Origin of the sequence: Mycobacterium sp. SMC-16 (genome assembly GCF_046250085.1) — a bacterium.
Taxonomy (GTDB): Bacteria; Actinomycetota; Actinomycetes; order Mycobacteriales; family Mycobacteriaceae; genus Mycobacterium; species Mycobacterium phocaicum.
Map to the genome: position 1 here is coordinate 2,215,477 of NZ_CP176427.1, position 227,334 is coordinate 2,442,810.

A 227,334-nucleotide genomic window follows, 5' to 3' on the forward strand; every position below is an offset into this window, starting at 1 on the left:
CAACCGCCCGGGTTTCCATCCTGATGATTGGGACAGCGCCGCGGTCCTGGAGCGTTGGAGCAAAGAACTGTTCGACCAAGACGGTTCACAGAGAGTTATCGCTCAGCCGGGATAGCAAAGGTACGGAAGTTCGGCGACGCAGGAGCACCGTTCCTGCGTCGCTCCTTCCGAACAGGGTGTGACGCGCCGGCGACTCACGGATTCGGTGCTTGGTAGCCGGGCGAGACGGCGGTCGGACCCGCAAATGCGGTTCGCAGCGATCGCCACGGGGCTGGCTGGCCCTGTTGTGAGCCTCGATCAGTCGCTGACGACATAGCGTTGAGCCAGGGTTTCAGCAAGTCTGCTAGTGTGCGCGACCACTTCCTTCTCGGTCACCGCGAGCAAACCCGAGTGCCAGGCGGTGATGACTTCGACGAACCCCCCGACAGCGATCAGAGTGTCCATGCGAAGGGCTATCTCGTCGGCATCTTGTCGGAGGTGTGGCCGGCTTGCCTCAACGACTAACTGCGTTGCTTCCTGTAGCGCCACGGCGCGGCGGTCTTGCAGCGGTGAGCTACCTACGTGCTGAGCGAGGAGGATGTGTGCTCGGCCGGGATCGCGTGCGATCCGGTCGACCACGATGGTGATCGCTGCGGTGATTGTTTCGATCGGCGGCCGATTCGCACGCTCGTTGAAGAGCGCGGCGACCTCGCCGAGCATGTCGTTGCGGACGCCATCCCACGCGGCAACGAGCAGCTCATCGCGCGTCTTGAAGTCCTCGTAGAAGTATCGATCGTTGAGCCCTGTGCGGGCGCATACTCCGCGCATAGTGACCGCGGCCCAACCGCTCTCACTCCAAATCTCGGTTGCGGCCTCGATCAATTGCTGCCGTCGTTCTGCACGACGCTCGGCCCCGGTCCGACCACCCCAGCGCTTATTTCTCGACCGCACCTCTCCATCTTGACAAGGTGCTCGGTCCACGACAAAACTGGTGGCATGCGACACCAATGGTGGCTGGTGCCCCCAGATGAGAGTTCCCTCACAGCAGACGTCAATGTCGCGACCCGAAAGGCAGACGAATGAGATTGCTGCCATTCGGCGGCGCACCAGGCAGAACGCACCGAGCCGATGCAGTCGTTACGGGCGCAGGAAGCGGTATCGGCCGCGCATTCGCCGTTGAGCTTGCACGCCGAGGCGGACGCGTGGTGTGCGCTGACAGAGATCCCGTCACCGCAAAAGAGTCGGCAGAGTTGGTGAGGCAGGCTGGCGGCGAGGGCTTCGACATCGCATGCGACGTCACCGATCTTGAGCAGATCCGCAACCTCGCTGATGTGAGCGAAGACTGGTTCGGGAAGGCCGCGAGCCTCGTCATCAACAACGCCGGAATCGGTGCAGGCGGCAACCGCATCGGCGCGACGTCAATCGAGGACTGGAAAGCGGCGATTTCTGTCAACCTCTGGGGCGTGATCTACGGCTGCGAGACTTTTGTGCCTCGGCTCCGGAGCAATGGGCATGGCGGAGTCATCAATGTGGCGTCCGCAGCGAGCTTTGGCTCGGCCCCTCGGATGGCGGCTTACAACGTCAGCAAGGCCGGAGTGCTCGCTCTGTCGGAGACACTGGCGGCCGAACTGAGCGGTACTGACGTCAACGTCACAGTGCTTTGTCCCACCTTCGTGAAGACGAACATCGCCAATAATCCTCACATCGACGAGGCGGCTGCACGACTCGCGACCAACCTGATGAAATGGACCGGCATTTCGCCACAGCACGTTGCTCGAACGACGTTGAACGCGCACGATCGCGGACGAATTTATGTAGTACCCCAACTCGATGCCAAAGTCTTGTGGCAACTCAAGAGAGCCCTACCCGGTCCTTTTACACGCACGCTGGGCCTCGTGGAGCGCATGGCCTCAAGGAACGATTCAGCCGAGTAGAGGAGCAGGAAAATGGCTTTCGCATACAGCGACATGCTCGAGACAATCAAGAACAAGCAATGGGCTCTCGCCGATATCGATTGGGACGCCCCTGGCGCGGAACTGATCACCGATGAACAGCGTCCCACACTCAAGCAATTCATGTCCGACGTGGTGTGGATTGAGCATGTTGGAGCACGTGCCTTCGCCGCGATGGCTCCGAAGGCGCCATTCGAAGCGCTCGGAGACATTTACCGTTACTTTCACGCCGAGGAGCAGCGTCACGCCAATGCCGAACTTGCCCTGATGCGTCGCTGGGGCATGCTGGAGGAAGGCGAGAAACCGGTCCCGAACAAGAATATTCGGCTGGTGATCGAATGGTTGGACCGTTATGCCGAAGCCCTGCCCCTGACCGTCATCGGGGCCGCGATTCCGGCACTGGAGACTGCGCTCGATGGAGCGCTGCTGAAGTTTCTCCTCGATGAGGTTGACGACCCTGTGTGCGGGGAGGTGTTCAACAAGGTCAACAGCGACGAATCGCGGCATCTCGCGGTTGGCTTCCAGGTCTTGAATGACCTGGGCGCCAGCCCGATGCGAATCCACGCCATTCAAACTGCGGGTGCTCTGGTCGACCCGCGCATTCTCACCGGCGCGTTGCTGTATATCCCGCTCCTGACGCGTATGTTGATGAATCTCAACGCTATGGGTCTGTCCGAGGAGAAGTTATACAATGCAGTGACGCGGTATGCCAATGTCGGCGACCGGAGTGAGCATACGCGGAGGGTGCCCGGTTATCACATCTTGAAGGCGCACATGTCGTCTTCCATCAAGCGGTCCCAGCCTCTGCACTTCGTGTCTCAGCGCCTTGGCAATGCGATTGATGTTTTCCCTGTTCAGATTTTCGGTCGGCCGCCATCCTGGACGGACGAACTGACCTACGAACCGGTTGCCAAATGACAGGCACCACGACGACGTTGATCGTCGGCGCCGGGTTCGCAGGTATCGGTGCGGCGATCAGACTGCTTCAGGAGGGCACGGATGACTTCGTCATCCTGGAACGGTCAGATCGCGTTGGAGGCACCTGGCGAGACAATACTTATCCCGGTGCGGCCTGCGATATTCCCTCGCTTCTCTACTCCTACTCGTTCGAGCCGAATCCGGGCTGGACTCGTACCTACTCGGGGAGCGCTGAGATCCTCGAATATATCGACGAGATCGTCATTAAGTACGACCTTGCCCGGTTCATCCAGTTTGATACCGATGTAACCGCCTTGGAATTCGATGAGGGTGCCGGCATCTGGGTGGCCGACACGGCCGACGGAACGCGTTATCAAGCTCGTTCGGTCGTGATGGCCAGTGGACCACTTGCCGACGCGAGCTTTCCGGATATTCGAGGTATCGACTCGTACGAGGGAAAGAAAATCCACAGCGCTCGATGGGACCAGGGCTACGACCTCCGCGACAAGAGGGTTGCAGTCATCGGGACGGGCGCGAGCGCGGTGCAGATCATTCCTGAGCTCGTGAAGTCGGCTGCGTCGGTCAAAGTCTTCCAAAGAACGCCCGGCTGGGTATTGCCCAGGTTTAACTTCAAGCATCCGGCTTGGGCGCGCTCGACCTTTAAGCAATTGCCGGCGAGCGAACAGGCGCTCCGTGACGCTTGGTTCTGGGCACACGAAGTGATGGCAGTGGGTATGGTCTGGAACACCGCCGCGACATCGGCGATACAACTGATGGCGAAGGCTCATCTGCGTCGGCAGGTGAAAGATCCCTGGTTGAGACGTCAATTGACGCCCCATTTCAGAGCAGGTTGCAAACGTATGCTCATGACCAGCGATTATTATCCTGCGCTACAGTCGGATAACTGTAAGCTGATCAGTTGGCCGATCGCCACGTTGTCACCGAACGGTATTCGGACCGCTGACGGTGTGGAGCACGAGGTGGACTGTATGGTGTTTGCCACTGGCTTCGATGTGGCCAAACGTGGCACCCCGTTCCCGATCAGCGGCCTCGGTGGTCGGAAGCTCGGCGATGAATGGTTCTTGGGGCGATACGCCTTCAAGAGCGTGAGCGTGGCCGGGTATCCGAATTTGTTCTTCACTTTCGGACCGAATTCCGGGCCAGGCCACAATTCGGCGCTCGTATATATGGAGGCCGCAATTGACTATATAGTCAAGGCGATCAAGCTCCTTCAGCAAAATGACATCGGTACTTTGGATGTGAGGGAGGATCGCCAGGACCGCTATCACTCCGAAATTCAGCGCCGCCTTCGACGTACAACATGGAATTCTGGCTGCAGCAGCTGGTATTTGACCGAGGACGGCTACAACGGGACCATGTACCCAGGTTTCGCGACCCAGTTTATGAGAGAACTATCCCACTTGGATCCTCATGATTACGTGATAACCCGGCGCGACGATACACACCTCGAGCTGACGCAATCACTCTGAATACAAATTTGCAAGGCTGACCGTCAGAACGGTGAAATACAGCAATGGATCGCAAGTCCGACCGTAATTACGAGATAATCATCATAGGAGCTGGATTTTCCGGCATCGGGTCTGGCATTAGCTTGATGAAGGCGGGATTTACCGACTTCTTGATGGTTGACGACGCCGATGGCGTAGGTGGTACGTGGCACTGGAACACCTATCCCGGTATCGCGGTCGACATACCGTCGTACAGTTATCAATTCTCATACGAAATGCGGCCCTCTTGGTCGCGTACATACGCCCACGGCAACGAGCTCAAAGCCTATGCGGAGCAATGCGTTGAAAAGTACGAGCTTGGAGACCATATTCGTTTCAATACAACCATCACCGCAGCTTGCTTTGACGAAAATGCAACATTTTGGCGTCTGACGACCGCAAAAGGTGAGGAGATCACCGCACGCTTCGTGATCAATTGCTCCGGCGTTCTCAGTCGGCCGAAATGGCCTGAAATCAAGGGGGTGCGAGATTTCGCCGGCGTTACGCTCCACACGGCTAGATGGGACGATACCAAAGATCTCAGCGGGAAGAGGGTCGCAGTAATCGGTACCGGTGCGTCAGCCGTGCAACTGATACCCGAAATCGCAAGAAAAGCAGAGAGTCTGACGGTCTTTCAGCGAACTCCAATTTATTGTCTGCCCAAGCCAGACTTCCCAATACCGACGTGGGCTGGAAGGCTTCTACATTTCCTGCCGGGGGCACAATTGGCGACCCGGACCGCGAGCCAGGCGTTCGTAGAAATCACTTTCCCAATCGCCGCTCACTTTCATACGGTGATACCGTTCGCCGATGTCATGGAGAGCGCCGCAAAGCGGTACATGCGGCGTGAAGTCCATGACCCGACGACGAGAGAACAACTCATTCCGCGCTACTCGTTGGGCTGTAAACGACCCAGCTTCCACAATTCCTATCTCGCAACGTACAACCGGTCCAACGTTTCGCTCGAGACGAGCGGCATAACCCATATCGACCATGCATCCGTCCATACTCGAGACGGCAAAGCTCATCCCATTGACGTCTTGATCCTGGCCACCGGCTTCAAAGTGATGGAGTCGGGCAACATGCCAACGTACGTGTTGAAGGGACGCGGCGGGCTGGAGCAGGCTACATGGTGGGACGAGCATCGACTGCAGGCCTTCGAAGGGGTGAGCGTCCCGGGATTTCCGAATCATTTCAACATCTTCGGTCCCTACGGCTACAACGGCGCCTCGTACTTCACGCTCATCGAGGCGCAGAGTCGGCACATCGTCCGCTGTCTTCGTCGCGCGCGGGCACTGGGTGCGAGCCTCGTCGAGGTTAAGAAGGAGGCGAATGACCGTTACTTCGCCGAAGTGCTGAGTCGTCGTCACAGGCAGGTTTTCTGGCAGCCGAGCTGTTCCAATGCCAACAGCTACTACTTCGACAAGCACGGCGACGTTCCACTCCGTCCATCAACGACTCTGGAGACGTATTGGCGAAGCCGCACCTTTCGCCTCTCGGACTACCGATTCGAGAATCGGCCCGAGGAGGTGTGTCCCCGGTGACCAGAATGGATGCCCCCGACTGGCAGCCCAGCCTTGCCAGCCATCTCGTCGCGATGTCCTCGCGAACCACGCTGCGCCCACTGACACAGCTGATGCCATCAAACGCCTACGGACTTGCGGTGATGGATCGCGTGCTGCGAACAGCGCTCGTCGCCTCACGGCCTCGGCGCGGCGTCACAGTGCGCAAGGTTGACACTGTATTCGCCGGAGGCCCGGTTCGTGGGGACTGGATCACCACACCTGTGATACATCCGCATGCGAACCCATTGCTGTACATCCACGGCGGTGCCTATTCTATGTGCTCGCCGGAGACGCACCGCGGTCTTCTCGGCGAACTCGCCTCCGCAAGCGGACGCCCAATCTTCGCCGTCAAGTATCGACTTGCGCCACGATATCCCTATCCCGCAGCCGCGGACGATGCACTGAACGCGTATCGCTGGCTTACCAGCGGAGGGTCCCCAGGTTCTTGCCAGCGCACCGTCGCGGTTGCCGGAGATTCAGCGGGCGGTCAGCTCACGATGGCCACGGCCTTGGGCGCACGTGCAGCTGGATTGCCGCTCCCTGATGCGATGCTGCTGATGTCTCCCGTCCTGGATCTCAGGTGCGAACTCGCCAGAGCGCGTGAACTTCGCCGCCGGGATCCTTTTGCCTCCGCTCAATCAGCGGCGCGCGCTCTTGACCTCTACGTAGGTGGTGCAGATCGCGGAGATCCGCGCCTCAGCGTGCTTGACGCGGACCTCACCTCGATGCCGCCGATCCTCATTCAGGTGGGCGGGAGAGAAATGTTGATCGATGACTCGCGCCGTCTCGCCGAGCGACTTCAATCAGCTGGATCCCACGTCGAGATCCAGGTATACCGGGGACAGATCCATGTATTCCAGGCTATGTTCCGGATTCTTCCCGAAGCCCGAGACGCGATTCATCGAGCGGGACGCTTCCTTGAAGCCTCGGGAGTCAGGTGAAAGTGTCCGAACAGGCAATGCACCTACACCTACACTTACACCACCTCCACCGCCGCAGCGTGAAGTCAGTCGTCTCTGCCTCATGAGCAGCAACTTCGCGACGGCCTGTCGCGCATACGATCCGTCGATCGTGATCATCGGGGCCGGCTTCGCCGGGGTTGCGATGGCCCACCGGCTGAAGAAGGACGGGTTCACGAACTTCACGATCCTGGAAAAGGCTGCAGACATCGGGGGTGTTTGGCGTGACAACACCTATCCGGGAGCGGCCTGCGACGTGCCGTCAGCGTTGTACTCACTCTCGTACAAGCCCAATCCTCGTTGGTCACGGCGGTATGCCGAGCAACCCGAGATACTCGAGTACCTCCAACGACTCGTGGAGAGTGGCGGACTGGCCGCACATCTGCGCACACAGACCGAAGTTGTCGACCTGACCTTCGACGATCAGTCCGGGCGTTGGACCCTGGCCACGAGCTCGAACGAGACGATATGCTGTGATGTCGTCGTCTCGGCCGTGGGTCAGCTCTCCTTACCCCACATACCGGATATCGCCGACGCAGACACCTTTCAGGGGCCGCGCTTTCATTCGGCGCGTTGGGACCGATCGGTTTCGCTTCGCGGCAAGCAAGTAGCCGTCATCGGCACAGGGGCAAGTGCGGTCCAATTCGTGCCACACATCGCCCGCGAGGCAGAGCATGTCACGCTGTATCAGCGCACGGCTCCGTGGATCTTGCCGAAGTGGGACAGCAGGTATGGAGTCCTTCACCACAGGGTGAGCGAATTATTGCCGATGGCGCTGCGCCTCGAGCGTTTCGCGGTATGGCTACTTTTCGAGTTGCTCGCTGTGACGCTAGTCGACGCGAAGCCCCTCTCACGCGTTCTCGGTGCGATCGCGCGCCGCCACCTGTCGTCGGTCACGTAATTCCCCAGGGGTTGCTGTCACGTAATTCCCCAGGTGTGGGCCTCGTGTTGGTCTTACCGGTCGGGGCGGGCGTTGTCTAGGTGGTGGTGCGGCCGGGTCGTTTCCGGGGTCGGTAGCTGGGTCCGTCCATGAGGACTTGGTGGCTGGTGTTGATCAGTCGGTCGAGTAGGGATTCGGCCACGACGGGGTTGGGGAACAGCGGGTACCAGTCTTTGGGGGCGCGGTTGCTGGTCAGGATGAGGGGTTTGCCAGCGATGGCCCGGTCGGAGACCAGATCGTAGAGATCGTCGGATTGGGTGGTGGTGTGCTCACGCATCGCGAAGTCATCGACGATCAGTACCAGGGGCCGGGTGTACTCGCGCATGCGCTGGCCGATGGTGCGGTCGGCGTGTCCGCCGGCAAGGTCGGCGAGCATGCGGGCGCATTTGACGAAGCGGATGTCCCCGCCGCGGCGGGCTACGTGATGTCCGAGTGCTTGTGCCACATGGGTTTTGCCGACGCCGACGGGGCCGTAGAGGATGACTGATTCGCCGGCGTCGAGCCAGCGCAGGGCGGCCAGGTCGCGCAGCATCGCGGCGGGCAGTTTCGGGTTGGCGGTGAAGTCGAAGTCTTCGAAGGTGGCCTGTTCTTCGAACTTGGCGCGGCGCAATCGCCGTGTGAGAGCGGCGGATTCGCGGCGGGCGATCTCGTCTTGACAGAGGGCTTGCAGGAATTCGAGGTGGCCGAGGCCGCCGTCGCGGGTTTGGGCGAGCCGGGCATCGAGGGTGTCGAGCATGCCGGACAGTTTCAGGGTGCGCAGCGCGGTGCGTAGCGCCGGATCACAGATAGACATGGTGGGCTTCCTTTGAAGGTTGATTATGTTGCAGCAGTGTGGAATTGGTGACGATCAGGCGATGATGCCGGTATCGGTGCCGAACTGGTCGGGGCCACGCAGAAACGCCCCCGCCGCGCCGGTGCTGGCGGGCGGTTCGTCGCCGGCGTGTTCGGTGCCGGCGGCCAGGATGCCTTTGATGGTGCGGTAGGACGGGTCACCGACGGCGATGGCGCGGGCGCACGCGGCCTCCAACCGGTCGCAGCCGTGTTTGTCGCGCAGCCCGAGCACTCCTTGCGCGGCGCGCAGATGGTGGATGGCGTTGTCGGCCATGAACGCGGCGATCACCGCGACGCAGGCCGGGCCGACCAGTTCGGCGGTGCGCCGGCACCAGGTCGGGGTTTTCATCGCGAACGCGACCTTCTCCGGCGGGTAATGGGCGAAGTCGGTCGAGCGCCCCGATGGGCGGCGCACGTGGATGGCCACCACCGCATCGGCGTGAAAGACCTGTACCACGTCGCCGGCGGTGCGGGCATGCAGGCGTTGCCCGATCAGCCGCCACGGCACCGAGTACAACGCCTTGCCGACCTTGAGGTGCGCGTCGGTGCCGACGGTGCCGATCGACCAGGTGGACAGTTCAAATACTCTGGGCGGCAACCCGATCAACGCGCTGGCTTCGATCGCTTCAAACACCCGCAACGGCGGCGCGCCCTCCAGTGCCCGACACGACCTCGCCCCGGCCACCTCGATGCTCCAGCGCTGGGCGTCGGTTTGCATCGCGGGCAGCCCGTCGAACTGGCGGCCGCGCCAGAACGAATCCCGGATGTATTGCATGGGCCGTTCGACGCGGGGTTTGTCTTTGGGTTTGAACGCCCGCGCCGGGTCGATCAGGGTGCCGTAGTGGGTGGCCAGCTCGGCATAGGCGCGGTTGATCTTCGGGTCATACAGGTCGGGTTTGTCCACCCCGGTCTTGAGGTTGTCACACACCAACCGGGCCGGGACCCCGCCGAAGAACTCGAACGCCGCGACATGGCAAGCGCACCAGGTGGTTTGGTCCATCCGGATCACCGGGCGCACGAACAGGTGCCGCGAACACGCCAACACCATCACGAACGCCCACACCGCCACCCGGCGGCCCACCGCGGGATCGAACCACATGCCCAGGCGACCGTAGTCGATCTGCGCTTCACTGCCCGGCTCGACCGGCCCGCGCGGCACGGTCACCTTCGCTCGTGCCACCTCTTCCGCGAAATGTGTTGCGATCCAACGCCGAACCGAGGACTCCGACACCGCTACCGCATGCTCGTCCCGCAACCGCTGAGCGATCGTGGCGATCGTGACATCGGCATCGAGCCAGGTCTTGATCTGGTCCCGGTGCGGTTCGATCAGCGGCCAGGTCAGCGCCCGCGCCGCAGGATCGGACAGTTCCGGGAACCACCCGCCGATCAGCTCCGACCACTGTGGCGCGGTCAGCGGCTCCGTACCCGGGCCGATACCCGCCGCGACCGCCGGAGCCAAATATTTGCGGACGGTCTTGCGGTCAATGCCCAGCGACTCCGATAACTGGACCTGCGAACGGCCCGCGTGCCAGTGGGTGAACAACTCGACCAAATCGAGCATCACGATACTTCTCCTCGCCATCAGCGCCCTTCCATCCACCATCAGATGGATGCAGAGCGAACCGGTAAACGAGGCCCACACCAGGCAGACACACCGCCCAGGGTGGGGAATTACGTGACAGCCAGGGTGGGGAATTACGTGACGGACAACCCCTCAAACCTGGGGAAATACGTGACCGCTGACAGCCACCTACATCGGCAGGTTGCCAGCCCATCTCTGCGCGAGCAATTGATGCCTTCCGACGCGCCAGGGTGCAAGCGAGTGCTGTTCTCGAATGATTACTATCCAGCAATCGCGAGTGATCGCGTGTCGTTGGTGCCGAAGGCTATCGCAGAGCTCTGCGACAAGGGTGTGAAGACCGTGGATGGAGAGTTTCGTCCTGCAGATGTCGTGATCTACGGAACCGGGTTTCGCGCCACCGATTTTCTCGCCCCGATGTCCGTGCGCGGCTCTCGCGGAGTCTCCTTGGCCGAGGTGTGGAAGACCCAGGCATACGCATATCTGGGCATCACTGTCCCCATGTTCCCGAACTTGTTCCTGCTTTATGGTCCCAACACGAATGTGGGCTCGGGGTCGATCCTCTACATGATCGAGTCACAAGTCCGTCACATCGCAACGCTCATCAAGGTCGTGGCTGCTCATCCGGGTCATGCGGTCGAGGTCAAGTCAGAGATCGCGCAACGTTACAACACGCGCTTGAGAAGGCGACTACGGAGGTCGGTGTGGGCGCTGTGTGCGAGCTGGTATCGAACCTCGAGTGGGGAAATCCCGACGAACTGGCCGGGGCCTACCTTGGTTTATCGACTCCTCACGCGGAAGCTGCGCGGCGGCGATTACGTCTTGAGAAGGGTCGGGCGTCTAAAGGTCGGAGGCCCCGCTGCACCGAGTCTGCCGGGTCCTGGGCCGGCCATGGGTGCGAGACGCGCACTTAACTCCTAGCCCAATATTGTCCAGATATTGACATCTAGCGCGCTTATGTAAAGACTAGCGATGACACGGTCAGAGCGGCTCAGCGTCCAGGAGGAACCATGACGAATCACCGTCTCGCACCCGCCCACCACGTGAAGGAGCGGTTGTCCTCTGTGATCATGGTGCCTGCGCCTCACGCCGTCGACGACAGATGGCGTCGATGGAGCCGGGACTGGCCGGTTCGTGAACTGGCACCGGCACCCGCGGGCAGTGGATTGAAAGCCGTCCGGGGGGATGCCGGACTGCCCTTCGTGGGTCACACGCTCGACTACATCCGATTCGGCTCGGATTTCAGTCGAGAGCGCTACGACCGTCTGGGTTCGGTGTCGTGGATGGGCGCGTTCGGCACCAAGATGGTGGTCATCGCCGGCCCTGACGCCACTCGAGAGGCGTTCACGAGCGAAGCGAAGGCATTCTCTCAGGATGGCTGGTCTTTCCTGATCGACGCCTTCTTCCATCGCGGTTTGATGCTCATGAGCTTCGACGAGCACTTGATGCACCGGCGCATCATGCAGGAGGCGTTTACGCGTCCGCGCCTGACCGGATACGTCGAACAGGTAACCCCATGCGTTCGCTCGGCAGTGCCTGCGTGGCCGGTGGGCCCGTCGGTTCGTATCTACCCACTGTTGAAGGAACTCACCCTCGACATAGCTACCGACGTCTTCATGGGCGGCCGTGGCAAGGACGAGAGCGATGCCGTCAACAAGGCGTTCGTCGCTACCGTCCGGGCGGCGAGTTCCCTTGTGCGTGTTCCGCTTCCGGGAACCAGATTCCGCGCTGGTGTGCAAGGGCGGCGCGTCTTGGAGGACTACTTCTTCCGGCATCTGCCGGCCGCGCGAGCCGGTGAAACGGAGGATCTGTTCGCTGCTCTCTGTCAAGCCACCACCGAAGACGGGGAGCGGTTTTCCGACGAGGATGTGGTGAATCACATGATCTTCTTGATGATGGCGGCCCACGACACATCGACGATCACCACCACAGCGGTCACCTATTTCCTTGCCAAGTATCCGCAGTGGCAGGAGGCAGCGGCTGCGGAAGCCGATGCCGTCGGTGACGGGTTGCCGGACATCGATGCCCTGGAGAAGATGACGGTCATCGACCTCGTGATCAAGGAAGCGCTCAGACTGCTTGCACCTGTTCCGCTGGTGATGCGCAAGACGGTTCGAGATGTCGCCATCGACGGATATCACATCCCCGCGAACATTTTGTGCGCCATAACGCCTGCCGTGAATCACTTCGATCGAACGATCTGGAGTGATCCGGAGCGGTTCGATCCCTCACGTTTCGACGAGCCTCGGCGCGAAGATCAACACCACCGATTCGCCTGGGTTCCGTTCGGAGGTGGAGCGCACAAGTGCATCGGCATGCAATTCGGGACGCTCGAGGTCAAGGCGATCCTGCACAGGATGCTGCGTTCGTTCACCTGGACGGTTCCGGAGAACTATCACGTCCGATGGGACAACACTTCGCTGCCCATTCCGGTGGACGGACTTCCGTTGGAAATGAAGCGCCGATGACCATTGACCACAGGCCCTACCTCGAACCCACGGAGTTCCTTGACTGGCAACAAGATTCGGTACGTGACTTCGTGTCATCGGCGATCCGTGGTGCCTGCGGCGACACCGAGAAGGCCATCGGCATCTTCACCGCGGTCCGCGACTCCATTTGGTACGACCCCTACACGGTGACCGATAACCCGCACGCCTATCGCGCCAGCACCGTCGCAACCGCAGAACGCGCCTACTGCGTTCCGAAGGCCGTGCTCTTGACTGCAGCGTGCCGAGCGGCGGGCATCCCGGCCCGGCTGGGGTTCGCCGACGTCCGAAACCACCTCCAGACCAAGACATTGCGCGAGCGGATGGGTGGTACCGACGTTTTCGTCTACCACGGTTACAGTCTCATGTTTCTCAACGGTGCGTGGGTAAAGGCGACCCCGGCGTTCAATCGCGAGCTGTGCGCACGTTTCGGTGTCTCGCCGATCGAATTCGACGGCCGTAGCGACGCGCTGCTCCATGGTTTCACCGGTGACGGCACCCAGCACATGGAGTATCTGCGCGACCGGGGAGCCTACGACGATCTACCCCTGGCAGACATCCTGCAAGCACTGAGAACGTATTACGGCACATTCATCGACCAGCCGAACTGTCGTCCCGACCTCTTCGCCTGAAAGGGCACTACGCGATGCAAAGCACGATGCAAGATGTTCCGCTCACGGTTTCGGCGATCGTTCAGCATGCGGCAGCCATACACGGTGACAGCGAGGTTGTCACTCCGACCGGAAATGGATATCGGAGAACGCTTTACCGCATTGTGCTGGCGCGAGTGGCTCGCCTTGCCAATGCGCTGCGCAGCCTTGGCATCACTGCAGAACAACGCGTGGCCACCTTCCAGTGGAGCAACCAGGAACATTTGGAGGCCTACTGTGCGGTTCCCTCCATGGGTGCGGTGCTGCACACTCTGAACATTCGTTTGGCTCCGGAGCAACTCGCGTACATCGCCAACCATGCGAGCGATCAGATTGTGCTAGTAGATGCTTCGGTTGCGCCGTTGTTGGCTTGCGCGCTCCCGGCGATGGCGTCGGTGCACACCGTCATCGCGACCGGGGAGGGCGACCTTGCCCCGCTACAGGGATGCGGGAAGACCGTTCTGCGTTACGAGGAAGTGCTTGCCGGCCAGGAAGAGTCATTTGACTGGCCTCGGCTCGACGAGCTGTCCGCCGCGGCCATGTGTTATACGAGCGGCACCACCGGGGATCCCAAAGGGGTCGTCTACAGTCACCGTTCGACGTACCTTCACTCCCTGACCGCCTGCACGGCTAACGCGTTGTCAGTTAGCGAGGCCGACCGTGTGCTGGCCATCGTCCCGATGTTTCACGCCAATGCGTGGGGGCTTATCTACGCAGCGTTGATGTCCGGTGCGGATCTGGTGCTGCCTGACCGGTATCTCCAAGCCGAACCGTTGGTGTCGATCATCGAAGACACCAGGCCGACCGTGGCCGGTGCAGTGCCGACGATCTGGAATGACGTCGACCGATATTTGGATTCGCACCCTGACCGAGACATTTCTTCACTGCGGCTGGTCGCATGCGGGGGATCTGCTGTTCCGCTTTCCCTGATGCGGGCGTTCGAAGAGAAGTACAACGTGCCCATCGTGCAGGCATGGGGTATGACCGAAACCTCTCCACTGGCTACCGTTGCACGCCCGGCTCGCGGAGCCGACGAGACGCGACGATGGGAGATGCGCGCAAGCCAGGGTCGACCGATCTGCGGTGTCGAAATCCGGTTGCGGGACGACGACGGGAAAGACGTGCCGTGGGACGGTCGGTCAGTTGGGGAAATTCAGGCGCGCGGCCCTTGGATCACCGGTTCCTATTTCGGAGACAACGATACGGAGAAGTTCGATGAAGGATGGCTGCGTACCGGTGATGTGGGCAGGATCGACCCCCAGGGCTATCTGACACTGACCGACCGCTCGAAAGACGTCATCAAGTCAGGTGGCGAGTGGATCTCCTCGGTAGAGCTGGAAAACACGCTGATCGGGCACCCTGCCGTGTACGAAGCGGCGGTAGTCGGCGTCGCGGACGATAAATGGCAGGAAAGGCCGTTGGCGCTTGTCGTCGTCCACCCCGGAACCGACGTTGACATTGACCAACTCCGATCGTTCCTTTCGGGCAAAGTCGCCAAATGGTGGATTCCCGAGCGATGGAGCTTCGTGTCCGATATTCCGAGGACGAGCGTCGGAAAGTACGACAAAAAGGCCATCCGTGCGCGCCACTCTGCCGGCGAATACCTCATCGAAATCGAAACGTCATAACGTCGAATCCCTGGAATTCCAACAGTCGGAAGGTAATCATGTCCTCACCAATCTCTCCCTGGATGAATGCCGAATTACTCGAGCTTCGTGACCTCGCTGCGAAGTTCTTCTCGGCCGAATTGGCGCCGCATGCGAACCGCTTTGCAGACCAGCACCATGTCGACCGAGAACTGTGGAACCGAGCGGGCGAGCTGGGCCTGCTCTGCATGTCTATACCTGAGGAATACGGCGGAGGCGGTGGCACTTTCGCGCACGAAGCGGTCGTGCTTGAAGAGCAGGCCCGCATCGGTGACAGCTCATGGGGCGCGGGACTGCACAGCGGAATCGTGGCCCACTACATCCTGCAGTACGCGACTGAAGAGCTGCGCGCGCAGTGGCTTCCCAAGATGGCGTCCGGTGAAATGATCGGGGCGATCGCCATGACAGAACCGGGGACCGGGTCCGATCTGCAGAGCGTCAAGACAAAGGCCCTCCTTGACGGTGACGAGTACGTGATCACCGGCTCCAAGACTTTCATCACCAACGGCCAACAGGCCGACCTCATCATCGTTGTTGCCAAGACAGATCCGAGCCAGGGCGCTGCGGGCATCTCTTTGATCGTTGTTGAGGCTGACCGGGCGGGATTCCGGAGAGGAATTGTCAATACCTGTGGATCGGCTTGTTTCAGGCGACCTCCGTTCCAGTTGATTCGGTCGGTGCCGAGTCCGCCGACGGGGTGATGTCGGTGGGTCGCTCGAGCAGTTTGCCTTTGTGGAAGATCGCGCCGGCCCGGACCAGAGCGACCAGGTGCGGTGCGTTGACGGCTCGCCAGCGGGCTTGCGCGGCGTCGATCAGCTTGTAAGCCATGGCCATTCCGGCGACGCGTGAACCCGGCCCCTTGGTCACCTTGGTCCTCAAACGTACCGTGGCAAACGTTGATTCGATCGGGTTGGTAGTGCGCAGATGGACCCAGTGCTCGGCCGGGTACTTATAGAACTCCAGCAGCACATCGGCGTCATCGACGATCTTGGCGACCGCCTTGGGGTACTTGGCGCCGTAGTCCACCTCGAACGCCTTGATCGCCACCTGCGCGTGGTCGATATCCTCGGCGTTGTAGATCTCCCGCATCGCCGCGATCGCCCCCGGATGAGCCGACTTTGGCAGGCAGGCAAGAACATTGGCCTGCTTGTGAAACCAGCACCGCTGCTCGCCGGTGGCCGGGAACACCTCACGCACGGCCTTCCAGAACCCCAGGGCCCCATCGCCGACGGCCAGCACCGGTGCGGTCATCCCGCGACGTCGGCACGACCGCAACAGATCAGCCCACGACTCGGCCGACTCCCGGTACCCGTCGGTGAGCGCGACCAGCTCCTTGCGGCCGTCAGCGCGCACACCGATCATCACCAGCAAACAGAGCTTCTCCTGCTCCAGGCGCACCTTGAGATGGATGCCGTCGACCCACAGGTAGACGTAGTCGGTGCCCGACAGATCACGGGCCTCGAAGGCCTTGGCCTCGTCCTGCCACTGCGTGGTGAGTCGGGTGATCGTCGTGGCCGACAAGCCGGCACCCGAGCCCAGGAACTGCTCCAACGCCGGACCGAAATCACTGGTCGACAAGCCATGCAGATACAGCAACGGCAACACCTCGGTCATCTGCGGCGACTTGCGCACCCACGCCGGCAGGATCGCCGAGGAAAACCGTTGCCGCTCACCAGTGTCCGGGTCAACACGTTTGTCATTGACCCGCGGCGCGGTCACACTCACCGCGCCCGCCGCGGTGAGCACCTCGCGCTCGCGGTGATAGCCATTGCGCACCACCAGCCGGTGCCCGTTCTCATCAAGCTCACCGGCATGAGCCTCGATGTAGGCGGCGACCTCAGCCCGCAACGCTGCGGCCAGCATCTGGCGGGCACCGTCGCGGACAATCTCATCGAGCAACGACCGCGACGAGCCAGCATCCTCGTTGGATGAATCCGCATCGTGAACTACCGTGAGCATGGGCGTACCTTCCCGAACCAGCGCGCCAACGCCGGCTCTTGATCAGACCTTCGACATTCAGATCATCCTCGGGAAGGTGCGCCCTTTCCTACGCCGCCTCGCCGAGGCTCATCCACAGGTTCTGATCATTGCTCGGATTCCGGCGGGGCAAGGTTCTCGACAAAATCGGCCAGCGCGGCCAGGACACCTCCGAGTTGTTCTTCGATGAAGTGAGAGTTCCGCGCTCGCATCTACTGGGCCAGGCTGAGGGACAGGGCTTCATTCAGCTGATGACGCAGCTGCCACAAGAGCGACTCATCGTCGCGGTGGGGGCTGTCGCAGCGATGGAACTTGCCCTGGAGCAGACGCTCAAGTACACGCGTGAGCGGGAGGCGTTCGGTCGGCCTGTCTTTGGCTTTCAGAACACCAAGTTCACGCTGGCTGAAGCCGCGACCGAAACGCGCATCGCACGAGTGTTCCTCGACTACTGCATCGACCTGCACCTTGCGGGTCAACTGGACGTGCAGACCGTCGCCATGGCGAAGTGGTGGACCACTGAGCGAGCGATGAAGGTACTCGATGACTGTATGCAGCTTCACGGCGGATATGGCTACATGACCGAGTACCCCATCTCGAGGTTGTGGGTGGATCAGCGCGTGCAAAAAATCTATGCCGGCACGAACGAGGTGATGAAGGAAATCATCTCGCGTTCCCTATGACGCAGATGAGTTGCCGCCTGCACGTTAGTCACCTGGAGGAGGATTGATGGCATCGATGGTGGTGCCGTATCGCCACGACATGGGCGGCCACTGCGGATCGGGGGCTCTTCGGGATTTGACCGAATGGGCCGGGATCCGTTGGAGTGATGACACCCCGGACGAAGGCATCGTGTTTGCTCTCGGCGGGGCCCTCGACTTCTCGTATGTTCGCTCGGCGCACCTACGTCCACCGATCTACCTCGTTGGACGCAGCGCGGACCTCGAAGACGAATACTTGACCCGGTTGGGCGCGCGCTTCGAGTGTCGTTCGACAGACGACCCCGATCTCGGTTGGAAATGGGTGACCGAACATATCGATGCCGGTACGCCGGTCATGGTGTGGACTGACATCGCCGAATTACCCTATCTGAGAACGCGTCTGAGTATGAGCCGACACGATGTCGTGATCGTAGGGTACGACGACGACGAGGAACTCGCCTTCGTGGTCGATAACGATCGCGATACACCTCAAGCCGTGCCTTACGAGAATCTACGGAAGGCGCGGGCATCGACGGGATTTCCCGTCCCCACGCGGCACACCACCTACGTGGTCGAGTGGCCCGGCGCCGCACCAGATCTCGGCAATGCTGCCCGGTCGGCCTTCCGTAGGTCCGCGGACGCGATGCAGGGTTCGTGTGTGAGCGCGCCGATCACCGAGGGCTCCGATTGTGAGATTCAGGTGCGTGGATTATCAGGGGTATCGACCTTTGTGGAGGACCTCAAGCGGTGGCCGGAGATCTTTGACGACGACACCCTCGACGGTGCCTTGTTTGCGCTGAGCGCCTTCATCGAAAAAGCCGGAACCGGAGGCGGTCTGTTCCGAGATCTGCAGGCACGTGGATGTCGACGCATCGCTGAAGAGTTGAGTTTCGAACCTGCGTTCCGAGCAGCGGAGGCTGCGAAGACCGCATCTGAGTTGTGGACCGCTGTTGCGCACACCGCATACAAACGCGGTGCAGATCCGCGCCGGCGAGCGAGTGGCGCCGCGTCCCTCGCTGCGCAGTTGCCGCGAGCCGAACGTCGACTTGCGGAGGCGCTGAGGGAGGCAGGGAATTTACTCCTATGAGTCCTGATTGCCTGTGGAGGAAATCAACCTGGGTGCGACCCAACGGATTTCTTTGTGAGTGCTTGGATTGCGTCAATAGAATGGAGATTCACGATGGCTGTCTTCGCTGATGCGGAAGAGGTTTACCGCTACCTCGCCGGCATCTTTCGACGAGGTTTGGAGAACGAAGACCTTGCGAACAGACTTGCCGGGTCCGGGGTGGTGTTACGGATCCACTACACCGATCCGGACGCGGTAGTAACCGTGGATATGCCGAAGAAGGTGATAGAGACCGGCGCGGACAGTGGCGTTACACCGAATGTCGAATTGTTCATGTCCGCGGATACCGGTAACAAGTTCTGGTTGGGAAAGGTGAACTTGACCATGGCGATGGCCAAAGGAACTGTACGAGCGAAAGGTCCTGTCACCAAACTGATCAAGCTCATACCGCAGGCAAAGAACCTCTTTCCGGAGTACCGGGCAATCCTCGAAGCCGACAAGCGTCACGACCTGCTCAATGTGTGATGTCGGTGCGGTACCGCGCCCGGGCCCGGGTGAGCGGCCGGCGCGGGCCTCTGGGCGATGTGCCCGGAGATCATCCAGGACAGTTCGCGCGACCACCGTGCGCGGTCGGGATAACTACTCGAGAAGCGTAATTCGATAGAAGGGACTTCAACATGAAGACACGTGCGGCTGTTTTGTGGGGCTTGGAGCAGAAGTGGGAGGTCGAAGAAGTCGAGTTGGATCCGCCAGGTCCCGGGGAGGTCCTCGTGCGGCTGGCGGCCACCGGCTTGTGCCATTCCGACGAACATCTGGTGACCGGCGACCTCCCGATCCCATTGCCGGTAGTGGGGGGTCATGAGGGTGCTGGCACAGTCGTGGAGTGCGGCGAAGGGGTTGAGGAACTGTCCGACGGTGATTCTGTCATCTTGACCTTCCTTCCCTCGTGTGGGCGCTGCTCGTACTGCGCGCGCGGCATGGGCAATCTCTGTGAGTTGGGAGCGGCGCTCATGATGGGACCGCAGATCGACGGCACCTATCGCTTTCACGCACGAGGCGAGGACGTCGGGCAGATGTGTTTGCTCGGGACGTTTTCCGAGTACACAGTGGTGCCGCAGGCGTCCGTGGTCAAGATTGACGGCGGAATCCCCCTGGATCGGGCAGCCTTGATCGGTTGCGGCGTCACGACCGGTTACGGATCTGCGGTGCGGACTGGGGAGGTGCGCGCCGGGGACACCGTCGTGGTAGTGGGAGCGGGCGGAATCGGAATGAATGCGATTCAGGGCGCGCGAATCGCGGGAGCGCTAGCGATTGTGGCGGTGGATCCGGTGAAGTTCAAGCGAGAGCAAGCGAGCGGGTTCGGTGCGACGCACACCGCGGCCTCGATGGATGAAGCTTGGTCGCTGGTCAGCGATATGACGCTGGGCAAGCTGGCTGATGTCTGCATCCTCACCACCGATGTGGCTGAGGCCTCCTACACCGCGGAAGCGCTGGCCTTGGTCGGAAAGCGCGGGCGCGTCGTGGTCACGGCCATCGGGCACCCCGACGACTCATCGATCTCAGGATCACTGCTTGAAATGACGCTTTACGAGAAGCAGATTCGTGGCGCTTTGTATGGCTCATCCAATGCGCCGCACGATATTCCGCGACTGGTCGAGCTGTACTCCGCTGGGTTGTTGAAGCTCGATGAGTTGGTCACCCGCGAATACTCCCTCGACCAAATCAATGAGGGCTACCAGGATATGCGTTCAGGAAAAAATATCCGAGGGCTGGTCCGGTTCTGAAGAGCATCATGCCCACTGCTGTCTTCATGTCCTTGCGTTGCTGCAGATCATGCGGCCGGGCCGCTTGGGTGGTTGGCGTCGGGCCCTTCTTTCCCGTCGTGAGGACGGCAAGCATCAGACCCCTCATCGATCATCTATCACATTCTCTGGGAGGCTGAGATGACGGACGCTGGCACGACCACGGCAAGCAGGGATGGGGCTGCTCGTTTCGCTATCGCCCCGGAGGTGTGGACCACGCCGGAGCGACGAGCGCTGAGCCAAATGGCGCGGTCTTTCGTCGAACGTGAAATCGCGCCGAAGCTAGCGGAATGGGAGCACGTGGGTGAGATTCCGCGCGACCTGCATCTCAATGCTGCCGAGGTGGGGCTTCTCGGAATCGGGTTCCCGGAAGAAGTCGGCGGCAGCGGCGGCAATGCGATTGACTCTGCACTGGTCACTGAGGCCATCCTGGCCGCAGGCGGGTCCACTGGCGTCTGCGCCGCCTTGTTCACCCATGGCATTGCCCTTCCCCACATTGCCGCCAATGGCTCCGACGCCCTGATTCAACGATATGTCCGTCCTACGCTCGCAGGAAAGATGATCGGCTCGCTGGGCGTTACCGAGCCTGGGGCAGGCTCAGATGTCGCGAATTTGCGCACACGCGCGGTGCGCGAAGGGGACACCTACGTGGTCAACGGAGCAAAGACGTTCATCACCAGCGGAGTTCGAGCGGACTTCGTTACTACGGCGGTACGCACCGGCGGACCGGGTTACGGTGGAGTTTCATTGCTTGTGATCGACAAGAATTCGCCTGGATTCGAAGTGTCCCGCCGGTTAGACAAGATGGGGTGGCGATGTAGCGACACCGCCGAGTTGTCTTTCGTCGACGTTCGCGTACCGGCTGACAACCTGGTGGGGGCAGAGAACAGTGGGTTTTTGCAGATCATGCAGCAATTTCAGGCTGAACGGCTCGGCATCGCCGTCCAGGCGTACGCGACGGCGGGTCGGGCTCTCGACCTTGCCAAGAGTTGGGCGCGGGAACGTGAAACGTTCGGTAGACCCTTGACGGGGCGCCAGATCATTCGCCATAAGCTTGCGGAGATGGCTCGACAGGTCGACGTGGCGTGCACCTACACCCGTGCGGTCATGCAGAGGTGGCTAGCGGGGGAGGATGTCGTTGCCGAGGTGTCGATGGCCAAGAACACCGCTGTGTATGCGTGCGACTACGTGGTCAATGAGGCGGTTCAGATCTTCGGTGGGATGGGCTACATGCGTGAGTCTGAGATCGAGAGACACTATCGAGATTGCCGAATTCTCGGAATAGGCGGCGGCACCAACGAAATCATGAACGAGGTCATCGCCAAACGTATCGGACTCTAGCTACTTGATTGAGTCGCCCTGACTTTCCCGGAGGCTCGGGTTATTGGATTCCGGCCAGGGGTTGGTCGGTCCCATGTGCATCGTAGAACGCGGCTTCGAACTCGGTGGGTGGGATGTCATTAAGGTAGCTGTGTAAGCGGCTGGTGTTGTGCCAGTACACCCAGCTCAGGGTCGCGAGTTCGACGTCCTCGACGGTCTTCCACGGCCTGGTGCGGACTGGCCCGTAGATCAGCTCCGCCTTGTAGTAGCCGTTCACCGTCTCCAGGGCATTATCGTAGCTGTCTCCGATCGTGCCGATCGAGGGGACCGCTCCGATCTCGGCGAGCCGTTCGCCATAGCGGATAGAGGTGAATTGCGATCCGGCATCGGAGTGACATGTCAAGCCCGGCAACGTGTTTCCGCGTCACCAACGAGCCATCTCCAACGCATCCAGCACCATGGTGGTACGCATGTGCGACGCTACCCGCCAGCCCACGATCATCGGGTCTGCTGCACCAATAGGTGACATCTGAGTTGGCTTGCCCAAAGCGGGCGGGCTGGAAGGATGTCAGTGTGCCTAGGCCCTACCCCCGTGAATTTCGCGACGACGTCGTCCGCGTTGCCCGTAACCGCGACGACGGGGTGACGATCGAGCAGATCGCCACCGATTTCGGCGTGCACCCGATGACGTTGACCAAGTGGATGCGCCAAGCCGACGTCGACGAGGGCGCCAAGCCGGGTGAGAGCACCAATGACTCCGCTGAACTGCGCGAGCTACGACGCCGAAATCGGTTGTTGGAACAAGAGAATGAAGTCTTACGGCGGGCAGCGGCGTACTTGTCGCAGGCCAATCTGCCGGGAAAAGGGTCTACCCGCTCGTAAGTGAGCTCGCCGCCGACGGGATTCCCGTCGCGGTGACGCGCCGGGTACTCAAGCTCGCCCGCCAGCCCTACTACCGCTGGCGGGCAAATCCCATCACCGATGCCGAACTCGTCGAGGCATACCGCGCCAACGCCCTGTTCGACGCGCACGGCGAGGACCCCGAGTTCGGCTACCGCTACCTCGTCGAGGAGGCCCGTGAGGCCGGCGAGCCGATGGCCGAGCGCACCGCCTGGCGCATCTGCTCACAGCAGCAGTTGTGGAGCGTGTTCGGCAAGAAGCGCGACAAGAACGGCAAACCAGGACCGCCGGTGCACGACGATCTGGTCCAGCGCGACTTCACCGCTGAAACGCCAAACATGTTGTGGCTCAGCGACATAACTGAGCATTACACCGGCGAGGGCAAGCTCTACCTCTGCGCGATCAAGGATGCATTCTCCAACCGCATCGTGGGTTATTCGATCGACTCCCGAATGAAGTCACGCCTGGCGACCGCCGCGCTGCGCAACGCGGTCGGCCGCCGTGGGGTGGTCGCCGGCTGCGTGGTTCACACGGACAGAGGGTCGCAGTTTCGAAGTCGAAAGTTCGTCCAGGCCCTGCACCATCACGGCATGGTCGGCCCAATGGGACGTGTCGGCGCGGCCGGCGACAACGCGGCGATGGAGAGCTTCTTCAGCCTGCTGCAGAAGAACGTCCTCGACCGCCGCCGCTGGGCCACCCGAGAGGAGCTGCGGATCGCCATCGTCACTTGGATCGAACGCACCTACCACCGACGTCGCCGCCAAGGCGCCCTCGGCCGGTTGACCAACCGGAGCAATGATCAGAACCTGTGGATGAGCCTTGGTAGGGCGGCGTGAATGTGGGCGCGCCTTCCCGGGGATGATCACAAGTCCAGTTCGTTTCTGATCAAGACCGGCGTTGGCGCGCTGGTTGGGAAGGCACGCCCGTGCTCACCGTAGTTCACGATGTCGCGCAGGCCAACGACACCCGCAGCGGTGCCGGTCGGTCGTTGTTGGATGAGATTGTCCGCGACGGTGCCCGGCAGATGCTGGCCGCCGCTTTGCAGGCCGAGGTCGCCGCCTATGTCGACCAGTTCGTCGATCAGGTCGACGAGAATGGGCACCGGCTGGTGGTCCGCAACGGCCACCACAACGTCCGGGAGGTGCTCACCGGCGCTGGGGCGATCGAGGTGAAGGCGCCGCGGGTCAACGACAAACGGGTCGATCCGGAAACCGGTGAGCGGCAACGATTCTCGTCGAAGATACTGCCGGCGTGGGCGCGTAAGTCCCCGCAGATGGCCGAGGTGCTGCCGTTGCTGTACCTGCATGGCCTGTCCAGCAGCGACTTCGGTCCGGCGTTGGAGCAGTTCCTCGGCTCGGGGGCGGGGCTCTCGGCTCCGGCGATCACCCGACTGACCGCGCAGTGGCAGGACGAGGCCGCCGCGTTCGGCCGCCGGGACCTGTCGGGCACCGATTATGTGTACCTGTGGGTGGACGGCATCCATCTCAAGGTCCGCCTGGAGCAGGACAAACTGTGCCTGCTGGTGATGCTGGGGGTGCGCGCCGACGGCCGCAAGGAACTGGTCGCGCTGACCGACGGGTACCGCGAATCAGCGGACTCGTGGGCGGATCTGCTGCGGGACTGCCGGCGCCGTGGCATGCGCGCCCCGGTGCTCGCGGTCGGGGACGGTGCTCTGGGGTTCTGGAAAGCGGTCCGTGAGGTGTTCCCCGATACCCGTGAGCAGCGGTGCTGGTTTCACAAGCAGGCCAATGTCCTTGCCGCACTACCGAAGTCGGCGCATCCGGGGGCGATCGCGGCGATGCGGGAAATCGCGGGCGCCGAGGACATCGACCACGCGCAGGTCGCGGTCAAAGCCTTCGAACTGGACTACGGCGCCAAGTTCCCCAAGGCCGTGGCCAAGATCGTTGACGACCTCGATGTGCTGCTGGAGTTCTACCACTATCCCGCCGAGCACTGGGTACATCTGCGCACCACCAATCCGATCGAGTCGACCTTCGCCACGGTCCGGTTGCGCACCAAGGTCACCAAGGGGCCGGGTTCCCGCGCGGCGGGTATCGCCATGGCCTACAAGCTCATTGACGCCGCACAAGCCCGCTGGCGGGCGGTGAACGCCCCGCACCTGGTCGCCCTGGTCCGGGCCGGAGCGGTGTTCCACAAAGGCAAACTGCTCGAACGACCCGTCGACATCACCCCACCCGAACCGGCCGACAACCCGGCCACCCCGACCGGAACGGAGGTCGCCTGAAAAACACCAATCCACAGGTATTGACAATTACTCCGGTTGACCCCCGTCGAATACGAAGCCATCATGACCACGACGGCCAGTCAGGCCGCGTGACCGAAATTGTCACCTGATCGTGCAGCAGACCCACTTCCTGATAGAGCTTGGCACAGGCCTCTTTGGTAGGTGCACCGTCCTCGCGTGAGTCAGATGCATCGGGGTCGGGAGGCATATTAGACACGGCACGACCTTAGGACGGCGGTCTCACATGTCACGCCGACGCGCCGTTTGCTGTGGTGGGTCTGCTCCCGCAGCGCGGGGACAATATGGAGACCTTTCGGTCACATCGGTCACATCTGTCACAGGCAGCAAACACTCCGAAACGACAACAACCCTGCCTGAGCAGTGCGTTTGCATGGTGCGCCGTCAGGGTTTCGAACCCCAGACCCGCTGATTAAGAGTCAGCGGCTGTCAGCGATGCCTGGGCTACCGGCGTCGCCGCGAAAACGTCAGAGTAGCCCTATCTGCTCAGGTTCCTCGACGCTAGACCCGTTAAACTCCACCAGCGTATGACGGATCAATGGACGGTTTTTACGCCACTGGTTGGTCGAAGTCAAACAACCAGAACGCTATTTATCGACAATAGGTTGTTTGACAAGTAGTCACTGAGTAGAGTAGTAGACGTGCTCTCTGCTTCGATTCCTGCCCGCTTGGTCGACGCAGGCGTGCGGATGGTGACTGGTGATGCACACAGCATCACATACCGAATCGATGGCCGCGCCGTAGTAGCGGACCTGGTTCTGGCAGAACGTGTGCCATCTCCGGCCGCAGTCCTTAGTCGTGTGCGCCGCCATCCAGGCCGCCGCGTATTCGTGGTGTGCGAGACCATCTCAGATGAGGCACGTTCAGCGCTCCTGGCTCAGGCTGACGTGGATCTCAGCGTCGGCAGCACCGGCGAACTGGTGCTCTCCGGGCGAACCTACCGAACGCCAACACCAGGACGGCCGCCCCGCGCCGCCAGCGAGCGCAGCTGGCGGCGGCGGGCGGCTGAACGGGTCTGTGTGCTTACGCGCGGTCACCTCCGCCAACGCGACATTGCCGCGGCCATCGGAGTTAGCCAGCAGGCGGTGTCCAAAATGACCGAGAAGGATCCGCTGCCGGACACGCCGATGACCGAGGCTGCGCGCCGGGAGCTCCTGGTGAAACTGGCATTGGTACCTGCGGACAGCGGACTTGTCGAAACGTACTGGTATGGAATGGATCCGGTAGTGGAGCAGGTGCGCAGTGCGACCCGACTCGGCGCCGAGCTCACCGTGCCGATCCTTGCTGGCGGCGAGGTCGCCGCCGACGTCCTGCGACCGTGGCGGGTACCAACCAGAGGTCTGGTCTATGCCAAAGAACTGGTCGACCTCTCCGAGTTCGGTTTGGTGGAGGCCACCGCCGAGGAAGCGACCTTGACTGTGCGGGTTCCCGCCGACCCGACCGTCTGGACGACCGCGGCCTGGTGGCGGCGGATTCGTGATACGCAGCGTTCCGACATCATCACTGTGGATCCAGTGATTGCGCTTCAGGACCTCAGCGGCGGTGCCGATCTTGGCGACGGTGCACCGCAGCATCTCAGCGACTGGATCGTGCACCGGTGACCGGAACAGCATCGGTGCAAATCGCCTGCACTGCGGTGGCCGACGACAACGGAATGCGTGCACTGCGCGACGTGGCCGCAGTCACTGCCGACATCGAGTACCGCGTCATCGGCGGTCACATGGTGCGACTGCTGCGGCACGTCTACAACGTGTCGGGCATACCGCGACTGACCTCCGACGCAGACACCGGGATCGACGTCAACGTGGCGTCCACCGGGAACCTCCACGATCGACTCACCGCACTGGGGTACACCGCTGAGTGCGGCAACCGCTACGAGCGGGGTGAGCAAGCGGTCGACCTCTTAGTTCCCACCGCAGCCAAACCAGGCAAGCGGATCATCGGCGAACGAGCCTTCGACGGAGCGCCAGGGCTGCGGTTGGCGCTCGCCCTACCGCCGATCGAAGTCGCCGTCACAGCCCGACTCACCGACGGCGACACGGTTGAGTTCGAAGTTCCGGTTCCCGACGTCGAGGCAGCATTCGTGTTGAAGATGCTGGCACGTACCGTTCGCGACTCCGAACGTGACCTCCAGGATATCGAGACACTACTGGAGATCGTCGCGTCACAACCCGATTACCACGCTTCGCCGTGGCGCCTGGGCGACCCCAAGATCACAAAGGCCGGCGAGCGCGGCGACGCTGCGCGTGTGGCAGCGCAGATGATCTCCAGTCCGCCGACGAGGGTGCCGGCCAGAGTGCGGGCGCTGCTCCGGCGCCATGTCGCCATCGTGTCGCGATGACGCACCAGCAGACAGTCGTTCGTTTCCGTGCGGCTACGCCGAGCGAAACGGTTTCGGTCTCGACGGAGCCGGCAAATGCTGAGCCGGAGCATTGACATGGCTGCTGGCTGCGCGGGTCCCCACGCCGGTGGCAATAACGGCTAGGTCGTTGTCGGCGGAGCGGCGTAGTCTAGTTACATGGATGTAGTTCCCGCGACGCCTGCCAACCTTGGTAATGGTACGTCCTCGCCGGGACCTGGCGAATTCGCCGCGCAGGTCTATCCAGCAGCCGAGCGCGAGGCGGCTGGCCCGCGCCCCGAGCGCTTCCAGGTCCTCGCTCTCGATGGAGGGGGCGCCAAGGCGTTGTTCACTGCGCATGTGCTTGCACGTCTGGAGCAGGATCTGGGCGTTAGGATCACCGATTCCTTCGACCTCATTGCTGGCACGTCGGCGGGCGGCATCGTCGCACTGGGTCTCGGTGCGGGCCTCACGCCGAAGGAGATTGTCTCCCACTACGAAGAACTGGTCGAGAAAGTCTTTCCGGCGTCGAGGCGGCGAGGATGGCGCCGACCACGGCAGCTGAGATCGCCCATCTATGACGCAGAGGCGCTGCGGCAAGCGTTGACCGGCGTCCTCGGAGCCCGACTCCTTGGCGACAGCACGAAGCGACTCGTCATTCCCGCGTGGGATGTACAACGCGGGGCCGTGCACATCTTCAAGACTCCGCACCACACACGGCTGACCCGCGACTGGCGCATACCGATGGTGGACGTTGCACTGGCGACCTCGGCGGCGCCGCTGTACTTCCCCGCGGCGTACGTCGACGGACACAGGCTCATTGACGGCGGAGTATGGGCCAACAACCCGGCTGTCGTCGCGATCGCCGAGGCCGTCAGCATGCTCGGTGTTCCTCTCGACGCGATTACCGTCCTCAACGTCGGCACCATTGATCAGCTGACCGATCACCCCAAGCGCTTGGACCGCGGCGGACTCTTACACTGGGCAAGACCGATTGCCCCGCTGATCCTTAACGCCAGCAGCCGTGGCGGACAGGGCCTCGCCGAACACTTGATCGGCAAATCCAACTACACGCGCTTCGACGCTCTAGTGCCCGGCGGCCTCTACGCACTGGACTCGGCGGACCCAAAGGACGTGGCCGGCCTCGCTGCCTCAGTCAGCCGAGAACTCAGCCCTAGCTACACCGCGAAATTCGCTGACCACCAGGCGCCCGCATACACACCGGTGAACGGACGCCGACACCGCGACGATCCGGGCAGCATTTCACACACGGAGGCCCCCAATGCAACTCGCTGACCACTTCAACGTCTTGCTGAAAGACACGGTCAATCTCAGCCAGTTCAAACTGGACCTACTCAACCAGCGCGTCGAAGCCATCTATAAGGCACTCAAAGCCGACGTCGAAATCGGTGCGCTGATCACCGGCAAGACGCCGCAAGGCTCCTGGGCACACCGCACGATCATCAACCCCGTCGGTGACAACGAGTTCGACGCCGACTTCATGCTCGACATGAGCCAGAACCCGGACTGGGCCGACAACCCCAAGACCTACATCGATGAGGTCTACGCAGCCCTGCATCGGCACAGCACCTACGGCACCATGCCGCACTCACGTAAGTGCCGCTGCGCGCGGCTCGTCTACGCCAACTCCATGCACGTCGACATCGTCCCTCACCTCAACCTGGCCGACGGTCGAGAGGTCATCGTCAACCGCGACGACAACGAGTGGGAGCTGACCAACCCGCAGGGTTTCACCGATTGGATGAAGAAACAGGACTCTATCGCCAGCGGGAACTTACGCAAAGTGATCAGACTCATGAAATACCTTCGTGATCACAAGAATTCGTTCACCGGCACACGTTCAGTCCTGCTGACCACCATGCTGGGGGAGCAGGTAACAGACTTGCGCAAGCTCCTGGACCCGAGTTACTACAGCAACGTCCCCACAACTCTTCTTCATGTCGTGCAAGACCTCGACACCTGGTTGCAAGCGAACCCGATCAAGCCCTCCATCGCCGACCCGTCCGGTTCCGGCGTGACGTTCGACCACCGGTGGGGACCAGACCCCGAGAGCGCTCAGGCGACCTACAGCTACTTCCGTGACCGAATCCACGTGCATGCCGCCGACATCGAAGCGGCCTACGAGGAGAAAGACAAAGACCGCAGTGTCCAGCTGTGGCAGAACATCTTCGGCGACGGATTCAAGGCGCCGGCCACAACAACCGCTAGCGCGAAGTTTCCAGCAGCCACCTCTGCCGCGGACTCAACAGTGGGGCGCTCTGGTCGGGCAGGGTGACCAGACGCCACCAGCCCACGCTGACGGGCTGGCAGAAGCATCTCCTCGCCGAACTCAAAGCGCTAGCGCAACAACGTCCCAACGAAATCCAGGTCCGAGGAAGACCCACGCTCGACGCTAGCGGCGAGGCGTCGCTCCGCATCTCGCTACGCACGGCCGCCATCCCGCATCATCCGGGTGGCCTGCAACTTCAAGAGACCGAGGAGTTCATCCTTCAGCTTCGCCCCTCTTCGTACTCGCTACCGGCTATCGACGTTGATCACACTCGGTTTCTCGGCTACCCCCATGTGCTCGCGGGTCAACGACTATGCATCTATTTGGATCCTTCACGGGAATGGCAGCCGACGCTTGGTGTGGCCGGCCTACTCACCCGCCTTTGGGACTGGCTCGTCGACGCGGCCGCCGGAAACTTCCACGCCGCCACCGCCATGTACCACGCTGTTGGCGGAGTGCCGCATCAGGCACATGACACACCGACGATCGTTACCCGAGAACCCGGACCGGCGAAGCGCCACCAAACGGCTCACCTGATCGCCCGGTCAACGCACCGATACGACCTGACGTACTCGCCTGGAGCTGCCGGGCATCGCGTACCGGTAATTACCCTGGCCACCGCGCTGCCGTTCGGTGCCGCATCCACATTCGCGCTACTGCTTGCTCTCCTGGACGACCCCTACCTTGACCGCCTCGAAGGACGGGCTCCCCGGATCGCACCGCAATCGCCGGCGTTCCTCACCGCCCTCCTGGCGAGTGCGTTACGAAATCACCACGACGCCGAGCAATACTTCGTCCTCGCCGTGCCGCACCCCGCTGGAGGCCCACCCCACCTCTTGGGCGGACGGCTCCCCACCCCAACGGCGAATGCGCTCCGCGAGGTCGCGCAGCAACGGGGTGTGGGGATTGTTCTCGACCCCGCGAAGATCAACACTGAAATCCCGATTGAGTGGTGCAGGATGTCCGACGAACGACCCGAAGTGACAACCCGTCGCGACGACGGCCGCCCCGTGAACGGATTTCAAGGAAAGACTGTCCACATCTGGGGCTGCGGCGGGCTCGGATCATGGATCGCCGAATTCATCGCTCGCGCAGGAGCATCGGAGATCACCGTGTGCGACCCTGGCATCGTCACCGGCGGCTTGCTCGTCCGACAAAACTACGTCGAAGACGACATTGGCCGTTCCAAAGCCGAGGCACTCGCTGGACGGCTCCGCGCGATCCGTGATGACCTGACGGTCACCGTCGCAGAAGGGCACCTCCCAGAAGACCACACGTCGTGCCTGGCAGCGGATCTCATCATCGACGCCACAGTGAACAACGGCATCACGAGCTGTCTCGATGCGTTGGCAACTGCGCCGACGCGAAAGGCATTGATCGCTCAGGTCGCCACAGACGCTCGCTCTGGCACGCTCGGCCTAGCCGTGCTGTGCGCCGCAAGCGCAACAGCGACAGTTTCCAGCATCGATCAAGACGCTGGCCGAACAATCCAGGGCGACAGCGGACTTGAGCTCTACCACACGCTGTGGCAAGAACCCAGCGATGACGAACTTATACCAACCAGGGGCTGCTCGGTCCCCACATTCCACGGCTCGGCAGCCGACCTCGTAGCGGTCGCAGCCACACTCGTCAACCTGATCGGAAGCCACCTCCAACAACCGGACTCCGCGGTTTCGGGCACACACCTCATCGCTCTGCCGCACGCGGCCAGCGGCCCCCGACACCACTTCCTCCCCGGTGTAACGCACCCCATGGATCACACAGCAGGGACAGAATGAGGGCAACGGAACGTCAACGCAATGCCCCATCAGAGGGCGTCATTGTCGAGCGTCTTCGCACCGAGGCAACCAACTGGATCAACGCCGTGGCGCTCCAATCAGGACGCATCGACCGACGCTTCAACAAGCGGCACGCCGACCACGTGGAACTCCAAACTCTTGAACGTGACCTGCACTTCTTCCTGTTAGCGGCGGTACGCCTTCGCCGCTGTATCGAGCAGGTGTCTCGATACCAGTAAAGAAAGTTCTCACATCGCAGGTCAGCGACGGTCAGGCTATTGGTCCGGCCTGCCGCTCGCGGCGTCTCGATGCGGCGAGCAGCGAGGGCAGCTGCGCCTCGTCGTGATGCCAGCCCTGTGGCCTGCGACTTAGTTCCGGCGCCGGTCGTGGGTGCATGTATGCGTGGCGGCGGACGGAGGGCGGAGCGCAGGGAGCGGCGCGGACGGGAGCGCCAGCGGACGGGAGCAGAGCGAGCGTAGCGAAGCCTGCTGGTGGCCGCCGGTTCCTGCGGGTCGCGGGTGTCCAGGATCTGCGCCATCAGCCGCGACGGGGCTGCGGCATGGTGGCATTCCCCCAAGACTGTGGAGGCATCAGCTATAAGGAGTAGCGATGTCAGAGAAACGGAAGAAGTACGACCGGGAGTTCCGTGAGGGAGCGGTTCGGATCGTCGAGGAGACGGGGAAGCCCATCGCCCAGGTCGCGCGTGATCTGGGGGTCAACGAGGGCACGCTGGGAAATTGGGTGACTCGTGCCCGTGAGGCTCGCGAAGGCCGCGGCGATGTGACCCGCGATGACCTCGAGGAACTCAAACGCCTTCGCAGCGAGGTCGCCGAGTTGCGGATGGAGCGTGATGTCCTCAAGCGATCCGTGGTCCTGTGGGTGAAGGAGGCGACGAAGTGAGCGTGGCACGCTTCATCGCCGACCAGAGGGCCAAATACCGAGTGCCGCATGCGTTTACGTGCGTTCTATTGGGTGTCAGTGTGTCGTGGTTCTACAAGTGGATCACCCGTGCTGACAATACCGATGGGGTGCATACCGACACCGATCGGCGTCGCGCGCAGTTGGATGCGGCGGTCGCCACGGCGTTCGTCAAGGCCAAGGGGCTGCATGGTTCGCCGCGGCTGATCGCCGACCTGCGTGATTTGGGTTGGGAGGTGTCGGAGAAGACGGTGGCCGACTCGATGCGCCGCCAGGGTTTGGTGGCGCGCCGCATCAAGCGCCGTAATGGGCTCACCAAGCAGGACAAGACGGCACCGAAGTTCCCTGACCTGGTCAAACGGGACTTCACCGCGGCTGCGCCGAACCGCAAATGGGTCGGTGACATGACCGAGATTCCCACCGAGTCCGGGCGGAAACTGTATCTGGCGACCGTGATCGACCTCTATAGCCGCCGGTTGCTGGGGGCGGCCATGGGCCTGCATCCGGATGCCGATTTGGCGTGTGCGGCGATCAAAATGGCTGTGGCCGCGCGCGGTGGCCGCCAGGCGATCTGGCGGGATGAGGAGTCCGAACGGGTCATATTCCATACCGACCGCGGTAGCACCTACACCGCGAATTCGTTCACCAAGTTGTGCCGGCAGTTGGGAATTCGGCAGTCGATGGGCCGGGTCGGCTCGTGTTTCGATAATGCTGCCGCGGAGGCGTTCTTCTCCTCGTTGGAATGGGAAGTGCTGTCCCGCAATCATTTCCGTGATACCATCCACGCGCAGGCTGTGGTTATCGACTGGTGCTACACCTTCTACAATCACCAACGCCGGCACAGTGCCGCCGACGGGCTCTCACCCGTCAACTACGAGATCAGGGAATCCAAGACCAAGCCGGAGGCGGCATAGGAAACCCTCCACGATTTCGGGGGAACCACATGGTGCTGGGGCTCGTAGGCTGGCGGTTGTGAGCGTAGTTTTGGCGCAGCGTGCACGGCGCGAGGCCGAGGCGCGGCTGGCTGAGCAGCCGCGGCGGTTGGCGCATGTCCGGGGGGTCGCGACGACTGCCGAGCGGTTGAGCCGGCGTTTCGATGCTCAAACGGCGGACTGTCTGGTCGCGGCGGGGTGGTTGCACGATATCGGTTACGCACCGTCGGTGCGCCGGACCGGTTTTCATCCCCTTGATGGAGCGGAGTTCGTGCGATCGGCGGGTTTCGGGGAGCTGGTCGCTTCCTTGGTGGCCTTTCATACCGGAGCGCACGCGGAGGCTGCCGAGCGGGGCTTGTCGGGTTTGTCCGCGTTCAGCGATCCGCCCAGCAATGTCCTTGATGCGTTGACTTTTTGCGATCTGACGACTGGACCTGACGGGGCGCCGATATCACCGCGAGATCGACTACGCGACGTGTTGGCGCGTTATGGATCCGAGGACCCGGTGCACCGGGCGGTCGACGCGGGCCGCGACGAATTGTTGGCGGCGGTCCGGCGAGTACGCGACTGGCTGTAGCCCAGCGGTCAGCCGAGGTAGGGGCTGTCGCGGCGTTGCAGGTAGTGCTCGACGCGCAGTCGCATCGACGGATGCATATCCAGGCCAGCGATGTCGTCGGGGGCAGTCCAGGCGATGTCGGTGCTTTCGTGGTCGATGGCGAGGGTCCCGCCGAGCACCGTGGTGGCGAACAGTAGCGAGAATTGTTGGCGCACTTCGCCATCGGTGAACGCGACCACGTGGTGGGGGTTGGTGTAGACACCGACCAGACCCGTGACTTCGACGTCGAGCCCGGTTTCTTCTTTGACTTCCCGCACGGCGGTGTCGGCGATGGTTTCGCCGATGTCGTGTCCGCCGCCGGGTAACGCCCACAGGGTGTTGTCGCGGCGTTTGATCAGCAGAATACGACCTTGTTCGTCGGTGACGATGGCCGAGGCGGACGGAACGACACTGTTGGGCGCCGGGGCGTTGGGGTCATTGTAGTAGTCGGTGCGCATCGGGGGTCAGCCTTTCGCGGTCAGCGGTCTGGCGCGGTTCCAGACCTGGGTGAAAGCGTCTTCGAGGGTGGTCCAGAGCCTTGGCTCATGGTGACGTGACAGAACCAGCACAGGGTTGTTGCGCCCGGGTGAGCCGTAGATGTGGAAGTTGACAATCATGGCGTCATCGACCCGAAAGATCGACGTGTAGAGCGCGGTGTCGTGGGTGCGAATGTCCAGCCCCGGGGTACAGGCGTGAGGGGCGAGCAACTCCACCGACGTGCGGCAGCGGGCGATGACAGCCTCGCCGATCCCTTCCTCCTCACCGCGCAAGATCGTGGTCGCAGTGTCGGGATCCCCGACGAGAAACCGCACCGACACACCGCGGGCGGCGGCGGCGAGCAGGGTGTCGAGGAATCCGTCGAGGGTGTCGAACAGGAACGTGGCCGCGAGCACGAGGATGTCGATGCCGGTGGTGGCGTCGGCGAAATGCTGCTGCCACGTCGTGATCGGCAGCTGAGTACGGCTGGCATACAGGGTCGCGGTGAATGGCCCACCCGCAGACGCTGTTGTCACTGCACGGGCGGTAGCGGCCGGGTACTGCTTGGGCCACAGGTCATGCGGAGTGCAGTCGAGCACCTCGCTGGCGCTGCGGGCGTTGTGTTCGCGAATTCTGTAGTCGCTATCGGCCAGCCAGCGTCGCACCGACTTGATATCGACACCCACCGCGGTGGCGAACCGCTGCGAGGACAGACCTTTGGCCTGTAGCCGCTGCGCGAGGCGATCGTTGGGAGTGATGGCGGCCTCGGTGCCGTCCTGCTCGTCCATCGTGTCAGCGCACATCTTCCCGTGTCGTCCGTATCCATCCTTCAGCGCGTGGTGTCTAGTTTGCCATGCGATTGCCGCCACCCTGCGGCGATAGTGTCGGTGTGATGTCCGTGGGTATGTCCGGCCGTGTCCGAAATGCCCGTGGATGTGTCGGAAATGTCGGCACATGTCTCTCGCAACGTCCGTGATGTCCACGTGAACTGAATCCAGCGCCGGACCGGCGTCAACATCTCACGAAAGGACTAGTAGGACAATGCGTTTGAGAATCGATACGTCTGGAACTCGTTTTATCGTCACCCGCGCTCCGGAGCCACGGCTGAACTTCGAAACCGGCGCCCCGAAAGTCGACACCGCCACCGGGATGCCGATGTACGCCACCCAGGTCCTCGCGCTGGATGACTCCGGCGGCGAAGTACTCAATGTCACCGTGGCAGGAGACCCCAAAGTTACAGTCACGCAGTCTGTTTCGGTGGTTGGTCTGGTGGCCATCCCGTGGGCCCAAGGTGATCGCAGCGGGGTGGCGTTCCGCGCTGATGCCCTCACCCCCGCCACCGCCAGTGGTGCTGCGCCGAGTGAGCAGACACGCCCGCAGAAGTAACCCCAAGCGGGTGTGGGGTGCGGTGAACCGATCACCGCACCCCGCCACCCCGGGCATTGCTGTTGACCACACGCTCACGGAGGGCATCTCTCATGACATCGAACAATAAGAACACCACCAACAGTGGATCAGGCGATGACGACTGGTTCGGAGAACTGGTCATGTCGCTGTTCACCGCAGCCGGGTATGTGCTCTGGTGGGCGGTGCTGTTCCCGGCGATCAGCGTGCCCATCATCGCCAGCCTCGTGCTTGCCATCAGCCACGGCCCACGCGTGGGCCTGATCTGCGCGATCGTGTGCAGTGCCGGGTATGCGGGCTGGGCCTGGCTCCAACCGGGGTCATTTCGCGCCTGGGTGACCGAACCGGTACGGCGGCGCTGGCTCACGTGGTCGCGCTACACCCGCACCTGGGAATCGACCTGCACCTTGCACGGCCTGACGGCCACACTCGGCGGACGCACCCTCACTCCCACCCTGCGCACGGTGACAATCGGTAAAACCACCGATGTGCTGGCGGTGCGCATCGTCACCGGCCAGTCCGTGGCAGATTGGCATAAACAGTCCGACGCGCTGGCCGCCGCGTGGCGCGCCGACCGCATCAGCATCACCGCCACCTCGCCTGGCGAACTGCGCATCACTTTAATGCGGGCAGACGTGCTCGCTGAACCGATCGTCCTGCCCATGCCCGCCCCGGCAACCCCGGTGGACCTGGCGCTGGTGCGGGTCGGGATCACCGAAACGCGGCATTGGTGGCAAGTGCCGCTGCTCGGTCACCATGTGCTGATCGCCGGGGCAACCGGCGCAGGCAAAGGCTCAGTGCTGTGGTCGTTGATCGCCGGCATCGCCCCCGCGGTGAAGACCGGACTGGTGCGGTTATGTGTCATCGACCCCAAAGGTGGCATGGAACTCGGTGCCGGAGCACCCCTGTTCACCGTGTTCACCCACGACGCCACCGACACCACCCTGGAGCTGCTACGCCAGCTCGTCACGGTGATGCACGCCCGGGCGAATCGTCTGCGCGGCCACACCCGACTACACACTCCCACGACGTCGGAGCCGTTGTTCGTGGTAGTGATCGATGAAATCGCAGCACTGAGTGCGTATGTGACCGACCGCAAGGTCCGCACCGAAATCGAACAACTCCTGGGCCTCCTGCTCTCGCAAGGCCGCGCAGTCGGCATCAGCGTCGTCGCCGCGGTGCAAGACCCCGCCAAAGACACCCTGCCGTTAAGGCAGCTGTTCACGGTGCGGATCGGGTTGCGCCTGACTGAAGCCACCCAAACCACTATGGTCCTGGGACAGGGAGCACGCGATGCCGGCGCCGAATGTGACCGCATCCCCGACGCGACACCGGGTGTTGGCTACATGATGGTTGACGGCACCGCCTACGCCCAGCGGGTGCGGGCCTTCCACGTCACCGACCACGACATCACCGCGCTGGCCACTCGCTTCCGCCGACCCCCGAGCCGACCGAACAAGACCCACCAGCCACACAACACCGATACCGGGCACACCGTGAGTGAGGGCAGCGGTGAATAGCTCCATGACATCGGCGCAGCTTGCCCTGCCGGGTGTTCCGGATACAGTTGATACCACCCGAGTGGTCGAGCAGATGGTGCGCCGGGCCGCGTCGATGGGATACCAATCCTGGTGGCGACGAGCAGAATCCGTCGGATTCTGCGCTCACCCCATCCAGCTGATCGGTACCGATGAGTACGGGCGTCAGCGGGTGGTGTGGACGCGGTGCAACAACCGTCGCGCCCACATTTGCCCGTCGTGTTCAGATCTCTACGCCCGCGACACCTGGCAACTCGTGCACGCCGGCGCTGCGGGAGGCCACCACGGCATGCCCACCGCGGTGGGCGATCATCCGCAAGTTTTCCTCACCCTGACTGCCCCCAGCTTCGGGGCCGTCCACACCGCCACGACGTCGGGGGACAAGAAAGCGCAGGTATGCCGAGACCAGCACCGGATCGGCGGCTACCGCCGCTGCCCGCATGGAAAACAATTGTGGTGCAGCATGTCCCATGATCATGGCGACGAGCGGGTCGGTCAGCCGCTCTGTCCGGAGTGCTACGACTATGCCGGGCATGTCCTGTTCGCCTGGCATCTTCCCGAACTGTGGCGACGCTTCACCATCACCATGCGGCGCACCCTCCGCAAAGAACTGAAAGCCACCGGTGTGGATCCGGATGCGGTGCGGGTGAGCTTCATCAAAATCGTCGAACTGCAAGCCCGCGCCATCCCACACATCCACGCCCTGATCCGCCTGGACCCCCAAGACGACCCCGATCAGACCGATTGGGAATCACCCATCGGTGCAGTCGAACTCGCCACCATCATCCAACACGCCGCCCGCACCGTCACGCTCACCATCGACGATCCGACCGCTGATACCGATGCGCGGACGATACGTTTCGGCACACAGATCGACACCCAACCCCTCGCCGCATCCGCAAAACCAGTGAAAAGTGCTCCACCAGAACCAGAACCAGAACCAGAACCAGAACCAGGGTCAGGCTCAGGACGGTCCATGTCTGGCCGGCTGGTGGCACGCTATCTCGCCAAGTATGTCACCAAATCCTTGGTAGACCTCGGAATCAGCGCGCGCCGCCTATCTACGGAAGCCATACCCGACCTGGACGTGTCAGAGCATGTGCGGACCATCCTGACCACCATCAGCGATCTCGCGGACAAAGGACTGTCCGGCATCGGGCGGTGGTTGCACACCCTCGGATTCCGCGGCCACATCACCAGCAAATCCCGCCGTTATTCCACTACCATGACCGTGCTGCGCGAACAGCGCGCCATTTGGACGCGTGAAGAACGCTTGAAAAGCACTGCATACCAATACGATCCCAACTGTGACTTCGCCGGTCGCGATGATCTGGTGGCGTGGGAGTTCGAACGTGCCGGCCTCGGCAGCCTCGGCGATCGCAGTCTCGTCTATTCCGCGGCCCTCCAACGCATCCACTCCCGCCTCATCGGACTGGTAGAAGCACGTCGCCAAGCCCACAACGAACAATGGGATCCGCTAGGGGCAAGCGATGGCTGAAAGATGCCCGACTACGACACATGCTCGCTCCGAGTGTGACGTTCGAGTCGATGCTCCGAACATGTCAGAGGGAGGTGTTGAAATTGACCTGCCGAACCGGTATCGGCTCCCGCGCGAGGCCAACCGCGCGCTGGTAAACGTCATACTGGCTATGCGGGACCGGACGCCTAGATCAGGGAGGGGAGTGGCATGAGCCTCAGGTTCGCCTTCTATGGCCGAGTGAGTACCGAGGACGCCCAAGATCCGGAGGCGAGCCGCAGCTGGCAGAAACGTCGTGCCATCGATCTGATCAGTCCGCATGGCGGCGTCCTCGCCGCCGACTACTTCGATATAGGACAGAGCCGGTCGCTTCCCTGGAAACGCAGGCCGGAGGCTTCACGTCTGCTCGCAGATGTCACTTCTCGTGACCGTGGCTTCGATGCCGTCGTGATCGGGGAACCTGCTCGCGCGTTCTACGGACCGCAATTTGCGCTCACCTTCCCGGTGCTCACGCACTACGGGGTCGGCCTATGGGTGCCTGAAGTTGGCGGAGCGGTTGATCCCGGATCCGAGGCACACGACCTCGTGATGACGCTCTTTGGCGGAATGAGCAAGGGAGAACGTGCGCGAATCCAGATGCGCGTGCGTACCGCGATGTCGGCACTCGCGCAGGACACAACCAGATACCTCGGCGGTCGCCCACCGTACGGTTATCAACTCGTCGATGCCGGCCCGCACCCAAACCCCGCCAAGGCAAGTCTTGGGCAGCGTCTTCACCGCCTGGAGCCTGACCCCGAGACCGCCCCGACCGTCGAGCGGATTTATCGCATGTATGCCGATGGTGCTGGCTTGCGCTTCATCGCACAGCAGCTCACCGACGATGGAGTGCCATCACCGAGCCAATACGACCCGGCACGGAACCGGCATCGTGACCCACGTGGATGGTCCCATTCGGCGATCCGCGCCATTCTCGACAACCCTGCGTACCGCGGTATCCGTGTCTGGGGCAAGCAGGAGAAGTATGAGGTCCTTTTGAACCCCGATGATGTCGCCGCGGGATATGAGACTCGCATGCGGTGGCGCGATCGGGCCGACTGGATCGCACCCGATCGACGCACGCACGAAGAGCTGATCCCTGATGAGCTGGCGCAGGCTGTTCGTCTCCGGATGCAGGCGCGGCGTGGTCCCGGTCGCGTGTGCAGCAGAGAATCGACAGTGCCGTATGCGCTGCGTGGGCTGCTGTTCTGCGCCGCATGTGGACGGCGAATGCAGGGCGCCGCCCGGCCGGGGAAGCAAACAACGCGGATCCTCTACCGTTGTGAGTTCGGCAAGTCACGTTCTGTACCTGTGGACCTGAGTGATCATCCGCGCACCGTCTATCTCCGCGAAGACGCAGTGACAGCGCGACTCGACGAATGGATCGCCACTCTGGCCGATCCAGAAGACCTCGCACGCGGGCAAGACGTGGACCCGGCGGCCGGACCTGGCTACGCCGCCTTGCAGCGCCAGCTGAGCGAGGCGAATGCCAAAGTGGCTGCCTTGATCACCGCCGTGGAGTCTGGCGTGGCCGTTGAGGATCTAACTGCTGCGTTGCGTCAACGTACCGCCGAGCGCGACGAGCTGAGGGCACGCGTTGAGCGAGTGGAGCGGCCCCGCGCCATGTGTGCCGCCGAGATCAGTGAGTTAGTTAAGGAGTTAGGCGGACTGTCGGTCATCCTCGGCGCGGCAACCGGAGCTGAGCGCGCCGAGGTGTACGCAAGCTTGGGCCTGCGTCTCGACTACGACCCGCATCTTCGGCGAGTCACGGCGACTGCCGACCTGAGTCGTGTCGCCAAATGTGTCCGAGGGGGGACTTGAACCCCCACGCCCGTTAATAGGGCACTAGCACCTCAAGCTAGCGCGTCTGCCATTCCGCCACTCGGACCTGCCCAGCCGTCTGGCCGGGCAGCTTAGGCTAACGGATCAAGGTGCCCAGTCCAAAACCGAGGGTGGTACGAATGTGACTGTGACTGCGCCCGAGGATGAGGTCGTCGACCTCGTCAGCTCCCTCATCCGGTTCGATACGTCCAATACCGGTGAGCCGGAGACCACCAAAGGCGAGGAAGACTGCGCCCGCTGGGTGGCCGAGAAACTGCGCGAAGTGGGTTACACCACGGAGTACGTGGAGGCGGGCGCGCCCGGCCGCGGCAACGTCTTCACCCGCCTGCCCGGTGCCGACCCCAACCGGGGCGCCCTGCTGATCCACGGCCACCTCGACGTCGTCCCCGCCGAGCCCGCCGACTGGAGCGTGCACCCGTTCTCCGGCGCGGTGAAGGACGGCTACGTGTGGGGCCGCGGCGCGGTCGACATGAAGGACATGTGCGGCATGATGATCGCCGTCGCGCGGCACCTCAAGCGCAACAACATCACACCGCCAAGGGACCTCGTCTTCGCCTTTGTGTCCGACGAGGAGCACGGCGGGACCTACGGCTGCCAATGGCTCGTCGACCACCGGCCCGACCTGTTCGACGGCATCACCGAGGCCATCGGCGAGGTCGGCGGCTTCTCTCTGACCGTCCCGACCAAGGAGGGCGGCGAGCGTCGCCTGTATCTCATCGAGACGGCCGAGAAGGGCCTGTCCTGGATGCGGCTGACGGCTCGCGGCCGCGCCGGGCACGGCTCGATGGTGCACGACGACAACGCTGTCACCGAGATCGCCGAGGCCGTCGCCAAACTGGGCCGGCACCAGTTCCCGTTGGTGCTCAGTGAGTCGGTCGAGCAGTTCCTGACGGCGGTCTCCGAAGAGACCGGTTACGACCTCGACCCGACCTCGCCGGACCTGGAAGGTTCCATCGCCAAGCTGGGCGGCATCGCGCGCATCGTGGGCGCCACCCTGCGCGACACCGCGAACCCCACCATGCTCAAGGCGGGCTACAAGGCCAACGTCATCCCGGCGACGGCAGAGGCCATGGTCGACTGCCGCATCCTGCCGGGCCGCAAGGAGGCCTTCGAGCGCGAACTCGACGCGCTGCTCGGTCCCAACATCACCCGTACCTGGGAACGGGACCTGCCCAGCGTGGAGACCACGTTCGACGGTGACCTGGTCGACGCGATGAATGCCGCGATCCTGGCCGTCGACCCCGACGCCCGCACGGTGCCCTACATGATGTCGGGCGGCACCGACGCGAAAGCGTTTGTGCGCCTGGGTATCCGGTGCTTCGGCTTCGCGCCGCTGCGGCTGCCGCCCGAGCTGGATTTCGCCGCGCTGTTCCACGGGGTCGACGAACGGGTACCCGTGGACGCACTACAGTTCGGCGCCAAGGTCCTCGAACACTTCCTGACGCACTGCTGACCGACCCTGCCCGCCACCGAAGTTTGACCGCCGAAAGGACTCGCATCATGACCGCTTCGCCGTATGACAACCTGCCGCAGCTGCCGACCTTCACCCTGACTTCGACGTCGCTGACCGACGGCGGCCCGCTGGCCAACGCTCAGGTCAGTGGCATCTTCGGCGCCGGGGGAGAAGACGTCTCGCCGCAGCTGAGCTGGTCAGGCTTCCCGGCCGAGACCCGCAGCTTCGCCGTCACCGTCTACGACCCCGACGCCCCGACCGCGTCGGGCTTCTGGCACTGGGCCGTCGCCAACCTGCCGGCCGACGTGACCGAGCTGGCCGCCGACGCGGGCAACGGCGACGCCCTGCCCGGGGGCGCCATCACCCTGACCAACGACGCCAGCCTCAAGCGCTTCCTGGGTGCCGCCCCGCCGGCCGGTCACGGCCCGCACCGGTACTACATCGCGGTGCACGCGCTACCTGTGGAAAAGCTGGACATCCCCGAGGACGCCACCCCGGCGTTCCTGGGTTTCAACCTGTTCATGCAGGCCATCGCCCGGGCCGTCATCCACGGCACGTACGAGCAGAAATAGGCCGCTCGCGCCGATTCGCGACCACCTATCACCCGACCTACTATCGGATCGAGGCCGGCGGCAGCGACCCCGCCGGTCTACCGAAGCGAGGGGGCCATCGGCTTTGTCCACACCTACCCCGGTGAGCAAGCAGTCGACACCGACGGATCAGGACCGCCTCGACTACATCGACCAGGCCACCTTCCTGTCGTACCGGGCCAATGGCCGGGTCCAGGTCGGCATGGCGCTGTGGTTCTACGAGGGACCGGTGGACCTCGACGGGTTGCGCCGGTTCAACGAGAACTTCGGCAAGGGGATGGTGGCGCGGTACATCGAGCGCTCCCCACTGCCGTTCGGCCGTCATCGTTGGGTGGCCGAGTCAGGCCCGCCGCGGCCGGTCGACGTCGCCGAAACTCCCTGTCCACGTTCAGGACTGAGCGACTGGCTGGAGGAGCGTGCCCAGATCCCGATCGATCCCGAGCGCGGGCCGGGTTGGCACCTGGGGGTGCAGCCTTTCACCGATGGCTCGACGGCGGTCGCGATAGTGCTCTCGCACTGTCTGATCGACGGCAGCGGCTCGGTCGTCGCGTTCATGGACGCGGTCCTGGGCAACGAGCGCGACCTCGGCTACGAGCGGCCGCGATCACGGACCCGTCTGCAGGCGATCCGTTCCGACCTGCGACAGACCTTCAGGGACCTGCCGGAGGTCCGGAGGACGGTCAAGGTCGCCGCCAAACTGGCCCGAGAGCGGCGCGGCGAGATGACGGCAACGCCGCCGACGGGAGTTTCTGCCTCCGGTGACGAACTCGTGCACGTGCCGTTCGCGTCCGCCATCATCGACCTCGATCACTTCGATGCGCGTGCAGTAGAACTCGGCGGAAACGGCCATTCACTGGTCGCGGCGTTCGCCACGCGACTGGGCGTACGGATGGGCCGCCAGCGTGCGCGGGACGGCGCCATCTCGTTGATGGTCGCGATCAACGATCGCGCGTCGCTCGAGGACACCAGGGCCAACGCGATGACGTTCACGACGTTCACCGTCGAACCCGATTCGGCCACAACCGATCTCACCGAGCTCCGCGGCGAGATCCGCAACGCACTGCGCCGCGCCCGGGAGCAGCCGGACGAATCCTTCCAACTGCTGCCACTGACGCCGTTCATCCCGCGGCGGGCGGTCCGCCACACTGCGGCCATGGTGCTCGGCGAGCTACCGGTGACCTGCTCCAATGTCGGCGACGTGCCGGAGCTGGTCGGCCGTATCGACGGCGTCCGCCAGGCCGATTACGTGATCTGCTGGGGTGTCGAGCAGAACGTCAAGAAACGCGACATCGAGCAGCCCGGCGGCCTGCTGGTGGTGACGGCCCTGCGCCACAACGGCAAGGTCACCCTGGGCGTCGTGGGCTATCAGGTAGGCGCCGAGAACACCAAGGCCGTGCTGCGCGAGCACGTGCAGCAGACCTTGGACGAACTCGGTGTCACGCCGCTGGAGGTTTACTGACCGCGGCCGTCAGCTCCGCCAGGGAGCCCCGCACCGCGTCGAGCAGAGGCCACGGATCGTCGAGCTGCTCGCGGTCGACCACGATGCCGAATGCCAGCTCGTCACGGTAGCTGAACACCGTGATGTTCAGGCCGACCCCGTGCAGCACACCGGAGATCGGGAACTGCGAAAGCTGCTCGGCGCCTGCGCAATACAGCGTCGTGGGTGAGCCGGGCACATTGGAGATGGCGGCGTTGACGGCCGGCTGCAGGAACGACGCGCCGTGGCGCAGCGCGGTCCCGGTGGCGCGGGCGAACAGCGCGGGCGGGATGAGGTCGTTCGCGTCTTCCAGCAACGACGCCGGCAATGTCCGATGCCGCTGTTTGGCGGCGGTCATCGTGGCGCGCGCTCGGTGGAGCCGCTGGACGGGGTCGGGCTCGTCGGTCGGCAGTTCGGCCATCATGACCGAGACCCGGTTGCCGAACGTCCCGATCTGTTCGGGCGTCCGGACCGACACCGGCACGAACGACAGCATCGGTCCATCGGGCAGTTCGTCGTGCTCCGTCAGCCATGACCGCAGACCCGACGCGCACATCGCCATCACGACATCGTTGATGCTGCAACCGAAGTGGTCCTTCACGGTCTTCACCTCGGCCAGCGACACCGAACCGAACGCCACGCTGCGATGCTGCGAGATGGGCGCCTGGAACCTGGTCCGCGGTGCGACGAGGTCGGTGCCTGCGGCGGCGTCGCTACGTTCCAGGGCGGCCTTGGCGGTCCGGCTGTGCCGGGCGATGGTGTTGACGCCGGGCACACCGCGCAGGGTCGGGACCTCGTCGAGGTGCGGCAGCGCGCGCAGCGCGGCGCGGATGGACCGCAGTGGGTACTGCGACGCGTTGAACAGGCCGCGCCCGAGCAGGTCGATCTGCGACGGCTTGCGCCCCGGTTCCGGCGTCACCGATTGCTCGATGACCTGCTCTTCCGGGGTGTCGTCCAGCAGGACCCGCAGCACGTCGGCGCCGGACACGCCGTCGACTGCGGCGTGGTGCATCTTGATCAGCAGCGCGACGGAACCGTCGGCCAGGCCGCTGATGACGTGGATTTCCCACAGCGGCAGCGACCGATCCAGCGGCCGGGCGATGAGCTCGGCGACGTGGTCGGCGAGCGCGCGGTCGTCACCCGGCGCGCACAGCGCGGATTCCTGGACGTGGTAGCTCAGATCGACGTCGCCGGAGTCGTCCCAGTAGGGGTGGTCGAGGTCGAACGGCACCCGGACCAGGCGCCAGCGGAACGGCGGCAGCAGCGGCAGTCGCGCGGCCACGAGGTCGCGGATGAGGTCTGCGGTCAGTGCGCGGCCGTCCGCGGTGGTGGGCGCGTAGGTGCTCAGCACGCTGACGTGCCCGTGTGCGCGCCCGTCCTCCATCGCCAGGAACTGGGCGTCGAGGCTGGTCAACTTCCGGTAGGTCATGGCCGGTCCTTTCGAGTCTCGTGGCGGAGGGTCAGGGTTTGACGACGCCGGCGGTGCCGCCGTGGACGAAGACGGGCGTGGTGCCCTGGGCAGCGGAGACCGTCTCGGTCAGGTAGTGCAGGGACACCGCGTCGAGGATCGAGTGGAACGAGCCGTCCTCGTTGAAGTTGACGTTCGCGCCGTCGACGATGATGAGCGCGACGGTGTCCTCGGTGTTGTCCTCGGGGGTGAAGAAGGTGTGGACCGAGCCGCCGGGTTCGTACAGGTAGGAGCCGGCGGTCTGCGGCTGGTCGGGGTACTCGCGGTAGAACCAGCAGCCCTGGAAGGTGTACACCTGCGCGGGACCGGTGTGGTAGTGCAGCTGCAGGCCGACGCCCGGTGCCATCCGGGCGAGGATGACGTACTCGCCGCGCTCGGTGTCCAGGCGCAGCGGGTGAAAGCTCATGCCGGGTCCGAGGGCGTCTTTCAGCAGCGGGGTCTCGGCGAGGTTGACGGTCAGCAGCTCGCCTTGCGGCAGTGCGACCAGGGGGAGCGGAGCGCCGCTGAGGGTGGTGACCATTTCGGGGGATGCGATGGCGGTCATGTCGGGCCTTTCGTTGTGGGGTGGCTTGCTATGGATCAATTCTGTGATCCGCGACGCTGAGATACTTGACATCAAGCGACAGCTTCTTGACACTGGACGACATGTCGTTCGTGCGGGGCACGTCGTTGCAGGGCTTTCTTGAGCTCGTCCGTGAGCTGGGCGCCGATCCCGAGCCCTTGCTCGCCCGGAGTCGCATCCCCGTCGACGCGGTCGGCGATCAGGACAACTTCGTCGACTACCGCAGCGTCGTCACGGTTCTGGAGGCTGCCGCCGCGGCGACCGGCGCGCCCGACTTCGGCCGGCGGCTGGCCCTGCGCCAAGGCCTGGACATCTTGGGCCCGGTCGGGATCGCGGCGCGGACGGCGGCGAACGTAGCGGCCGCGCTCGCCGCGATCGACCAGTACATGGCGGTCTACAGCCCGGCGCTGTCGGCAGCCATCGACCCGCAGCCGACCGCGCGCTACGCCCGCTTCGATTGGCGTCTCGCCGTGCCCCGGCCGATCGTGCACCGGCAAGCGGCAGAGTTGGCTCTCGGCGTATCCCTCCGGGTGTTCCGGCTGCTGACGGGGCCCGACTTCACGCCAGCCGTGGTGCACTTCCGGCACGAGCCGCTGACGACCGCCGAGAGCTATGCCGACTACTTCGGGTGCCCGGCGCGTTTTGCCATGCCGGACAACGGTTTTCGCTTCCCGCGCGCGGTGCTCGCCCAGCCGCTTGCGGCCGACGGCGCGGTGCACGACGTGGTGCGGGGCTATCTGAACACCATCGCGGTCCCGACTGATTCACAGACCGCCGAACCGGTCCGGCTGCTGATCCGCCGGATGCTGCCCACCGGCGGCCTGACCCTCGACCTGGTTGCGCAGCAGCTCGCGGTGCACCCGCGCACACTGCAGCGGCAATTGGAGGCGCAGGGCACGTCGTTCGCCGGGCTGGTCGACGAGGTGCGTCGCGAGGACGCCGACCGCTACCTCCGCACCACCGACATGCCGTTGGGGCAGCTGGCCGGACTACTCGGCTACAGCGAGCAGAGCGTGCTGTCGCGGTCGAGCCAGCGGTGGTTCGGCATGTCGGCGTCGGCGTATCGGCGTACCGGAGTCGAGGGTTAGACATCCCAGGTGCGTAGCTTGTCAAGCTGCGGCGGGTTGGCGGTGAGCCCAGGCTCTGTGTTCGTCGTAGTGGGAGCGGTGGTTAAGACAGCCGTGCAGGATGCCGACGAGCCGGTTGCCCAGGGCGCGTAGGGCTTGGTGATGGAGGTCACCGGCTGCGCGGCGTTGGTCGTAGAACAGTCGGGCGCCGGGACTGCGGGTCAGCGCGCAGAAGGCCCACTGGTCGACTGCGTCATAGAGCCGTCGGTTGCGGATGTGGCGGGCCAGGACTGCGCGTTTGCGGCCTGATGCGATGGTCAATGGCGAGGTTCCGGCGTAGTTTTTGCGACACTTGGCGGTGGTGTAGCGGTTCGGGTCGTCCCCGAACTCACCGAGCACCCGGGCGCCGAGGATGACACCAAGTCCTGGCAGGGAGCGGTAGATGTCGGCGTCCGGGTGCGTCTCAAAATGCGCGGTCAGTTCTGTTTCGAGGTCGTCGATCTGACGGTTCAGTTCGACAATGATGCCCACTGTGGCCCGCGTGGTCGCGGCAAACGCAGCCGTGACCGCAGCGGGTGCGGCGAGCTGTTCAGACCGTAGCGCGGCTTGAATCTCGATTGCTCGGGTGTCGATATTGCGTTGGCGGCCAGCCGCTTTGAGTGCCGACCGGATCTTCGCCAGGCTCAAGCTGGCCGCCTGTCGTGGATCGGCCGCGCGTCCCAGGAGCGCTAGCGCGTCGCGATCGGCAAGATCAGCGAAGGCCGCTAACGCCGCGGGGTAGTACTCCCGTAGCGCCGAGCGCAGGGCGTTGGTGTGCCGGTTGCGGGTCCAGATCAGATTCTGATGCGCCCGTGCCAGCACCTTGATCGCCTCGGCATCGGGAGTGTCACCGGCAATCAGTCGGTGGTTGTGCCGATCTGTACGCACCAGATCGGCCAACAGTTTGGCGTCGGCTGCATCGGATTTGGCACCTGAGACCGCGTGGCGCTCCCGGTAGCGGGCCACCGCCAACGGATTGACCGCATACACCTGATAGCCGGCGCCGGTCAGCGCATCGACCCACAGACCGCGGTCGGTCTCGATGCCGATGATCACCTGAGCCGGCTCCTGAGCGTGGGTGGCGATCAAGTCATGCAGCAGCCGCATACCGGCTAGCCCTTCGGGAAACCGTTGTGCCGCCAGCTTCTTACCGGCCTCGTTCATCAGGTACAGGTCGTGGTGGTCTTCTGCCCAGTCGTCTCCGACGAAGAGCATCTCATCGCCTCCTTCAGCTCGCTGCGGATGAAACCGTTCGAGCCGAAGGACACCGGCGGCGACCTAATGGATCAGTGCTCGAGCGGCACGACATCCCATGAGCGCTATAGATGACCTCACCAAACCGGTCGGGGCACGATCTAACCCTAGAAATCGACCATCGTTCCAGGCGCACGGAGTGCTCACCGACCAGCGGCTCGGAGATCAGCGTCTCCCCGACGAATCACTATCCGTCCTAGGCTCGCCGATCACCACCCATTAGGCGCCGGAGCCCACCGCATCGGCCAGCGACGCGAAGCCACCGGCCTTCAACTTCGCGGCGACACCGTCGTGAATGTGCTTGGCCCACAGGCCGCCGCCGTAGATGAAGCCGGTGTAGCCCTGCACCAGCGAGGCGCCGGCGAGGATGCGCTCCCAGGCGTCGTCGGCGGTCTCGATGCCGCCGACGCTGATCAGCACCAGCTGATCGCCGACGCGCTTGTGCAGCCGCCGCAGGATCTCGAGCGATCGTGCGGCCACCGGCGCCCCGGAAACGCCGCCCGCGCCCAGCTCGGCGACGCCGGGCGTCAGCAGCCCTTCGCGGGAGATCGTGGTGTTGGTCGCGACGATCCCCGCCAGCCCAAGTTCGACGGCCAGGTCGGCGATCTCGTCGACGTCGTCGTCGGACAGGTCGGGCGCGATCTTCACCAGCACGGGCTTGGTCGTCTCGGCGCGCACGGCGGCCAGGATCGGCCGTAGCGACGCCACGGCCTGTAGATCACGCAGCCCGGGCGTGTTCGGCGAGCTGACGTTCACCACGACGAAGTCGGCCAGTGGCCCGCACAGGCGGGCGCTCTCGGCGTAGTCGTCGACGGCGTGTTCGGGCGGGGTGACCTTGGTCTTGCCGATGTTCACGCCGATCGGCACGGTGGACTGGCTGCGGGTCAGCTTGATGGCGAGCTCGCCGGCCCCGTGGTTGTTGAAGCCCATGCGGTTCAGCAGTGCACGGTCCTCGGGCAGCCGGAACAGCCGCGGCGCCGGGTTACCCGGCTGTGCCTGTGCCGTCACCGTGCCCACCTCGGCGTAGCCGAAACCCAGTGGGCCCCAAGCGTTGATGCCACTGCCGTTCTTGTCGAAGCCGGCTGCCAGGCCCACCGGGCCCGGGAACGTCACGCCGAACACCGTCGTCTCCAACACCGGATCCGACGGGGCCAGCCACTTGGCCAGCAACCGGCGGCTGACGGCCAATCCGGTCGCGACGCGCAGCAGCGCGAACACCCAGGTGTGAATCCGCTCCGGGGACACCAGGAAGAACACCCAGCGCAGGGCGCGATACATCAACGGCTCCTCACATCGACGGCTGTTCGGGCGCCAACCTATCGGGCACCTGGCCCGTCGTTTCGCCCGCCCCGGGCACATTTCCCGTCGCGTCGCCCGTCCTGATCTTGCGGCGGCGCAGCAGCACCCGGCGCGAACCGTCGGTGTAGAGGCGCACGCGCGTCAGTTCCCACCCGCGGTATTCGGCCTCGATCGACAGCCGGATCGACGCCGACAGCCTGGTCACTTCCGGCGGCAGTCGGAGCGGAATCCATTCGTAGTCGTCGGACAAGTCCTCCGCCCACGCTGCCGGCATCCGCCCCCGCTGCATCAGTGGCCGCCCGACCCCGGCCCTGCGGCGGCGTTCGCGATCACCTGGACCCCGGCGCCCGATCCCGACACCACGAACAAGGTGCCGGTGCGTTCGTCGAAGGAGAGGACGTCGGGCTGCTGCACGGTGCGATATCGGACTTTCTCGACGGGGATACCAGTCGAAAGATCGTAACCAACCACGCTGTTCGTCGCGGTCTGTGAAACCCAGGCGAGTTTCGCCGATCCGACGATGCCGTACGGCGCGCCCCGCACCGGCGCCTGCTGCCGCAGCATCAGCGGCGTCGTCCCGAAGACCAGCAGGCCGTCGCCGCGCGTGTCGGCCACCAGCACCCGCCCGGCGGGATCGGCGGCCAGCGTCGTGGCGCCTTCACCGGCGCGCAGCGCCTGGGCGACGTCGGTGCCGTCGGCGTTCACCTCGGTCACCGAGGTTTGCCCGCGGTCCAGGACCACGACGGTATTGCCTTGCGCGGCAAGACCGTCCACGCGGGCGAAGGCCTTCATCCGGGACTTCACCGCGGTACCGTCGATGATCAGCACCGCCCCGTCGGCGGTTCCCAAGGCCAGTTTCCCGTCGGCCCGCCGGGCGATCGAGGTGAAGTCGGTGCCGGACTGGCCGTCGACCGCGACCGTTTGCACCGCGCGCTTGCCGATGTCGAACCGCAGGTAGCCGCCGCGGGTGGACAGGAACGCCGTGCCCGCGCCGTCGACTGTGATACCTGTCGCAGCGGCCGGCAGCACCACCGGCGGTGTGCCGGGCACCGTCACCACCGGACGTCCGGCGTCGGTGCCGAGCACGACGAGCGACGCCGTCGCCGTGTCGAAGCCGGCGCCGGTGCCGGGCCCGGGAAGGGCGCGGACGACGCCGTCGGGAGCGCCGGTGACCGGGGGCGACACCGCGGCGTGTGCGGGGGAGATGGTCGGCGGTGCCGTCTCGGTTGGATGCGACGAGCACGCCGCCAGCGTGCCGACGGCCAGCGCGGCCGTCGCGAATCTCGTTAGGCCCACCCGATATTCACGCAGCCGACAATTAATGGGATGGTGATCCATTGACACAGGCTGGCTTTCGGTCGGTGAACGGCGGGTGATCGCTAATTGCCAGTTTAGGCAAATATTTTGACGTCAATTATCTGCTTCAGGCGGGTACGTCACGTACCGGAGGGGTATGGTCGGGACCATGAGCATTGCCACCGACGGCGATCTGGCCAACGGTAATTTTGCTATCGAAGACCTTTCGACAGGTCTGCGGGCCAGCGGGTTTGGCCAAGTCGGCGACGGCCGGAGTTTTTCATTTCGCCTCGACGACAAGCGCGTGTTGATTGTGGAGGTCTACCGCCCGCGTCTGTCGGGGCCGGTGCCGCAGGAAGAGGACGTCGTCGCGGTGTCCTCGCGAAGCCTGGCGCACGTCGACGTGCACGACGAGCGCAGTCTCGCCGCCGCCGTACGCGACGCGGTCGCCGACGCACAACCGGTGCAGCGCAACCACTAACCCCCGCGCCCGCCGCTCACGGTACGGTCGTCGGCGTGACTGACGTGGCAGCCATGAGCTGGTGGCAGACGATCGTGCTGGCCGTCCTCCAGGGGCTCACCGAGTTTCTGCCGGTGTCGTCGTCGGGCCATCTGGCCATCGCCTCCCGGGTTTTCTTCGCCGGTGACGCGGGCGCGTCGTTCACCGCGGTCACCCAGCTCGGAACCGAGGCCGCGGTGCTCATCTATTTCGCCAAGGACATCTGGCGCATCCTCACCGCCTGGTTCGCCGGGCTGACCGACGCCGCCCGCCGCACCGGCGACTACTGGCTGGGCTGGTGGGTGATCATCGGCACCATCCCGATCTGCGTGCTGGGACTGCTGTTCAAGGACCAGATCCGTTCCGGCGCCCGCAATCTGTGGGTCATCGCCACCGCGATGATCGTGTTCTCGGCGGTGATCGCCCTCGCCGAGTACGCCGGCAAGCAGACCCGCGACGTCGAGCAGCTGACGTGGAAGGACAGCGTCCTCGTCGGCCTGGCGCAGTGCCTGGCGCTGGTGCCGGGGGTGTCGCGGTCCGGCGCGACGATCAGTGCCGGCCTGTTCCTCGGCATGAACCGCGAGCTGGCGGCGCGCTTCGGCTTCCTGCTCGCCATCCCGGCGGTGCTGGCCTCCGGCCTGTTCTCGCTGCCCGACGCCTTCAAGCCCGTCACCGAAGGCATGAGCGCCACCGGCGCGCAGCTGACCGTCGCCATCTTGATCGCGTTCGTCGTCGGCTACGCCGCGGTGTCCTGGTTCCTGAAATTCCTGGTGCGGCACAGCATGTACTGGTTCGTCGGCTACCGCATCGTGCTCGGCGTGACGGTGCTCGCGCTGCTCGGCACCGGGGTGGTGGCGGCACAGTGACGGTCATCCTGCTGCGGCACGGGCGCTCGACGTCCAACACCGCCCACACCCTGGCCGGCCGGTCCGAGGGCGTCGACCTCGACGACAAGGGCCGCGCGCAGGCCGACGGTGTCGTCGCCCGGATCGGCGCGCTGCCGGTCAAGGCCATCGTCCGTTCGCCGCTGCTGCGCTGCCAGAACACCGTCGCCCCGTTGGCCGCGGCGCTGGGCCTGGAGCCGCGCGTCGACGATCGGCTGACCGAGGTCGACTACGGCGGCTGGACCGGCCGCAAGATCGCCGAACTCGTCAAAGAGCCGCTGTGGCCCGTCATCCAGCAGCAGCCCAGCGCCGCGGTGTTCCCGGACGGTGAGGGGCTGGCGCAGGTGCAGTCGCGCGCCGTGGCCGCCGTCCGCGAGATCGACCGGGCCCTGGCTCAGGAGCACGACGGCGACACGTTGTGGATCGCCTGCACGCACGGCGACGTCATCAAGGCGGTGCTGGCCGACGCCTTGGGTGTGCACCTCGACGGCTTCCAGCGGATCGTCGCCGACCCCGCCTCGATGAGCGTCATCCGCTACACGCCGCACCGGCCGTTCGTCCTGCACGTCAACCACACCGGCACGGATCTCAGCTCGTCGCTGCGCCCGCAGCCCGAGCAGCCCAAATCCGACGAGGCCGGCAAGCCCGACGATGCCGTCCCGACACACGACGCAACCGTCGGTGGCTCGACCGATTAGACCGGTGAACCGGTATTTTGAAAGGTGCCATGGCTCGCGCAATTCACGTCTTCCGTTCTCCCGACCGCTTCGTGGCCGGGACCGTTGGGCAGCCTGGTAACCGGACGTTCTACCTGCAGGCCGTGCACGACCAGCGGGTCGTCTCGGTCATGTTGGAGAAGCAGCAAGTCGCGGTCCTGGCCGAGCGCATCTCCGCCCTGCTGGTCGAGATCAACCGGCGGTTCGGCACGCCGATCCCGCCCGACACCGGTGAGGTCGCCGACCTCAACCCACTCGTGATGCCCGTGGACGCCGAATTCCGGGTCGGCACCATGGGTCTGGGTTGGGACTCCGAAGCGCAGACCGTGGTGGTCGAGCTGCTGGCCGTCACCGACTCGGAATTCGACGCCTCCGTCGTGCTCGACGACGCCGAGGAAGGCCCCGACGCCGTGCGGGTGTTTCTGAGTCCGCAGTCGGCCCGGGACTTCGCGAACCGCTCGAATCGGGTGATCTCCGCCGGCCGGCCGCCGTGCCCGCTGTGCGAGGAGCCGCTCGACCCGGAGGGACATATCTGCGTGCGCACCAACGGGTATCGGCGCGGCATGCTGGATGCCGACGGTGATGAGCCGGATGACGCCTCCTGACGCCGAACAGATTCTGCAACGCGGTGAGCTGACGGCGCTCGGGCGCATCAGGTCGGCGAGCAACGCGACGTTCCTGTGCGAAGCCGAGCTGGACGACGCGCTGCTGCACTGCGTGTACAAGCCGATCTCCGGGGAGGCTCCGCTGTGGGACTTCCCCGACGGCACCCTGGCCGGACGGGAGCTGGCGGCCTATCTGGTGTCTGCCGCGCTGGGCTGGAACCTGGTGCCGCACACCATAATTCGTGACGGCCCGGCGGGCCCGGGCATGGTGCAGCGCTGGGTCGACCAGCCTGGCGACGCGCTCAGTGAAACCGAACCGCCGCCCGGCCCGGACCTCGTCGACCTCGTTCCGGCCGGCCGGGTGCCGGCGGGATACCTGCCTATCCTGCGGGCCTACGACCACAAGGGCGACGAAGTGGTGCTGGTGCACGCCGACGACGCCCGGCTGCACCGGCTGGCGGTGTTCGACGTACTGATCAACAACGCCGACCGCAAGGGCGGGCACGTGCTGGCCGGCGCCGACGGCCAGGTGTACGGCGTCGACCACGGCGTCAGCCTGCATGCCGACGACAAGCTGCGGACCGTGCTGTGGGGCTGGGCCGGAAAACCGATCGACGACGACGTGCTCGGTGCGGTCGCCGCATTGCGGGACGCCCTGCGCGACGGCCTCGCCGCGACGCTGGCTCCGCACCTCACCCGTCCTGAGATCGCCGCGCTACAAGCGAGAGTTGTTGAGCTGATTGACAATCCGATCATGCCCACCCCGGATCGGCACCGGCCGATCCCGTGGCCGGCCTTTTGATCGCAGTTTGCACACAGGTAGCGATTTGCGTAGTGATTTCGGCAGCCCTACCGATCGGTAGTGCTCTAGGCTCGTCGGCATGACCGACCACGACAAGGCCGCAGCCCGCCGCGAGATCACCGATGCGCTCCAGAAAGCACTGGATCGCCGGCACGAGGTGCTCGACGTCATCGTCGAAGCCGACAACAAGGCTGCCGCCGTTGATGCCATCGCCAAGCTGCTGGGCACCTCCCATGCCGGGGGCGAGCAGGTCATGGCGATGTCCTTCGATCTGCTGACGAAGGACGCCCGCAAGCGCATCGCCGACGAGCTGGAAGATCTGAACAGCCAGTTGTCCTTCGCGGTGAAGGACCGCCCCGCCAGCTTCGGGGACAACCTGTCGCTGCGCCCGTTCTCCGGCGCCGCCGACCGCGACATCTTCGCCACCCGCACCACCGATGTCGGTGCGTCCGGTGACGGCTCGGGCCGTGCCGCCGGCGACCTGGACGACGAGATCAAGGCCGCGCTTGCCCGCGTCAACGCCGAGGAAGCGGTGTGGTTCGTCGCCGAGGAAGATGGCGCCAAGGTCGGCATGGTGTTCGGTGAGCTGGACGGCGGCGAGGTCAACGTCCGCATCTGGGTCCACCCCGACTACCGCCACCGCGGCTACGGCACCGCGGCGCTGCGCCGGTCGCGGTCGGAGATGGCGTCGTACTTCCCGGCCGTGCCCATGGTGGTCCGCGCTCCGGGCGCGACACCGAAGTAGGCTGTGCCCCAAAGGAAAAGGGCTCCGGGAATTCCCGGAGCCCTTTTCCGTGCCTGTCGTCAGCTCAGCCGGAGTACGGCTTGGCCTTCACCGGCGGGGAAGCGACGGTGACGGGCTCGACGCTGCTGGGCGTCGTCGGCGCTTCGGTGGAGCCCATGTTGATCGCGGCGACGGTCGGCTGGTTGTACTCGCCCGACGTCGCGCCGTGTCCCGACGAGGCGATGGGCGCGATGGCCGGCGCCGGCGCGTGGGTCGTGCCGTAGACGCCGAGTGCGACACCCGCCGCGACGCCGACGAATCCGAATGTCTTCGCCACCTTCATGACGTCCTCCTTAATGACTACGCGGTAAATAGTTGTGGAAAATGCTATGAGCCCTATTTCGGCAGGACCTGCCAGCAGCCTGCAACGTCCCTGTGAATAGGCGATTTCGGCTGTGACGTCGCCCTCGGCGATACTCATGGGCATGGCGGACAGCGACAGGGCGCAGACCGATGTCGCGCTGGCCGCGGAAGTCGCGCAGGAGGCAGGGGAGTTCCTGCTGTCGGTGCGCGACCGGCTGGGCTCCCACGATCCGTACACCCTCGGCGCGGCCGGCGACCGGCACGCCAACACGCTGATCCTCGATCGGCTGCGCACCGCGCGCCCCGACGACGCCATCCTGTCGGAGGAGGCCGCCGACGACCTGGTCCGGCTCCGCTCGGACCGGGTGTGGATCGTCGACCCGGTCGACGGCACCCGTGAGTTCGGCCGGGGCCGGCCGGACTGGGCCGTCCACATCGCGCTGTGGCAGCGCGATGGCAGCCCACACGGGTCCATCACCGACGCGGCCGTCGCGCTGCCCGCACACGGCGAGGTGCACCGCACCGACACCGTGACCGGACCGCCGCCGCGCCGTCCCGGGCCCATCCGCGTCGCCACCAGCACCTACCGGCCGCCGGCCGTGGTGTGGTGGCTGCGCGATGTGCTCGACATGGAGCTCGTCGGCATCGGATCGGCGGGCGCCAAGGCGATGGCCGTGGTGCGCGGCGACGTCGACGCCTACGTGCACGCCGGCGGGCAGTGGGAATGGGACTCGGCCGCACCGGCCGGCGTGGTGCAGGCGGCGGGGCTGTTTGCGTCGCGGCTCGACGGCTCGCCGCTGCGCTACAACCGGCCCGATCCGTACCTGCCGGACTTCGTCATGTGCCGGCCGGAGTTCGCCGACACCCTGCTCGACGCCGTGCGCCAGGTGTCCTGACTGAGCCGTGTCTCGGGCCACACCCTAAAGTCGATGTCATGCGATCGTGGCTGGCGCCCAGCGTCCCGAACCTGCCGGGCCGGCCGAAACAGGCCGGCCCCGAACTGCGGCTCTACGACACCGCCGACCGTCAGGTCCGGCCGGTCTCGGCCGGTCCGAAGGCCACCATGTACGTCTGTGGCATCACGCCGTACGACGCCACGCACCTGGGTCACGCCGCCACCTATCTGGCGTTCGACCTGGTGCACCGGTACTGGCTAGACGCCGGGCACGACGTCCACTACGTGCAGAACGTCACCGACGTCGACGACCCGCTGTTCGAGCGGGCCGCGCGCGACGGCATCGACTGGCGCGACCTCGGCGACCGTGAGACCGAGCTGTTCCGGCAGGACATGGCGGCGCTGCGGGTGCTCCCGCCGCACGACTACGTCGGCGCCATCGAGTCCGTCGCCGAGGTCGTCGAGCTCGTCGAGAAGCTGCTGGCGTCCGGCGCGGCGTACGTCATCGACGACGCCCAGTACCCCGATGTCTACTTCCGGGCCGACGCCACCACCCAGTTCGGCTACGAATCCGGCTACGACCGCGACACCATGCTGGCGCTGTTCGGCGAGCGCGGCGGCGACCCCGACCGCGCCGGCAAGGCCAGCCAGCTGGACGCCCTGCTCTGGCGGGTGCAGCGCCCGGGCGAGCCGAGTTGGCCGTCGCCGTTCGGCGCGGGCCGGCCGGGCTGGCACATCGAGTGCGCCGCGATCGCGCTGAACCGCCTCGGTGCGGGTTTCGACATCCAGGGCGGCGGCAGCGACCTGACTTTCCCGCACCACGAGTTCTCTGCCGCCCACGCCGAATCAGTAACGGGGGAGCGGCGTTTCGCCCGCCACTACGTGCACGGCGGCATGATCGGCTGGGACGGCCACAAGATGAGCAAGAGCCGCGGCAACCTGGTGCTGGTGTCGCAGCTGCGGGCCGACGGCGTCGACCCGGGTGCCATCCGGCTCGGTCTGATGGCCGGGCACTACCGCGCCGATCGCTTCTGGAGCCCCGAGGTCCTCAGCACCGCGCAGGTGCGGCTGCAGCGCTGGCGGGCGGCCACCGCACTGCCCGCCGGGCCGGATGCGACGGATCTGCTCGCCCGGGTCCGCCGGTACCTGGCCGACGATCTCGATACCCCGAAAGTTCTTGCCGCCCTTGATGGCTGGTCGACGGACGCGCTCGAATACGGCGGGCACGACGCCGCCGCGCCGCGGTTGGTGGCCGACACCGTCGACGCGCTGCTCGGGGTGACCCTCTAGTCACTTCGTCGTGAGGGTACGTTTTTCGACCATGGGTTCTGTGTACGGAAAAGTCGTCTTCATCACCGGTGGTGCTGCAGGGGTCGGGGCCGAAGTGGCTCGCCGGTTGCACCGCAAGGGCGCCAAGCTGGTGTTGACCGACGTCGACGCGGCGGCGCTGGACGCCACGGCCGCCACGCTCGGTGACGATGTGCTGACCGTGGTCGCCGACGTCCGCGACCTGTCCTCGATGCAGGCCGCCGCCGACGCGGCCGTCGAGCGCTTCGGCGGTATCGACGTGGTGATGGCGAACGCCGGGATCGCGACCTACGGCTCGGTGCTGCAGGTCGACCCCGAGGCCTTCAAGCGACTGCTGGACATCAACGTGCTCGGGGTCTTCCACACCGTGCGCGCCACGCTGCCGTCGGTCATCGATCGCCGCGGCTACGTGCTGATCGTGTCGTCGCTGGCGGCGTACACCGCCGCTCCGGGCCTGGCGCCCTACAACGCCTCCAAGGCCGCCGTCGAGCACTTCGCCAACGCGTTGCGCCTCGAGGTCGGCTACCGCGGCGTCGACGTCGGCTCGGCGCACATGTCCTGGATCGACACCGCCATGGTCCGCGACACCAAGTCCGACCTGTCGACGTTCGCCGAGATGCTCACGAAGCTGCCGTGGCCCATCAGCAAGACGACGTCGGTCGACAAGTGTGGCGAGGCCTTCGTCGCCGGTATCGAGGGACGCAAGACCCGGGTGAACTGCCCCGGGTGGGTCGGGGCACTGCGCTGGCTGCGGCCGCTGCTGGCCACGCGCATCGGTGAGGTGCCGGTGGCCAAGTTCGTGCCCGACCTGCTGCCCCGCATGGACGCCGAGGTGGCCGCTCTGGGCCGCTCGTCCAGCGCGCACACCGAGCAGCTCGACAAGCACTGACGATGCGGGCCGGTTTCTTCGCCCTGGCCTTCGTCGCGATGCTGCTGGCGGTCACCGGGTGTGCGGACGAGAAGTCGTCGAGCCCGTCCCCGTCGTCCCCGCCGACGCCGGAGCAGGTGCGGGCCATCGCGAAATCCGCTTACACGTACGGGTTTCCGATGGTCGACAACTACCGGGTCCAGTACTCGTACTTCGCCGACAAGGCCGGGCCCGAGTACAAGGGCGGCTGGAACCAGATCCACAACGTCGCGCGCGTCTTCACTCCCGAGGACAAGGCGATTCAGACGCCCAACTCGGACACCCCGTACTCGTTCCTGGGTGCCGACCTGCGCGCCGAGCCGCTGGTGCTGAGCGTGCCGGACGTCGAGCCGGGCCGGTACTACTCGCTGCAGTTCATCGACGGCTATACCTACAACATCGCGTACGTCGGTAGCCGCGCGACGGGCAACGGCGCGGGCAAATACCTTCTGGCCGGGCCGAATTGGCACGGTGCGACCCCGCCAGGCGTCGAGCGGGTCATCCGCAGCTCGACCGAGCTGGCCTTCGTGCTGTACCGCACGCAGCTTTTCGGGCCGACGGACATCGAGAACGTCAAGAAGATTCAGGCCGGTTACCAGGTGACGCCGTTGTCGGCGTTCCTGAAGCAGCCGCCGCCACCGCCGGCGCCGGCCATCGACTTCGTCGCCCCGCTGTCGGCGCAGGACGAGCGCACGTCGCCGAAGTTCTTCGAAATCCTCAACTTCGCAATGAAGTTCGCTCCGGTGCAGGCTGCCGAGGAAGTCATGTGGAAGCGCTTCGCCACCATCGGCATCGGTCCCGACGGCACCTACCGAGCGGACCAGCTGACGCCCGAGAACCGCAAGGCCGTCGAGGCCGGCATCGCCGACGCGTGGGCGGCGTTCGAGACCTTCAAGAAGGACAAGATCGACACCGGCGAGGTGACGTCGGCTCAATTGTTCGGTACGGCAAGTGATCTCAAGGGCAACTACCTCTATCGGATGGCCGGCGCGGTGCTCGGGATCTACGGCAACACCGCGGCCGAGGCCATCTACCCGAGCGCCACCGTCGACAGCACCGGCGCGCCACTGACCGGTGCCAACAACTACACACTGCGGTTCGCGCCGGGACAGCTGCCGCCCGTCAACGCCTTCTGGTCGGTGACGATGTACGAGATGCCGCAGAGCCTACTGGTGGCCAATCCCATCAACCGCTACCTCATCAACTCGGCGATGCTGCCCACCTTGATCAAGGACCCCGACGGCGGCATCACGCTGAACGTGCAGAACAAGTCGCCGGGACCGGCCCGCGAAGCCAACTGGCTGCCCGCCCCGACCGGCTCGTTCATCATCGCGATGCGGCTGTACTGGCCCAAACCCGAAGCGCTCGACGGCACCTGGAAGGCCCCCAAACCAATTCGCTCTTAACCGCGAGCGGCCGTGTTTGTACGCGACACGCCGTGTGATCGCGTACAAAACGGGGTCGCTCGGCGGCCGCGAACGTGCGCAAAGTGCACGGTACACCCGGCGTGTCGGTGTGCAGACACGGCCGCTCGCGGGAGACGAACTACCTGCGGGAAAAGAATTACCTGCCGCGGCGCTTGAGATATCGCTCGAACTCCGCGGCCAGCGCGTCGCCGTCGATCTTGCCGAGCGCCTCGTTCATGTCGACCTCGGCGTCGCCGCGTTCTTCGAGGGACTGCACGTATTCGGCGATCTCCTCGTCGTCGGCCGTCATCTCGGTGACCGACTGCTCCCACTCCTCGGCCTGCGCCGGCAGGTCGCCGAGCGGCACCTCGACGTCGAGGGCGTCCTCGACGCGACGCAGCAGCGCGACGGTGGCCTTGGGGCACGGCGGCTGCGACACGTAGTGCGGCACCGCCGCCCAGAACGTGACGGCGGGGATGCCGGCCTGCACGCAGGCGTCCTGGAAGACGCCGGCGATACCGGTCGGTCCCTCGTACCGGGTCTCCTCGAGCCCGAAGAATTTGGCCGAGTCAGCCGAGTACGCCGCGCCGGACACCGGCACCGGGCGGGTGTGCGGGGTGTCGGCGAGCAGCGCGCCCAGGATGACGACGGTCTGCACGTTGAGTTTGTCCAGGATCGCCAGCAGCTCGGCGCAGAAGGTGCGCCAGCGCATGTTCGGTTCGACGCCGTGCATCAACACCACATCGCGATCCGAGCCCGGTGGGCGGCAGTGGGAGATGCTCATCGACGGCCACACCAGCTCGCGCGTGACGCCGTCGACCTGGCGGATGACGGGGCGATTCACCTGGTAGTCGTAGTAGCTCTCGTCGTCGATCTCGACGAGGTTCCGGGCCTCCCACATGGCATCGAGATGCTCGAGGGCGTCACTGGCGGCGTCTCCGGCGTCATTCCACCCCTCGAACGCCGCGACGACGACGGCATCGTGCAGTTCGGGCAGGTCAAGTCCCTGGGGCAGGGGCCGGTCGGACGGGCTCACAACGCCAGCGTAAGCCCTTCTCGGCGCCCGCGAGCGCTACCCCTGGGCGGGTCGGGCCGAGAAACCGGTTTGGTGACTCCACCTACCATGGTGATGTGACTGCACTGGACAATCGACTGTCCACGTGGGCGTCCGAACGTCTGTCGGCTGACGACGTAGACTCTTTGGCGTCGAGAGGCGTTGCAACGGATCCGGGTTTTCCGGTGTCCGCCACGCTCGGCAGAGTTAAGGACGCCTTCCGCAATGGAAGGAACGCATGTGACTGCCGCCCCGGTGAAAACCTTCGCGCCGAACATCCGCCCGGACTGCACCGATGAACTCACGGCTGCGCTGGGCCGGCGGATCATGGTCATCGACGGCGCAATGGGGACGGCGATCCAGCGCGACCGGCCCGACGAGGCCGGCTACCGCGGCGAGCGGTTCAAGGACTGGCCGAGCGATCTGGTCGGCAACAACGACCTGCTCACCCTGACGCAGCCGCAGATCATCGAGGGCATCCACCGCGAATACCTCGAGGCGGGCGCCGACATCCTCGAGACCAACACGTTCAACGCGAACGCGGTCTCGCTCGCCGACTACGGCATGGAGGAGTTCGCCTACGAGCTGAACTACGCCGGCGCCGCCCTGGCCCGCCAGGCGGCCGACGAATTCAGCACCCCCGAGAAGCCGCGCTACGTCGCCGGCGCTCTGGGGCCGACGACGCGCACCGCGTCGATCTCGCCCGACGTCAACGACCCCGGCGCCCGCAACGTCTCCTACGACCAGCTGGTCGCCGCCTACCTCGAAGCCGCCAACGGCCTCGTCGACGGCGGCTCCGACATCCTGATCATCGAGACGATCTTCGACTCGCTCAACGCCAAGGCCGCGGTGTTCGCCGTCGAGACACTGTTCGAGGAGCGGGGCCGCCGCTGGCCGTTGATCATCTCCGGCACCATCACCGACGCGTCGGGCCGGACGTTGTCCGGACAGGTCACCGAGGCGTTCTGGAATGCGATCCGGCACGCCAAGCCGCTCGCGGTCGGCCTCAACTGCGCCCTCGGCGCGCCCGAGATGCGACCGTACATCGCCGAGGTGGCGCGCATCGCCGACACCTTCGTCTCCTGCTACCCGAATGCGGGTCTGCCCAACGCTTTTGGCGAGTACGACGAGTCCCCGGAGCGTCAGGCCGGCTACATCGAGGAGTTCGCCGAGGCCGGTCTGGTCAACCTGGTCGGCGGGTGCTGCGGCACCGCGCCGCCGCACATCGCCGAGATCGCCAAGGTCGTCGAGGGCAAGACACCCCGCGAGCTGCCGGAGATTCCGGTGGCGACCCGGCTGTCGGGTCTGGAGCCGCTCAACATCACCGAAGATTCGCTTTTCGTGAACATCGGTGAGCGCACCAACATCACCGGTTCCGCCCGGTTCCGCAACCTGATCAAGGCCGAGGACTACGACACCGCGCTGTCGGTCGCGCTGCAGCAGGTCGAGGTCGGTGCGCAGGTCATCGACATCAACATGGACGAAGGCATGATCGACGGCGTCGCCGCGATGGACCGCTTCACCAAGCTGATCGCGGCCGAGCCCGACATCAGCCGCGTCCCGGTGATGATCGACTCCTCCAAGTGGGAGGTCATCGAGGCGGGCCTGAAGAACGTGCAGGGCAAGCCGATCGTCAACTCGATCTCCATGAAGGAGGGCGAGGAGAAGTTCATCCGCGAGGCGCGGCTGTGCCGTAAGTACGGCGCCGCCGTCGTCGTGATGGCCTTCGACGAGCAGGGCCAGGCCGACAACCTGGAGCGCCGCAAGGAGATTTGTGGACGCGCGTACCGGATCCTGACCGAGGAGGTCGGCTTCCCGGCCGAGGACATCATCTTCGACCCGAACTGCTTCGCGCTGGCGACCGGCATCGAGGAGCACGCGACCTACGGCATCGACTTCATCGAGGCCTGCGCCTGGATCAAGGAGAACCTGCCGGGCGTCCACATCTCGGGCGGCATCTCGAACGTGTCGTTCTCGTTCCGCGGCAACAACCCGGTGCGCGAGGCGATCCACGCCGTGTTCCTGTTCCACGCCATCAAGGCGGGCCTGGACATGGGCATCGTCAACGCCGGTGCGCTGGTGCCGTACGACGAGATCGACCCCGAGTTGCGGGAGCGCATCGAGGACGTCGTGCTGAACCGGCGCGAGGACGCGGCCGAGCGGCTGCTGGAGATCGCCGAACGGTTCAACACCAAGGGCAAGGAAGAGGACCCGGTCGCGGCGCAGTGGCGCAGTCTGCCGGTCCGCGAGCGCATCACGCACGCCCTCGTCAAGGGCATCGACGCCCACGTCGACGACGACACCGAGGAACTGCGCGCCGAGATCGCCGCCGCCGGCGGGCGGCCCATCGAGGTGATCGAGGGCCCGCTGATGGACGGCATGAACGTCGTCGGTGACCTGTTCGGCGCGGGCAAGATGTTCCTGCCGCAGGTCGTGAAGTCGGCCCGCGTGATGAAGAAGGCCGTGGCGTACCTGCTGCCGTTCATCGAGGCGGAGAAGGCCGAGAATGGGACGGCTGACAGCAAGGACACCAACGGCACCATCGTGATGGCGACCGTGAAGGGCGACGTCCACGACATCGGCAAGAACATCGTCGGGGTTGTTCTGCAGTGCAACAACTTCGAGGTGATCGACCTCGGTGTGATGGTGCCCGCCCAGAAGATCCTGGACGCCGCCAAGGAGCACAACGCCGACATCATCGGGCTGTCCGGCCTGATCACGCCGTCACTCGACGAGATGGTGAACTTCGCCGTCGAGATGGAACGTGAAGGCCTGGAGATTCCGCTGCTGATCGGTGGTGCGACGACCTCGCGCGCCCACACGGCCGTGAAAATCTCGCCGCGCCGCAGCGGTCCGGTGGTCTGGGTCAAGGACGCGTCGCGGTCGGTGCCGGTGGCGGCCGCACTGCTCGACGACAAGCAGCGTCCCGCCCTGATGGAGGCCACGGAGAAGGACTACGCGGCCCTTCGCGAACGGCACTCGCAGAAGAACGAGCGGCCCATGCTGACGCTGGAGAAGGCGCGCGCAAACCGCACACCGATCGAGTGGGACGGCTACGCGCCGCCGGTGCCGGCCCAGGGCGTGGGCGTTCGCGAGTTCCTCGACTACGACCTCTCCGAGCTCCGCGAGTACATCGACTGGCAGCCGTTCTTCAACGCCTGGGAGATGAAGGGCAAGTTCCCCGACATCCTCAACAACCCGGCGTCGGGCGAGGCCGCGCGCAAGTTGTACGACGACGCCCAGGAGATGCTCGACACCCTGATCAAGGAGAAGTGGCTGCGCGCCAACGGCGTGATCGGTTTCTTCCCCGCCAACGCCGTCGGCGACGACATCGAGGTCTACACCGACGAGACCCGCACCGAGGTGCTGACCACGCTGCACAACCTGCGTCAGCAGGGCGAGCACCGCGACGGGATCCCGAACAAGTCGCTCGGTGACTTCATCGCGCCCAAGGACACCGGCCTGGCCGACTACGTCGGCGCCTTCGCGGTCACCGCGGGGCTCGGCAGCCAGGACAAGATCATGGAGTTCAAGGCCGCCCTCGACGACTACAGCGCCATCCTGCTGGAGTCGATCGCCGACCGGCTGGCCGAGGCGTTCGCCGAGCGGATGCACCAGCGGGTCCGTGAGGAGTTCTGGGGATACCGCCCCGACGAGCAGCTCGACAACGAGGCGCTCATCGGGGAGAAGTACGTCGGCATCCGCCCGGCGCCCGGTTACCCGGCCTGCCCCGAGCACACCGAGAAGACGACGCTGTTCTCTCTGCTGGACGTCACCGAACGGACCGGCATCGAGCTGACCGAGTCGATGGCGATGTGGCCCGGCGCCGCCGTCAGCGGCTGGTACTTCTCGCACCCGCAGTCGCAGTACTTCGTGGTCGGCCGCTTGGCCCAGGACCAGGTCGCCGACTACGCGCGGCGCAAGGGCTGGACCTTGAAGGAAGCCGAGCGCTGGCTCGCCCCCAACCTCGGCTACAACCCGGAGGACTGAGGTAGATGTTCAAAGCTGTCCTGTTCGACATGGACGGCACGCTCGTCGACTCCGAAAAGCTCTGGGACGTCGCGATGCACGCCTTTTATGCCCAGAAGGGCGGCGTGCTGACCGACGCGGTGCGGGAGACGACGGTCGGCGGCTCGGCGGAGAACGTCATGCGGATCGTCTACGACGACCTCGGCCTGGACCCGACGCCGGAGTCCATGGCCGAGTCCGCGGACTGGCTGCACGTCTACACCGGTGAGCTCTTCGAGCAGGGGCTACCCTGGCGTCCCGGCGCGCAGGAGTTGCTGGAAACCTTGGCCGCCAGCGGCATTCCGCTGGCGCTGGTGACCAACACCCGGCGCACGTTGACCGAGCAGGCGCTGAAAACCATTGGCAGCCACTACTTCACGGTCACCGTTTGCGGTGACGAGGTGCCCGACGGGAAGCCGCATCCGGCTCCGTACCTGCGGGCCGCAGAACTGCTGGGCGTTGCGGCGGAGGACTGCCTGGCGATCGAGGATTCAGTGACCGGCGCGCAATCGGCGGACGCCGCGGGCTGCGTCGTGCTGGTGGTGCCCAACGACGTCGCGGTGCCCGACGGACCACGCCGCCGGCACATCGAATCGCTGGCCGGGCTCGGGGTCGCCGACCTCCGTGACATCTACACCGGAATGTGTTCGTAGCCGCGAGTTCTGGTCCTGCAGCGGGCCCTGTTGTGCGATTGTTGACGCACCCCACGCAGCGCTGCGAAAGGACGTCCGATGTCCCATGGCCCGATCGGTGACGACACCACGGCGATCTTCGCCGACGAGGAGTTCGACTCCGGTCGCAGTGCGGTGCGCATAGCGTCGGTGGCGGCTCTCGGCGGTCTGCTGTTCGGCTATGACAGCGCCGTCATCAACGGTGCGGTGAAGTCGATCCAGATGCACTTCGCGATCGACGACCAGTCGTTGGGGATCGCCGTTGCCTCGGCGCTGCTCGGTGCGGCCGTCGGCGCCATGACTGCGGGGCGGCTGGCCGACCGCGCCGGCCGTCTCTCCGTGATGAAGCTGGCCGCGCTGCTGTTCCTGATCAGCGCCATCGGAGCCGGGCTGGCCTGGAACATCTGGGTGCTGGTGGCATTCCGGGTTGTCGGCGGCCTCGGCGTGGGCATCGCGTCGGTGATCGCTCCGGCCTACATCGCCGAAACCTCACCGGCGAGCATCCGCGGGCGCCTCGGATCGCTACAGCAGCTGGCCATCGTCAGCGGCATCTTCCTGTCGTTGGCGGTCGACGCACTGCTCGCGCATCTGGCCGGTGGGGCGAGCAACATCCTGTGGCTGGGGCAGGAGGCCTGGCGCTGGATGTTCATCCTGATGGCCATCCCGGCCATCGTGTACGGCCTGCTGGCCTTCACCATTCCCGAGTCGCCCCGGTATCTCGTTGCCACGCACCGGATCCCGGAAGCCCGCAAGGTGCTCACCACGTTGCTGGGGGAGAAGAACCTGGAGATCACGATCGGTCGCATCCAGCAGACGCTCGAGTCCGAACAGAAGCCCACGTGGCGCGACATGTGCCGGCCCGGGGGCGGACCGCTGAGCCTTTACGGCATCGTCTGGGTCGGTCTGGCGCTGTCGGTGTTCCAGCAGTTCGTCGGTATCAACGTGATCTTCTACTACTCGAACGTGCTGTGGGAGGCCGTCGGTTTCGATGAGAGCTCGTCGTTCCTCATCACCGTCATCACCTCGGTGGTGAACATCCTGACGACCGTGATCGCGATCATGCTGATCGACAAGATCGGCCGCAAGCCCCTGTTGCTCATCGGCTCGGCCGGTATGACGCTGACGCTGGCCACCATGGCAGTCATCTTCGGTACCGCCCCACAGGTGAACGGGGTGCCGCAACTCAGCGGCATGGAGGGGCCCGTCGCCCTCGTCGCCGCCAACCTGTTCGTGGTGGCATTCGGCATGTCGTGGGGGCCTGTGGTGTGGGTGCTGCTGGGGGAGATGTTCCCCAACCGCATCCGAGCCGCGGCGCTCGGACTGGCCGCGGCCGGCCAATGGGTCGCCAACTGGGCCATCACCGTCACCTTCCCCGAACTGCGCAGCACGCTCGGCGTCGCATACGGCTTCTACGCGCTGTGCGCGTTCCTGTCGCTGGTGTTCGTCGCCAAGTGGGTTCGCGAGACCAAAGGCGTTGCGCTCGAGGACATGCACGCCGAGTTGCTGGCAAAATGAGGCTGCCGGTTGCCCGGCAGCAGTGACTGGCTGATTTCACTGACTGACTCAATTCAGCGACGGACTGAATTCAGCCGCGCCCCGGAATCTCCGTCAGATGGCTGATGCCCATCCTATTGACGTACGAGATAATTATCGGCGGTGAGCGTTGGTGCTGCCGTGGTTCTGACGCTCCTTCGTGGAAGGGGTGCGCAATGGTCAACGCCGGCTCTCGTTGTGTGGCTCGTCTGAACCGTATGGCTCGTCCGAACGGTGTGGCTCGTCTGAACGTCGGTGTCGCGATCGCCACCGCCGCAATCGTGGTGCTCGGCTTTGTGGGTGCGGCCCCGCCGGTGCGTGGTGTCATGTTCGACGCCAGTGCCGTCCGGGTTGCGGCTGTGAATACATCGATGTCGGCGCACTGGGCCGCGCTGGAGCAGTTCGTCGACACCCATGCCGACGTGGTGGCAGCCGCGGTGCGCGTGGTGGGCGGCGGCAGCTCGGGTGTCAGTGCTGCAGCCGCGACGACGCCGACGACCGGATCCCTCACGGCGCCAATGCCACTGGCGGCAACGGCACTACCCGCTCCGCAGCCGGCCGGGGCCGTCGCCGTCATCGAGCAGGCAATCGTGTCGGCGCTGTCGACGGCGTTCTTGACGTTGGCCCAGCCATTGGTCAGTACGCCTGAGCTGGCTGCTGTCTTCGGCCCGTTCGTGTTCTTGGGCATCATCCTGTACGGATTGGTCGTGGGTGTGCCCCTCACAATTTTCAACTCCATCGCTGCCCCGATACTCAACTTGCTGCCGTTCGCGGCGGTGCCGGCACCGGTGTCCGCCACCCCCATGCCGACCGCGGCCGTGTCGACCGGTTCTGTCGCGCCTGTCCCGCCCGCCGCGACCGTCTCCGGCCCGATGACGCCATCGCTCAAGGCGATACACAACGGGCGGGTGTCACCGACGTTGCGGACATCGAAGGGCGCAGCGGCGGCGTCGGATGCGACCGGTGACTACGTGGTGGGGCAGTTCAAGCCGACGGGGCGGCAGTCGGTGCGGCATGGGCCGATGACGGCTGCCGGCCAATCCCAGGATCGGAATGCCGGCGGCCAGAATGCCGGATCGCAGGCAGGCCTTTCGAAGGGGGCTGGCAAGGCGGGGGCATCGCCGTCGCGTAGCTCGAAGCTGGGCCACGGCAGCCGGTCGGTTCGCGGTGACAAGGGCAACTCCTAGGCGCGGCTGAATCTCGGCGTAGGCGGCGCGGCGTCGGCGGCCGCTTTCGCGCGTTGCGGCTCGACTCGCAGCCGCCGGTGGCGCCGCGTCGGCACTGCAGCGCGTGCAGTACCGCCGCCGCGGTAAGTCGGCGTGGTCTTCCGGCGTCTTGCCGGGTTAGCTTGCGGGACTGTCGCTTTCACCATCGGCGTCCTCACTCTCGTGCGGGTAGAGCGTGGGGTGGTGGTAGTGGTTGGTGCGGGGTTGGCCGACGTCGAGCAGTGGTGGTGGGGTCCAGTGGGTGCGGCCGTCGGGGCCCATGGTGGTGCTCCAGCCGCCGGCGTCGACCAGGCGGTTGTCGCGGCCACAGGCCAGGGTCATGGTGTCGATGTTGGTCAGGCCGTCATCGCGCCAGTTGGTGAGGTGATGGGCCTGGGAGCGGGAGGCGGGGGCGGTGCAGTTGGGGCGGGTGCACCCCAGGTCCCGGCCGAACAACGCCAACCGCTGCGCGGTGCTGGCGGTGCGGGCCGCCCGGCCCAGATACAGGGGTTGGCCGGTGTGCTCGTCGAACACGGCCAGGTAGTTGTCCGACCCTTGGGCGGCCATCCGGATCAGGTCTTTGATCGGCAGTTTCGTGCCGGTGTGGGTGAGCGCCGTCCCGGCACGTTTTTCCAACTCGGCCACCGTGCAGGTGGCGACCACCGCGACCGGGAAGCCGTTGTGCACCCCAGTGGTCCCGGTGGCCAGCATCATCCGGCCCACGAACTTGAAGGCGTCGTACTGGCGCTGCGCCACAGTGCGGGTGTCGTTGTCGATCTGCTCCTGCGTCGGCGTACCCGAGTAGCAGGGCTGCGGATCGGCGGGGTTGCACATGCCCGGCGCCGCGTATTTGTCGAACAGCACTTGCCAGTAGGCCCGGCCTTCGGGGTCGAGTTGGGCGGTGACGTCGGTGCGGCCGTCGGGCCGCTGCTTACCCATCACGAACGAGCGTTTCGGGTCCGGTTCGTTGTCGTCGGGTTCGGGCCCGTCCTGATCGAGCCGATACAACAAGTCCGCCGCGAATTTGCGGAGGTCTTCGGGGGTTGCGACCCGGGCGTCGGCCACCAGATCCGCCTCACACTGGGCGAGGGTGATCGGGTCGGCCGCCCACAACGGCAGCTTGCCGAAGAACCAGGTGATCACCGTGATGTGCTCGGCATTGATCGCACCCTCAGCCACCGCGGCGGCCACCAGTTCCCACACCGGGCCGAGCGCCTCCCCGGTAATCGCGGACCGCGGGCCCAGGTGGTCGCAGTCCCGAACCCGCCGGCGGGCTTCCTCCCGGCTGATCCGCAACCGCACATGCAGCACCTCAGGCCAATCCTTCGCGCCGATGTCCTTGGCCGTGGCCTGGGTTTGGGCGGCGGCCAGGATCTGGTGATCGACCGCCTCGGCCGCGCACCTCAACGTTTCCCGTCGCGACTGCAACTCCAACAATGTCCGCACATCCAGGCCGCTGTAGTCCAGGGCTGCGAGCCGGGCCTGCGCCGCCTCGTAGGCGGCGTACGCCTCCTCGACGGCGGCTGGATCGGTCAATCCCATATTCGAACAATAGTTCGAACCACCGACAAGAAATGGCCCGGAATGTGACGCCAGTTACCCACTGTGACCAGCGCAATCAAAGTGACCAAAGTTTTTTCGGGACCCGCGGTAGCCCCGACATGTGACCCGAGGCAGCCACGTGCACGGCCCGTGCCCCCAACGTGAAACAATTGCAGCCCGTGAAGACCTTCGATGCGCTATTCGCCGAGCTCAGTGAGCGAGCGAAGACCCGGCCGGCCGGCAGCGGCACCGTCGCGGCGTTGGACGCCGGGGTGCATCATCTGGGCAAGAAGATCATCGAAGAAGCCGGCGAAGTGTGGATCGCCGCGGAACACGAGAGCGATGACGAGCTGGCGGGCGAGATCAGTCAGCTCCTGTACTGGACGCAGGTATTGATGATCAAGCGCGGCCTGACCCTCGACGACGTGTACGGCAAGCTGTGACCGGCGCATCGTCCAACGGCCTCCTGCGCGTCGCCGTTCCGAACAAGGGCGCACTGAGTGAGTCGGCCGCCCACATCCTGTCCGAGGCCGGATACCGTCGCCGCACCGATCCGAAGGATCTGACGGTCGTCGACCCGGCGAACAAGGTCGAGTTCTTCTTCCTGCGGCCCAAGGACATTGCCATCTACGTGGGGTCCGGGCAGCTGGACTTCGGCATCACCGGTCGCGACCTCGCTGCCGAGTCGATGGCCCCCGTCAGCGAGCGGTTGGCCCTGGGTTTCGGATCCTCGACGTTCCGCTATGCCGCGCCAAAGGGACGGGACTGGACGGTCGCCGACCTGGCCGGCAAGCGCATCGCCAGCGCCTACCCGAACCTGGTGCGGAAAGACCTGTCCGACAAGGGGATCGAAGCCACCGTGATCCGCCTCGACGGCGCCGTGGAGATCTCGATCCAGCTCGGCGTGGCCGACGCCATCGCCGACGTCGTCGGATCCGGCCGCACTCTGGCGCTGCACAACCTGGTGGCCTTCGGTGAATCGCTGTGCGATTCGGAGGCGGTGCTGATCGAGCGCGCCGATGTCGCACCGGACCCGGCCCGCGACCAGCTCGCGGCCCGCATCCAGGGTGTGGTGTTCGGGCAGCAGTACCTGATGCTCGATTACGACTGCCCCCGCAGCGTTTTGGAGCAGGCAACGGCCATCACGCCGGGTCTCGAATCGCCGACCATCGCGCCCCTGGCTGACGCCGACTGGGTTGCGGTGCGTGCCCTGGTGCCGCGGCGGCAGGTCAACGCCATCATGGATGAGCTGGCGGCCATCGGGGCCAAGGCGATCCTGGCGTCCGATATCCGGTTCTGTCGCTTCTGACCCGTGCCGGTGTTAGCGTCCCCGTAAGGTCTGCAACCTGACGGAGGTCACGTGACACAAGCACTGATTCTGCTGTTCGCCTTACTCATCGGTGTAGTCGCGGGCCTGCGGGCGCTGACTCCGCCCGCGGTGGTGGCCTGGGGCGCCAAGCTCGGTTGGCTGCCGCTGGTGGGTACCTGGGCCGAATGGGTCGGTAACTGGATCACGGTGACGGTGCTGACCGTCCTGTTGGTGGTCGAGTTGATCACCGATCAGTTGCCCAAGACGCCGGCACGAACGGTGCCGGCGCAGTTCGGGGCCCGGTTGCTCACCGGCGCGTTCGCCGGTGCGGTCATCGGCGCCGGGTGGCACCACACGTTCATCGGCATGGGCGGCGGCATGATCGGCGCGGTCATCGGGACGCTGGCAGGCTTCCACGCACGTCGAATCCTGGTGGCGCGCAACGGCGGACATGACCTGCCGGTGGCGCTCGCCGAGGACGTCCTCGCGGTCGGTGGTGGCTTCGCCATAGCGGCCGTCGCGCTGAGTGCCATCGGTCCCTATGTCGTCGTCTGAGAGCACCGCGTTCGACGCCATCATCGTCGGCGCCGGACAAGCGGGACCGCCCTTGGCCGGCCGACTCACCGAAGCCGGCCAGACCGTCGCCGTCATCGAGCGCAAGCTCGTCGGCGGCACCTGCGTGAACTACGGCTGTATACCGACCAAGACTTTGGTCGCGAGCGCCTACGCCGCACACCTGGCCCGCCGCGGCGCCGACTACGGCATCGGAACCGGCGACGTCACCGTCGACATGGCAAAAGTCAAGGGCCGCAAGGACGGGATCGTCACCGAGGACCGCGAAGGCGTCGAGAGCTGGCTGGAAGGCATGAAAGGCTGCACGCTGCTACGCGGGCACGCACGCTTCCTCGATCCACACACGCTGCAGGTCGGTGACCAACAGATCACCGGTGAGAAGATTTTCCTCAACACAGGCGGCCGTGCGACGGCCCCGGATATCCCCGGTCTGGCCGACGTTGATTACCTCACGAACGTCGGCATTCTCGACCTCGACACGGTGCCAGAGCACCTGGTGATCATCGGCGGCAGCTACATCGGTCTCGAGTTCGCGCAGATGTTCCGCCGGTTCGGCGCCGAGGTCACGGTCGTCGAACGCGGGCCGCGACTTGCCTCGCGCGAAGACGACGACGTCTGCGCCGCCATCAAGGACATTCTCGAACGTGAGGGCATCACAATCCACCTGGGTGCCAGCGATATTCGGGTAGCCAAAGACGGCGACGGGGTGGCGGTCAGCACCGGCAGTGCCGTTGTACCGGGCTCGCACCTGCTGGTCGCGGTCGGGCGCGTGCCCAACACCGACGACCTTGGTCTCGAAAAGGCCGGCGTGGCAACGGACTCCCGGGGATACATCACCGTCGACGATCAGCTGCGGACCACCGTCGACCACATCTGGGCCATGGGCGACTGTAACGGCAAGGGGGCGTTCACTCATACGTCGTACAACGACTTCGAGATCGTGGCGGCCAACCTGCTCGACAACGAACCGCGGCGGGTCAGTGACCGGATCCCCACCTATGCGCTGTACATCGATCCGCCGCTCGGGCGGGCCGGGTTGACCGAGGCGCAGGTTCGGGCGTCGGGGCGAAAAGCGTTGGTGGGCAAGCGCCCGATGACCCGCGTCGGCCGGGCGGTCGAAAAGGGGGAGACGCAGGGCTTCATGAAGGTCGTGGTCGACGCCGAGACCAACCAGATTCTCGGCGCCTCCATCCTCGGTGTCGGCGGCGACGAGGTGGTGCACTGCATCCTCGACCTGATGGCCGCCAAAGCACCGTACACGACCATGACGCACACCGTGCACATCCACCCGACTGTTTCCGAGCTGGTGCCCACGATGCTCGAGGGGCTCAGGCCCCTGCAATGACAGGCTCGGTAACAGCCTGTGCCACACCGCGTCCGGCGACCAATTGCCGGGTGACCTCGGCGACGCGCCGGCCCAGGTGTTCGCACGTCGCCGTATCGGATGGGTGCACCTGGTCTGGGTTGGCGTCGACATCGGTCGCCGCCGCGGCACCCAGCCAGAACCCCAGCCGATTGAGTTCGCTGTCGCTTGCGGTGGAGTGATTCCAGCCCGGGCCCAGGCCCAGATTGACCCAATGCATGTGATGCTGGGCGGCGAAGACCGCCAGTGAGACAAGCGAATTGAGCTTGTCGCCGCTCTTACTTCCCGAGTTGGTGAACCCGGCGGCGACCTTGTCGCGCCACGCGCCCTGCTGGCAGCGACGTCCCGTCTGCTCGGCGAACGTCTGGAACGCCGCCGATACATTGCCCATGTAGGTGGCGGTGCCGAAGATGATCGCGTCGGCGGTATCCAGCGTTTGCCAGTCGTCGTCGGTGAGGTCACCCAACCGGATCAGGGTGACGGCCGCGCCGCCGGACCGGGCTCCGGCGGCGACTGCCTCGGCGAGGAACGCGGTGTGTGCGAACCCGGACTGGTAGGCGACGACAACCGAAGGTGTTTCGTGAAAGGTATTGTCCGACATCATTAACTCCTAGGGGTTCGGGCCTGCGGGCGGGGCATCGAGCGGGCTGTGTCCGGCGATCTCGGCGTATCGCTCGAGCCACCCGGGCAGGGGAGTGCCGTCGAGCAGCGCCTGCAGCCGGTCGAGGAAAGCCTGTGTGCCGGGCCGGAATCCGTTGGCATTGGGCACGCCAAGGCCGCGATGGGTCATCCGGAGCAGAGTGCCGCTGCCATCGGCGGTGAGTTCGTAGCGGACCACACCGGGTTCGACGATCTGTTGGTGCCACTCATGCTCGAACACATGCGGCGGATCCCAGACCAGGATGCGGCCCGTCATGCGCTTCATATCCGGTGGCACGGGCGGGCCCGAGGCGACCGTCTCGATCGAGCCGCCCGCACGGCCGTCGATGACGGTCTTGCCCATCCAGATGTCGCGATGCGCGGGTTCTGTGATCGCGGCCCATACCCGCTCGACGGGGTGTTTCAGTCGTCGCTCGAATGTCAGCGTGGCGCGGTCGCCGTCCACGGTGACGACGCCCTCGAGTTCATCGGTTGTCACGTTCCTCCTCGAATGTCGAATCCAGATGGCGCTCAAGGGCATCCAGATGGTTGGTCCAGTAGCGGCGGTAGCGGTCGATCCACTGGTCCATCTCGACCAGACCGTCGGCACGCAGCGCGTAGATGCGTCGTTGGGCATCGGGCCGCACCTCGACCAGTCCGACTTCCCGCAACACCCGGAGGTGACGGGAGACCGTCGGTTGCGTCAGTCCCGGGAGCGTGGCGACCAGCTCGCCCGCGGTGCGTTCGCCCTCGGCGAGTACGTCGAGCAGCGCGCGCCGGTTCGGTTCGGCGACCGCTTCGAAGACGTCCATGAAGTCAGTATGCCCAGCTATCTATATAGATGCAAGTACATATAAGACTCGGCGATACAGGTGGTGTGATTTCCGCAGCTCAGAGTGTTGTGCGGTTACGCGGTCTCACTGCGGTGCGGACTGGTCCAGGTCGGCGATGTGGAGGCCGTAGGGCACGGCTTTGACGAGCGTGACTGTCACCGGGATGCCGCTGGACAGTCGGTAGGTGCGTCGTTGCCCGGCGCACGCGCCTGCAATGGCGGCACCCAACGGGGATTCGATGGAATGGACGGGCATGTCGGCGTATTCGGCGCCCTGTACGCCGAGTAGGAACGTCTCGAAGTCCCCGGTGGCGTCGTGTCGGATGGTGACCACCATCCCGGGTTCGGCAATGCCGTCGTTGGGTGGGTCTTCGCCGACGACGGCATTGATCAGCAGGTCATGAATCTGCTGAATCCGCTTCTCCCACGCGCGTCGCACTGCTGCGGCGTTCGCGTCGATGTTCTCGTCGGCCGTTCCGGCGGAGTGAAGATAACGCAGGGTGTCCAGTTCGCGGTGCAGCCGTTCGTGGGCTTGTGGGGAAATCCAGACTCGTGTCGTGGTGGCCATGTCATTTCCATTCGTCGCGAGACCGGTTGCGCGGTAGGGCATTTCAAGTTCTTCATGTGTCGCCGTTCGGGGCATGCATTCCGTAGGGGACCGCCTTGAGTAGCGTGATGGGCACGCTGGCCCCGCTGGGGATGGAGTAGGTGCGTTGCTCGCCGACATGTGCGCCGGCGACCGCGCTGCCCAGCGGCGATTGCATGGAATACACATCGACATCGGGGTCCTCGGCACCGCGTACACCGAGCAGAAACGTCTCGATGTCCCCGGTGTCGTCGTAGCGAACGGTCAGGACCATTCCCGGTTCAGCGATCCCGTCGTCGGGCGGGTCTTCACCGACCACGGCATTGGACAGCAGATCTTGAATCTGACGCATGCGCGCTTGTCGCGCCAAGTAATTCTCGACGAGGTTGTCGTCGGTGTCCATGACGTCGCCACGAACTTCGATACCCGACCGTGAACGCAGCACGGTCAGTTCGGCCTGCAGCCGCGTATGGGCCTCACGCGTCATCCAAAGACGTTCAGTGCTGGTCATTTTCGGTGCTGTCCTTTCGTCGAAGCCGAGGTTGTCGCCAGGGGCGGGCCGGTGGTGGACGCGCCGCCCCTGACGACTGGAGCGCCCGTGGTGTGGGGCTGCACGGGCGGTGTGGACCAGTGATTGGTGGGTCTAGCGCCCCGTTCGGCGCAGCGGGTCGAATTCGCGCAGGGCTTGGGGTTGCTTGCCGGTGGTGATCTGTTCGGCCAGTAGCCGGCCGGTCACCGGTCCGTGCGCCAGTCCCCACATGCCGTGGCCGCCGGCAACGTAGACGCCGGGCGTCACCTCCCCGATGAGTGGGCGGCCGTCGGGAGTGACGGGGCGCGGGCCCACCCACATCTCGCTGTGTTCAGCCCACCGCACGCCCTGCAGCAGGGGAGCCGCGGAGGTGACGATGGCATCGACCCGCGCCGGGGTCGCCGGGTCGTGCGGGGCGCGGAATTCCATGGTTCCCGCCACCCGCAGTGCGCCGTGGTAGGGCGTGCACGCAACCCGCACATCGGGCAGGTAGACGGGCCCGGGGATGGGACGGTCCACGGGCACTGTGAACGAGTAGCCGCGACCGGCCTGCACGGGCACGCGTATCCGACTGCCGGTGAGCCGGGCAAGCCATGCGCCGGTGGCGATCACCGCGGTGTCGGCGGTCAACGGCTCGTCATTTGGCGGGTGGACGCTGACCCCGGTGCCCGAGCTGGACACGTCGCGCACCTCCAATGTGCGCATCCTGGCGCCGCGCCGCACGACTGCCTGACTCAGCGCGTTGACGAACCGGCCGGGATCGACGAAGCGTTGACCGTTGATGCTCAGGGCGGCGGTGATCGCCTGCGATGCCAGCGGCACTTGCTCGCGTAGCGCCTCGCCGGCCAGAGCGGTGACAGATATTGTCTGCCCGGCCTTTTCGAGATGCTTGAGTTCGCGCATCATGCGTTCGGCTTGTTCGGTGCTGCGGAACAGGGCGGTGATCGGGGCATCGGTCACCGGTGCGTCGACACCGTTGGCGACGAGTACGTCGAAGGCTTCGATGGCTTCTTCGTTGAGCGGCACGTTGGCGCGCACCGCCCGGTTCCACGACTCGGGCCGGCAGTTGGCGACGAAGCGCATCAAGAAGGCCCCGAGCTCGGCGTCGGCGGTCAAGGGAATGTGCAACGGGGCGGCCGGATCGACGAGGGCGCGCAGCCCATATCGCAGCACACCGGGTGAGTTCAGCGGCAGCGTCAGTGCCGGTGCGATCCAGCCGGCGTTGCCCCACGATGCTCCGGCGGCCACTCCGGTGCGGTCAACCACGGTGACATCGAGGCCGCGCTCTTGCAGGAACCACGCCGTCGACAGCCCGACGATGCCCGCACCGACCACGATCGCCGACCGGGGTCCGCCGTCAATGCGCTCGCCGCCGCTCATCACAAACCTCCGCATCCGAACTTCGTCCTTGCGTCCATGGTGGCTTCACCAGGAGAAAGGCATTTGCTGAAATCCGACAAGAGGCCGGTGCCGGGTTGTCGAGATTCGACAACGCCCTCCTGAGCGCGGTCGTGTCTCGGCGAATCGGGTAGGCGCCGGCAGCGAGCACCTCCGCGACCGGCTTCGACGTGCCGTGAGGTGCCGGAGGCGTACAGCGCCGGCTGGCGCGCTTTGTCGTGTTTCGACAGCCCGGACTGGTCAGTCGGTGTCGGTGGCGGCGAGTTCGATCATCATGGCCAGCCGCTTCTTGGCGTCGTCGAGTGGGAGATTCGTGATTTCGGCCATCTTGCGGAGCCGGTACCGCACGGTGTTCTCGTGCACTCCCAGCCGGTTACCCGCTTCGGTGGGGTCGCCCTGCGCCTCGAGCCAGGCCCGCAGGGTGGGCAGGTAGTCGGTGGCGTGGTCGCGGTCGTGCCGGCGCAGTTCGGCCACCGGCCGGCGATCGGGGGAGCGTCCTGAGCGTGCCGCACTGCGCAACCGTTGCAGCAGGATGTCGTCCCACGACTCGTCGTAGGCCGGAGGGGCGACGCCGGTCGGCGACGTCTCGTGTAGCGCCAGGCACTCGTCGGCCTCGTGGCGCGCCGCGACCAGATCAGCGACCTCTGCGGCACCACTGATACCGGCCAACAGCGTCACCCGCTCGGGCAATGCCGCCTGCAGGCTGGAAACCCACTTCCTGGCAGCTTCTGATTGTTCGCCGGGCAGCAGCGTGTACACGGTGTTGCCGGCCAGGGCACTGCGGCCCGGCCGTGACCAACCAAAGCCCGTCGTGGCTCGCTCGAACGCCAACAGCAGCGCCGCGTCGCGTTCCGCGCCGATGAACGCCTGCAGCGCAACCACCCGCAACACGGTGTGCGGCAGGCCCAGTCGGCTGGCGGCGGTGGCGGCATCGGCAGTGCCCTCCAGCAACCGGATCACCAGTTCGGATTCCACTTGCCGCTCGAGGTCCGCGCTGGCACGTGACCGCAACAGGTGCAGGGCCACCGTGTGAGCCCCGTCGGCCAACGCAGTGAGCGCGGCCCCGGCCAACGGTGTCGCGCACTCGACCCACACCGACCCCATGAGCTGACGACCCGACCGCACCGCCACCACCATGCGCCCGGTCACACCGTGAGCAGAGTCCGGGCCGACAAACAACGGTTCGTCAGAAGACTCCAAATGCGCGTACACACCCCGAGCGTCAAAGAAGGCCCGCAGCTCCTCCGGTGCCTGTCGCTCGACGATGGTCGCCACCCGCGCCGGGTCGGCGCCTCGCTGGCGCCGCGAGTACGCCAAGACCCGCGAGAGCCGGTCCTCGATGATGACCGCCCCGCCCGCGGACTCGGCCAAACTGTCGGCCAGTGCGAACAGATCCGTTGGCCCGCGACCGGATTCGGTTTCACGGCCCTCCAGGACCAGCCCGAAGATGACCGCGGCCAACTCGCTCCAGGACATCGCCGGGTCGACCACCATCACGGCTACACCTTCGGCCGCACCGGCGAATGCGGTGTCGTAGTCGCCCTCGGCGCGGACGAGTACGACCACGGCACGGGCTTGCGCCGCCCAGTGCACCGCCTGCTGCACTGATTGCGCGCCGATACCCAGCAGCACGTCACCGACGACGGCGCGGTCCTCGATGAGTTCATGCAACACCACGCTGCGCAACTCCGTGGACCGCGGGACAGGACAAAACCGCAATCGCACGCCATAGCTGCCCAGCACATTGGCTAGGCGGTCCAACGTGACCACGGGCCGCTCCCTATGCCGAATCAACCCCAGCGTATCGGTTGTCGAATGCGCCCCGGTCAACGGCGGGCTCCCTGACGCGATGACCCCGCGCCGATCCCATTACTTACGGGATCAGTTGATATCCACGGCAGCAACCGAATTCATCGTGCCTACTGCGTGGTGCAGTTGTGGACCAGAACCGCCGCGGTCACGGTCGCGACGAAGAAGACGTGGGTGTTCGCGACCGTCAGATCCCACATGTCGGCCGTGCCGAATACCGAAGTGCTACCTGCGACCTGCGCGACGCTGTCCCGGAACGGGGTGGTCAACCGATCACCGGGACGCAGGTCTTTCGCGTCAATCCATTCGGCTCCCGGCCGAATGGCTCCGCCAGTGGTGGCGGCCAGCTCGGAGACCTCGGACGGCTCTGTCTGCGCCCGGGCCGCGCTGTAGAAGGGATGCTTGGCGGTGGTGTGTACCACCGAAGTGACATCGGCGGCGTTGGTGATCGTGAGGTCGAGCAGGTCGGTGTCGTGGTTGACCAGGACCGCCTCCACCGGCTGACCGCTGGTGCGACCGGTTTCCGGGTCGACTGACCACACCCGATCGCCGACCTTGAGTTCCGCGATGGGGCGTTTGGTGCCATTGGCCATCAGGACCAGCGTGTCCGGGCCGAAGGATTGGCCCGCGCACGGAACATGCTGTGTCAGTGGGGTTGTCAGTGACTCGGCAGCCATGACCGCTGCCGGGCTGTCGGCGAATTGCTGCGCGCGCGGCGCACCTGCGTGTTGCTCTGAACGTGGGCGATCGATGCCGGCCAGCCACAGTATCCCGCAGAGGGAAAGCACGATGGTGACCATCAACGCCACCGGTACCCGCCACCAACGGCTACGACGCCACCACGACCGTTCACCCGGTACGAAGTTCACCATGACCTTCCCCCGAGACCGTGGAGGCATCAGCTATAAGGAGTAGCGATGTCAGAGAAGCGGAAGAAGTACGACCGGGAGTTCCGTGAGGGGGCTGTTCGGATCGTCGAGGAGACGGGTAAGTCGATCGCGGCGGTGGCTCGGGATCTGGGGGTGAACGAGGGCACCCTGGGCAACTGGGTGACCCGGGCGCGGGAAGCGCGGGAAGGTCGCGGTGAGCTGTCCAAGGACGATGTTGCCGAGCTCAAGCGCCTGCGTGCCGAGGTGGCTGAGTTGCGGATGGAGCGTGATGTCCTCAAGCGATCAGTGGTCCTGTGGGTGAAGGAGGCGACGAAGTGAGCGTGGCACGCTTCATCGCCGACCAGAGGACCAAATACCGTGTGCCCCATACGATCACGTGCGCGCTGTTGGGTGTTGGTGTGTCGTGGTTCTATAAGTGGCTTGGCCGGGCCGGCAACCATGATGGGGTGCACACCGACACCGACCGGCGCCGCGTGGCACTCGATGAGGCAGTCAGCACCGCATTTGTCAGAGCAAAGGGGTTGCATGGGTCGCCGCGGCTGGTCGCTGACCTGCGGGATCTGGGCTGGCAGGTGTCGGAGAACACGGTGGCCGATTCGATGCGCCGTCAGGGGTTGGTGGCCCGCAAGATCCGTCGCCGGGGTGGCCTGACCCGCCAGGACCAGACGGCACCGAAGTTCCCTGACCTGGTCAAACGGGACTTCACTGCGGCCGCGCCGAACTGTAAATGGGTGGGCGATATGACCGAGATTCCCACCGAGTGCGGGCAGAAGCTGTATCTGGCGACGGTGATCGACCTCTACAGTCGGCGGTTGTTGGGGGCGGCGATGGGACTGCACCCGGATGCCGAGTTGGCGTGCGCGGCAATCAACATGGCCGTAGCTGCCCGCGGTGGCCGCCAAGCGATCTGGCGCGATGAGGAGTCCGAACGGGTCATATTTCACACCGATCGCGGCAGCACTTATACCGCGAAGGTGTTCACCACGTTGTGCCGGACCTTGGGTATTCGGCAGTCGATGGGCCGTGTGGGGTCGTGTTTCGATAACGCCGCCGCGGAAGCGTTCTTCTCTTCATTGGAATGGGAAGTGTTGTCCCGCAATATGTTCCGTGATACCGTTCATGCGCAGGCTGTGGTGATCGATTGGTGTTACACCTTCTACAATCACCAGCGTCGGCACAGCGCCGCCGATGGGTTATCGCCGGTCAACTACGAGATCAGGGAATCCAACATCACGCCGGAAGCGGCATAAGGAACCCTCCACGATCTCGGGGGAACCACACCACGACGATTCCCCTGAATACACCAGTTCTGATATCCGTCGGCAATGTCGGACACGTTCTGCAGGTGTAGTCGGGAGCCGGCCCCGAAACCGAATGCCGTCCGTCGGTGATCTAGCGCACAGGATCGATCGGGCGCGGCGGCCGTCAGAACTTGAAACCGGCGAGGGCAGGTCCGATGCAACGCTCCAGGAATGCCCCGGCGCGGGGTCACCCCTGGTCGGCGAAGGATCGGATGCGCTCCAGGGCCATCTCGATTGCCATGACCAGGTGATGGGGATCGCCGCTCGCTTTTACCCGGAGGTAGCCGCCCTGGACTCCCGCGACGAGACCGGTGGCGAGGGCTTCGGGGTCGGCGTCAGCGCGTAGCCGGCCACGTTCCTGCAGCCGTCGCATCGTCGTGGCGAGTAGTCGGCGCCATCCGGAGAAGTAGCTTGTGGCCGCTGTGCGGATGCTCTCGTTCCGATCGGCCAGCAGTGCGATCAACACCCCCAATGCCCCGCCGGGTGGGTCGCCCGATTGTCTGCTCCCTTCGACCAGGCTGTCGCGCCACACGTCGAAGCACGAGACGCTGGTGACCACAGATAATTGCCGGCTCTGAGCACTCAGTAATGCTCGGACCAGGTCATTCGGGTCTGGCGCCGCAGAGTCGTCCATGGTGAAATGCACTGGCGAACAGCTGGTTTCAAACTTCTATGCCGTAGTGTTCCCGACTTCGCGGTTTCGTCCATGTCCTCGTGACGTGGGACCGGCGCGCAGCGCCCGGGCAAGTGATCGCTCTCATAAAAGGACTATATAGTCCCTTATGTGTGGATCGGTGCTGCGACACCACCGTCGACAACTGCTATGTCGCCTGTCGAAAAAGTGACGCCTTGAGCGGAACGGTATTCTTCTTGCGGACCTCACCGTCCATCCGACGGAGCTACTCTGGTAGGAAGCCGGCAAGTCGTGAGCGCATACCGCACAGGTCGCAGTTACGCCGGTCTCGTGGCTAGGGCAGGAGCTGTGGTGACGGTGAAGAGCATGACGCGGCTGGGATCGTGTTCTCGAGACACGTCTGCGAGGTGCCGACCAGCTGCGCCGACGTCGTCAGTTGAGCCGGTAGTCTTTCGCCGATGACCAGCGGTGAGCAGCAGACGCCGCGGCGGACAACTGCCCGCGGAGAGGCGACCCGCGCACGGATGATCGCGTCCGCCGCAGAACTCATGTACGTCCGCGGCGTCAACGCCGTCACTCTCGACGACGTGCGGGCGGCGACGGGCACCAGTAAGTCTCAGCTGTACAAGCATTTTCCGGGCGGTAAGCCGGAATTGGTGCGCGCAGTGGTCGCGCTGCGCGGCGAGCAGGTCCTGGAGCGTGAAGGACAACGCTTGGCGCGATTGAAATCGATGAGTGGCCTGCGGCGATGGCGCGACGCCCTCATTCAGTGCGCCGCTCTGCAAGACGGTGCCTATGGCTGTGCCCTGGGCAACCTGGTCATCGAAGTTGCGGATCAAGACGACCAGGCCAGAACGTCGCTGTCGCAACACTTCGCGAATTGGGAAGGACTGCTGGCGAACGGTTTTCGGCGCATGATCGAGGACGGCGTCCTGCCGTCCGATGCTGACCCCGACGCGTTGGCCACGGGGCTGATGGCGGCACTGCAGGGTGGGTATCTGCTGGCTCAAGCCGAGCATGACGTGGCTCCGATGGCCACCGCGCTCGACATGGCGCTGGCCCACATCGAAAGTCTGACCGAAGCTGCCGCAGACCGGCCGGCCGGACGTGGGGCTGCGCGTGAGGCGTCCGACTCGTCAGCCAAGTCGCACAAATCGACGGCGGCCCGCCGGGTGCGCACATCTGGATCGGGCGGTACTGCCGCGGCCAGGGGCTGAGTCGCCGACACTGAAAACCGAAGCGCTCCATCGCGGCCAGACGCAGGGCCCGCCACCGACTGGCGGCAGGCCCTGCGGCTCATCTGCGGGTCGAGTGCTGTCGGGTCAGAGCGCCACGACCGGCCAATCGTTGTCGACGCGCGCCATGACGTTGAAGTAGTTCGTCATCGTGTTCAGCGCGAGGTTGGCCACCAGTTCGCCGATTTCCGACTCGGTCACGCCAGCCTCGAGGGCTGCGGTGATGTCGGCTTCGTCGATATCACCGGCGTTCTCGGCGATGCTGTTCGACAGTTTGAGCAATGCGTCCACATGCGGGTCCGCGGATTGTCCTTTCCGGGCGCTCTCGAGCTCGGCCGCGTCGACCTTGGTGACGCTGGCGCCGATGTAAGTGTGCGATGACAGGCAGTATTCGCATCCGTTGAGCTGCGCGGTGGCGATTGCCAGACGGGCGCGAACGGCCGCGGACAACGTGCCGGTGCCCACCGCGGAAAACAGCGCGAGGTAGCTCTTGAGGAGCGTCGGGCTGTGTGCCATGGCTTTCGTCATGTTGGGAGTCGTGCCCAGCGATTTCTGCACTTGAGTCAGGAGCTCGGCGGCTTTGCCGGAAGCTGTGTCGGGTTCGATGGGGGTGAAATGAGTCATCGTCGTTCCTTTCGAGGATCGGTGTAGTGGGTGGTTTGGGCTGGTTCGCTCACTGTGGTGTTCCGCTGTGCTGGCCTCCTGGGATGTCAGTGGCGTGGAAAGTGTTCGGCGCCAACGACTTGCATGCGTACTTCGGACGGCATCGCCGGTGCGACTCCGCCGCTGGATTGCTGTCGCTAAACGAATTCCAAGAGATCGCTGACCGGACGGCGCGGCTTCTGCGGCCAGTTCTGGGGTTGCTTCGCGCCGACCGAAACCAACATGACCGGCACTTCGTCGTGGGCCAAAGCGAATTCACGGGTGACCGCTTCCGCGTCGAACCCGATGATCGGCGTCGAACCCAGACCGAGCGCGTTGGCCGCATAGATCAACGCGGTCGCGCCAATCGAACCTGTGCGCAGCGCTTCGTCGCGTTGGCGCTGCGGATGGCCGGCGTACAAACCGCGTGCTGACTCTAGCCACTGCGGCACGGCCTCGGCCGGCATGATGCCTGCTTCCACCACGGGGGCGAGGCGCTCCGGCACCGTCATGTGATCGGGCAGCTGACCGCAGATGATGAAGGTGACCGCCGCGGCAGTGATCTTCGGCTGGTCCCATGCGATGGGCCGCAGCCGCGCCTTGGCCTCCGGCGTTCGAACGGCGATGAAACGCCAGTTCTGCAAGTGGAACGACGTCGGTGCCGTGGTCGCGATTCGGATCAGATTGGCGATCTGGTCGTCGGTCAATGTGAATCCCGGGTCGTAGTGGCTGGTGGTGCTGCGGCTCACGAGGCTCTCGATGACGGTGTTGGTCATGGTCAGGTCATTGGTCATGGTGATTCCTTACCGGCGAGGGGATGGGTGGCTTTCGCGGCGCTGTGCGCCTCTTGCCGTGAGCATAACGGACTATATAGTCCATTTATGCCCGATGCCGGGGTCAAGTTTGGAGGCGTTGTGAGTGGGTCGTCGCACACAACGTTGGCCTGAGTCGGTATTCAAGCTGGCAATCTGATCGAGGTTGTACGGGTATTCGCATGATCGGGCGACCCGTGCTGGAGTTCGTGAAAGTTGGGACCCAGGAATATAAAGGACTATATAGTCCGTTTGTGCTTGGTGTTGCACATCCCGCGCAGCACAGGATCACTACGGAAGGTAGCCACGAACATGGCGGTCAAAGCGAACACCCTCTCAGCCGCACTGCTGAACGCGGAACCGGCGGTGAAATCGACCGGCTGGATATTGGCCCGCTATGGGCTTGCGCTGGTCATCGGCTGGATCGGATTCTGCAAGTTCTACCCGTACGAGGCGCACAACATCGAGCCGCTGGTGGCCAACAGCCCCTTCATGGGATGGCTCTACACCGTGATCAGCGTGGAGACGTTCTCGACGATGCTGGGAGTGCTGGAGATCGCCACGGCGCTCCTCATCATTGCCAAGCCTTGGTTCCCTGCACTGTCGGCGTTCGGAAGCGCGGTGGCAGTGCTGCTCTTCGCGAGCACGCTGTCATTCTTGTTCACGACTCCCGGTGTCGGTGAGCCATCTGAGGGCGGATTCCCGCTGCTGTCGATGACCGGCCAGTTTCTCATCAAAGACGTTGTACTGATCGGTGTTTCGGTGCTGACGCTGGCCGACTCCATCGGCGCGGTCGTCCATGGCACCGCTCGATCGCCCGAATGAGCCGGCCCGCACGCAGAACATCATCGAAACGACAGGAGTCAGTCAAAAATGACCGTGAAGATGCTGCTCGCCACCATGCTTGCGGCGGCGGCGCTCGCGCCCGCAGCCAATGCGCAACCGGCGCCATCGGCTTCAGCGCAAGAGCCCGTTGTACGTGCTGTCTTCGATGAACCGACAAACGCCCCGGGCAAATCGATGCAGGCGGTGACCGTCAGCTACCCGCCGGGCGGGGCAAGCGCCGCCCATCATCACGCCCGATCGGCATTCATCATGGCGTACGTGATGTCCGGCGCGATCCGGAATCAGGTCGAAGGGGAGCCGGCGCGGGTCTATCGCGCCGGCGAAACGTGGAGTGAGAACCCCGGTGCCCATCACATCATCAGTGAAAATGCCAGTGCCACAGAGCCTGCCGAACTTCTCGCGGTGTTCCTGGTCGATACCGGCGACGGTCCACTCAGCACTGACGATGCCGCGACGAACTGAGTCGGGCAGCGGCCGGCCAGCCCCGTGGCTCCGGTTCAAGCGCTCGAAAAGACATTACAAAGCAACGTAATTCCGAAAGGACTCTCAATGACCGTGTCAAGCCGCCGCCGTGGCGATTTGGGGCGTGTCGGGGTGCCAGGTCCGGTTGTCACGGATGAGGGCGTAGAGGACGTTGACGCGTCGGCGGGCCAGGCAGATGGTGGCAGGGATGGCGCGTTTGCCTTGGTCTCGTTTGCGCTGGTAGTACGCCTTCGACGTGGGATCGCAGCGGATCGCGGTCAGCGCGGACATGTACATCACCCGGCGCAGCCGTCGGCTGTAGCGCTTGGGCGTGTGCAGCCGGCCGGTGCGTTTTCCGGAATCTTTGGATACCGGCGCCAATCCGGCCCAGGCAGCGAGTTGGTCAGGCGATTCCAGCAATGCGGGATCGCCGACCACGGCAAGGAATTCGGCGCCGAGCCGAAAGCCCATGCCGGGCAGGCTGGTGATCACCTCAGCGAGCGGATGGCGGCGAAATCGTTCCTCGATGTCCGCGTCGGTGTGTTTGATGCGCTCATCGAGGTTCATCACCCCCTGGGCCAACTCGGCGACCAATCCGGCACCCACATCCTCACCTGGCAGGCGGACGGTCTGGGCCTTGGCAGCAGTTACCGCGGCAGCCGCGATCGTGGCGGCGTTGCGCACCCCGGCCGCCGCCAGCACCTTGGTCAGCCGCGAAACACCGGTTCGGCGAATCGCTTTCGGCCGCTGGTAGTGCGCCAGCAGTACCGCCCAACCCCGGTCTTGGGTCAGTTCGGCGACGCGTTCGAGTGCCGGGCATACGGCCAGCAGTTGTTGGCGCAGGCGGTTGATGGTGCGGGTGCGGTCGGCCACCAGATCGGCGCGGTGGGCGGTGAGCATGCGCAGTTCGGTGATCAGGTCATCGCCGGGACGCAGGACCGGCAGGTCCGCACCGCGCATCCGGGATTGATCGGCAATCACCCGGGCGTCTTTGGCATCGGTCTTGGACTCACCACCGCGGTAGGTGGCCGATGCTTGCCACACCTGCCGGCCCGCAAGGTATCGCACCGTCTTGCCTGCATCGGCCAGCACCGTGAGCACCAGTGCGGCGTACACGTTGCTCAAGTCCACTGTCCAGGACACCTCACCGGCAAGCGTGTCGATTTCGGCGACCAGGTCGCCGATCGTGCGCTCGTCGTTGACCACCTTGCGCGAGAACACCATGTTGCCGTTGCTGTCCACGACGCACACCCAGTGATGTTCTTTGCCGACGTCGATCCCAGCCCACATTTGCTTTTCGGTCACCGGACCTCTTTTCGCTTGTCTGCCAACAGAATCCCCAAGGACGACCTCGCCGGCATTTCCTTAAACAAGCGATCACATCGCAGATCTCAATCAGCGGCCCGAGGAAGTCCAGGCAGGCCGGGCGGCCAGTCCTTTCAAGCCGCACCACCAGGGCCGGCACCACCATGGCAGCCATACCCGACCCACCCGGGTCACAGCCCAACGTAACGCTCAGCAATACGAAGTAACTGCAACTACGAACTTAAGGACCATCATGAAAATTGTTGTCATCGGCGGCCGTGGGCTCATCGGCGCCAAGGTATCGACCATCCTCACCGCGCAGGGCCACGATGTGGTTACCGCGTCCCGCCGGTCGGGTATCGACGCACTCACCGGTGAGGGTCTCGCCGACGCGCTGGCAGGCGCGGATGTCGTCATCGATGTTTCCGACTCGCCATTGTTCGAAGACGAGGCGGTGATGCACTTCTTCACCACAACGACCACGAATCTCCTGGCAGCCGAACGTGCAGCCGGCGTAGGACACCACGTGGCACTGTCGGTCGTCGGGGCGCACACGACGCCTGATAGCGGCTACAACACTGCCAAAGGAGCCCAGGAAAACCGGATCCAGGATTCCGGCCAGCCGTACTCGATCGTTCGCGCTACGCCGTTCTACGAATTCGTGGGCGGCCTGGCCGACTCGGCCACCGATGGGGACGTTGTGACCTTGCCGCACGCCGCGTTTCGCCCGATCGCCGCCGACGATGTGGCGGCCGCCGTGGCCGGTGCCGCTGTTGGCAGCCCCACCAACGGGGTGGTGGAGGTTGTCGGTCCGGAAGCGATTGGGATGGACGACTTTGTCCGCACGGGTCTCGCGGCGGCCGGCGATCCTCGCCGGATCGTGACCGACGCCCGCGCGCCGTACTTCGGGGCAGTGATCGATGATCTCTCGCTCGCGCCAGGCGGCAATGCCACCATCTGCACGACACGCTTCGCCGACTGGCTCGCCGCGAACTCCGTTCGCCACTGCTAGACCCGGGCGGTGGAAAGGAGATCGGCAACCTATGCCTGCTGTGCCACCGGAGCGCGTGAATCCGGCTCGTGTGCGGTGCCCGTCGCGACGGCCGGCGGCTGAAACCGTTGGCCGGGTAGCGCAATGACACCGGCGGCAGCCGCCGCGTAGCACAGTGCCGCGACGACCGTGCACGCCGTGGTGATGCCGCTGAGGAACGAATGTTGCACGGCAACAAGCAGTTCGGGGTGCGCAGTGGCAATGCCGAACGCGGTCGGTACGGAGTTGCCGGCCTCGCTGGCCTTTCCGGTTGCGGCGAACGCGCTGTCGGCGAGGCGGGCACTGAAGATCGAGGAAAAGAGTGAGCCGACGATGGCCACGCCGAGTGTGGCACCCAGCTCGCGCGTGGCGTCGTTGACCGCCGAACCGATACCGGCCCGGGCCGGCGGCAGCACGAGCATGATGGATTCTGTTGCGGGAGTGGAGACCAGGCCGATGCCCAGGCCCATGAGAACCATCTGCGCAACGATGGTGGCCCAGTAGGGGGTATCGGTGTCGATGCTCCCGGCAATCCAGGCCATCGCAGTGCCGAAGGACGCCAGTCCGCTGACCACCACGGCGCGGGTGCCGATGCGTGGGGCGAGCAAGCCGCCGGCGATGGAACCGATCGCGATGGAGCCGGCGACGGGCAGGATGCGGGCGCCGGTCGAGAAGGGGCTGAACCCGCGCAGCACCTGAAAGTACTGCGTGATCAGAAAGATGAAGCCGGACAACGCGAAGAAGGTGACGGCCACCGACGCGCTGGCGGCGCTGAATCTGCGGTCGGCGAACAACCGGACATCGAGCATGGGGTGCTCTGCTGACTGCTCGATCGTCACGAACGCCAGCGTCAGCGCTGCCGCGGCGACAAAGCCGAACAGTGTCGCGGGGCTGTGCCAGCCTCGGGCAGGGGCTTCGATGATGGTGTAGACGAGCACTCCGAGCAATGCGGTCGAGGTGATCAAGCCCCGGATGTCGAGCGGTGGCACGCCCGGGTCGCGTGATTCCGGGACGAGGAAAAACCCGAGAACGACTGCCAGCAGGGCCAACGGGATGAGTGCCCAGAACACGCTGCTCCACGAGAAGTGTTCGAGCAGAAGGCCTCCCGTGACCGGGCCGGCGGCGACACCGACGCCGACCACCGCGCCCCAGCCGCCCAGTGCCGCGGCGCGTTGGCGTCGGTCAGAGAAGGTGTTGGTGATGATCGACAGGGTGGTGGGGAAGATCAGCGCGGCGAAAACTCCCATGCCGAACCGCGCCGCGACGAGGGACCCGGTGCTGGTGGCCAGTGCGCCCATCCCACTGGTGACAGCGAATCCGAGAAGGCCGATCAGCAGCGCCGGCCGGCGGCCGTAGCGGTCCGACAAGCTGCCTGCTGCCAAGACGAGGGCCGCGAAGGTCAGGGTGTAGCCGTCGACGACCCATTGCAGTCCGCGGGTATCGGCGTGCAGTTGGGTCGCGATGCTGGGCAAGGCGACGTTGACGATCGTCACATCGAGATTGATGGCCAGGACTGCTACGTAGACGGCAGTCAGAATGCCCGCCTTGCGGCGCGGGTCGTTTTGTCGGTCTGGGATTGTCATGGCAACCTCCGCTCGGTAGTTGATATAATCAGGTGTACTTTAAAAAATCAAGTGAGTGATGATGAGTAAAGATTACGGCCAGTACTGCGGACTCGCCAGGGCGTTGGACGTGGTGGGTGACAGGTGGAACCTGTTGATAGTCCGTCAGCTCCTGATCGGGCCGGCGCGCTTCGGTGAGCTACGTGAGGGGCTGCCGGGGATCGCGACGAACCTGCTGACCGACCGGCTCCGCGATCTCGAATCCGCCGGCGTGGTGGAACGGCGCCTGTCGGACGGGGCCAACGCGATCACCTACGCCCTCACCGACTGGGGCGCCCAACTTCGCGAGCCGATCTACGCCATGATCCGCTGGTCGCCGCCGCTGATGATCCGCGGTCCAGAAGGCGACAGCTTCCGCGCCGACGGGCTTCTCCTGGCGCTTCCGGCGCTGTTCGCCGGGCGCGTCCCCGGCGACTCGTCGACCGTGGTGGGAATCGTGGTGGACGGCGTCACCGTCCAACTGAGCGCGGCCGAGGCCGGCATCGACGTGGGCTGGCCCGACGGGCGCAAGCTCGACGCCGTGCTGACGGCCGAGGCGCAGATCGTTCTCGGGCTCGCGGCAGGCTTGCTCGCCCTTGACGACGTCGCCCCGCTCGTCGACATCACCGGCGACCTCGCGGCGTTGCGCGTCTTCTTCGACGCGCCCACGTCCGCCGTCGACGTCGCGAAGTGATCGCGGGACGTCAGCGCCGCTGGACCAACAGCGTCTGCGCTGACGTCCCGAAGAAGCCCTGTTCGTCGAACAGCTCGGCCGTCGTCGAGCCGAGGCCGTCGGGGCCGATCGAGCCGCGGGCCCGGAGACAGAACTCCGGGCCGACGGGGGCGCGGTGCAGGTGCACCGTGGTGTCGGTGTTCATGAACATGAATTCGTTCGGATCCAGCGCCGCGCCAACGCCATTCGCGGAATCGACGACCATCGCCAGCTGCTGCAGGTCAGTCGTCTTCTCGTCATCGACCAGCGATATCAGCGGCCGCATCCACACCACCGACGCGTTGGCGTCGTCGGGCTGCGGCACCCAGGTGACGGTCTCCAGATAGCCGGGCCGGCCCTGCCAGTGATGCCGGAAACCGGTGTCGGGCACCCGGGGCATCGGCGGGTACCGATCCAGGACCGCGTCGCGCGTATCGGTCACCGCAAGAAGCCACGCCGACATCCGCGCCACCGCGCGTTCGGAGCCGTCACGCTGCGCGGCCGTCATCTCCGCGGTCATCATGCAGATGCGCGAGCCCGGCCGCGACACCCAGGCCCGAACCGCAACGGGCGCAACGGGAATGGCGCCGAGGATGTCGAGGGTCAGCCGGCCCACCTGCATGCCGCTGCCGGCAGCCAGTTCTTCGATGGACTTGGTCAGCAGTGCCAGCGGCGGTGACCCGTGCTGGATGCTCTCGTCCCAGTTGCTGCCGGTGCCTTCGGTCGATTCGAAGCGCTGCAGATCGCCGTCGGCGTCCAGCCGACGGTAGTAACAGTCGATCATGCGGCCCCGAAGTTCTCGGGCCAGCCGGGGTACGGCGGGGGAGTGCCGCCGAAGGCGGGGCACAGATCCTGGTGCGTGCACCACGAACACAGCTTGGACGGGTTGGGCCGGAAATCACCGGTCTCGCCCGACTTCTGGATGGCGTGCCAGATGGCCATCAGGGTCTTCTCGAACCTTTCCAACTCGGCCAGATCAGGGCTGTAGTCCAGCACCTGACTGTCGGCGAGGTACAGCAGCCGCAGCCGCGCCGGCACCACGCCCCGCAGCCGGAGCAGCGCCACCGCGTAGAACTTCATCTGGAACATGGCCTTGAACTCGGCCAGTGCCCGCGCTTCCGGAGGGGCCTTCCCGGTCTTGTAGTCGACCACGCGGAGCTCGCCGGTCGGCGCGACGTCGATCCGGTCGACGAAACCGCGCAGCAGGGTGCCGTCGGACAACTCGACCTCGACGCGTTGTTCGCAGCTCTGCGGGTCGAAGCGCGTCGGATCCTCGAGCCGGTAGTAACCCGACAGCAGGGCCCGCGCTTCCTTCAGCAGCGTCTCCCGCAGCTCGGGCGCGATCTCCTCGGCCAACTCGGGCTTCTCTGCCACCACGGCGTCCCACGCCGGTGTCACCAGGGACAACGCGGTCTCCGGCACGCGGTCGGTGGCAGGCAGCGCGTACAGCTGCTCCAACGCGGCGTGCACCACCGAGCCGCGCAACTGCGCGGTCGACGGCGGCTCCGGCAGCCGGTCGATGGCCCGGAACCGGTACAGCAGCGGGCACTGTTTGAAGTCACCGGCCCGCGACGGCGACAGCGCCGGCCGCCGGGTGGGCGCAGTGGGGGTGGTCATGCCAGCAGCTTAAGTGGGGGCAACGACAAAGTTGCCGAACCCCGGCCGTCCGCCCGGGCGGGTCGGCTGGCAGGCTGGCCCGGTGAGAATCACCGGACCCTTCACCGTCGGCGACCGCGTCCAACTGACCGACGCCAAAGGCCGGCACTACACGATGGTGCTGGCGACAGGTGGGGAATTCCACACCCATCGCGGCATCATCGCCCACGATTCGGTGATCGACCAGCCCGAGGGCAGCGTCGTGAAATCCACCAACGGCGACCCGTTCCTGGTGCTGCGTCCGCTGCTGATCGACTACGTCCTCTCGATGCCGCGCGGCGCGCAGGTGATCTACCCCAAGGACGCCGCGCAGATCGTGCACGAGGGCGACATCTTCCCGGGTGCAAGGGTTTTGGAAGCCGGCGCGGGTTCCGGCGCGTTGACGTGTTCGCTGCTGCGCGCCGTCGGCCCGGGCGGCTCTGTGACGTCCTACGAAGTGCGCGACGACCATGCGGTGCACGCGGTGCGCAACGTCGAGACCTTCTTCGGCGAACGGCCGGAGAACTGGAACCTGGTCATCGCCGACCTCAATGACCACGACGGTGGCGAGGTCGATCGGGTGGTGCTCGACATGCTCGCGCCGTGGGACGTGCTGGAGACGGTGTCGAAGGCGCTGGTCCCGGGCGGCGTCCTGATCGTCTACGTCGCGACCGTCACGCAGCTGTCGAAGACGGTCGAGGCGCTGCGTGAGCAGCAGTGCTGGACCGAGCCGCGGTCGTGGGAGTCGCTGCAGCGCGGCTGGGACGTCGTCGGACTCGCGGTGCGCCCGCAGCATTCGATGCGGGGCCACACCGCGTTCCTGATCAGCGCGCGCCGCCTCGCGCCGGGGGCGGTGACGCCGCAGCCGCTGCGGCGCAAGCGCAACATCTAGTCCTCGCTGCTGACGAGGCCGCGCCGCGCGGACAGCAGCTCGATCTCCGGGCGTCCCGCAACCTGACGTTCGGCGGCATCGAGCACCTCGACGACGTGATGGCGGTCAGCCGCCACGACCGACACCCCGATGGCCGCCCGGCGGTGCAGATCCTGATTTCCGCTCTCGGCTGCGGACACGTAGAACTTGCGCTGCAGTTCGGCGATGATCGGCCGGATCACCGAGCGCTTCTCTTTGAGTGAGTGCACATCGCCCAGCAACAGGTCGAATTCCAGCCACCCGACCCACATTCGACAGCTCAGCGACCAGGCGTCGGTGCCGCGCCCGACGCGCCCGGTCCGCCGGGTTGTCCCAGCTTGAGCAGCAGGTTGGCGGTTTGCCGGTTCAGCTGCCAGGCGTCCCGGATGGGGCTGAATTCCATGGGGAACGTGAACTTGTTGTCCGGCGCGGCGACCGAACTGATGGTGATCGTGGCGATGATGTCGCCCGGCTGCCCGGCCGACCACAGCAGGTCGGTCGCCGTGACGTTCATCGGGTTGAAGCCGTTGTCGCGAAGCGCCCTGGTGAAGTTGTCGAGCCCGGCCTGGTCCTCGGCGGTGCCGTATTGGATCAGCCCGATCTTTTGTGCCGACGGCACCGCGGGGTCCGCGATCTTGTACAGCACCGCGGTGATCGCGTCGGGTGACGGCAGCGGCGCCGCCTCGGGCGCCTTGGCGTCGGTGGTCAGCAGTGAACGGGGCATCGGGTCGGCCGGCGGCTCGACATGCTCACTGCACCCGGCCAACCCGATCGCCGCCGCGACGACGGCGATCAAGGTCCCTCGGGTCGGATTCACCGGGCTGGTCCTGGCGCCTACTTAACCGACGACAGCAGGGCCATGGCCGAGCCCTTGGACAGTTGCCAGCCGGTGGGGCTGGGGCCGGCGACGAAGGTCAGCGGCTGGGCTGCGGTGGCGCCGGTGGCAGCGGTGGCGGTGACGTTGGCCGTCGCGGTGCCGTCTCCGAGGTCATCGATGTCGGCAACGGCGAAGCTCATGGGGAACACGCCCTGCTTCACGGCGTTGCTGTAGGCCCGGTCGGCGGTGATGGCCTCGAGCCGCCCCACGCCGCCCTGGATGTAGCTGCCCTTGGACCCGGCGAAGCTCCCGGCGGCCGTCAGCCCGTTGAGCGTCGAGACCAGCGACGACTGCAGGCCCGGCGCGGGCGCCTGCGGCAGCGGGACCTGGCGGACGACCGGCGCGACCGCGGTCGACGTGCCGGTGGTCGGGATGGTCGTCTGCGAAGCCACGGTCGTACCGACTGCTGCGGCGCCGACGAGGGCGGTGGCTGCGATGCCGGTGACGAGGGATTTGACGATCACTGCGGTCCTTTCGATGAGCCCGACTCGGGTATGAGGTTAACAGCGCGGTCAGAGGGACACCCGTGTGTCGCAATTCCTTCGACGCCCACGATCGGCAGATCGCCGGTAGCGTTGAGGTATCCGCCGCACCAACTTCCGGTGTGGGAAAGGAGCAGCAAGATGTCTGAAATGGATCGCCCGGACGCCTTCGGCAGCCCGGGCACATCTCGTCAGAACCCCATGTCCAGCACCGATGCCGCCGAGTTGGCGCGGCTTCGCAGCGAGACGGCGGCGCTGCGAGAGCAGCTCACGAACGCGGCTGCGACGCATCGCGGACCGCGTGACGTGCAGCAACTCGAAGCCCGCATCGATTCGCTGACGACCCGCAACGGCAAGTTGATGGACACGCTCAAAGAGGCGCGGCAGCAGTTGCTGGCGCTCCGTGAGGAAGTCGATCGGCTGGGGCAGCCGCCCAGCGGGTACGGCGTCCTGCTGCTCACCCACGACGACGACACCGTCGACGTCTTCACCTCCGGCCGCAAGATGCGGCTGTCGGTGTCGCCGAACATCGAGGTGTCCGAACTCAAGCAGGGCCAGACCGTCCGCCTCAACGAGGCGCTGACAGTGGTCGAGGCCGGGTCGTTCGAGTCGGTCGGCGAGATCAGCACCCTGCGCGAAATCCTGAACGACGGGAAGCGTGCCCTCGTCGTCGGCCATGCCGACGAGGAGCGCATCGTCTGGCTCGCCGAGCCGCTGATCGCGCTCGAATTCCTCGACCCCGAGGTCGCCGAGGTGCTCGAGGGCGTCGACGACCTGGCCGACGAGCGGGCGCGCAAGCTCCGCCCGGGCGACTCGCTGCTGGTCGACAGCAAGGCCGGGTACGCCTTCGAGCGCATCCCCAAGGCCGAGGTCGAGGACCTGGTCCTCGAAGAGGTGCCCGACGTCGCCTACAGCGACATCGGTGGCCTGACGCGGCAGATCGAGTTGATCCGCGACGCCGTCGAGCTGCCGTTCCTGCACAAGGACCTGTACCGGGAGTACGCGCTGCGGCCGCCGAAGGGCGTGCTGCTGTACGGCCCTCCTGGTTGCGGCAAGACGCTCATCGCAAAGGCCGTCGCCAACTCGCTGGCGAAGAAGATGGCCGAGCTGCGCGGCGACGACGCCCGGGAAGCGAAGAGTTACTTCCTGAACATCAAGGGTCCCGAGCTGCTCAACAAGTTCGTCGGCGAGACCGAGCGGCACATCCGCCTGATCTTCCAGCGCGCTCGCGAGAAGGCCTCCGAGGGCACCCCGGTGATCGTGTTCTTCGACGAGATGGACTCGATCTTCCGTACCCGTGGCACCGGCGTCAGCTCCGACGTCGAAACCACCGTGGTGCCACAGCTTCTCAGTGAGATTGACGGTGTCGAAGGCCTGGAGAACGTCATCGTCATCGGCGCCTCCAACCGCGAGGACATGATCGACCCGGCCATCCTGCGGCCCGGCCGCCTGGACGTGAAGATCAAGATCGAGCGGCCGGACGCCGAAGCGGCGCAGGACATCTTCAGCAAGTACCTCACCGAGGAACTGCCGGTGCACGCCGACGACCTCGCCGAGTTCAACGGCGATCGCGCGCTGACCATCAAGGCCATGATCGAGAAGATCGTGGACCGGATGTACGCCGAGATCGACGACAACCGCTTCCTCGAGGTCACCTACGCCAACGGCGACAAGGAGGTCATGTACTTCAAGGACTTCAACTCCGGTGCCATGATCCAGAACGTCGTGGACCGGGCCAAGAAGTACGCCATCAAGTCGGTGCTGGAAACCGGGCAGCGCGGTCTGCGGGTGCAGCATCTGCTGGACTCCATCGTCGACGAGTTCGCCGAGAACGAGGACCTGCCCAACACCACCAATCCCGATGACTGGGCACGGATTTCAGGTAAGAAGGGCGAGCGGATCGTCTACATCCGCACGCTGGTCACCGGCAAGAGTTCGTCGGCCAGCCGGGCCATCGATACCGAGAGCAACCTGGGGCAGTACCTGTAACAGGACAGCAGGTGTGGGGGCCGTGCGCGCAATACTCCGGAATTGCGCACACGGCCCTCACGCATGTCTGAGGTCGGCGAGGTAGCGGTCCCGTGCGTCGAGCCGGCGGCGCAGGCTGTCGACCTGTGGGTCGACGAACTCCGCGCGGTACTCGGCATCGGTCGTGGTGCGCGCGGTGATGTACATGAAGGTCAGGGCGCCCAGGAAGAGCGTCGTCTGGATCAGCGACTCCGGAATGGGCAGCGTCATGCCGAAGATGGTGCCGTCGGGCGAGCCGTTGCCCCGCGTCCATTCCGCCAGCAGCTTCGGGCTGATCAGGATCAGGCCGAGCACCAGGAAGATGAAGGCCGTCACCAGCGCGACGATCAGCAGCTGCAGCACCTGCGACATGGCCAGGACGAACACCACGTTGACACGTTCGATGCGCGACAACGGGATTCGGTGCTCGGGCGCGGGTAGGTGAACGAACGGCGTGTCGGCCAGTACCGCGTTCTGGGTCTCGGGCGCGTCGGGCGCCGCCGCCGTCAGGATCGGCCGGACCCGGTCGATGGTGGTCGCGATGACGAACGCCACGGCGATCAGCGCCAGGAAGCCCAGCGCGGACCACAGCCGGGCCCGGCTGACGATGGCCGCCATCAGCCAGACGTAGGTGTTGAAGAACACCAGCACCGTCAGCAGCATGATCGGCAGGGCCCGCACGAAGAGGCTGCCCACGAGCGTCAGGTTGTGCGCCGTGGTGTCCAGGGCCCAGCCGAGGATCGAGCCGATTCCGGTCGCGGTACAGACCAGGATGACGGCGACGATCACGCCGACGTAGATCAGGTTGCCGCCGACTTTCGGACCGGGACCGCCGAGCACCGTGCCGACGGCACACACGGCCACCGATACCGCGGCCACGCCGGCACGATTGCGCCACGACGCGATGCGCGACACCAGCCAGCCCGCCAATGCGGCCACCGGCGCCACCAGCAGGAGTAACGCCAGGACGAACCACTCGGTCCGGGTGGGCTGCGCCTCGATGTTGATGGTGTGTTTGCCGGTGACGGCGGTGACGAGGATCGAGTTGGCCATGAACACCGCGAACGCGGCCAGCGCCGGGGCCGAGCGTTGCCACAGCCGTCGCACCAGCGCCCCTGGACGCAGCACCGCGGGCAGCCCGCGCCGCAGAAACCAGGTCTCGGCGGCGACCCGGTCTGCCGGTGATGTGGTCATGCGGCTAATCGTCGCGTATCGACAGCCGTCTAGTCTTGGCGGCATGCAACGGATCATCGGAACTGAGGTCGAATACGGCATTTCGTCGCCGTCTGATCCGACCGCGAACCCGATCCTCACGTCCACCCAGGCGGTGCTGGCGTACGCGGCCGCGAGCGGCATCCAGCGGGCCAAGCGCACGCGGTGGGACTACGAGGTCGAGTCCCCGCTGCGCGACGCGCGTGGCTTCGACCTGAGCCGCTCCACGGGCCCGGCCCCGATCGTCGACGCCGACGAGATCGGCGCGGCCAACATGATCCTCACCAACGGCGCCCGCCTGTACGTCGACCACGCCCACCCGGAGTACTCCGCTCCCGAGGTCACCGACCCGATGGACGCGGTCATCTGGGACAAGGCCGGCGAACGCGTCATGGAGGCCGCGGCCCGCTATGTCGCCAGCGTCCCGGGCGCGGCCAGGCTGCAGCTGTACAAGAACAACGTCGACGGCAAGGGCGCGTCGTACGGCACGCACGAGAACTATCTGATGAGCCGGCAGACGCCGTTCAACTCGGTGATCGCCGGGCTGACGCCGTTCTTCGTGTCGCGTCAGGTCGTGACGGGTTCCGGCCGGGTCGGCATCGGGCAGTCGGGGGATGAGCCGGGATTCCAGCTGACGCAGCGTGCCGACTACATCGAGGTCGAGGTCGGACTCGAGACGACGCTCAAGCGCGGCATCATCAACACCCGCGACGAGCCGCACGCCGACGCCGACAAGTACCGCCGGCTGCACGTCATCATCGGTGACGCCAACCTGGCCGAGACCTCGACGTACCTCAAGGTGGGCACCACGTCGCTGGTGCTCGACCTCATCGAGTTCGGGCCGGCCGAGGGCATCGAGCTGTCCGACCTGGCGCTGGCGCGGCCGGTGCACGCGGTGCACGTCATCAGCCGGGACCCGTCGCTGCGCGCGACCGTGGCGCTGGCCGACGGCCGCGAGCTGACGGCCCTTGCCTTGCAACGCATCTACCTGGACCGGGTGGCCAAGCTGCAGGAGCGGCGCGACCCCGATCCGCGCGCCGACCACGTCCTCGAGACCTGGGCGCACGTGCTGGACCTGCTGGAGCGTGATCCGATGGAATGCGCCGACCTCCTCGACTGGCCGGCCAAGCTGCGCTTGCTGGAGGGCTTCCGCCAGCGGGAGAACCTGAGCTGGAACGCCCCGCGCCTGCACCTCGTGGACCTGCAGTACTCCGATGTGCGGCTGGACAAGGGTCTGTACAACCGCCTGGTGGCGCGCGGCTCGATGAAGCGGCTGGTCACCGAGCAGCAGGTGCTGGACGCGGTGGAGAACCCGCCCACCGACACCCGGGCCTACTTCCGTGGCGAGTGCCTGCGCCGGTTCGGGGCGGACATCGCCGCGGCCAGCTGGGACTCGGTGATTTTCGACCTCGGCGGCGAGTCGCTGGTGCGGATTCCGACGCTGGAACCGCTGCGCGGAAGCAAGGCCCACGTCGGTGCGTTGCTCGATTCAGTGGACAGCGCGGTCGAGTTGGTGGAGCAGCTCACGACGTAACTGCTTGTGTTCCCGGGGAACCCGGGCGCGGACCGGTAGTGTGAAGTCAGAGAATCGAGCAATCAGGAGGCGGCGATGGCTCAGGAACAGACCAAGCGCGGTGGCGGCGGCGGCGAGGACGACGACCTCTCCGGCCCGTCTGCCGCAGGTCAGGAACGTCGCGAGAAGCTCGCTGAGGACACCGACGACCTGCTCGACGAGATCGACGACGTGCTGGAAGAGAACGCTGAGGACTTCGTGCGCGCATACGTCCAAAAGGGCGGCCAGTGACGGCAGCGTTCGGGCCTTTCTCTGATCGACTGGATGTCACCTCACCCCACCTGAACCTGTCCTCGTTTTCGGACTTTCTCAGCCGGCAGGCGCCCCACCTGCTGCCGGTGGGAGACGTGACGGGCAATCGGGCTTCAGCGGGTGATCCTCGATCCGGTGCCGACCTGCCCCACGGCACGACCATCGTCGCGATCAAGTACCCCGGCGGCGTGCTGATCGCGGGTGACCGGCGCGCCACGCAGGGCAACATGATCGCCAGCCGTGACGTGCAGAAGGTGCACATCGCCGACGACTACACCGCGACCGGTATCGCCGGCACCGCGGCCATCGCGGTGGAGTTCGCGCGGCTGTACGCCGTCGAACTGGAGCACTACGAGAAGCTCGAAGGCGTGCCGCTGACGTTCCGCGGCAAGGTCAACCGGCTGGCCATCATGGTCCGCGGCAATCTCGGCGCGGCCCTGCAGGGCTTCGTGGCGCTGCCGCTGCTGGTGGGTTACGACCTCGACGACTCCGACCCGGGCAATGCGGGCCGCATCGTCTCGTTCGACGCCGCCGGCGGCTGGAACATCGAGGAAGAGGGCTACCAGTCGGTGGGCTCGGGCTCGCTGTTCGCCAAGTCGTCGATCAAGAAGCTGTATTCGCATGTGACCGACGCCGATTCGGCGCTCAAGGTCGCCATCGAGTCGCTGTACGACGCTGCCGACGACGATTCGGCCACCGGCGGACCGGATCTGACACGTGGCATCTATCCGACCGCGGTACTGATCGGTGCCGAGGGCGCCGAAGAGGTCACCGAGGAGCGTATCGCCGCGCTGGCCCGGGAAGTCATCGCCAACCGGACCCGCGCGAGAGGTAATGCCTGATGAGCTTTCCGTATTTCATCTCGCCCGAACAGGCGATGCGGGAACGTTCCGAGCTTGCGCGCAAAGGCATTTCGCGGGGTCGCAGCGTGGTTGTCCTGGCTTACGACGGGGGCGTGCTGTTCGTGGCGGAGAACCCGTCGCGCTCGCTCCAGAAGGTCAGCGAGCTGTATGACCGCGTCGGTTTCGCGGCGGTCGGCCGGTTCAACGAGTTCGACAACCTGCGTCGCGGCGGCATCCAGTTCGCCGACACCCGTGGCTACGCCTACGACCGGCGCGACGTCACCGGCCGCCAGTTGGCCAACGTCTACGCCCAGACCCTCGGCACCATCTTCACCGAGCAGGCCAAGCCCTACGAGGTCGAGCTGTGTGTCGCCGAGGTCGCGCATCACGGCGAGACGAAAGCTCCTGAGCTGTACCGGATCACCTACGACGGGTCGATCGCCGACGAGCCGCATTTCGTCGTCATGGGTGGTACGACCGAGCCGATCATCGCCGCGCTCAACGACTCCTACCAGGAGAACGCGAGCCTGGCCGACGCGGTGAAGATCGCCGTCGACGCGCTGCACGCCGGGGCCGGCGATCGCGTGCTGGGGGCAGCGACGCTCGAGGTCGCGATCCTCGACGCCAAGAAGCCGCGCCGCGCGTTCCGCCGGATCACCGGTGCGGCGCTGGATGCGGTTCTGCCGAAGACCGAGGCGGAAGCTGAGGACGGGGACAAGGCCACCGACGGCGAGAGCAAGCCCGAGGGCGACGCGGCCGAGTAATCACTCGGCCGACGGGACCGCCGCCAGTCCGCGGAGTAGCACTCTGACGCCGAATTCGAAGGCGTCATCGGCGCGTTCGGGTTTGGTGGTGCCGGTGGCCAGTGCGGCCGCGAATTCCGGTGCGACATCGGCGCCCGCCTGCCACGGTTCGTCGGGCGCGGCGACATCGAGCGCCGAGCCCAGCACGAACGAGTCGATCAGGGTGATGGCCCGCAACGTGTCCGCGGGATCGAACCCGGCCCGGTCGAACGCGACGGCCAGCACGTTGTACATGGTGAGGGCGTGGTCGCTGTTCACCGCGTGCGAGGTCAGTAGGGGAATGAGCCGCGGGTAGCGGGCATAGCTCTGGCGGTAGGACCGCATGATGTCGGCGACGACGTCGGTCCACGGCCGCTGCGGGTCGTCGGCGGGCAGCGCGACGTCGGACATCGCCCGTTCGCGCAGCAGCTCGACGATCTGTTCACGTCCCGCGACGTGGTTGTACAGCGATGACGGGCTGACCTTGAGGGCCCGGGCCAGTTCCGGCACGGTGAAGCCGCCGGTCTTGTTGACCAAATCCATTGCTGCGCTGGCGATGCGATCCGTCGAAAGCAGCGGTTTGGAAGGTCGGCCCATGGCATATGTCTACTACCTCTTTACAACCGGGGGTAAGTGGGGTCACAATAAAACGAATCAAATTCGTTTTAGGAGTCCAGCTGATGATCACCCTGACCGCCACCGCACCCGAGTCGCTGTCCCGCAGCACCGAGTCGACGCGCCCGCCGGTGCGGGTCGGCCTGGTGCAGCACCGCTGGCGTCCCGATGCCGATGAGCTCGCCAAGGTGCTGCGTGACGGCATCGACCGCGCGGCCGGAGAGGGCGCCGCGCTGGTCTGCCTGCCGGAGATCACCCTGCTGCGGTATCCCGCCGACACCCCGGCCGGCCCGAACCCGGGGGATACCGCCGAAGATCTCCTCGACGGACCGACGTTCGCACTCGCCGCCGAGGCGGCCCGCGCCAACGGCATCTTCGTGCACGCGTCGCTTTACGAAAAGTCGCCGGCGGCAGACGGTTTGGGCTTCAACACGGCGATCCTGGTCTCCCCGTCGGGCGAGCTCGCCGGCCGGACCCGCAAGATGCACATCCCGATCTCGGCGGGCTACTACGAGGACACCTACTTCCGGGCCGGTCCTGCCGAGGGCAACCCGTACCCGGTCTACGAGCCGGAGGGACTCGGCGCCAAGCTCGGAATGCCGACGTGCTGGGACGAATGGTTCCCCGAGGTGGCTCGCAACTACTCGCTCGGCGGTGCGGAGATCGTCGTCTACCCGACGGCCATCGGATCCGAACCGGTCTTCCCGGCGTTCGACACGCAGCCGCTGTGGCAGCAGGTCATCGTCGCCAACGGCATCAACAGCGGCCTTTTCATGGTGGTGCCCAACCGAATTGGCGACGAGGGCACCGTGACCTTCTACGGCTCGTCGTTCATCTCCGACCCCTATGGCCGGGTGCTGGTGCAGGCGCCGCGCGACGAGGAGGCGGTGCTGGTCGCCGATCTGGACCTCGACCAGCGCCGCGACTGGCTGGAGCTGTTCCCGTTCCTGCTGACCCGCCGGCCCGAGAGCTACGGCGCGCTGACCGCACCGGTCGACGCGCAACGTCCGTACGGCGCCGGCCACGAGGCCACCGCGGTGGTGAAATGACGAACTACGTGATGCCTGCGGAGAGTGCACCACAGGACCGGGTGTGGATGGCGTTCCCGTCCGAAGGATATTCCTTGGGGGACAACGAAACCGAACACCACGAGGCGCGCTCGACATGGGCTGCCGTGGCCCACGCGGTGCTGGAGTTCGAGCCGGTGACCGTCGTGGTTGACCCCGCGGAGACGGCTGCCGCGCGGCGGTATCTGTCCGCCGAGGTCGACATCGTCGAGGCGCCGCTCAACGACGCCTGGATGCGCGACATCGGCCCGACCTTCGTGCACGCCGCCGACGGTTCGGTGGCCGCGGTGGACTGGGTGTTCAACGGCTGGGGCGGCCAGGACTGGGCACGCTGGGATCGTGACGCGAAAATCGGTGCCGCCGTGGCTGGTTGGGCCGGCGTTCCGGTGATCAGTTCGGCGTTGGTCAACGAGGGCGGCGGTATCCAGGTCGACGGGCAGGGCACGGTGCTGGTCACCGAGACCGTCCAACTCGACCCCGGCCGCAATCCCGGCGCCACCAAGGCCGACATCGAGGCCGAACTGGCCCGCACCCTCGGCGCCACCCACGCCGTGTGGTTGCCGCGTGGTCTGACACGCGACTCGGAGCGCTTCGGCACCCGCGGACACGTCGACATCGTCGCGGCCATCACGTCACCGGGGCGCCTGCTGCTGCATGCGCAGCGCTCCGATGTGCATCCGGACCACCTGGTGTGCAAGGAGATTCGCGAGGCCCTCGCCGAGACCTGTGACGCCGCGGGCCGGCCGTGGGAGATCATCGAACTTCCCGCACCGGACCTGCTGACCGATGCCGAGGGCTACGTCGACTACAGCTACATCAACCACCTGGTGGTCAACGGCGGCGTCATCGCGTGCGCGTTCGGTGATCCGCGCGACGCCGACGCGGCGGCGATCCTGGCCGAGCAGTATCCCGGCCGGCGCGTGGTCAGCGTCGACGCGCGGCCGCTGTTCGAGCGCGGCGGCGGCATCCACTGCATCACGCAGCACCAGCCGGCGGCGATGGGCGAGTAGCAGCCCTGTTGGTGCCCCTTCCCATCGGCAAGATTTGCTCCTAACCTCTTGATTCAGTCACCTACGTCAGGAGGAGCCATCAAGAGTCGCTTTGCTGCACTCGCTTTGGCCGCCATCGTCGGCCCCGTGGTGCTGACGGGCTGTGTCGTGGAGACCGACCGGATCGCCAGCGAAACGGTTCGTGAGAATCTGGAGAAACGGCGGTCGGCGTCATCGACCCCGACGACCACCACCCGGGACAACAAGTCGAAGTTGCTCGGGATCGACATGCCGGCGGCTACCTGGCTAGTTCAGAGCAGCTACAGCAAGACCTCGTCACGTGAGGCATGGGGCTACAAGGGCGACCGCCTGGACTCGCGGAAAGACATCCCGATCCGAAACACGATATTTGCGGTGGCCGATGGCGGTCTGCTGCGTAAAGGATGGCAGCAGTGCACCATTTACACCGGCGGCCCGTACTCATGGATCAAGCCCGGAACCGATGAATTCATCACCATGAGATTCATGGCTGGTCCTCCGACCATTGCCAACGTGCTCTGGCAGAACTGGCGTGACGAGCAGTGCAAGGGCAGGGTCACGGGCTAGAAGCCGACCGGTGAGGCTCGGTCCGACTCGGTACCATCGTCCGCATGGCCATCAAACTCGAGAACGTCGGCATCGCCGTGCGCGATCTCGACGCGACCATCGCGTTCTTTACCGACCTGGGGCTGACGGTGGTCGGCCGTGCCACGGTCAGCGGCGAATGGACCGAAACCGCGGTGGGTCTCGACGGTAACCACGCCAACATCGCGATGCTCGAGACGCCGGGCGGTCACGGCCGCATCGAGCTCTTCGAGTACATCCATCCCGAGGCCATCGAGTCGGGGCCCACCCGCCCCAACGTCATCGGCATGCACCGCGTCGCGTTCTCGGTCGACGACATCGACGCTGCCCTCGAGATCGCCGCGCGGCACGGCTGCCATCCGCTGCGCGGCGTGGCGACCTACGAAGACATCTACAAGCTCACGTATGTCCGTGGGCCCAGCGGCATCATCGTGATGCTCGCCGAGGAGCTCAAGAAGAGCTGACCGCCATCAACCGGCTGACCGCGGCGCTCACCCGGTCGCGGTTGCCCGCGCCGTTGCGCACCACCCACGACGTCAGGTGCTCGAGCAGTTCCCGGATCTCCAGCAGCGCCTGGATGCGCCCGCTCTCATCGGTCTTACCGGTCAGCACCTCGGACCACAGGTTGTCGAGATCGAGGATGTCGCGCACCGTCGCGTACGCCATCGCCACGTCGGCCGTACTCACCGACAGTCGCTCCTGCATACGGTAGATCGTGCCGGGACCGACGCGGTTGATCAGCTCACCGGCGACCGAGGTCGCGACGATCTCGCGGCGGAGTGGATGGTTCGCGATCTCGGCGCGCGCCTGCTCGGCGATGGTGGCCGGGAAGTACTGCTCCAGGCGGCCGACGAACATCTCGTGATCCGGAACGCCGGAGGCCAACAGCTCCTGCGACACCAGGTTCTTGGATTGCGCCAGCAGCACCGCGATTTCGGGGCGGGTGAGTCCGAGTCCGACGAGCCGGCGGCGATCCAGTTCCTGCTTCGACGGCAGCCCCTCGACATCGGGGTCGACGCCGGCCACGTCCTGCAGGTTGCCGATGAGCCGGACGTGCCGCTCCAACAGCGAGCCGGCCTCGGCGGCAGCCATGCTGATCGCGAGGATCTGGTCGGCGTTGTCGGCCAGGACCCGTGCGGCGACGTCGTCGGTGGCACCGGCGAGCAGCGCATTGCGTCGGGCGGTGGCGATGGTGCCGGAGTCCAGTGCGATCTTGAGGTTGACCTCGAGGTCGGAGGTGGCGACCCCGGCGGCGTTGTCGATGAAGTCGGCGTTGACCCGGCCGCCGCGAAGCGCGAACGCGATCCGGGCCTGTTGCGTCAGCCCGAGGTTGCCGCCCTCGCCGATCACCTTGCAGCGCAACTGCGATGCGGTGACCCGTACGCGGTCGTTCGCCTTGTCCTGGGCGTCGGCGTCGGTCTCGTCGTCGGCGCGGACATACGTGCCGACGCCGCCGTTCCACAGCAGGTCGACCGGTGCCCGCAGCACCGCGCTGATCAGCTCGTCGGGCGTGCATTCGGCGGCTGTGATGCCCAGGCGGGCCCGGACCTGATCCGACAGCGGAATCGACTTGGCGGTGCGTGACCACACGCCGCCGCCCGACGAGATCAGCGCCGGGTCGTAGTCCTGCCAGCTGGATCGGGGGAGCCGGAAGAGGCGCTCGCGCTCGGCGTACGAGGTCTCCGTATCCGGATTCGGATCCAGGAAGATGTGCCGGTGGTCGAACGCGGCGACCAGTTTGATGTTGCGGGACAGTAGCATTCCGTTGCCGAACACATCACCCGACATGTCGCCGATGCCGGCGACGGTGAACGGTTCGGCGTCGATGTCATGGCCGGCCTCGGCGAAGTGCCGCCGTACCGACAGCCACGCGCCGCGGGCGGTGATGCCCATGGCCTTGTGGTCGTACCCGGCCGACCCGCCCGAGGCAAAGGCGTCGCCCAGCCAGAAGTCGTATTCGGCGGCAATGGAATTGGCCAGGTCCGAGAACGTGGCGGTGCCCTTGTCGGCGGCCACGACGAGATAGGCGTCGTCGCCGTCGGGGCACACGGTGCGGTCGGGATGGCGGATGGTGCCGTCGACGATGTTGTCGGTGACGTCGAGCAGGCCGCGGATGAAGGTGCGGTAGCCGTCCGCGGGATCGACAGTGGCAGAACGCAAGACGAAGGCGCCCTTGGCGCCGGTCGGCACGATCGGGGCGTTCTTCACGGCCTGCGTCTTCATCAGGCCCATGACCTCGGTACGGAAGTCCTCGGCCCGGTTGGACCAGCGCAGGCCGCCGCGGGCGATCGCGCCGCTGCGCAGATGCACACCCTCGACGGTGTCGGAGTGCACGAAGATTTCGCGGTAGGGCACAACAGGTCCGGTGATCGACAGGCGCGCCGAGTCGATCTTGAACGACACGTAGTCCTTGGGTAGGCCGTCGACGCCGACCTGGAACCAGTTGGTGCGCAGTGTCGCCGCCACGAAGGCGTGCAGTGCCCGCCGGATCCGGTCGTCGTCCAGCGAGGTGGCGGCATCCACGAGACCGGCGACCTCTCGATCCGGCTGCTCGACGTCAGCGGTGGCGTCCGGGTTGAACCGGGCGTCGAACAGCGCCAGCAATGCGTTCACGAAACCGGGTGCGGCGACCAGGGATTCGATGATGTAGTCCTCGGAGAATCCCAGGCCCGTCTGCCGGAGGAACCGGCACGCCGCGCGGATCAGCACCGCGCGGCGCCAGTCGATGCCGGCCGCGACGATGAGCATCGCGTACCGGTCGACGCTCCAGCGCCCCGCGATGGCGGCCTCACAGGCCTGCGCGACCAGGTCACGTGTCGCCTCGGACAGCGAGAGATCGCCGAACTCGTAGCAGTGCCCGGCATCGTCGGAGTGGTGGTACGAGGCGACGCGCAGGCCGAACGACTCGAACATCGCGCAGACGTCGGCCAGGAACGGCGGATGCCCGGGCCACTGGATTTGGGCGTGGTTGTTCAGCCCGTCGGCGTCGAAAGACACCCGGGCAGCGGAATTCTGCATGGGAGGACTACTCCGGTCTATTTACTTGGATGTCTGTGTGTGGAGGGAGAGGGGAAAGTTGTTGCGGCGCACCTACTGAAGGGCGATGTACTTGGTCTCGAGGTACTCCTCGATGCCCTCGCTGCCGGCTTCACGGCCGATGCCGGATTCCTTGATACCGCCGAACGGCGCGGCCACGTCGGAGATGACGCCGCGGTTGACGCCCACCATGCCGGCCTCGACTGCCTCGGCGACCCGCAGTGCACGGTCCAGGCCCTGCGTGTAGACGTAGGCGGCCAGGCCGTATTCGGTGTCGTTGGCGGCATCGATGCCGGCCTGTTCGCCGTCGAATCCGATGATCGCGGCGACCGGCCCGAAGATCTCCTCGCGCAGGAGGCGGGCATCGGTTGACACGTCGGCGAGCACCGTCGGCGGGTAGAAGAAGCCTTCGCCTTCAACGGGTTTGCCGCCGGTCGCCACCGTCGCGCCCTTGTTGACGGCGTCCTGCACCAGTTCGTCGACGGTCGCCCGCTGCTTGGCGGTGATCAGCGGACCGACCTGGCTGCCGGCCTGGTCGCCCGGGCCGGTGGCCAGTGCGGCCATGCGGGCGGCGAGCTTCTCGGTGAACTCGGCGCGCACGGCGTTGTCGACGTGAATGCGGTTGGCGGCGGTACAGGCCTCACCCATGTTGCGCATCTTGGCGGCCATCGCGCCGTCGACCGCGGCGTCCAGATCGGCGTCGTCGAACACCACGAACGGGGCGTTGCCGCCGAGTTCCATCGAGGTGCGCAACACCCGATCTGCGGACTGCGCCAACAGCTTCCGGCCGACACCGGTGGAACCGGTGAAGGTCAGCTTACGCAGGCGCGGGTCGGCCAGCAGCGGGCCGGTCAGGCCGGCGGCATCGGTGGTGGGCAGGATCGACAGCACGCCGGCGGGCAGGCCGGCGTCGGCGAACACCTGGCCCAGCAGCAGCATGGTCAGCGGGGTTTCGGCTGCGGGCTTGACGATCATGGTGCAACCGGCAGCCAGCGCCGGGCCGATCTTGCGGGTGCCCATGGCCAGCGGGAAGTTCCACGGCGTGATCGCCAGGGTCGGCCCGACGGGCTGCTTGGTGACCAGGATGCGGCCGGTGCCGGTGGGTGACTGCGTGTAGCGGCCGTTGATCCGGACCGCTTCTTCGGCGAACCAGCGCAGGAACTCGCCGCCGTAGTTGACCTCACCCTGGCTCTCGGCCAGGGGCTTTCCCATCTCGAGGGTCATGGTGAGGGCGAAGTCGTCGCGGCGCTCCATGACCAGTTCCCAAGCGCGCCGGAGAATTTCGGCACGTTCCCGGGCTGGGTTGGCGGCCCAGGACGCCTGCGCGGCGACGGCGTCGTCGAGGGCGCGGGCACCGTCGGCGGGTGCGGCGTCGGCGACCTCGATGAGCACGGCGTCCGTGGCCGGGTCGTGCACGGCGAACCGGGCTCCGGTGGACGCGGGGACCTGCAGGCCGCCGAGCCACAGCTCGGTGGGCATGGACTGCAGCAGTGTGGTGCGGTCGATCATCGGGCTGCCGCCATTTCGCGCACGATGTCTACCAGGACGGCGATGCCCTCGTCGAGCAGCTCGTCGCTGATGACCAGCGGCGGGAGCAGGCGGATGATGTTTCCGTACGAGCCGCAGGTCAGAAGGATGACGCCGCGCTTGAAGGCCTCTGCCGCAATGGCTTTCGTGAGAACCGGATCCGGCTCATTGGTACCCGGTTTGACGATCTCGATGGCCAGCATGGCGCCGCGGCCACGGACGTCACCGATCACTCCGGTGTCGGTCAGGGCCTGCAGCTTGGGCACGACCGCGGTTTCGATGGCGCGGGCGCGGGCAGGAAGGTCCATCTCGGCCATGGCGTCGAGCGTGGCGAGGGCCGCGGCACAGGCGACGGGGTTACCGCCGTAGGTGCCACCCAGGCCGCCGGGGTGCACGGCGTCGAGCAGGTCGGCCCGGCCGGTGATGGCGGCCAGCGGCATGCCGCCGGCGATGCCCTTGGCCATGGTGATGATGTCGGGGACGATGCCGTCGTGCTCGGAGGCGAACCACGATCCGGTACGGGCGAAGCCCGTCTGCACCTCGTCGGCGATGAAGACGACGCCGTTGGCCTTGCACCAATCGACAAGGGTGGCAAGGAATCCCGGCGCGGGCACGATGAAACCGCCCTCGCCCTGCACGGGCTCGATGATCACCGCGGCGAGCGACGCGGCACCGATCTGGGTCTCGATGCGGCTGATGGCGGCCTTGGCGGCGGCCTCGCCGGTCAGCCCGTCACGGTACGGGTACGACGCCGGCATACGGTAGATCTCCGGCGCGAACGGTCCGAACTGCGTCTTGTAGGGCATGGCCTTGGCGGTCAGCGCCATGGTCATGTTGGTGCGGCCGTGGTAGGCGTGGTCGAAGGCGACGACGGCCTGTCGGCCGGTGGCCAGCCGCGCGACCTTGACAGCGTTCTCGACGGCCTCGGAGCCCGAGTTGAAGAATGCGGTGCGCTTCTCGTGATCGCCGGGGGTCATGGCGTTGAGCCGCTCGGCGAGTTCCACGTAGCCCTCGTACGGCGTGATCATGAAACAGGTGTGGGTGAAGCGCGAAGCCTGCTGAGCCACGGCAGCGGCGACACCCGGGTGCGATGCGCCGACGCTGGTGACGGCGATACCCGAACCCAGGTCGATGAGTGAGTTGCCGTCGATGTCGACGATGACGCCGCCGTCCGCGTCCGCGGCGTAGACCGGTGCCGACGAGCTGACGCCACCCGCCACCGCGGCCTGGCGGCGCGCCGACATCTCGGCCGATCGCGGACCGGGCAGCGCGGTGACGATGTTGCGCTTCTGCGCCAGTCGATAGGTGATGTCGGTCATCGGTTGCTCCTGGTGATCGAACGGCTTGTGTACTGCTGATTCTCTGCGGTTGTGGCGCGGATAACTATGTCCACTTTGTCGATTTCGAGCGCATCGAGCACGCCATTTTGTCGTGGGGTACGAGCGCTTGCGGAAGCCGACCAGCGCGGGGCTAGCGCGGCCTGCGGAAGTAGCTCGGTGCCGTGCCTTCCCAGCGCTTGAAAGCGTGGGTGAAATTGGCCGTTTCGGCGTACCCCAGGTGCCGGGAGATCTCCTCGACCGAAAGGTTCTGCTGGAGCAGCTCGAGGGCCAGCTGGCGGCGGACCTCGTCGAGCAACGCGCGGTAGGAGGTGCCCTCGGCAGCGAGCCGACGGCGCAGGGTGCGCTGGTCGATGTGTAATTCGTCGGCGATGGTCGGCATCGACGGCAGTTCCCCGGGGTTGTGCAGCAGCCGGCTCCGCACCTGGCCCGCCACGCCGACGCGAGAGAGCCTGCGCTCGAGCAGGTCCCGGCATTGCTGCTCGATCTTGCGCGCCGTATTGGCGTCGGCGAGCGGCGACGGCATCTCCAATACTTCGTGGGTGGCGGCGATTCGGTTGGTGCACTGGCCGGAACGTACAGCCGATACCGGAAGCCCCCACAGTTCGGCGAGCTTCTCGGCGCGAGCGGCATCGAGTGTCGTGTCCGCCCAGGCCGGTGTCAGCGCCAAATTTGCGCCCTGTGTCGCGGCGACGAATCCGGCCAGGTCCCGCTCGACGATGAATGACCTGACGTCCGTGGGCAATTCGCTGTCATCGGCGACGAGGTATCCGTACTGGTCGTCGGTCTCCACCGAGAACCGCAGGTGCGTGGGGGACAGCGCGAGATAAGGCAGGATCAGTTCCACCCCCTGCCGCAGATTGGGGCTGGCCAGGATCAGGAAGCCGAGCAAGCCGGCCCGTCCCAGAGTGGAGTGCACTCCCACCTCGATGCCGACACCCGGTCTGTCGCCAAGTTCCGCAATGAGATTGCGGATGACGTCGAATTCCTGATGCGCCCAGATTTCGGCGTTCTCGTCGTCCAGGTCGGCTTCGGTCAGTCCGCTACCTGCCAGACATTCGGCGGCTGTCATCCCATGCGCGATGGCGCCCTGCACCATGATGCGGACGCCTTCGGTGCCCCGCGGCACCGCCCAGACCGGGGCCATTCCCACTGTCCGAAAATACCAAATCAACGTCCCGTTGGAACATTCAGTCGCGTCGGCCCCGTCCGTAGCGTTTTTCGGCAGACGCAACCAACGAGGGTTGCCCGAAAGACGGAGTGTCGAATGTCGTCAGTCGAAGTGGCCGACCGGGCAGAAAGCCAACCCGCCGCGCGAACGGCGTTGCCCGATCCGGGCGAGCAGGTGCCGAAGTTGGCATGGCCGACTGTCGCGCTGTTTCTCGCGGGCGCCGCGGCATTCGTCACGTCGACCGTCGCTTATCTGGGCGGCGCCGCTCCGATGTGGGTGCCCATCGTGGTCAACGCGGTGGTGACCTTCACGATGTTCACCGTCGTCCACGACGCCGTGCACTATGCCATCAGCTCGACGCGCTGGGTCAACGGCTTGTTCGGACGGCTGGCTGTGCCGTTCGTCCAGCCGCTGATCTCGTTCCCCTCGTTCGGGTTCATTCACATTGAGCACCACCGGCATTCGAACGACGACGAGAACGATCCGGACACCTTCGCCTCCCATGGGCCGGCGTGGCAACTGCCGTTCCGCTGGGCCGTACTCGACGTTTCGTACGGCACTTATCTGATCCGCAAGGTTCGCGGTCGTCCCAAGGCCGAGGTCGCTGAAACCCTGGCATGCGTGGCCATTTCGGTGGCCGGGTTGATCGTCGCGATCATGTCGGGCCACTTCTGGACGCTGGCCGTCGTCTTCGTCATTCCGCAGCGCATCGCGGTGGTCGTCTTGGCGTGGTGGTTCGACTGGATGCCGCACCACGGGTTGGCGGACACTCAACGCAGTGACCGCTACCGGGCGACCAGAACCCGCGTCGGGATGGAGTGGCTCTATACCCCTTTGATGCTGTCGCAGAACTACCACCTGGTGCACCACCTGCACCCGTCGGTCCCGTTCTACCGCTATACCAAGACCTGGCGCCGCAACGAGGAAGCCTATCTGGACCGGAACGCCGCGATCTCCACGGTGTTCGGGCAGGGTCTCGACGCCGGCGAATTCCGGGAGTGGAAGCAACTGAACGGCAAGCTCGGCCGGCTGCTGCCGGTGCGGATGCCGGCGCGCTCGAGTTCACCGCACGCGGTGTTTCACCGGATCCCGGTGGCCGCGGTCGATCCGATCACCGCAGACAGCACATTGGTGACCTTCGCCGTTCCCGAGGCACTGCAGGACCAGTTCCGATTCGAGCCCGGCCAGCACGTCGCGGTGCGCACCGACCTGGGGGGTGAGGGCGTGCGCCGCAGCTATTCGATCTGTGCGCCGGCCACGCGAGCCCAGCTGCGGATCGCGGTGAAACACATTCCGGGAGGGAAATTCTCGGGATTCGTGGCCGAGCACCTCAGGGCCGGCGACGTCCTGGAGGTGATGACCCCGGCCGGCAGCTTCAGTTCCGCCCTGCATCCGCTGCACCGCAAGCATTACGTCGGGCTGGTGGCCGGCAGCGGCATCACCCCGGTGCTGTCGATCCTGACAACCGTCATGGAGCTCGAAACCGACAGCCGCTTCACCCTCATCTACGGCAACCGCACCAAAGAGTCGACGATGTTCCGCGCCGAACTCGAGCGTCTCGAATCCCGGTATGCCGACCGCCTCGAAATCCGGCACGTGTTGTCGGCCGAGCCGCGGCATACCCCGGAGCTGTCCGGCCGCATCGATGCGGAACGCCTGACCGGCTGGCTCGCGGGCGACCTTCGTCCCGACAGCGTGGACGAGTGGTTCCTGTGCGGCCCGGCTGCGATGTCAACCGGTGCGCGCGAGACGCTGATCGAGGGTGGCGTCGACCCCGAGCGGATCCATCTGGAATTGTTCACCGGCTTCGACCGCGGTGACTCGCCCGCACGCGACCACCAGTCGGCGACCGTCACCGCCCAATTGTCCGGAAAGAAGCAGACTTTCGGTCTCACCGCGGGCGACACGATCCTGGAAAGCGCACTGCAGGCGGGAATTGGCGCGCCCTACTCGTGCATGGGTGGTGCGTGCGGCACCTGCCGGGCCAAACTGCTTGGCGGCACTGTCGAAATGGACCAGAACTTCGCCCTCGGGCGCACCGATCTCGACGCCGGCTACATTCTCACCTGCCAGTCGCATCCGACCAGCCCGACGGTGTCGGTCGACTACGACGCCTGACGGCGGCCTCGCGCGGTGTGGCGCCCTGAGCTCAATCGTCGTGGCGATCTGCCGCTGGTTATTGGAGCCAGGGACGTCCAGCCGCCGAATAAGATACCTCGCCTCAATCATGATGGCCTGCAGCGCATTGTGATTGAAGCGAGGTACTTGTCTGACCGGTTTCGCGCCGGCCTGGGCGTTGACTCTGCGCCCTGGCACACGGTTACTCGACAATTCGCGCCCAGGTTGCAGGGTGAACCCTGGGACGGCGTTGATCCTGCGCCTACGCACACGGTTACTCGACAATTCGCGCCCAGGTTGCAGGGTGAACGTCGGATGGCGTTGATCCTGCGCCTACGCACACGGTTACTCGACAATTCGCGCCCAGGTTGCAGGGTGAACGTCGGATGGCGTTGATCCTGCGCCTACGTACACGCTTACTCGGCAATTCGCGCCCAGGTTGCAGGGTCAACAGGGGCATGCTCGGCCCGGGCGTTGACTCTGCGCCTACGCACATGGCTACTCGGCAATTCCCGCCCAGACCGCAGAGTCAACCCGCACAGGGCAATTGGCCGGCCAAAAGAGAAGCGCCCCGTCATGCCGAAGCATGACGGGGCGCGTCCGAGTTCACTCAGGGCAGCGGGGGAGTGTCCATGGTCAGGGTCTCGCCCCGGAAGAACGCCGGCTGGGTGGCGCGCATGCCGAGCATGAGCACCGCGCCGAAGATCAGGATGCCGAAGCCCAGATAGAACACCAGCCCGATGCCGCCGATCTCCGCGCCGCTGCCGCTGGCCGTCGGATCCATGCTGACGAGCACCGATTTGACGAATACGGAGAGCAACATGATGCCACCGAGTAGCGGGAACACCAGCTTGTAGATGATGTTGTGCGCATTGAGGAACAGTTCCTTGCGGAAGAACCACACACAGGCGAACGCCGTGATGCCGTAGTACCAGCAGATCATGATGCCAAGGGCGGCAATGGTATCCAGCAAGGTGCGCTCGGACAGCAGCGTCACGATGGTGTAGAACGCGGCGGTGACGACGCCCGCGACCACGGTGCTGAACACGGGCGACAGCGTGCGGGGGCTGACGCTGGCGAACCGCTTGGGGAAGGCGCCGTAGGTACCCATCGCGAGCATCGTGCGGGCGGCCGGCAGCACGGTGGTCTGCAGACTGGCGATCGACGAGGCGAACACCGCCAGCAACAGCAACGGGCCGCCCCAATCGCCGAGGACCGGATAGGCCAGCGCGCCGAAGACGTTGGCCGCGTTGTCCTTGTTGCCCAGTCCCAGGCCGGTGTCACCGATCCCCGCGTACATCATCACCGCGACCGCGACCAGGAGGTACGTCAGCAGGATCGACAGGACGCAGAGCAATCCGGCGCGGCCGGGGACCTTGGTGGGGTCCTTGCATTCCTCGCCGAGGGTCAGACAGGTGTCCCAGCCCCAGAACGCGAAGATGGAGCCGATGAGCCCGATCACGAAGGCGCTCATGGTCAATCCGGTGAACGGGTCGAACCAGTCGATGTCGAAGTTCAGGTGTCCTTCGACGCCGCCCGACCGCACGATCGCGACGATCGAGAACGTGATGAGCACGATCATCTGGAAGCCGACCAGGACGTACTGCACCTTCTCGCTGGTCGTGATGCCACGGCAGGAGATATAGGTGGCGATGGCCAGCAGCGCGACGGTGGACCCGATGTTGACCCAGACATTGTCGGCCGAGAGCGTGGCGAGTTTCTCGTTGTGAAGCACCTTGCCCAGGAATTCGTAGCCGAACTGGACGCCGATCGAGGCGAGATTGGACAGCACGATGATGGTGGCGATCACCATGCCCCAGCCACACATCCAGCCGACATACGGGCCGAAAGCTTTGGTGGACCAGGTGAACGACGCACCGCAGTCGGGTGCCCGTGAGTTGAGTTCGCGGTACGCGTAGGCGGTCAGGAACATCGGGATGAAGCCGGCGATCAGGATGGCCGGCATCTTCAGCCCGACCGCCGCGACGATCAGCCCGATGCTGGCCGTGAGCGTGTAGCCCGGCGCCACGGTCGAGATACCGAGGATTGCCCCGGTGATGGTGCCGATTCTGCCTGCGGCGAGGCCCTTGGCGACGAGGCCTTCTTCCCGCTCTACGCGAGCGAGGTCGGAATCGGCCAGTTGTTCAGTCATTATCAGCCCCTTCATCTTTCGGAACCACGATCATGGGGACCTGCAGGACGCGCAGCATCTTGGCCGCGGTCGATCCCAGGAAGAGCCGGCGGGGCTGTGCGAGCCGGCTGGACCCGACCATGATCACGTCGCCGTCATGCCAGCCGAGTTTGTTGACGGCGTCCTCGACACCCGCGCCGGTGGCGACGCGCGACGTGACCGGAATGTCTTCCGGCAGAAATGCTTTCGCCTGGTCGAGGGCGTTCTGGGCGTGCTGCTGGGCCAGTTCCAGGTCGTCGGCGTCGTCGACGGCGACCAGCGACACCAGGCGCAGCGGTGTCCCGGTGTCCCGGCAGAGCCGCAGCGCGGCGTCCAACAGCAGCTTGGCGCCCGGTCGGGTGCCGACGGCGCAGGTGACTTCACGGATCCGTTCGTCGCGCTTCAGGCGGGCGCCGCGCGGTGCGATGACCACCGGAATCGGTGAGGCGTGCACCAGATCGTTGACCACCGATCCGAGGGACAACGAGCCGGCGATACCGCCGCCGGCGCCGCCGACCACGAGGGCCTCGGCCCCGGCGGCCTCTGCCGCGGCGATCAGGCCCGCCGTGCTGGACTCGTCGAAGCTCAGATGGGTCGTCACCTTGAGGTCGCTGGGGACCCCGGCCGCGGCTGCGGCGAGCCAGCTTTCGGCTTCGCGCTGCAGGATGCCGCCGGGCGTGGTGGCGAGGGCCGACCGGTCGCGCGGCAGCACCATGCACAGATCGATCTCGGCGCCGAGGGTGCGGGCGATCTGCTCGCCGACGGCGACGGCGTCGTCACCACCGGGTGTCGCGAGATATGCGACGGCGATTCGTGGATTGCTCACGGGCTAGCCTTCTTCACAGTTGGAGGACATGTGGCACGCCTTCGGCGGTGTCGGCGCGACGTCGATCGACGGGTTGCGATCGAAGAAGCCGACCGGCTTGAGCCAGAAGCTGACCGTGTCCGCCGGCATGATCGGCCAGTCTTCCGGGCGGGTGATGTGGTGGATGCCGAAGACGTACCACAACACGACGTCGGTGTTCTCGATCGAGCGGTTGGCCTCGGTCCACATCGGCAGACCGGTGTCTTCCTTGCTCTGCGTGACGAATTCACCTGCGGGCCAGCGCTCGTCGGGAGAGTTGGGGGTGACCCACACGGTGTGCTCGATGGCGCGGCAGCGCGCCAGGACGGGGGAGTTCGGATCGAACATGGCCGGGAAGGCGCCGCCGGGCACCAGCTTGTAGGCCGGCGGGGGGCCGATGCCGTTGCGGACGTTGTCGTTGACGACCTTCCATGCCCGCTGGGTCTGGAAGTTCATGTCCTGCTTGCCCTCTGCCTCGGTGCGCAGCGGGGTGTTGCGCTGGCGCAGCGACAGTCCGTAGGGGTTGTCCGGTCCCATCGGTTCGATCTCGGTCTCGCTGGCGTACACGGTGTTCTCGGTGCCGTCGACGTCGAGGTCGAGTCGGGCGACGAGGAAGTGCTGGTGGTAGGGCGCGTAGGTACGGTGGTCGACCAGCGTGCCGTGCGGGTGGGCCTGACCCTCCGGGAAGTTGCTCACCACCATGATTCCCGTTGCGCGGACCTCACATTCGATGTTGCCGTCCTGGTAGAAGCGCCAGTAGGTGAGGTACTCGTAGTTGGCGACGGTGACGTGGAACGACACCGTGAGCCGGCGCATCCGCCGCACCTCGGCGCCGTGGTGGTGGTCGACGTGCTTCCACAGCACGGCGTTGTCTTCTTCGTGGATGCAGATGGCGTTCTTGATGGTGTACGGCTCGCCCTTGCTGTTGTGCAGCACGGCGTCCAGGTAGCGGATCTCGCCGAGACAGTCACAACCCAGCTCCAGCGAGGTGGTCATGAAGCCGATGCCCCACTCGCCGATGTCGAAAGCCGTTCGGCGGTAATGGTCTTCGCAGTGATCGCGGTAGGGCACCATCATCTCGGCGAACGACATCCGGTTGGCCACCGACCGCACGTTGCCGTTGTCGTTGTAGCTCACCGCGTGCAGCGTCATGCCCTCGCGGTAGTTGAACCCGACGCGCAGTGACCAGTTCTGCCACTTCAGCAGGTTGCCCTCGAGCGTGAAGGAAACCCCTTCGGGCTGAGTGATGTTCAGCGGCTGCAGCGGCTCCCGGGTGCCGACGTTACGGATCCGCTCGGGAATGTGCTGCGGCACATACTCGCCCATCATCTCCGGCCGCTCGACCGTGAAGGTGTCCTCGATCTCCAGCAGCTCCATGGTGTTCATGTCGATGACACAGTGGAAGCCGTTGACGGGACCGGCGTAGGGGTTGGCGCCGTCGGCGGCCCGTACCCAGGTGTCGGTCCAGCCCAGGCGGCGGTCCTTGTACTTCTCCGGCATCACGACGTCGCCGTAGGTCCAGGTGTCCATGAACACCAGGTCCATGTCGGTGAACCCGCGTTTGGCCAGGGCCGCAATGACGTCCGGGTGCTTGCGCAGCACCTCGTCGGCCTCTTCCCACTCATCGACGGTGAAGTTGGGCTGCACGCCCGGGATGTGGTCCCACGACAGCACCGACCCGGCCGTCAGCGATACGACGCTCTTGTAGGTGCGGTTGTTCGACGTGTCGAGCAGCGTCGCCAGGGCACGTCGGTCCGGCACGGTGCCGGTCGCGTCGAACGCGGCGACCGCTGCCTTGGCGGGTTCCACCATCTCGATGGAGGTGTATCGCCAACCCTCACCGACACCGTGTGCGGCCGCGAGAATCTCGGCGACCTTGGCGAATTCGGGTGCGGTCAGGGGGTCGAGGGGATGGAAGGTGTCGGACATCGAAGGCGCTCCTGTCGGCAGGGTGGATTCGGGTCGCGAGGAGAGAACTCGCGGGGGAGAAAAGCGACGGTCGGATCAGTCGTGGGCACTCATGACGTGCTTGATCCGGGTGTAGTCCTCGACGCCATAGATCGACAGGTCCTTGCCGTAGCCGGAGTACTTGAATCCGCCGTGGGGCATCTCGGCGACCAGCGGGATGTGGCAGTTCACCCACACCGCGCCGAAGTCGAGTGCACGGCTGAACTTTTCGGCGGTCGCGTGGTCCTTCGTCCAGACGCTCGAGGCCAGGGCGTACCGGACGCCGTTGGCCAGCTCGATGGCCTGGTCGTCGGAGTTGAACGGCTGCACCGTCAGGATGGGCCCGAAGGTCTCGTCCTGCACGATGGCGTCGTCCTGTCGGACGCTGGTGATGACAGTCGGCTCGAAGTAGAACCCCTTGTCGCCCAGTTGCTTTCCGCCCGTGACGATGGTGGCGTGCTCTGGCAGCGCGGAGATCTTCTGGCTGACCGTGGTGAAGTGGTTGACGTTGTTGAGCGGCCCGTAGAACGCGTCGGCGTCGTCGGGGAGTCCGGGGGCAGTGTCTGTGCCGCCTCGACGAGGGCGTCGACGAACTGGTCGTGGATCGACTCGTGCACGATGACGCGCGTGGCGGCGGTGCAGTCCTGGCCGGCGTTGAAGAACGCGGCCTGCGCGATACCGGTTGCGGCCTTGGTGATGTCGACGTCGCCGAACACCACGGCGGGCGCCTTGCCGCCGAGTTCGAGGTGGCTGCGCTTGAGCTGCTGGGCGGCTGCCGATGCCACGGCGACACCGGCACGGACAGACCCCGTGATCGACACCAGGCCGAGGGCCGGGTGGTCGACCAGTTCGGCGCCGGTGGCGCCGGTGCCGAGAACGACGTTGAACACGCCGTCGGGCAGGATGCCCTTGCTGATCCGGGCGAGCACCAGCGTGCTCTCGGGAGTGGTGTCGCTGGGCTTGAGGACGACGGTGTTGCCGGTGGCCAGGGCCGGGCAGATCTTCCAGATCGCCATCATGAACGGGTAATTCCACGGGGTCACCTGACCGACGACGCCGATCGGCTCACGCCGCACATAGGAGGTGAAGCCTTCCATGTACTCACCGGCGGACAAGCCTTCGACCATGCGGGCGGCCCCGGCGAAGAAGCGAACCTGGTCGGCGCTCACCGCGACCTCCTCGGCCGCGATCATCGCCTTGAGCTGGCCGGTGTTGCGACACTGCGCCTCGACGATCTCGTCGCTGTGGGCCTCGATGGCGTCGGCGAGCTTGAGGAGCGCCTGTTGCCGCACGCTGGGCGTGGTCTTGCCCCAGGTGAGGAAAGCGCGCTCGGCGGCGGCCACCGCGGCGTCCACATCGGTGCGGTTGGACACGGGAGACTGTCCGACCACGGAGCCGTCCACCGGGCTGATCAGGTCGATGATCTCCGACGACGACGAATCGACGAACTGGCCGTCGATGTAGTTCTGTAGAAGTCCGTCGGGCATCTCGTACCGTCGCTCTCTTGCTGGGAAGGCCGTCACGTCTCTGGCGGCCTTAGTGTGCGCCAGCACACACTCTTCAGCATCGGACAATTACGGGATTTTCGGTGGAGTTTTTCGACATTCTGTACATTCATGCCGGTGACGGTTCCGGTGCGATGGGTACTGGACCAAGCTGATCTGCGGATCCGGCTGCGCGGCGGTGCCGCCGGCGTCGGCGGCGAGATCAGTTTGGTCCTGACCACCGAGTTGGCTGACCCGGCCAAATGGCTGTCCGGTGGTGAGCTGGTGCTGACCACCGGCATCAGTCTGCCGCCGGCTGCTGCGGACCGGCGGCAGTACCTCCGGCGCCTCCACGAAAGTGGCGTCGCCGGAGTCGGATTCGGTACCGGGCTCACCTTCGACGAAGTGCCCGAAGAACTGGTGTCCGCCGCCGAGGAGCTGGGACTGCCGCTGTTGGAGATTCCGTTGCGGACGCCGTTCGCGGCCGTCGTGCAGCGGGTCGGCTCCCGCATCGCGGCGCTGCAGTACGACGCGGTGCTGCGGGCGTCCCGGGCGCAGCCACGGATCACCCGGGCTGTCGTCAGTGGTGGTCCGCAGGAGGTTGCCGCCGAACTGGGGCGGGCGCTGCGGGCCAGTGTGGTGGTGCTGGATCCGTCCGGCACGGTGATCGCGTCCCACCCGCGCAATCTCAACGTCACCACCGTCAACCTGGTGCGTGATGCCATCGAGCCCGGGGCCGCGTCGGCTGTCGCGGTACTGGCCGAGGGTGTCACCGTCGCGCAGCAGTCCATCCGCGTCGGTGGCCGCTCGCACGGGGTGCTCGCCGTGGTCAGTGAAACGGCGTTGAGCCCGGTCGATCAGGTGCTGCTGGGCCACGCAAACTCGTTGCTCGCCTTGGATTTCGAGAAACCGGTGCGCTTGAAGGAGGCGCAGCAGCGCCTCAACGAGCAGGCGCTGGGCCTCATTCTCACCGGTGAAGCCAACCTGGAGCCGGCCTGGGCGCAGCTGGCTCAGGCAGCCGATCACCGCGGCCGGATCAGGGTGCTTGTCGTCCAGGCGGATTCGGATACGAACGCCGAAGCCGACACCGCGAACCTGCTGAGGAAGGTGAACACCGCGATCCTCGATGAGCTGGACCAGGCCGGCCAGCCGGCGTTCGTGCATGGCGCCGACAACTGGCTGGCGGTGCTGTTGCCAGGAGCGGAGGCCGAGGAGATCGCCGCCGCGCTGGTGACCCGGATCGATGCATCATTGCGTCGGACCATTCGGCTGGGCCTCAGCGGAATTCAGCCGCTGGCCAAACTGGGCGAGGCCGTCGACAACGCCCGGCTGGCGGCCTCCGTTGCGGAATGCGGCCGGCCGCCGATCGAGTTCTCCGCACTGGCCGGCAGCGCACTGCTGGCGTTCGGGGAGAGTCGGGACGTGCTGGTCGCGCTCGGGGCGGCCGTCCTGACTCCGGTCCTCGACCACGACGCGGTGTTCGGCACGGGACTGCTCACGTCACTGCGGGCTTTCCTGGAAGCCAACGGGCACTGGGAATCTGCGGCCGCGGCCGTCGGCGTGCACCGCCACACGATGCGCAAGCGCATCGAGACCGCCGAGGCGCTGCTCGGATGCGATCTGGCCATCGCCCGGGTCCGCGCCGAGTTGCTGTTGGCCATCTTGGCGCGGACACCGGGCGATTGATCAGCCCACGGGAGCGGGGGAGTGCCGTGCGGGTGACGCCGCCATCCGGCGCGTGGGCCGCAGCGGCCACCAGAACCATCGGCCCAGGAGCGCCGCGATCGACGGCGTCATCAACGACCGAACGATCAAGGTGTCGAACAACAACCCGAGGCCGATGGTCGTCCCGGCCTGGCCGATGGAGCTCAGATCACTGGCCGCCATCGACATCATGGTGAAGGCGAACACCAAACCGGCTGTGGTGACGACACTCCCGGTCTCGCCCATCGAACGGATGATGCCGGTTTTCAGTCCGGCGCCGATTTCCTCCTGGAACCGGGAGACCAGCAGCAGGTTGTAGTCGGAGCCGACCGCCAACAGGATGATCAGGCCGAAAACCGGTGCGATCCAGTTCAACTCGAGTCCCAGCAGGTTCTGCCACACCAGCACCGAGAGTCCGAATGCCGCACCCAGTGACAGCAGCACCGTGCCGACGATCACCAGCGACGCGACCAGGGCTCGCGTGATCAGCAGCATGACGACGAAGATCAAGGTCAGCGCGGCAGCGCCGACGATCAGCAGGTCGTATTGCGAGCCCGACTGGATGTCCCGATAGATCGCGGCGGTGCCGGCAAGGTAGAACTTCGCGTCGGTGAGGGACGATCCCTTCACCGATTGATGCGCGGTCTCGAGCGTCGGCAGCACCGCGGCGATGCCGTCCGGCGTGGCCGGGTCTTCGGCGTGCGTGATGATGAGGCGCGCCGCCTTACCGTCGGGGGACAGGAACAGCTCCAGGCCGCGCTGAAAGTCCGCATTGGTGAAGGCTTCTGGTGGCAGGTAGAAGAAGTCTCCGCTGCGGGACGCGTCGAAGGCCTGGCCCATGGCGCCGGCGGTGTCGGTCATGGCGGACATCTGGGTGATCAGCCCGGAGAAGCTGCTGTGCAAGGTGAGCAGCGTGCCGCGCATTGACTCCACCGTCGCGATCATGGCCGGGAACTGTGCCTTCATCTGCGGCAGCAGCGCCACGGTGCGGTCCATGTCGGTGCCCAGCGTGGTCATGTCCGAACTGAACGTGTCGACGTTGTCGATCGCGTCGAAGACGGATCTGGTTGCGGCGCAGACCGGAATGTCGGTGCAGTGCTGCTCCCAGTAGAAGTAGTTGCGCAGCGGCCGGGCGAAATCGTCGAAGTCGGCCAGATGGTCCCGCAGTTCGTTCAGGGTCGTGTGCATCTGGTGGACATCGCCGGCCAGGTGCTGCGTCGATCCGCTCATCTGGTCGACGAGGGTCTGCAACCGCTTCATCGGTCCGATCAGGCCGCCGAGATCGTCACTCATCTTCAGGATGTCGCCCATGCGGTCCTTCATGATCTGCAGGTTCTGCTGGATCGGAATCGATTGGGCGCTGACCTGGAAGGGGACCGACGTGTGTTCGGTAGGGCCGCCGAACGGCCGAGTGATGCTCTGCACCATCGCGATTCCCGGCAGCTTGAAGATGTCCTTGGCCAGCTTGTCGAGGATGATCATGTCGCCGCTGTTGCGCATGTCGTGATCCGATTCGACCATCAGGATGTCGGGATTCATCGTGGCCGCGCTGAAATGGCGCTCGGCAGCGTCGTATCCGGCGTTCGACGGCAGATCGCGGGGGATGTAGAAGCGGTCGTCGAAGCTCAGTTTCATGCTGGGCATGAACATGATCCCGACGAGGGCGACCAGCAGGGACGCCACGAAGATCGGCGCCGGCCACCGGACGGTGGCGGTGCCGATGCGCCGCCAGCCCTTGGTCTTGGTCTGCCGTTTCGGTTCGAGCAGGCCCCGGCGGGTGGCGACGGCCACCACGGCCGGCGCGGCGGTCAGCGCGCCGGCGACGACCACGACGAGCCCCAGCGCGGATGGAATACCCAGCGCCTTGAAGTACGACAGCCGCGCCAGGTGCAGGCACAGCGTCGCGCCGGCGATGGTCAGTCCGGAACCCAGGATGATGTGGGCGGTGCCGCGAAACATGTTGTAGTAGGCCGCTTCTGGGTCCTGTCCGGCCTGGCGGGCCTCGTGGTAGCGGCCCACGAGAAAGATCGCATAGTCGGTTCCCGCGGCGATGGCGAGCGACGACAGCATGGCGACCACGAACGTCGAGAAGCTCAGCAGGCCATGGTCTCCGAGCAGTGCGATCAGGCCTCTGGCGGTGCCCATCTCGAACCCGACCATGACCAGCACCAGCACCACGGTGGCGGCGGAGCGATAGGCCACGGCCAGCATGATGATGATGACGACGCCCGTCACGCCCATCATCGTGAGCATGCTCTTGTCGGCGGCCTCGTTCATGTCGGTGGTCAGAGGCGCGGGCCCGGTGACATACACCTTCAGGCCCGGGGGAGGCGGCTGCCGCTCGACGATCTCCCGAACCCGGTCGACCGATTCATTGCCCAGCGTGCTGCCCTGGTCGCCGGCGAGATTCAGCTGCACGTAGGCCGCCTTGCCGTCGCGGCTCTGCACGCCCGCCGAGGTCAGCGGGTCGCCCCAGACGTCCTGGACGTGTTGCACGTGCGCGGGATCCGACCGCAGTGCCCGCACCAGGCCGTCGTAGTAGCGGTGTGCCTCGGAGCCGAGTTTCTCGTCGCCTTCGAGAACGATCATCGCGATGCTGTCGGAATCCGACTCGTGGTACGTCGCACCGATCTTCTTGGCGGCGATCAACGCCGGGGCGTCCTGCGGCGACATCGTCACCGCGTGCTCACGCGCCACCGATTCGATCTGTGGCACAAGCACATTCAAGGCGACGGTCAGCAGCAGCCAGCCGATGATGATCGGCCAGGCGAATCGCCGGATGAAGCGCATGTACGCCGGGCGGGTGTCGCCCGCGCCGATGTTGCCGCTCATGCGTCTTTGACCAGACATGACGTTTGGGCATCACGTCCGGTCGAGGAGTGCTCCTGGCGGGCCTCACCGTCCACGGTGATGCGACACCCGAGCCGGTCGCCGTCGCCCTGCGCCACCACGCTGGCGATGGTTGCCGGTGCAGTCGTGCTGATCTCGACGGTCCACGGCAGGCTGCGGAAACTTGCCTGCACCGGCTGGGCGTTCTGGTCGAGGTAGTTGACGCTGCCCGCGGTGTCGTTGGGGCCGAAGACCTCGTAGACGACGCGCCTGACGTGCGTGGGCTCGAGTGGCTCGGCACTGCTGCCGGTGGCGGTGAAGATCGGTTCGGAGCCGAAGGCGCCCCGCAGTTGCGTGACCGCCGCCGCACCCAGCGCGACGGCCACCGCGGTGACCGCCGGCACCCAGATTCTGGCCAGGACTGTCGGCATCGTTTGTCTCCCTTCACCGATGGGCTGGTTGTCGCTCGGACGGGCACGTATCCACCGCGGAGCGGTCTGCGCATATACCCCGGCGGGTATGTCCGACTCGAGTCGGAGTACCATACCCCCTAGGGTATTAACGGCCATGTGATGTGATGCGCAACAGCGTTGACTGATACCCCGTGGGGTATGTATAAATGTGGCAAGCGACTTGCTTTTCCGGAAAGGCTCGAACATGTGTCAACCCAAGCGTTGTTCGGTGTGTGGCAAGACCACCTGGTCGGGTTGCGGCATGCATGTGGACGCCGTCAAGGCGGCGGTACCGGCTGGTGAGTGGTGCGACGGTCATCCCAAGGCCGAGCGGCCGTCCCGGCTGAAGTTCTGGAAGTAGGCCGACCAACCCCGCTGATACCCTCTGGGGTATGGCGGGTCGGCCCGCCAACCAACGAAAGGTAGGTGCGACATGGTCGGTGATGAGGAGGCCATGGCCGCTGTCCTGGCCCGGCTGCGTCGGGCGCAGGGTCAGCTGGCCGGCGTCATCTCGATGATCGAGCAGGGCCGGGAGTGCAAGGACGTCGTCACGCAGCTCGCGGCGGTATCAAAGGCGCTCGATCGCGCCGGGTTCAAGATCGTCGCCACCGGGCTTCGTGAGTGCCTGAGCGGGAACGTCGAGGAGGGCCGTGCCCCGATGACCGAGGCCGAGCTGGAGAAGCTGTTCCTGTCGTTGGCCTGAGGCGGCTCAGCTGGTTGGCCGCTTGATGATGGTCAGCGACTGGTCGATCTTCTTGAATTTCGTGAAAGTGTCCGCAGGGACACCGAACACGACGCTCAGCACGTCGGGCGGCAGCTTGCTGATGGACGCGCCGATGCCGATGTCGTCTTCGCCCTCCTGCGTGCTGGCGTTGAACACGATCAGCAGGCTCAGATTCTGAGTGCCCTTGTTCTCGAAGTAGTGCAGTGAGCCCTGCGGCGCGAACACCACGTCGCCGACGTTGGCCTCGAACTGCTCGGCGTGCCCCAGCGGATCGAGCAGGGTCCAGGTCGCCACACCGCCGGTGATGACGTTGATCTCCCAGGCGCTGGGGTGCCAGTGCGGTTCGCGGATGCCGCCCGGCTCCAGGGTGACCATCACGACGCTGGCTTCCTGTCCGGTCAGTATCGGCCAATTGCCTTCGTAGGCCTGGCGCAATGTGCCGCCTTCGAACTGAGTGGGTGCCAGGGCGCCGAGGTGGAACATGTGCGGCTGCGCCGTGTTCAGTTCGGCCGGGATGCGGGGGTTGCCGAAGCGGGCGGCATTGTCGGTCATGGTGGCGTCCTGACTTTCGTTGCGGGACAAGGGGGATGAGAACGCGCGGTCGGCGCCGGCGCCGGCAAGCGCCGCCACCCCGACCGCGCCGGCGCCGCCGAGCATCGTCCGTCGATTGATCATCATGCCGACAGATTTGTCGGTCGCCCGGCCCGTTGTCGTCAGCGCTGGCATCCAACTGCGTCTTCCGGCTAGCTGCAATACGGAACGGGTGCCTGCCGTAGCGACTTTTGCCTGTTCGGAGCCGACGATGAATGCAGTCCGGAAAGCGGATGAGCCCTTCGACAGAAAGCGCCGATCATGAAGAATCCGATCAAGTTCATCGCCCCCGCAATGGCCGCGGCCGGCATCGCCGGCGCCCTCCTGCTGGCGCCGATCGCCAGTGCCGACACCGATCCGCTGATCCCCAACGGCACGGATCCGCATTCGTCGTACGTGTTGGGTGAGCACTTCTCCAACCACGACGAGGCCAACCAGAGCGCGGGCTACCTGGATACTTCGTTCTGATCCCGCCGAGTCGGCACGGCTCCGTCCGCCACCCACTGCGGGTGGCGGACGGAGCTGTTTCTGGTCGGGTGTCAGAACCGCCGGACGAAGTCGAGCGCGATGTCGGCGACCTCGCGCCACCCGCTGTCGACGACCAGCGAGTGGCCACGTCCTGGAACCTCGACGATTTCGGTGGTGTTCGCGTTCTTCTGCTGCCGCTTGTAAGAGGCCTTGGCGATGGCCCACGGCACGGTGTTGTCCTTCTCGCCCGAGATGATCAGCAGCGGACCGCGTTCGGGATTCCTGGTGTCGACCTTGGCCTCGGTGCCCGGGTGGAAATTGGCGGTGGCCGCCTGGAACAGCGGGACGCCCGACCCGGCGACCGAGTACTTCTCATACAGGCTGTTCGACTCCTCTTCCGAGACCGCGTTGCCGAACCCGAACCGGAACTGCTTGGGGGTCAAGGCGATTGCCCGTCCGCGGTTGCGCGGATTCTTGAGGACGGGAAATGCCGCGCGCAGCGCCGAGAGCGGCAGCGGCAGCACCCCGCGGAACGGCGCCGGATCGATCGCGACCGCCACCTTGGCCAGGCCGAGGCCGGCCAGTTTCTGGGTGATCAATCCGCCGAACGAGTGGCCGACGATGATCGGCTTGCGATCGAGGGCGCCGATGACGTCGGCGTAGTGCTGCGTGATGTCGCCGACGCCCTTGTGTGCGAAGACCGACGGATCGCGACGGGCGTCGGCGACGGTCGACGGGTCGTCCGGCCAGTCGGGGGCGATGGTCACGAAGCCCTGTTCCTCGAACATCGTCCGCCAGCTGTTCCAGCTGTCCGGCAGCAGCCACAGGCCGTGGACGAACACAACCGGTTGCCGCCCGGAGGTGTTGGCGCGGTCGATGTCGGCCTGTTCGCGGGTGCTGATCGTGGTGGGCATGTGCGGTCTCCTCTGGTAGAAAGAACGGTCGTTCTGCCTCTGTAACCACGATAGTCCGCCAGGTGTTCCCAAATCAGAAAGAACGTTCTACCTCGCGACTACGATGGTGGTATGGATGTCGCTGAATCGGCCCTACGGCCACGCGAGCGACTGCTCCGCGTCGCCGCTGAGCTGTTCTATCGCGAAGGAATCCACGCCGTCGGCGTCGACCGGATACTCGCCGAAGCGGGCGTCACGCGCGCCACGATGTACCGCCACTTCAAGGGCAAGGAAGGCCTCGTCGAGGCGTACCTCGGGCTCGAGGACGAGACCATCCGCGGCTACTTCCGCGACGCCGCTGCCGCTGCCGGCCCCGACGACGACATGCTGGAGCTGGTGATCGACGGCATCGCCGAAGACGTCGCGAGGTACCACACCCGCGGTTGTCCGTTCATCAACGCCGCCGCCGAGTACCCCGCGCCGGACAGCCCGGTACGGCAACTCATCGCCCGGCACCGCAACTGGTTTCGCGGTGCGCTGCAGGACGCGGCCGGCGGCCGCGACAACCCAGAGCAGATCGCGGCATCACTCGTGTTGCTGCGCGACGCCGCGTTGGTCGGCGGATATCTCGACGGCATCGACTCGACCAAGACCGCGTTCGTGCGTGCGGCCCGGCAGGCCGCCGGTATCTCTCGGTGATGCCCGGCCTGTTGCCCACCTAATACCCATTCCCAACCCGTAAGCTCGATTATGTGCAGCGACGGATCATGGGAATCGAGACCGAGTTTGGCGTGACCTGCACTTTTCATGGTCACCGCCGGCTCAGCCCTGACGAGGTAGCGCGGTATCTGTTCCGGCGAGTGGTGTCGTGGGGCCGTAGTTCCAACGTCTTCTTGCGAAACGGTGCACGTCTGTACCTCGATGTGGGCAGCCACCCCGAGTACGCGACCGCCGAATGCGACAACCTTGCACAGCTGGTCACGCACGACCGCGCCGGTGAGCGCGTGCTCGAAGACCTGCTGGTCGACGCCGAGCAGCGGCTCGCCGACGAGGGCATCGGCGGCGACATCTACCTGTTCAAGAACAACACCGACTCGGCGGGCAACTCCTACGGCTGCCATGAGAACTACCTCATCGTGCGGGCCGGCGAGTTCTCCCGGATTTCCGACGTGCTGTTGCCGTTCCTGGTCACCCGTCAGCTGATCTGCGGTGCCGGCAAGGTGCTGCAGACCCCGAAGGCGGCGACGTTCTGCCTGAGCCAGCGCGCCGAGCACATCTGGGAGGGCGTCTCCAGCGCGACCACCCGGTCGCGCCCCATCATCAATACCCGCGACGAGCCGCACGCCGACGCGGAGAAGTACCGCCGGCTGCACGTCATCGTCGGCGACTCCAACATGTGCGAGTCCACCACCATGCTCAAGGTGGGCAGCGCCTCGCTGGTGCTGGAGATGATCGAGGCGGGCGTCCCGTTCCGGGACTTCTCCCTGGACAACCCGATTCGGGCCATCCGCGAGGTCAGCCACGACCTGACCGGACGCCGCGCCGTGCGGCTGGCGGGCGGGCGGCAGGCCTCGGCGCTGGACATCCAGCGTGAATACCATTCGCGTGCCGTGGATTACCTGCAGACCCGCGAGCCCAATGTGCAGCTCGAGCAGGTCGTCGACCTGTGGGGCCGCCAGCTCGACGCCGTCGAGAGCCAGGACTTCGCCAAGGTGGACACCGAGATCGACTGGGTGATCAAGCGGAAGTTGTTCCAGCGCTACCAGGATCGCTACAGCATGGAGCTGTCCGACCCCAAGATCGCGCAACTGGACCTGGCGTACCACGACATCAAGCGCGGACGCGGCGTGTTCGATCTGTTGCAGCGCAAGGGCCTCGCCGCCCGGATCACCACCGACGAAGAGATCGACGCGGCGGTCAACACCCCGCCGCAGACCACGCGGGCCAAGCTGCGCGGTGAATTCATCACCGCCGCACAGGAAGCCGGGCGCGACTTCACCGTCGACTGGGTGCACCTCAAGCTCAACGACCAGGCGCAGCGCACGGTGCTCTGCAAGGACCCGTTCCGGTCGGTCGACGAGCGGGTGAACCGGCTGATCGCCAGCATGTGAGCCCTGCCGCCGCGCATGTAGGCGCGGCGGTCAGCTCGCAGTCCACAGCAACCACTTAGTCTGTTGGGCGTGACGACGTCCAAGGTTGAGCGGTTGATGAACCTCGTCATCGCGCTCCTGTCCACCCGTAGCTATCTGTCCGCGGAGCAGATCCGGGCCAACGTCACCGGCTACCAGGACCCGCCGACCGACGAGGCGTTCTCGCGGATGTTCGAGCGCGACAAGAACGAGCTGCGCGATCTCGGCATCCCGCTGGAGACCGGGCGCGCCTCGATGATGGACGTCAACGACGGCTACCGCATCAACCGCACCGCCTACGAGCTGCCGCCCGTCGAGCTGACGGGCGACGAGCGGGCCGTCGTCGCGATCGCCACCCAGCTGTGGGAATCGCAGGAGATGGTCACCGCCACGCAGAGTGCGCTGCTCAAGTTGCGGGCGGCCGGCGTGGACGTCGACGCGCCCGACGCGGGCGTCGCGATCACCACCGGGACCACCCAGGGGCTACGTGGTTCCGAAGAGGCCCTGGGAATCCTGTTGTCCGCCATCGACTCCGGCCGCGCCGTGCAGTTCGCGCATCGCCCCAACCGGAGCTCGCCCTACGTCGACCGAACCCTGGAGCCCTGGGGAGTGGTCACCTACCGCGGCCGGTGGTACGTCGTCGGTCACGACCGGGACCGAAACGACGCGCGCACCTTCCGGGTGTCGCGCATCGCGGGCGCCGTGCGCGCGGTCGGGCCCGACCATGCGGTCACCCGGCCCGACGGTGTCAACCTGCGGGACATCGTGCACCGCGCGGTTGCCGAGTGGCCGGCCGGCGAGCAGGCGCGGATCTGGGTCGCGGAGGGGCGGGCTACGGCGTTGCGCCGGCAGGCCCTCAGCACGTCACCGAGTGTGCGCGGCGGTCGCAGTGGCGACGAGATCGTCATCGACATCGGCATGGTCGACCGGCTGGCCCGGGAGGTCGCCGGCTACGGCGCCGACGCCGTGGCGTTGGAGCCGAAATCTTTGCGGGACAACGTAATCGGTCGGTTGCGTGCGCAGGCGGGGGAGAGCCTTCACAAGTGAGCAACGTATCCACCCGCCTCGTGCGGCTGCTGAACATGGTCCCGTACTTCCAGGCCAATCCGCGGGTCAGTCACACCAAGGCCGCAGCTGACCTCGGCGTGACGCGGAAGCAGCTGGAGGCCGACCTCTGGCAGCTGTTCGTCTGCGGGCTGCCCGGCGGCGGTCCGGGGGAACTGATCGACCTCGACTTCGAGGGCGACACCATCGAGGTGATCTTCTCGGCGGGGATGGACCGGGCGCTGCGGCTCACCTCACCGGAGGCCACCGGAGTGCTGATGGCCCTGCGGGCGCTCGTCGACGTACCCGGTGTGGTCGATCCCGACGTGGCGCGCAGTGTGATCGCCAAGATCGAGGCCGCTGCCGGGACCGCCGGTGCGACCGCAGCGGCGGTGCCGGCCCCGGATGTCACCGGCGACGTCGAGAACAAGGCGACCGCGACGGTGCGGGCTGCCGTCCGGGACAAGCGGGCGCTGTCACTCGAGTACTACTCCGCTTCGCACGACACCGTCTCGCAGCGCGTCGTCGACCCGATCCGGGTGGCCCTGATCGGTGATCACAGCTACCTGGAGGCGTGGTGCCGCACCGCCGAGGGCGTGCGGCTGTTCCGCTTCGACCGCGTCGTCGACGCGACCGCACTCGACGAACCGGCCGCGCCACCGGCGCCTGCGGTGCAGGCCGGACCGGACACGTCGCTGTTCTCGGCCGAGACCGCGGACCCGACGCTTCCGGTGGCGACGCTGCTGATCGACGCGTCGGCGGCGTGGATGTTCGACTACTACCCGCTGGCAGTGCAGCGCGAGATTCCCGACGGCAGCTGGGAAGCCATGATGAGTTACGCGTCGAATGACTGGATGGCCCGTTTCGTCCTCGGTTTCGGTTCGGCGGTCCGGGTCCTGGACCCGCCGGCGCTCGCCGACCGCGTACGGGAGTCCGCAGTGGCGGCGCTGGCGGCGTATGAACCCGGCCTTGGCGAGTAGACTCGGCCTCAACTTCTGGAGGTGACCCAAATTGGGCGGTTTGCAACCGTGGCACTGGTTGATCGTCATCGCGGTGTTCGTGCTGCTCTTCGGCGCGAAGAAGCTGCCGGACGCCGCGCGTTCGCTTGGTAAGTCGATGCGCATCTTCAAGTCCGAGTTGAAGGAAATGCAGTCGGACGGCACTTCGGAGCAGCCTGCGCCGCGCCCGATCACTGCCGAGCGCGTCGAGAACCCGGCGCCTGCACCGCAGGCAGCGCCGGACGCCGCGGACAAGCACCCGGCCTGACCTTTGCCGTGATCCCGCCGCGGGCCAAGCGCTCGCGGCGGTCGGCCTATTTCACACTCACGTGCCAGTAACTGGAATCTTCCGAAAGCTCGACCCGCGCCGCCGACGGTCGCGGGTCAACCCTGACGGCACCATGTCGCTCGTCGATCACCTCGAGGAGCTCCGGACACGGTTGCTGATCGCGGTCATCGCGGTCCTGTTGACGACCGTCGTCGGTTTCCTCTGGTACGGGCACGGCTTCTTCGGATTCCCCAGCCTCGGTGACTGGCTGCGCGGCCCGTACTGCTCGCTGCCGGCGTCGTCGCGTGCGTCGATCGCGCCCGACGGGGAGTGCCGGCTGTTGGCGACGGCGCCGTTCGACCAGTTCATGCTGCGTCTCAAGGTCGGCATGGCGGCGGGCATCATCCTGGCCTGCCCGGTGTGGCTCTACCAGATCTGGGCGTTCATCACCCCCGGCCTGTACAAGAAGGAACGGCGCTTCGCGTCGCTGTTCGTCGGCGTCGGCGCGCTGCTGTTCGTGTCCGGCGCGGTCCTGGCCTACGTGGTGCTGTCGACGGCACTGTCGTTCCTGCTGACCGTCGGCAGCGATGTGCAGATCACCGCGCTGTCCGGTGAGCAGTACTTCGGCTTCCTGATCAATCTGCTGATCGTGTTCGGCATCAGCTTCGAGTTCCCGCTGCTGATCATCATGCTGAACCTGGTCGGGGTGCTCACCTACGAGAAGCTCAAGGCCTGGCGCCGCGGGCTGATCTTCGGCCTGTTCGTGTTCGCGGCGTTCGTGACGCCCGGCTCGGACCCGTTCTCGATGCTGGCGCTGTCGCTCGCGCTGACGGTGCTGCTGGAGATGTCGATCCAGGTGGCACGGCTCCACGACCGGCGCAAGGCCAGGCGCGAAGCCGAGACCGTTCCCGACGACGAGGCCGCCCCGATCGGGCCGGTAGAACCCATCGATGCGCCATCTGCCGTGCCGACGCCGACCCGGCTGACCATCGATGACGACGCCACCTGACTCGCAGGAGGCGGCCCCGGTCGAACCGGGGCCGCAACTGCGTGACTTCGCCGCCGGCCTGTCGTTCACCCTGGACCCGTTCCAGACCAACGCCTGCGTGGCGCTCGAGAACGGGCGCGGCGTTCTGGTCTGTGCCCCGACCGGCGCCGGCAAGACCGTCGTCGGCGAATTCGCGGTGCATCTGGCGCTGGCCGCCGGGCGGAAGTGCTTCTACACCACCCCGATCAAGGCACTGAGCAACCAGAAGCACAACGATCTGGTGGCCCGCTACGGCCCCGAACGCATCGGCCTGCTCACCGGTGACCAGGCGATCAACGGCGACGCCGACATCGTGGTCATGACCACCGAAGTGCTGCGCAACATGCTGTACGCCGATTCGCCTGCGCTGCACGGCCTGGCGTACGTCGTGATGGACGAGGTGCACTTCCTCGCCGACCGGATGCGCGGCGCGGTGTGGGAGGAAGTGATCCTGCACCTGCCCGACGAGGTCCGGCTGGTCAGCCTGTCGGCGACGGTGAGCAACGCCGAGGAGTTCGGCGGCTGGATCCAGACGGTCCGTGGTGACACGACCGTCGTCGTCGACGAACACCGCCCGGTGCCGCTGTGGCAGCACATGCTGGTGGGCAAGCGACTCTTCGATCTCTTCGACCTGTCCAAGGGTGCGGCCCCCGGCGAGGGGAAGGCGCGCGTCGACCCGGAGTTGTTGCGGCACATCGCGCATCGCCGCGAGGCGGACCGCCTGATGGACTGGCAGCCCCGCGGCCGCGGCCGCGACGGGCATCGGGGTCGGCCCGCCATGTACCGCCCGCCGAGCCGGACCGACGTCATCGGCACCCTGGACCAGGCCGGTCTGCTGCCGGCCATCACGTTCGTGTTCTCCCGCGCCGGGTGTGACGCCGCGGTCAAGCAGTGCCTGCGATCGGCGGTGCGGCTGACCAACAGGACCGAGCGCGACCGGATCGCCGAGATCGTCGACCGGCGCTGTGCCGATCTGGCCGAGTCCGATCTGGCGGTGCTGGACTATCACGAGTGGCGCGAAGGCCTGCTGCGCGGATTGGCCGCCCACCACGCCGGGCTGCTGCCGGTGTTCCGGCACACCGTCGAGGAGCTGTTCACCGCGGGCCTGGTCAAGGCCGTTTTCGCCACGGAGACACTGGCTTTGGGCATCAACATGCCGGCCCGTACCGTCGTGCTGGAACGGTTGGTCAAGTACAACGGCGAGCAGCACGCCCCGTTGACGCCGGGGGAGTACACGCAGCTGACCGGTCGCGCCGGACGCCGCGGCATCGACGTCGAGGGCCACGCCGTCGTGCTGTGGCATGCCACCGACGAGATGGCCGATCCGGCCCAGGTCGCCGGCCTGGCGTCGACCCGAACCTTCCCGCTGCGCAGTTCCTTCGCGCCGTCGTACAACATGACGATCAACCTGGTGCAGCACATGACGCCGGCCGCGGCGCACCGGTTGCTCGAGCAGTCGTTCGCGCAGTACCAGGCGGACCGCTCGGTCACCGGGCTGGTGCGCGGCATCAAGCGCGGTGAGCGGATGCTCGCCGCGCTTGCCGCCGAGCAGAGTGACGACTGGGAGTCCGTGCTCGAGTACGCCCGGCTGCGGGCGAGCATCACCGAACGTGAGCGGGCACAGTCCCGGGCCGGTCGCCTGACGCGGCGCAAGGGCATCAACGACGCGCTGGCCGGGCTCAAGCGGGGCGACGTCATCGCCATCGGCCTGGGCCGCCGCAGTGGACTGGCCGTGGTGCTGGAGCCGGCGTTCGACGCCGACGACCCCCGCCCGCTGGTGCTGACCGAACATCGTTGGGCGGGAAGGATTTCCGCCGCCGACTACGCCGGGACGTCGCAGCGTCTGGGCAGCATGTCGCTGCCCAAGCGGGTGGAGCACCGGCAGCCGAAGGTGCGCCGTGATCTGGCATTGGCGCTGCTGCGGGCGGCCGACAGCATCGATGTGCCGTCGGTGCGGCGCAGCCGCGGCGCCACGGAGGCGACACCGGACATCGATCCGGAGCTCGCCGGCCTGCGCGAGCAGATGCGCCGGCACCCCGCGCATCAACTGCCCGACCGCGAAGCCCGGGTGCGCGCCGCCGAGCGTTACCTGCGCATCGAACGTGACAACGACCAGACGCAGCAGAAAGTCGCCGCGGCCACCAACTCACTGGCGCGCACCTTCGACCGCATCGTCTCGCTGCTCAGCGAGCGGGGCTTCATCGAAGGCGCCGAAGGCGAGCCTGCGGTCACCGACGACGGACGGCTCCTGGCCCGCATCTACAGCGAGAGCGACCTGCTGGTCGCCGAGTGCCTGCGCGGCGGCGTGTGGGACAGCCTCAATCCGGCCGAGCTGGCCGCGGTCGTGTCGGCGGTGCTGTTCGAATCGCGCGGCGACGGCCCGACGGTGCCGCCGGGCTTCGAGCAGGTCACCGACGAGGTACGGCGGGCGCTGGCCAAGACCCGCCGGCTGTGGACCGACATCCGCGGCGACGAGCGCCGGCACCGGCTGCCGTTCAGCCGGGAACCCGACGCCGGTTTCGCCGCGGCCATGTACAGCTGGGCGACCTACGGCGATCTGACCGCGGCGCTGCTGATGTCCGACAACGGCAACGGAAACGCGCTGCCCGCAGGTGATTTCGTGCGGTGGTGCCGTCAGGTGCTTGACCTGCTGGACCAGGTGCGGCTCGCCGCGCCGTCGCCGCAGCTGCGCGCCACGGCCAAGCGGGCCATCGGCGCGGTGCGTCGCGGTGTCGTCGCCATCGACTCCATGTGAGCTGCCGCCGGCTCAGGCCGGACTCAGATCCAGCCAGTCGTCGACCATGAACCGGTCGCCGCGCGCCACGATGGTTGCGCCGCCGTGGCCGGCATAGTGTGCCGGCACCACCGCCGCCCGCCGCCGGGATGCCTCGGTGAACACCCGCTTGCGGGTGACAGTCGCTTCGGCCGCGTTGACGTCGTAGGCGCATGGATCGTCCGGCCGGGGAATCTGGATGGGGCAGTGCGTCAGGTCGCCGACGAACACGGCCGGCTTGCCGGCATCGAGCCACAACACCGACGAGCCGGGTGTGTGGCCGGGCGCCGGGCGCAGCCATACCGAGTCGCTCAGCTGATAGTCGCCGGAGAACAGCTCGGTCTGGTCGGCCACGGGAATCACGCTGTCCTCGAACACCGTTCGCATCTCGTCGGTGGTCTCGGGGTTGTCGGGCGCGAAGAACCGGTGGTCGGCCTCGGGCATCAGGTACCGGGCGTTGGGGAACGTCGGGACCCAGGCGCCGTCGACCAGTTGGGTGTTCCAGCCGACGTGATCGGTGTGCAGGTGCGTGTTGAGCACGACGTCGACGGCTGCCGGGTCGATACCGGCGGCCCGCATGTTGTCGAGGAACGGCGTGCTGAGGTGATCCAGCGGCGGCATGTGCGGCCGGTGCCGATCGTTGCCGGCGCCGGTGTCGATGACGATGGTCAGCCCGTCGACCTGCAGCACCCAGCTCTGGATCGCGATCCGGAACAGGTCGGTCGCGGGGTTCCAGAACCGTGGCGCCAGCAGTTCGGCCTCGGCGTGCCAGGCCTCCGGCGGCGTGGACGGCCACAGGGTGGTCGGGATTTGCACCTGGGTTTCCGCGACGCGGGTCAAGACGGCATTGCCGAGCCGGATTTGGTCCGTCATACCGCGAGACTAAGGCCGGCCGGGTCAGGTGATGCCCAGACACGCGCCCCGCGTGCAGGTCATCCAGGAACGGCGGCACCGGTAGTGTGGTTGACCAGCAGCCCGGATGACGTCCGAGTAGTAGAGCACCGAGGGAGAGACGATGAGCGGTCCAGAGGGAACTGATCCGTCACAGCAGTGGCAAGGTCAGCAGCCCGCTTGGGGTCAGCCGGCGTCCGGCGCCGAGCAGCCGACCACTGCCGCCCCGGCATGGGGACAGCAGCCGGCCTACAACCCGGAGCAGTACCAGCAGCAGTACCCGGCCGTTCAGCCCGGTGCCGCGCAGCCTGGGGCGCAGCAGGTTCCGGGCTACCCCCAGCAGCAGTACCCGGGCTACCCGCAGCAGGGCTACCCGCAGCCGGGCGCCTACGGTCAGCCGCAGTACGGCCAGCCGGGTCAGTACGGTCAGCCCCAGTACGGCCAGCCTGGTCAGTACGGTCAGCCGCAGTTCGGTGACGGTGCCGCGGGGCAGCAGTTCGACCAGCAGTTCGGCGCCCCGGCCGCCAAGAAGGCCAGCAGCAAGACGCTGATGATCATCGGCGGCGTCGTGGCCGCCGTCATCGTCGCGGTCGTCGGCGTCCTCGGGTTCCTGTGGCCGGGCTTCTTCGTCACCACCAAGCTCGACATCAACGCCGCGCAGTCGGGCGTGCAGAAAATCCTGACCGACGAGACCAACGGCTACGGCGCCAAGAACGTCAAGGACGTCAAGTGCAACAACGGCAGCGACCCTGAGGTCAAGTCCGGGCAGACGTTCGACTGCGACGTGAACATCGACGGCACCAAGCGCACCGTCAAGGTCACGTTCAAGGACGACAAGGGCACGTACGAGGTCGGCCGCCCGAAGTAACGCCCCTCGCGCGACGCCAGAACTGCCCCCTTTCCTTGGAAAAGGGGCAGTTCTGCGTTTGGCGGCTACAGCTTGTCGAGCGCCTTCTGCAGCCGCGCGATGGAATTTGTGACGCCGTATTTGCCGGCGAGGTCGGCCACGCGCTGTGGGTCGCGCGCGGCGAGCGGCAGCGCGTCGGACGCTGTCGACAGGGACACCGGCGCATCGGTCGCGACGAGGACGACGGGCAGCGCAGCCGTGATGTAGTCCGCCGCGGCCAGCAGCTTCTTACGTTGCGCCGCAGCCATTTTGGACGTCGGGTCCTGCGCGGCCGCCTCGATCGCGGCCAGCGAACCGTAGGTCTGCAGCAGCGTCGACGCGGTCTTCTCACCGATGCCGGCGACGCCCGGCAGCCCGTCGGACGCATCGCCGCGCATCAGGGCGAGTTCGGCGTATGCCGCACCGGCGCGGTCGAGCGGGACGCCGTAGGTCTCGGCGACCTCGGCGGGCCCGTACAGCACCGCCTTGGCCAGGCCGCGACCGATATAGAACACCCTGATTCCAGGTCCGTCATCACTGGCGAGCTGCAGCAGGTCGCGGTCGCCGCTGACCACGATCGCGGGGTCTGCCTGTTCCCGGGTCGCCAGCGTGCCGAGCACGTCGTCCGCCTCGAAACCCGCGGCGCCCGCCGTGGCGATGCCGAACGCGTCGAGCAGCTCCATGATCATGGCGACCTGCGGTGTCAGATCGTCGGGCACTTCCTCGATGTCGGGCTCGCCGTCGGGGTGCTCCTCGAGAACCCGGTGCGCCTTGTAGGACGGGATCAGGTCGACGCGCCACTGCGGCCGCCAGTCGAGGTCCAGGCACACCACCAGGCGGCCGGGCCGGTGCTGGGTGACCAGGGCCGCGATGTTGTCGATGAAACCGCGGACCGCGTTGACGGGGCGGCCGTCGGGCGCGGTGATCGAGGACGGCACCCCGAAGTACGACCGGAACCACATGCTGGCGCCGTCGAGGAGCAGGATCGGCTGGCTCATGCTCGGGCCCGCCTGTCACGGATGTCGGTCAGCATCGCACTAGCCTATTGCCATGAGCTCAGCGCGATTCAACACCGACGTCTATGCCGCGCGTCTGCGCTCGGCCGCCGCGGCTGCCCATGCCGCCGGCCTGGCCGGGCTCGTCATCACTCCGGGGTACGACCTCCGGTACCTGGTGGGGTCGCGCGCGCAGACCTTCGAGCGGTTGACGGCACTCGTGGTGCCGGCCGACGGTTCGACGCCGACGGTCGTGGTGCCGCGGCTGGAACTGGCGTCGCTGAAGGAGTCGGCGATCCTGGAACTGGGCCTGACGGTTCAGGATTGGGTCGACGGGGACGATCCCTACGCGTTGGTGGCCGCGGCGCTGCCGGGCAGCACGGTCGCGGTCACCGATGCCATGCCGGCCCTGCACCTGCTGCCGCTGGCGTCGGTCCTCGGCGCGGTGCCGGTGCTGGCCACCGATGTGCTGCGGCAGTTGCGAATGATCAAGGACCCCAGCGAGATCGACGCACTGACGAAGGCCGGCGCGGCCATCGACCGCGTCCACGCGCGGGTGCCCGAGTTCCTGAAGCCGGGACGTACCGAGGCCGACGTTTCCGCGGACATCGCGGAAGCTATTGTGGCCGAAGGTCATTCGGAAGTGGCGTTCATCATCGTCGGATCCGGTCCCAACGGGGCGGACCCGCACCACGAATGCTCCGACCGCGAACTGCAGGTCGGTGACATCGTCGTCGTCGACATCGGCGGGCCCGTCGAGCCCGGCTACAACTCGGACTGCACCAGGACCTACAGCATCGGCGAGCCCGATCCCGTCGTGGCGCAACAGTATTCGGTGCTGCAGCGGGCGCAGGCGGCGGCCGTCGCCGCCGTCCGGCCCGGGATGACGGCCGAGCAGATCGACGCCGCGGCCCGCGACGTGCTGGCCGCCGAGGGGCTGGCCGAGGTGTTCGTGCACCGCACCGGTCACGGCATCGGCCTGTCGGTCCACGAGGAGCCGTACATCGTGGCGGGCAACGGTTTGACGCTGGAGCCGGGCATGGCGTTCAGCGTCGAGCCCGGTGTGTACTTCGCGGGGCAGTGGGGCGCCCGGATCGAGGACATCGTCGTCGTCACCGACGACGGCTGCGTATCGATGAACAACCAGCCGCACGAACTGGTGGTTGTCCCGGTTTCGTAGCGGCTGTTGTCAAGATCGGCTAAGAAAGCCAAGATCGAGGCCATGGCTGAAATCCGCCGTGGCCGCACGGGACGTGCCGCCAAGCTGGCAACCCTTCCTGCCGGGATCGCAGGTCGCGCCGTCCTGGGCGTCGGCAAGCGCATGGCCGGCAAGTCGAAAGAGGACGTCAACGCCGAGCTCGTCGAGAAGGCCGCCGAGCAGCTCTTCCAGGTGCTGGGGGAGCTCAAGGGCGCGGCCATGAAGCTGGGACAAGCGCTTTCTGTCATGGAGGCCGCCATCCCACCGGCGTATGCCGAGCCCTACCGCGAAGCCCTCACCAAACTCCAGAGCGACGCCCCGCCGCTGCCCGCCGACAAGGTGCACCGCGTGCTCGATGCCCAGCTGGGCACCAAGTGGCGTGAGCGTTTCCAGTCTTTCGACGACACGCCCGTCGCCTCCGCGAGCATCGGGCAGGTGCACAGCGCGGTGTGGGGCGACGGCCGCCGCGTCGCGGTCAAGGTGCAGTACCCGGGTGCCGATGAGGCCGTGCGCGCCGACCTCAAGACGCTGCGGATGCTCACCACGCTGTTCAAGCAGGTGGTTCCGGGCGCCGACGTCAAGAGCATCATCGACGAGCTCATCGAGCGCACCGAGGAAGAGCTGAACTACCGCATCGAGGCGGACTATCAGCGCGCGTTCGCCAAGGCCTTCGCGGGCGATCCGCAGTTCTATGTGCCGGCGGTCGTCGCGTCGTCACCGAAGGTCGTCATCACCGAATGGATGGAGGGCCGCAAGCTCTCCGAGATCATCGCGGGCGGAACGGAAGACGAACGCAACCGGTGCGCGCACCTGTTGCTGGAGGTCACCATCAGCGCGCACTATCGCTGCGGGCTCCTGCACGTCGACACGCATCCCGGCAATTTCATGCTGCTCGACGACGGCCGGTTCGGCGTCATGGACTTCGGTGCCGTCGCGGTCCACGAGGGCGGGCTGCCGCGCGCCACCGGCCCCATCCTGCGGCTCGCGCGCGACGAGAAGTGGGAGGAGATGACCGCCTACCTCCGGGAGGAAGGCTTCATCCCACCGGGTGCGACGGTGTCGCACGAGGAGATCAACGCCTACCTGCTGCCGTACATCGAACCGTTGCGGCACAAGAGTTTCCACTTCAGCCGCAAGTGGCTGCAGGGCATCGCCGCCACCGCGGCAGACATCCGCAGCGAGCAGTTCGCCGCCACTTTCAAGACCAGCCGCCAGCTGAACCTGCCGCCCAACTACCTCATGATGTTCCGGGTGCTCGGTGGTCTGCTCGGCATCGCCGCACAGCTCGACGCAACCATCAACTACGCCGACATCGTCGACAAGTGGGTGCCGGGATTCCGCGAGGACGACGACGGTTCGGCGCGGTAGTGGCAGTGCGGCCGCGCCGAGATCTCGTCTCTGCCACTATGCCGAGGATTGCTGCCGCATGGTGACCACGATCCTCGGCGCTAACGAGCCAACGGCGGACCGGCGGCATCACGATGCCTGACTTTCTGGCGAGGACACGTGATGGCTATGACCGCGCGGCCGCGCACTACGTCAGGCGCTTCCAAAGCCATCTCGATGACAGGCCGTTGGACCGCGCCATGATCGGTGCCTTCGCTGAACTGGTGGGCCGAGGAAGCAGGGTGCTGGACGTGGGCTGCGGCACCGGCGTGGCCACCGCGGCGCTTGCCGCTGTCGGTCTCGACGTCACCGGAATCGATCTGTCGCCCAACATGATCGCGCAGGCGCGGCAGCACAATCCGGGTCTGCCGTTTCGCGTCGGGTCGATGCTCGACCTCGACGTGGCCGACGGCAGCGTCGGCGGACTCTATGCGTGGTACTCGATCATCCACGTGCCCGACGCGCACCTGCCGCGGGTCTTCGCCGAATTCCACCGGGTGCTCGGGCCGGACGGTGTGCTGTTGTTGGCGTTCCAGGTCGGGGACGAGCCGCGGGTGCTGACGGACTTCGATGGCGAGGCCGTGAACTTGACCTTCATCCGTCGTCGGCCGGAGGTGGTCGCAGACCTGTTGTCGAGCAGTGGTTTTCGCGTCTACGCCGAACTGGTCCGGCAACCGGACGACGACGGAGCCGAATCCACGCCGCAGGCCTACCTCATTGCGCGTCGAGTAGCTTGATCAATCGCTTCGGCGCGACCAGCCGGAACGACGCATCGAGCAGCTCCCGGACCTCGTGCCAGTCGACCTTCGCCGCGGTGAAATCCAGCCCGAGCCAACCGGACGGACCCATGTAGGCGGGATAGTAGAACCGCGAATCCTGTTCCAGTGCTGCGCGGTCGGACTCGTCGACCTTGACCAGCAATGAATGCGGGTAGGCGACCATCTCGCCCGTCGTCTTCGAATTGCCGCCGTACATCGCGAACATCTTGGGCGCGCAGAACACCGGCCGGCCCCACGACACCTTCTCGAAGGCCTCGGGGAAGCCCAGTGCGACCGCGCGCAGCTCTGCCAGGCCGGGGTCGTCGTCGTCGAACATGATCGGATGCGGCACGTTGCCACGGTAACGCGCGGCGGCGCGGCGGGTGTCCAACCTTCGGGATGACTGTGTGTCAGGTTCGCGATTCCTGTGCGGCCGATAATTGTCGCGCGTTATACATTCCGGATGACAGCGGGAAGATGCATTGGTCGGGTAGGGGGACTGGCGGTCGCACTCGGGATCGGTACCGCGCTCGCGGGGTGGGGTGACTGCCCGGCGTGGGCCGACACCACCGCAGGTGCCGCCGGGGCGACGACGTCATCCCAGTCGGCAGGCACGCCGTCGGGCGCTCCGGACAAGAAGCAGCGCAAACCGGCCAAGCCGAAGCCGAAATCCAGCAAGCACGCGGACAAGGCCGACAGGGACAAGGCTGGCAAGGACACGGCCGACAAGCCCGACAAGAAGGTTCAGAAGGCCGCCGCCGCCGACAAACCCGACAAGGGCAAGGTCGACAACGGCAAGGCAGACATAGCGGATGAGGCAGCACCCCGGGTGAGCCTGCCGCGTGTCACGGCCGCGGTTCCGGCCAGGTCCGTGGCGACGCCGACGGTCACCGCCGTCGCGGCGCAGGCGAGCGCCGCACAGCCGACGGTCAAGGTGGCCGCGGTGTCCACCACACCGATCGCCAAACTCACCAGGGCCCTGCGTTCGCTTCAGGCGCCGGTATCGCCGCTCAGCTCGACATCGGTGCTGGTGGCCCTGGCTGCGGTGCGCGATGAACTCGAACGAAAGACGCTCAAGCCCACCAGTGCCGTTGCACCGCAGCCGGTTTCGACACTCGCCGATACCACGCCCAACGTGCTGGTGATCGGCGTCGACGGCACCAACCTGAGCCGCGTGCTGGCCGACCCGGCCAACGCCAACTTCTTCCAGCTCATGCAGGGCGGCACCACGGCGCCGGCGAGCATCGTCGGGCACACCACGATCAGCAATCCGTCGTGGACCGCCATCCTGACCGGCGTCTGGGGTGAGAAGACCGGCGTCATCAACAACATCTTCAATCCGGCCGTCTACGACAAGTGGCCCACGGTCTTCAACCAGCTCGAGACCTTCAACCCCGGTATCCAGACCACGGCCATCGCGAATTGGGACGTCGTCTCGGCCATCGCCGTGTCGGGCTCGGTCGGCGCCGACCACGTCGTCAACATCTCGCACATCGCAGGCGACTCCGACTGGTCACTCACCGACGACGCCGTCGGCGACGCGACCGAGGCCGCGATCGCCGCCGCCGACCCGAACAAGCCGAACTTCGTGTTCAGTTACTTCGTCGGGGTCGACGAGAACGGGCACAACTACGGTGGCGCGTCCCAGCAGTACGCCGACGCGGTGCGCAATGTCGACCAGAACATCGGCGAGATCATGCAGCAGGTCAATGACTGGGAAGCCGCGACCGGGGAGCAGTGGACCGTCATCGTCGTCACCGATCACGGTCACCAGGCCAGTAAGGGCCTCGGTCACGGTTTCCAATCACCCAATGAGACATCGACTTTCGTCATCGCCAACAACCCGAATCTGTTCACGGCCGGTGGGGTCAACCTGAAGTACCAGATCGTCGACGTCACGCCGACGGTGGTGACGTTGTTCGGCGGTACCCCCGCGCCCAAGTCCGACGGTGTCTCGATCACCAACCTGGGCGGCAGCACGGTCACACCGATCGACGACGACGCCGCGCTGCGAGCCGCGGTGCTGGATGTCATCGGCAAGTACGGATACCCCGACATCGGCACCGATCTGAAACTCGGCGTCCGGACGGTCTTCGCGTCCGTGCCCTACTTCCTCAATCAAGGGTTCGATGCGGTGACGGCGCAACTGGAGTCGATCGCGGCGCAACACATCTTCGTCATCAGCCCGCTGGCACAGGCGATGACCGTGCCCGTGCAGCTGGTCGGCAGCCTGACGTACGCGGCGACGAACGCCGTCGCGCAGGTCGTCGCGAGGCTGACAGGGGTCACGGGCGCCAGCCTCGTGCCGATCTTCATGCCGCCGCTGCCGCCGCTGGTCGGTACCGAGGATCCGCAGGTTCCGTTGAGTCCGGTGGCCGCGTGCACCGTCCTCGTGGCGTGCGGGACGTCGACGGGGATCATCGCGGCCTGATGTCACAGCCCTTCGCTAGCCTTACCGGGTGAGCTCACCCGATCCCGACGTGCGCCGGCAATGGCAGGAACTGGCCGAGGAGGTCCGCGGTCACCAGTTCCGCTACTACGTCAAGGACGCGCCGATCATCTCCGACGGTGAGTTCGACAAGCTGCTGGGTGAACTGCAGGAGATCGAAGAGCGGTACCCCGAGCTGCGGACGCCGGATTCGCCGACGCAGCTGGTCGGCGGTGCCGGGTTCGCGACCGAGTTCGGCGAGGCGCAGCACCTGGAGCGGATGCTGTCGCTCGACAACGCGTTCAACACCGACGAGCTGACGGCCTGGGCTGCCCGGCTGTCCAACGAGCTGGGCGGCGATCTCGAGTACCTCTGCGAACTCAAGGTCGACGGCGTCGCGCTGGCGCTGGTCTACCGCGACGGCAAGCTGGTCCGTGGCGCGACGCGCGGCGACGGCCGTACCGGTGAGGACGTCACGCTCAACGCCCGCACCATCACCGACGTCCCCGAGCAGCTGACCGGCACCGACGAATTCCCGGTGCCGGCGGTGCTGGAGGTCCGCGGCGAGGTGTACTTCCGCGTCGAGGATTTCGCGGCGCTCAACGCCAGCCTCGTCGAGGAGGGCAAGGCGCCGTTCGCCAATCCGCGCAACAGCGCCGCCGGGTCGTTGCGGCAGAAGAATCCGGCCGTCACCGCGCGTCGCCGGCTGCACATGATCTGCCATGGCCTGGGCCTCACCGAAGGCTTCGAGCCCGCATCGCTGCACGACGCCTACCGCGCACTCAAGGCTTGGGGCCTGCCGGTGTCCGACCACACCACCCGCGTCACCGGCATCGCGGCGGTTGCCGAACGCGTCGCGTACTGGGGCGAGCACCGCCACGACGTCGATCACGAGATCGACGGTCTGGTGGTCAAATTGGACGACCGCACCCTGCAGCGCCGCCTGGGCGCCACCAGCCGGGCGCCGCGGTGGGCCATCGCCTACAAGTACCCGCCCGAAGAAGTCACCACCAAGTTGCTCGACATCCGGGTCAGCGTGGGCCGCACCGGCCGCGTCACCCCGTTCGCGTACATGGAACCCGTCACGGTGGCGGGATCGACCGTCGGGCTCGCGACGCTGCACAACGCCACCGAGGTGAAGCGCAAGGGCGTGCTGATCGGCGACACCGTGGTGATCCGCAAGGCCGGCGACGTCATCCCCGAGGTGCTCGGCCCGGTCGTCGATCTGCGGGACGGTACCGAACGCGAATTCGTCATGCCCGCAACATGTCCGGAGTGTGGCAGCACGCTGGCGCCGTCGAAGGAGGGTGACGCCGACATCCGTTGCCCCAACACCCGGTCGTGCCCCGCGCAGCTGCGCGAGCGGGTGTTCCACGTCGCGGGTCGGGGTGCCTTCGATATCGAGGGCCTCGGCTACGAGGCGGCCACCGCGCTGCTGGCCGCCGGCGTCATCACCGATGAGGGCGACATCTTCGAGCTCACGGCCGACGAGTTGTTGCGCACCAACCTGTTCAAGACCCAGAAGGGTGAGCTCTCGGCCAACGGCGCCAGGCTGCTGGCCAACCTCGGCAAGGCCAAGCAGCAGCCGCTGTGGCGCGTTCTGGTGGCGCTGTCCATCCGGCACGTCGGCCCGACGGCGGCCCGGGCGCTGGCCGCGGAATTCGGTGATCTGCAAGCGATCACCGAAGCGTCCGAGGAGCGGCTGGCGGCCGTCGAGGGCGTCGGGCCCACCATCGCCGCCGCCGTGATCGACTGGTTCACCGTCGACTGGCACCGCGCCATCGTCGACAAGTGGCGGGCCGCGGGCGTGCGGATGGCCGACGAACGCGACGCAAGCATCGAGCGGAACCTGGAGGGCCTGTCGATCGTGGTGACGGGCTCGCTGACGGGGTTCTCGAGGGACGAGGCCAAGGAGGCGATCCTGGTCCGCGGCGGCAAGGCCGCGGGTTCGGTCTCGAAGAAGACGGCCTACGTGGTGGCCGGCGACGCGCCAGGATCCAAGTACGACAAGGCCGTTGAGCTCGGCGTGCCGATTCTCGACGAAGACGGCTTCCGGCGGTTGCTGGCGGAGGGGCCGGACGCGCTCTGAGCTCGATGGCGGCGCCGGTGTCCCGCAGAATCCCGGAAATCACCACGCGATTCTGGGTGAGCAAGACATTGATCACCGCGGCATCGGTGTTCTGGCCGGATTACCTGTACGACCACCTGGGCCGGTGGATCGCGACGACGCTCCTCGTCGCCGCGTTGGCAACAGCGCTGGTGGTTCAGCTGCGCGGTGACCGATTGCGGCCGTGGGCGTTCTGGTCCGCCATGCTGGCCGCCAGTGCCGTCGGGACCGAGATTGCGAACGGGCTGCACGTCGCGCTGGGCTTGGGGTACGCGGCGATCGCCGTCGTGTGCCTCATCGGTGGGGCGGGGCTGGTCGCGGCCGGCCATGCCACGATGGGAATCGCCTCGCTGATCGCTGTCGACAGCCGCCGCTCCGAAGGCTGGTTCTGGGCAATTGCGTTGGTGGCCTTCGGCATCGGCACTGCACTGACCCACCTGACGCCGCGCCCCATCTTGGCGTACCCGGTGCTGCAGCTCCTGCTGTGGGCCGTCGCCGTCGCCGCGGTCGTGTTGGCGTGCCGTCGGCTCGGCGGGGCGACGACGGCGGGTTTCTGGGGCGTGTTCGTGCTGACGCGGCCACTGGGTGCCGCGGTGGCGTTCCTGCTGACCAACGCGAGTGCGGCCAGCGGACTGGGCTTGGCACGTCATGCGGTCAGTGCGGTGCTGACCGCCGTTCTCGTCGGCTCGGTGCGTTACCGGTAACCGCGCCGCATGTCATCGACGATCAACGGGTGCTCCAGCGTCGACGGCGGCAGGTGCTGCGGCGCCGTGTCGGGCGCGAACACCGTGGCAGCGTCGAGCACCCGCTGAGTCAGGAACCGCAGTGGCGGAGCGTCTTTGGGCACCATCGGCGCCGGCCGCAGGGGACCACGACGGGCCAGCGTGAAACCCCAGTCGCCGAACGTCGGCACCTCGACGTGGTACGGCGTCACCGCCAGCCCCGCCGACGCGATGGTGGAGACCGTGCGCCAGAACGCGACCGGCGTCGAATAGGGGCTGCCGGACTGCACCACCAGCAGGCCCTGGGGCGCCAGCACCCGGGCGATGAGGCTGTAGAACTCGGTGGAGTACAGCCGGCCGAGCACCGGGTTGTCGGGGTCGGGCAGGTCGACGATGACCGCGTCGAATCCACCCGGCGGTACGACGTCCGGATGCGGCACCCGCAGCCACATCATGGCGTCATCGAGGATCAGCCGGATTCGGGGATCATCGAGCGCGCCGGCGTTGGCGTCACGCAGCTTGGTTCGTGCCACCGCCACCACCGCCGGATCGAGCTCGACCTGCACGATTCGGTCGATGCCCTTCTGGTGCAACAGTTCCCGCGCCGCCAGGCCGTCACCGCCGCCGATCACCAGCACCGACCGCGCGCCCGCACCCAGCGCCGGGTACACCAGAGATTCGGTGTAGCGGTACTCGTCGCGCGTCGAGAACTGCAGTCCGCCATCGAGATACAGCCGGGTGTCGTCGCCGCGGCGGGTCACCACGATCTCCTGATAGGACGAATGCTGGTAGGCCACGATCGGGTCGGCGTACAACCGCTGCCGGGACGTCGTCTCGATACCGTCGGCGGACGCCATCAGTGTCGCCAGTACCGCGAACGCCAGCACCAGGGCGCTCAGCGCGGCGACGAATTCCCGCCGGGTCAGGATGCGGCGCAGCAGAAACACCGAAACCACCGCTGCGGCAGCCAAATTGATCATTCCGGTGGCCGCCGCGCCGCGGATCATGCCCAGATACGGCAACACCAGGAACGGCCACGCCAGGCCGCCCAGCAGCGCGCCCAGATAGTCGGCGGCATTGAGGTTGGCCAGCACCCGGCCGGCGTCGGTGGCCCCGGCCACGCGGCCACGCTGCAGCAGCGTCATCAGCAGTGGCACTTCCGCGCCGACCAGCCCGCCGATGAGCGCCGTCGCGACGCCGAGCACCCAATCGGAGTCGCCAAGGAACGCGAACGTCACGTAGAGCACCGTTGCGGACAGGCCACCCACCACACCCAGCGCCGTCTCCACCGCGATGAAACTGATGGCCGCACGCGCCAGCAGCGCTTTGGCCAACAGCCCACCCACGCCGAGGGCCGCCACGTAGCCCGCGACGATCAGCGACGTCGACACGACGCCGCCGCCGTTGAGGCTTGTCGAGAGTGTCAGCAGTGCAAGCTCATAGACGATGCCGCACGCTGCGCATGCCGCGACGGCCGCCAGAAGCAGCGCGCGCCAACGGGTTCCGACGACGGGGGCAGCCGGGGCCCCGGGTGCCTCGGTGACCATCAGGTGAGGGCGGCGGCGTTGATACCGCCGACGGCCAACAGCACCACCGCGACGGACAGCGCCGCGGGGTGGAACTCTTCGGCGTTGATGTCATTGCGGAAGTGGCCGGGCGCCAACAACTCCACCGCCACGAGGGCCAGGCCCTGCAGCGCGACGCCGATCAGCCCGTAGATCAGCGTGTCGATCAGCCCCTGCCCGAGGCGGTCGGAGCTGGCGTGAATCGCGGTGATGATGATGGCGGCCAGCGAGACGTCCATCGCCGCGGTGACCGCCACCGCGTTGGGCCGCCGCTCGACGAAGACCTGTCGGCGCAGATTGCCCGGGGTCAGCACGTCGACCATGACGAAGCCGGCGGCCAGCACCAGCACCCCCACCAGGAAGTACAGCACCGAGCCGACCACGTTCTGGATGATCGCGTCGGTGTGGACGGTGCCGAAGTCGATGGCGGCCAGATTCATCGGAGTCTCCTCGGAATTGATGTGGTCACTTGACGCCGCCCGGTCCGCCCGAGCTGCCGCCGGAACTGTGCGACGGCGAACCCGGGCTGAAACCCGGGCCAAGGAAGAAGTAGCTGCCGTGGTTGTAACCCGAGTTGAGGCTCTCCAGCCGGACGGTGCACGCCTGCCCAGAGCCCGCACCCACGATGGCGATGGAGTCGCTGTACCGCAGGTAGTAGTTGCCGCGATCGGTGGCGCGCGCCTCAGGTCGATGGGCCTCGGCGAGGTCGTCGGCCACGTCGCTCGGCGACCCGTCGCACCGGTAGGTGTTGTAGCCGACGTTCTGATAGTTGTCTTTGACGAATGACTCGATGGTGCGGGCGGTGCTGATGCCGATCGCCAGGCAGATCACCGACGCGACCGCGAGCACCCCGGCGAGAATCAGCATCTTGCCCCGGGTCATGGCACCGACCTACGAGCCGGCGGGGGGAGCGGGATACACCGTGAGCTCACCGGGCGACATGACCTTGCCGGTCGACACCTCCCACGGCGAGTTCGGCGACCACTGCTCGAAACTCAGCAGGGCGGCGCGGCCGGGGCCGGCGTAGTCGACGTAGTTCATCTGGCCGTGCTCGGGCAGGCCCGTCGTGCCCTCGGAGGTGTACTGGGCGTCACCGGTCTCGACCTCGTCGTACTGCACCCCGTCGATGGTGAGCGGACCGATGGGCTGCAGCGCCAGGTCGGGTCGCTTGGTCCAGAACGCCAGCTCGAGCCGTCCCTCGTCCTCTTCGACGCTGAACCAGATCGGTTCGCCCTGACCGCCTTCCAGCAGGTGTTCCCACCAGATGAACGGCCCTTCGCGATAGGTCACCGAGCCGCGCACCACGTAGTCGACGCCGCCGTAGCTGACGATCGCGCCGGGGCCGAGCTGCTTGGGTCCGAAGACCGGCATCTCACCGGACTTCAGCGGGTCCTGGCGGGCGCCGGTGGTTGCGGGCTTCTTGGCCCGGGTGAAGGCGAGCACCACGACGACGATCGCGGCGATCATGAGCAGGACGCCGACGACGATCAGGAAAGTGCTCACGTGTGCCCTCCAGTGAGATGTGGGCTCACGCTAGCAGTCTCGGCGCTTCCGCAACCGCATTCGCGCAGGTGAAGTGGCTGTGAACGAGACGGTCAGCGCACGATGGTCGCGACGATGCCGGCGAGGTATCCGAGCCGCGCGACCTCCGACGGGCGGAAGGCCGGCCCGCCGGGGCGGCCCAGCATGATCGCGGTGTGGGGGTCGCCCAACGGTGCGGCGGCCAGGGTGGTGTCGATGTCCCGCCAGAACTGCGGTACCCAATCGCCGGTGGCGTCCAGGGCGGCGGCGTGCTCCAGCGGCAGCCACGGCGCGGAGTCGGCGAGCGTCTCGGGCGCACCCGGGCTGCCGGTGATGCGGTGGGGCAGCACACCGTCCTTGCCGCCGGCCACGACGACGCACCACCCGACCCGCAGCACGCGCGGTGCCTCGTCGGCAAGTGTCTGGAGCCGCGCGGCCTTGCCCTTGGCGGCCGCCACATGGTCGATCAATTCCAGTTCGCGATGGGCTTCGAGCAGCCCGGTGTGGGGCCGAATGCTGTCCACGTACACGCCCTTGAGGGCCTCCGCGGCGGTGATCAGGGCATCGGGCATGGACCCGAGCGGCAGCTCGACCACCAGGTCGTCGACGGCGTAACCCGGACCGCGCTCGACGACGTCGAGCGACAGGATGTCGGCGCCCACCGAGCCGAGAGCCACCGCGAGGGAGCCGAGGCTACCGGGGCGGTCTTCGAGCTGAACCCGCAGCAGATAGGAGGACACGCGACAACTGTGGCACAGCGGCGTGGCCATGGCAGGACGGGCAGGTGCGGCGCGTGTCACGAATACATTCCCCGTGGCTGCGCCCGCGCTGCCTCCCACTAGGGTGTTTAGACGTGTCGAAGATTTCCCGGGACGATGTCGCCCATCTGGCGAATCTGGCCCGGCTCGCCCTGACCGAGGGTGAGCTGGACAGTTTCGCAGGCCAGCTCGATGCCATCCTGGCGCACGTCGGCAAGATTCAGGCCGTCGACGTCACCGGTATCGAGGCGACCGGCAATCCGCTCAAAGAGGTCAACATCACCCGGCCCGACGTCGAGGCGCCCAGCCTGGCGCAGGATCAGGCGCTGGCGGAGGCCCCGCGGGCCGAGGAGGGCCGGTTCGCCGTGCCGCGAATTCTGGGTGAATCGGAGTAGTGGGTATGAGCGACGTAATTCGACTTGACGCGGCCACGCTGGGCGAGAAGATCGCCGCCGGCGACGTGTCGGCCACCGAGGTCACCCAGGCGCACCTGGACCAGATCGCCGCCACCGACGAGACCTACCACGCCTTCCTGCACGTGGGCGCCCAGGAGGCGCTGGCCGCTGCCGCCGCCGTCGACAAGCAGGTGGCAGCCGGTGAGCCGCTGGCATCGCCGCTCGCCGGAGTTCCGTTGGCGCTCAAGGACGTTTTCACCACCACTGACGCGCCGACGACGGCCGGCTCGAAGATCCTGGAGGGCTGGCGGTCGCCGTACGACGCGACGGTGACCGCACGGCTGCGCGCGGCCGGCATCCCGATCCTCGGCAAGACCAACATGGACGAGTTCGCCATGGGGTCGTCCACCGAGAACTCGGCCTACGGCCCGACCCGCAACCCCTGGGACGTCAACCGGGTTCCGGGTGGTTCCGGTGGCGGTAGCGCCGCCGCGCTCGCGGCGTTCCAGGCCCCGCTGGCGATCGGCACCGACACCGGTGGCTCGATCCGTCAGCCCGCCGCGCTGACCGCGACGGTCGGCGTCAAGCCCACCTACGGCACCGTCTCGCGGTACGGCCTGATCGCCTGCGCGTCGTCGCTGGACCAGGGCGGGCCATGCGCCCGAACGGTGCTCGACACCGCGCTGTTGCACCAGGTGATCGCCGGCCACGACCCGCGCGATTCCACCTCGGTCGACGCTGCTGTGCCCGACGTCGTGGGTGCGGCCCGCGCCGGCGCCACCGGTGACCTGAAGGGCGTCCGGATCGGTGTGGTCAAGCAGCTGCACACCGGCGAGGGCTACCAGCCCGGCGTGCTGTCGTCGTTCAACACCGCGGTGGACCAGCTGACCGAGCTCGGCGCCGAGATCACCGAGGTCGACTGCCCGCACTTCGACTACTCGCTGGCGGCCTACTACCTGATCCTGCCGTCCGAGGTGTCCTCGAACCTCGCGCGCTTCGACGCGATGCGCTACGGCCTGCGGGTCGGCGACGACGGCACCCACAGCGCCGAAGAGGTCATGGCGCTGACCCGCGCCGCCGGCTTCGGTCCGGAAGTCAAGCGCCGCATCATGATCGGCACCTACGCCCTGTCGTCGGGCTACTACGACGCCTACTACAACCAGGCGCAGCGCGTGCGCACCCTGATCGCCCGCGACCTGGACCAGGCGTACGAGAAGGTCGACGTGCTCGTCACCCCGACGACCCCGACCACCGCTTTCGGGCTGGGCGAGAAGGTCGACGATCCGCTGGCGATGTACCTGTTCGACCTGTGCACGCTGCCGCTGAACCTGGCCGGCCACTGTGGCATGTCGGTGCCGTCGGGCCTGTCGCCGGACGACAACCTGCCGGTCGGGCTGCAGATCATGGCGCCGGCCCTGGCCGACGACCGGCTGTACCGCGTCGGCGCGGCCTACGAAGCCGCGCGCGGCGCACTGCCGACCGCCGTCTAGCGGCAGTCGGCCGCTCGTTCGACAAGAACGAGAACCCGCGAGCGGGCAGTATGGGGTCATGCGGATAGGTGTGCTGACCGGTGGCGGTGACTGTCCTGGCCTGAATGCGGTGATCCGGGCGGTGGTCCGCACCTGCGATGCCCGGTACGGCTCGACGGTCGTCGGGTTCCGGGACGGCTGGCGTGGCCTGCTCGAGAATCGCCGCGAGCAGCTCAAGAACGACGACCGCAACGACCGGCTACTGGCCAAGGGCGGCACCATGCTGGGCACCGCGCGCGTCAACCCCGACAAGCTGCGGGCCGGGCTGGACCAGATCAAGCAGACACTCGAGGACAACGGCATCGACGTGCTGATCCCGATCGGCGGCGAGGGCACGCTGACCGCGGCGCACTGGCTGGCCGAAGAGAACGTCCCCGTCGTGGGCGTGCCCAAGACCATCGACAACGACATCGATTGCACCGACGTCACTTTCGGCCACGACACGGCGCTGATGATCGCCACCGAGGCCATCGACCGGCTGCACAGTACGGCCGAATCGCACCAGCGGGTGATGCTCGTCGAGGTGATGGGACGGCACGCGGGCTGGATCGCGCTCGGCGCCGGCATGGCGGCCGGCGCCCACATGACCCTGATCCCGGAACAGCCGTTCGACGTCGAAGAGGTGTGCCGGCTGGTGAAACAGCGCTTCGTGCGCGGTGATTCGCATTTCATCTGCGTCGTCGCCGAAGGCGCGCGACCGGCCGAGGGGTCAATGCAGTTGCGCGACGGCGGAATTGACGAATTCGGGCATGTGCGATTCACCGGCGTCGCGCAGCAGCTGGCCATCGAGATCGAGAAGCGGATCCGCAAGGAAGTGCGCACCACCGTGCTCGGTCACGTGCAGCGCGGCGGCACGCCGACGCCCCATGACCGAGTGTTGGCCACCCGGTTCGGGATCAATGCCGCCGACGCCGCACACGCGGGGGAGTACGGGATGATGGTGTCGTTGCAGGGCCAGGAGATCGGCCGGGTGCCGTTGGCCGACGCGGTGCGGCAATTGAAGCTCGTGCCGCAGAGCCGTTACGACGACGCCGCGGAGTTCTTCGGCTAGCGGTAGGCCTTCGGCAGCGGCAGGCCGAGTTCGGCCTCGACCGCGCGCAGCCGGCTCGGGTAGTCGGTGATGATGCCGTCGGCGCCGGCCGCGATCTGCGCCCGCATGGTGTCGGCGTCATTGATCGTCCACGGAATCACCTTGAGCCCACGCGCATGTGCCCGGTCGATGAACGCCCGGTCGGTGACCAGCGCGAACCCCGGATCCTTCGGGGTGAGCCCGTAGGGCACCGAGTAGCCGGGAGACAGGATGTTCGCGCCGACCGACGCCGCTCCCGCGACCGGGTCGGTGACCACCGCCGGGTTCACGTCGGCCGTCCAGGCCGAGTTCGGCACCCACGTCGTCTCGTCCCACAGTGCCACCAGTGGGATACCGGGCTCCTGCTGCCGGACCAGTGGCAGGGTGCGCCAGTCGAAACTCTGGATCTCGACTTTGTCGACCTTGCCTGCGGCCCGCACGGCGCCGAGGATGACAGCGACGAATTGTTGTGGTGTGGCAGAGGTTTCGGGCTTGTCGGCTTCGATCTTGGTCTCGATGTTGTACCGGACGGCGGCGTGATGCGCGTCGGCGAGCGCGAAGACCTGGTCCAGGGTGGCGATCTTGTTGTCGCTCACGACCTCGGCGTCCGGGAAGCCGCTGAGTCGCTTGCCGCAATCCAGGGTGTGCAGCTGCGCACGGGTGAGGTCGTGCACGAGCTTGCCGACATAGGGGTATTGCGGGTCACCGGGGAAGGCAGGGCCGGTGTCGGCGCACTTGTCGGGCTGGATGGCCGGGTCGTGCCACACCATGGGCGCGCCGTCCTTGGCGAGGACGATGTCGAGTTCCAGTGTGGTGACGCCGAGTTCGATGGCCTTGGTGAACGCGCGCAGCGATTCCTCGGTGGTCTCGCCGCGTCCGCCGCGGTGCGCCTGCAGGTCGAAAGCGTCGGAATCGGCCGAGGCGACGGGCAGCGCCGTCAGCGCGAAGGTGGTCAGCAGGGCGCCGATGCGTGCGAGCATCCGCGGAGACTAACCGGGCCGGGGAAATGGCCGGTGAACGGCAACTAGGATCAGGCGCATGGCTGACGCAGACCTTCTCGACTACGACGACGTCCTCGCGACGTACGAGCCCGTCATGGGCATGGAAGTCCATGTCGAGCTGTCCACCGAGACCAAGATGTTCTGTGGTTGTGCGAACCGGTTCGGTGCCGAGCCGAACACGCTGGTGTGCCCGGTGTGCCTCGGCCTGCCCGGCGCGCTGCCGGTGGTCAACGAAGCGGCCGTGGAGTCCGCGATCCGGATCGGGCTGGCGCTGAACTGCGACATCGCGCCGTGGGGCCGGTTCGCCCGGAAGAACTACTTCTACCCGGACCAGCCGAAGAACTACCAGATCAGCCAGTACGACGAGCCCATCGCCGTCAACGGCTACCTGGACGTCCCGCTGGAGGACGGCAGCACCTGGCGCGTCGAGATCGAGCGCGCCCACATGGAGGAGGACACCGGCAAGCTGACCCACCTGGGTAGCGACACCGGGCGCATCTCGGGCGCCACCACCTCGCTGGCCGACTTCAACCGCGCCGGGGTGCCGCTCGTCGAGATCGTGACCAAGCCCATCGAGGGCGCGGGCGAACGCGCCCCGGAGATCGCCCGCGCCTACGTCACTGCGCTGCGGGACCTGTTGCGCGGCTTGGACGTTTCCGATGTCCGCATGGACCAGGGCTCGATGCGCTGCGACTCGAACGTCTCGCTCAAGCTCAAGGGCGCCGCGGAGTTCGGCACCCGCACCGAGACCAAGAACGTCAACTCGCTCAAGAGCGTCGAGGTGGCGGTCCGCTACGAGATGCGCCGGCAGGCCGCCGTGCTGCAGTCCGGCGGCACCATCACGCAGGAGACCCGGCACTTCCACGAGGACGGCCACACCACGTCCGGGCGCAGCAAGGAAACCGCCGAGGATTACCGCTACTTCCCGGAGCCGGACCTTGAGCCCATCGCGCCGTCGGACGAGCTGGTGGAGCGGCTGCGCGGCACCATCCCCGAGCTTCCGTGGTTGGTGCGCAAGCGGATTCAGGACGACTGGGGCATCTCTGACGAGGTCATGCGCGACCTCGTCAACGCCGGTGCGGTCGAGCTGGTGGCCGCGACCGTCGAGCACGGCGCGTCCAGTGAGGCGGCGCGCGCCTGGTGGGGCAACTTCCTGACCCAGAAGGCCAACGAGAGCGAAGTGACACTCGACGAGCTGGCCATCACGCCGGCCCAGGTCGCCGCGGTGGTCAAGCTGGTCGACGACGGCAAGCTGTCCAACAAGCTGGCCCGTCAGGTCGTCGAGGGCGTGCTGGCCGGCGAGGGTGAGCCCGAGCAGGTCATGAACGACCGCGGACTGGTTGTGGTGCGCGATGATTCGCTCATCCAGGCGGCCATCGACGAGGCGCTGGCGGCGCAGCCGGACATCGCCGACAAGATCCGTGGTGGCAAGGTCCAGGCCGCGGGTGCGATCGTCGGCGCGGTGATGAAGGCGACCAAGGGTCAGGCCGACGCGGCACGTGTGCGCGAACTGGTGATCGCGGCCTGCAGCTAGCGCAACACTTCCTGCGGCGCGGGTGCGGTCGTCGGCTTGAGTGACGACACGCCCGCGACGCAGTAGCCCGCGATCACGAAACACACCGCGGCGCAGGGCAGATTGCCGGTCGGGGTGCCCGCGCCGGTGACGCCGTCGATGGCGCCGGCGAAGTCGGGCAGCGCGGCCAGCCAGAGCACCGTGAAGGTGAGCAGGTACAGCACTCCGAACACCCGCACGTACGAACTCGGGTGCTGCGTGCCGACCCGGCGGGTGATCCGCCAGTCCTGAATGAGGACCGGCACCGCCACGAAGGTGAATATCGCCAACTCCACGCCGAGGACCACGTATTGCGTCGCGCTGTGGTGGGCGGAGAGCAGCGTGGGCAGGCTGAGCAGCCCCATGAGGACCGGTGCCAGCACGCTGATGACCGGTATGCGCCAGGCCAGCGACAACGCACTCGGGGGTGTGCCCGCGGCCACGCGGCGCCCGACCAGGACATGCACCAGGAAGGCGACCGCCGCGGGCCCGACCACCGCCAGGCTGATCCAGCTGCTCACCGGCACGCAGCCGAGCGTCGGGTGATTCAGGGGGTTCGCGGTGTTCCAGACCCACCAGCGCAGCTGCGGGCCGAGATGGTCGAACACGCCGTAGACGCAGCCGTGCACGAAGCCGACGCAGATGGCGCCGACGGCCGCGCCGCGCCGTTCGAAAACGCCGGTGGCGCGGACGATGTCATAAGCCAGGGTGATGGTCGCCGGGTACAGCGCCACGATGTACAGCGGTAGCCGTCCGTCGACGAAATCGACGCTGAACACGTTGTGCACCAGCATCACCCCGAGCCGGGTGCCGGCGAAGATGTCCGGTGGATGCCGGGGGAGTTCGGTCGCCAGCGCGTAGACCAGCGACGCGAGCCAGATGGCGATCCCGGTCGGGTCGCGCCGAACCCGCCGCAGCGCGTAGGCCAGGGCGAGTGCCGCGCCGACCAGCATCAGCAACTCGACGACCGGCATGGTCCAGTGGGCCAGGGTCAGGGGGTTGCGCAGTTTGACCCAGGACTCGTCGTCGCAGGAAAACCCCAGGTAGCCGGCCAGTCGAGCGAAGTCGGCCGGGCATGCGCGCATCATCGAGCGACCCTCACGTCGGGCGCCAAATTACGTCTTGTCGTCCGTGCTACGCGGGAATCCGCCCTGCGGGAACAGCGGGAACACGACGTCGTCGAACTTCTCGACGTCGCCGGCCGTCTTGTTCACCGTGGCGCCCCAGACATTGCCGTCGGGGGAGAGCTTCAGCGCGAAGACGTGGCCGTGGGTGTCGGTGCGGAGGGCCTCGGGGTCACCCGTGACCGCGCCGGTCTCCTTCGACAGCCGGACGGCCACCGTCTTCTTGGTGTTGACGAGGTTGACCATGACGGTGTCGTCGGTCGCCACACAGCCCGCGACACCGGGCCGGTCGGGCCAGCTCCACACCGTCGACACCTTGGAGTCCTTGGTGATCCGCTGCAGCCGGTCGCCGGTCGGCGTTCGGTCGGTGACGTACAACGAGCCGCTGGCACCGTCGATGCACAGCCCGCCGCCGGAGCCCATGCCCGACAGCGCGGTGGTCGGGGGCGCCTGGCCCACCGTCGTCGGCTGCTCGATGCGCAGCAGTTTGCCCGCCAGCGAAGCCGGATCGGCTGCGGCCGCGGGGTTTCCGGCGTCCCCGGTGAGCACCACGAGGGTCGTCGGGCTGCTGAAGATCAGCGCTCCGGTGTTGCCTGTGGGGCCCTTGGGAATCCCGGTCAGGATCGGCTTGGGCACGTCGCCGTCGGCGATGCGGACCACCCGGTTGTCGGTCGGCGTGGTGATGTAGGCGTACATCAGCCGGTCCTGTTGGTAGCTCGGCGACAGCACGATGTCCATGAGCCCGCCGTCACCGGAGGCATCGACCGGGATCACGGTCTTGACCTTGGGTTCCGCCGTCGTCGAGATGTTCTTGACGGCGCCGGTGACGCGTTCGGCGACGATCGCCGACTTGCTGTCGCCACCCATGATCAGGCCGCTGGTGCTCTCCAGGCAGCCCTGCAGCACGGCCGGCGCCGGGCACGCCTTGGGGAACGGGTTCGGCGGCAGCGGCGGCGGAGGCGGTGGCGGCGAGCTGGGCGCCCCGCCGAGGTCGGGCTCGATGGTGAACGGCTCGGACGCCGCCGAATCGAAACGGGCGCAGCTGGGCAGCGCCAGCAAAGCGATGGCGCACAACGCCAGGACCCGTCGAGCGGGTGCAGAGCCGGAACGCTCAGGCCGGTGTCGGGGCCTCGTCAGCGCAGTCTGCGTCGACCGCCGCAATGTCATGCCCGCCAGGTTACGGACTGTTCGAGGATGCTCGCCACGTCGGGGCCGCGCGCCGGGCCGGGCAAATCCCGTGAACAAGCCGGTCAAACCACCGCTTAAATCCACGGTCAGCAGTGCAGTTGCACTTACCCTGGCAACTATGACCAGTACTTCCCATGACTCGCGCGCATGGCGACGGCCCGACGAGTCGGCCGCCAGGCCCGCGTCGGCACGCCTGGTCGATCCAGAAGACGACCTGCCCATCACGACCTACCGCGGCAGTGGCGGCGCAGAGGGCGGTGAGACCGCCGCGACCACTGCCATCCCGCGGTTCGACAACGCGTCGTCCGACGAGGCGACCGAGGTGACGCCCGCGTCGTCGACGCCGTCCTCGATGGCATTCGATCTCATGCACGAACCCGAGCCGCTGCCGTACGTGCAACCCCGGGAGCGGCGTGCGGAGCAGGCCTCCGATGCGTTGGGGCCCGCCGAGATCGAGCCCGACCCCGAGACCGACGCCCGGGTACGCGTCGCCAAGCGCCGCGGCACCCAGGACCTGGGACTCATGGTGCTGCGTGTCGGCCTCGGCGCCTGGCTGGTGGTCCACGGACTGCAGAAGGCATTCGGCTGGTGGGGCGGCCAGGGCCTGAACGGGTACGAGCACGCGCTGGCCGCCGCCGGCTTCCAGCACGCGGGGATACTGACCTATCTCGCCACCGGGGCGCAGATCGGCGCCGGTGTCCTGCTGGTGCTGGGGTTGTTCACCCCGGTCGCCGCCGCGGTCGCGGTGGGCTACCTGCTCAACGCGCTCGCCGTGGAGGTGGCCGCACAACCCGTGCACGGCTACTTCCCGTATTTCCTGCCCGAGGGCCACGAGTACCTGGTGACCATGATCGTGCTCGCCGCGGCGCTGACCCTGACGGGGCCGGGTCTCTACGGCTTCGACGCCGGACGCGGCTGGGCCCGCCGGCCCTTCATCGGGTCGATCCTGTGCCTGTTGCTCGGCATCGGCGCGGGCGTCGGCGCGTGGCTGCTGCTGAACGGATCAAACCCGCTGCACTGAGCCTGCTCGACCGCGGCGCCGGCTCACTCGTTGTACGGATTGGGCACGACGCCGCCGCTGGCGGCGGTCAGCACCGGCAGTGACGCGAACGTCACACCGGGCAGGCGCAGGTCGGTGCCGTCGGTCAATTCGGCCTTGGCCCACTTGGAGCGGTCGAACCGCAGTCCCTTGATGTCCTGCCACGTCACCGTCCGGCTGCCGAGCAGCGACCGCGCCGTGACGCCCTTCTTGTCCGCCACGGTGCGGTAGCGAATCACCATCGCCGACAACACGATCGGGATGACGAGCAGCACCGCGCACCAGGCCGGGCCGGCGAACACCAGAGCCAGCAGACCGATGGCGAAGAACCCCACCGCCAGATGGGCGACCCCCGGGATCTTGATCACGACGGGCTGGGGTGCGGTCGAAGCGGTTCGGCGGCTCACGCCATTCATCTTCCCAGGCGGCGGGTCGGCCGGTTGCCGGGTGTGTCCGGCAACGGAACTGATTTGACCTGCGCGCGCCGCGAGGACTACCGTCACCGTTATGCAGACCTCGGCATTGCTTGTAGTAACTGGGCGCGTTGGTGCGTGACCAGGCTGACTAAGCCGACTACAAGCATCGACGCGCAACCCTCGTACAGCAGCAGACGCTGACGGGGGTTTTTTGTTTGCCCGGGAACGCCAAAACCGCAACACGATCAAGAGGACAAGAGTGAGCGCACCCACCACGCGACCGCCAGAGTCGACGCCGCAGCCCAACGGAGCGGGCGGCCCCAGCGGCACGGTGAACGGTTCTTCCAAGGCCGTTGCCCCGCAACAGATGACCGGTGCCCAGGCCGTCGTCCGGTCGCTCGAGGAACTCGACGTCGACACCATCTTCGGCATCCCCGGTGGTGCCGTGCTGCCGGTCTACGACCCGCTGTTCGACTCGAAGAAGGTGCGCCACGTCCTCGTGCGGCACGAGCAGGGCGCCGGCCACGCCGCGTCGGGCTACGCGCACGCCACCGGCAAGGTCGGCGTGATGATGGCCACCTCGGGTCCCGGCGCCACCAACCTGGTCACGCCGCTGGCCGACGCGCAGATGGACTCGATCCCGGTCGTCGCGATCACCGGCCAGGTCGGCCGCGGGCTGATCGGCACCGACGCCTTCCAGGAAGCCGACATCTCCGGCATCACCATGCCGATCACGAAGCACAACTTCCTGGTCCGCAACGGTGACGACATCGCCAAGGTGATCGCCGAGGCTTTCCACATCGCCGCCTCCGGCCGTCCCGGCGCTGTCCTTGTCGACATCCCGAAGGATGTGCTGCAGGGTCAGTGCACCTTCAGCTGGCCGCCGGTCATCGACCTGCCCGGCTACAAGCCGAACACCAAGCCGCACAGCCGCCAGATCCGTGAGGCAGCCAAGCTGATCGCCGCGTCGCGCAAGCCGGTGCTGTACGTCGGTGGCGGCGTCATCCGCGGTGAGGCGTCGGCCGAGCTGCTGGAACTCGCCGAGCTGACCGGCATTCCCGTCGTGACCACCCTGATGGCGCGTGGCGCGTTCCCCGACAGCCACCCGCAGCACATGGGCATGCCGGGCATGCACGGCACGGTCTCCGCCGTGGCCGCGCTCCAGAAGAGCGACCTGCTGATCGCCCTCGGCACCCGCTTCGACGACCGGGTCACCGGCCAGCTGTCGTCGTTCGCACCCGACGCCAAGGTGATCCACGCCGACATCGACCCCGCCGAGATCGGCAAGAACCGGCACGCCGACGTGCCGATCGTGGGTGACATCAAGAACGTCATCGTCGACCTGCTCGGGGCGCTGCGTCGTGACGGTGTCGCCGCCGACACGCTGGACCTGGCCGACTGGTGGACGTACCTCAACGGCGTCAAGGAGACGTACCCGCTGAGCTACGGCCCGCAGAGCGACGGCAGCCTCTCGCCGGAGTACGTCATCGAGAAGCTGGGGCAGATCGCCGGACCGGACGCGCTGTACGTCGCGGGCGTCGGTCAGCACCAGATGTGGGCCGCACAGTTCATCAAGTACGAGAACCCGAAGACCTGGCTGAACTCGGGTGGCCTCGGCACCATGGGCTTCTCCATCCCGGCCGCGATGGGCGCCAAATTCGCCCGCCCGGAGGCCGAGGTGTGGGCCATCGACGGTGACGGCTGCTTCCAGATGACCAACCAGGAGCTGGCCACCTGCGCCCTCGAGGGTGCGCCGATCAAGGTTGCGCTGATCAACAACGGCAACCTGGGCATGGTGCGCCAGTGGCAGACGCTGTTCTACGACGAGCGCTACAGCCAGACCAACCTGTCGACGCACTCGCACCGCATCCCCGACTTCGTGATGCTGGCCGAGGCGCTGGGTTGCGTCGGTCTGCGCTGCGAGCGTGCCGAGGACGTCGAGGACGTCATCCGGCAGGCCCGCGAGATCAACGACCGCCCCGTCGTCATCGACTTCATCGTCGGCGCCGACGCCCAGGTGTGGCCGATGGTCGCCGCCGGCACCAGCAATGACGAGATCATGGCGGCGCGCGATATCCGTCCGCTGTTCGACAACGAGGATCAGGTGTAAGCGCCATGTCGACCACTCACACACTCTCGGTCCTCGTCGAGGACACCCCCGGTGTGCTCGCCCGCGTGGCGGCACTGTTCTCGCGGCGTGGCTTCAACATCCAGTCGCTCGCGGTCGGCGCCACCGAGCAGAAGAACATGTCCCGGATGACCATCGTCGTCTCGGTCGAAGAGCAGCTGCCGCTGGAGCAGATCACCAAGCAGCTCAACAAGCTGATCAACGTCATCAAGATCGTCGAGCAGGAGCCGGACAACTCCGTCTCCCGCGAGCTGGCGCTGATCAAGGTGCGGGCCGACGCCACCACCCGTGGCCAGGTGATCGAGGCCGTCAACCTGTTCCGCGCCAAGGTCGTCGACGTGTCGACCGAATCGCTGACCGTGGAGGCCACCGGCACCCAGGAGAAGCTCGACGCATTGCTGCGAGTGCTGGAGCCGTATGGTATTCGCGAGCTGGTGCAGTCCGGTGTGGTCTCGCTGGCGCGCGGCCCGCGCGGCATCGGCGCGGCCAAGTAACCGAGCTGGACCCCGAACTAAAACTTCGAACAACAGAAACAAGGGTAAGGAAAAGCAAGTGGCAGTTGAGATGTTCTATGACGACGACGCGGACCTGTCGATCATCCAGGGGCGCAAGGTCGGCGTCATCGGCTACGGCAGCCAGGGACACGCGCATTCGCTTTCGCTGCGCGACTCGGGTGTGCAGGTCAAGGTCGGCCTGAAGGAGGGCTCGAAGTCCCGCGAGAAGGTCACCGAGCAGGGCCTCGAGGTCGACACCCCGGCCGAGGTCGCCAAGTGGGCCGACGTCATCATGCTGCTGGCGCCCGACACCGCGCAGGCCGAGATCTTCACCAACGACATCGAGCCGAACCTGGAAGACGGCAACGCGCTGTTCTTCGGCCACGGCCTCAACATCCACTTCGGCCTGATCAAGCCCCCGGCCAACGTCACCATCGGCATGGTCGCCCCGAAGGGCCCCGGCCACCTGGTGCGTCGCCAGTTCGTCGACGGCAAGGGCGTCCCGGCCCTGATCGCCATCGACCAGGACCCCAAGGGCGAGGGCCAGGCGCTGGCGCTGTCCTACGCCAAGGGCATCGGCGGCACCCGCGCCGGCGTCATCAAGACCACCTTCAAGGAAGAGACCGAGACCGACCTGTTCGGTGAGCAGGCCGTTCTCTGTGGTGGTACTGAGGAACTGGTCAAGACCGGTTTCGAGGTCATGGTCGAGGCCGGCTACGCCCCGGAGATGGCCTACTTCGAGGTGCTGCACGAGCTCAAGCTGATCGTCGACCTGATGTACGAGGGTGGCATCGCCCGCATGAACTACTCGGTGTCCGACACCGCTGAGTTCGGTGGCTACCTGTCGGGCCCGCGCGTCATCGACGCCGACACCAAGGAGCGCATGCGCGCCATCCTGAAGGACATCCAGGACGGCACCTTCGTCAAGCGCCTCGTCGCCAACGTCGAGGGCGGCAACAAGGAGCTCGAGGGTCTGCGCAAGGCCAACGCCGAGCACCCGATCGAGGTCACCGGCAAGAAGCTGCGCGACCTGATGAGCTGGGTCGACCGGCCGATCACCGAGACCGCCTAGTTTCAACCGCCGACAGGCCAGTTGTCGCACGCTACGAAAAAGCGTGCGGTGACTGGCCTTTCGGCTTTTCAGTAGAGGGTGTAACCGATGCCGGCCAGGGCGCGGGCGACGTTGCGGCCGTCGGCGCTGCCCGGCAGCTTCACGGACCGGTCGATGTCGAGGCCCTCGCCGGCCACCCCGTAGAAGTCGGTGGACACGGGATCATCGGGCTCGGGCGGTTCGATGCGGCCGTCCGGGTAGATGGCCTGCGCGCGCATGGCCCACATGCTCCGCTCGGCCGCGATCACGTGGTACCCGCACAACGGCGGGCGCATCTGGTAGAGCTCCAGATCGCCGACGGCGAACCATCGGTCATTGGGTACCGCGCCCACCAGACGGGCGGTGCCTACGAACGTCACCCATCAACCGTAAGTCGGGTGGCTGGGCCGCCCCGACGCCAAATTTTTACCCGCCCAGCCGGTCCGCGACCGTGACGACCCGCCGCGCCAGGTGATCGAGTGCCGCGTAGGTGTTGTCGTCGAACTGGCGGATGTTGTCGTGATTGGCCAGCAGGCTCACGCCGTAGGGGTTGCCGTCGGCGAACTTGAGTGGGTCGGTGTAGCCGGGCGGCACGATGATGCCGCCCCAGTGCATCAGCGTGATGTAGAGCGACAGCAGCGTCGTCTCCTGGCCGCCGTGTGCGGTGTTGGTGGAGGTGTAACCGGCGTACACCTTGTCCGCCAGTACGCCCTTCGACCACAGGCCGCCGAGGGAATCGAGGAACCCCCGCAGCTGCGACGCGACCGAGCCGAAGCGGGTCGGCGAGCCGAAGATCACCGCGTCGGCCCAGACGATGTCGTCGCCCGTGGCGGCCGGAAGGTCTTTGGTCGCTTCGTAATTCGCGGTCCAGGCCGGGTTGTGCGCGAAGGACTCGGGAGTGGCGGTCTCGGCGACGGGCCGCAGCCGCACCTCGGCGCCGCACGATTCCGCGGTGCTCGCGACCCGTTGCGCCATGGAGCTGCCGTGCCCGGTCGCGGAGTAATAGATCACAGAAAGCTTGGCCATGCGCCAAGCCAACACTATGGCGCGAGCGACGGCAGCGTCTTCACCCCGAATTCACGACGCAGTACGGTACGCGCGGCGTACAGACCGGCCATGCCGTGCACGCCGGTGCCCGGCGGGGTGGCCGACGAGCAGACATACGCCTTGGGGATGGGTGTGGTCCAGGGGTTGGCCCGCAGCGTCGGCCCGATCATCGCGGCCTTGAGCGTCGCGCCGCCGACGATGATGTCGCCGTCGACGTAGTTGGCGTTGTGCCGTGACATCTCGGCGGCCGGCACCGCGCGCGCCGCCAGCACCAGATCGCGGAAACCCGGTGCGGCGTCTTCGAACAACGCGATGACGGTGTCGGTCTGGTCGACGGTCGAGCCGGCCGGCACATGACAGTAGGTCCACAGCGGCCGACGGCCCTGGGCGTCGATGCGTGACGGATCTGCGAGGTGCGGCAGCGCGGCCAGGGTCATCGGGTGCTCGGCATGGCGGCCGTGCCAGATCTCGCGCTCGGCGTGTGCCATCTGGGCCCGGGTGCCGCCGAGGTGGACGGTGGGCGACGACGCCATTCGCGGGTCACGCCAGGGGATTTCACCGGACAGCACGAAGTCGATCTTGCACACGCCGGGACCGAACTTGTAGCGGCGCAACGCTTTTGCGTAGCGGCTGGGAACCGCCGGTCCGTAGATGTCGAGCAGTGCGGTCGGCGAGGTGTCATAGATGACCACGCCGCCGGGCGGGCTCGTCACGGGGGAGCCGGTGACGAGCTCGCCGCCGTGCGCGCGCAGATCGGCGATGAGCGCATCGGTGATCGTCTGGGTGCCGCCGACGGGCACAGGCCAGCCCGCCGTGTGCGCGACGGTGCTGAGCATGATGCCCGCTCCACTGTTGACGGGCGACGGCATGGGGTGGATGGCGTGGGTGCCGACGCCGGTGAAGAGCGCCTGGGCGTCGTCCCCGCGCAGCAGGTGCCACGCGGGACTGCCCTGGGCCAGCACACGCAGTCCGGCACGCACGGTGCTGGGCAGGTCCGGCGGCAGCGACCGCTTGTCGCCGAGGAAGAACCCGAGGACGCCGTCGACGTGCTCGACCAGCGGGCCCAGCAGCCGGCGCCACGACGAGCCGTGTTCGAGCTCCGCGCACGTGCGGTCCAGCGAGCGATAGGCGATGGCGGCTCCGCCGGAAGGCAGGGGATTGGCGTACGAGATCTCCGGCGTCACCATCTGTACCCCGCGGGCCGCGAGGTCGAACTCCGCGAAGAACGGCGACACGACCCCCAGCGGGTGTACCGCCGAGCAGACGTCGTGCAAAACGCCTGGATATTCCGGGTCGGGGGCGCTGCGCGCGCCGCCGCCGGGTGTCGGCTGACCTTCGATGACCCGGACCGACAGCCCCGCTCGTGCGCAGATGACGGCCGCGGCCAGGCCATTCGGTCCACTACCGACGACGGTGACGTCCACCACGTCGATGGTAGTGACGGCCGCTGACAACGCAGCTCAAGGCAACCGCGATTGGTAGCGCGGCCATGCCGCCCACTAGTCTGTGCGCGTGAGCCTTCCTGTCGTACTCATCGCTGACAAACTCGCCGAATCGACCGTCGCCGCCCTCGGCGACCAGGTAGAGGTCCGTTGGGTCGACGGACCCGACCGCGAAAAGCTGCTGGCCGCCGTGCCGGACGCCGACGCCCTTCTGGTGCGCTCGGCCACCACGGTGGACGCCGAGGTGCTGGCCGCGGCACCCAAGCTCAAGATCGTCGCCCGCGCCGGCGTCGGCCTGGACAACGTGGACGTCGACGCCGCCACCGCGCGTGGCGTGCTGGTCGTCAACGCCCCGACCTCGAACATCCACAGCGCCGCCGAGCACGCCCTGGCGCTGCTGCTCTCGACGGCCCGCCAGATTCCGGCCGCCGACGCCACCCTGCGCGAGCACACCTGGAAGCGCTCCAAGTTCTCGGGCACCGAGATCTTCGGCAAGACCGTCGGCGTCGTGGGCATGGGCCGCATCGGCCAGCTCGTCGCGCAGCGCCTCGCCGCGTTCGGCGCGCACATCGTCGCCTACGACCCCTATGTCTCGCAGGCCCGTGCCGCCCAGCTCGGTATCGAGCTGCTGAGCCTCGATGAGCTTTTGGGCCGCGCTGATTTCATCTCGGTGCACCTGCCCAAGACCAAGGAAACCGCCGGCCTGATCAACAAGGAAGCGCTGGCCAAGACCAAGCCGGGCGTCATCATCGTCAACGCCGCCCGCGGTGGCCTGATCGACGAGCAGGCCCTGGCCGACGCGATCACCAGTGGCCACGTCCGTGGCGCCGGCCTCGACGTGTTCGCCACCGAGCCCTGCACCGACAGCCCGCTGTTCGAGCTGCCGCAGGTCGTCGTAACGCCGCACCTCGGCGCCTCCACCGAAGAGGCCCAGGACCGCGCCGGCACCGACGTCGCCGCGAGCGTGAAGCTGGCGCTGGCCGGCGAGTTCGTGCCGGACGCCGTCAACGTCGGCGGCGGTGTCGTCGGCGAAGAGGTCGCGCCGTGGCTCGACCTGGTGCGCAAGCTGGGCCTGCTGGTCGGTGCCCTGGCACCGGCGCTCCCGGCCTCGCTGAACGTCGAGGTGCTCGGCGAGCTGGCGTCGGAAGACGTTGAGATTCTGAAGCTTTCGGCGATGCGCGGCCTGTTCTCGGCCGTCATCGAGGACCAGGTGACGTTCGTCAACGCGCCGGCGCTGGCCGCCGAGCGTGGCGTCGAGGCCGTCCTCACCAGCGAGACCGAGAGCCCCAACCACCGCAGCGTCGTCGACGTGCGCGCCGTGGCCGCCGACGGCTCGGTCGTCAACGTGTCGGGCACCTTGAGCGGCCCGCAGCTGGTCGAGAAGATCGTCCAGATCAACGGCCGCAACCTGGACCTGCGCGCCGAGGGCATCAACCTGATCCTCAACTACGGCGACCAGCCGGGCGCCCTGGGCAAGATCGGCACCCTGCTCGGTGCGGCTGAGGTCAACATCTTGGCGGCCCAGCTGTCGCAGGACGCCGACGGTTCGGGAGCGACGATCATGCTGCGCCTGGACCGCGAGGTGCCGGCCGACGTGCTCGGCGCGATCGGCGAGGCCGTCGGCGCGACCACGCTGGAACTGGTGGATCTGTCGTGAAGCTCGCCGTCATTGCCGGTGACGGCATCGGCCCCGAGGTCATCGGCGAGGCGCTGAAGGTTCTCGACGTCGTACTGCCGGGCGTCGAGCGCACCGAGTACAACGTCGGCGCCAAGCGCTACCACGAGACCGGCGAGACCTTGCCCGACGGCATGGTCGACGAGCTCAAGACACACGACGCGATCCTGTTGGGCGCCATCGGCGATCCGTCGGTGCCCAGCGGCGTGCTCGAGCGCGGTCTGCTGCTGACCATGCGGTTCGCGCTGGATCACCACGTGAACCTGCGGCCGTCGCGGCTGTTCGCCGGTGTCGACAGCCCGCTGGCCGGCAACCCGGACATCGATTTCGTCGTCGTCCGCGAGGGCACCGAGGGTCCGTACACCGGCACCGGTGGCGCCATCCGCGTCGGCACCCCGCACGAGGTGGCCACCGAGGTGTCCACCAACACGCGCTTCGGTGTGGAGCGGGTCGTCCGCTACGCATTCGAGAAGGCCCGGACGCGGCGTAAGCACCTGACCCTGGTGCACAAGAACAACGTGCTGGCGTTCGCCGGCTCGCTGTGGAAGCGCACGGTCGACGAGGTCGCCACCGAGTACCCGGACGTCGAGACCGCTTACCAGCACATCGATGCCGCGACCATCCACATGGTCACCGATCCGGGCCGCTTCGACGTGATCGTCACCGACAACCTGTTCGGCGACATCATCACCGACCTGGCCGCGGCCGTCTCCGGCGGCATCGGCCTGGCAGCGTCGGGCAACATCGATGCGACGGGCACCAACCCGTCGATGTTCGAGCCGGTGCACGGCAGCGCGCCCGACATCGCGGGTCAGGGTCTCGCCGACCCGACCGCGGCCATCATGAGTGTGGCGCTGCTGCTCACGCACCTCGGTGAGACCGACGCCGCGGCCCGCGTGGACAAGGCTGTCGCCGAGCACCTTTCGACGCGTGGCGACGCCAAACTGTCGACGTCGGAGACCGGCGAGCGGATTCGCAGCTTCCTGTAATGCCGTGAGCGGCATCACCGGCCTTGCCACCCTCAGCAGGCAGTGCTGGCTGTTCGCCGTCGGCTCGACGTTCTTCGCGCTGGCCACGGTCCCCGGGTTTCCCGCGGTGGCCGGGGCCGGAGCGACGAACGTGCTGTGCTTCATCGGCTCGTGGTTCTTCACCACCGCCGCTCTGATGCAATACGTGCTCGCCCCGCCGGGGATCCAATGGTGGTCGGCGGCAATCCAATTCATGGGCACGGTGCTGTTCAACGTCAGTACCGGCGCGGCGGTGTGGGCGCACGCCGTGCTCGCCGAGCGGCGCTACGTCTGGGCGCCCGACGCCGCCGGGTCGCTGGCCTTCCTGCTCAGTGGTCTGCTGGCGGTCCTGGTTGTCGGCCTGTGGTCGCCGAAATCCGTTGCCTGGCAGGCATCGTGGATCAACATGATGGGCTGCGTCGCGTTCCAGGTCTCGGCGCTGGCGGCGTTCGTCCGCAAGACCGGTGTCACGATCGACGAGCGGCTGGCCAACTTCGGGACCTTCGTCGGGGCGCTGTGCTTCCTGGTGGCCGCGCTGTTGGTGCGGCCCAAGGGCAACCCGGAGAAATCCCGTTTGGCGTAGCGCGCCGATGCATGGTTGGCTGAATATGTGGGGGTATCGCTGAGCCGACGGGATTTCATCGTCGGGTTGGCCGCCACGGGCGTGCTGGCCGGGTGCCAGCCCACCAAGGCGGACGAGCCGACCAGCTTCGAAGATCTGGAAGATCGCTATCAGGCGATAATCGGCGTCTACGCAGTTGATTTGGAGTCTTCGGCAACGGTGGAACACCGTCCAGACGAGCGGTTCGCGATCTGCTCGACCTTCAAAGCGTATGCGGCGGCACGCATCTTGCAGATGGTCAAGGCGGGTCAGGCGAATCTCGATGCCATGGTGCCCATCACCGCCGCGGACATCGTGGTCAACTCGGCGGTGCTGAGCCCCGCGGTGGGGGCGCGGATGCCGCTCCGGGACATCTGTGCGGCGGCCCTGACCCAGAGCGACAACGCCGCAGGCAACATCATGCTGCGGACCATCGGTGGGCCGTCCGCCCTGACCGATTTCGCCCGCTCGATCGGCGATGCGCAGACGCGGCTGGATCGCTGGGAACCGGACCTCAACGAGGCGGCGCCCGGCGACCTCCGCGACACCACCACGCCACGGGCCCTGTGCGGCGGGTACCGCGCCATTCTCGTCGGCGACGCGTTGCCGGGTGCGGCGCAGTTTCAGCTGCAACGGTGGATGGGCGAGACTGCCACGTCCACCAGGCGTTTTCGCGCGGGCCTGCCGGCGGGCTGGACCAGCGCGGACAAGACCGGCAGCGGTGACTACGGATCGACCAACGACGCCGGCATGCTGATCGGACCCAAACGCGAGCGGGTCATGCTCACGGTGTTGATCCGCACCCGCACCGTGCGGCGGGATGCCGGGCCGTTCAACGAGGCGGTCGCGGAGTGCGTGCGATCAGTGCTGGCGCGTCTCGGCCACAGTTAGTGTTGGATCGTGGGGATCCGGAAACTGGCGTTGGCCGCGGTCACGTGCGTGTGCGTGGTCGCGGGCTGTTCCACGACCACGACCGGCACCCCACGGTTCGGCGGCTCACTGAGCGACCCGGAACCCGACGTCAGCCAACTGCGGACCGGTAACTACCAGATCAAGCCGAGCACCCCGTTCTTCAGCGCCGGGCCCAACCCGCTCACGCAGTCGATCGTCGAATCGACCCGGATGGCCGAATACGTCGTGGGCCCTTGGGAAATCGATGCGTCGGTGACGAAGCCGGGGGCGATCGGCACGGGCACCATGACGTCGGAGTTCGGCGTCGACAACATCCTCGGGGTGTCCAAGGACAACGTCATGCAGGGCATTGCCAGGGCACACGGGCTGGTTGCCGGTTTCGGGTCATACCGGTCGTCCGGGTCGCGGGACTCTGACCTGGAAATCCAAAACGCGGTCCTGATGTTCCCCGATGACGCGCAAGCCGCGGCGGCCGCGGGTGAATTCACCGCCCAGTTCGGCCCTGTCGTGGCCACTCCGTTCCCGACATATCCCGTCCAGATCTCGGTCGGCGCCGCCACGGTGCCGGCGCTCGGTCTGGATTACGGCACCGGGGCCAGTGGTGTCGCGGCGTATACCGCTCAGGGTCGGTTTGTGCTGTACGAATTCGTGAGCGCCAGAGCCACCAAGTCGACCAAGGCACCGCTGCGCGCCGAGCTGCTGACGTCCGACCTGCTCGGTAGGCAGCAGTCGCTGATCAAGAGTTTTGTGCCGACCGAACCCGCGAAACTCGCTGACCTGCCCAAAGATCCGAGCGACGATCAGTTGTTGTCGAAGACCATCACCACTCCCGATCGGCAGCAGGGCGTGCTGATCGGGACGTGGCGACCGCGGGCATGGCTGCATTTCGAATCCGATCCGGTGAGCATGACCACCCTGTTCGAGCGCGCCGGTGTGCAGTGGGTGACGCAGCGGTGGGGCCGGGTCTACCAGGCGCCCAATGCGGATTCGGCCGCGCAGCTGCTCGACGCCACCAGCGTCTTGATCATGAAGAACCCGGACGTGCAGATGGCCGGCCAGGTGCCGGGGTTCCCCGGCGCGCGGTGTTTTGAGCACCTTCACGACTTCGCACGACCGGACGCAACCGTGACATGGCGCATCCTGGGGTGGCACTACAGCTGCCTCGCCCGCACCGACAGGTTTGTGTTCCAGGTCTTCGCCGACGACGAAACCGCTGTGGACCAACAGATTTCGGCGCAGTACCGGGTGCTGTCCGGGAAGTAGCCGGCCGCGCCGATGAGTTTCACCGAGTCCGCTGGTCTATCTCACTGACACACACCACCGACTCACCAGGAGCTGGAAATGGGCCAGATTCACCTCGCGTTGTTCGCCACTCTCGACCTCGTCGGGCAGGCGCCCGGCGGTCCCGGAGAGGACCCCGACGACGATTTTCCGTTCGAAGGCTGGCAGGCACCGCTGATCGACGAAGTGTCGGGGGAGCAGGTCGGCGCCGCATACGAAGGCACCGACGCGCTGCTGCTCGGCCGGCGGACGTACGACATCTTCGCGGGCTACTGGCCGCACCAGGATGACGAATTCGCGACCATGTTCAATCGCATCCCCAAGTACGTCGCCTCGCGCGGCAAGCCCGATCTCTCGTGGTCCGGCTCGTCGCAGATCGGCACAGATCTGGTCAGTGAAGTGCGGGAAATCCGTGACCGCCACGAGCACGTGAAAGTGGTCGGGAGTTTGAACTTCGTGCAGACCCTGTTGCGCGAAAAACTGTTTGATCGCATCGACCTCTGGGTGCATCCTATTGTCCTGGGGGTAGGCAAGAAGGTGTTCGATGGCGGTCCGGTGCCGTCGAACCTGACGCTGCTCAAGCCGCCGGTATCCAGCCCGGCCGGCATCGTGTACCTGCAGTACGGACTGGCCAAGGGCGTGCCGGCGACGGGGGACATGAGCGAACCGGATCAGGGGGACGTTTGATTGGTACGGACTGGACCCGCGGCGTGCTCGCCGGTGCGGTCGCAGGGGGAGTCGGCTGGGGTCTGTTGGCGGTCGGGGCCATGGGCCCTGGTGATGATCCGCACCTCGACCGGGTCGCCGGAACGAATTTGACTGCAGCGGTATGTCTTTCGGTGCTATGCCTACTGATTGCAGCACTGTTGTTGCGCGCACGGGTACTCAGCAGCGTCGCTGTTGCGCTCGTGGTCGCACCCGTGAGCGTTTGGTGCATTGTCGGTCTGCTGTACCTGCAGGCCGTTGCCACGGTGACGGTGTGTCGCTGACCAGAGGAGGTGCGCATGTCTTTCGAGCATGAGAGCACGCTCGACCCACGGATCGAGCGGGACGTTGATCCGCGGTGTCTGTTCGGTGGCTACGCGCTCGGCCTGGTCGTGATGTCGCCGGCGCCGTTGTTGTATTACTGGCTGTTCGCGCCGGCAGGCGCATTACTGGTCGCCGCGGCGGCGGTGCTGGTTGCGACGGTGCGGCCACGGTTTGACGACGTGGCATGCGGCGCGTTCTTCGCCGCCCTGTTCGGTCTTGTGGCCGTGCTCGTGCTGTTCTTTGTCGGCGCTCAGAACTGATCGCGGCCGGCGGGCCGAGCGCCGGAAAATGCGTTGCCGGCCAACCTTTTTGCGCTCATCATGGTTCGGGCCGAGAAACGGATGTTCTCGGACTGTGCCACGAGAAGCGAGGTGAAATCATGAAGTTGGCAGAGGCTTTGTCGTTGCGTGCGAACGCAGTTCGCCGTATCGAGCAGTTGCGCGTGCGCGTCGTGGGTAACGCACGGTTCCAGGAGGGCGAAGTGCCTGCCGAGGACGCCGCGGCGCTACTCGTCGAGATCGACGGCGCGCTGGACGAATACGAATCCCTGATCCGGCGGATCAACCTGACCAACGCGGCCAACTCGGTCGGGGCGGACGGCACGCTGACCGACGCCCTCGGGCGGCGCGACGCGCTGCGCTTGCGGTACCACGTCCTGACCACGGCCGCGGATGCAGCCGCGGGTGCGGGCGCGGGCCAGTACGGCTACTCGCGGCAGCTGCGTTCGGAGCTGAAGATGTTGTCCGCCTTGTCCGTTGGCGATCTGCGGGCGCGGGCCGACCAGGTGGCGCAGGAGTTGCGCGAGCTCGACGTCCGGATCCAGAAGGCCAACTGGGAGATCGAGCTGCTGGACTGACAGCAGCATGGTGTAGCAGGTAGTTGTCGCAGGGGCGTGCACAACCCGCAAAACGGCTCGTCACCGTTTCCGGTGCGCGGAGGGCAGCGCAAATGGGTTCAAATCCCGCCATCACATCGCAGCCCAGCAGTGTGCACAGGTGACAGAGCACGAGGCACAACGCATCACCACGTGCAGATCTACGACGACGAGGGTGGGCAAGGGGCCTACACCGCGATATCGGTGCCAGGTTCTGGTCGGGCCGCGCCCGCCGAAGACAGGTCAGGCGCCGGCCAGCACTTCCGTGTTCACCCCGATGGCGTCGTAGGTTGCCTTGGCTCGTGCATCGCGAGTGACCAGGACTGCACCGTGCTCATGAGCAGCCAACGCGACCAAGCCGTCATAGGTGGCGCCACCGGCGACTCCGCGACGGGCGAATTCGCGATGGGCACCACCTGCGGCATCGGCACTCAGCTGAAGGGGCTCTGGGAAGTTCTCGTCGATCAACGTCACCGCATCAGCGGGGTCGACGCGAGCATCGCCGGGCAGACGCGTCAGAACCGAGTATGTCTCGGCCAGCGCATGCCCGCTGAGCCCAAGACGTCGGCCCATTGCCCATTGCGAGATCGCGACATGCTGCGGATGCGAGGTCACAAGCAACGGCACCGCCACACTGGTATCGATTGCCGTGACCTGCTGCGACGTCAGCGTCGCCCCGAATCGATGAGCGCGAACATCATTTCATCGGTGACGACTGTGTGTGCGTTGGCGACGAGGCGCCCGTCCTTGTTTCGCACGAGTCGCGCGCTGCGACCGCCGGGGACAATCTGCAATCCAGGGCCATATGCCGAAATGTCGACCGTCGAACCAGGCGTCAGTCCCAACGCGTCGCGCAGTTGCTTGGGCACCAAGATGCGGCCGCCCGAGTCGATTACCGCTTCCATGGGACTATGATACCAGTAAAATCCCATTTTTGGGTTTGCGTCTTTTGGGAACGGATCACTCCACAAGGCGGAGAGAGTCTTGTCGGCCCTTCCGGCTAGTCTCGCACCGTGGCGATAACGTCCGCGGTCTTGCGCTTGCGGCGCCTGCAGCAGGAGGCGCCGGAATGGTCGCTGCTGAGGGCTCGTAATGCGGGGTTGATCATCGCCGTTGTCCAGGCCTATTTTCCGCCTGAACGACGTGTGCGCCCGGCGGCCGAGGTGGTCGCCGAACTCGACCAGGATCTCGAACTCCTCCGTGGGACCGGAGCCGAATTCGATTCGACCGCAACAGCGTACGTTGCCAGCTGGGTGCACGACGGCTACTTGATCCGGCGTCCCGGCCAGACGCGGGGGACCGAAACGTTGGCGCCATCGGCGGCAGCATTGAACGCCGCCGCAATGGTGAACGGAATCGATGCGCCGCAACGTACCGCGTCGGCCTCACGGCTGGGTTCGATCGCCGCTAACCTCATTGCACTGCAACGTGATTCGGATCCCGTTTCGGCATCGCGGCTCGCGCTGCTGCAGGCCGAACGCAAGGCTGTCGAGCAGCGCATCGAAGAAGTCGAACGCGGCGAGTTCGCGGTGCTCGATGCGGAGAGCGCAAAGGAGCGGGTCGCCGAGACGCTGGGCCTGGCGCAGGAGGTACCCGTGGATTTCGCCCGGGTGCGGTCGACCATCGAAGAATTGAGCCGGGACCTCCGGGCCAAAATCCTTGACGACACTGCTGAGGGTGGCGCGACGTTGGGCAACGTTTTTCGTGGAGTGGATCTGCTGGCGGACTCAGAAGCCGGACGTTCCGTGAACGGCTTCTACGACGTGATCCTCGACGCTGAACAGTCGGCGCGTCTTCAAGAAGCGATCACCGCCATCCTGTCACGGGACTTCGCAGCCGAATTGACACCTCAGACGCGTACTGACCTGAGCACTCTGCTCACCCGATTGGAAGACGAAGCCGCCACGGTACGTCAGACCATGATCCTGCTGTCCCGGTCGTTGCGTCATTTCGTGCTGTCACGCCAATACGAGGAGCATCGGCGACTCCGCCAACTGATTCAGCGCTGCCAGTCACTCGCTGTGCAAGTGAGTGCACAGCACCGACCCGAGAAGTCAATGAACTTGGAACTCACCAGAATTGGCATGCAGGTTCGTTCGATCGCGGCCCTCAAGCTGCACAACCCGGGCGAAGGCCGGGTGCCTACGGAGTTCGATCGGCATGACACCGACGAGGTCGACTTCGCCGAACTCGCCGCGCAGGCACACGAATCCGACATCGATTTCGAGGAGCTCCGCAGCAACATCGTCGCCAGCCTCGGTCAGGCAGCGGGGCCGGTCACCGCGGGGCAAGTTCTGGCTGAGTTCCCCGCCACCCAGGGCCTCGCCAGCATCGTCGGCCTGATGGTTCTCGGCGCTGAGCACGGCATCGTCTCAGCCGACGCCACCGAACGGGTCGCTCTGGACCGACGCACCGTCGTGCTCCCGACGATCACCTTCAGCCCTGACACATTCGAGGATCATCTGTGAATCCCGAAGAGACCTTTCCGTTCGAGGCCAAGCGCGCGCTGGTCCAACTACTCCGCGGTCCGGTGGTGACCCATGACGCGCATCGACAGCAATGGTCGGTAATTCTCGCCCATCGCAGCGAAATCGAACGCCGACTGGCCGACGTGTTCCTCGACCTCGTGCTCGATGAGGACGACGGTATCGCGTTCACCCGACCGCAGCCCGCGCCCGACGACCCCAAACTCGCTCCACCGCAGGTACTTCGGACCGAAACGCTGACCTTCATGGACACGCTGGTGGTACTCGCGTTGCGCTACCAGTTGCTCGTGGCACCGCCTGGACAACGGGTGATCGTCGAATACGACGACATCGCCGCCGACATGGAGCCCTACCGCGGGCGCTACACCACCGATGCGGGCGGCTTCCGGAAGCGGATCAACGCGTCGTGGGAAAAGATGAAGAAGTACTCGCTGATCTCCGCCGCTGATACCGCGGGCCGGTTCGAAGTATCACCCGTGCTCCGTCAGTTGTTCGACGCGGACGAGGTTGCGCTGGTCGAGGCCGAGTACCAACGGCTCTTGGATGTCGAGGACGATGCCGAGGTCGACGATGAGTGAGGACGTGTTCCGGCTGGGTCAGCACCGCCTGGCACGTGTGCAGCTGTTCAATTGGGGTACCTACGACGGCTATCACGACCTGTCGGTGGCACGCCGTGGCTTCCTGATCACCGGTCCCTCCGGCTCGGGCAAGTCCACATTGCTCGACGCGATCTCCACAGTGCTGGTGCCGCCGACGAAGCTCAGTTTCAATGCGGCCGCGCAGGGCCGCGGCCGCACCGTGGCCTCCTATATCCGAGGTGCGTATGCGCGCGGATCCGACACGGACACCCGCGAATTGCGGTCGCGCTACCTGCGGGAAGGTGCGACCTGGAGCGCCGTCGGGTTGACGATGGCCACTGCCGATCCTGATGGGGATACCGTCACCACCTTGGTCGCGCTGTTCCACCTCAAACGCGGCAGCAATGATCTTGGCGAATCGGGCCGCGCGTTCCTGCTTTTCGACCACGACCTGGACATCACCGAACTCAGACACGTGGTGTCTGACGGCATCGACGTCCGCGGGTTGAAGAAGCGCTGGCCCGATGTTCTCTACAACAAGAGCTACCCCCAGTTCGGTCAGCGGCTCCGTGCCCGGTTGGGAATCGCCGACGAGAACGCGCAACTGTTGCTGCACCGGGCGATGTCTGCCAAAGGGCTCGACAGCCTCGACCGGCTGTTCCGCGACTACATGCTCGACGAACCCGACACTTTTGCCGAAGCTCGTCGCGCCGTCGAGTTCTTCGCCGACCTCGACGAGGCGCATCGCAGGGTCGTGCAGACGCGTGAGCAGATCGCCGCACTGACACCGCTGGAGGAGTGGACCGAAACGCGGGACCGAGAGGCGCAACGGACTCAGGAACTCGGGGAGGAGCAGACAGCGCTCGACGGCCTCGCCGCGCGCTTCGAGCTGCACCTGGCGCAGGGTTGGCACGCCGACGCTGAGGCCGCGCTCGCTGACGCCGTCACGCGTGACGAACACGCGAGTGCGGCCCGTCATCGTGCTGCCACCGCGCTGAAGGACGCCGAGCGTGCGCGTGACGGAAATCAGTCCCTGCGTGAGCTCACCGATGCCCTGGATAGCGCCGACGAAGCGGTCCGTCGGGTGGTCACGCAGCGCGCCCGATTAGGTGTGGCTTTGCGGTCCTGGGACACGACCGTTCCCGATACCGCCGAAGGCTTCGCCACCATGTGCTCGCAGATCGCAAGGGAGGCAGCTGAACTAGAGGCTGGAGCCGGTGCGCACGACGCCGCCCACAGCGCCCTGATCCTCGCTGCCGCGCGCGCCGACGAACAGGTTACCGACCTCAAACAGCAGATCTCTTCGCTCGCCGGGCAGAAGTCGAACCTGGACCACAAGCTGCTGGCGGCTCGTGAGCTGGTCATGCGCGCGACCGGGCTGCCGGCGCGATCGTTGCCGTTCGCCGGCGAGTTGATCGACGTCATCGATGCGAATTGGGCGGGCGCCGCCGAGCGGGTGCTCGGCGGGCTGGGCCGCACAATGCTGGTCGCCGACGAGCACGCCGCTGATGTCGCCGCTGCCGTCGATGCTGCCCATCTGGGTACGCGGCTGGTGTGGCGGCGCGTGGATGTGCATCGCACACACCGGATTTCGGCTGTCGATGCCGATTCGATCGTGAATGTGCTCCAGATCGCCGAGGGGCCATGGCAGCACTGGCTGCATTTCGAACTCGTATCCCGATTCGACTACCGCCGTGTTGGCGACGCGCGGGAACTGGGCCGGCACCACCGCGCCGTGACCCGCGCCGGACAGACCCGCGACGGCGACCGGCATATCAAGGACGACCGGTCGGCGATCGACGACCGGCGGCACTACGTGCTCGGCACCAACAATGACAGCAAGCTCCAGGCCCTGCGCGACGCCCTGCGTAAGGCTGAATCCGATGCCGACTCCGCACACCGTCGCGCGCGTGCTGCCCGCGCCGAATCCGAACAGCGTCGGGACCGGGTCCAGTCAGCTCCAGGGATCGTCGCAGTCGAATGGGACGAGCTCGACCTGTTGGCCGCGGAAGCTCACCGTCTGGATGTGGCCGAGCGTCTCGCAGCACTGCGGGGCGACGTCGAGATCGACCGGCTGGAAGCCGCAGTCGTCCAGGCGCGAGGCGAGGCGACTCGAGCTGAAAAGGCATACGACGAGGCGCACGAGGCGCTGTACTCAGCGCGCCAGCACGCACAGAATGTCGCATCCCGCATCGACGACCTGAAACGCACAGCGGCGGCGAGCGACGAGCCGTCTCCCGAACTGACCGAGCGTTATCGCGCCCGGTTCGATGATGGCAAGCGCGCGGCGTTGCGGCTCAATGGCTTTCCCGCTGCCGAACGGGCGGTGGCGACTCAGATTCGGTCTGAGTACGCGGCGGCCGACAAGAAGCTGATGCAGGCGCAGCACGAGATCGAGACAGTGCTGCAGCAGTATCTCAACCGCTGGCCGCACCCCGAACTTGCTGCCGAGCACGGATACGCCGACGATGCGGTGGCATTCCTGCGCCGGCTGCGTGCCGACGACCTGCCGAGCGTGGAAAATCGATTCTTCGACCTCAACGATCGGCAGTCGAACCAGAACCTCGGCACGCTTGCCCTACGAATTCGGCGTGCACCCGGCGAGATCCGTCGCCGCATTGATGAGGTCAATTCGTCACTGGCACACTCGGAATTCGACCGCGGGCGCTTCCTGAAGATCGACGTCCGAGATTCCCAGCATTCCGACGTGACCGAGTTTCTCGCGGATATCGCGCGCGTGCAGGAGGGTTCTCTGCTTGCCGATGATCGTCAGGCCCAGGAGCAGCGATTCGAGCGAATGCGAGAGTTGCTCGGGCGGCTCGGGTCCTCCGATCCGGGCGATGTGGCGTGGCGCAATCGCTGTTTGGATACGCGCCGGCATGTCACCTTCGTCGGCATCGAGATGGACTCGGACGGCACGGCGGTCAATCACCACGATTCTTCGGATGCGCTGTCGGGTGGGCAGGCGCAGAAGTTGGTGTTCTTCTGTCTGGCCGCGGCACTGCGGTACCAGCTCGTCGGGTCCGACGCGGACGTGCCCAAATACGGCACCGTCATCCTGGACGAAGCATTCGACCGATCAGACCCCGAGTACACCCGCCGTGCGGCAGATGTGTTCGACCAGTTCGGTTTTCACCTTGTTCTCGCCACACCGCTGAAGATGATCAAGACACTGCAGGACTACGTAGGTGGAGTCGCCACCGTATCGATCCGCGATTCGAAGGCGTCCCGGTTGGGTGTCGCGTCCATCAGCGAGGCCACTGATGGGTGAACTCCCGAAGCTGGTGATGCCCAACGACGTAACGGCCAGGGCGCGACGCACAGTGGACCGCAATCTCAAATCGTGGTTGTTCGGTACGACCGCCGATGCGTTGACCGTGAGACTCGGCGGCCCCAGTGAAGCGACCGTTGCTGCGCACCACTTGATCGTCGAGGACTGGGTCCACGCCTGGCAGGAGTCAAGCCTCGACGTTCGCTGGGAGGAACGGCGGTGGCCCAGCCTGGGCAGGCAGCAGGTGCCTGTCTCGGTGACGATCGAGGGGGCCGACGCAATCGCTGCTGCCGCGGGCGAGACTCGGCGCTGGCGGTGTCTGCAGCAGCGTGTAGGGCAGTTGGAGTCGCTCAATGATGGGCCGCAGTGGTCGGCGGTTCTGTCCGACACATTCCGGTATTGGAAAGCTTTGACCGACGGTGACTTCGACCGGCTGCTGACTGTGGTTCGCTGGCTTCAGCAGCACCCGGACTCCGGACTGCTGATCAGGCAGCTGCCGATTCCTGGCGTCGACACCAAATGGCTGGGCGCTCACCGAACTGCCGTCACCGCATTGGCTGTGCCGCTCGGTGTACCCGAGCACCTCGGGCTGCGGGAGCGTGAATTGTTGCGGGCAGTCGTGATTGCTGATCCGGTGCTGCGACAAGGTCTTCCACGCATTTTCGCGGCCCCGGATGGTGAGCTGGCGGGGCTTGATCTTGCGGCATCGCAGGTCCTGGTTGTCGAGAACTTGCAGACCTTAGAAGCGCTGCCTGATGTGCCGGGCACGGTCGCGGTGTTCGGTTGGGGCGACAACGCAACCGCGGTGGCCAGATTTCCGTGGGTCCGTAGTGCGCCGCGCGTTGTCTACTGGGGCGATCTGGACTTCGACGGGTTCGACATCCTGGCACGCTTCCGGGCCGAATGTCCTTGTGAAAGTTTGTTGATGGACCACACCGCGGTGGACCGGTGGCGTGATCTCGCCGTGGCGCACGCCGCGAGTGGGTCAGTGGATTCGGCTTGGTTGACCGAAACCGAGCGCGCAGCATTGGACGTGTTGCAGCGCAGTGGCCTACGCCTGGAGCAGGAGCGCATTCCGATCGCCGCCGCGGTGGAGTTGTTGATGGCGGCTGGGTCAGTCCGGCTGCGGTGAGGTATCCAGCTGTAGCGATGTATGCCGCGCAATCGCGTCGAAGTCGCTGTCGGAGTGCAGGATTGGAATCTGCTCACGTATGGCATGCGCGGCGATGAGGCAGTCGATCAGCCTGCGTACGGTTTCACCGCGACGTCGACAGACGCGGTAAATAGCTGCGGCGTCTTCATGGTCTGTGGGGGACGTCGGTAGAGTCTGTGCGCGTGCCAACAGGCCACGAAGATCCTTGAGGTGTCGGTCGTTTCGGGCCCCGGCGAGGATTTCCATCTGGACCGGAGCGCAGATCGCTATCGGCTTGCCGAGTAGTTCGTCCACTCGCTCGCACGCGCTGCTACCTGTGTCCCGCAAGAACTCAATCCAGGCTGACGTGTCAACGAGGATCACTGGACGCGGTCGCTGCGCAATTCATCAAGGTTGGCGTCCCATCCCGACCCCCGGAGTCCTCGGGCTGCTTTCACGTCTAGTGCTTCCTGGGCGAGATTGCGCAGCGCGAAGTTCACCGCATCTCTCTTGCTGGTCAACTGGAACCTTCGCATGACGACTTCGCACGCCTCGTCGTCGATGTCGATGTTGGTGCGGGTCATACACCAACGATACACTACTCGGGTGCGTCAGCGTCTCGTCTATCAACGGCGGACCTGATGGGGGAAGTCCGGCCTGAGCGGGACTGGCCGGAGCGGTTTCGCTCCCCGCTATCCGCCGCCGACAACCTACGCTGACCTGTATGTCCAAGTCGGCCCGTGGCAAGAAGCCCCAGCGTCACCTTCGGTCCGTTCCACCCCCGCCTTCGATCAGACCTGAGGACCAGCCGCTGTTCCAGGCGTTGCGGACTGCCTTGCGCTCCGACCAGCCGCTGGCACTACTCGAACTCGTCAGCGGGCTGGTCACTGCCACCGACCCGCGTGCTCGCAACCCCTGGGCTCGTGACGACGATGGCCCCCGCCTCGACGAACTGGTCGAGTCGCTGATCGGCACCTCCTTTGCGCAGACCACGGCTGCGTTGACCGTCGTCCGCGAACTGGTCCCCGATCCGGTGATGGCGGCACGCATCGACCGCGAATTGGCCACGCGCCGCCAGCCGTTGCCAAATTGGCTTGGTGCCCTGGCGAATACCCGCGCCGACCCGGAAGTGTGGTTCCTGACGCACGTCCTTGGCGACGGTGACGACTACTTCTTCGGCGCGACGCTGCCCGACGGTCGGCAGTTGACGGCACTGGTTTATGTGGACCACAACATGGGCACGGTGGTCAAAGACGCATTCGTCATTCCGGAACCGATTTCAGTCGTGGTGGAGCGGCTACAACAGTCGATTGAAGACGGGCAGTCGCTCATGCGGTTCGACCCGGCTGATGCGCGGGCCATAGTGGCAGAGGCGATCGACGGTGGATCCCGACTGTTCCCGCCGTTGGAGTCTGAGTCCTGGCCTGTGTGCCGGCCACTCGTGGAGTGGCTCGTGCGGATGCAGCCGGCCGGAGGCGTGGTGCCGGAACGCCACGAATGGACCGACGAGGAGAGAACGGCAATCGCCGAGGATTTTTTCGCCTCGCGGTTCGGTGACGCTATGGACACCGCTGATGGGCAGGGTCTGCTGGACTCGATTCTGTGGTTCGCGACCGAATGGGGACCCGGTGATCCCTACCGGTGGAGCCCCGTCAACGTCGAAATCCTCCTCGCCGACTGGGCTCCGCGAAAAATATTGGCGGACACGGGATATCTCGCGCAACTACCCAGTCTGTTGCGCGCCTTCATCGCCTACTGCCACCACCGCCAAGGCATCAGCGCCACCCTCACTGCCGAGACCTTGACGTCTGTCGACAGGTGGGAAGGCGAATTTCTGCGGATGATCCGGACAGACCGTCCGCAGGGCGCGGCGGCGCTCGCCGCCCAGCTGTTCAACGGGAGCCTGGAATTCGACGATGATGACGTAAGCACCAGTGAGCTCATGCTGGAGCATCTCGACTCGATAGTCGGCGGCCGTTATCAGTTACAAAATTTGACCGATGAGCCGCTGGACGACGAGCCGTTCGACTGGGCGGGCATTGCCGATGACATCCGGCCGACGGTCGAGAAGGTGGTGGCCCTGTGCGACCGCTGCGCTGATGAACTTTTCGACGTCGAGCACCGGACCGCGATGCGCCGCTTCCTCGGGCGCGCGGCGGCGGCCGATCCGGCGATCTTCCGACGCAAGGCATCGCCAGAACGCGGAGCAGCCGCAGTCGCCTGGGTGATCTGCCGAGCCAACCACTCTGTCGGCCGATACGGCGTGCCCTCGGTGGCTGAATTACTGGGGTGGTTCGGGGTCAAGGGCAGTGTCTCGCAACGTGCCGAGCCACTGTTACGAGCCAACGGTGTTGACCCGCATGCCCAGTACGGCGAGGTCGTACTTGGCACCGCAGACTTGCTGACGGCTGCGCGACGCAAGTCGATCATCCAACTGCGAGAGCACTATCAAGGGAGTGCTGACTGATATCGCCTGCGATACCGAGTTCCGTATGCATGTGCCGTGAGAGAGACGGCGACACGAGTGACGGCTGTGACCAACACGGGCCGCGCCGCGATTCACCGTGCGTCAGCGCTGACAAAAGCCGAGTGCCCAGCAGCGTAGGCGCACGATCAACCTGGAGCGGGTGCTGGAACAGGCTTGGCGCGCAACGGGTCTGCGGCGACCGGCACCAGCGGCACGGCCAGTACCGGGAACAGCGCGCACACCGCGAACGCCGCCGGGAACCCGAAGACGCCGATCAAGGCGCCGAATGCCGGCGGCACGATGCCTGCCGTCAGCAATTGCGTCGTGTTCTGTACGCCCAACGCCCGCCCGCTCCAGAACGGCCCGGCGATCTCGGCAATCGCGGTGAACGACAACCCGTTATCGGTCACGGTGACCACCGACGCCACCACCATCACGAACACCGCCACCGGCCAGTGCAGGTAGTCGCACAGCGCCAGCAGCCCCATGGTGGCACCTGCCAGAACGGCGATGACCCGCACGGGATGCAGCCGCGAGCCGGCCAGATCCGACCATCGGCCGGCGCCGATTCGCCCTGCGGCACCGCACAATTGGGCCACCGTCACCATCGTGCCCGCCGCGCCGGCGGACCAACCGTGCGCTGTCATCAGCCACACCAACGAGAACGTCCACACCAGGCATTGCGGCACGACCAGCAGCACCGACACGGCGTGGATGCGTGCCAGCGCCGACGACCCGCGGTAGGGATTGGCCAGATCGGTTGCAGGGGCCGAGGATCGGGGCGGCCTCGGCGGATCGATGACGCCCAGCACGGTCACCACCGCGGCGACCAGGCAGGCGATCGCGGGGAACAGCAGCGCGGCGGACACCCCGGACGACTCGGCCAGACGCGGAATCACCAAGGCGCCCAGCCCGACTCCCAACGGTTGCGCCGTCTGGCGAATGCCCATCACCAGGCCGCGCTGCTCCGGCGGGAACCAGCCGACCACCAACCGGCCGCTCGCGGAATTGGAGCTCGCGGCCGCCATGCCGCCCAGCAGCAAGAAAGCTCCGACCGCCACCAGCGAATCGGCCCAGGCGGCCGCGAACGCCGCCAACGACGTCAATAGTGACCCGACAACCAGAACGAACCGCTCACCGACCCGGTCGACGACCCAGCCCCAGGCGATCAGCGTCAGCACCATGCCGAAGCTGGGCATGGCCGAGACCAGCCCGGCGCGTGACAGGTCCAGCCCGCGTTCGCCGTGCAGCGTCGGGATCAGGAAGGCCGCGCCGTTGATGAAGACGTTGGCGCACATCGTCGAACCGAGCGCGATCACCAGCATCGACCAGCGGCGGACGGCTGACACATTGGTGACCATGGCTTCATGGTGCCACCGTGGTTCTCAAGATATGAATTTATTTCTCAATATATGAGAAGGCATAGGGTTCCGTCATGGCTCTGCGAGTGAACTTCTCTCGGCTGACGGCGGCTTGTGCGGTCGGTTTGGCGCTGGTGACGGCACCGCTGCCCACGGCATGGGCGGCCGCGCCGAACTGGTCGGGCCTGGACGCGCGGGCATTCGCGGACCGGGTACCGCCGTCGGGCGCGCTCATCCGGACCGTCCCGCTGCGCCCCGAGCTGTCGGTCGCCGGTGCGGCGCGCGCGTACCGGATCCTGTATTCGACCACCGACCAACACAATTCGCCCGCCGTCAGCACCGCAGCGGTGTTCGTGCCGAACGGCGAAGCCCCCGCGGGCGGGTGGCCCGTCATCGCCTGGGCGCACGGCACCGTCGGCCTCGGTGACGACTGCACGCCCTCGGCGCAGCCGCGCAGTGCGCGCGACAACGAATACCTGTCCCACTGGCTGGATCAGGGCTACGTCGTCGTCGGCTCCGACTACACGGGTCTGGGTACCCCGGGCCTGATGAGCTACCTCAACAGCGTCGCCACCGCGCACGCCATCATCGATTCGGTGATCGCCGCGCATCACATGAATCTGCCGCTGTCGCCGAAGTGGGCGCTCGTCGGCCAGTCCCAGGGCGGCGCGGCGGCGGTCGCGAGCGCGCGGTGGGCCACCGAATTCAGCAAGGGGACAGGCCTGGATTACCGCGGCGTCGTGGCGACCGGCACCCCGGCGAACATCGACGATGTCGTCATCACGGCCGGCCCCGACATGGTGCTGCCGCCCGGGCTGGGTCCCATCGCGTCGGCCTATACGGCGTACATCCTCGCCGGATTCCGGGAGCTCCGCCCGGACGTCAACAGTGTGCTCATACCGGCTGGTCTGGCCGCTGCCGACAAGGCCGAAACGCTGTGCACGGCACCGTTGAGCGCGGCGGTCACGGGTCTGACGCCGTCGCAGTTCTTCTCCGCCCCACTGGCATCGCTACCGGGCATGCGCGGCGCGCTGGCCGACTTCATGGGCACGCCGATCACCGGCTACGACCGGCCGATCTTCCTCGGCGTCGGCCTCAAGGACCGTGACGTGCCGCCGTCGTCGACCCTGAAGTTCGCCGATCAGCTCAAGGCCAACGGCCAGGACGTGGCGCTCTACGTCTACCCCGAAGACGACCACTCCAGCACTGTGCTGACCTCGATGGCCGACTCCACCCCGTTCCTTCAAGCCCAGTTCGCGGGCTGACCAGCGGGCCTCACTAGGCTGGGCGGATGCGCCTAGGTCGAATTGCCAGTCCAGACGGCGTCGCTTTTGTGGTGATCGAGGGCGACCCGAACTCCGATGCGGTCTGCAAAGAAATCGCTGAGCAGTACCTGTCCCGCAACCCCACCTTCACCGGACGCTCCTGGCCGCTGGCCGACGTCCGGCTGCTGGCGCCGATCCTGGCCAGCAAGGTGATCTGCATGGGCAAGAACTACGCGGCACATGCCCGTGAGATGGGCAGCGAGCCGCCCGAGGATCCGGTGATCTTCCTCAAGCCCAACACCGCGATCATCGGGCCGAACATCCCGATCCAGTTGCCCGCAGACGCCAACCCGGTGCACCACGAGGGCGAGTTGGCGGTGGTCATCGAACGTCCGGGCAAGGACATCCCGGCCGCCAAGGCCAAGGACTACATCCTCGGCTACACGATCGCCAACGACGTCTCGGCACGTGATCAGCAGAAGAAGGACGGCCAGTGGATGCGGGCCAAGGGGCACGACACGTTCTGCCCGGTCGGCCCGTGGATCGAGACCGCGGTGGACCCGGCCGATCTGGACATCCGCACCGAGGTGAACGGCGAGAAGCGGCAGGACAGCAACACTGCGCTGCTGCTGCACGACGTCGGCGCCATCATCGAATGGGTCTCGGCCGTCATAACGTTGCTGCCCGGCGACATCATCCTCACCGGAACCCCCGAGGGCGTCGGCCCCATCGAGGACGGCGACACCGTCAGCATCACCGTCGAGGGTATCGGCACCCTCTCCAATCCTGTTGTGCGTAAAGGGAAATAACGTGACCACACCTGTCAGGGTTCGCTTCTGTCCGTCGCCGACCGGCACGCCGCACGTCGGCCTGGTCCGCACCGCCCTCTTCAACTGGGCGTACGCGCGACACACCGGTGGCGACTTCGTCTTCCGGATCGAGGACACCGATGCCGCGCGCGACAGCGAGGAGAGCTACAACGCGATCCTCGACGCGCTGCGCTGGCTCGGGCTGAACTGGGATGAGGGGCCCGAGGTCGGCGGCCCCTACGAGCCATACCGGCAGTCGCAGCGCGGCGACCTCTACCGCGACGTGATCGCGAAACTGCTTGCCGCGGGCGAGGTTTACGAGGCCTACTCGACACCCGAAGAGGTCGAGGCCCGGCACCTCGCGGCGGGCCGTAACCCCAAGCTGGGCTACGACAACTACGACCGCGACCTCACCGCCGAGCAGAAGGCCGCGTTCGAGGCCGAGGGCCGAAAGCCGGTGCTGCGCCTCAAGATGCCCGACGAGGACATCACCTGGGTGGACCTGGTGCGTGGCGAGACGACCTTCGCCGCCGGCGTGGTTCCGGACTTCGCGATCACGCGCGCGAGCGGAGAGCCGTTGTACACCTTGGTCAATCCGGTCGACGACGCGCTGATGAAGATCACCCATGTGCTGCGCGGCGAGGATCTGCTGCCGTCGACGCCGCGGCAGATCGCGCTGTACCAGGCGCTGATCCGGATCGGTATCGCCGACGCGGTGCCGCAATTCGCCCACCTGCCAAGCGTTCTCGGTGACGGCAACAAGAAGCTGTCCAAGCGCGACCCGCAGTCCAACCTGTTCCTGCACCGCGACCGCGGATTCATCCCCGAGGGCCTGCTGAACTACCTGGCGTTGCTGGGCTGGGGCATCGCCGACGACAACGACCTCTTCAGCCTCGACGAGATGGTGGCGGCCTTCGACGTGGCCGACGTCAACTCGAACCCGGCGCGATTCGACCAGAAGAAGGCCGACGCCATCAACGCCGAGCACATCCGCCGGCTGGCCCCGGAGGACTTCGCCGCACGGCTCAAGGCGTACCTCGACGCGCACGGCTACGACACCACGTTGGACGCCTTGGCTTTCGCCGCGGCGGCCGACTTGATCCAGACCCGCATCGTGGTCCTCGGCGACGCGTGGGACCTCGTGAAGTTCTTCAACGACGACGCCTACGTGATCGACGAGAAGTCGGCGGCCAAGGAACTGGGGCCCGAGGCTGCCGAGGTCCTGGACGCGACGCTGAGCGCCTTGGCGGGCGTCGGCGAGTGGAACACCGCCAACATCGAGGCCGCGCTCAAGGCGGCGCTGCTGGACGGCCTGGAACTCAAGCCCCGCAAGGCGTTCGGTCCCATCCGGGTGGCGGTCACGGGCGCGACGGTCAGCCCGCCGCTGTTCGAGTCGATGGAATTGCTCGGCCGTGAGCGCAGTCTGGCGCGGTTGCAGGCGGCCCGAAACGGCCTGTGAGCGGGCGATTTAAAGGCAGGGCCAACTGTTTGGTAGTCTGCTCGTCGGCCCGGAAAGCGCAAAGCGGCGAACATCCGCTGAGGTTTCCAGGCCGAAGATGCCCGTGACCTGCGGTTATGGGCATCAAATGGGGTATGGTGTAATTGGCAACACAGCTGATTCTGGTTCAGCCATTCTAGGTTCGAGTCCTGGTACCCCAGCTGCCGGAGCGATTAGGTCAGCCAGCGCAACTGAGCTAAGCTATCGCTCCGGAAGTTCTAGCCCCCGTCGTCTAGCGGCCTAGGACGCCGCCCTCTCACGGCGGTAGCGTGGGTTCGAATCCCATCGGGGGTACGTACGAACGCCGGACCTGACAACAGGTCCGGCGTTTTGTCTTTCCCGGGGTCTTACCTGCCGCCGGCCAGGAATCCGAGATCCCGCCGGCCGCGCCCGACCGACGGCTCCGGATCCGCGCCGAGGGTGCCGTGGAGCAGTTCGTGATAAACGTCACGGAAGTCGACGGTGGTCTTCAGATCGCCGTCGGTGAGGTCGGTCAGGCTCGGCTCGTCGCCGTAGAACCCGCCCTTGACGGGAGTGCCGGCGATGAACACCGGACCGGACGTGCCGTGGTCGGTGCCCTGTGAGGCGTTGGCCGCGACGCGCCGTCCGAATTCCGAGTACATCAGCACCACGACGTTGCGGCCGTACGGCGTGCCCTGAAGCTTGTGGAAGAAAGGCGTGAGCGCGTCGTCGAGGGTCTTGAGCAATGCCTGCTGGGGGGCGCGCTCGTCGGCGTGTGTGTCGAAGCCCAGCAGCTGCGTCATGTACACCTGCGTGGGCACCCCGGCGCGGATGCAGCGGGCCACCAGTTCCAGGTCACTGGCCAACTGGTTGTCGGCCTGGCCGATGGTCTGCAGGCGGCCGTTGATCACCGGCGCGAAGCGGCTGTTGGTGGAGTGGTTGGCCCGGTAGGACTCGCACACCTGGCTCATGGCGGTGGTGTCGTTCGGGTCGTCGGCGCTGAGCGCGGCCAAGGTGCGCGCGACGTCGGGCGGGATGGCCGGCACGAAGTCGGAAAGTGATGCCGCGACGTGCTTTTGGCCGACGGCCAGGGGCGGCAGCACGGTGCCGATGTTGACGGCCCGGATCGGGTCGTCGCCGCTGGTGTCGAGCCAGCGGCCGATCCAGCCGCTGGTGACCGCGTCGACGGGGTTGGCGGTCTGCCAGATGTCCATGGAGCGGAAGTGGCTGCGGTCGGGCTTCGGGTAGCCGACACCGCGCACGATCGCGAGCTTGTCGGACTGCCACAGCTTCGACATCCCGGTGAGCGCGGGGTTGAGCCCGAACGCCGGGTCGAGGTGGAGCACTTCCTCGGGCTTGTAGGCGAGTTCGGGACGGGCGTCGTGATAGGCGTTGTCGGCGTACGGGATAACGGTGTTGAGGCCGTCATTGCCGCCGTAGAGCGTGACGATCACCAGGATGCCCTGGTTGGTCGGCAGCGGACGGTCCTGACCTTCGCGCAGCAGATCGGGCAGCGTCACCGCGGCGACACCGCCGAGCAGACCGGCGGCGCCGGCCCCGGCGCTGGCGATCAAGAACTTGCGGCGATTGAACTCGGGCATGGGGATCTCTTCAGGACGTCACGTACTCGGGGGTGATGACGGCCGCTGCCACCAGCCGGTGTGGATCGGAGACCAACGGTTTGAGCGCGGCTGCCGAGCGATCCGACCAGGCGCCGATGCCGAACAGATAGCCCACACCGTCGATCCGCTCGCTCGACGCCATGTTCTCGACGGCGCTGATGTCGCTGAGCGCCAGCAGCCGGTTCGCGGCCCAGACCCGCGCTGCCGCACTGTTGGTCGACAACCAGAGTTGGCCGCGGGGCCACCCGCCGACATCCGGTGGATAGAAGGGACGCTGACCCATCACCCGGAGCACCTGGTCGAGGTCGGCGAGGACGTGCTCGTCGTCGAGGGGAACCGCGAGCGACCGGACGATGCCCATCAGCCATTCCACCGGAGTGCTGACGACGGTGCCGGCGGCCTTGGTGAATTCGGGATCGAGGACGACGGCCTTGGTGAGCGCCTTGAGGTCCCGGTTGGGTCCGTAGGCGGCGACCAGGCGGCTCACGGTGTCGGGGGCGGCCGGCTGGTCCGAAGCCAACAGGCGCCACAGGGTTCCGGCGACGAACGTGGCGGATGCGGGCTGCCGTAACACGATGTTGCAGAAGTCGGTGTCGGTGAGGTTGCCGGTGACCCCGAGCACGGTCTTGACGGACTCGTCGTGGTGTTCGGCGTAGATGACCGTGCTGCCGTCGGGCTTCAGGTGCCGCCCGGTGAGGGTCTTGGCGCCCTCTTTGACGTCGATCTCGGTGTAGCCGTTGGCATGTCCCATCGTGAAGAGCTCCATGAACTCCCGGGACAGGTTCTCGTTGGGCGCCGCGGCGGTGTTCACGTCACCGTCCAGCCAGTGCAGCATCGCACCGTCGGTGAGCATGGCCCACGCGAGGCTGCCGAAGTCGCCGAGCTTGAGGGTACGCAGCTTCTCGTTTTGCTCACCCATCAACTGCGCGGCGTTGACCTTCTCTGCCGAGGTGGCAAAGTGGTTGTGCCACAACAACGTCAGCTTCTCGTGGATGGGCTGCTGCACCGCGGCCATGCGGCGCAACCACCAGCCCGACAGTTCCTGCATGCGCGCCACGAGTTCCTGGCCGAATGCGGCGATCTCGGTGGCCGAGGCGCCCGACGGTGGGTACTGCGGGATGGCGGATTTCGGCATCGGGGTCGCGACGGCACCCGGGTCGGCGTTCGGATCGAGGCTCAGCGCCCAGTCGAGATACGCCGCCCAGTCCTGCTTGACGACAGCATCGACCTGGGCTCCGGTGGTTCCGAAGCCGGTGCGGCGCAGCATCCGTGCGGTTGCCAGCCACTGCGGTGGCTGCGACACGATGAAACCTACTTTCCTGCAGTGGTACGTCCCCGCCGGCGCTGCCGGGGTCACTTAGGAACTTAGGTGATCGGCGCCACCGTCGTCACCGTAAGCAGCGGATTCAAAGGTTTGCTGTATGTGTCACAGGCGGCGGGTGAGCGCTTCGGCCGCGGCCAGCAGATCGCTGGCCCAGCGCACGCCGGGGCGCCGGCCCATGCGGTCGATCGGCCCGGACACCGACACCGCCGCGATCACCGCGCCGCGGTTGTCCCGCACCGGCGCCGAGACGCTGGCCACGCCGGGCTCACGTTCGGCGGCGCTCTGTGCCCAACCGCGCCGGCGGACCTCGGCCAGGACCCGGTCGGTGAACTTCGCCGTCGGCAGCACCGCCTGCTGGGTGGCGGGATCGCTGTACGCCAGCAGGACTTTGGCGCCGGAGCCGGCGGTCATGGGCAGCCGGCTGCCGACCGGCACGGTGTCGCGCAGGCCCGACGGTGGCTCGAGGGCCATGACGCACACCCGGGCCATGCCTTCCCGGCGATAGAGCTGCACGCTCTCGCCGGTGATCTCGCGTAGTCGGGGGAGCACCGCGCCCGCAGCGCTCAGCAGCGGATCGTTGACCTGCCCGGCCAGTTCGGTCAGTGCCGGGCCGAGCCGCCACCGTCCTTCGTTGTCGCGGGCCAGAAGTCGATGGACCTCCAGGCCCGCGGCCAGTCGGTGGGCGGTCGCCCGGGGCAGCCCGGTCCGGGTGCACAGTTCGGCCAGTCCGCACGGTGACTCGGCCACTGAATGCAGCACACCCACCGCTTTGTCGAGGACGCCGATGCCGCTATCCTGTCTCACAGGGAGATACTAACGTCTCGCATTGTGAGATGGTAGGTCAGCCCTCCCGGGTATCGCGGAAGGAACTGCACAGTCATGACGAACAAGCCACGCACCATGGCGGAGAAGGTCTGGGCGGACCATGTGGTGGTCGAGGGTGCCGGTGAAGGCGCCGCCCGCGAACCCGATCTCATCTATATAGATCTTCATCTGGTGCACGAGGTCACCAGCCCGCAGGCATTCGACGGTCTGCGCCTGGCCGGTCGTCCCGTGCATCGCCCGGACCTCACCATCGCGACCGAGGACCACAACGTCCCCACCATCGACATCGACAAGCCCATCGCGGATCCGGTGTCACGCACTCAGGTCGAGACACTGCGACGCAACTGTGCGGAATTCGGCATCCGCCTCCACCCGATGGGTGATGCGCAGCAGGGCATCGTGCACATCATCGGGCCGCAGCTGGGGCTGACGCAGCCTGGCATGACGGTGGTGTGCGGTGACAGCCACACCTCGACGCACGGCGCCTTCGGCGCGATCGCGATGGGCATCGGCACCTCTGAGGTCGAGCATGTGCTGGCGACCCAGACGTTGCCGCTCAAGCCGTTCAAGACCATGGCGGTCAACGTCGACGGCGAACTGCCGCCGGGTGTCAGTGCCAAGGACATCATTCTCGCGGTGATCGCCAAGATCGGTACCGGCGGCGGCCAGGGCCACGTCATCGAATACCGCGGCAGTGCCATCGAATCGCTGTCGATGGAAGGCCGCATGACGATCTGCAACATGAGCATCGAAGCGGGTGCCCGCGCCGGCATGGTGGCGCCCGACGAGACGACGTTCGAGTTCCTCAAGGGCCGTCCGCATGCGCCGCAGGGGGCGGATTGGGACGCGGCCGTGGCGGCCTGGACGGCGTTACGTACTGACGAGGGTGCCGAATTCGACGCCGAGGTGCACATCGACGCGGCCAGCCTGAGCCCGTTCGTCACCTGGGGTACCAACCCCGGACAGGGTGTGCCGCTGTCCGCGAATGTCCCTGACCCAGAACAGATGTTCGATGAAGGCGACCGGCTGGCCGCCGAAAAGGCGTTGGCCTACATGGACCTTCGGGCCAATACGCCCATGCGGGATATCGCGGTGGACACCGTGTTCGTCGGGTCCTGCACCAACGGCCGGATCGAGGATCTGCGAGTGGTGGCCGACGTGCTGCGTGGCCGCAAGGTGGCCGACGGCGTGCGGATGCTGGTGGTGCCCGGGTCGATGGCGGTGCGTGCACAGGCCGAATCCGAGGGCCTGGGCGAGGTTTTCACCGCCGCGGGCGCCGAGTGGCGGCAGGCCGGATGCTCGATGTGCCTGGGCATGAACCCCGATCAGCTGGCCCCGGGGGAGCGCAGCGCCTCGACATCCAACCGGAATTTCGAAGGCCGCCAAGGCAAGGGCGGCCGCACCCACCTGGTGTCTCCCGCCGTCGCCGCCGCCACCGCGGTGCGCGGAACCCTGTCCTCACCCGCTGATCTGAGCTAGGAGCGCACTGTAATGGAGGCTTTCCACACCCACACCGGAATCGGCGTTCCGCTGCGCCGGTCCAATGTCGACACCGACCAGATCATCCCCGCGGTGTACCTGAAGCGGGTCACCCGAACGGGTTTCGAGGACGGTCTGTTCGCCGGCTGGCGCACCGATCCGTCGTTCATCCTCAACCTCCCGCCGTTCGACCGGGGCTCGGTTCTGGTCGCCGGCCCCGATTTCGGCACCGGTTCGTCGCGCGAACACGCGGTGTGGGCGTTGATGGATTACGGATTCCGGGTCGTCATCTCGTCGCGCTTCGCAGATATTTTTCGGGGAAATTCTGGCAAGGCCGGATTGCTCGCCGCGGAGGTCGCACAGGACGATGTCGAACTGCTCTGGAAGCTCATCGAGCAGAATCCGGGGCTGGAAATCACTGTGAATCTTCAAGATCGGAATTTGACCGCGGGAACGGTCGTGCTGCCCTTCAAGATTGACGATTACACCGCGTGGCGGCTGCTCGAAGGTCTTGACGATATAGGCCTTACGCTGCGGAAACTCTCCGAGATCGAAGCATTCGAAGCGGCTCGGCCGAGCTACAAACCCCGTACGCTGCCGGCCTGATCGGGGCGCTCCACAGGTCCTGCGAGAGGGCCTGTGGAGCAATTTCGGCACTCGGGCGCAGCTCGAATCCCTGCCCCCGCAACCACCTTTCGAAACCTGTTAACCACCTCCCAAGTGGGCCAACCGGATTGCCGAATTCCGCGATAGCTATGCCCGAAACTGGGCGTGGCTCTTGGAAATCGGCGGGTACTGGGTTTACCGTGTGCATTAGTCGGTCCACCCAGGGCCACTGAAATCGGAGGTTTTGGATGAACAAAGCAGAACTCATCGATGCCCTGACAGAAAAGTTGGGCACCGATCGTCGTCAGGCCACCGCGGCCGTCGAGCACATCGTGGACACCATCGTGCGCGCCGTGCACAAGGGTGAGAGCGTCACCATCACCGGCTTCGGCGTCTTCGAGCAGCGTCGCCGCGCCGCCCGCGTCGCGCGCAACCCGCGCACCGGCGAGACCGTCAAGGTGAAGCCGACGTCGGTTCCGGCTTTCCGTCCGGGCGCTCAGTTCAAGGCCGTTGTTGCTGGCCAGCAGCGTCTTTCGGCTGACGGCCCCGCCGTGAAGCGCGGCGCCACCGCAGCTCCGGCCAAGCGCGGCGCTGCCAAGAAGGCTGCCCCGGCCAAGAAGGCCGCGCCCGCCAAGAAGGCCGCCGCCACCAAGGCCCCGGCCAAGAAGGCCGCTCCCGCCAAGAAGGCTGCTCCGGCGAAGAAGGCTGCGGCTCCGGCCAAGAAGGCCGCACCGGCCAAGAAGGCTGCTCCGGCGAAGAAGGCTGCGGCTCCGGCCAAGAAGGCCGCACCGGCCAAGAAGGCTGCTCCGGCCAAGAAGGCCGCTCCCGCCAAGAAGGCCGCTCCCGCCAAGAAGGCCGCACCGGCGAAGAAGGCCGCTCCCGCCAAGAAGGGCCGCCGCTAAGCCCTATCCGATAGGTCCGACTCGGACACGCCGTGGATCAACCGATCCACGGCGTGTCTGTGTGTGGAGCGTTAGCGCTTCGCCGGCAGTGGGCTGTCGATGTGATCCGCGGCGACGAGCGCATCACCGTGCAGTGACATCACCCACATGCTGCCCTTGCGATTACGCGACTTGTCGGGCCGGATGCCGCTGCGCTCGCACCACCAGGAGATCAGATCCGGGATCACCTTGCCCTGCGTGCAGATGACGGGGACCGTTCCGTCATCGGCTTTTGCGGCGATCTTCAGCACCCGCTTCCGGGCCGCGTCGGCGTCGGCCGCGAAGGCCTCTTCGGTCAGCGTCGGTTCATCCCGTACCCGGACACCGAGCTCCTGCGCCAGCGGTTCCACGGTCTGGTGGCACCGGGTCCGCGACGCCGCGTGGACCTCGCCGGCACCGAAAGCGAGCAGTTGGCCGACAAGCGATTCCGCCTGTGCCCGGCCTTTCTTGTCGAGCGGCCGCAGCCGGTCGTCGCCCTTGTACCGGGCCTTGCGGCCCGCGGTCGCGTGCCGGACGATCAGCACGGTGCGGGTATCGGCGGGCCGACGGGTGAAGCGCCGCAGAACTTTTCGGTCGTGCGGGTATTGCAGCCGGAGCATGGCCTCGGTCACCGGCAGCCAGTCGAGCTTGTCGACCTCGGCGTTGGGGCTGAACCCGCCGCCGGTCGTGCGGGCCGCCCAGTAGCGGACCTTCTTGGTGCCGTATTCCAGCGGATAGCTGACGGCGGCCAGCCGGCGGCCCAGTACCGACTCGTACCCGGTCTCTTCCAGGATCTCCCGCACGGCGGTAACCGGTTCGGTCTCACCGGGATCCACCTTGCCCTTGGGCAGCGACCAGTCGTCGTAGCGCGGTCGGTGGACGACGGCGATCAGTGGCGCTCCGGACTCGTCGGGGCGCCACAGCACCGCCCCGGCCGCGAACACCGGCGTCGCGGGGGTGTCGTGCGCCGTCTTGTTCGGCACCTGTGCTCCTGGATGTGGTTGTCGGGATCAGGTTTTCGCGGTGCGTTGCCGCCGGGCGAAAACTACGGTGTGCGGTGCCGCTCCATGATCGACACCTGGTGATCCCGGACCTTCTCGCCTTCGCGCGGCAGCGCGGTCCAGTGTCCGTCCGGACCCAGCTCCCAGCAACGGGTGGCCGGATCCATTGCCGAATCGAACACCCCGCTCAGCTCCTCGGTCAGTCTCGGGTCCTTCACCTGCGCCATCACCTCGACGCGTCGGTCGAGATTACGATGCATCATGTCGGCGCTGCCGATCCAGAATTCATTGATGGCGTTGAAGTGAATAACGCGTGAATGTTCAAGGAAGCGGCCGAGAATCGAGCGCACGACGATGTTCTCGGAGAATCCCTCGGCGCCGGGACGCAGCGCGCAGATACCTCGGACCACGACCTCGACCCGCACCCCGGCCTGCGACGCCCGGTACAGCGCATCGATGACCTGTTCGTCGACCAGGGCGTTCATCTTCATCCGGATGCGGCCGTCGCCTCCGGCCCGCTTGGCCTCGATCTCGCGCTCGATGCGCTCGATGATGCCGCGCCGCACACTGTGCGGAGCGACCAGCAGGTTGCGGTACGACACCTTGCGTGAGTAGCCGGTCAGCGAGTTGAACAGGTCGGTGAGGTCGGCGCCGATCTCCGGCGAGGCCGTCAGCAGGCCGACGTCCTCGTACAGGCGCGCCGTTTTCGGGTTGTAGTTGCCCGTGCCCACATGGCAGTAGCGGCGGATGGTCGAACCTTCGCGACGCACCACCAACGCCGTCTTGCAATGGGTCTTGAGCCCGATGAGTCCGTACACCACGTGCACGCCCGCCTGCTCCAGCGCGCGCGCCCACTTGATGTTGGCCTGCTCGTCGAACCTGGCCTTGATCTCCACCAGCGCCACCACCTGCTTGCCGGCCTCGGCGGCATCGATCAGCGCGTTGACGATCGGGGAGTCACCCGAGGTGCGGTACAGCGTCTGCTTGATGGCCAACACATTCGGGTCGGCGGCGGCCTGCTCGATGAAACGCTGCACCGTGGTGGAGAACGAGTCGTACGGGTGGTGCACCAGGACGTCCCCGTCGCGGAGCGTCGAGAAGATGCTCTTCGGTGTCTCGCGCTCGCCGAACGCCGGGGGCGTGGCCGGCACGAACGGCCGGTCCTTCAGATCGGGTCGGTCGACGCCGTAGATCTGCCACAGTGACGAAAGGTCCAGCAGTCCAGGAACTTCGATCACGTCGCCCGGGTGCACGTCCAGCTCACGCAACAGCAGGTCGAGCATGTTCTCGGTCATGTCGGTGGCGACTTCGAGCCGTACCGGTGAGCCGAACCGCCTGCGCGCCAGCTCCCGTTCCAGCGCCTGCAGCAGATCCTCGTCGCGGTCTTCCTCGACTTCGAAGTCGGCGTTGCGGGTGATCCGGAACGCGTGGTGCTCGACGATGTCCAGGCCGGGGAACAGCACCGGCAGGAATGCGGCGATGAGTTCTTCCATCGGCAGGAACCGCACGCGCGACTTCACGCCGTCGGCCGTCGTGCCCGGCTCGGGCAACTCCACGAACCGATCGACGTTGTCCGGCACTTTGATTCGGGCGAAGTGCTGAGTGCCGTCCTCGGGATTGCGCACGGTGATGGCGAGGTTGATGCTCAAGCCGCTCACGAAGGGGAACGGATGCGCGGGGTCGACGGCCAGCGGCGTCAGCACCGGGAACACCTGATCGTGGAAATAGGTGGAGAGCTTGGACTGCTCGTGCTCGTCCAGCTCGCTCCAGTTGACGATCGTGATGCCCTGCTCGGCCAGCGCCGGACGCACCACCTCACCGAACACGGTGGCGTGGCGGGTCGAGATCTGCTGAGTGCGTTCGCCGATCCGGCGCAGCTGTTCGCGCGGTGACAGCCCGTCCGCCGACCGGACCGACAGCCCGGTCTCGTCACGGCGCTTCAGGCCGGCCACCCGGACCATGTAGAACTCATCGAGATTCGAGGCGAAGATCGCCAGGAACTTGGCCTGCTCCAACAACGGCAGCGACCGGTCGGCGGCGAGCGCCAACACCCGGGCGTTGAAGTCCAGCCAGCTCAGCTCGCGGTTGAGGTACCGGTCATCGGGTAGCGCGCCGTCCGTCGGATCCGCGGTGGCAGCGGGCAGTGTCTCCGGGTCCGAGTCGACGGGTGTGCGGTCGGTGTGTGCTGAACGGGTGTCGGCTTCGGTCACCCCGACGATCATTCCCTATCTGTTGGGTGCAGGCCACATGGTTGGTGAACGCCGGTGGTCAGCCGACGATCCGCGTGGTGGCCGGCCCGACACCGAGCCGGCGCGCCGTCTCCAGGTCGTCCGGGGTGTCGATGTCGCAGCGTAGCCCCGGCCAGTCACCCGACAGTTCCACCGCGCCCGAATCGGCATGGCGCCGTGCGGAATCGGCGCCGAACTCGGGAACGAGTGGGGCACCGAAGGCGAACAGTGCCGCGGTACCGGTGCGGTGCCGGTCGGCGATGAAACTGCGGGCATGCCCACTGGCGCCGGCGATTGCGTCGGCCAATTCCGCGGTGCGCAGCGCAGGCAGGTCACCTTGCAGCACCGCGATGTTCGTCACCCGGTCCCGCAGGGCGCGCTCGGTGGCGGCGAGTGCGTGATTCAACGGATCGGGGTGACCGGCCGGCGTGGGGTCCAGCAGCACGCCGGCACCGAGTTCGCGCACCGCGGCGGCGGCGTCCGGGTCCGGGGTGACGACAGTCACCGAGCCGACTGCCGGCACGGCCAGGGCGGCGGTGATGGTGTCGAGCAGCATCGCGAGCACCACCTGCTCGCGCAGATCGCCGGCGAAAACCGGGGCCAGTCGGGTCTTGGCCGCGGCCAGTCGTTTCACCGCGATGATCAACCCGACGCCGGCGCCACCGTCGGCCGTCTGCACCCTCGGGTCGCCGCTCATGACCGCCATACTGCCAAAGGGCCGGCGGGGCTACTGTTGACGCGTGGTGGAGGCAGCGGTGATGGGTGCCGGCGCGTGGGGGACGGCACTGGCGAAAGTCCTGGCGGACGCGGGCAACAATGTGACGTTGTGGGCGCGCAGCGCGGAGGTGGCACGCGAGATCAACGAGACCCACCGGAACTCGAAATATCTCGGTGACCGGGCGCTCCCGGCGTCCATCAAGGCGACGGCGGATCCCGCCGAGGCGCTGACGGGTGCCTGCACCGTGCTGCTGGCGGTGCCGTCGCAGACGCTGCGCACCAATCTGACCGCTTGGACCGGATACCTCGGTGACGACGCCACGCTCGTCAGCGTGGCCAAGGGCATCGAACTCGACAACCTGTTGCGCATGAGCCAGGTCATCGTCCAGGTGACGGGTGCCGATCCGAGCCGGGTCGCCGTCCTCAGCGGACCCAACCTGGCCAGCGAAGTGGTCGACGAGCAGCCGGCCGCCACGCTCATCGCGTGCACCGATTCGGGACGCGCGGTCGCGTTGCAGCGTGCCTTCGCCACCGGCTACTTCCGGCCGTACACCAGCGCCGACGTGATCGGCGCCGAAGTGGGCGGGGCGTGCAAGAACGTCATCGCGCTGGCCTGCGGGATGGCGGCGGGCGCCGGGTTCGGCGAGAACACGGCCGCCGCGATCATCACCCGCGGGCTGGCCGAGATCATGCGATTGGGAATCGCGCTCGGCGCCAAGGGCGTAACGCTGGCCGGGCTGGCCGGCGTCGGTGATCTGGTCGCCACCTGCACCTCGCCGCAGTCCCGCAACCGCAGCTTCGGCGAGCGCCTGGCGCGCGGCGGCACCATGGAGTCGGCGACGGCCGCGGCCAGCGGCAAGGTCGCCGAGGGCGTCACGTCCTGCCAGTCGGTGCTCGCGCTGGCCGACAGTTACGACGTCGAGATGCCGCTCACCGACGCGGTGAACCGGGTGTGCCACAAGGGATTGTCGGTGGACCAGGCGTTCGCGTTGTTGCTCGGCCGCAGCACCAAGCCGGAGTAGCGCCGTGGACGGCCAGCTCGGCGACTCGACCCGTAGCGTCAAAGCGACTGCGTCGCAACGCGTTCCAGGGCTGCCGGTGGCACCGCCCCCGGTTCCGGTGGCGGCGTACCACCTGTCCGACGATGAATCGGACGGTCTGGACTTCTACGGCCGCAACTCCAATCCGGCCTGGCGTCAACTGGAATCGGCACTGGCCGAACTGGAGGGCGCCACCTCGGCGCTGACGTTCTCCTCGGGGATGGCCGCCATCTCGTCCGCGCTGCGGGTGCTGGCAACCCCCGGAACCACCCTGGTGGTCCCCGCTGACGGCTACTACCAGGTGCGCCGATACGCGGCCGAGCATCTCGCGGCCCGCGACGTCACGGTGATCGAGGCGACCGCCGCGCAGATGTACGACGCCGCCGCGGGCGCCGACGTCGTCCTCGCCGAGTCGCCGGTCAACCCGACGCTGGATGTCGTCGACCTGCACCGGTTGTCCACGATCTGCCGCTCGCGCGGCGCGACCCTCATGGTGGACAACACCGCCGCGACCCCGCTGGGGCAGCGGCCGCTGTCGCTCGGCGCGGATCTGGTGGTGGCCAGCGCGACGAAGGGGCTGTCCGGGCACAGCGACCTGCTGGCCGGCTACGTCGCCGGGTGCCACCGCGAACTCATGGCCGCCATCGAACGGGACCGCCTGTTGGCCGGCGCGATCCTCGGCCACTTCGAGGCCTGGCTGGCGCTGCGCAGCCTCGGCACCGCCGGTCTGCGGTTCGAGCGGCAGTGCGGCAACGCGCTCGCGCTGGCGATGACGCTCGACGCCCACCCCGCCGTGCGGACCGTGCGTTATCCGGGCCTACCGACCGACCCGGCGCACCCCGTCGCCCGCGATCAGATGCGACGTTTCGGCGGCCTGGTCGCGATCGAGCTGGCCGACGCCGCTGCCGTCCGGGAGCTGGTGAACCGCAGTCAGCTGCTGGTCGCCGCGACCAGTTTCGGCGGTATCCACACCTCGGTCGACAGGCGCGCACGCTGGGGCGATGCGGTAGAGCCGGGCTTTGCGCGGATATCGCTCGGGATCGAGGACACCGATGACCTACTGGCCGACATCACGGGTGCGCTGGGGTAGCCAGGTAGCCTCTCCAGATTGTGACTGCCCCTCAATCCTCAGCAGCCGCCGGCCGTACCCGGGTCGCCGTCGTTTACGGCGGACGCAGCTCAGAGCACGCCATCTCCTGTGTTTCGGCCGGGAGCATCCTGCGCAACCTGGACCCGGCCCGCTACGAGGTCGTCGCCGTCGGCATCACCCCGGAGGGTTCCTGGGTGCTGGGCGACGGTCGTCCGGAGACCCTCGCCATCACCGACGGCCAGCTGCCGGGTGTCACCGAGGCGTCCGGAACCGCGCTGACGCTGGCCGCCGACCCGAACCGCCGCGGTGAACTGCTGTCGCTGCAGGACGGCGTCGCACAGGTGCTGACGGCGGTCGACGTCGTCTTCCCGGTGCTGCACGGCCCGTACGGCGAGGACGGCACCATCCAGGGCCTGCTGGAACTGGCCGGTGTGCCGTATGTCGGTGCGGGTGTGCTGGCCAGCGCGGCCGGGATGGACAAGGAATTCACCAAGAAGCTGCTGGCCGCCGACGGTCTGCCGATCGGCGACCAGGTGGTGCTGCGGCCGCGCGACGTGACGTTGAGCCTCGACGACCGGGAACGTCTGGGTCTGCCGGTGTTCGTGAAGCCGGCTCGCGGCGGATCGTCCATCGGCGTCAGTCGGGTCGCGTCGTGGGACGAGCTGGATCAGGCCATCGCTTATGCGCGCCAACATGATCCGAAGGTGATCGTCGAAGCCGCGATGCCGGGCCGCGAAGTGGAATGCGGGGTTCTGGAGTACCCGGACGGCCGTGTCGCGGCCAGTGAGCTGGGTGAGATTCGCGTGGGTGGCGGGTTCTACGACTTCGCCACCAAGTACCTCGAGGACGCCGCCGAACTTGACGTGCCCGCCAAGGTCGACGACGAAACCGCCGACGAGATCAGGCAGTTGGCCATCCGGGCGTTCAAAGCGCTGGACTGCCAGGGCCTGGCCCGCGTCGACTTCTTCCTCACCGAGAACGGGCCGGTGATCAACGAGATCAACACCATGCCCGGCTTCACCACCATCTCGATGTACCCGCAGATGTGGGCGGCCAGTGGTGTCGACTACGCCACGCTGCTCAGTGTCATGGTGGACACCGCGGTCGGGCGGGGGACCGGTCTGCGCTAGCGGGCCGGTGCCGGGTCCAGCGGCCGGGGCGGCATCACCTTTTCGATGAGCTCGGAGATGGTCTGGATCGGTGTCGGACCGGAGCCCTGCGGCAGCGTCAGCGCGACGTAGGTGGCCTGCGCCCCGTGGTCGACGGCGTACCACGTGCTGGCCGAGGGGCCGCTGGCTTCGAACCACGACACCGCATTCACCATCTGCAGCGGTGCGCCGACCACGAAATCGTCGGGCCGCTCGACACCGCAGCGCAGCACCACCGTGTCGATACCGGTCGGGCCCAGCCACGCGGCGGCGCCGAGCGGGGCGGGGTCCGCGAGCGTCGCCCGCCGGAAATCGCCCATGGCGTCGGGCAGCGCCGCGAGGAGTGCCCGGCACTGGTCGCTGTCGGCCTGCGGTGCCGGCGCGCCGGCGAGCGGGAGCGCAACGGGCTTGTCCGCAGGCGCCTGCCGCAGTGCCGCATAGGCGAGGAGACCGACGATCGCGGCGACCGCCACGACGACGGCCGCGATGATGGCGCCGCGGGGCGGGCCATCCAGGTCATCGGGTTCGGTCATGACGGCAACTCTAAGCGCCCGTCGCCCTGGGCGGCCGACGGCGGTCGTGCGCCCTAGACTCCACCACCATGAGCAGCGCGGAATCCGGGGAGACCCTGGCGGGGCTCGGCGAGTTCGCGGTGATTGGGCGGATAACCGCCCGCCGCACCCAGCCCGCCGAGGTCGTCGTCGGCCCGGGTGACGATGCCGCGCTACTGACGGCCGCCGACGGCCGGGTCGTGGTGTCGACCGACATGCTGGTCGAGGGCCGGCATTTCCGGCTGGACTGGTCGACACCGCATGACGTGGGCCGCAAGGCAATTGCGCAGAACGCCGCGGACATCGAGGCCATGGGCGGCCGGCCCTACGCGTTCGTCGTCGGCTTCGGGGCACCGGCCCACACCGAGGCCGCGGACGCGCAGCGGTTGTCTGACGGAATGTGGTCGGAGGCAACGAAATTCGGTGCCGGCATCGTGGGCGGCGATCTGGTGGCCGCACCGCAGTGGGTGGTCTCGGTGACGGTGCTGGGTGACCTTGGTGGCCGCCAGCCGGTGCTGCTGTCCGGTGCGCAATCAGGGGACACCGTCGCGGTGATCGGTGACCTGGGCTGGTCGGGTGCCGGATATGCCTTGTGGCGCAAAGGTATCCACGAGTTCGACGAGTTGCGCCGACGGCATCTGGTGCCGCACGTGCGGTACGGACAGGGGGCGGCCGCCGCGGTCGCGGGCGCGACCGCGTTGACGGACGTTTCCGACGGACTGGTCGCCGACCTCGGCCACATCGCATCGGCCTCAGGCGTGGCCGTCGACCTGTCCGTGGCAGCGCTCGAGGCCGACGTGGCGGCGCTGAGGCCGGCGGCCGCGATGGTCGGTGGCGACGCCCGCGACTGGGTGCTCGGCGGCGGTGAGGACCACGTGCTGGTCGGCACTTTCGGCGGCGCACTGCCCGCGGGGTGGCGGGCCATCGGAACCGTCCGGCCCGGCGAACCGCGCGTGACGGTCGACGGCGCGTCATGGCATGGAGCCGGCGGATGGGAATCATTCGGTCAGTAAGGTACTGGCGTGAGCGCCCGACCCCTGCACGACCTGATCGACCCCGGCTGGGCCACGGCCCTGGCACCCGTCGCCCCGCAGATCGCCGCGATGGGTGAATTCCTGCGCGCCGAGAACGCGGCCGGTCACGGCTATCTGCCGGCGGGGGAGAATGTGTTGCGCGCCTTCACCTTCCCCTTCGACGAGGTGCGGGTGCTGATCGTCGGCCAGGACCCCTACCCGACCCCAGGGCATGCGGTCGGGCTGAGTTTCTCGGTGGCGCCCGACGTGCGGCCACTGCCGCGCAGCCTGTCCAACATCTTCACCGAGTACACCGCGGACCTGGGATACGAGCCGCCCAGTTGCGGCGACCTGAGCCCGTGGTCGAAGCAGGGCGTCATGATGCTGAACAGGGTGCTGACGGTCCGGCCGGGCAATCCCGCGTCGCACCGCGGGAAAGGCTGGGAAGCTGTCACCGAATGCGCCATCAATGCCCTGATCGCGCGGCCGCAGCCGCTGGTTGCGGTGTTGTGGGGCCGCGACGCGCAGACCCTCAAGCCCATGCTCACCGGCGAACGCTGCGCGAGCATCGAATCGGTGCACCCGTCACCGTTGTCGGCGTCGCGCGGGTTCTTCGGGTCGCGGCCCTTCAGCCGGGCCAACGAGCTGCTGGCCGGCCTCGGTGCGGACCCGATCGACTGGCGCCTGCCCTAGTGAAGACACACGAAAGCGCTGCACGGGGTTCGTGCAGCGCTCAGGTGTGAAGCTTTCAGTTGTCAGGCGGAATCAATCCGCCCGGCGGTAGCCCAAACTAGCCGCGGGTGACCTTGCCGGCCTTGAGGCAGGAGGTGCAGGCGTTGACGCGCTTGCGGTTGCCGCCCGGACGATCCACGGCACGCACGGTCTGGATGTTCGGATCCCAGCGGCGGTTGGTCCGACGGTGGGAGTGCGAGACGGACATACCGAAGCCCGGTCCCTTTCCGCAGATGTCGCACACGGCGGCCATGAAGAACTCCTCGAAAATCAGTACTTGGGGTCTGAGTCCGACGGCCACAGCGTTGTGCGGCGCGAACAGACAACCTGACCAGGATACCGGGCCGCCCGACGATCACCAAAATGGGTCTGGTGGCTGCTGTTCCAGGGGAGTTGGTCAGGAGATTTGTCGGGGCCTGTGGCTAGGCTGGCGGAGCACTGAGGGTCGAGGGCGGACGCGATGGAGGTCACATGTCAGCTGGCGTGGGTCGCATACCCCGTCCGCTGGATGGGATCGCATTACGTGACTGGGCGCACACCGCGGTCCTGCACCTGATCGCCCACACGGACGAGATCAATCGGCTGAACGTCTATCCCGTCGCCGACTCCGACACCGGCACCAACATGTTGTTCACCATGCGCGCCGCCGCCGCGCAGGCCGACGAGGCCGTGAAGGCGGCGGGCAACGACGTGGTGGCGGTGTCGGCCGCATTGTCGGCGGGGGCGCTGCACGGCGCCCGGGGCAACTCGGGCGTCATCCTGTCGCAGATCCTGCGCGGCGTGGCCGACGTGGTTGCCGAGGCCGCGTTGCAGCGCGGCGAGGACAGGGAGTGCGGCGAGATCACTGCGCCGGAATTCACCGCGGCCCTGCACCACGCCCAGGTGCTGGCCGTCGCGTCGGTCGGGCAGACCGTGCCCGGCACCATCGTCTCGGTGCTGCAGGCGGCCGCATTGGAAGCCGAGAAGCACGACGGCGTGACGGACCTCGCGACCATCGCGGCGACGGTCGCGGATGCCGCCGCGGCAGCGCTCGACCGCACCACCGACCAGCTCGACGTGCTCGCCGAAGCGGGTGTCGTCGACGCCGGCGGGCGCGGTCTGCTGGTCCTGCTCGACGCCCTGACCGCGACACTGTCCGGCGGCTCCCCGCCGCGGCCGCAATACCAACCGGGACACCCGCGGGCAGAGCACGGCCGCGGTGCTCACGACCACCATGATCACCACGAAATCAATGGCACACCACCACAATTCGAGGTGATGTACCTGCTGGGCGACTGCGCCGCCGACAACGTCGAGGTGTTGCGCGCCCGCCTGCTGCGGCTCGGTGAATCGGTTGCCATCGCCGCCGCGAGCGCCGGTGCCCAGTACAGCGTGCACGTGCACGCCGACGACGCCGGCGCCGCGATCGAGGCCGCCCTCGATCTGGGTACCGTCAGCAGGATTCAGGTCACCGCACTGATCGGCGCAGCCGGGGCCCGGCCCTCCGGCGGCTGGAGCCGGGACCGCGCCGTGCTGGCGATCGTCGACGGCGACGGGGCGGGGGAGTTGTTCGGCGGCGAGGGTGCGCACGTGCTGCGGCCCGTCGATGGGCAGCCGGTCAGTGCGCAACAGTTCCTCGCCGGGCTCGTCGGCACCGGCGCCGCGCAGATCATGGTGCTGCCCAACGGTTTTCTGGCCGCCGAGGAATTGGTGGCCGGATGCGCCACGGCCATCAACTGGGGCATGGACGTGGTGCCGGTACCGGCCGGATCCATGGTGCAGGGATTGGCCGCACTGGCGGTGCACGACGCCACCCGGCAGGCCGTCGACGACGGTTACACCATGGCGCGCGCCGCGGCGGGCGCGCGGCACGGATCGGTACGTATCGCCACCGAGGCGGCGCTGACCTGGGCCGGCCGGTGCCGTCCGGGTGACGGACTGGGCATCGCCGGTGACGAGGTGCTGATCGTCGGGCACGACCTGGTCAGTGCCGCGAGCGGGCTGATCGACCTGCTGCTGTCGTCGGGCGGCGAACTGGTCACGGTGCTGACCGGTGCGGGCGTCGGCGCCGAGGTGGGGGTCGCCCTGGCCGAGCATGTGCGCCAGGAGCACCTGGCGGCCGAGTTGGTGACCTATCACACCGGTCACCGCGGCGACGCACTACTGATCGGGGTGGAGTAGCGGTGGTCGCGCTGACCGACTCCTTGGTCCACGTACTGGGCGCGAAATCGGCTGCGCCGCTGGAAGAATTCTTCGGTATCCGTACCGTCAACGACCTGTTGCGGCACTATCCGCGCAAGTACAGCCAGGGTATGACGGTGCTCGGTGAAGACACCGAGCCACCGGAGGAAGGCGACCACGTCACGTTCGTCGACGTCATCACCAAGGCGGAGACGCGCTGGACCAACCGGGCACCCAAGCGCGAATATCTGGTGGTCACCCTCGGCAATCGCAATCCAAAGGTCACCGCGACCTTCTTCAACGCCAAGTTCCTCAAGAAGTCGCTCGTCGAGGGCACCCGGGTGATGCTGTCGGGCGTGGTCGGATTCTATGGGCGCACAATGCAATTGACGCATCCCGCACACCTGGTCCTCGGTTCGGCCGGGGGCCGCACGTTCGGTTCACCGGCGCTGAAGAAGATCGCCGACGCCTCCGAGAAGATGCACGGCGAACTGCAGATGTCGGCGTTCGAGCGGGAGTTCTTCCCGATCTACTCGGCGTGCGCCAAGGTGCAGAGCTGGGACATCTACGCGTGCATCCTGCAGGTGCTCGCGGTGCTGGACCCGATTTCCGACCCGCTGCCGGAATCCATCCGCGTGCAGCGGGGCCTGATCTCCGAGGACCAGGCGCTGCGTGACATCCACCTCGGCGAGCGCGAGGCGGACCGTGAACAGGCCAGGGAGCGGCTGACCTTCGACGAGGCCGCCGGGCTCCAATGGGCGCTGGCCGCCCGTCGGCACGGTACGCAGTCGCAATCCGGTCCACCGGCACCGCCGAGAGAAGACGGTCTGGCGGCCGCCCTGCGTGACCGGTTGCCGTTCGAATTGACCGCGGGCCAGCGTGATGTGCTCGAGGTGCTGTCGACCGAGCTGTCCGAGTCCCGGCCCATGAACCGGATGCTGCAGGGCGAAGTGGGCTCGGGCAAGACCATCGTCTCGCTGCTCGCGATGCTGCAGATGGTCGACGCCGGATACCAATGTGCGCTGCTCGCTCCGACGGAAGTGCTTGCCGTGCAGCATGCGCGGTCGGTTCGCGACGTACTGGGGCCGCTCGCCATGGCGGGCCAGCTCGGTGCCCCGGACGATGCGACATCGGTGGCGCTGCTCACCGGATCCATGACCGCACAGCAGAAACGGCAGGTGCGCGAGGAGGTCTCGAGTGGGCGGGCCGGCATCGTCATCGGCACCCACGCCCTGCTGCAGGACGCCGTGGAGTTCGACCGGCTCGGCATGGTGGTCGTCGACGAGCAGCACCGGTTCGGGGTCGAGCAGCGAGATCGCTTGCGCGCCAAGGCTCCTGAGGGCCTGACGCCGCACCTGCTGGTGATGACGGCCACCCCGATCCCGCGTACGGTCGCGCTGACCGTGTACGGCGATCTGGAGACCTCGACCATGCGGGAGTTGCCGCGGGGCCGGCAGCCGATCGACACCAAGACCATCTTCGTCAGCCAGAAGCCGGCGTGGCTCGACCGCGCGTGGGCCCGCATCCGCGAAGAGGTCCAAGCGGGCCGGCAGGCCTACGTGGTGGCCTCCCGGATCGACGAGAACGACAAGACGAGCGAGAACAAAGAGGCCGGTCCGCCGCCGGTGACGGTCGTCGAGCTGTACGACAAACTGCGCACCGGGCCGCTGCACGGGCTGAAGCTGGGGCTCATGCACGGCCGGCTGCCGGGCGACGAGAAGGACGCCATCATGTCGGCCTTCCGGGCCGGACAGATCGATGTGCTGGTGTGCACCACGGTCATCGAGGTCGGCGTCGACGTGCCCAACTCGACGGTCATGGTGGTGATGGACGCGGACCGCTTCGGCATCAGCCAGCTGCACCAGCTGCGCGGCCGTATCGGCCGTGGCTCACACGCCAGCCTGTGCCTGCTCGCGACGAAGCTGCCGGAGGGATCGAAGGCCGGTGCCCGGCTGCAGGCCGTCGCCGGCACCCTCGATGGTTTCGAACTGGCCGATCTCGACCTGCAGGAGCGCCGCGAGGGCGACGTGCTGGGCCTCAACCAGTCCGGGCGGGCCGGACATCTACGGTTCCTGTCGCTGGCCGACCATCAGGAAGTCATCGAGTCGGCCCGCGCCTTCTGCCAGGCGGCCTACGCGCAGAATCCGGATGATCCGGGCATGTCCGCACTGGCCGCCCAATTCGTCGACACCGACCGCGTCGAGTACCTGGACAAGGCGTGAAACGCCTGCTGTGGCTGGTGGCGGCAGTGGTGCTGGCGGTGGTGGTCGCGATCCAGGTCGGCACGGCAGACGAACCGGCAGCGGTCGCTGATGGCGTCGACGGTGCCGTCGTGCCGACCGTCGCTCCCGGTACCGACATCCTGGCGGGCGTGGCCGTCGTCCCGCGGCGCGTGCGGGATCCGAACTACCGGCGCGCGGCGTTCGGTGAGGCCTGGACCGACGACAACCCGGCGCCCGAGGGCCACAACGGCTGCGACACCCGCAACGACATCCTGAACCGGGATCTCACCGACAAGACTCTCGTGTCGCTCAAGCGCTGCCCGCAGGCGGTGAAGACCGGGGTACTGCGCGATCCCTACACCAACGACACCATCGCGTTCACGCGCGGCAACCAGGTCGGCGCAGCGGTGCAGATCGACCACATCGTGCCGCTCGCACTGGCCTGGGACCTCGGGGCCAGAGACTGGAACGACGAGCTTCGGCTCCGATTCGCCAATGACCCGGCGAATCTGCTCGCGGTGTCCGGGAAATCGAATCAGGACAAAGGCGACAAGCAGCCGTCGGACTGGATGCCGCCGAACCATGGTTTCTGGTGCCAGTACGCCGTGCAGTACGTCGCGGTGTTGCGCGGCTATGGGCTGCCCGTGGACGCGCCGTCGGTGCCCGTCCTGCGCGATGCCGCGGCCACCTGCCCGACGAGCTAGGAGCCGACGTCGTCAGTACACGACGGGCTGTTTGCGTATTCGTTGCCCGACCGACTGATTCCGCACAAAAATGGCGGGGGATCGTTTGCTGTTGCGCGCCGGGGTCGCACAACCGCTAATTCGAGAGCGGTCGGCGCCGAATTGCGCAGATATTGGTTGCCGAGCTACCGCATCTCGGCAACCAATATCTGCTCATATGACCACGGCGAAATGACCGAGAGCGGGGCGACTGAATTTCGGGTCGGAATGCCGTCAATTCAGCAATCGGTCAACAATTCGCCGCAGCCTGATGCCAAATTCGCTCCTGCCTGTTGCGGTATTCGCTAGCGGCGCCCGAAAATGCCACCGATGGTCTTCAGGGTGCCGTTGAGGGCACCGGCGACGGTCTTGGTGGTGCCGTCGAGTGCGCCCGCGGCCGTCTTGGTGGTGTTGTGTAGTCCGCCCGCGACGGTCTTGGTGGTGCCGTCGAGGTCGGCGGCGACGGTCTTGGTGGTCCCGTTGAGGTCGGCGGCCAGGGTTTTGGTGGTGCCGTGGAGGGCACCGGCCACCGTCTTCACCGTGCCGTCGAGTGCGCCAGCGATGCCGCCCACCGGGCTACTCGAGGTGGGAGCATTGGTGTGGCTCGCGACCCCGGACGTCGACGTGTCGGCCTGCGCCGTGCCCGCTCCGAAGGTGAATAGCAATGCGCCCATGCCAATTGTTGCCGCACCCAATAGCAAGCGCTGGGAGACCCGACCAATTGTCGGAGTCGTTAATTGTGACGCGCTCCGGAATGAATGAACCATTTCTCGAACCCCCTGCTCGATGATGTCTGGTGCGTCGGAATAAAGGACGCAATATCAAATTAACGCACCCGGGGTAATAGTGGGATAGTTAACACGAATCAATTGCTGCGAGTTTTTCGGCAATCGGCACACGCGACCCACTGGAAACATCTGTGACACGCGCGCGCCGACGGCCGTCGTACCGACGGGATGCCTACCCAGAATCGTTCGCGCCAAACACAAATGGTCGTCCTCCTCGATGGGAGAACGACCATTTGGTCGGTATCAGTGGTGACCTGAGGCGGCCTCAGATACCGGTGTAGGTGGCGGGGTCCGGACGGTAGCGGGTGCCGTCGTCCAACCCGTTCAGGCTGTCCATGTGCTCGGCGGCGAGTTCGAAGCCGAACACGTCGAGGTTCTCGGCGATGCGCTCCGGCGACGACGAGCGGGGGATCACCGAGTTGCCCAGCTGCAGGCTCCACCGGATCAGCACCTGCGCCGGGGTCTTGCCGTACTCGGCGGCGATGGACTGCACGGTCGGGTGGGTCAGCAGGTTGCCGACGCCCAGCGGGCTGTAGGCCTGCGTGACGATGCCCCGCTCGGCGTGCACGGCGCGCAGCGCGGACTGGTTGAGCAGCGGGTGCAGCTCGATCTGGTTCACCACCGGGCTGACGTAGCTCAGGTCGATGATGGTGGACAGGTCCTCGTCCGTGAAGTTGCAGACGCCGATGGACTTCGCGGTGCCGTCGTTGTGCAGCTTGATGAGGGCGCCCCAGCTGTCCACGTACTTGCTGATGTCGCCGGCGGGCCAGTGGATCATGTACAGGTCCACGTACTCCAGGCCGAGCTTGTCCAGGCTGACCTTGAACGCATCCTGGCCGGCCTGGAAACCCTGGTCGGCGTTGGCCAGCTTGGTCGTCACGAAGATCTCGGCGCGCGGGATGCCCGACGCCGCGATGGCCCGTCCGACTGCCTCCTCGTTGCCATACACGGCAGCGGTGTCGATCAGGCGGATACCCATCTCGAGCGCGGCCGAGACGGCACGCTCGGTGTCGGCGTCCGACAGCTCGGCGACGCCGAGGCCGAGCGCCGGAATCGTGTTGTCGTCGTGGAGCGCCACATTGGGAATCTCTGCGGAGGCCATGTCACCTACCCTGTGAAGTTGAATGTTCGTGGATCCGGGCCCAGGCGGGTGCCGTTGTCGAGGGTCGCGATGGACGCGATGTCCGCCTCGCTCAGCTCGAAATCAAACACGTTGAAATTGCTCGCAATCCGGTCTGGGTTCACCGATTTCGGGATGACGATATTACCCAGTTGTATATGCCACCTAATCAGCACCTGTGCTGGCGTTTTCCCGTGTCGCTCCGCGATGGTGGTCACGGTCGGGTCTTCGAGCAGGGAACCCTGCCCCAGCGGACTCCAGGCCTCGGTGGCGATGCCGTAGCGGGCGTGCGTTTCGCGCAGCTCGGCCTGCGGCAGCCGCGGATGCAGTTCGATCTGGTTCACCGCGGGCACGATCCCGGTGGCGTCGATGAGCAGTTTGAGGTGCTCCGGCTCGAAGTTGCTGACGCCGATCGAGCGGATCCGGCCCTGGTCACGCAGGTGGGCGAAGGCCTTGAAGGTGTCGATGAACAGGTTCTGCGCGGGCGTCGGCCAGTGGATCAGGTAGAGATCGAGGTAGTCGAGCCCCAGTCGCGCCATGCTCGCGTCGAACGCAGCGAGGGTCTTCTCGTAGCCCTGCTCGGAGTTCCAGAGCTTGGTGACGGCGAAGACGTCTTCACGCGGGACACCGGAGGCGGCGATGGCCCGGCCGACGCCGTCTTCGTTGCCGTAGGCCGCGGCGGTGTCGATATGGCGATATCCGGCGTGCAATGCTGCACTGACGGCGCGTTCGGTGTCCTCGGCCGGTGTCTGCCACACCCCGAGACCCACCACCGGAATGGACGTACCGTCGTTGAGCGTCAGTGTTGGACTCGGAGCACCTGAAGGATCAGCCATGACCATGAGCATGCCAGGCGACGCTGTGCCGGCGGCAGCGACAACCGACGCCGAACTGGTCGTCCGGCCGGAGCATCCGGCCGCGGGACGCCCCAGCCGGCTGCGCCTGGCGGTGCTGACTCGGGTCGGCGGCGTCGCGCTCCGCATCCTGCCCAAGATTCCCGATCGGCTGAAGCGCGTGTTGCTCGGTGGCCGCCGCGTCACCATCGACGGCAACACGCTCGACACCACCCTGCAGCTGATGCTGACGGCGCAGAACGCCAGCGGCGCCGGCGGCCTGGTCGCCAGCAGCGACGTCAACGTCGCGCGGGCCCAGCTGATGACGCTGTCGCAGTACCTCGACCCGGCCATTGCCGTGACGACGACGGACTTCACCGTCCCCGGCCCGGTCGAACCGCTGCGCGCCCGGCACTACCAGCCCGACGGCACCGGCCCCGCCCCGCTGCTCGTCTTCTTCCACGGCGGCGGGTTCGTCGTCGGCGGTATCGAGTCGCACGACGGGCTGTGCCGTCTGATCAGCCGGGACGCCGGAGTGCACGTCGTGTCCGTCGAGTACCGGCTGGCCCCCGAGCACCCGGCTCCGGCCGCCTCCGACGACTGCTATGCCACCTATCTCTGGTGTATGGAGAACGCGGCGCGGCTGGGCGCCGATCCGGCGAAGATCGCCGTCGGCGGCGACAGCGCCGGCGGCAACCTGGCGGCCGTCGTCTCGCAGCTGGCCCGCGACAACCACAAGCCGCTGCCGGCGCTGCAGTTGCTGATCTATCCGGTCACCAATTTCGCAGGGGATACGCGGTCGAAGGTGCTGTTCGCCGACGGCTACTTCCTCAGCAAGATCGACATGGACTGGTTCCGGGCGAATTACCTCGCCGAATCGGCGCTCGATCCGTCGGACCCGCGGGTGTCCCCGCTGCTGGCCGAGGATCTGTCGGGCCTGCCGCCCGCGCTCGTGCTCACCGGTGGGTTCGATCCGCTGCGCGACGAAGGCGATGCGTACGCGGCGGCACTGGCCGCCGCCGGTGTGCCGGTGGACCACCGCAAGTACGGGTCGCTGATCCACGCCTTCGCGAATTTCTTCCCGCTCGGCGGCGACAGCGCGGACGCGACCGCGGACTTCATATCTGCCTTCCGGGCGCACCTCACCCGCTGAGGCACGGGTCCGGCCGACTTCGGGGACGACGTCGGTACCCTTGACGCCGTGCCGTCGAAATCGTCGAAGTCATCGAAGAACGCCAGCTACGACCTGAAGGCCGCGGACCGCAAGCGCGACTGGGTGGTCAAGGGCGGGCTGACCGCGCTTGTCATCATCTTCGCGGTGGTGCTGGTGGCGTACATCGTCATGAACGGCAAGCCCAAGGCCGATCCGCACAAAGTGCAGGCGGTCCAGATCGCGGCGAGCAACGTCGTCACCAACCCCGGCACCAAGGATCCCAAGGTCACCCTGACGATCTACGAGGACTTCCTCTGCCCGGTCTGCGGCGTCTTCGAGAAGACCTACGGCCCGACCATCGCCAAGCTGATCGACAACGGTGACATCGCCGTCGACTACAACATCGTCTCGATCATCGGCCGCGGCGACCCGAAGTCGTACTCGACGCGCGCCGGCGCCATGGCGTACTGCGTCGCCGACGAGGACAAGGCCGCGTTCCGGCGCTTCCACGAAGCGCTGTACAAGAACCAGCCCGAGGAGACGGCGGCGTCGTTCCCCGACAACGCCAAGCTGCTGGAGTACGCGCGCCAGTCCGGTGTCGCCGTCGGCCCCAATGATCCGCTCAGCAAGTGCGTCGAGAACGGCGTCTACACCGAGATGGTCAACAACATGGCCCGCAACGCCGAGATTCAGGGCACCCCGACCATCAAGATCAACGGCACCGAGACCAGCCTCGTCCCGAACGGTGATCCGAACAGCCTGATCGAGAAGATCAAGGCCATCGCGCCGGATCTGCCGAACCTGCCGGCGGCACCGGCGGCCCCGGCCGCTCCGGCACCTGGTGCCCCGGCGCCGCAGCCCGCTCCGGCACCGCACCCGTGACCGACGTCGACACCTCGCAGCGGCAGGCGGGGGTGGCGGTCAGCCGCCCCGCCGCCGTCTGGGTTCTGCTCGCCGGCATCATCGGCGGGGTCGCCGCGTTCGTACTGACGGTCGAGAAGGTTCGGCAACTGCAGAACCCGTCGTACGTCCCCTCCTGCAGCATCAACCCCGTGCTGTCCTGCGGGTCGGTGATGCTGACCAAACAGGCATCGCTGTTCGGCTTTCCCAACCCGCTCCTGGGCATCGCCGCCTTCAGCGTGGTGATCGTGACGGGTGTGCTCGCCGTGGCGGGCGTTCGGCTGCCGCGGTGGTACTGGGTGGGCCTGGCCGGTGGCACGCTGCTGGGCGCGGTGTTCGTGCACTGGCTGATCTACCAGAGCCTGTACGAGATCGGCGCCCTGTGCCCGTACTGCATGGTGGTCTGGGTCGTCACCATGGCGCTGCTGGTCGTGGTCGCGTCAATTGCGTTGCGGCCCTTGGCCGGCGGCAACAAAGTGGTGGACGCCCTGTACCAGTGGCGGTGGCCGCTGTACGCCGTGTGGATCACCGCGATCGCGTTGCTGATCCTTGATCGATTCTGGAGTTATTGGTCCACCCTGATCTAGCGCGCCAGCTTGCCGTACCCGTTAGGGTCACTGGGTGATTTCCAAACTCCTGGTGGCCAATCGCGGCGAGATCGCGATCCGGGCCTTTCGCGCAGCCAACGAACTGGGTATCGCCACTGTCGCGGTGTACCCGTTCGAGGATCGCAACTCGCTGCATCGGCTCAAGGCCGACGAGTCGTACCAGATCGGCGAGAAGGGCCATCCGGTACGCGCGTACCTGAACGTCGAGGACATCGTCGCCACCGCGCTGGCGTGCGGCGCCGACGCGATCTACCCGGGGTATGGCTTCCTTTCGGAGAATCCTGAACTCGCGGCCGCGTGCGCCGCCGCCGGCATCACCTTCGTCGGACCGAGCTCCGACATTCTCGAACTGACCGGCAACAAGGCGCGGGCCATCGAATCGGCGCGCGCCGCCGGGCTGCCCGTGCTGGCGTCGTCGGAGCCGTCGTCGTCGGTCGACGAGCTCCTCGCGGCAGCCGAGCAGATGCAGTTCCCGCTGTTCGTCAAGGCCGTCGCCGGTGGTGGCGGCCGCGGCATGCGCCGCGTGGCCGACCCGGCCGACCTGCGCGAGGCCATCGAAGCCGCGTCGCGCGAAGCCGACTCGGCCTTCGGTGACCCGACGGTGTTCCTGGAGCAGGCCGTCGTGAACCCGCGGCACATCGAGGTGCAGATCCTCGCCGACACCTACGGCAACGTCATGCACCTCTTCGAGCGCGACTGCAGCGTCCAGCGCCGGCACCAGAAGGTCATCGAGCTGGCGCCCGCGCCGAACCTGGACCCCGAACTGCGGACGCGGATGTGCGCCGACGCCGTGGCCTTCGCCCGGCAGATCGGCTACACGTGCGCGGGCACCGTCGAATTCCTCGTCGACGAGCGCGGCCAGCACGTGTTCATCGAGATGAACCCGCGCATCCAGGTCGAGCACACCGTCACCGAGGAGATCACCGCTGTCGACCTGGTTGCGTCGCAGTTGTGTATCGCCTCCGGTTCGTCGCTCGAGGAGCTGGGTCTGAGCCAGGAGACCATGCAGGCCCGCGGCGCCGCGCTGCAGTGCCGCATCACCACCGAGGACCCGGCCAACGGCTTCCGCCCCGACACCGGCCGCATCACCGCCTACCGCACCCCGGGCGGCGCCGGCATCCGGCTCGACGGCGGCACCAACCTGGGCGCCGAGGTATCGGCCCACTTCGACTCCATGCTGGTCAAATTGACCTGTCGCGGAAGGGATTTGACCACAGCGGTGGCCCGTGCCAAGCGCGCGCTGGCCGAGTTCCGCATCCGCGGCGTATCCACCAACATCCCGTTCCTGCAGGCGGTGCTCGACGACCCCGACTTCGTCGCCGGCAAGGTGACGACGTCGTTCATCGACGAACGTCCGCAGCTGCTGACCGCGCGCAGCAGCGCCGACCGCGGCACCAAAATCCTCAACTACCTGGCCGATGTCACGGTCAACCAGCCGCACGGGCCGCGCCCGTCGGCGGTGTACCCGCGCGACAAGCTGCCCGCCGTCGACCTGAAGGCGGCGCCGCCCGCGGGGTCGAAGCAGCGCCTGGACGAACTGGGACCGGAGGGGTTCGCGCGCTGGCTGCGTGACGCCCCGGCCGTCGGCGTCACCGACACCACCTTCCGTGACGCCCACCAGTCACTGCTGGCGACCCGCGTGCGGTCCACCGGCCTGTTGGAGATCGCCCCGTACATCGCCCGGTCGACGCCGCAGCTGCTGTCGGTCGAGTGTTGGGGTGGCGCCACTTACGATGTGGGCCTTCGCTTCTTGAAGGAAGATCCGTGGGAGCGCCTGGCCGCACTGCGTGAGGCGCTGCCCAACATCTGTCTGCAGATGCTGCTGCGTGGTCGCAACACCGTCGGCTACACGCCGTATCCGGAGCTGGTGACGTCGGCGTTCGTCGAAGAGGCCACGGCGACCGGTATCGACATCTTCCGGATCTTCGACGCGCTCAACAACGTGTCGTCCATGCGCCCCGCCATCGAGGCGGTGCGCGAAACCGGTTCGGCGGTGGCCGAAGTCGCGATGTCCTACACCGGCGACCTGATGAATCCCGGCGAGAAGATCTACACGCTGGACTACTGGCTCAATCTCGCCGACGAGATCGTCGAAGCCGGTGCGCATGTGCTGGCCATCAAGGACATGGCCGGCCTGCTGCGGCCACCGGCCGCGGCAAAACTGGTGTCGGCGTTGAAGTCTCGCTTCGACCTGCCCGTGCATGTGCACACCCACGACACCCCGGGTGGGCAGCTGGCGACCTACATGGCCGCCTGGCAGGCCGGCGCCGACGCGGTCGACGGTGCCTCGGCGCCGCTGGCCGGCACCACCAGCCAGCCCGCGCTCTCGTCCATCGTCGCGGCGGCCGCACACACGCAGTACGACACCGGACTGTCGCTGGAGGCCGTGTGCGACCTGGAGCCGTACTGGGAGGCGCTGCGCCGCGTCTACGCGCCGTTCGAGTCCGGCCTGCCGGCGCCGACCGGACGCGTCTACACCCACGAAATCCCCGGCGGTCAGCTGAGCAACCTGCGCCAGCAGGCGATCGCGCTGGGCCTGGGGGACCGGTTCGAGGAGATCGAGAACGCGTACGCCGGCGCCGACCGCGTCCTGGGCCGGCTGGTGAAGGTCACGCCGTCGAGCAAGGTGGTCGGTGACCTGGCCCTGTCTCTGGTCGGTGCCCACGTCACCGCCGATGATTTCGCGACCGACCCGTCGCGCTACGACATCCCGGACAGCGTCATCGGATTCCTGCGCGGCGAACTGGGCGACCCGCCCGGCGGCTGGCCGGAGCCGTTGCGCAGCAAGGCCTTGGAGGGCCGCGGCCCGGCCCGGCCGGAGCAGCAGCTGACCGCGGAGGACGAGGCCCAGCTGGCCACCCCGGGCCCCGTGCGCCAGGGTGCCCTGAACCGGTTGCTGTTCCCCGGTCCGACGAAGGAGTTCCTGGCGCACCGCGAGGAGTACGGCGACACCTCGCGGCTCAGCGCCAACCAGTTCTTCTACGGCCTGCGCCGTGGCGAAGAGCACCGCGTGCAGCTGGAGAAGGGTGTCGAGCTGCTCATCGGCCTGGAAGCGGTGTCCGAGCCCGACGAGCGCGGTATGCGTACCGTGCTGTGCCTGATCAACGGGCAGCTGCGCCCGGTGCTGGTGCGCGACCGCGCCATCGCCGCGGACGTGCCGGCCGCCGAGAAGGCCGACCGCACCAACCCCGACCACGTCGCGGCCCCGTTCGCGGGTGTCGTCACGGTCGGCGTCGCGGTCGGTGACCAGGTGGACGCGGGCCAGACCATCGCCACCATCGAGGCCATGAAGATGGAGGCGGCCATCACCGCGCCCAAGGCCGGTACCGTCGCGCGGATCGCCGTCACCCCCACCGCGGGTGTGGAAGGTGGCGATCTGCTCGTGGTGATCAGCTGACCCGGATCATCGGCGGCCGCCACGGCGGCCGCCGGATCTCGGTGCCCGCCAAAGGGACCCGGCCGACGACAGATCGGGTCCGCGAGTCGCTGTTCAACGTGCTGGCGGCCCGGGTGGACTTCGAGGGGGCCCGGGTCCTCGACCTGTACGCCGGGTCGGGAGCGCTCGGGCTGGAGGCGCTGTCGCGCGGTGCCGCGTCGGCGCTGTTCGTGGAGGCGGACCGGCGCGCCGCGGCCGTGATCTCGCGGAACATCGCCGAGCTCGGGGTGGACGGCGCCGTCGTGCGATGCGGTACGGCGTCCGGTGTGGCGGCGACGACGGCGCCGCGGCCGGTGGATCTGGTGTTCGCGGACCCGCCGTACGACGTACCGGCCGCTGATGTGGAAGCCGTTGTGGGGCAGCTCGTTTCGGGTGGTTGGCTGGCCGAGGGCGCCGTCGCGGTGATCGAGCGCCCGGCGTCCGGCCCGGCCCTCGTCTGGCCGGACGGCTGGACCGTGCTGCGCGAGCGGCGGTACGGCGACACCCGGCTGGAAATGGCGGAGTGGGCAGGCTGAGCACTGGCATTGCCCGGGCCTTGTACCGTCTTGGGCTATGAGCGGTGCGGTCTGCCCGGGATCCTTCGATCCGATAACCCTTGGTCACCTCGATGTCTTCGAGCGGGCAGCGGCCCAGTTCGACGAGGTGGTGGTGGCGGTGCTGGTGAACCCCAACAAGAAGGGCATGTTCACCGCGGAGGAACGCATCGCGATGATCAGCGAGGCGACGTCGCATTTGCCGAACCTGCGGGCCGAGGCCGGCTCCGGGCTCGTCGTCGACTTCGCCCGGGCGCGCGGGCTGACGGCCATCGTCAAGGGTCTGCGCACCGGCACGGACTTCGAATACGAGCTTCAGATGGCGCAGATGAACCGGCACGTCGCCGGCGTCGACACCTTCTTCGTCGCGACCAAGCCGCAATTCTCGTTCGTGTCGTCGTCGTTGGCCAAGGAGGTCGCGGCCCTCGGCGGCGACGTCACCGACCTGCTGCCGCCGGTCGTGAACAAGCGGCTCCAGGCCAAGCTGGCCGGATAGGTCGCGACACACCGGCCCGCAAAGCCGAGTCACACGAGTAACAACAGGCACACTGGTAACAACCAACTACGCCTGGAGGATGTTGCCGTGTACCGAGTATTTGAGGCGCTGGACGAGCTCGGCGCGATCGTGGAAGAGGCACGCGGAGTGCCCATGACCGCGGGCTGCATGGTGCCGCGGGGCGATGTCCTGGAACTTCTCGACGACATCAAGGACGCCATCCCGGGCGAGCTGGACGACGCCCAGGATGTCCTGGACGCCCGCGACGGAATGCTGCGTGAGGCCAAGCAGCACGCCGACTCGATGGTGTCGTCGGCCACGGCCGAGGCGGATTCGCTGGTCAACCACGCCCGCGCGGAAGCGGACCGGCTGTTGGCCGACGCGAAGGCGCAGGCCGACCGCATGGTCTCCGAGGCGCGTGCGCACAGCGAGCGCATGGTCGTCGAGGCTCGCGAAGAGGCCAATCGGATCGCCAGTACCGCCAAGCGGGAGTACGAGGCCAGCACCAACCGGGCCAAGGCCGAGGTGGACCGGCTGTTGGAGAGCGGCAACCTGTCCTACGAGAAGGCCGTGCAGGAAGGCATCAAGGAGCAGCAGCGCCTGGTGTCGGAGACCGAGGTGGTTCAGACCGCCCACGCCGAGGCCACCCGCATGATCGATTCGGCGCACGCCGAGGCCGACCGCCTGCGCGGCGAGTGCGACATCTACGTGGACACCAAGCTCGCCGAGTTCGAGGAGCACCTCCAGGGCACACTGCGCTCGGTCAGCCGGGGCCGGCACCAGCTGCGTACCGCCGCCGGCACGCACGACTACGCCCAGCGCTGAATCGCTTGGCGGGAATGGCGTCCGGTCGACGATCGGCGCCGACGTAAGATTGAGCAATGCCTGGCCCGAGTCCGCTGACCATTGACATTGCGCGATTGGGCCGTCGGCCCGGGTCGATGATGACGCACGTCGAAACCGTGCCCAGTCCCGAGCGGATCGGCCTGGATCTGATGGCGATCGCGGCCGGGGCGCCGATCGACCTCGACCTGCAACTGCAGTCGGTGTCCGAGGGCGTGCTGGTGACGGGGTCGGTGTCCGCGCCGACCACCGGTGAGTGCTCGCGGTGCCTCAACCCGCTGTCGGGGCACGTCACCGTCGACCTCACCGAGCTGTTCGCGTATCCCGACAGCACGACCGAGGCCACCACCGAGGAGGACGAGGTCGGCCACGTCGTCGATGACGCCGTCGACCTCGAGCAGTCGATCATCGACGAGGTCGGGCTGACGCTGCCGTTCTCGCCGTTGTGCACCCCGGACTGCCCGGGACTGTGCCCGGATTGCGGGGTACGCCTGCTCGACGCCGAACCGGACCACCACCACGACAAGATCGACCCGCGGTGGGCGAAGTTGTCGGCGCTGCTGCCCGACACCCCCGATACCGACGGGGCTTCGTCGGAGGGCGGTTCGTGACGGTAGATCGTGCGCCGCTGCTGGCAGCGCTGGGCGTGCAGTTGCCCGACGATCTGCTGACCGTGGCACTGACCCACCGCAGCTACGCCTACGAGAACGGCGGTCTGCCGACCAACGAGCGGCTGGAGTTCCTGGGCGACGCCGTGCTCGGATTGGTGATCACCGCCGAGATTTTCCGCCGCTACCCGGACCGCAGCGAAGGCGAGCTGGCCAAGCTCAAATCCGCGGTCGTGAACACCCAGGCGCTGGCCGAGATCGCACGCACCCTCACCCCTGACGGACTCGGCAGCTATCTGCTGCTGGGCCGCGGCGAGATGGCCAGCGGCGGTGCGCAGAAGGCCAACCTGCTGGCCGACGGACTCGAATCACTGCTCGGTGCAACGTATGTCGAGCACGGCCACGAGGTGGCCCAGACCGTGGTGATGGGGCTGTTCAGCGCCGCGCTCGACACCGCGGCGAGCCTCGGGGCGGGCCTGGACTGGAAAACCAGCCTGCAGGAACTGTCCGCGGCCCGCCGGATCGGCGTCCCGTCCTACGTCGTGACGTCCACCGGACCGGAGCACGACAAGGAGTTCACCGCGCGCGCGATGGTTGGCGGCATCGACTACGGCGAAGGCATCGGTCGCACGAAGAAGGAAGCCGAACAGCACGCCGCCGCGGCGGCCTACCAGGCGCTGGAGGCCAGCCCCGAAGTCGACCCTGACGCCGACGCCGTCAGCAATGCCTGAACTTCCCGAAGTCGAGGTCGTCCGCCGGGGCCTCGAATCACACGTCGTGGCAAAGGGTTTCACGACCGTGCGGGTGTTGCACCCGCGCGCGGTACGACGGCACGACAACGGTCCCGCGGATCTGGCCGGCCGGCTGGCCGGACGCCGGATCACCGGAACGGGCCGCCGCGGCAAGTACCTGTGGCTGACCCTCGACGGTGACGAGGCGCTGGTGGTACACCTGGGCATGAGCGGCCAGATGCTGATCGGGCCACCGGCCCGGCCGTCGCACCTGCGCATCGCGGCCGTGCTCGACGACGGCACCGAGCTGAGTTTCGTCGACCAACGGACTTTCGGTGGTTGGCAGGTCTGCGACCTGGTCGAGGTCGACGGCAGCGTCGTGCCCGTGCCGGTGGCGCATATCGCCCGCGACCCGCTGGATCCCGCATTCGATCCGGACGCCGTGGTGAATGTCTTGCGGCGCAAGGACTCCGAGATCAAACGTCAGCTGCTGGACCAAACCGTGGTGTCCGGTGTCGGCAACATCTACGCCGACGAATCGCTGTGGCGGGCGCAGGTCAACGGGTTCCGCCCGGCGTCGGCGCTGGCTCGGCGCCGGCTCGGGGAACTCCTCGTCCACGCGGCAGACGTGATGAATTCGGCTCTCGCGCAAGGCGGCACGTCGTTCGACTCGCTGTATGTCAACGTCAACGGCGAGTCCGGGTACTTCGACCGGTCTCTGGACGCCTACGGCCAGGAAGGGGAGCCGTGCCGCCGCTGTGGCACGGCGATCCGGCGGGAGAAGTTCATGAACCGGTCGTCGTACTACTGCCCGAAATGCCAACCGCGGCCACGCATCCCGCGCCCGATCTGACGGCCCGGGCTACTTCAGCCCGGGAATGCCCTTGAACTTCGGCGAATCGGTCATGCAGAACTTCCACTCGCCGTCTTCTTTGCGCAGCGGAACGTTCGTGACCCCGGTGGACGAGCTGACGTTCACCGTCGCCCGATCTCCGTTGACGTCGATGTCGGTGATCTCGGCGCGTTTGGTCGAACCGGGCCCGGCGTCGCCGGCGCTGCCGCCCTTGCCGAACTTGCCCGCGATCGACGGCACCTTGTCGTAGAGCTTCACGTCGTTCGCGCAGGAGTGCGCCTTGAAATCGTCGAAGGTGTCGATCTGCGACGTCATCAGGTCGCGGATCTTCTCCTGGTCCGAGGACGACGCACCGTTCGTCACCTCGCCACCGCTGCTGGACGCCGTATCCGAGCTGGAGCCGGAGTCGGAGCGCGACATCACCAGGGCGAACACGACCCCGATCACGAGCACGACGGCGAATATCCCCGAACCGATGAGCGCCCACTTGCGGGTGTTGTTGGGCGGAGGCGGCGGCGGGAACCCGGGCTGTCCCGGGAAACCCGGCCCCATCGGGTAGCCGGGCGGCGGTCCGTAGCCCGGATATCCGTATCCGGGCTGGCCGTAGGTCGGCTGCCCATAGGCGGGTTGCCCATAGGCGGGCTGGCCGTAGGCCGGCTGTCCATAGGCCGGTGGGCCGTACGCAGGCTGGCCGTATCCCTCGGGCGGCTGCTGTGGCGGCTGCCAGGGCTGGGCGCCCGGATCAGAGCCGGACGGGGGATAGGTCATGTCTGCGCGCTCCCTGTGAACTGTGCTTGGTATCCAACGTAACACCAGCGCCACTACCCGAAATGCCAACCGCGGCCGGGTAAGTCACAGGTTCATCACTTCATGCCGGGCAGGTTCTGCAGCTGCTTCAGCTGCGGTGAGTCGGTGAAGCAGATCTTCCACTCGCCGCTCTCTTTGCGGAAGTAGAGCGTGCCGGACCGCTCCAGGCCGGTGCCCGACGTCGCGGTGACTTCGGCGGTGGCGGTATCCCCGGTCACGTTGACGCTGTCGACGGTCGCCTTGCCCTTGGCGCCGGTCGGATTGGTGCCAGTGCTGTCGGCGATGCCGGGGAACTTGCTGAAGAACTTCTGGTCGTTCTCGCACGCGCGTTCTTTGATCGACGACGGCCCCGAGCTCATCAGGCTCCGAATCTGGTCCTCGTCGGAGTTGCCGCCCAGTGCGCTGAGCCCACCGCCGGAATTCGAGACCAGGACCACGGCGAGCACGATGCCCACGACGATGATCGCCGCCAGCCCACCGATCAGCGCCCACTTCGGGCCGTTCGACTTGGGTTGCGGCGCACCGGGGAATCCCGGGCCCATCGGGTAACCCGGCGGCTGTCCGTACCCGGGCTGGCCGTAGGCCGGTTGACCATACGCAGGCTGACCGTACGCAGGTTGCCCATAGGCAGGCTGGGGCTGGCCGTATCCCGGCTGGCCGTAGCCGGCCGGCGGGTACCCGGGTGCCGGCTGCTGCGGCTGCTGCCACGGCTGGCCGCCTGGCTGGGGCCCGAGCGGGGGATAGGTCATGTCTGGTCGCTCCCTGTGAACTGTGCTTGCAGTCCAAGTTAACACCGCTGGGCCGTCTACCTCCGGAAACGCCGGTCAGCCTCGGGCGTTACTTCATCCCCGGCAGCTGCTGCAATTTCTTCATCTCGGGGGAGTCGGTCAGGCAGTACTTCCACTCCCCGCCTTCCTTGCGGAAATAGACGATGGCGGAGGCCTCACGCCCACTCTCGGCACGCGTGGTGACGTTCACGGTGGCGCGCTCGCCCGTCACGTCGACACTGTTGACGGTGACCTTCACATTGGGCTTGACCGGCGCCTTCTTACCGTCGGCGAGCCCGGGGAACTTGCTGAAGAACTTGTTGTCGGCTTCGCACCGGTGGTCCTTCAGCGCCGTCGGTTCGCTCATCAGGCTGCGGATCTGGTCCTCGTCCGAGTTACCGCCCAGTGCGCTGAGCCCACCGCCGGAGCCCGAGGTCCACACCACCACGCCGATCACGATGCCGATGACCGCGAGCAGGGCCAGCCCGCCGATCAGCAGCTTCTTGTTGTTGTTCGGGGTGGGCGCGCCGGGATAGCCGGGTCCCGGGGGAAACCCGGGTGCCTGGCCGTATCCAGGGCCCATCGGATACCCGGGCGCCTGCCCATAGCCGGGGGCCTGTCCATACCCGGGCGCCTGCCCGTAGCCGGCCGGCGGGTACCCGGGTACCGGCTGCTGGGGCTGCTGCGGTTGCTGCCACGGCTGGGGGCCCGGCGACCCGAGCGGGGGATAGGTCATTGTCTGGCGCTCCTTGTGAAGTGGTGCGTGAAGGCGAAACCGGCGGCGGCGAGCCGTGATCTCAGCGGGTTCCGGGCAGATTCTTGAACACGGGATTGTCGGTGGAGCAGAACTTCCACTCGCCGCCTTCTTTACGCAGCCAGAACGCAACCTGCGACGACCCCGGGGGTTTGACCGTGGCGCGGTCGCCCGTGACGGTGATGTCGAGGGCCCGCATGCTGTCCGCGTCACCTGCGACCTTCGGTATCTGCATGCTGCCGAATGCGCCGCCGCCTGCCTGGCCGAAGAACTTGCGGTCGTTGGCACAGGAGATCGATGCCATGTCGCCGCCACCGAAACTGGCCAGGAACTGGCGAATCTCATCCTCATCGGAACTGCCGCCACCCGACGACCCTGGCGTGGTGGCCTCGTCCGTCGGATCGGTGCTGCCCGCTGAGCCTTTGCGCTTGCCACTGGACTGGCTGCTCGCTGACGACTGGTCGTCGTCGGAGGAACCGGTAAGCGCGTAGATTCCGACGCCGCCGAGGACCAGCACCAGCACGACCGCGCCGGCGATCAGAATCCACTTGCCCGGACCGCCGGAGTTCGGCGGTGTGGCACCGGGATAGCCGTACGGCATCGGCTGACCGGGCATCGGACCGTATCCGGGCGGACCATATGCGGGATAGCCGGGAACAACCGGCTGGCCGCCGTACGGACCCTGCTGCGGGTACCCGGATGGTCCTGGATTCGGACCCGGGTATGGGTACGTCATGTGAACTCTCCCCCCGAGAGTGTTGCGTGAATTCATGACTTTACCTGGGGCCCAGCAGGGTTCCCGCCGGACATTGAGCGGCGGCGCGGTACAAATGTGCCATGACGGAACTGTGGGTCGAACGGACTGGGGTGCGCCGCTACACCGGGCACAGCTCGCGAGGGGCCGAGGTCCTCGTCGGGTCCGAGGACGTCGAGGGTGTCTTCACCCCGGGTGAATTGCTCAAGATCGCACTGGCGGCCTGCAGCGGCATGAGCAGCGATGCGCCGCTGCGGAGCCGACTCGGCGAGGACTACAAGACGACCATCCGGGTATCGGGGCCGCCCGACCGCGAGAACGAGGTCTACCCGCTGCTGCAGGAGTCCATGGAGTTGGACCTCTCGAGCCTGTCCGAGGATGAGGTCAAGCGCCTCAAGATCGTCGTCGAGCGGGCCATCGACAAGGTCTGCACGGTGGGCCGCACCTTGAAGGCGGGCACCGAGGTCACCTTCGGGTTCGCTGAGTGACCGAGGCAGTCCGGCTGTCGGCCTGGGTGCACGGTCAGGTGCAAGGGGTCGGGTTCCGCTGGTGGACCCGCGCCAGGGCACTCGAGTTGGGCCTCACCGGTTACGCCAGCAACAAGCCGGACGGCCGGGTGCACGTCGTGGCACAGGGCCCGCGCGCCGACTGCGAGCAGCTGCTGGCACTCCTGCGCAGCGGCACCACCCCGGGCACGGTGACGACCGTCGTCGACGACTGGGCCGCCGCAGGTGACCCGATCGACGGTTTTTCCGAGCGTTAGAAGCCCAGGGGTCCCCGGCATTTAACCGGCGCGACGGTAGGGTTTCACCCC

Annotated in this window: 214 protein-coding genes, 3 tRNA genes and 6 pseudogenes (1 of these 223 only partly in view); 139 read left to right on the plus strand and 84 right to left on the minus strand. The window is 66.5% G+C overall.

Annotated features, from left to right (window positions below):
* On the plus strand, positions 1-115 hold the end of the coding sequence (locus ACJEIK_RS10690; protein WP_014805699.1) for a metal-dependent hydrolase. 755 nt of this gene lie to the left of the window's left edge; the window shows 115 of its 870 coding nt (coding positions 756-870); its start codon lies off the left edge, out of view; the stop codon is at positions 113-115.
* A gap of 182 nt (positions 116-297) precedes the next feature.
* Here ACJEIK_RS10690 and ACJEIK_RS10695 read toward each other — a convergent pair whose 3' ends face one another.
* Complete coding sequence (locus tag ACJEIK_RS10695; protein WP_048469528.1) at positions 298-861, minus strand: TetR/AcrR family transcriptional regulator; 564 nt, start codon at positions 859-861, stop codon at positions 298-300.
* 197 nt (positions 862-1,058) lie between these two features.
* On the opposite strand from ACJEIK_RS10695, the gene ACJEIK_RS10700 reads away from it, so the two are divergent.
* The 6 genes and pseudogenes from ACJEIK_RS10700 to ACJEIK_RS10725 form a co-directional block, all read left to right on the plus strand.
* A complete protein-coding gene (locus tag ACJEIK_RS10700; protein WP_014805697.1) occupies positions 1,059-1,913 on the plus strand; it encodes an SDR family NAD(P)-dependent oxidoreductase in 855 nt (284 codons plus the stop codon).
* A 12-nt stretch (positions 1,914-1,925) separates the two neighbouring features.
* Entirely contained in the window at positions 1,926-2,849 is a 924-nt protein-coding gene (locus ACJEIK_RS10705) for a hypothetical protein (protein ID WP_014805696.1), read from the plus strand.
* The gene (locus ACJEIK_RS10710; protein ID WP_048469527.1) at positions 2,846-4,339 is read left to right on the plus strand and encodes an NAD(P)/FAD-dependent oxidoreductase; all 1,494 of its coding nucleotides are present in this window, start codon (positions 2,846-2,848) and stop codon (positions 4,337-4,339) included. The genes ACJEIK_RS10705 and ACJEIK_RS10710 overlap by 4 nt, the downstream gene beginning before the upstream one ends.
* A 44-nt stretch (positions 4,340-4,383) precedes the next feature.
* Positions 4,384-5,901 carry a flavin-containing monooxygenase gene (locus ACJEIK_RS10715; RefSeq protein ID WP_014805694.1) on the plus strand — a complete coding sequence of 506 codons (1,518 nt, stop codon included), beginning with the start codon at positions 4,384-4,386 and terminating at the stop codon, positions 5,899-5,901.
* 5 nt (positions 5,902-5,906) lie between these two features.
* Complete coding sequence (locus ACJEIK_RS10720; protein WP_081495204.1) at positions 5,907-6,863, plus strand: alpha/beta hydrolase; 957 nt, start codon at positions 5,907-5,909, stop codon at positions 6,861-6,863.
* An 82-nt stretch (positions 6,864-6,945) separates the two neighbouring features.
* Positions 6,946-7,767: pseudogene (locus ACJEIK_RS10725) on the plus strand (flavin-containing monooxygenase); the annotation flags it as partial.
* Positions 7,768-7,858: 91 nt separating this feature from the next.
* Here ACJEIK_RS10725 and istB read toward each other — a convergent pair.
* Both istB and istA read right to left on the minus strand, forming a co-directional pair.
* A complete protein-coding gene (istB, locus tag ACJEIK_RS10730) occupies positions 7,859-8,614 on the minus strand; it encodes an IS21-like element helper ATPase IstB (RefSeq protein ID WP_074360265.1) in 756 nt (251 codons plus the stop codon).
* A gap of 54 nt (positions 8,615-8,668) precedes the next feature.
* Positions 8,669-10,213: an IS21 family transposase gene (gene istA / locus ACJEIK_RS10735; protein WP_109558051.1), complete on the minus strand. Its 1,545-nt coding sequence runs from the start codon at positions 10,211-10,213 to the stop codon at positions 8,669-8,671.
* 177 nt (positions 10,214-10,390) lie between these two features.
* Here istA and ACJEIK_RS10740 point away from each other — a divergent pair.
* The 5 genes and pseudogenes from ACJEIK_RS10740 to ACJEIK_RS10760 form a co-directional block, all read left to right on the plus strand.
* A pseudogene (locus ACJEIK_RS10740) lies at positions 10,391-11,152 on the plus strand (4-hydroxyacetophenone monooxygenase); the annotation flags it as partial.
* A gap of 89 nt (positions 11,153-11,241) precedes the next feature.
* Complete coding sequence (locus ACJEIK_RS10745; protein WP_014805691.1) at positions 11,242-12,699, plus strand: cytochrome P450; 1,458 nt, start codon at positions 11,242-11,244, stop codon at positions 12,697-12,699.
* Positions 12,696-13,349: a transglutaminase-like domain-containing protein gene (locus tag ACJEIK_RS10750; RefSeq protein ID WP_014805690.1), complete on the plus strand. Its 654-nt coding sequence runs from the start codon at positions 12,696-12,698 to the stop codon at positions 13,347-13,349. The genes ACJEIK_RS10745 and ACJEIK_RS10750 overlap by 4 nt, the downstream gene beginning before the upstream one ends.
* Before the next feature lie 26 nt (positions 13,350-13,375).
* Positions 13,376-14,995, plus strand: coding sequence for a fatty acid--CoA ligase (locus tag ACJEIK_RS10755; protein ID WP_085980922.1), 1,620 nt, complete (start codon positions 13,376-13,378; stop codon positions 14,993-14,995).
* A gap of 38 nt (positions 14,996-15,033) precedes the next feature.
* Positions 15,034-15,636 (plus strand): annotated as a pseudogene (locus ACJEIK_RS10760) (acyl-CoA dehydrogenase family protein); the annotation flags it as partial.
* Between the two features lie 22 nt (positions 15,637-15,658).
* Here the strand turns inward: ACJEIK_RS10760 and ACJEIK_RS10765 are convergent.
* Positions 15,659-16,972 carry an IS256 family transposase gene (locus ACJEIK_RS10765; RefSeq protein WP_052536990.1) on the minus strand — a complete coding sequence of 438 codons (1,314 nt, stop codon included), beginning with the start codon at positions 16,970-16,972 and terminating at the stop codon, positions 15,659-15,661.
* Between the two features lie 134 nt (positions 16,973-17,106).
* Between ACJEIK_RS10765 and ACJEIK_RS10770 the strand changes: the two are divergent.
* The 5 genes and pseudogenes from ACJEIK_RS10770 to ACJEIK_RS10790 form a co-directional block, all read left to right on the plus strand.
* Positions 17,107-17,670 (plus strand): annotated as a pseudogene (locus ACJEIK_RS10770) (acyl-CoA dehydrogenase family protein); the annotation flags it as partial.
* Between the two features lie 46 nt (positions 17,671-17,716).
* Positions 17,717-18,775, plus strand: coding sequence for a BtrH N-terminal domain-containing protein (locus ACJEIK_RS10775; protein WP_048469524.1), 1,059 nt, complete (start codon positions 17,717-17,719; stop codon positions 18,773-18,775).
* A 93-nt stretch (positions 18,776-18,868) separates the two neighbouring features.
* Positions 18,869-19,279: an SCP2 sterol-binding domain-containing protein gene (locus ACJEIK_RS10780; RefSeq protein WP_096288487.1), complete on the plus strand. Its 411-nt coding sequence runs from the start codon at positions 18,869-18,871 to the stop codon at positions 19,277-19,279.
* A 152-nt stretch (positions 19,280-19,431) separates the two neighbouring features.
* Positions 19,432-20,538, plus strand: coding sequence for an NDMA-dependent alcohol dehydrogenase (locus ACJEIK_RS10785; RefSeq protein ID WP_068200036.1), 1,107 nt, complete (start codon positions 19,432-19,434; stop codon positions 20,536-20,538).
* 159 nt (positions 20,539-20,697) lie between these two features.
* Positions 20,698-21,897: an acyl-CoA dehydrogenase family protein gene (locus ACJEIK_RS10790; RefSeq protein ID WP_064897365.1), complete on the plus strand. Its 1,200-nt coding sequence runs from the start codon at positions 20,698-20,700 to the stop codon at positions 21,895-21,897.
* A gap of 40 nt (positions 21,898-21,937) precedes the next feature.
* Here the strand turns inward: ACJEIK_RS10790 and ACJEIK_RS10795 are convergent.
* Positions 21,938-22,381, minus strand: a pseudogene (locus ACJEIK_RS10795) (DDE-type integrase/transposase/recombinase); the annotation flags it as partial.
* Positions 22,382-22,449: 68 nt separating this feature from the next.
* Here ACJEIK_RS10795 and ACJEIK_RS10800 point away from each other — a divergent pair.
* From ACJEIK_RS10800 to ACJEIK_RS10850, 11 genes are all read left to right on the plus strand, one after another.
* Positions 22,450-23,612 (plus strand): IS3 family transposase gene (locus ACJEIK_RS10800; RefSeq protein ID WP_409431460.1). Its coding sequence is split into 2 segments (ribosomal slippage): positions 22,450-22,734 and positions 22,737-23,612, totalling 1,161 coding nucleotides; the frame shifts between segments, so codons are not numbered across the junction.
* Positions 23,613-23,701: 89 nt separating this feature from the next.
* Positions 23,702-25,021, plus strand: a complete 1,320-nt coding sequence (locus ACJEIK_RS10805) for an IS256 family transposase (protein ID WP_016894482.1) — start codon at positions 23,702-23,704, stop codon at positions 25,019-25,021.
* A gap of 707 nt (positions 25,022-25,728) precedes the next feature.
* Positions 25,729-26,640, plus strand: a complete 912-nt coding sequence (locus ACJEIK_RS10810; RefSeq protein ID WP_174551595.1) for a hypothetical protein — start codon at positions 25,729-25,731, stop codon at positions 26,638-26,640.
* Entirely contained in the window at positions 26,637-27,380 is a 744-nt protein-coding gene (locus ACJEIK_RS10815) for a nucleotidyl transferase AbiEii/AbiGii toxin family protein (protein ID WP_005110607.1), read from the plus strand. The genes ACJEIK_RS10810 and ACJEIK_RS10815 overlap by 4 nt, the downstream gene beginning before the upstream one ends.
* A 177-nt stretch (positions 27,381-27,557) precedes the next feature.
* A complete protein-coding gene (locus ACJEIK_RS10820) occupies positions 27,558-28,673 on the plus strand; it encodes a CBASS cGAMP-activated phospholipase (protein ID WP_070949315.1) in 1,116 nt (371 codons plus the stop codon).
* Positions 28,660-29,673, plus strand: a complete 1,014-nt coding sequence (locus ACJEIK_RS10825; RefSeq protein WP_005110610.1) for an SMODS domain-containing nucleotidyltransferase — start codon at positions 28,660-28,662, stop codon at positions 29,671-29,673. The genes ACJEIK_RS10820 and ACJEIK_RS10825 overlap by 14 nt, the downstream gene beginning before the upstream one ends.
* A complete protein-coding gene (locus ACJEIK_RS10830; protein ID WP_005110612.1) occupies positions 29,670-31,445 on the plus strand; it encodes a ThiF family adenylyltransferase in 1,776 nt (591 codons plus the stop codon). The genes ACJEIK_RS10825 and ACJEIK_RS10830 overlap by 4 nt, the downstream gene beginning before the upstream one ends.
* Positions 31,442-31,684 carry a hypothetical protein gene (locus tag ACJEIK_RS10835; RefSeq protein ID WP_005110614.1) on the plus strand — a complete coding sequence of 81 codons (243 nt, stop codon included), beginning with the start codon at positions 31,442-31,444 and terminating at the stop codon, positions 31,682-31,684. The genes ACJEIK_RS10830 and ACJEIK_RS10835 overlap by 4 nt, the downstream gene beginning before the upstream one ends.
* Positions 31,685-32,054: 370 nt before the next feature.
* The gene (locus ACJEIK_RS10840) at positions 32,055-32,345 is read left to right on the plus strand and encodes a transposase (RefSeq protein ID WP_409430054.1); all 291 of its coding nucleotides are present in this window, start codon (positions 32,055-32,057) and stop codon (positions 32,343-32,345) included.
* On the plus strand, positions 32,342-33,277 hold the full coding sequence (locus ACJEIK_RS10845) for an IS3 family transposase (protein ID WP_409430053.1): 936 nt from the start codon (positions 32,342-32,344) through the stop codon (positions 33,275-33,277). Before ACJEIK_RS10840 ends, ACJEIK_RS10845 begins: the two co-directional genes overlap by 4 nt.
* Before the next feature lie 58 nt (positions 33,278-33,335).
* Positions 33,336-33,872 (plus strand): HD domain-containing protein, encoded by a 537-nt coding sequence (locus ACJEIK_RS10850; RefSeq protein WP_005110615.1) that lies wholly within the window; start codon positions 33,336-33,338, stop codon positions 33,870-33,872.
* A gap of 8 nt (positions 33,873-33,880) precedes the next feature.
* Here ACJEIK_RS10850 and ACJEIK_RS10855 read toward each other — a convergent pair whose 3' ends face one another.
* Positions 33,881-34,348 (minus strand): NUDIX hydrolase, encoded by a 468-nt coding sequence (locus ACJEIK_RS10855; protein WP_005110618.1) that lies wholly within the window; start codon positions 34,346-34,348, stop codon positions 33,881-33,883.
* Positions 34,349-34,354: 6 nt separating this feature from the next.
* The gene (locus ACJEIK_RS10860; protein ID WP_005110620.1) at positions 34,355-35,155 is read right to left on the minus strand and encodes a hypothetical protein; all 801 of its coding nucleotides are present in this window, start codon (positions 35,153-35,155) and stop codon (positions 34,355-34,357) included.
* Between the two features lie 253 nt (positions 35,156-35,408).
* On the opposite strand from ACJEIK_RS10860, the gene ACJEIK_RS10865 reads away from it, so the two are divergent.
* The 4 genes from ACJEIK_RS10865 to ACJEIK_RS10880 all read left to right on the plus strand — a co-directional run bounded on the left by ACJEIK_RS10865 (position 35,409) and on the right by ACJEIK_RS10880 (position 40,643).
* A complete protein-coding gene (locus tag ACJEIK_RS10865) occupies positions 35,409-35,753 on the plus strand; it encodes a hypothetical protein (RefSeq protein WP_005114273.1) in 345 nt (114 codons plus the stop codon).
* A gap of 92 nt (positions 35,754-35,845) precedes the next feature.
* Positions 35,846-37,291: an FtsK/SpoIIIE domain-containing protein gene (locus ACJEIK_RS10870; protein ID WP_064897361.1), complete on the plus strand. Its 1,446-nt coding sequence runs from the start codon at positions 35,846-35,848 to the stop codon at positions 37,289-37,291.
* Between the two features lie 4 nt (positions 37,292-37,295).
* The gene (locus ACJEIK_RS10875) at positions 37,296-38,807 is read left to right on the plus strand and encodes a replication initiator (protein ID WP_079634025.1); all 1,512 of its coding nucleotides are present in this window, start codon (positions 37,296-37,298) and stop codon (positions 38,805-38,807) included.
* A gap of 189 nt (positions 38,808-38,996) precedes the next feature.
* Entirely contained in the window at positions 38,997-40,643 is a 1,647-nt protein-coding gene (locus ACJEIK_RS10880) for a recombinase family protein (RefSeq protein ID WP_070949316.1), read from the plus strand.
* Here the strand turns inward: ACJEIK_RS10880 and ACJEIK_RS10885 are convergent.
* A tRNA-Leu gene (locus tag ACJEIK_RS10885) sits at positions 40,625-40,710 on the minus strand. The two genes, ACJEIK_RS10880 and ACJEIK_RS10885, sit on opposite strands and share 19 nt — an antisense overlap.
* 75 nt (positions 40,711-40,785) lie before the next feature.
* On the opposite strand from ACJEIK_RS10885, the gene ACJEIK_RS10890 reads away from it, so the two are divergent.
* The 3 genes from ACJEIK_RS10890 (at position 40,786) to ACJEIK_RS10900 (ending at position 44,166) form a co-directional block, all read left to right on the plus strand.
* The gene (locus ACJEIK_RS10890; protein WP_409431461.1) at positions 40,786-42,117 is read left to right on the plus strand and encodes a M20/M25/M40 family metallo-hydrolase; all 1,332 of its coding nucleotides are present in this window, start codon (positions 40,786-40,788) and stop codon (positions 42,115-42,117) included.
* A 47-nt stretch (positions 42,118-42,164) separates the two neighbouring features.
* Positions 42,165-42,689, plus strand: coding sequence for a YbhB/YbcL family Raf kinase inhibitor-like protein (locus ACJEIK_RS10895; RefSeq protein WP_138248670.1), 525 nt, complete (start codon positions 42,165-42,167; stop codon positions 42,687-42,689).
* 121 nt (positions 42,690-42,810) lie between these two features.
* Positions 42,811-44,166 carry a hypothetical protein gene (locus tag ACJEIK_RS10900; protein ID WP_409431462.1) on the plus strand — a complete coding sequence of 452 codons (1,356 nt, stop codon included), beginning with the start codon at positions 42,811-42,813 and terminating at the stop codon, positions 44,164-44,166.
* Here the strand turns inward: ACJEIK_RS10900 and ACJEIK_RS10905 are convergent.
* Positions 44,144-45,613, minus strand: a complete 1,470-nt coding sequence (locus tag ACJEIK_RS10905) for a WS/DGAT/MGAT family O-acyltransferase (protein ID WP_409431463.1) — start codon at positions 45,611-45,613, stop codon at positions 44,144-44,146. The genes ACJEIK_RS10900 and ACJEIK_RS10905 overlap by 23 nt on opposite strands.
* 31 nt (positions 45,614-45,644) lie before the next feature.
* Positions 45,645-46,196, minus strand: coding sequence for a 2,4'-dihydroxyacetophenone dioxygenase family protein (locus tag ACJEIK_RS10910; RefSeq protein ID WP_138248673.1), 552 nt, complete (start codon positions 46,194-46,196; stop codon positions 45,645-45,647).
* A gap of 101 nt (positions 46,197-46,297) precedes the next feature.
* On the opposite strand from ACJEIK_RS10910, the gene ACJEIK_RS10915 reads away from it, so the two are divergent.
* Positions 46,298-47,302 carry an AraC family transcriptional regulator gene (locus tag ACJEIK_RS10915; RefSeq protein ID WP_226521474.1) on the plus strand — a complete coding sequence of 335 codons (1,005 nt, stop codon included), beginning with the start codon at positions 46,298-46,300 and terminating at the stop codon, positions 47,300-47,302.
* A 21-nt stretch (positions 47,303-47,323) separates the two neighbouring features.
* On the opposite strand, the gene ACJEIK_RS10920 is transcribed toward ACJEIK_RS10915, so the two are convergent.
* The 4 genes from ACJEIK_RS10920 to ACJEIK_RS10935 form a co-directional block, all read right to left on the minus strand.
* Entirely contained in the window at positions 47,324-48,535 is a 1,212-nt protein-coding gene (locus tag ACJEIK_RS10920; protein ID WP_138248076.1) for an IS110 family transposase, read from the minus strand.
* Positions 48,536-48,793: 258 nt separating this feature from the next.
* A complete protein-coding gene (locus tag ACJEIK_RS10925) occupies positions 48,794-49,852 on the minus strand; it encodes a quinone-dependent dihydroorotate dehydrogenase (protein ID WP_409431464.1) in 1,059 nt (352 codons plus the stop codon).
* Between the two features lie 10 nt (positions 49,853-49,862).
* Positions 49,863-50,162: a DUF5703 family protein gene (locus tag ACJEIK_RS10930; protein ID WP_138248676.1), complete on the minus strand. Its 300-nt coding sequence runs from the start codon at positions 50,160-50,162 to the stop codon at positions 49,863-49,865.
* Positions 50,162-51,211 carry a hypothetical protein gene (locus tag ACJEIK_RS10935; RefSeq protein ID WP_409431465.1) on the minus strand — a complete coding sequence of 350 codons (1,050 nt, stop codon included), beginning with the start codon at positions 51,209-51,211 and terminating at the stop codon, positions 50,162-50,164. The genes ACJEIK_RS10930 and ACJEIK_RS10935 overlap by 1 nt, the downstream gene beginning before the upstream one ends.
* 127 nt (positions 51,212-51,338) lie before the next feature.
* Between ACJEIK_RS10935 and ACJEIK_RS10940 the strand changes: the two genes are divergently transcribed.
* The 6 genes from ACJEIK_RS10940 to ACJEIK_RS10965 all read left to right on the plus strand — a co-directional run bounded on the left by ACJEIK_RS10940 (position 51,339) and on the right by ACJEIK_RS10965 (position 55,420).
* Positions 51,339-51,650 (plus strand): hypothetical protein, encoded by a 312-nt coding sequence (locus tag ACJEIK_RS10940; protein WP_061006446.1) that lies wholly within the window; start codon positions 51,339-51,341, stop codon positions 51,648-51,650.
* A gap of 53 nt (positions 51,651-51,703) precedes the next feature.
* Positions 51,704-52,534 carry an undecaprenyl-diphosphate phosphatase gene (locus ACJEIK_RS10945; protein WP_409431681.1) on the plus strand — a complete coding sequence of 277 codons (831 nt, stop codon included), beginning with the start codon at positions 51,704-51,706 and terminating at the stop codon, positions 52,532-52,534.
* Positions 52,531-53,250, plus strand: a complete 720-nt coding sequence (locus ACJEIK_RS10950; protein ID WP_409431466.1) for a histidine phosphatase family protein — start codon at positions 52,531-52,533, stop codon at positions 53,248-53,250. The genes ACJEIK_RS10945 and ACJEIK_RS10950 overlap by 4 nt, the downstream gene beginning before the upstream one ends.
* Positions 53,251-53,279: 29 nt before the next feature.
* Positions 53,280-53,873 (plus strand): DUF3090 domain-containing protein, encoded by a 594-nt coding sequence (locus ACJEIK_RS10955; RefSeq protein ID WP_138248679.1) that lies wholly within the window; start codon positions 53,280-53,282, stop codon positions 53,871-53,873.
* A complete protein-coding gene (locus ACJEIK_RS10960; RefSeq protein ID WP_174814032.1) occupies positions 53,860-54,675 on the plus strand; it encodes an SCO1664 family protein in 816 nt (271 codons plus the stop codon). The genes ACJEIK_RS10955 and ACJEIK_RS10960 overlap by 14 nt, the downstream gene beginning before the upstream one ends.
* Before the next feature lie 79 nt (positions 54,676-54,754).
* Entirely contained in the window at positions 54,755-55,420 is a 666-nt protein-coding gene (locus ACJEIK_RS10965; protein WP_133426973.1) for a GNAT family N-acetyltransferase, read from the plus strand.
* Between the two features lie 64 nt (positions 55,421-55,484).
* Here the strand turns inward: ACJEIK_RS10965 and ACJEIK_RS10970 are convergent, their stop codons facing one another.
* Positions 55,485-55,742, minus strand: a complete 258-nt coding sequence (locus ACJEIK_RS10970) for a hypothetical protein (protein ID WP_409431467.1) — start codon at positions 55,740-55,742, stop codon at positions 55,485-55,487.
* A 136-nt stretch (positions 55,743-55,878) separates the two neighbouring features.
* Between ACJEIK_RS10970 and ACJEIK_RS10975 the strand changes: the two genes are divergently transcribed.
* Genes ACJEIK_RS10975 through ACJEIK_RS10990 form a run of 4 tightly spaced genes read left to right on the plus strand, consistent with a single transcriptional unit; the run spans position 55,879 to position 60,278 of the window.
* On the plus strand, positions 55,879-56,658 hold the full coding sequence (locus ACJEIK_RS10975) for a 3'(2'),5'-bisphosphate nucleotidase CysQ (protein WP_138248700.1): 780 nt from the start codon (positions 55,879-55,881) through the stop codon (positions 56,656-56,658).
* A 38-nt stretch (positions 56,659-56,696) separates the two neighbouring features.
* A complete protein-coding gene (gene mshC / locus ACJEIK_RS10980) occupies positions 56,697-57,947 on the plus strand; it encodes a cysteine--1-D-myo-inosityl 2-amino-2-deoxy-alpha-D-glucopyranoside ligase (protein WP_409431468.1) in 1,251 nt (416 codons plus the stop codon).
* 31 nt (positions 57,948-57,978) lie between these two features.
* Complete coding sequence (locus ACJEIK_RS10985; RefSeq protein ID WP_409431469.1) at positions 57,979-58,854, plus strand: SDR family oxidoreductase; 876 nt, start codon at positions 57,979-57,981, stop codon at positions 58,852-58,854.
* Positions 58,855-58,856: 2 nt separating this feature from the next.
* A complete protein-coding gene (locus tag ACJEIK_RS10990; protein ID WP_409431470.1) occupies positions 58,857-60,278 on the plus strand; it encodes a DUF1254 domain-containing protein in 1,422 nt (473 codons plus the stop codon).
* A 157-nt stretch (positions 60,279-60,435) separates the two neighbouring features.
* Here the strand turns inward: ACJEIK_RS10990 and ACJEIK_RS10995 are convergent, their stop codons facing one another.
* On the minus strand, positions 60,436-61,293 hold the full coding sequence (locus ACJEIK_RS10995; RefSeq protein WP_406776168.1) for a PAC2 family protein: 858 nt from the start codon (positions 61,291-61,293) through the stop codon (positions 60,436-60,438).
* 264 nt (positions 61,294-61,557) lie between these two features.
* On the opposite strand from ACJEIK_RS10995, the gene metH reads away from it, so the two are divergent.
* From metH to ACJEIK_RS11015, 4 genes are all read left to right on the plus strand, one after another.
* Positions 61,558-65,322, plus strand: coding sequence for a methionine synthase (gene metH, locus ACJEIK_RS11000; RefSeq protein WP_061006063.1), 3,765 nt, complete (start codon positions 61,558-61,560; stop codon positions 65,320-65,322).
* 5 nt (positions 65,323-65,327) lie between these two features.
* A complete protein-coding gene (locus ACJEIK_RS11005; RefSeq protein WP_061006064.1) occupies positions 65,328-65,993 on the plus strand; it encodes an HAD family hydrolase in 666 nt (221 codons plus the stop codon).
* A 78-nt stretch (positions 65,994-66,071) separates the two neighbouring features.
* Entirely contained in the window at positions 66,072-67,526 is a 1,455-nt protein-coding gene (locus ACJEIK_RS11010; protein ID WP_061006065.1) for a sugar porter family MFS transporter, read from the plus strand.
* A 236-nt stretch (positions 67,527-67,762) separates the two neighbouring features.
* Complete coding sequence (locus ACJEIK_RS11015) at positions 67,763-68,731, plus strand: hypothetical protein (RefSeq protein WP_409431471.1); 969 nt, start codon at positions 67,763-67,765, stop codon at positions 68,729-68,731.
* A 156-nt stretch (positions 68,732-68,887) separates the two neighbouring features.
* On the opposite strand, the gene ACJEIK_RS11020 is transcribed toward ACJEIK_RS11015, so the two are convergent.
* The gene (locus tag ACJEIK_RS11020; protein ID WP_409431472.1) at positions 68,888-70,291 is read right to left on the minus strand and encodes a DUF222 domain-containing protein; all 1,404 of its coding nucleotides are present in this window, start codon (positions 70,289-70,291) and stop codon (positions 68,888-68,890) included.
* A 161-nt stretch (positions 70,292-70,452) separates the two neighbouring features.
* Here ACJEIK_RS11020 and ACJEIK_RS11025 point away from each other — a divergent pair, with 161 nt between their 5' ends.
* Genes ACJEIK_RS11025 through ACJEIK_RS11040 form a run of 4 tightly spaced genes read left to right on the plus strand, consistent with a single transcriptional unit; the run spans position 70,453 to position 73,518 of the window.
* The gene (locus tag ACJEIK_RS11025; RefSeq protein WP_029105736.1) at positions 70,453-70,734 is read left to right on the plus strand and encodes a phosphoribosyl-ATP diphosphatase; all 282 of its coding nucleotides are present in this window, start codon (positions 70,453-70,455) and stop codon (positions 70,732-70,734) included.
* Entirely contained in the window at positions 70,731-71,600 is an 870-nt protein-coding gene (gene hisG, locus ACJEIK_RS11030; protein ID WP_061007418.1) for an ATP phosphoribosyltransferase, read from the plus strand. Before ACJEIK_RS11025 ends, hisG begins: the two co-directional genes overlap by 4 nt.
* Positions 71,601-71,651: 51 nt before the next feature.
* Positions 71,652-72,155 carry a DUF4126 family protein gene (locus ACJEIK_RS11035; RefSeq protein ID WP_061007417.1) on the plus strand — a complete coding sequence of 168 codons (504 nt, stop codon included), beginning with the start codon at positions 71,652-71,654 and terminating at the stop codon, positions 72,153-72,155.
* Complete coding sequence (locus tag ACJEIK_RS11040) at positions 72,142-73,518, plus strand: FAD-containing oxidoreductase (RefSeq protein WP_061007416.1); 1,377 nt, start codon at positions 72,142-72,144, stop codon at positions 73,516-73,518. The genes ACJEIK_RS11035 and ACJEIK_RS11040 overlap by 14 nt, the downstream gene beginning before the upstream one ends.
* On the opposite strand, the gene ACJEIK_RS11045 is transcribed toward ACJEIK_RS11040, so the two are convergent.
* The 8 genes from ACJEIK_RS11045 to ACJEIK_RS11080 form a co-directional block, all read right to left on the minus strand.
* Positions 73,502-74,137, minus strand: coding sequence for a flavodoxin family protein (locus ACJEIK_RS11045; RefSeq protein WP_061007419.1), 636 nt, complete (start codon positions 74,135-74,137; stop codon positions 73,502-73,504). The two genes, ACJEIK_RS11040 and ACJEIK_RS11045, sit on opposite strands and share 17 nt — an antisense overlap.
* A gap of 9 nt (positions 74,138-74,146) precedes the next feature.
* Entirely contained in the window at positions 74,147-74,674 is a 528-nt protein-coding gene (locus ACJEIK_RS11050) for an SRPBCC family protein (RefSeq protein WP_133427834.1), read from the minus strand.
* Entirely contained in the window at positions 74,661-74,987 is a 327-nt protein-coding gene (locus ACJEIK_RS11055) for a helix-turn-helix transcriptional regulator (RefSeq protein ID WP_061007414.1), read from the minus strand. The genes ACJEIK_RS11050 and ACJEIK_RS11055 overlap by 14 nt, the downstream gene beginning before the upstream one ends.
* Before the next feature lie 105 nt (positions 74,988-75,092).
* Positions 75,093-75,575, minus strand: coding sequence for a GreA/GreB family elongation factor (locus tag ACJEIK_RS11060; protein ID WP_061007413.1), 483 nt, complete (start codon positions 75,573-75,575; stop codon positions 75,093-75,095).
* A gap of 52 nt (positions 75,576-75,627) precedes the next feature.
* The gene (locus ACJEIK_RS11065) at positions 75,628-76,104 is read right to left on the minus strand and encodes a GreA/GreB family elongation factor (RefSeq protein WP_061007412.1); all 477 of its coding nucleotides are present in this window, start codon (positions 76,102-76,104) and stop codon (positions 75,628-75,630) included.
* A 132-nt stretch (positions 76,105-76,236) separates the two neighbouring features.
* Positions 76,237-77,502, minus strand: a complete 1,266-nt coding sequence (locus ACJEIK_RS11070) for an FAD-binding oxidoreductase (RefSeq protein ID WP_061007411.1) — start codon at positions 77,500-77,502, stop codon at positions 76,237-76,239.
* A 258-nt stretch (positions 77,503-77,760) separates the two neighbouring features.
* The gene (locus ACJEIK_RS11075; RefSeq protein WP_061007410.1) at positions 77,761-79,290 is read right to left on the minus strand and encodes a CdaR family transcriptional regulator; all 1,530 of its coding nucleotides are present in this window, start codon (positions 79,288-79,290) and stop codon (positions 77,761-77,763) included.
* A gap of 149 nt (positions 79,291-79,439) precedes the next feature.
* On the minus strand, positions 79,440-79,922 hold the full coding sequence (locus ACJEIK_RS11080; protein WP_162563711.1) for a polymorphic toxin-type HINT domain-containing protein: 483 nt from the start codon (positions 79,920-79,922) through the stop codon (positions 79,440-79,442).
* Positions 79,923-80,246: 324 nt separating this feature from the next.
* Here ACJEIK_RS11080 and ACJEIK_RS11085 point away from each other — a divergent pair, with 324 nt between their 5' ends.
* Positions 80,247-80,537, plus strand: coding sequence for a transposase (locus tag ACJEIK_RS11085; RefSeq protein ID WP_103850853.1), 291 nt, complete (start codon positions 80,247-80,249; stop codon positions 80,535-80,537).
* Positions 80,534-81,469, plus strand: coding sequence for an IS3 family transposase (locus ACJEIK_RS11090; RefSeq protein ID WP_103850854.1), 936 nt, complete (start codon positions 80,534-80,536; stop codon positions 81,467-81,469). Before ACJEIK_RS11085 ends, ACJEIK_RS11090 begins: the two co-directional genes overlap by 4 nt.
* Before the next feature lie 238 nt (positions 81,470-81,707).
* Here ACJEIK_RS11090 and ACJEIK_RS11095 read toward each other — a convergent pair whose 3' ends face one another.
* Complete coding sequence (locus ACJEIK_RS11095) at positions 81,708-82,154, minus strand: TetR family transcriptional regulator C-terminal domain-containing protein (RefSeq protein ID WP_131808714.1); 447 nt, start codon at positions 82,152-82,154, stop codon at positions 81,708-81,710.
* A gap of 458 nt (positions 82,155-82,612) precedes the next feature.
* Between ACJEIK_RS11095 and ACJEIK_RS11100 the strand changes: the two genes are divergently transcribed.
* Positions 82,613-83,371: a TetR/AcrR family transcriptional regulator gene (locus ACJEIK_RS11100; RefSeq protein WP_082761837.1), complete on the plus strand. Its 759-nt coding sequence runs from the start codon at positions 82,613-82,615 to the stop codon at positions 83,369-83,371.
* Positions 83,372-83,476: 105 nt separating this feature from the next.
* Here ACJEIK_RS11100 and ACJEIK_RS11105 read toward each other — a convergent pair whose 3' ends face one another.
* Both ACJEIK_RS11105 and ACJEIK_RS11110 read right to left on the minus strand, forming a co-directional pair.
* Positions 83,477-84,013 carry a carboxymuconolactone decarboxylase family protein gene (locus tag ACJEIK_RS11105; protein WP_061009748.1) on the minus strand — a complete coding sequence of 179 codons (537 nt, stop codon included), beginning with the start codon at positions 84,011-84,013 and terminating at the stop codon, positions 83,477-83,479.
* Between the two features lie 176 nt (positions 84,014-84,189).
* Entirely contained in the window at positions 84,190-84,825 is a 636-nt protein-coding gene (locus tag ACJEIK_RS11110) for a nitroreductase family protein (protein WP_204161117.1), read from the minus strand.
* Positions 84,826-85,155: 330 nt separating this feature from the next.
* On the opposite strand from ACJEIK_RS11110, the gene ACJEIK_RS11115 reads away from it, so the two are divergent.
* Positions 85,156-85,668 (plus strand): YkgB family protein, encoded by a 513-nt coding sequence (locus tag ACJEIK_RS11115; RefSeq protein ID WP_061009747.1) that lies wholly within the window; start codon positions 85,156-85,158, stop codon positions 85,666-85,668.
* Positions 85,669-85,716: 48 nt separating this feature from the next.
* A complete protein-coding gene (locus ACJEIK_RS11120; protein WP_061009745.1) occupies positions 85,717-86,151 on the plus strand; it encodes a cupin domain-containing protein in 435 nt (144 codons plus the stop codon).
* Between the two features lie 96 nt (positions 86,152-86,247).
* On the opposite strand, the gene ACJEIK_RS11125 is transcribed toward ACJEIK_RS11120, so the two are convergent.
* Positions 86,248-87,441, minus strand: coding sequence for an IS110 family transposase (locus ACJEIK_RS11125; protein WP_409431682.1), 1,194 nt, complete (start codon positions 87,439-87,441; stop codon positions 86,248-86,250).
* A 268-nt stretch (positions 87,442-87,709) separates the two neighbouring features.
* Between ACJEIK_RS11125 and ACJEIK_RS11130 the strand changes: the two genes are divergently transcribed.
* Positions 87,710-88,468: an SDR family oxidoreductase gene (locus ACJEIK_RS11130; protein WP_061001624.1), complete on the plus strand. Its 759-nt coding sequence runs from the start codon at positions 87,710-87,712 to the stop codon at positions 88,466-88,468.
* A gap of 29 nt (positions 88,469-88,497) precedes the next feature.
* Here the strand turns inward: ACJEIK_RS11130 and ACJEIK_RS11135 are convergent, their stop codons facing one another.
* A complete protein-coding gene (locus ACJEIK_RS11135; protein WP_406775946.1) occupies positions 88,498-90,069 on the minus strand; it encodes an MFS transporter in 1,572 nt (523 codons plus the stop codon).
* Positions 90,070-90,130: 61 nt separating this feature from the next.
* Here ACJEIK_RS11135 and ACJEIK_RS11140 point away from each other — a divergent pair, with 61 nt between their 5' ends.
* Positions 90,131-90,781 (plus strand): helix-turn-helix domain-containing protein, encoded by a 651-nt coding sequence (locus ACJEIK_RS11140; RefSeq protein ID WP_267325016.1) that lies wholly within the window; start codon positions 90,131-90,133, stop codon positions 90,779-90,781.
* 10 nt (positions 90,782-90,791) lie between these two features.
* Here the strand turns inward: ACJEIK_RS11140 and ACJEIK_RS11145 are convergent, their stop codons facing one another.
* A complete protein-coding gene (locus tag ACJEIK_RS11145; protein WP_293021198.1) occupies positions 90,792-91,583 on the minus strand; it encodes a thioesterase family protein in 792 nt (263 codons plus the stop codon).
* On the minus strand, positions 91,580-92,416 hold the full coding sequence (locus ACJEIK_RS11150) for a RecB family exonuclease (RefSeq protein WP_061001621.1): 837 nt from the start codon (positions 92,414-92,416) through the stop codon (positions 91,580-91,582). The genes ACJEIK_RS11145 and ACJEIK_RS11150 overlap by 4 nt, the downstream gene beginning before the upstream one ends.
* A gap of 82 nt (positions 92,417-92,498) precedes the next feature.
* Between ACJEIK_RS11150 and ACJEIK_RS11155 the strand changes: the two genes are divergently transcribed.
* A complete protein-coding gene (locus ACJEIK_RS11155) occupies positions 92,499-93,326 on the plus strand; it encodes a tRNA (adenine-N1)-methyltransferase (protein WP_406775945.1) in 828 nt (275 codons plus the stop codon).
* On the opposite strand, the gene ACJEIK_RS11160 is transcribed toward ACJEIK_RS11155, so the two are convergent.
* The 3 genes from ACJEIK_RS11160 to ACJEIK_RS11170 are packed head-to-tail and all read right to left on the minus strand — an operon-like array spanning position 93,323 to position 94,685.
* Positions 93,323-93,616: a DUF503 domain-containing protein gene (locus ACJEIK_RS11160; RefSeq protein ID WP_138248709.1), complete on the minus strand. Its 294-nt coding sequence runs from the start codon at positions 93,614-93,616 to the stop codon at positions 93,323-93,325. The genes ACJEIK_RS11155 and ACJEIK_RS11160 overlap by 4 nt on opposite strands.
* A gap of 8 nt (positions 93,617-93,624) precedes the next feature.
* Complete coding sequence (locus ACJEIK_RS11165; protein WP_061001619.1) at positions 93,625-94,161, minus strand: hypothetical protein; 537 nt, start codon at positions 94,159-94,161, stop codon at positions 93,625-93,627.
* Between the two features lie 17 nt (positions 94,162-94,178).
* Positions 94,179-94,685, minus strand: a complete 507-nt coding sequence (locus tag ACJEIK_RS11170) for a hypothetical protein (protein WP_406775944.1) — start codon at positions 94,683-94,685, stop codon at positions 94,179-94,181.
* Positions 94,686-94,853: 168 nt separating this feature from the next.
* On the opposite strand from ACJEIK_RS11170, the gene arc reads away from it, so the two are divergent.
* On the plus strand, positions 94,854-96,692 hold the full coding sequence (gene arc, locus ACJEIK_RS11175; protein WP_374704280.1) for a proteasome ATPase: 1,839 nt from the start codon (positions 94,854-94,856) through the stop codon (positions 96,690-96,692).
* A gap of 57 nt (positions 96,693-96,749) precedes the next feature.
* Here arc and ACJEIK_RS11180 read toward each other — a convergent pair whose 3' ends face one another.
* Entirely contained in the window at positions 96,750-97,904 is a 1,155-nt protein-coding gene (locus tag ACJEIK_RS11180) for a hypothetical protein (RefSeq protein WP_406775943.1), read from the minus strand.
* Between the two features lie 43 nt (positions 97,905-97,947).
* On the opposite strand from ACJEIK_RS11180, the gene dop reads away from it, so the two are divergent.
* The 4 genes from dop (at position 97,948) to prcA (ending at position 101,353) form a co-directional block, all read left to right on the plus strand.
* The gene (gene dop, locus ACJEIK_RS11185; protein WP_409431473.1) at positions 97,948-99,456 is read left to right on the plus strand and encodes a depupylase/deamidase Dop; all 1,509 of its coding nucleotides are present in this window, start codon (positions 97,948-97,950) and stop codon (positions 99,454-99,456) included.
* A gap of 75 nt (positions 99,457-99,531) precedes the next feature.
* Positions 99,532-99,726 (plus strand): ubiquitin-like protein Pup, encoded by a 195-nt coding sequence (locus tag ACJEIK_RS11190; protein WP_064986355.1) that lies wholly within the window; start codon positions 99,532-99,534, stop codon positions 99,724-99,726.
* Positions 99,723-100,589, plus strand: coding sequence for a proteasome subunit beta (gene prcB / locus ACJEIK_RS11195; protein ID WP_406775941.1), 867 nt, complete (start codon positions 99,723-99,725; stop codon positions 100,587-100,589). The genes ACJEIK_RS11190 and prcB overlap by 4 nt, the downstream gene beginning before the upstream one ends.
* Positions 100,589-101,353: a proteasome subunit alpha gene (gene prcA, locus ACJEIK_RS11200; protein WP_293021213.1), complete on the plus strand. Its 765-nt coding sequence runs from the start codon at positions 100,589-100,591 to the stop codon at positions 101,351-101,353. Before prcB ends, prcA begins: the two co-directional genes overlap by 1 nt.
* Here prcA and ACJEIK_RS11205 read toward each other — a convergent pair whose 3' ends face one another.
* On the minus strand, positions 101,354-101,968 hold the full coding sequence (locus ACJEIK_RS11205) for a TetR/AcrR family transcriptional regulator C-terminal domain-containing protein (protein ID WP_406775940.1): 615 nt from the start codon (positions 101,966-101,968) through the stop codon (positions 101,354-101,356).
* Positions 101,969-102,051: 83 nt separating this feature from the next.
* On the opposite strand from ACJEIK_RS11205, the gene ACJEIK_RS11210 reads away from it, so the two are divergent.
* The 4 genes from ACJEIK_RS11210 to ACJEIK_RS11225 all read left to right on the plus strand — a co-directional run bounded on the left by ACJEIK_RS11210 (position 102,052) and on the right by ACJEIK_RS11225 (position 105,130).
* Entirely contained in the window at positions 102,052-103,035 is a 984-nt protein-coding gene (locus tag ACJEIK_RS11210; protein ID WP_053853861.1) for a nitrilase-related carbon-nitrogen hydrolase, read from the plus strand.
* A complete protein-coding gene (locus tag ACJEIK_RS11215; protein ID WP_061001610.1) occupies positions 103,032-104,063 on the plus strand; it encodes an agmatine/peptidylarginine deiminase in 1,032 nt (343 codons plus the stop codon). The genes ACJEIK_RS11210 and ACJEIK_RS11215 overlap by 4 nt, the downstream gene beginning before the upstream one ends.
* 105 nt (positions 104,064-104,168) lie before the next feature.
* Positions 104,169-104,648 carry a hypothetical protein gene (locus ACJEIK_RS11220; protein ID WP_061001609.1) on the plus strand — a complete coding sequence of 160 codons (480 nt, stop codon included), beginning with the start codon at positions 104,169-104,171 and terminating at the stop codon, positions 104,646-104,648.
* 44 nt (positions 104,649-104,692) lie between these two features.
* Complete coding sequence (locus ACJEIK_RS11225; RefSeq protein ID WP_406775939.1) at positions 104,693-105,130, plus strand: VOC family protein; 438 nt, start codon at positions 104,693-104,695, stop codon at positions 105,128-105,130.
* Here ACJEIK_RS11225 and ACJEIK_RS11230 read toward each other — a convergent pair.
* The 4 genes from ACJEIK_RS11230 to ACJEIK_RS11245 form a co-directional block, all read right to left on the minus strand.
* Positions 105,117-107,684, minus strand: coding sequence for an NAD-glutamate dehydrogenase domain-containing protein (locus tag ACJEIK_RS11230; RefSeq protein WP_061001607.1), 2,568 nt, complete (start codon positions 107,682-107,684; stop codon positions 105,117-105,119). The genes ACJEIK_RS11225 and ACJEIK_RS11230 overlap by 14 nt on opposite strands.
* Before the next feature lie 72 nt (positions 107,685-107,756).
* Positions 107,757-109,211, minus strand: a complete 1,455-nt coding sequence (locus tag ACJEIK_RS11235) for an NAD-dependent succinate-semialdehyde dehydrogenase (RefSeq protein WP_409431474.1) — start codon at positions 109,209-109,211, stop codon at positions 107,757-107,759.
* Entirely contained in the window at positions 109,208-110,548 is a 1,341-nt protein-coding gene (gene gabT / locus ACJEIK_RS11240; protein WP_409431475.1) for a 4-aminobutyrate--2-oxoglutarate transaminase, read from the minus strand. Before gabT ends, ACJEIK_RS11235 begins: the two co-directional genes overlap by 4 nt.
* Positions 110,549-110,699: 151 nt before the next feature.
* Positions 110,700-111,713 carry an AraC family transcriptional regulator ligand-binding domain-containing protein gene (locus ACJEIK_RS11245; RefSeq protein ID WP_409431683.1) on the minus strand — a complete coding sequence of 338 codons (1,014 nt, stop codon included), beginning with the start codon at positions 111,711-111,713 and terminating at the stop codon, positions 110,700-110,702.
* 120 nt (positions 111,714-111,833) lie between these two features.
* On the opposite strand from ACJEIK_RS11245, the gene ACJEIK_RS11250 reads away from it, so the two are divergent.
* On the plus strand, positions 111,834-113,855 hold the full coding sequence (locus ACJEIK_RS11250; RefSeq protein ID WP_409431476.1) for a fatty acid desaturase: 2,022 nt from the start codon (positions 111,834-111,836) through the stop codon (positions 113,853-113,855).
* A gap of 610 nt (positions 113,856-114,465) precedes the next feature.
* Here the strand turns inward: ACJEIK_RS11250 and ACJEIK_RS11255 are convergent.
* The 4 genes and pseudogenes from ACJEIK_RS11255 to ACJEIK_RS11270 form a co-directional block, all read right to left on the minus strand.
* Positions 114,466-116,007, minus strand: coding sequence for an APC family permease (locus ACJEIK_RS11255; RefSeq protein WP_409431477.1), 1,542 nt, complete (start codon positions 116,005-116,007; stop codon positions 114,466-114,468).
* Complete coding sequence (locus ACJEIK_RS11260) at positions 116,000-116,851, minus strand: universal stress protein (RefSeq protein WP_061001601.1); 852 nt, start codon at positions 116,849-116,851, stop codon at positions 116,000-116,002. The genes ACJEIK_RS11255 and ACJEIK_RS11260 overlap by 8 nt, the downstream gene beginning before the upstream one ends.
* A 3-nt stretch (positions 116,852-116,854) precedes the next feature.
* Positions 116,855-118,798 carry a primary-amine oxidase gene (locus tag ACJEIK_RS11265; RefSeq protein ID WP_409431478.1) on the minus strand — a complete coding sequence of 648 codons (1,944 nt, stop codon included), beginning with the start codon at positions 118,796-118,798 and terminating at the stop codon, positions 116,855-116,857.
* A gap of 75 nt (positions 118,799-118,873) precedes the next feature.
* Positions 118,874-120,303: pseudogene (locus tag ACJEIK_RS11270) on the minus strand (aminobutyraldehyde dehydrogenase).
* A 147-nt stretch (positions 120,304-120,450) separates the two neighbouring features.
* On the opposite strand from ACJEIK_RS11270, the gene ACJEIK_RS11275 reads away from it, so the two are divergent.
* The gene (locus ACJEIK_RS11275) at positions 120,451-121,986 is read left to right on the plus strand and encodes a PucR family transcriptional regulator (protein ID WP_409431684.1); all 1,536 of its coding nucleotides are present in this window, start codon (positions 120,451-120,453) and stop codon (positions 121,984-121,986) included.
* Here ACJEIK_RS11275 and ACJEIK_RS11280 read toward each other — a convergent pair whose 3' ends face one another.
* Positions 121,987-124,836 (minus strand): RND family transporter, encoded by a 2,850-nt coding sequence (locus tag ACJEIK_RS11280; RefSeq protein WP_409431479.1) that lies wholly within the window; start codon positions 124,834-124,836, stop codon positions 121,987-121,989.
* Positions 124,833-125,264, minus strand: a complete 432-nt coding sequence (locus tag ACJEIK_RS11285) for an MmpS family transport accessory protein (RefSeq protein ID WP_409431480.1) — start codon at positions 125,262-125,264, stop codon at positions 124,833-124,835. The genes ACJEIK_RS11280 and ACJEIK_RS11285 overlap by 4 nt, the downstream gene beginning before the upstream one ends.
* 226 nt (positions 125,265-125,490) lie before the next feature.
* On the opposite strand from ACJEIK_RS11285, the gene ACJEIK_RS11290 reads away from it, so the two are divergent.
* On the plus strand, positions 125,491-125,646 hold the full coding sequence (locus ACJEIK_RS11290) for a hypothetical protein (protein ID WP_204158319.1): 156 nt from the start codon (positions 125,491-125,493) through the stop codon (positions 125,644-125,646).
* Positions 125,647-125,718: 72 nt separating this feature from the next.
* Entirely contained in the window at positions 125,719-125,988 is a 270-nt protein-coding gene (locus ACJEIK_RS11295; protein ID WP_061001596.1) for a metal-sensitive transcriptional regulator, read from the plus strand.
* A gap of 6 nt (positions 125,989-125,994) precedes the next feature.
* On the opposite strand, the gene ACJEIK_RS11300 is transcribed toward ACJEIK_RS11295, so the two are convergent.
* Entirely contained in the window at positions 125,995-126,687 is a 693-nt protein-coding gene (locus ACJEIK_RS11300; RefSeq protein ID WP_409431481.1) for a cupin domain-containing protein, read from the minus strand.
* 174 nt (positions 126,688-126,861) lie between these two features.
* On the opposite strand from ACJEIK_RS11300, the gene ACJEIK_RS11305 reads away from it, so the two are divergent.
* Positions 126,862-127,068 (plus strand): hypothetical protein, encoded by a 207-nt coding sequence (locus tag ACJEIK_RS11305; RefSeq protein WP_409431482.1) that lies wholly within the window; start codon positions 126,862-126,864, stop codon positions 127,066-127,068.
* Positions 127,069-127,139: 71 nt separating this feature from the next.
* On the opposite strand, the gene ACJEIK_RS11310 is transcribed toward ACJEIK_RS11305, so the two are convergent.
* A complete protein-coding gene (locus ACJEIK_RS11310) occupies positions 127,140-127,982 on the minus strand; it encodes an alpha/beta hydrolase (protein WP_409431483.1) in 843 nt (280 codons plus the stop codon).
* 111 nt (positions 127,983-128,093) lie between these two features.
* Here ACJEIK_RS11310 and ACJEIK_RS11315 point away from each other — a divergent pair, with 111 nt between their 5' ends.
* From ACJEIK_RS11315 to ACJEIK_RS11345, 7 genes are all read left to right on the plus strand, one after another.
* Positions 128,094-128,660, plus strand: a complete 567-nt coding sequence (locus ACJEIK_RS11315) for a TetR/AcrR family transcriptional regulator (RefSeq protein WP_409431484.1) — start codon at positions 128,094-128,096, stop codon at positions 128,658-128,660.
* 53 nt (positions 128,661-128,713) lie between these two features.
* Positions 128,714-130,072 carry a Pup--protein ligase gene (pafA, locus tag ACJEIK_RS11320; protein ID WP_029105057.1) on the plus strand — a complete coding sequence of 453 codons (1,359 nt, stop codon included), beginning with the start codon at positions 128,714-128,716 and terminating at the stop codon, positions 130,070-130,072.
* Positions 130,073-130,141: 69 nt separating this feature from the next.
* The gene (locus ACJEIK_RS11325; RefSeq protein WP_409431485.1) at positions 130,142-131,137 is read left to right on the plus strand and encodes a helix-turn-helix transcriptional regulator; all 996 of its coding nucleotides are present in this window, start codon (positions 130,142-130,144) and stop codon (positions 131,135-131,137) included.
* Positions 131,134-132,114, plus strand: a complete 981-nt coding sequence (locus ACJEIK_RS11330) for a helix-turn-helix transcriptional regulator (protein WP_409431486.1) — start codon at positions 131,134-131,136, stop codon at positions 132,112-132,114. Before ACJEIK_RS11325 ends, ACJEIK_RS11330 begins: the two co-directional genes overlap by 4 nt.
* 31 nt (positions 132,115-132,145) lie before the next feature.
* The gene (gene tatA / locus ACJEIK_RS11335) at positions 132,146-132,400 is read left to right on the plus strand and encodes a Sec-independent protein translocase subunit TatA (RefSeq protein ID WP_061001590.1); all 255 of its coding nucleotides are present in this window, start codon (positions 132,146-132,148) and stop codon (positions 132,398-132,400) included.
* Between the two features lie 61 nt (positions 132,401-132,461).
* Entirely contained in the window at positions 132,462-133,409 is a 948-nt protein-coding gene (gene tatC / locus ACJEIK_RS11340; RefSeq protein WP_064857657.1) for a twin-arginine translocase subunit TatC, read from the plus strand.
* A complete protein-coding gene (locus tag ACJEIK_RS11345; protein WP_135356632.1) occupies positions 133,393-136,182 on the plus strand; it encodes an RNA helicase in 2,790 nt (929 codons plus the stop codon). Before tatC ends, ACJEIK_RS11345 begins: the two co-directional genes overlap by 17 nt.
* A gap of 12 nt (positions 136,183-136,194) precedes the next feature.
* Here ACJEIK_RS11345 and ACJEIK_RS11350 read toward each other — a convergent pair whose 3' ends face one another.
* Positions 136,195-137,073 carry an MBL fold metallo-hydrolase gene (locus tag ACJEIK_RS11350; RefSeq protein WP_135356631.1) on the minus strand — a complete coding sequence of 293 codons (879 nt, stop codon included), beginning with the start codon at positions 137,071-137,073 and terminating at the stop codon, positions 136,195-136,197.
* Positions 137,074-137,215: 142 nt separating this feature from the next.
* Between ACJEIK_RS11350 and ACJEIK_RS11355 the strand changes: the two genes are divergently transcribed.
* Complete coding sequence (locus ACJEIK_RS11355) at positions 137,216-137,959, plus strand: DUF4333 domain-containing protein (protein ID WP_135356630.1); 744 nt, start codon at positions 137,216-137,218, stop codon at positions 137,957-137,959.
* A 65-nt stretch (positions 137,960-138,024) separates the two neighbouring features.
* On the opposite strand, the gene ACJEIK_RS11360 is transcribed toward ACJEIK_RS11355, so the two are convergent.
* Positions 138,025-138,975: a 5'-3' exonuclease gene (locus ACJEIK_RS11360; RefSeq protein ID WP_061001587.1), complete on the minus strand. Its 951-nt coding sequence runs from the start codon at positions 138,973-138,975 to the stop codon at positions 138,025-138,027.
* 52 nt (positions 138,976-139,027) lie between these two features.
* Here ACJEIK_RS11360 and ACJEIK_RS11365 point away from each other — a divergent pair, with 52 nt between their 5' ends.
* From ACJEIK_RS11365 to ACJEIK_RS11375, 3 genes are all read left to right on the plus strand, one after another.
* Positions 139,028-140,152, plus strand: a complete 1,125-nt coding sequence (locus tag ACJEIK_RS11365; protein ID WP_061001586.1) for a M24 family metallopeptidase — start codon at positions 139,028-139,030, stop codon at positions 140,150-140,152.
* 42 nt (positions 140,153-140,194) lie between these two features.
* A complete protein-coding gene (locus tag ACJEIK_RS11370) occupies positions 140,195-141,538 on the plus strand; it encodes an ABC1 kinase family protein (RefSeq protein WP_409431487.1) in 1,344 nt (447 codons plus the stop codon).
* 113 nt (positions 141,539-141,651) lie between these two features.
* Positions 141,652-142,293, plus strand: coding sequence for a class I SAM-dependent DNA methyltransferase (locus tag ACJEIK_RS11375; protein WP_135356628.1), 642 nt, complete (start codon positions 141,652-141,654; stop codon positions 142,291-142,293).
* Here the strand turns inward: ACJEIK_RS11375 and ACJEIK_RS11380 are convergent.
* Entirely contained in the window at positions 142,271-142,666 is a 396-nt protein-coding gene (locus ACJEIK_RS11380) for an MmcQ/YjbR family DNA-binding protein (RefSeq protein ID WP_061006785.1), read from the minus strand. The two genes, ACJEIK_RS11375 and ACJEIK_RS11380, sit on opposite strands and share 23 nt — an antisense overlap.
* 111 nt (positions 142,667-142,777) lie before the next feature.
* On the opposite strand from ACJEIK_RS11380, the gene ACJEIK_RS11385 reads away from it, so the two are divergent.
* Genes ACJEIK_RS11385 through ACJEIK_RS11395 form a run of 3 tightly spaced genes read left to right on the plus strand, consistent with a single transcriptional unit; the run spans position 142,778 to position 147,553 of the window.
* Positions 142,778-144,745 (plus strand): alkaline phosphatase family protein, encoded by a 1,968-nt coding sequence (locus ACJEIK_RS11385; protein WP_135356627.1) that lies wholly within the window; start codon positions 142,778-142,780, stop codon positions 144,743-144,745.
* A 28-nt stretch (positions 144,746-144,773) separates the two neighbouring features.
* Positions 144,774-146,831, plus strand: coding sequence for an NAD-dependent DNA ligase LigA (ligA, locus tag ACJEIK_RS11390; RefSeq protein ID WP_135356626.1), 2,058 nt, complete (start codon positions 144,774-144,776; stop codon positions 146,829-146,831).
* A gap of 56 nt (positions 146,832-146,887) precedes the next feature.
* Positions 146,888-147,553, plus strand: coding sequence for a hypothetical protein (locus ACJEIK_RS11395; RefSeq protein WP_135356625.1), 666 nt, complete (start codon positions 146,888-146,890; stop codon positions 147,551-147,553).
* On the opposite strand, the gene ACJEIK_RS11400 is transcribed toward ACJEIK_RS11395, so the two are convergent.
* The 5 genes from ACJEIK_RS11400 to ACJEIK_RS11420 form a co-directional block, all read right to left on the minus strand.
* On the minus strand, positions 147,544-149,118 hold the full coding sequence (locus tag ACJEIK_RS11400; RefSeq protein WP_409431488.1) for a polyamine aminopropyltransferase: 1,575 nt from the start codon (positions 149,116-149,118) through the stop codon (positions 147,544-147,546). The two genes, ACJEIK_RS11395 and ACJEIK_RS11400, sit on opposite strands and share 10 nt — an antisense overlap.
* The gene (locus ACJEIK_RS11405; RefSeq protein ID WP_064857667.1) at positions 149,118-149,576 is read right to left on the minus strand and encodes a DUF350 domain-containing protein; all 459 of its coding nucleotides are present in this window, start codon (positions 149,574-149,576) and stop codon (positions 149,118-149,120) included. The genes ACJEIK_RS11400 and ACJEIK_RS11405 overlap by 1 nt, the downstream gene beginning before the upstream one ends.
* A gap of 25 nt (positions 149,577-149,601) precedes the next feature.
* Positions 149,602-150,018 (minus strand): DUF4247 domain-containing protein, encoded by a 417-nt coding sequence (locus ACJEIK_RS11410; protein WP_135356623.1) that lies wholly within the window; start codon positions 150,016-150,018, stop codon positions 149,602-149,604.
* 9 nt (positions 150,019-150,027) lie between these two features.
* Positions 150,028-150,639: a DUF4178 domain-containing protein gene (locus ACJEIK_RS11415; protein WP_064857669.1), complete on the minus strand. Its 612-nt coding sequence runs from the start codon at positions 150,637-150,639 to the stop codon at positions 150,028-150,030.
* Between the two features lie 92 nt (positions 150,640-150,731).
* Positions 150,732-151,397, minus strand: a complete 666-nt coding sequence (locus ACJEIK_RS11420; RefSeq protein WP_064857670.1) for a hypothetical protein — start codon at positions 151,395-151,397, stop codon at positions 150,732-150,734.
* Between the two features lie 113 nt (positions 151,398-151,510).
* On the opposite strand from ACJEIK_RS11420, the gene gatC reads away from it, so the two are divergent.
* From gatC to ACJEIK_RS11435, 3 genes are read left to right on the plus strand one after another with little or no spacing between them, the layout of a single operon-like run.
* Positions 151,511-151,810, plus strand: a complete 300-nt coding sequence (gene gatC / locus ACJEIK_RS11425; RefSeq protein WP_409431489.1) for an Asp-tRNA(Asn)/Glu-tRNA(Gln) amidotransferase subunit GatC — start codon at positions 151,511-151,513, stop codon at positions 151,808-151,810.
* Between the two features lie 5 nt (positions 151,811-151,815).
* The gene (gene gatA / locus ACJEIK_RS11430) at positions 151,816-153,300 is read left to right on the plus strand and encodes an Asp-tRNA(Asn)/Glu-tRNA(Gln) amidotransferase subunit GatA (protein WP_064857682.1); all 1,485 of its coding nucleotides are present in this window, start codon (positions 151,816-151,818) and stop codon (positions 153,298-153,300) included.
* A 58-nt stretch (positions 153,301-153,358) separates the two neighbouring features.
* A complete protein-coding gene (locus ACJEIK_RS11435; protein ID WP_029105781.1) occupies positions 153,359-154,390 on the plus strand; it encodes an ATP-dependent 6-phosphofructokinase in 1,032 nt (343 codons plus the stop codon).
* On the opposite strand, the gene ACJEIK_RS11440 is transcribed toward ACJEIK_RS11435, so the two are convergent.
* A complete protein-coding gene (locus tag ACJEIK_RS11440) occupies positions 154,387-155,388 on the minus strand; it encodes a glycerophosphodiester phosphodiesterase family protein (RefSeq protein WP_409431490.1) in 1,002 nt (333 codons plus the stop codon). The two genes, ACJEIK_RS11435 and ACJEIK_RS11440, sit on opposite strands and share 4 nt — an antisense overlap.
* A gap of 58 nt (positions 155,389-155,446) precedes the next feature.
* Between ACJEIK_RS11440 and gatB the strand changes: the two genes are divergently transcribed.
* Entirely contained in the window at positions 155,447-156,943 is a 1,497-nt protein-coding gene (gene gatB / locus ACJEIK_RS11445; protein ID WP_061001093.1) for an Asp-tRNA(Asn)/Glu-tRNA(Gln) amidotransferase subunit GatB, read from the plus strand.
* Here the strand turns inward: gatB and ACJEIK_RS11450 are convergent.
* Both ACJEIK_RS11450 and ACJEIK_RS11455 read right to left on the minus strand, forming a co-directional pair.
* Positions 156,940-158,049 carry a hypothetical protein gene (locus ACJEIK_RS11450; protein WP_409431491.1) on the minus strand — a complete coding sequence of 370 codons (1,110 nt, stop codon included), beginning with the start codon at positions 158,047-158,049 and terminating at the stop codon, positions 156,940-156,942. The genes gatB and ACJEIK_RS11450 overlap by 4 nt on opposite strands.
* A gap of 27 nt (positions 158,050-158,076) precedes the next feature.
* Positions 158,077-159,252 (minus strand): PQQ-dependent sugar dehydrogenase, encoded by a 1,176-nt coding sequence (locus ACJEIK_RS11455; protein ID WP_204158292.1) that lies wholly within the window; start codon positions 159,250-159,252, stop codon positions 158,077-158,079.
* 139 nt (positions 159,253-159,391) lie between these two features.
* On the opposite strand from ACJEIK_RS11455, the gene ACJEIK_RS11460 reads away from it, so the two are divergent.
* Positions 159,392-160,294, plus strand: a complete 903-nt coding sequence (locus ACJEIK_RS11460) for a DoxX family protein (protein WP_135356620.1) — start codon at positions 159,392-159,394, stop codon at positions 160,292-160,294.
* A 23-nt stretch (positions 160,295-160,317) separates the two neighbouring features.
* Here ACJEIK_RS11460 and ACJEIK_RS11465 read toward each other — a convergent pair whose 3' ends face one another.
* Positions 160,318-160,728, minus strand: coding sequence for a PH domain-containing protein (locus ACJEIK_RS11465; RefSeq protein WP_061001090.1), 411 nt, complete (start codon positions 160,726-160,728; stop codon positions 160,318-160,320).
* A 259-nt stretch (positions 160,729-160,987) separates the two neighbouring features.
* Between ACJEIK_RS11465 and ACJEIK_RS11470 the strand changes: the two genes are divergently transcribed.
* The 3 genes from ACJEIK_RS11470 to ilvC all read left to right on the plus strand — a co-directional run bounded on the left by ACJEIK_RS11470 (position 160,988) and on the right by ilvC (position 164,422).
* Positions 160,988-162,838 (plus strand): acetolactate synthase large subunit, encoded by a 1,851-nt coding sequence (locus ACJEIK_RS11470; protein WP_409431492.1) that lies wholly within the window; start codon positions 160,988-160,990, stop codon positions 162,836-162,838.
* 5 nt (positions 162,839-162,843) lie between these two features.
* The gene (gene ilvN / locus ACJEIK_RS11475; protein WP_061001088.1) at positions 162,844-163,350 is read left to right on the plus strand and encodes an acetolactate synthase small subunit; all 507 of its coding nucleotides are present in this window, start codon (positions 162,844-162,846) and stop codon (positions 163,348-163,350) included.
* Positions 163,351-163,420: 70 nt separating this feature from the next.
* Entirely contained in the window at positions 163,421-164,422 is a 1,002-nt protein-coding gene (ilvC, locus tag ACJEIK_RS11480) for a ketol-acid reductoisomerase (RefSeq protein ID WP_204158293.1), read from the plus strand.
* 68 nt (positions 164,423-164,490) lie between these two features.
* Here the strand turns inward: ilvC and ACJEIK_RS11485 are convergent, their stop codons facing one another.
* The 3 genes from ACJEIK_RS11485 to ACJEIK_RS11495 are packed head-to-tail and all read right to left on the minus strand — an operon-like array spanning position 164,491 to position 166,911.
* On the minus strand, positions 164,491-164,820 hold the full coding sequence (locus tag ACJEIK_RS11485) for a hypothetical protein (protein ID WP_135356618.1): 330 nt from the start codon (positions 164,818-164,820) through the stop codon (positions 164,491-164,493).
* 46 nt (positions 164,821-164,866) lie between these two features.
* The gene (gene wrbA / locus ACJEIK_RS11490; RefSeq protein WP_409431493.1) at positions 164,867-165,466 is read right to left on the minus strand and encodes an NAD(P)H:quinone oxidoreductase; all 600 of its coding nucleotides are present in this window, start codon (positions 165,464-165,466) and stop codon (positions 164,867-164,869) included.
* Positions 165,467-165,480: 14 nt separating this feature from the next.
* Positions 165,481-166,911, minus strand: a complete 1,431-nt coding sequence (locus tag ACJEIK_RS11495; RefSeq protein WP_409431494.1) for a phytoene desaturase family protein — start codon at positions 166,909-166,911, stop codon at positions 165,481-165,483.
* Between the two features lie 88 nt (positions 166,912-166,999).
* Between ACJEIK_RS11495 and serA the strand changes: the two genes are divergently transcribed.
* From serA to ACJEIK_RS11535, 8 genes are all read left to right on the plus strand, one after another.
* Positions 167,000-168,586: a phosphoglycerate dehydrogenase gene (gene serA, locus ACJEIK_RS11500; protein ID WP_226521549.1), complete on the plus strand. Its 1,587-nt coding sequence runs from the start codon at positions 167,000-167,002 to the stop codon at positions 168,584-168,586.
* Entirely contained in the window at positions 168,583-169,593 is a 1,011-nt protein-coding gene (locus ACJEIK_RS11505) for a 3-isopropylmalate dehydrogenase (RefSeq protein WP_138248762.1), read from the plus strand. The genes serA and ACJEIK_RS11505 overlap by 4 nt, the downstream gene beginning before the upstream one ends.
* Positions 169,594-169,606: 13 nt before the next feature.
* Complete coding sequence (locus tag ACJEIK_RS11510) at positions 169,607-170,194, plus strand: hypothetical protein (protein WP_409431685.1); 588 nt, start codon at positions 169,607-169,609, stop codon at positions 170,192-170,194.
* A gap of 27 nt (positions 170,195-170,221) precedes the next feature.
* Entirely contained in the window at positions 170,222-171,103 is an 882-nt protein-coding gene (bla, locus tag ACJEIK_RS11515) for a class A beta-lactamase (protein WP_409431495.1), read from the plus strand.
* 9 nt (positions 171,104-171,112) lie between these two features.
* Positions 171,113-172,387, plus strand: coding sequence for a hypothetical protein (locus tag ACJEIK_RS11520; RefSeq protein WP_409431496.1), 1,275 nt, complete (start codon positions 171,113-171,115; stop codon positions 172,385-172,387).
* A gap of 78 nt (positions 172,388-172,465) precedes the next feature.
* Positions 172,466-173,092 (plus strand): dihydrofolate reductase family protein, encoded by a 627-nt coding sequence (locus tag ACJEIK_RS11525; protein WP_409431497.1) that lies wholly within the window; start codon positions 172,466-172,468, stop codon positions 173,090-173,092.
* 317 nt (positions 173,093-173,409) lie between these two features.
* Entirely contained in the window at positions 173,410-173,694 is a 285-nt protein-coding gene (locus ACJEIK_RS11530; RefSeq protein ID WP_135356613.1) for a hypothetical protein, read from the plus strand.
* A 119-nt stretch (positions 173,695-173,813) separates the two neighbouring features.
* Positions 173,814-174,290, plus strand: a complete 477-nt coding sequence (locus ACJEIK_RS11535) for a DIP1984 family protein (RefSeq protein ID WP_064860476.1) — start codon at positions 173,814-173,816, stop codon at positions 174,288-174,290.
* Positions 174,291-174,551: 261 nt separating this feature from the next.
* Here the strand turns inward: ACJEIK_RS11535 and ACJEIK_RS11540 are convergent, their stop codons facing one another.
* Both ACJEIK_RS11540 and ACJEIK_RS11545 read right to left on the minus strand, forming a co-directional pair.
* Positions 174,552-174,977: a type II toxin-antitoxin system VapC family toxin gene (locus ACJEIK_RS11540; protein WP_064860475.1), complete on the minus strand. Its 426-nt coding sequence runs from the start codon at positions 174,975-174,977 to the stop codon at positions 174,552-174,554.
* Entirely contained in the window at positions 174,974-175,213 is a 240-nt protein-coding gene (locus ACJEIK_RS11545) for an AbrB/MazE/SpoVT family DNA-binding domain-containing protein (protein WP_064860474.1), read from the minus strand. The genes ACJEIK_RS11540 and ACJEIK_RS11545 overlap by 4 nt, the downstream gene beginning before the upstream one ends.
* A 108-nt stretch (positions 175,214-175,321) precedes the next feature.
* On the opposite strand from ACJEIK_RS11545, the gene ACJEIK_RS11550 reads away from it, so the two are divergent.
* The 4 genes from ACJEIK_RS11550 to ACJEIK_RS11565 are packed head-to-tail and all read left to right on the plus strand — an operon-like array spanning position 175,322 to position 181,775.
* On the plus strand, positions 175,322-176,776 hold the full coding sequence (locus tag ACJEIK_RS11550; RefSeq protein WP_082934877.1) for a DUF3375 domain-containing protein: 1,455 nt from the start codon (positions 175,322-175,324) through the stop codon (positions 176,774-176,776).
* Positions 176,773-177,372 carry a DUF4194 domain-containing protein gene (locus ACJEIK_RS11555; RefSeq protein WP_234789754.1) on the plus strand — a complete coding sequence of 200 codons (600 nt, stop codon included), beginning with the start codon at positions 176,773-176,775 and terminating at the stop codon, positions 177,370-177,372. Before ACJEIK_RS11550 ends, ACJEIK_RS11555 begins: the two co-directional genes overlap by 4 nt.
* Positions 177,365-180,643 carry an ATP-binding protein gene (locus ACJEIK_RS11560; RefSeq protein WP_167837999.1) on the plus strand — a complete coding sequence of 1,093 codons (3,279 nt, stop codon included), beginning with the start codon at positions 177,365-177,367 and terminating at the stop codon, positions 180,641-180,643. Before ACJEIK_RS11555 ends, ACJEIK_RS11560 begins: the two co-directional genes overlap by 8 nt.
* Entirely contained in the window at positions 180,636-181,775 is a 1,140-nt protein-coding gene (locus tag ACJEIK_RS11565; RefSeq protein WP_135356609.1) for a DUF3322 domain-containing protein, read from the plus strand. Before ACJEIK_RS11560 ends, ACJEIK_RS11565 begins: the two co-directional genes overlap by 8 nt.
* Here ACJEIK_RS11565 and ACJEIK_RS11570 read toward each other — a convergent pair.
* Positions 181,758-182,159 (minus strand): PIN domain nuclease, encoded by a 402-nt coding sequence (locus ACJEIK_RS11570; protein ID WP_135356608.1) that lies wholly within the window; start codon positions 182,157-182,159, stop codon positions 181,758-181,760. The two genes, ACJEIK_RS11565 and ACJEIK_RS11570, sit on opposite strands and share 18 nt — an antisense overlap.
* Entirely contained in the window at positions 182,156-182,359 is a 204-nt protein-coding gene (locus ACJEIK_RS11575) for a type II toxin-antitoxin system VapB family antitoxin (protein WP_167837998.1), read from the minus strand. The genes ACJEIK_RS11570 and ACJEIK_RS11575 overlap by 4 nt, the downstream gene beginning before the upstream one ends.
* 416 nt (positions 182,360-182,775) lie before the next feature.
* On the opposite strand from ACJEIK_RS11575, the gene ACJEIK_RS11580 reads away from it, so the two are divergent.
* Positions 182,776-184,242 carry a hypothetical protein gene (locus ACJEIK_RS11580; protein ID WP_409431498.1) on the plus strand — a complete coding sequence of 489 codons (1,467 nt, stop codon included), beginning with the start codon at positions 182,776-182,778 and terminating at the stop codon, positions 184,240-184,242.
* A gap of 146 nt (positions 184,243-184,388) precedes the next feature.
* Here the strand turns inward: ACJEIK_RS11580 and ACJEIK_RS11585 are convergent, their stop codons facing one another.
* Entirely contained in the window at positions 184,389-185,603 is a 1,215-nt protein-coding gene (locus tag ACJEIK_RS11585; RefSeq protein WP_135356605.1) for an MFS transporter, read from the minus strand.
* A gap of 74 nt (positions 185,604-185,677) precedes the next feature.
* Between ACJEIK_RS11585 and ACJEIK_RS11590 the strand changes: the two genes are divergently transcribed.
* From ACJEIK_RS11590 to ACJEIK_RS11610, 5 genes are all read left to right on the plus strand, one after another.
* Entirely contained in the window at positions 185,678-186,868 is a 1,191-nt protein-coding gene (locus tag ACJEIK_RS11590; protein ID WP_409431499.1) for a prolyl oligopeptidase family serine peptidase, read from the plus strand.
* Positions 186,869-186,894: 26 nt separating this feature from the next.
* Positions 186,895-187,677: a fumarylacetoacetate hydrolase family protein gene (locus tag ACJEIK_RS11595; RefSeq protein ID WP_409431500.1), complete on the plus strand. Its 783-nt coding sequence runs from the start codon at positions 186,895-186,897 to the stop codon at positions 187,675-187,677.
* 1 nt (position 187,678) lies between these two features.
* A complete protein-coding gene (gltX, locus tag ACJEIK_RS11600) occupies positions 187,679-189,136 on the plus strand; it encodes a glutamate--tRNA ligase (RefSeq protein WP_409431501.1) in 1,458 nt (485 codons plus the stop codon).
* Positions 189,137-189,264: 128 nt separating this feature from the next.
* A tRNA-Gln gene (locus ACJEIK_RS11605) sits at positions 189,265-189,336 on the plus strand.
* Positions 189,337-189,396: 60 nt separating this feature from the next.
* Positions 189,397-189,469: transfer RNA gene (locus ACJEIK_RS11610), tRNA-Glu, on the plus strand.
* 53 nt (positions 189,470-189,522) lie between these two features.
* Here ACJEIK_RS11610 and ACJEIK_RS11615 read toward each other — a convergent pair.
* The 3 genes from ACJEIK_RS11615 to ACJEIK_RS11625 form a co-directional block, all read right to left on the minus strand.
* A complete protein-coding gene (locus ACJEIK_RS11615; RefSeq protein ID WP_409431502.1) occupies positions 189,523-190,737 on the minus strand; it encodes a DUF1501 domain-containing protein in 1,215 nt (404 codons plus the stop codon).
* A gap of 10 nt (positions 190,738-190,747) precedes the next feature.
* A complete protein-coding gene (locus ACJEIK_RS11620; protein ID WP_409431503.1) occupies positions 190,748-192,061 on the minus strand; it encodes a DUF1800 domain-containing protein in 1,314 nt (437 codons plus the stop codon).
* Between the two features lie 123 nt (positions 192,062-192,184).
* A complete protein-coding gene (locus ACJEIK_RS11625; protein WP_029105769.1) occupies positions 192,185-192,886 on the minus strand; it encodes an IclR family transcriptional regulator in 702 nt (233 codons plus the stop codon).
* A 75-nt stretch (positions 192,887-192,961) separates the two neighbouring features.
* Between ACJEIK_RS11625 and leuC the strand changes: the two genes are divergently transcribed.
* The 3 genes from leuC to ACJEIK_RS11640 all read left to right on the plus strand — a co-directional run bounded on the left by leuC (position 192,962) and on the right by ACJEIK_RS11640 (position 195,894).
* The gene (gene leuC, locus ACJEIK_RS11630) at positions 192,962-194,386 is read left to right on the plus strand and encodes a 3-isopropylmalate dehydratase large subunit (RefSeq protein ID WP_061001000.1); all 1,425 of its coding nucleotides are present in this window, start codon (positions 192,962-192,964) and stop codon (positions 194,384-194,386) included.
* A 12-nt stretch (positions 194,387-194,398) separates the two neighbouring features.
* Positions 194,399-194,992, plus strand: coding sequence for a 3-isopropylmalate dehydratase small subunit (gene leuD / locus ACJEIK_RS11635; protein ID WP_061000999.1), 594 nt, complete (start codon positions 194,399-194,401; stop codon positions 194,990-194,992).
* Between the two features lie 248 nt (positions 194,993-195,240).
* A complete protein-coding gene (locus tag ACJEIK_RS11640) occupies positions 195,241-195,894 on the plus strand; it encodes an HU family DNA-binding protein (protein WP_267325664.1) in 654 nt (217 codons plus the stop codon).
* A 71-nt stretch (positions 195,895-195,965) separates the two neighbouring features.
* Here the strand turns inward: ACJEIK_RS11640 and ACJEIK_RS11645 are convergent, their stop codons facing one another.
* The 3 genes from ACJEIK_RS11645 to cofC form a co-directional block, all read right to left on the minus strand.
* Positions 195,966-196,895 carry an NUDIX hydrolase gene (locus tag ACJEIK_RS11645; protein WP_060999590.1) on the minus strand — a complete coding sequence of 310 codons (930 nt, stop codon included), beginning with the start codon at positions 196,893-196,895 and terminating at the stop codon, positions 195,966-195,968.
* A gap of 62 nt (positions 196,896-196,957) precedes the next feature.
* Positions 196,958-199,123, minus strand: a complete 2,166-nt coding sequence (locus tag ACJEIK_RS11650; RefSeq protein WP_407665085.1) for an RNA degradosome polyphosphate kinase — start codon at positions 199,121-199,123, stop codon at positions 196,958-196,960.
* A 58-nt stretch (positions 199,124-199,181) separates the two neighbouring features.
* Positions 199,182-199,838, minus strand: coding sequence for a 2-phospho-L-lactate guanylyltransferase (gene cofC, locus ACJEIK_RS11655; RefSeq protein ID WP_060999603.1), 657 nt, complete (start codon positions 199,836-199,838; stop codon positions 199,182-199,184).
* Positions 199,839-199,899: 61 nt separating this feature from the next.
* Here cofC and ACJEIK_RS11660 point away from each other — a divergent pair, with 61 nt between their 5' ends.
* Genes ACJEIK_RS11660 through ACJEIK_RS11670 form a run of 3 tightly spaced genes read left to right on the plus strand, consistent with a single transcriptional unit; the run spans position 199,900 to position 203,118 of the window.
* On the plus strand, positions 199,900-200,880 hold the full coding sequence (locus ACJEIK_RS11660; protein WP_060999601.1) for an NAD(P)H-dependent glycerol-3-phosphate dehydrogenase: 981 nt from the start codon (positions 199,900-199,902) through the stop codon (positions 200,878-200,880).
* A gap of 4 nt (positions 200,881-200,884) precedes the next feature.
* On the plus strand, positions 200,885-201,988 hold the full coding sequence (locus tag ACJEIK_RS11665) for a cystathionine gamma-lyase (protein ID WP_409431504.1): 1,104 nt from the start codon (positions 200,885-200,887) through the stop codon (positions 201,986-201,988).
* Positions 201,989-202,008: 20 nt separating this feature from the next.
* Positions 202,009-203,118: a D-alanine--D-alanine ligase family protein gene (locus ACJEIK_RS11670; RefSeq protein WP_267325663.1), complete on the plus strand. Its 1,110-nt coding sequence runs from the start codon at positions 202,009-202,011 to the stop codon at positions 203,116-203,118.
* On the opposite strand, the gene ACJEIK_RS11675 is transcribed toward ACJEIK_RS11670, so the two are convergent.
* Entirely contained in the window at positions 203,115-203,669 is a 555-nt protein-coding gene (locus ACJEIK_RS11675; protein WP_060999584.1) for a DUF3515 domain-containing protein, read from the minus strand. The two genes, ACJEIK_RS11670 and ACJEIK_RS11675, sit on opposite strands and share 4 nt — an antisense overlap.
* 68 nt (positions 203,670-203,737) lie before the next feature.
* Between ACJEIK_RS11675 and ACJEIK_RS11680 the strand changes: the two genes are divergently transcribed.
* Together ACJEIK_RS11680 and ACJEIK_RS11685 are read left to right on the plus strand one after the other, a co-directional pair.
* On the plus strand, positions 203,738-204,700 hold the full coding sequence (locus ACJEIK_RS11680) for a thiamine-phosphate kinase (protein WP_406804812.1): 963 nt from the start codon (positions 203,738-203,740) through the stop codon (positions 204,698-204,700).
* 9 nt (positions 204,701-204,709) lie between these two features.
* The gene (locus ACJEIK_RS11685) at positions 204,710-205,393 is read left to right on the plus strand and encodes a uracil-DNA glycosylase (RefSeq protein WP_060999581.1); all 684 of its coding nucleotides are present in this window, start codon (positions 204,710-204,712) and stop codon (positions 205,391-205,393) included.
* 97 nt (positions 205,394-205,490) lie between these two features.
* On the opposite strand, the gene rpmB is transcribed toward ACJEIK_RS11685, so the two are convergent.
* Entirely contained in the window at positions 205,491-205,685 is a 195-nt protein-coding gene (gene rpmB, locus ACJEIK_RS11690) for a 50S ribosomal protein L28 (RefSeq protein ID WP_029105766.1), read from the minus strand.
* 218 nt (positions 205,686-205,903) lie between these two features.
* Here rpmB and ACJEIK_RS11695 point away from each other — a divergent pair, with 218 nt between their 5' ends.
* The 3 genes from ACJEIK_RS11695 to ACJEIK_RS11705 are packed head-to-tail and all read left to right on the plus strand — an operon-like array spanning position 205,904 to position 210,518.
* The gene (locus ACJEIK_RS11695; protein WP_064860453.1) at positions 205,904-207,592 is read left to right on the plus strand and encodes a DAK2 domain-containing protein; all 1,689 of its coding nucleotides are present in this window, start codon (positions 205,904-205,906) and stop codon (positions 207,590-207,592) included.
* A gap of 2 nt (positions 207,593-207,594) precedes the next feature.
* Positions 207,595-209,814, plus strand: coding sequence for an ATP-dependent DNA helicase RecG (gene recG, locus ACJEIK_RS11700; protein ID WP_064860452.1), 2,220 nt, complete (start codon positions 207,595-207,597; stop codon positions 209,812-209,814).
* Positions 209,811-210,518: an HNH endonuclease family protein gene (locus tag ACJEIK_RS11705; RefSeq protein ID WP_406804813.1), complete on the plus strand. Its 708-nt coding sequence runs from the start codon at positions 209,811-209,813 to the stop codon at positions 210,516-210,518. The genes recG and ACJEIK_RS11705 overlap by 4 nt, the downstream gene beginning before the upstream one ends.
* Positions 210,519-210,841: 323 nt before the next feature.
* Here ACJEIK_RS11705 and ACJEIK_RS11710 read toward each other — a convergent pair whose 3' ends face one another.
* From ACJEIK_RS11710 to ACJEIK_RS11720, 3 genes are all read right to left on the minus strand, one after another.
* Positions 210,842-211,210, minus strand: a complete 369-nt coding sequence (locus tag ACJEIK_RS11710) for a hypothetical protein (protein WP_409431505.1) — start codon at positions 211,208-211,210, stop codon at positions 210,842-210,844.
* A gap of 379 nt (positions 211,211-211,589) precedes the next feature.
* Positions 211,590-212,426: an aldo/keto reductase gene (locus ACJEIK_RS11715; RefSeq protein WP_061001508.1), complete on the minus strand. Its 837-nt coding sequence runs from the start codon at positions 212,424-212,426 to the stop codon at positions 211,590-211,592.
* Between the two features lie 5 nt (positions 212,427-212,431).
* Entirely contained in the window at positions 212,432-213,286 is an 855-nt protein-coding gene (locus ACJEIK_RS11720) for an aldo/keto reductase (RefSeq protein WP_409431686.1), read from the minus strand.
* On the opposite strand from ACJEIK_RS11720, the gene ACJEIK_RS11725 reads away from it, so the two are divergent.
* The 10 genes from ACJEIK_RS11725 (at position 213,279) to mutM (ending at position 223,438) form a co-directional block, all read left to right on the plus strand.
* Complete coding sequence (locus ACJEIK_RS11725; RefSeq protein WP_409431506.1) at positions 213,279-214,430, plus strand: alpha/beta hydrolase; 1,152 nt, start codon at positions 213,279-213,281, stop codon at positions 214,428-214,430. The genes ACJEIK_RS11720 and ACJEIK_RS11725 overlap by 8 nt on opposite strands.
* Before the next feature lie 48 nt (positions 214,431-214,478).
* Positions 214,479-215,312, plus strand: a complete 834-nt coding sequence (locus ACJEIK_RS11730) for a DsbA family protein (RefSeq protein ID WP_409431507.1) — start codon at positions 214,479-214,481, stop codon at positions 215,310-215,312.
* The gene (locus tag ACJEIK_RS11735) at positions 215,309-215,917 is read left to right on the plus strand and encodes a vitamin K epoxide reductase family protein (protein WP_409431508.1); all 609 of its coding nucleotides are present in this window, start codon (positions 215,309-215,311) and stop codon (positions 215,915-215,917) included. Before ACJEIK_RS11730 ends, ACJEIK_RS11735 begins: the two co-directional genes overlap by 4 nt.
* 34 nt (positions 215,918-215,951) lie before the next feature.
* Positions 215,952-219,335: a pyruvate carboxylase gene (locus tag ACJEIK_RS11740; protein ID WP_409431509.1), complete on the plus strand. Its 3,384-nt coding sequence runs from the start codon at positions 215,952-215,954 to the stop codon at positions 219,333-219,335.
* Positions 219,332-219,889 carry a 16S rRNA (guanine(966)-N(2))-methyltransferase RsmD gene (gene rsmD / locus ACJEIK_RS11745; RefSeq protein WP_409431687.1) on the plus strand — a complete coding sequence of 186 codons (558 nt, stop codon included), beginning with the start codon at positions 219,332-219,334 and terminating at the stop codon, positions 219,887-219,889. The genes ACJEIK_RS11740 and rsmD overlap by 4 nt, the downstream gene beginning before the upstream one ends.
* Before the next feature lie 37 nt (positions 219,890-219,926).
* Positions 219,927-220,403, plus strand: coding sequence for a pantetheine-phosphate adenylyltransferase (gene coaD / locus ACJEIK_RS11750; RefSeq protein WP_064860444.1), 477 nt, complete (start codon positions 219,927-219,929; stop codon positions 220,401-220,403).
* Between the two features lie 87 nt (positions 220,404-220,490).
* Positions 220,491-221,228: a cell division protein SepIVA gene (gene sepIVA, locus ACJEIK_RS11755; protein WP_020103794.1), complete on the plus strand. Its 738-nt coding sequence runs from the start codon at positions 220,491-220,493 to the stop codon at positions 221,226-221,228.
* A 56-nt stretch (positions 221,229-221,284) separates the two neighbouring features.
* Positions 221,285-221,857, plus strand: coding sequence for a DUF177 domain-containing protein (locus ACJEIK_RS11760; protein ID WP_204158314.1), 573 nt, complete (start codon positions 221,285-221,287; stop codon positions 221,855-221,857).
* Positions 221,854-222,585: a ribonuclease III gene (gene rnc, locus ACJEIK_RS11765; protein WP_061010226.1), complete on the plus strand. Its 732-nt coding sequence runs from the start codon at positions 221,854-221,856 to the stop codon at positions 222,583-222,585. Before ACJEIK_RS11760 ends, rnc begins: the two co-directional genes overlap by 4 nt.
* Positions 222,578-223,438, plus strand: coding sequence for a bifunctional DNA-formamidopyrimidine glycosylase/DNA-(apurinic or apyrimidinic site) lyase (mutM, locus tag ACJEIK_RS11770; RefSeq protein WP_020103791.1), 861 nt, complete (start codon positions 222,578-222,580; stop codon positions 223,436-223,438). The genes rnc and mutM overlap by 8 nt, the downstream gene beginning before the upstream one ends.
* Before the next feature lie 9 nt (positions 223,439-223,447).
* On the opposite strand, the gene ACJEIK_RS11775 is transcribed toward mutM, so the two are convergent.
* The 4 genes from ACJEIK_RS11775 to ACJEIK_RS11790 form a co-directional block, all read right to left on the minus strand.
* Positions 223,448-224,206, minus strand: a complete 759-nt coding sequence (locus ACJEIK_RS11775) for a hypothetical protein (RefSeq protein WP_133425948.1) — start codon at positions 224,204-224,206, stop codon at positions 223,448-223,450.
* A 95-nt stretch (positions 224,207-224,301) separates the two neighbouring features.
* Positions 224,302-224,994 carry a hypothetical protein gene (locus ACJEIK_RS11780; RefSeq protein ID WP_082934873.1) on the minus strand — a complete coding sequence of 231 codons (693 nt, stop codon included), beginning with the start codon at positions 224,992-224,994 and terminating at the stop codon, positions 224,302-224,304.
* Positions 224,995-225,082: 88 nt separating this feature from the next.
* Positions 225,083-225,748, minus strand: a complete 666-nt coding sequence (locus tag ACJEIK_RS11785) for a hypothetical protein (protein ID WP_064860442.1) — start codon at positions 225,746-225,748, stop codon at positions 225,083-225,085.
* Positions 225,749-225,809: 61 nt separating this feature from the next.
* Positions 225,810-226,502 carry a hypothetical protein gene (locus tag ACJEIK_RS11790; RefSeq protein ID WP_110767609.1) on the minus strand — a complete coding sequence of 231 codons (693 nt, stop codon included), beginning with the start codon at positions 226,500-226,502 and terminating at the stop codon, positions 225,810-225,812.
* Between the two features lie 101 nt (positions 226,503-226,603).
* Here ACJEIK_RS11790 and ACJEIK_RS11795 point away from each other — a divergent pair, with 101 nt between their 5' ends.
* Both ACJEIK_RS11795 and ACJEIK_RS11800 read left to right on the plus strand, forming a co-directional pair.
* On the plus strand, positions 226,604-227,008 hold the full coding sequence (locus ACJEIK_RS11795; RefSeq protein WP_064860441.1) for an OsmC family protein: 405 nt from the start codon (positions 226,604-226,606) through the stop codon (positions 227,006-227,008).
* A complete protein-coding gene (locus tag ACJEIK_RS11800; RefSeq protein ID WP_061001521.1) occupies positions 227,005-227,283 on the plus strand; it encodes an acylphosphatase in 279 nt (92 codons plus the stop codon). Before ACJEIK_RS11795 ends, ACJEIK_RS11800 begins: the two co-directional genes overlap by 4 nt.
* Positions 227,284-227,334: the final 51 nt, after the last annotated feature.

What these genes read in the sequence shown, in the direction of transcription:
- ACJEIK_RS10700 (WP_014805697.1), top strand. Translation starts at nt 1,059, where the DNA reads ATGAGATTGCTGCCATTCGGCGGCGCACCAGGCAGAACGCACCGAGCC.
- ACJEIK_RS10705 (WP_014805696.1), top strand. Translation starts at nt 1,926, where the DNA reads ATGGCTTTCGCATACAGCGACATGCTCGAGACAATCAAGAACAAGCAA.
- ACJEIK_RS10710 (WP_048469527.1), top strand. Translation starts at nt 2,846, where the DNA reads ATGACAGGCACCACGACGACGTTGATCGTCGGCGCCGGGTTCGCAGGT.
- ACJEIK_RS10715 (WP_014805694.1), top strand. Translation starts at nt 4,384, where the DNA reads ATGGATCGCAAGTCCGACCGTAATTACGAGATAATCATCATAGGAGCT.
- ACJEIK_RS10720 (WP_081495204.1), top strand. Translation starts at nt 5,907, where the DNA reads ATGGATGCCCCCGACTGGCAGCCCAGCCTTGCCAGCCATCTCGTCGCG.
- istB (WP_074360265.1), bottom strand. Translation starts at nt 8,614, where the DNA reads ATGTCTATCTGTGATCCGGCGCTACGCACCGCGCTGCGCACCCTGAAA.
- istA (WP_109558051.1), bottom strand. Translation starts at nt 10,213, where the DNA reads ATGCTCGATTTGGTCGAGTTGTTCACCCACTGGCACGCGGGCCGTTCG.
- ACJEIK_RS10745 (WP_014805691.1), top strand. Translation starts at nt 11,242, where the DNA reads ATGACGAATCACCGTCTCGCACCCGCCCACCACGTGAAGGAGCGGTTG.
- ACJEIK_RS10750 (WP_014805690.1), top strand. Translation starts at nt 12,696, where the DNA reads ATGACCATTGACCACAGGCCCTACCTCGAACCCACGGAGTTCCTTGAC.
- ACJEIK_RS10755 (WP_085980922.1), top strand. Translation starts at nt 13,376, where the DNA reads ATGCAAGATGTTCCGCTCACGGTTTCGGCGATCGTTCAGCATGCGGCA.
- ACJEIK_RS10765 (WP_052536990.1), bottom strand. Translation starts at nt 16,972, where the DNA reads ATGCTCACGGTAGTTCACGATGCGGATTCATCCAACGAGGATGCTGGC.
- ACJEIK_RS10775 (WP_048469524.1), top strand. Translation starts at nt 17,717, where the DNA reads ATGGCATCGATGGTGGTGCCGTATCGCCACGACATGGGCGGCCACTGC.
- ACJEIK_RS10780 (WP_096288487.1), top strand. Translation starts at nt 18,869, where the DNA reads ATGGCTGTCTTCGCTGATGCGGAAGAGGTTTACCGCTACCTCGCCGGC.
- ACJEIK_RS10785 (WP_068200036.1), top strand. Translation starts at nt 19,432, where the DNA reads ATGAAGACACGTGCGGCTGTTTTGTGGGGCTTGGAGCAGAAGTGGGAG.
- ACJEIK_RS10790 (WP_064897365.1), top strand. Translation starts at nt 20,698, where the DNA reads ATGACGGACGCTGGCACGACCACGGCAAGCAGGGATGGGGCTGCTCGT.
- ACJEIK_RS10810 (WP_174551595.1), top strand. Translation starts at nt 25,729, where the DNA reads ATGGTGACTGGTGATGCACACAGCATCACATACCGAATCGATGGCCGC.
- ACJEIK_RS10820 (WP_070949315.1), top strand. Translation starts at nt 27,558, where the DNA reads ATGGATGTAGTTCCCGCGACGCCTGCCAACCTTGGTAATGGTACGTCC.
- ACJEIK_RS10825 (WP_005110610.1), top strand. Translation starts at nt 28,660, where the DNA reads ATGCAACTCGCTGACCACTTCAACGTCTTGCTGAAAGACACGGTCAAT.
- ACJEIK_RS10835 (WP_005110614.1), top strand. Translation starts at nt 31,442, where the DNA reads ATGAGGGCAACGGAACGTCAACGCAATGCCCCATCAGAGGGCGTCATT.
- ACJEIK_RS10840 (WP_409430054.1), top strand. Translation starts at nt 32,055, where the DNA reads ATGTCAGAGAAACGGAAGAAGTACGACCGGGAGTTCCGTGAGGGAGCG.
- ACJEIK_RS10855 (WP_005110618.1), bottom strand. Translation starts at nt 34,348, where the DNA reads ATGCGCACCGACTACTACAATGACCCCAACGCCCCGGCGCCCAACAGT.
- ACJEIK_RS10860 (WP_005110620.1), bottom strand. Translation starts at nt 35,155, where the DNA reads ATGGACGAGCAGGACGGCACCGAGGCCGCCATCACTCCCAACGATCGC.
- ACJEIK_RS10865 (WP_005114273.1), top strand. Translation starts at nt 35,409, where the DNA reads ATGCGTTTGAGAATCGATACGTCTGGAACTCGTTTTATCGTCACCCGC.
- ACJEIK_RS10870 (WP_064897361.1), top strand. Translation starts at nt 35,846, where the DNA reads ATGACATCGAACAATAAGAACACCACCAACAGTGGATCAGGCGATGAC.
- ACJEIK_RS10875 (WP_079634025.1), top strand. Translation starts at nt 37,296, where the DNA reads ATGACATCGGCGCAGCTTGCCCTGCCGGGTGTTCCGGATACAGTTGAT.
- ACJEIK_RS10880 (WP_070949316.1), top strand. Translation starts at nt 38,997, where the DNA reads ATGAGCCTCAGGTTCGCCTTCTATGGCCGAGTGAGTACCGAGGACGCC.
- ACJEIK_RS10895 (WP_138248670.1), top strand. Translation starts at nt 42,165, where the DNA reads ATGACCGCTTCGCCGTATGACAACCTGCCGCAGCTGCCGACCTTCACC.
- ACJEIK_RS10905 (WP_409431463.1), bottom strand. Translation starts at nt 45,613, where the DNA reads ATGACCTACCGGAAGTTGACCAGCCTCGACGCCCAGTTCCTGGCGATG.
- ACJEIK_RS10910 (WP_138248673.1), bottom strand. Translation starts at nt 46,196, where the DNA reads ATGACCGCCATCGCATCCCCCGAAATGGTCACCACCCTCAGCGGCGCT.
- ACJEIK_RS10915 (WP_226521474.1), top strand. Translation starts at nt 46,298, where the DNA reads ATGTCGTTCGTGCGGGGCACGTCGTTGCAGGGCTTTCTTGAGCTCGTC.
- ACJEIK_RS10920 (WP_138248076.1), bottom strand. Translation starts at nt 48,535, where the DNA reads ATGCTCTTCGTCGGAGACGACTGGGCAGAAGACCACCACGACCTGTAC.
- ACJEIK_RS10925 (WP_409431464.1), bottom strand. Translation starts at nt 49,852, where the DNA reads ATGTATCGCGCCCTGCGCTGGGTGTTCTTCCTGGTGTCCCCGGAGCGG.
- ACJEIK_RS10930 (WP_138248676.1), bottom strand. Translation starts at nt 50,162, where the DNA reads ATGCAGCGGGGGCGGATGCCGGCAGCGTGGGCGGAGGACTTGTCCGAC.
- ACJEIK_RS10935 (WP_409431465.1), bottom strand. Translation starts at nt 51,211, where the DNA reads ATGGATCACCATCCCATTAATTGTCGGCTGCGTGAATATCGGGTGGGC.
- ACJEIK_RS10940 (WP_061006446.1), top strand. Translation starts at nt 51,339, where the DNA reads ATGAGCATTGCCACCGACGGCGATCTGGCCAACGGTAATTTTGCTATC.
- ACJEIK_RS10945 (WP_409431681.1), top strand. Translation starts at nt 51,704, where the DNA reads ATGAGCTGGTGGCAGACGATCGTGCTGGCCGTCCTCCAGGGGCTCACC.
- ACJEIK_RS10955 (WP_138248679.1), top strand. Translation starts at nt 53,280, where the DNA reads ATGGCTCGCGCAATTCACGTCTTCCGTTCTCCCGACCGCTTCGTGGCC.
- ACJEIK_RS10960 (WP_174814032.1), top strand. Translation starts at nt 53,860, where the DNA reads ATGACGCCTCCTGACGCCGAACAGATTCTGCAACGCGGTGAGCTGACG.
- ACJEIK_RS10965 (WP_133426973.1), top strand. Translation starts at nt 54,755, where the DNA reads ATGACCGACCACGACAAGGCCGCAGCCCGCCGCGAGATCACCGATGCG.
- ACJEIK_RS10970 (WP_409431467.1), bottom strand. Translation starts at nt 55,742, where the DNA reads ATGAAGGTGGCGAAGACATTCGGATTCGTCGGCGTCGCGGCGGGTGTC.
- ACJEIK_RS10975 (WP_138248700.1), top strand. Translation starts at nt 55,879, where the DNA reads ATGGGCATGGCGGACAGCGACAGGGCGCAGACCGATGTCGCGCTGGCC.
- mshC (WP_409431468.1), top strand. Translation starts at nt 56,697, where the DNA reads ATGCGATCGTGGCTGGCGCCCAGCGTCCCGAACCTGCCGGGCCGGCCG.
- ACJEIK_RS10985 (WP_409431469.1), top strand. Translation starts at nt 57,979, where the DNA reads ATGGGTTCTGTGTACGGAAAAGTCGTCTTCATCACCGGTGGTGCTGCA.
- ACJEIK_RS10990 (WP_409431470.1), top strand. Translation starts at nt 58,857, where the DNA reads ATGCGGGCCGGTTTCTTCGCCCTGGCCTTCGTCGCGATGCTGCTGGCG.
- metH (WP_061006063.1), top strand. Translation starts at nt 61,558, where the DNA reads ATGGAAGGAACGCATGTGACTGCCGCCCCGGTGAAAACCTTCGCGCCG.
- ACJEIK_RS11005 (WP_061006064.1), top strand. Translation starts at nt 65,328, where the DNA reads ATGTTCAAAGCTGTCCTGTTCGACATGGACGGCACGCTCGTCGACTCC.
- ACJEIK_RS11010 (WP_061006065.1), top strand. Translation starts at nt 66,072, where the DNA reads ATGTCCCATGGCCCGATCGGTGACGACACCACGGCGATCTTCGCCGAC.
- ACJEIK_RS11015 (WP_409431471.1), top strand. Translation starts at nt 67,763, where the DNA reads ATGGCTCGTCCGAACGGTGTGGCTCGTCTGAACGTCGGTGTCGCGATC.
- ACJEIK_RS11020 (WP_409431472.1), bottom strand. Translation starts at nt 70,291, where the DNA reads ATGGGATTGACCGATCCAGCCGCCGTCGAGGAGGCGTACGCCGCCTAC.
- ACJEIK_RS11040 (WP_061007416.1), top strand. Translation starts at nt 72,142, where the DNA reads ATGTCGTCGTCTGAGAGCACCGCGTTCGACGCCATCATCGTCGGCGCC.
- ACJEIK_RS11045 (WP_061007419.1), bottom strand. Translation starts at nt 74,137, where the DNA reads ATGTCGGACAATACCTTTCACGAAACACCTTCGGTTGTCGTCGCCTAC.
- ACJEIK_RS11055 (WP_061007414.1), bottom strand. Translation starts at nt 74,987, where the DNA reads ATGGACGTCTTCGAAGCGGTCGCCGAACCGAACCGGCGCGCGCTGCTC.
- ACJEIK_RS11060 (WP_061007413.1), bottom strand. Translation starts at nt 75,575, where the DNA reads ATGGCCACCACGACACGAGTCTGGATTTCCCCACAAGCCCACGAACGG.
- ACJEIK_RS11065 (WP_061007412.1), bottom strand. Translation starts at nt 76,104, where the DNA reads ATGACCAGCACTGAACGTCTTTGGATGACGCGTGAGGCCCATACGCGG.
- ACJEIK_RS11070 (WP_061007411.1), bottom strand. Translation starts at nt 77,502, where the DNA reads ATGAGCGGCGGCGAGCGCATTGACGGCGGACCCCGGTCGGCGATCGTG.
- ACJEIK_RS11080 (WP_162563711.1), bottom strand. Translation starts at nt 79,922, where the DNA reads ATGGCCAATGGCACCAAACGCCCCATCGCGGAACTCAAGGTCGGCGAT.
- ACJEIK_RS11085 (WP_103850853.1), top strand. Translation starts at nt 80,247, where the DNA reads ATGTCAGAGAAGCGGAAGAAGTACGACCGGGAGTTCCGTGAGGGGGCT.
- ACJEIK_RS11095 (WP_131808714.1), bottom strand. Translation starts at nt 82,154, where the DNA reads ATGGACGACTCTGCGGCGCCAGACCCGAATGACCTGGTCCGAGCATTA.
- ACJEIK_RS11100 (WP_082761837.1), top strand. Translation starts at nt 82,613, where the DNA reads ATGACCAGCGGTGAGCAGCAGACGCCGCGGCGGACAACTGCCCGCGGA.
- ACJEIK_RS11105 (WP_061009748.1), bottom strand. Translation starts at nt 84,013, where the DNA reads ATGACTCATTTCACCCCCATCGAACCCGACACAGCTTCCGGCAAAGCC.
- ACJEIK_RS11110 (WP_204161117.1), bottom strand. Translation starts at nt 84,825, where the DNA reads ATGACCAATGACCTGACCATGACCAACACCGTCATCGAGAGCCTCGTG.
- ACJEIK_RS11115 (WP_061009747.1), top strand. Translation starts at nt 85,156, where the DNA reads ATGGCGGTCAAAGCGAACACCCTCTCAGCCGCACTGCTGAACGCGGAA.
- ACJEIK_RS11120 (WP_061009745.1), top strand. Translation starts at nt 85,717, where the DNA reads ATGACCGTGAAGATGCTGCTCGCCACCATGCTTGCGGCGGCGGCGCTC.
- ACJEIK_RS11125 (WP_409431682.1), bottom strand. Translation starts at nt 87,441, where the DNA reads ATGTGGGCTGGGATCGACGTCGGCAAAGAACATCACTGGGTGTGCGTC.
- ACJEIK_RS11130 (WP_061001624.1), top strand. Translation starts at nt 87,710, where the DNA reads ATGAAAATTGTTGTCATCGGCGGCCGTGGGCTCATCGGCGCCAAGGTA.
- ACJEIK_RS11135 (WP_406775946.1), bottom strand. Translation starts at nt 90,069, where the DNA reads ATGACAATCCCAGACCGACAAAACGACCCGCGCCGCAAGGCGGGCATT.
- ACJEIK_RS11140 (WP_267325016.1), top strand. Translation starts at nt 90,131, where the DNA reads ATGAGTAAAGATTACGGCCAGTACTGCGGACTCGCCAGGGCGTTGGAC.
- ACJEIK_RS11145 (WP_293021198.1), bottom strand. Translation starts at nt 91,583, where the DNA reads ATGATCGACTGTTACTACCGTCGGCTGGACGCCGACGGCGATCTGCAG.
- ACJEIK_RS11150 (WP_061001621.1), bottom strand. Translation starts at nt 92,416, where the DNA reads ATGACCACCCCCACTGCGCCCACCCGGCGGCCGGCGCTGTCGCCGTCG.
- ACJEIK_RS11160 (WP_138248709.1), bottom strand. Translation starts at nt 93,616, where the DNA reads ATGTGGGTCGGGTGGCTGGAATTCGACCTGTTGCTGGGCGATGTGCAC.
- arc (WP_374704280.1), top strand. Translation starts at nt 94,854, where the DNA reads ATGGATCGCCCGGACGCCTTCGGCAGCCCGGGCACATCTCGTCAGAAC.
- ACJEIK_RS11180 (WP_406775943.1), bottom strand. Translation starts at nt 97,904, where the DNA reads ATGACCACATCACCGGCAGACCGGGTCGCCGCCGAGACCTGGTTTCTG.
- dop (WP_409431473.1), top strand. Translation starts at nt 97,948, where the DNA reads ATGCAACGGATCATCGGAACTGAGGTCGAATACGGCATTTCGTCGCCG.
- ACJEIK_RS11190 (WP_064986355.1), top strand. Translation starts at nt 99,532, where the DNA reads ATGGCTCAGGAACAGACCAAGCGCGGTGGCGGCGGCGGCGAGGACGAC.
- prcA (WP_293021213.1), top strand. Translation starts at nt 100,589, where the DNA reads ATGAGCTTTCCGTATTTCATCTCGCCCGAACAGGCGATGCGGGAACGT.
- ACJEIK_RS11205 (WP_406775940.1), bottom strand. Translation starts at nt 101,968, where the DNA reads ATGGGCCGACCTTCCAAACCGCTGCTTTCGACGGATCGCATCGCCAGC.
- ACJEIK_RS11210 (WP_053853861.1), top strand. Translation starts at nt 102,052, where the DNA reads ATGATCACCCTGACCGCCACCGCACCCGAGTCGCTGTCCCGCAGCACC.
- ACJEIK_RS11215 (WP_061001610.1), top strand. Translation starts at nt 103,032, where the DNA reads ATGACGAACTACGTGATGCCTGCGGAGAGTGCACCACAGGACCGGGTG.
- ACJEIK_RS11225 (WP_406775939.1), top strand. Translation starts at nt 104,693, where the DNA reads ATGGCCATCAAACTCGAGAACGTCGGCATCGCCGTGCGCGATCTCGAC.
- ACJEIK_RS11230 (WP_061001607.1), bottom strand. Translation starts at nt 107,684, where the DNA reads ATGCAGAATTCCGCTGCCCGGGTGTCTTTCGACGCCGACGGGCTGAAC.
- ACJEIK_RS11235 (WP_409431474.1), bottom strand. Translation starts at nt 109,211, where the DNA reads ATGATCGACCGCACCACACTGCTGCAGTCCATGCCCACCGAGCTGTGG.
- gabT (WP_409431475.1), bottom strand. Translation starts at nt 110,548, where the DNA reads ATGACCGACATCACCTATCGACTGGCGCAGAAGCGCAACATCGTCACC.
- ACJEIK_RS11245 (WP_409431683.1), bottom strand. Translation starts at nt 111,713, where the DNA reads ATGGCCCCGGTCTGGGCGGTGCCGCGGGGCACCGAAGGCGTCCGCATC.
- ACJEIK_RS11250 (WP_409431476.1), top strand. Translation starts at nt 111,834, where the DNA reads ATGTCGTCAGTCGAAGTGGCCGACCGGGCAGAAAGCCAACCCGCCGCG.
- ACJEIK_RS11255 (WP_409431477.1), bottom strand. Translation starts at nt 116,007, where the DNA reads ATGACTGAACAACTGGCCGATTCCGACCTCGCTCGCGTAGAGCGGGAA.
- ACJEIK_RS11265 (WP_409431478.1), bottom strand. Translation starts at nt 118,798, where the DNA reads ATGTCCGACACCTTCCATCCCCTCGACCCCCTGACCGCACCCGAATTC.
- ACJEIK_RS11280 (WP_409431479.1), bottom strand. Translation starts at nt 124,836, where the DNA reads ATGAGCGGCAACATCGGCGCGGGCGACACCCGCCCGGCGTACATGCGC.
- ACJEIK_RS11285 (WP_409431480.1), bottom strand. Translation starts at nt 125,264, where the DNA reads ATGCCGACAGTCCTGGCCAGAATCTGGGTGCCGGCGGTCACCGCGGTG.
- ACJEIK_RS11290 (WP_204158319.1), top strand. Translation starts at nt 125,491, where the DNA reads ATGTGTCAACCCAAGCGTTGTTCGGTGTGTGGCAAGACCACCTGGTCG.
- ACJEIK_RS11295 (WP_061001596.1), top strand. Translation starts at nt 125,719, where the DNA reads ATGGTCGGTGATGAGGAGGCCATGGCCGCTGTCCTGGCCCGGCTGCGT.
- ACJEIK_RS11300 (WP_409431481.1), bottom strand. Translation starts at nt 126,687, where the DNA reads ATGATGATCAATCGACGGACGATGCTCGGCGGCGCCGGCGCGGTCGGG.
- ACJEIK_RS11305 (WP_409431482.1), top strand. Translation starts at nt 126,862, where the DNA reads ATGAAGAATCCGATCAAGTTCATCGCCCCCGCAATGGCCGCGGCCGGC.
- ACJEIK_RS11310 (WP_409431483.1), bottom strand. Translation starts at nt 127,982, where the DNA reads ATGCCCACCACGATCAGCACCCGCGAACAGGCCGACATCGACCGCGCC.
- ACJEIK_RS11315 (WP_409431484.1), top strand. Translation starts at nt 128,094, where the DNA reads ATGGATGTCGCTGAATCGGCCCTACGGCCACGCGAGCGACTGCTCCGC.
- ACJEIK_RS11345 (WP_135356632.1), top strand. Translation starts at nt 133,393, where the DNA reads ATGACGACGCCACCTGACTCGCAGGAGGCGGCCCCGGTCGAACCGGGG.
- ACJEIK_RS11350 (WP_135356631.1), bottom strand. Translation starts at nt 137,073, where the DNA reads ATGACGGACCAAATCCGGCTCGGCAATGCCGTCTTGACCCGCGTCGCG.
- ACJEIK_RS11355 (WP_135356630.1), top strand. Translation starts at nt 137,216, where the DNA reads ATGAGCGGTCCAGAGGGAACTGATCCGTCACAGCAGTGGCAAGGTCAG.
- ACJEIK_RS11360 (WP_061001587.1), bottom strand. Translation starts at nt 138,975, where the DNA reads ATGAGCCAGCCGATCCTGCTCCTCGACGGCGCCAGCATGTGGTTCCGG.
- ACJEIK_RS11365 (WP_061001586.1), top strand. Translation starts at nt 139,028, where the DNA reads ATGAGCTCAGCGCGATTCAACACCGACGTCTATGCCGCGCGTCTGCGC.
- ACJEIK_RS11370 (WP_409431487.1), top strand. Translation starts at nt 140,195, where the DNA reads ATGGCTGAAATCCGCCGTGGCCGCACGGGACGTGCCGCCAAGCTGGCA.
- ACJEIK_RS11375 (WP_135356628.1), top strand. Translation starts at nt 141,652, where the DNA reads ATGCCTGACTTTCTGGCGAGGACACGTGATGGCTATGACCGCGCGGCC.
- ACJEIK_RS11385 (WP_135356627.1), top strand. Translation starts at nt 142,778, where the DNA reads ATGACAGCGGGAAGATGCATTGGTCGGGTAGGGGGACTGGCGGTCGCA.
- ACJEIK_RS11400 (WP_409431488.1), bottom strand. Translation starts at nt 149,118, where the DNA reads ATGGTCACCGAGGCACCCGGGGCCCCGGCTGCCCCCGTCGTCGGAACC.
- ACJEIK_RS11405 (WP_064857667.1), bottom strand. Translation starts at nt 149,576, where the DNA reads ATGAATCTGGCCGCCATCGACTTCGGCACCGTCCACACCGACGCGATC.
- ACJEIK_RS11410 (WP_135356623.1), bottom strand. Translation starts at nt 150,018, where the DNA reads ATGACCCGGGGCAAGATGCTGATTCTCGCCGGGGTGCTCGCGGTCGCG.
- gatA (WP_064857682.1), top strand. Translation starts at nt 151,816, where the DNA reads ATGAGCGACGTAATTCGACTTGACGCGGCCACGCTGGGCGAGAAGATC.
- ACJEIK_RS11435 (WP_029105781.1), top strand. Translation starts at nt 153,359, where the DNA reads ATGCGGATAGGTGTGCTGACCGGTGGCGGTGACTGTCCTGGCCTGAAT.
- ACJEIK_RS11440 (WP_409431490.1), bottom strand. Translation starts at nt 155,388, where the DNA reads ATGCTCGCACGCATCGGCGCCCTGCTGACCACCTTCGCGCTGACGGCG.
- gatB (WP_061001093.1), top strand. Translation starts at nt 155,447, where the DNA reads ATGGCTGACGCAGACCTTCTCGACTACGACGACGTCCTCGCGACGTAC.
- ACJEIK_RS11450 (WP_409431491.1), bottom strand. Translation starts at nt 158,049, where the DNA reads ATGATGCGCGCATGCCCGGCCGACTTCGCTCGACTGGCCGGCTACCTG.
- ACJEIK_RS11455 (WP_204158292.1), bottom strand. Translation starts at nt 159,252, where the DNA reads ATGACATTGCGGCGGTCGACGCAGACTGCGCTGACGAGGCCCCGACAC.
- ACJEIK_RS11460 (WP_135356620.1), top strand. Translation starts at nt 159,392, where the DNA reads ATGACCAGTACTTCCCATGACTCGCGCGCATGGCGACGGCCCGACGAG.
- ACJEIK_RS11465 (WP_061001090.1), bottom strand. Translation starts at nt 160,728, where the DNA reads ATGAATGGCGTGAGCCGCCGAACCGCTTCGACCGCACCCCAGCCCGTC.
- ilvN (WP_061001088.1), top strand. Translation starts at nt 162,844, where the DNA reads ATGTCGACCACTCACACACTCTCGGTCCTCGTCGAGGACACCCCCGGT.
- ilvC (WP_204158293.1), top strand. Translation starts at nt 163,421, where the DNA reads ATGTTCTATGACGACGACGCGGACCTGTCGATCATCCAGGGGCGCAAG.
- wrbA (WP_409431493.1), bottom strand. Translation starts at nt 165,466, where the DNA reads ATGGCCAAGCTTTCTGTGATCTATTACTCCGCGACCGGGCACGGCAGC.
- ACJEIK_RS11525 (WP_409431497.1), top strand. Translation starts at nt 172,466, where the DNA reads ATGGGCCAGATTCACCTCGCGTTGTTCGCCACTCTCGACCTCGTCGGG.
- ACJEIK_RS11530 (WP_135356613.1), top strand. Translation starts at nt 173,410, where the DNA reads ATGTCTTTCGAGCATGAGAGCACGCTCGACCCACGGATCGAGCGGGAC.
- ACJEIK_RS11535 (WP_064860476.1), top strand. Translation starts at nt 173,814, where the DNA reads ATGAAGTTGGCAGAGGCTTTGTCGTTGCGTGCGAACGCAGTTCGCCGT.
- ACJEIK_RS11545 (WP_064860474.1), bottom strand. Translation starts at nt 175,213, where the DNA reads ATGGAAGCGGTAATCGACTCGGGCGGCCGCATCTTGGTGCCCAAGCAA.
- ACJEIK_RS11560 (WP_167837999.1), top strand. Translation starts at nt 177,365, where the DNA reads ATGAGTGAGGACGTGTTCCGGCTGGGTCAGCACCGCCTGGCACGTGTG.
- ACJEIK_RS11565 (WP_135356609.1), top strand. Translation starts at nt 180,636, where the DNA reads ATGGGTGAACTCCCGAAGCTGGTGATGCCCAACGACGTAACGGCCAGG.
- ACJEIK_RS11575 (WP_167837998.1), bottom strand. Translation starts at nt 182,359, where the DNA reads ATGACCCGCACCAACATCGACATCGACGACGAGGCGTGCGAAGTCGTC.
- ACJEIK_RS11585 (WP_135356605.1), bottom strand. Translation starts at nt 185,603, where the DNA reads ATGGTCACCAATGTGTCAGCCGTCCGCCGCTGGTCGATGCTGGTGATC.
- ACJEIK_RS11590 (WP_409431499.1), top strand. Translation starts at nt 185,678, where the DNA reads ATGGCTCTGCGAGTGAACTTCTCTCGGCTGACGGCGGCTTGTGCGGTC.
- ACJEIK_RS11595 (WP_409431500.1), top strand. Translation starts at nt 186,895, where the DNA reads ATGCGCCTAGGTCGAATTGCCAGTCCAGACGGCGTCGCTTTTGTGGTG.
- ACJEIK_RS11615 (WP_409431502.1), bottom strand. Translation starts at nt 190,737, where the DNA reads ATGCCCGAGTTCAATCGCCGCAAGTTCTTGATCGCCAGCGCCGGGGCC.
- leuC (WP_061001000.1), top strand. Translation starts at nt 192,962, where the DNA reads ATGACGAACAAGCCACGCACCATGGCGGAGAAGGTCTGGGCGGACCAT.
- leuD (WP_061000999.1), top strand. Translation starts at nt 194,399, where the DNA reads ATGGAGGCTTTCCACACCCACACCGGAATCGGCGTTCCGCTGCGCCGG.
- ACJEIK_RS11640 (WP_267325664.1), top strand. Translation starts at nt 195,241, where the DNA reads ATGAACAAAGCAGAACTCATCGATGCCCTGACAGAAAAGTTGGGCACC.
- cofC (WP_060999603.1), bottom strand. Translation starts at nt 199,838, where the DNA reads ATGAGCGGCGACCCGAGGGTGCAGACGGCCGACGGTGGCGCCGGCGTC.
- ACJEIK_RS11660 (WP_060999601.1), top strand. Translation starts at nt 199,900, where the DNA reads ATGGGTGCCGGCGCGTGGGGGACGGCACTGGCGAAAGTCCTGGCGGAC.
- ACJEIK_RS11675 (WP_060999584.1), bottom strand. Translation starts at nt 203,669, where the DNA reads ATGACCGAACCCGATGACCTGGATGGCCCGCCCCGCGGCGCCATCATC.
- ACJEIK_RS11680 (WP_406804812.1), top strand. Translation starts at nt 203,738, where the DNA reads ATGAGCAGCGCGGAATCCGGGGAGACCCTGGCGGGGCTCGGCGAGTTC.
- rpmB (WP_029105766.1), bottom strand. Translation starts at nt 205,685, where the DNA reads ATGGCCGCCGTGTGCGACATCTGCGGAAAGGGACCGGGCTTCGGTATG.
- ACJEIK_RS11695 (WP_064860453.1), top strand. Translation starts at nt 205,904, where the DNA reads ATGTCAGCTGGCGTGGGTCGCATACCCCGTCCGCTGGATGGGATCGCA.
- ACJEIK_RS11710 (WP_409431505.1), bottom strand. Translation starts at nt 211,210, where the DNA reads ATGGGCGCATTGCTATTCACCTTCGGAGCGGGCACGGCGCAGGCCGAC.
- ACJEIK_RS11715 (WP_061001508.1), bottom strand. Translation starts at nt 212,426, where the DNA reads ATGGCCTCCGCAGAGATTCCCAATGTGGCGCTCCACGACGACAACACG.
- ACJEIK_RS11725 (WP_409431506.1), top strand. Translation starts at nt 213,279, where the DNA reads ATGACCATGAGCATGCCAGGCGACGCTGTGCCGGCGGCAGCGACAACC.
- ACJEIK_RS11720 (WP_409431686.1), bottom strand. Translation starts at nt 213,286, where the DNA reads ATGGTCATGGCTGATCCTTCAGGTGCTCCGAGTCCAACACTGACGCTC.
- coaD (WP_064860444.1), top strand. Translation starts at nt 219,927, where the DNA reads ATGAGCGGTGCGGTCTGCCCGGGATCCTTCGATCCGATAACCCTTGGT.
- ACJEIK_RS11760 (WP_204158314.1), top strand. Translation starts at nt 221,285, where the DNA reads ATGCCTGGCCCGAGTCCGCTGACCATTGACATTGCGCGATTGGGCCGT.
- mutM (WP_020103791.1), top strand. Translation starts at nt 222,578, where the DNA reads ATGCCTGAACTTCCCGAAGTCGAGGTCGTCCGCCGGGGCCTCGAATCA.
- ACJEIK_RS11775 (WP_133425948.1), bottom strand. Translation starts at nt 224,206, where the DNA reads ATGACCTATCCCCCGTCCGGCTCTGATCCGGGCGCCCAGCCCTGGCAG.
- ACJEIK_RS11780 (WP_082934873.1), bottom strand. Translation starts at nt 224,994, where the DNA reads ATGACCTATCCCCCGCTCGGGCCCCAGCCAGGCGGCCAGCCGTGGCAG.
- ACJEIK_RS11785 (WP_064860442.1), bottom strand. Translation starts at nt 225,748, where the DNA reads ATGACCTATCCCCCGCTCGGGTCGCCGGGCCCCCAGCCGTGGCAGCAA.
- ACJEIK_RS11790 (WP_110767609.1), bottom strand. Translation starts at nt 226,502, where the DNA reads ATGACGTACCCATACCCGGGTCCGAATCCAGGACCATCCGGGTACCCG.
- ACJEIK_RS11795 (WP_064860441.1), top strand. Translation starts at nt 226,604, where the DNA reads ATGACGGAACTGTGGGTCGAACGGACTGGGGTGCGCCGCTACACCGGG.